Source organism: Pseudomonas capeferrum, assembly GCF_000731675.1.
Lineage (GTDB): Bacteria > Pseudomonadota > Gammaproteobacteria > Pseudomonadales > Pseudomonadaceae > Aquipseudomonas > Aquipseudomonas capeferrum.
In genome coordinates this window covers 1,307,495-1,531,124 of record NZ_JMIT01000001.1, presented here as the reverse complement: position 1 = coordinate 1,531,124, position 223,630 = coordinate 1,307,495, and the positions used below count along the sequence as shown (strand labels likewise).

Below are 223,630 nucleotides of genomic sequence, written 5' to 3'. Positions count from 1 at the left end.
CCCTCACGCCACCCTGCACCTGGTCGATGATCTGCCCCGTCTCGATGTTCCTGGCCGTGTGCTTGTCGTGCTGGCGCCTGCCGGTGCCTGGGCAGACGGCAAGGTCGAGCGCTGGTGCGAGGCGCTGCGCCCGCTGTTGTTGGCCGAGGCGGCGCTGCTGCTGGTCATCAGCGGTGGCCAGAGTGCCGGCTTGGTGGAGCGCCTGCGCGTGTTCAACCAGGGCGTCGACGGCCTGGCCCAGGTGTATCGCGGCAAAGGCGGGGTCCGTTACCTGCAGCACTTCTGGAGCAACCCGCTTGGCAAGGCGGGCACCCGGGACATGGAGCTGGTGCGCCTTGACGCGGGGTTTGCCGTTGCCGGTACGCCGCAGGCGCCCACCGATACCGGTGGCGATGAGCTGTTGTGCCTGGCCCAGCGGCCGGTCCTTGAAGGGGCGCCTGCTTTCTCCGAGCACTGGCAGGTCTGCGAAAGCCTCGACGAACTGGCTGACCGCGCCAGCCGAGCGGTGTCCGCCACGGTCATTTTCGCCATGGATGGCGGGCAGCGCCTGGACAGCCTGGCGCGCCAGCTGCACCGCTTGCGCCAGTTGCGTGGCAATGCCTTGAAGCTGGTAGTGCGCGAAATGGCGCCCACCTTGCGCTACCAGGATGAACAACTGCTGCTGGCCTGCGGCGCCACCCAGATCGTGCCGTTTGGCGCCAGCCTGTCACGCTTCCTGACCATGGTGGAAAGCATCCAGGGTTATGTCTGGCGCCGACACCTGCCAACCGACTTCGATGCCTTGCTCACGCGTTTGCGGCCACTCGCGATCTGCGGCTTGGTAGCGCCTGATGCGTTCGCCGAAGCAGTGCAGAACATGTGGCACGGTGTGCGTAACGGCGAAATCGTCCACCAGTTGCTGGTGCTGCGCCCGGCCCCAGGCCTGACTCCCCTGCAGGCATGCTCGCGTACGGTGTTCCGCCGCGACGGCGACATCGCTTGTGTGGTCGGGGAGGTGTTGTTTCTGTTCCTGTTTGCCTGCCGTTCCGAAGGCGTCGAACAGGCACTTGATCACATCTTCCAGTTGTCATGGAAAGAGCTGTTCATCAGCCAGGAAGTGCTTGCCGGCGTCGACAGCCTGGCCGCCCCGGCCTTCCTCGATAACCGCTCGCCGCAGCCGCCGCGGGTCGATGCAGCGGCGCAGTTACCCACGCAAGCGCGGCCGGCACTGGCGCCGCGCCGGGTCGCCTTGGGCAAGCGGGGCGCAGTATGAACTTCACGCAATTGCTGCAAGTGATCGCCCTCACTGCGTTGGTCACCTTGGGCCTGGCCTTGCTGGTGGTGGGCCTGCGCGCAGTGTTGCGCGGCTGGTTGCACCGCCGCCTTTCCCCCCGTTACCTGAAACCGCTGGGCGTACGCCACCGCGCTGCACGCCAGGAACCCCGTAATGACTAATACCACCGTCACGCTCCCGGTTCTGGCCCGATGGCCTGGTCTGGGAGCGTGGAACCTCTATTTTCTGGCCAAGTTCCTGCTGGTCGCTCTGGGCATGCTCGACTTCCAGGCGCTGCCGAACCTCTTGTTCGCAGCGTTTCTGCTGATCCCGTTGCCGGGCAAGTGGTTGCGCATTGCGCGCCAGCTAGCGGCGCTGCCGATTGGCATCGCGTTGTTCTACCAGGACACCTGGTTGCCGCCGTTCAGTCGCCTGCTGGCGCAGCCGGGGGTACTCGATTTTTCGTGGAACTACCTGCTCGAACTGCTGGGCCGTTTCATCAACTGGAACCTGATGGGCGCGCTGGCACTGCTGTTGGTGGGGTATCTGTACCTGCGCCATTGGCTGCGCCTGAGTACCCTGAGCCTGTTAGGGCTGGGCTGGCTGGCCGTCGGCGGGCTGCCGTCACTGGGGTTCACTGCGGGCCAGGCGCCCGGCACGGTGACTACCAGCCCCGCTGCGCAGGCGCAGGCCACGGCGGTGGCCGACAACGCCACGCTCCACGGCTGGCTTGAGCAGTTCTTCGCCAGTGAGCGTGAACGAGTAACGGCGTTCCCTGCCATGAATGCCGAGGAGCAGCCGTTCGACCTGCTGGTGATCAACATCTGCTCGCTGGCCTGGGATGACCTGTCGGCCGTGGGGCTGCGTGACAACCCGCTGCTCTCGCGCCTGGACGTGGTCTTCGATCAGTTCAACTCGGCCACGTCCTACAGCGGGCCGGCCGCCATCCGCGTACTGCGTGCCAGCTGTGGGCAGTCGTCCCACGCGGGCCTGTACCAGAGCGCCCCGGAGCAGTGCCTGTTGTTCCAGAACCTGGCCAGGCTTGGCTTCCAGAGCAATACCTTGCTCAACCACAGCGGGCGCTTCGACAACTTCATCGGCGATATCACCCAGCAGCACATGCCGCAACCTGGCCTGCGCAACACCGATTTCCCGCGGGCACTGGTCGGCTTCGATGGCTCGCCGATTGCCAGCGACCTGGACGTGTTGCGGCGCTGGTGGGGCCAGCGTAAAGGCACGCCGGCCGAGCATGTGTCGCTGTTCTACAACAGCATCAGCCTGCATGACGGCAACCGCATCGTCACCGCCGACGGCGGCACCCGTGTGGCCGACTACGCCACTCGCGCCAACCGCCTGTTCGGCGAGCTGGGCACCTTCCTCGACGAACTGGAGCGCAGTGGCCGCCGCGTGGTCGTGGCCATCGTCCCAGAACATGGCGCCGCGCTGCATGGCGACCGCATGCAGCTGTCGGGCATGCGCGAAATCCCCACGCCGTCGATTACCCATGTGCCGGTTGGCCTCAAGTTCATCGGCATGGGGCAGCCTGCGCGCAGCGAGCCGCTGCGGGTCTCGGCGCCCACCAGTTACCTGGCGTTGTCCGAGCTGATATCGCGGGTGTACGCCGGCCTTGGCCAGCAGCAGGCATTGGACGTGCCCAGCCTGCTGAACGACCTGCCGACCACCGAACAGGTCGCGGAAACCTCCGGTGCGCAGGTCTTGAACTACCAGGGGCGCGCCTACATGCGCCTGCAAGGCCAGCCTGACTGGCAGCCTATCCCCGAGGAGAGCCGATGAAGCCTGGCAACGCTGACCCTGCCGACCGTAGTGACGACATTGCCCAACTGCGCCAGCACCTGGATATGCCGGACCTGAACTATCAGGATATTTCCATGCTGGTGGGGGTTCAGCAGGCCTTGCAGCGCTGGCCGTTGCTGGGTGAAAGCTGCCGGTCCAGTGCCCAGGATGGGCTGCTCATGCCTGCACCGAAGCGCGAGGCGGTGTTGCCATGACCAGCCTGGCGTTGCACGGCGTGCGCGGTGGCCTGGGGCGCAGTGCCTTGCTGGCCGCGCTGGGCTATGCGCTGCAGGGCGTGGGTGAGCGGGTGCTGTTGATCGACCTGTGCCCGGACAACCTGCTGGGGCTGCATTTCAACCTGCCGCTGGAGGCGCGCGAGGGCTGGGCGCTTGCCGAGCGGGAAGGGCGGCCGTACACCGACGCTGTATACGAGGTGCTCGATGGGCTGTGCCTGATGCCGTTCGGCAATGCACCTGGCGATGCGCTGCACCCGGCGGCCGACGCTGCAACCTGGGCCGCTCGCCAGGTTGAACTGGCCGAACACTTCGACTGGTTGCTGTTCGACGTGCCGCAGTTACCGGCCGCGACTGCGGGCCACTGCGTCGAGACCGATGTGCAGGTGCTGGTGGCCGAGGCCGAAATGGCCAGCCATCTGCTGCTCGGGCGCCGCCCCATCGAGCGCTACGACCTGCTGCTGATCAACCGTTACGACCCGGCCAGCCGCTTGCAGAGCGACCTTCTGATGGTGTGGCGCGACCTGTTCCGTGATCGCTTGCCCCTGCAGGTGGTGCACCGCGACGAGGCCTTTCTCGAGGCCTTGGCGTGCAAGGCCCCGCTGGGCCATTACGCGCCGCAGAGCCTGGCCTGTCGGGATGTGCAGAGCCTGGCAGTGCGCTGCCTGACGAGGCGGCAGTCGTGACCCTGAACCCTCTGTCGGCTTACGCCTGGTTCACCACACGCGGCGCGCAGCGGCCGGTCGCCTGGCTGTTTACCTTGGGTGTGGCGCTGGCTGTGCTGTTCTTGCGCCTGGAGTCGCCCGCCTGGCAGGCCCTGTTGGCCGAGCGTCAGCGCCTGTACCCGCAGTTGGCGGGCAAGCGCCCGAGCCTGGGCGACCCCGTGCGGGTGTTGATCCAGAGCCTGTGGCTGCTGCTACGGCGCCAACCGCTGCCACGCCAACCAGGGCCGGCCAGCAAGGCCTGGCGTGCCGTGCGCGGCCACTGGCACACCACGCGTCAGAGGGTGCAGCACTACCGTGGCCGGTTGATCGACCGGCTGCAACAGTTGCCCGCGCGCTATCGGGCCAGTGCCTTCAAGCAGGCAGCTTCGGCACGCCTGCGTGGCTTGAGCGTATTCGCCCGCTGGGCCTTCTATGGTGTGCTGACGCTCTGCGCCTTTGGCCTGGCCTTGCTGTGCGTGACCGAGCCGTTCGGCTACCTGGCACAGTTGATGTTCATCTGCCTGCTTCTGGGTATCGCCATGCTGGTGCGGCACATGCCGGGCCGCTTTCCGACCCTGATGTTGATCGTGCTGTCGACCATCATCTCTTGCCGCTACCTGTGGTGGCGTTATACCTCGACACTGAACTGGAACGACACCACGGACCTGGTGTGCGGGGTGATCCTGCTGGCTGCCGAGACCTACTCGTGGTGCGTACTGATTCTGGGCTACATCCAGACCTGCTGGCCGCTGCAGCGCAAGCCAGCGAACCTGCCGGCCAACCCCGGGCACTGGCCGACGGTCGACCTGATGATCCCCACCTACAACGAAGACTTGGCGGTGGTGCGCACCACAGTGCTGGCCGCCCTGGGCCTTGACTGGCCACGCGAGTGCTTGCGCATCTACATTCTCGACGATGGCCGACGCGATGCGTTCCGCGCCTTCGCCGACGAGGTCGGCGTGGGCTACATCGTGCGCCCGGACAACAAGCATGCCAAGGCCGGCAACCTCAACCACGCGCTGGGTGTGACCGACAGCGAGCTGATCGCCATCTTCGACTGCGACCACGTGCCGGTGCGCTCATTCCTGCAGATGACGGTGGGCTGGTTCCTCAAGGACCCGAAGCTTGCGCTGGTGCAGACGCCGCACCACTTCTTCTCGCCAGACCCGTTCGAACGCAACCTGGGCTCGTTCCGCCGCCGGCCCAATGAAGGAGAGCTGTTCTATGGCCTGATCCAGGACGGTAACGACATGTGGAATGCGGCATTCTTCTGCGGTTCATGCGCGGTACTGCGGCGTACGGCGCTGCAAAGCATTGGCGGCTTTGCCGTGGAGACCGTGACCGAAGATGCCCACACCGCCTTGCGCATGCACCGCCAGGGCTGGTCTTCGGCCTACCTGAGCATCCCCCAGGCGGCGGGCCTGGCCACCGAGAGCCTGTCGGCGCACATCGGCCAGCGTATTCGCTGGGCGCGTGGCATGGTGCAAATCTTTCGTACCGACAACCCGATTTTCGGCCGCGGGCTGAGCCTGTTCCAGCGGGTGTGTTACGCCAACGCCATGCTGCACTTCTTGGCCGGCCTGCCGCGGCTGGTGTTTCTGACTGCGCCGCTGGCGTTCCTGTTGCTGCATGCCTACATCATCTATGCCCCTGCCTTGATGATCCTGCTGTACGTGTTGCCGCACATGATCCACGCCAGCCTGACCAACTCGCGCATGCAGGGCAAGTACCGGCAAACGTTCTGGGGCGAGGTCTACGAGACCGTGCTCGCCTGGTACATCGCCCGCCCCACCACGGTCGCGCTGTTCGCGCCGAAGAAGGGCACCTTCAACGTCACCGCCAAGGGCGGCCTGATGGAGCAGGGGCAGTTCGACTGGCGCATCGCCCAGCCTTACCTGTGGCTTGCGGCACTCAACGTGGCCGGCCTGGGCTTTGCCGTGTGGCGGCTGTTCACCGGCCCCACGGCGGAAGTCGGCACGGTGATCGTCAGCTCGCTGTGGGTGGTCTACAACCTGCTGATCATCGGCGCCGCCGTTGCCGTGGCCGCCGAGGTGCGCCAGGTACGCCGCGCCCACCGGGTGCAGATGCACTTGCCGGCGGGGCTGGTGCTGGCCAGCGGTCACGCCTACCCCTGCACCCTGGTCGATTACTCCGATGTCGGCGTCGGCCTGCAGTTGCACCAAGGCCTTGCGCTCAAACCCGGGGCGCAGGTACGCCTGCTGCTCAACCGTGGCCAGCGCGAGTTTGCCTTCCAGGCCAGCGTCACCCGTACCGTCGGGCAACACGTGGGCCTGGTGTTCCACGACCTGAGCCAGCAACAGCGCATCGACCTGGTTCACTGCACCTTTGCCCGTGCCGATGCCTGGCTTGGCTGGCACCAGCAACACGAGGCCGATCGCCCGCTGCGCAGCCTGGTCGAGGTGCTGAAGCTGGGCGCTGTCGGTTACCTGCGCCTGGTCGAGCACATGCCGCCGTGGCTGCGGACGTGGTTGCGCCCGCTGCGCGCGCTGGTGCATTGGCTGGCCAGCTACAGGCCCCGCACGCCGCGGCCTATCCCTTTCATGAACCCTGTTGATCGAGACGCATGATGACTGGTTATCCCGCGCGTACCTGGGGCCTGGCGATGGCGCTGTTTGCCGCCTTGTCGCAGAGCGCCGCTGCCGCCTCCGAAGCCCCGCTTGCCGAGCCCGTCGTACCCAAGGTGCCGAGCTGGCCGGTTACGAAAACCTTCGAGCAGCTCGGGCATGCGTCCGACAGCCTGCTGCTGGGGGTGCGCAATAGCGAACACATCGAGTTCGGCCTGCGTCGCGACCGCCTCGCCACCGACGCCACCTTGCAGCTGGACTACACGCCTTCGCCCGCGCTGTTGCCGAACCTGTCACACCTGCGCGTCTACCTCAATGACGAGTTGATGGGGGTAGTGCCGGTTGAGAAGGAGCAACTTGGCCAGCGCGTGCGCCGCCAACTGCCCCTGGACCCGAAGCTGCTCAGCGACTTCAACCGGGTCCGCCTGGAGTTTGTCGGGCATTACACCGACATCTGCGAAGACCCGGCGCACAGCGGCCTGTGGCTGAACCTGAACCGCAAGAGCCAGGTGCAGTTGCACGAGCAGGCACTGGCGCTGGACAACGACCTGGCGTACTTCCCGCTGCCGTTCTTTGACGCGCGCGACACCGGCAAGGTCGAGCTGCCGGTGGTGTTCAGTGGCGTGCCGAGCTTGGGTGAGCAGCGTGCGGCCGCTATCCTGGCGTCTTACTTCGGCAGCCAGGCCGGCTGGCGCAAGGCAACCTTCCCGGTGCTGTACAACCGCCTGCCGGCCAGTGCCGACACCCCCAAGCCGAGCATCGTGTTTGCCAGCAATGAACGCCGCCCGGCATTTCTCGCCGACCTGCAGCAGTTTCCGCTGGTCGACGGCCCGGTGTTGCAGATGATCGACCATCCGCACGACCGCTTCAGCAAGGTGCTGTTGGTATTGGGGCGCAACGATGACGACCTGATCAAGGCAGCTTCGGCGCTGGCGGTTGGCAACAACCTGTTCCGTGGTGCCCGAGTGCAGGTCGAGCAGATGACCGCGCTGCAGCCGCGCAAGCCCTACGACGCGCCAAACTGGACGCGCACCGATCGGCCGGTGCGCTTCGCCGAACTGCTCGACTACCCCGAGCAACTGCAAGTCAGTGGCCTGCAACCGCGGCCGGTGACGCTGTCACTGAATTTGCCGCCAGACTTGTTCGTCTGGCGCAACCAGGGCATCCCGTTGCGCACGCTGTACCGTTATACGGCACCGGCAGTGAGTGACGAATCGCGCCTGAGCATCAGTGTCAATGACCAGTACATCACCAGCATGCCGCTGGTGGGCAACGACCGGCGCGGCGGCACGCTCGAGCAGGTGCGCCTGGCGGTGTTGTCCGGTGACAGCAGCGCACTGACCGAAAACTCGCTGGTGCCGGCCTTGAAGATCGGCGACCGCAACCGCCTACGTTTCGATTTCAGCTTTGCCAGCACCCTGGGCAGCGCCCAGCGCGATCATTGCCAGACGTCGCTGCCGGTGGATGTGCGCGCGGCGATCGACGAAAACTCGACCATCGACTTGTCCGGCTACCACCATTACATCGCCATGCCCGACCTGCGCGCCTTCGCCCGCAGCGGCTTCCCGTTCAGCCGCATGGCCGACCTTTCCGAAACCCTGGTCATCATGCCGGCAAAGCCCACGGCGATGCAGGTTGGCACCTTGCTCGATGCGGTTGGTGGGCTGGCCGGGCAAATCGGTTACCCCGCGCTTGGCCTGAAGCTGGTCGATGACTGGAAGCAGGCAACGGCCGCCGATGCCGACTTGTTGCTGATTGGCAGCTTGCCCGAGGCCTTGAGCGATGCGCCTAACCTCGGCCTGCTGCTCAGCGCCCAGCGTGACTGGCTGCTGCAAGGCCGTAGCGCAGGGTTGCCAGGCAGCCAGCGCTTCGACACCGCGCCGGTGGCCGCGAGCAGCCGTGTGGCGGTCAGCGCGCAGGCGCCGATCGCGGCCATCACCGGGTTGAAATCGCCGTTCCACGAGCAGCGCAGCGTCGTCGCCCTGCTGGCCAACAGCGACAGCGATTACAGGTTGCTGCGCGACGTGCTGGGTGATGTGGGCAAACTCGATGCCGTGGCCGGTTCGGTGACGCTGGTGCGCAGCAGTGGCGTCACCAGCCAGTTCGTCGGCGAGCACTACTTTGTCGGTGCGCTGCCCTGGTGGATGTTGCTGTGGTTCCACTTGTCCGAGCACCCGGTGTTGCTGGCGGCGATCGCGGCCCTTTGCGTGGTGCTGTTTGCCTTCTTGCTGTGGCGGGCATTGCGCTGGGCTGGCCGTCGTCGCCTGGGCGAGCGCGGGTGATGGTGCGTCCGTTGCTGGTAGGGCTGGTCGCCTTGGGCTTGCCCGTTTTCGCCAATGCCGCACCCGCCTGCCCGTGGCCGGCCTGGGAGCGCTTCAAGGCCGAGCTGGTGAGCGTGGACGGGCGGGTCATCGACCCGAGCGATGAGCGCCTGATCACCACCTCGGAAGGGCAGAGCTATGCGCTGTTCTTCGCCCTGGTGGGCAATGACCGGAAGGCGTTCGCGCAGGTGCTGGGCTGGACCGGCAATAACCTCGCCGAGGGCGACCTGGCGCGGCACCTGCCAGCCTGGTTGTGGGGCCGCAAGGGCCAGAACCAGTGGCAGGTGCTGGACGCCAACAACGCCAGCGACGCCGACCTGTGGATTGCCTACAGCCTGCTGGAGGCGGGGCGGCTTTGGGAGATGCCTGCCTATACGCAACTGGGGCAGCACATGCTATGGCGCATCGCCGCCCAGACCGTGCGCAAGCTGCCGGGCCTGGGGGTGATGCTGCTGCCTGGTGACTACGGCTTCGAGGATGCCAACGGCACCCGCTTGAACCCAAGCTACCTGCCGCTGCAGGTGTTGGACCGCTTCAGCCTGGTGGACCCGCTGTGGGGCGAACTGGCCGCCAATACGCGGCGTCTGTGGCTGGCTTCGTCGCCAAAGGGCTTCGCCCCGGACTGGCTGCTGTGGACGCCGGCCGGTGAGCTGGCTGCGGACCCGCAGCATGGCAACGCCGGCGACTACGACGCCATTCGCGTGTACCTGTGGGTCGGCATGCTGGCCGAGGGCGCGGCGCAACGTGCCGAACTGCTGGCTCATTATGCCCCGATGGCGGCAGTGACCGCACACCAAGGGCTACCGCCAGAACGCGCGGATGCGCACAGCGGTAACACCAGCGGCCATGGCCCGGCGGGGTTCTCTGCAGCATTGCTGCCCTTGCTGGCCGCGTCGCCAGCGCACGTTGCCAGCCTTGCCGCCCAGCGTCAGCGCCTGCACGAGCAGCCAGTCGAGGCCAAGGCCTATTACGGCCAGGTGCTGGCGCTGTTCGGCCAGGGCTGGGATGAAGCCCGTTACCGTTTTGACCCGCATGGCCGCTTGTTGCCGGCCTGGAGCGCGCCATGCAGCGAATGATTGGTGTGGTGATGCTGGCGACGCTGGCGTGCCAGGCCGTAGCGCAACCCAAGGATGCCGCTGAACAGCGCCAATGGCTGCTGGACCAGGTGCGTCGGGGCGAGGCATTGCACCGTGACGATCTGGTGCGCGATGCACTGGGCCGCCTGCAATTGCTGGAGCCGCGCAACCCGGACGTGCTGCTGGCAGCCCTGAGCCTGGCGTTGCGTGACAAGAACACCACCGAGGCCCAGCAGTTGCAGGCCCGGATCACTGCCCTGGCGCCTGGCAGCCTGCAGGCACGCCAGGCCACGCGCCTGCTTGCGCTGCAGCAGCCAGAGGCCGTGCGGCGCTTGCAGCAGGCACGCCTGTTGGCCGTTACCGGGCGCAATGAAGAAGCGCTGGCGGCGTATGAGCGCTTGTTTGCGGGTGAACCGCCCAGCCTTGAGCTGGCCCTTGACTACTGGCGCGTGCGCGGCAACCTGCCAGGCCAACGCCCTGAAGCCATCCGCCAGTTGCAGCAACTGGACCGGCAGTACCCCGGCAGCGCCGGGCTGCGCCAGACCCTGGCCGGTTGGCTGTTCGCTGAAAACCGCGACCGCGAAGCGCTGGCGCTGCTCGATCAACTGTCGCGAGACCCTGGCGCACGCGATGCCGCTGCCCAGCGCGAGTTCGACTACCTGTCCGGGCAGGCGGTGAGCACCGCCAGTGCGGCGGCCTGGCAAGCCTTCCTGCAACGCTACCCAGCCTCGCCGCTGCTGGCCCAGGCCAGCGATAACCTGCAACAGCAGCGCAAACTGCTGGCCGACCCATCCTGGCAGGCTGGCCAGCGGGGCAAGGCGTTGCTCGACAAGGGCCGTAACGCCGAAGCTGAAGCACAACTGCGCCGGGCGCTGCGCCAATATCCGGACGATGCCAGCCTGTACGGTGCCCTGGGTTATGCGCTGATGCGCCAGAGCCGCTACCAAGACGCCAACGCTGCGTTCCGGGCGGCCAGCGTCAAGGAGCAGGACACCTACTGGATCAGCCAATGGAAAGACCTGGAGTCGTCCAGCCAGTACTGGGCGCTGCTCAACAAAGCTGAGCGGGCATTGCAGGCAAACGACCTGCGAGGCGCGCGCGCCCTTTACCTGCAGGCACGCCAGCAGCGTCCCAAGGATGAATACGCCTTGCTGGGCCTGGCGGATGTCGCGCTGGCAGAGGGCGATGCGGCAGCTGCCGAGCGCCAATTCCTGCAGGTGCGGCGCATGGCGCCGGATAACGAAAGCGCTGTGCGTGGCCTGATGCGTGTGTACCAGGCGCAGTCGCCAGACAAGGCGCAGGCATACCTGGACAGCCTGCCGCCACGCCAGCAAGCGCAGTTCGCCAGCCTGCGCCGCAGCCTGGAACTGGCGCGCCTGCGCCAACAGGGTGATGAAGCCCTGCAGCGCGAAGACTGGCAGGCGGCCAGCCAGGCGCTGGGCCAGGCAACTGCCTTGGCCCCCGATGAGCCTTGGCTGGTCTATCATTTGGCCAACAGCTTGCGTCACCAGGGGCGCACCGCCGAGGCCGACGCAGCATTCGCCAGGCTGGTGCAGCACCAGCCACTCGACCCGGCAACCCGCTATGCCCACGGTCTGTTCCTGGAGTCCAGCGACCGTGATGCCTTGGCTCTGGACAGCCTGGGCGCAGTACCGCAGGCAACCTGGAACCCGGACATGCACGCGCTGCAGCAGCGTATTCAACGGCGCATGACCCTGGCCTCGGCGCAACAGCTGCAGGCACAAGGCCGTGGTGCCGAGGCAACAGCTTTGCTGGAAGCCAGTCTGGCGCGTGGTGAAGGTAGCCCGGATGACGTGATGCTGTTGGGCGACTGGGCAGCAGCGCGCGGTGAACCTGGCAAAGCGCGTGGCTATTACCAGCGTGTACTTGCCGTGCAGCCTGGGCGTGCTGATGCGCGGCTTGGGGTGATGGAAAGCGCCGTGGCCGAAGGCAACCTGGCGCAGGCCCGGCACATGCTGGGCGTGCAGGTGCCACAATTTGCCGCTGATGACAGCAACGCCCAACGGCGTTTGGCGGCGGTCTGGGTCGCCTTGGGCGAACACGAGCAAGCGGCCAGGCTGCTCGACCGGATTGCCGCGCAGCAGACGCGCCCCGATCCATTGCTGCGGCGCGACGCCGCCCGCTTGGTGGCGCAGGATGACCCGCAACGGGCGCTGGACCTCTATGCGGCGGCCATGGCCGATGCGCAGTTGCTCGACCGCGCCGCCGTGTCGCCACGCGACGACCGCGCGCTGACACTGGCCAGCCGCGAGCAGGGCGCCGATGACTGGCTGGCGCGCAGCTTGCGCAGCGACGTCGATACCCTGTATCGCCAGCGCAATACCCACGTGACCCTGATGCATGACTATGGCTGGCGCGAGGATGACGGTACGCCGGGCACGTCCGAGCTGAGCACCCAGTCGACCTTGTTGCATGTCGATACCCCCTGGCAGGACGGCACCGCCTTTGCACGGGTAGAGCGTATCGGCATGGATGCGGGCTCGTTCGAGCAGAACGATCAGGGGCGTTACACCCCCGACTTCGGCAGCTGCCAGTTTGTTGGCCAGACGGCTGACGGAAAATCGCTGCCCGCGTGTACGGGCGGCTCGCAGACAGCCAACGGCAGTGTGCTGGCGCTGGGTTGGCAGGGCAGCCGCTGGGCCTTCGACCTGGGCACCACCCAGGGCTACGCAGTCAACAACTGGCTGGGTGGGGCAACGGTCAACGGCGACCTGGGCCAGGTCGGCTGGTCACTGACCGCTTCGCGGCGGCCAATGAGCAACTCGCTGCTGTCGTTCGCCGGGGCACGTGACCCGGCAACCGGCGTGCGCTGGGGCGGGGTCACGGCCAATGGCGGCACGCTTGGCCTGAGCTGGGACCAAGGGGGCGATAACGGCGTCTGGGCCAGCCTGGGGCACCACTGGCTGTATGGCGAAAACGTCACCGACAACCAGCGCACCCGCGCCATGGCCGGCTACTACCACCGCCTGGTGGAGAAAGCCGACGAGCGCGTACGCGTTGGCCTGACGCTGATGCACTGGCGTCACGACAAGGACCTGGGTGGCTACAGCCTGGGGCAGGGCGGCTATTACAGCCCGCAACGCTACACGTCGGTGGGCGTGCCGGCCAGTTACGCCTGGCGCAACTACGACTGGTCGTTGCTGCTGGAAGGTTCGGTCGGTTGGTCCCAGGCCCACAGCGGCCGCAGCCGCCTGTACCCGGACGCGCACATCAACCACAAGGTACTGGCGCAGTATGACGTGCGCTCGAACATCGATGCCATGAACGACGCCAGCGACAGCAGCGGCCTGGGCTACCGCCTGCGCGGCCTGTTCGAGCGCCGCCTGAGCGACCACTGGGTGCTGGGGGGCGGGTTCGATTGGCAGCACAGCGATGACTATGCTCCGAGCCATGGCATGCTGTACCTGCGCTACCTGTTCGAGCCGTGGCGGGGCAACCTGGCGCTGCCGGTGGCGCCGCTTGAGCCGTACAGCGAGTGGCGTTGAGGCACGCTGCCCCTAGTGTGGTGTTTCGGAAACACCACACTAGGGCGACCGTACACCAGGGATGCGCTACTCAGCCGTGCGTTCCAGTGTGCGGTCTTCGCGGACGAATGCAATGAAGCGCTGGCTCGCCAGGGCCAAGTATTCACCGCGTCGCCAGCACAATCGAAAGTCCATGTGCTGCGCGGGTTCGAAGGGAATGCCGACTAGCCCTGGTGTGCATTGCTGCACCGAACGCAGCAGGGTGGCAATACCGACGTTGTCTTGTGCTGCCTGGATCACCAGCGAAACGAAGTTGCTCTGCAGTGCAGTCCGGTAGCGCACGCCCCGCGTGGCGACGAATGCGTCGAGCATGTGCCGTTGCAGGAATGTGCTGTCGAATACGGCCATTTCGACGTCCTGCAGGTCGCCAGGTTCAAGATGGGGCAGGGTGGCCAGGGGATGGTCCGCGTGCATGCACAGCACCATTTCATCCTTGCCCAGCAGCACTGACTCCCAGGACGGGATCACGCGCCGCGACTCGAGCAGCGCCACATCGATTTCACGCCGCTCCAGGCGCTGGCTGATGTCGTCGGCGCTGCCTTCCAGCACGGTCATGACAACGCCTGGGTAAGCCTTGCGAAAACTACTCAGCAGCCTAGGCAGATAATAGAGGCCGAACATCGGCGGGATACCCAGGCGCACCTCGCCGCTTTGCAGGTCCCCCATGTCGCGCAGTTCTTGGCGAGCCGTGTCCAGTTCTCGCAGCACCGAATCGATGCGGGCGAGGAAGCGTTCGCCTTCTGCGGTCGGCACTACACGGCGGCCGGCGCGGTTGAACAGCATCATGCCCAGTTCTTCCTCCAGGCGGGTAATCGCCATGCTCAATGCCGGTTGAGCGATGTGCAGGCTTTTCGCAGCCTTGGTAAAACTGCCCTGGCGATTGACCTCGACGCAGCAGCGTAGCGCTTTCAGGTTCATGCCACTGCTCCATAACAAAATGTGATCGCGAGTATCATAACAATATATTTTTCATTATGAACAAGCCTGTCTAGGATGTGCTGCTCAACCACCAGGGGCCGCATGATGACCATCGCTTTTATCGGTTTGGGAACAATGGGGCTGCCCATGGCAACCCACCTGCTCAGCGCCTACCCGGGCTTGTTGGTGAGTTCTGCCAGCGGTCAGGCGTATGCGGCGCTGGAGCGTCTGGGCGCGCAGCCGACCGATGAGCGTAAGGCCTTGGCCGCTTGCGACACGGTGTTTCTCTGTTTGCCCGATGACCAGGTTGTCGAGCAGGTGCTGTTTTCTGCCCAGGGCCTGGCGCAATGGATGCGCCCTGGCAGTACGGTGGTCGATACCAGTACCCTCGGGTATGCCCAGACCCTCGACATCGCGCGCCGCCTCGCCTCGCTGGGCGTGCGTTTCATGGACGCCCCTGTCTCGGGTATGGCCCAGCGCGCTGGCGACGGCACGCTTACCGCCATGTGTGGCGGCCAGGCCGAGGTCGTTGAACAGATGCGTCCTTACCTGCAGACCATGGCATCGACCATCCTTCATATGGGCCCGGTGGGCAGCGGCCAATTGGCCAAGCTGATCAACCAGTTGCTCTACAACATCAACATCGCAGCACTTGCCGAAATCCTGCCCATGGCCTGCAAGCTGGGCCTGGATGCCCAGCAGGTCAGCCGCGTGGTGAACACTGGAACCGGGCGCAGCCACGCTTCGGAATACTTTCTGCCGCATATTCTGGCCGGCAGCTTCACCAGCAGCTACCCGCTGCAGGATGCCTACAAGGACATGCGTCACGGAGCACAGCTGAGCGCCGAGATGGGCCTGCCACTACCGGTGTTGGCGGCTGCCACCGCGACCTACCAGACGGCACTGCTGCAAGGCCATGGCAGCCAGGACAAAGGCGCCATGATCAAAGTGTTCGAGGCGCTGCTCGATGTGCAATTCCGTACCCCACCTGCAACCCATTGACCCGCCCACTCAGCCAGAGGCCTTGATGACTCCTTCGACGTTCACGCCCCAGCCAACCGCCGATGCCCTGTTGCGCGCATGGCGCAGCGGCGACCTTCTGCAGTGTTTGCCCGCGCACCTGAAACCCGAGACCCTCGAGCAGGGGTACGACGCTCAGGATCGGCTGTTCAGTACGGTGGGTGGCCAACGTGTCGGTTGGAAACTTGGGGTAGGCAGCCCAGCGGACATGCACGCCGGCAAGCTGACACGGCCGCTGGTTGGGCAACTCGATGCTGCGCGCTGCCACCCAAGCGGGGTCAGGGTACCGTTGCCGGCGCTGACGCCGGTCACTGTCGAATGTGAAGTCGCGTTCGTGCTTGACCGCGATGTACATCCTGAACCGGGGCGTGCACCGACAGCTGACGATATCCGTGCCACCTGCGTAACCTTCGAGGTCGTCCGCTCACGCTTTGTTGATCGCAAAAGTGTCGGCTGGCCGAGCTTTGTGGCCGACAACGTCGGTTTTGAAGCGCTGGTCATCGGCGAGCACATTTGCAGTGGCATCGACGATAGATTGCTGACTGAACTTGCCGCGACCGCGGTCGTGCATCTGGATGGCGTGCCACGGGCGCGTGGTTTGTTCGGCGATGCCGCGACAGACCCGATGCATTCGCTGGCAGCGTTGTATGCCCATGCGGCTGAGCGCGGGCAGGTTCTGCGTGCGGGCGATATCGTCTCGACAGGCGCCATGTGCGAACCGTTCGACCTGGTTGGCACTGGCCATCATGTCGCGGTGAAGTACTTTGACAAGGAACTGCTGTTCAGTGTTTAGCGGCCAAACTGCATGAGGCTTCACTGATTGCCGATAGGAATACCCTTCGATGCTTTTAGACACGGTCTTCGCCTGATCTATGCTTGGGGCGGAAACCTGTTATCGATCAAAGACTGTTGAGGCCTCGCACGTGGGGCAGGAGCAAGGATGGCCCAGTCAAAGAAAATCAGCGTCATGCTGTCCAGTCGCTGCAACGACCGTTTTCCCGCTGGCAGCGATCAAACCCTCAGCAGTATCCGCGCGCAGCTCAAGCGTGAGATAGAAGGCACGACGCTGTTCGGCAAGCAACTGTTCGAAGTCTGGATCAACGAAGATGCCCCCCCAGCCGATGGCATGCAGGACAGTTGGGACGCTTGTTTACAAGCCGTGCGCGATTGCGATGTGCTGTTGGTGCTGTCCAATGGCAATGCCGGCTGGGCCAGTGGTGACGGTGACATCGGCATCTGCCATGCGGAGTACATGGAAGGGCTTGCCACCACGCGCGGGAAGGTGCGCTTCATCGCCATGCCGAATATTCCGGTCGGTGATAGCCGGGAAGCTGAGGCAGCACGTAATCAGCGCTTCCAGGCGTTTATCGCGCAACAGACCCCGTTCAGGGGGGGAATGGTCTCTACCGTCGAGCAGTTGCGCGACCGCGTTCAGGAAGCGCTGCTCGACGCGGTGGTGGTTCTGACCCAGCGTGGGGTAACCGCTGCCGCTTCGAGCCGCTTCGACATGGGCCAGGCGCTCGATTGGACACGGATGGACTTTCGTCAGCGCAAACGCGCGATGGAAACGGTGTTGCTGCAGGCGCTTACGGGTGGCGAAGCCCCTGTGGGCGATGCGTATGCCATTGTTCCAATGGCCGACGTGAATATCGCTGTGTTTGTCCATGCAATCCCGGCTGCGTTCACCGTTGCCGCTGCGCGTGAGTTGGTGGGTAAACCCTTTCTACGTGACCATGAGCATGCTCATTTATTGCAAGGCGCGCATGGGCCGTTGCACCTGATTGCCTGCCATCGGGGGGCTACAGAGCATCAGGCCACGGCGTTGCTGGGCTTTGCTGATGCAACCGTGGTCAGCGGACCCTTCGGTGTGTTTGTCGCCGATGATGTACAGAAGGTACAGTTTGCCTTCCTGGCCAACTGCCGCGATGCGTCGCAAACGCGCCATGCGCTGCAGCGCTTCAGAGAATGGCTGGACCAGACCGGTGAAGCGCAGAGGCTGGCCAAGAGAGCCGTTTCGCGCGCCAGAATTGTCAGCGTTATTGCTGCCGAGCTTGAGGGGAGATAACAGGGATGTCCAAAGCACGCTTTACCGTAGGGCCGGTGTTGTCTTTTCGCGGCGTCAGTGAAACCGGGCAGTGGCAAGTGACTGCGTTGGTCGGGGTTGCACAGGGTTCTGCATTCCCCGCGCTGGTTATTGAAGGGCGGGCATGCGCTGCGCCGAAGGTGTTGCTGGAGCATGGCAAGGAAACCATCCTTCGCTATGACCTGAGTTGCGAGCAACAGGCCCAGGAGCGAACGGTGCGATTTGGTGCAGCGCAGGGCGGGCCGCAATGGGAGTTCTCCGTGCCCGGCCGAGACTATGCGCCGAGAATGGCCTACGTCTCTTGCAATGGCTTCTCCGACCCAAGTGGCATGCGCAAGTTGGTGCGCCCTGAAAACGCCGTCTGGGCTGACCTGATCAGTAACCATGACAGTACGCTGCGCGATGCAGGTTACGTGCTGGACAAGGAGCAGCTTTGGCACGAAGCCCGTATCCATGACAAGGGCTTGAAGCGCTTTCAATTGCTGTTGATGGGGGGCGATCAGATTTACTTCGATTCGATCTGGGAAGATATAACAGCGCTCAAGAAATGGGTCGGGCTGTCGCGCAAGGAGCAGTTGGCATTCAAGGTAGGCGTGACGCTGGAGAGGGAGATCGAATCTTACTATTTCGGGCTCTATGCCAAGCGTTGGCTGCCGGATACTCGGCGTGACTGGGGCCAGGCCAAGCCGAACCTGGATGCCGCTGATGCGATGGCGAGAATCCCCACGGTGATGATGTGGGACGACCACGACATCTTCGACGGCTGGGGGTCTTACAGCCCCGCCATGCAACACTGTGAGTTGTTCCAGGTGATGATGCGCCACGCGCGCAAGGCGTTCTGGGTGTTTCAGTTGCAGCATGCCCTGGATGACTTGCCGCCGCTGCAAGGGCTGAAGCGTGCAAATGTTTCCCAGCAGGACCCTCAGTACGAGCCGATAGCATGGCGCACACGGCTGAAAGGGGACCGTTTGGCCTTGCCACTTCTGGATGGCCAACCGGGCTTCAGTTTCGGCTTTCACATAGGGCCGGTATCACTGTTCGTGGCTGATTTGCGCACCGAGCGTTCACGCACCCAGGTGATGGGGGCCGCGACCTGGGCTGCCATGCAGGCTTGGCTCGGCACACTGCGTGACGGTGAGCCTGCTCATCCGGGGAGCAAATGCCAGCACCTGATGTTCATGTCCTCGGTGCCAGTCGCGCACCCCAAACTGTCGCTGGCTGAAGGGTTACTCGATACCTTCGGCCAGGACCATGTGCTCGACAGCAATGCTGACGACCTCAAGGACCATTGGTCGCACGGCGATCACGAGGGCGAGCGCAAGCGCCTGCTGGAATCGCTGACCCGGATTGCCGAGCAGAGGCTGCTGCGGGTATCCATCGCTTCTGGGGACGTGCACGTCGCGGCGTGGGGCAGCTGCTATCGCCGAGACATCCCGCCGACCTCGAACTGGGCGCAGATTCAGCAATTCACCTCGTCGGGTGTGGTGCATCCTTCGTTGATCGGCGTGGCCGAACGGCTGTTTCTGCAGTTGCTGAACCATACCGCGAGCAAGGTCCAGTCCATCGATGTGCAGCACTGTGTCGAGATGATGCTGTTCCCGGGGTTCAATCGCTATGTGATGCCATCCCGGAACTGGTTGGCGTTCGAGTTGGACATGGGCGGTGAGGCCGGTAGCAAGCTGTGGGCGACCTGGCGCTGTGAAACGGAGGCAGGGTTTTCCAACCACTTGCAGGCGGTGCATCCGGCTCAGAAGTAGAGCGTGCCAACAAATCCTGGCCTCAGTGCAGCCGATAGGCATCCTGCGCCATTGCGAGCATCAGTTTGGCTCATTCGGCTTTACCCTGATCAGACCAAGGTCGGTGTTTGGGGGCAGGCGAACGCCCGCCCCGCCAGATCAATCTACCCGCACGAACACGTTCTTGGCCATGTCACTGCCACCAACGGCTTCCAGGCGCTTGCCGCCATCCAGTACGCGAACGTTGATCAGGGCTACCCCGTCCTTGTTGCGAGCAGTGACCACATCATCTTTGCGCTCCCACTCGTCAACCTTGACCTTGTTGCCGTTGGCGATGATGTAGTCGCTCGAGAACTCTACCGTCTGCTTGGGACCCTGGAAGCCCATCACGGTGGTGGTTTGTTCGTAAGTGCCTTCCAGCGCGTCGCCGCCGCAGCCGGCCAGTACGCAGAACGGCAACGCCATGAGCACGAATTTGAGTTTACGCATGAGATTTCCTTATCGGTTGGTGGTGATGTCGGCGGGTCAACCCATGGCGGCCGTTGATTCAATCAAGACCCGCCATGCGCTGCCTTACAGGGGGCAGAGCTTACCTGAGTGACGCCGAGGTATCACGAAATGTCATCAACGCCTCTCACTAACGCGCACGTGGCCCAGCTTGGCCAAGTAGAGGCGCCCGGGGATTCCAGGCGTCATACGGGCAGGGTGGATTACCTGAACAGCGGCACGCCGCTGAGCTTCTGCAACTCGTCGAAGTCGATGTCGGCGCAGATCTCTATCACCTGCAGCCCATCGGACGTCACCTCCAGCACGGCCAGGTCGGTGTAGATGCGGCTTACGCAACCGATACCGGTCAGCGGGTAGGTGCACTCGGGCACGAGCTTGCTTTCGCCGGACTTGGTCAGGTGGTCCATCATCACGAACACTTGGCGGGCGCCCGTGGCGAGGTCCATCGCACCGCCTACAGCCGGGATCGAACCTTCGGCGCCGGTGTGCCAGTTGGCCAGGTCGCCCTTGACCGACACCTGGAAGGCGCCCAGTACGGCGATGTCCAGGTGGCCGCCACGCATCATCGAGAAGGAGTCGGCGTGGTGGAAGAAGGCGCCGCCGGTGAGCAGGGTGACGTGCTGCTTGCCGGCGTTGATCAGGTCATCGTCTTCTTCTCCCGGCGCAGGGCTTGGGCCCATGCCCAGCAGGCCGTTTTCGCTGTGCAGGAATACTTCCTTGTCGCCCAGGTAATTGGCCACCAGGGTCGGTGCGCCGATGCCCAGGTTTACATAGGCGCCTTCCTGAATGTCTGCGGCCACGCGCTGGGCCATCTCGGTACGGGAGAGTTTTCGGGTGATGGTCATGGCAGGCCTCAGACAGCGTTGGCGATCGAAGAAGCGGCAGTGCCGGAGACGGCGACCACGCGCTGGACGAAGATACCCGGGGTGATGATGTGTTCCGGGTCCAGTTCACCGAGTTCGACGATCTGGTCAACTTGGGCGATGGCGGTCTTGGCGGCCATGGCCATGATCGGGCCGAAGTTGCGGGCGGCCTTGCGGTAGATCAGGTTGCCCCAACGGTCGCCCTTGTGCGCCTTGATCAGCGCGAAGTCGGCGTGCAGCGGCATCTCCAGAACGTACTGGCGGCCGTCGATTTCACGGGTTTCCTTGCCTTCGGCCAGCAGGGTGCCGTAGCCGGTCGGCGAGAAGAACGCACCGATGCCCGAGCCCGCAGCACGGATACGCTCGGCCAGGTTGCCTTGCGGTACCACTTCCAGCTCGATTTTGCCGGCCCGGTACAGTTCATCGAACACGTAGGAGTCGGACTGGCGCGGGAACGAGCAGACCACCTTGCGTACGCTGCCTGCCTTGAGCAGCGCGGCAAGCCCGACCTCACCGTTGCCGGCATTGTTGCTGATGATGGTGAGGTCGCGGGTACCGGTGGCGATCAGGGCATCAATCAGTTCAGACGGCATGCCGGCAGTGCCAAAACCACCGACCATGATGGTCGAACCGTCGGTGATGCCTTCCACCGCGCTGGCGATGGACTCAAACGTTTTATTGATCAAAGCGAGCTCCTGGTTTTTCCTGGAGTGTGGGTTATCGACCTTGTCTTCGCGTGGCGAAGCGGTGGGCCAATCAGCACCTAGGAATTGTTGGGTGACTGCGTACTAGCGTGCCGCAAGATCGTGCACAAGTAGAGGGAGCTAAGCGGATTTTGTGCGATTATCGAACTGTTGTGCGATGTGTGAGTCGTGATTGCCCGGGCTGTGGTGAGCCCTCAATCTGCTTGTCGCCTGCATGCGTACAGTAGCTATTGAGCTGTTTGAGCAGCGAAGTTCGCCCTTTGCCAGGGAGCGCCGTCGCCAGGTCATAGAGCAGGCTCCTGCAGTTATCGGGCAGAGAGGCAGGGCAGAGAGGCTGAAGGGACATCCGGGGCCTCGTTGGAGCGGTTGGGCGTTTGTACGTTATGCCGATTCAGAGGCTGTCCGGGTCGCCGAAGAACATTTGACTGGGCTCTAGTACGGTAATTTCAGGAAAGGGCGGGAGTGTACTTCAGTCACAGACCGGACGGGAAAAGCCGAGTTGCCTTAGGGATCGTCTACCGGAAAAGTGCTCCAACCTCAGGTGTCGGGGTTGCCAGTCGTGGGTTGTGGTCCAGCCGTTGGCTTGTATGATCAGACGCGGGGGTGTCAGAAATTTTGTGTTCGGGCATAACATGAGTAAGAGGTGCATGTATGCCAACCAAAAAGAAATCTGAGCGCCAACCGGTGCGGGAGCTGCCGAAGCTTCCAAAGGAACTGCTGGATCAACTCCCTGAAACGCTGATGACCGCTGAGGCGATCGAAGAGGCTTCTGCGGCCTTCAAGAAAGCACTGATTGAACGAGCCCTAAATAGTCGTGCCATTGCGCCAGCGGGTGCGGATAGCGGTTGTAGTAGTACCCGGCGACGGTGCGCGACCAGGGGCTATGGAAGAAGAACACGCATGTGCGGGTGTCTGCCTCGCGCAGACACAGCCACTGCTGCCAGAGCAGGCGTTCTTCGTCACTGAGCACTTGCGGGTTGTCCATGGACAGCTCACACCACGCTGCGCACGAGCGTCTGGAGCGGGCTTGCCCCGCGATCTGCCGCAACGCGGCAGCAAAGCCTGAGTGCGCGGCTTATTTGACACCATTTGATATCGGGTACAGGAGCGCTTCGCACTCCATCGCGGGACAAGTCGGATCGCCGCACCGCCGCTCCCACAAAACTTTTCGTACAGAGCCTAAGTGCACCGGCGTGAGTTCATCCACCGAGGCCGGCAGAGGTGCCTTGGCCAGTTCGTGGATCAGGCGCAGGTCGGACTCGTGGGTCTGGCGCACCATGAAGTCGCGTACCGGAACCCAGCCCTTCACGGCGGCCTGCTCGCTTTCGGTGGGAAATAGTTTTTTGTACCCCCAGTCATACTGGTCTCGCACTTCCCGGTAGTGCCGGACAACCCATGTATTGTCGACTGTAGACGTATCGCTGACATTACAGTGCGGGCGATGGTGTTTTGGCGGCCTCTGAAGGTGATTCCCGCAATATCTGTAGCCGTCAAGAACACCACGATCACCACTTGAAGTGATGGTGGCCGCCTAATTTGAGGGGAGAGCGTTTCAGGCCTCGATGTGCGATTCAAAGACTCTCAGGGTTGCCAAAGAACATTTGGACATTCATATAAATCAAATGGTTATGAATGGGAAGTTGGATTTGTACCCGCAGATGTACCCCTTTCAACTGTAGCTATCGAGTGGATTCCAGTGGAGGCAACGAGGAGGGATCGGTTTCAAATGTGCAATCCCTCGCCCATTTGCGCAACTTCTTTGGGCTCGTCACAGTCGCTACGCGTCGCAGCAGTCAGTGGGTGGGATGCACACGTTTTCCACTGAGGCCTGAACCAGAAAGCCTACATTTCCTGAGAAAGCCGGCTTTCTGGTTTCAGGGGACAACCTGAATGGTCAGACGATGAAGTTCACCAATCGGTTAGGCACTACGATCATCCTTCCTGCGCTTTCCAGATATTTGCTCAACACAGGATCGGACAGCGCCTGGTCACGGATTGTGTCATGGTCGGCATCGGCCTGGACCAGAATCTCCCCCCGTAGCTTGCCATTGACCTGTACCATCAACTTCACTTCGTCCTGCCTTAAGGCGTCGCTGTCCGGGGTCGGCCAGGCACTGTCGTAGATCGCGCCGGGGAATCCTAATGCCTCCCAGAGAACCTGGGAGATATGTGGCGTCACAGGTTGCAGCACCTGCAAGAGAATGGACATGGTTTCCCGGCAGACCTGGTGACCAACGCTGCGGGCACTCTCCAGTACCTTGAGCATCTTCATTGCACCCGATACGACGGTATTGTATTGCAGACGCTCATAATCGTTATTGATTTGCTTCAACAAGTCATGGGTCATGAAGCGCACACGGCTCGCTTCTGTGGCGTCTGCCGCCTGGCCGTCACTTTCGCTCCAGCGTGCCTGCTCATCAACGGCAAAGCTCCAGAGACGGCGCAGGAAGCGATAAGCCCCTTCGACACCGGTGTCGCTCCAGATCGTGCTTTGATCAGGGGGGCCGGCGAAGATGGTGAACAATCGGGCGGTGTCCGCACCAAACCGGTCGATGATGTCCTTGGGCTCGACCACGTTGTTCTTCGACTTGGACATCTTCTCCACGCCACCCAGGGTGACAGGCAAGCCATCTTCGATCGCTGTCGCGCTGACCGGACGGCCTTTTTCATCGTATTGAACCGATACTTCGCAGGGGTAGAACCATCGTCGGCTACCGTCCTGCGCCTTGCGGTAATAACTTTCCCGCAGCAGCATGCCCTGAGTGAACAGATTCTTGAATGGTTCACTGAAGTCCACCAATCCCTCGTCGCGCATCGCCCTTGTCCAGAACCTGGCGTAGAGTAAGTGCAGCACCGCATGCTCGATGCCGCCGATGTACTGGTCGATTGGCATCCAGTATCGGTTGCCAGGCCCTACCATCGAAGTGTGGCAGTCGGGATCGCAGTAGCGCATGAAATACCAGCTCGAGTCGACGAAGGTGTCCATTGTGTCCGTTTCCCGTTGCGCGGGTGCTGCACAACGAGGGCACGCGACGAGGCGGAACGATTCACGCTGCAGCAACGGATTGCCGCTTCCGTCGGGAATGCAATCGGTCGGCAATATTACCGGCAGGTCTGCGTAAGGTACTGGTACATCGCCACAGTATTCGCAATGAATGATCGGAATCGGAGTTCCCCAGTATCGTTGCCGGGAGATTCCCCAGTCACGCAGGCGCCACGTGGTGGCTTGCTCGCCACGCCCACGCTCGGCCAGGGCGTCGACGATTGCCAGGGCAGCTTGCTCCACCGTGAGACCATCATAGGCGCCAGAGTTGATCAGGCGACCTTCCTGGCTGCCGTAGCGATCCGACCAGGCTGCAGGGTCATAAGGAGCCCCGTCGAGCGCGATGACGGGGTGTACGGGCAAGCCATACTGACGGGCAAAATCGAAATCGCGCTCATCATGGGCCGGCACCCCCATCAAGGCGCCTTCCCCATACTCACCAACCACATAATTGGTGATCCACACGGCGACCGGTTCGCCGGTCAATGGATGCTCGACGTGCAAGCCGCTCGGGATACCGAGCTTCGCCTGCGCGCCGGCGGCGGGGCTGGTCTGTGCCGCCTGTCGACACGCCTGCACCTGCGGCTCGAGCCCTGGATCGAGCACCGTGGCACGCTTGGCCAGCGGATGATCAGGGGAAACGGCACAAAACGTCACACCCATCAGCGTATCGACGCGCGTCGTGAACACCCACAGCTTGCCTGCGTCGATCAACTGCCCGTTTGCGTCTTCGACAGTGTGGACAAAGGCCAGGCGGACTCCACTGGCCTTGCCAATCCAGTTGCGCTGCATGCTGCGGACCATGTCCGGCCAACCCTCCAGGGTATCGATGGCCGACAGCAGTTCCTCTCCATACTGCGTGATGCGCAGGTAGTAGCCGGGAATCTCGCGTTTCTCGACGAGCGCTCCGGATCGCCAACCCCGGCCATCCACCACTTGCTCGTTGGCCAGCACGGTTTGGTCGACGGGGTCCCAGTTGACGATCTGGGTCTTCTTGTAGGCCACGCCCTTTTCCAGCAACTTCAAGAAAAACCACTGGTTCCATTTGTAGTATTCGGGATCGCAGGTGGCGATTTCTCGTGACCAGTCGAAAGCCAGTCCTAGCGGCTGCATCTGCGACTTCATGTCGGCGATGTTCATCCGTGTCCATTGAGCGGGTGATACGCCCGACTGCATCGCGGCGTTTTCTGCCGGTAGGCCGAACGCATCCCATCCCATCGGCATCAGGACGTTGTAGCCCTTCATCCGCATGTGACGGGCCAACATGTCATTGATCGTGTAGTTGCGCACATGCCCCATGTGCAACTTTCCGGAAGGGTAGGGCAGCATGGAACAGGCATAGAACTTTGGCCGGCTTTCGTCCTGGACAGCCTTGAATACTTCATCGCGAAGCCATTTGGCCTGAGCCGTGCTTTCAACCCAGGCAGGATCATACTGCTGTCGCATAGGGGGTCCTCGATATTGTTGGAGCTGGACGACGATAAATCGCCCGGCTCATATGTTCTTGTAAGATATCGCTCGGCCTGTTGAACATCGCTTGCCGCAAGTGTAAGCGCTTACGGTAATCTGGCAGGGATTAGGTTTGAAAAGTTTTTTCCTCTTTGCGCCCTCCCGCCAACCAGCCACGGGGCCACACGCTGAAAGCCCGAGGCGGCTTGTATTTGGCTTTAAGCGACCGTAACAGACTGCCGTGAGTAATCAAGCAGAAATCGGGTTGGAAGTGCTGCATATACTGTGGGATCTTATCCCATGGAACTGTAGGAAAAATATGATGGGCGCCATGGTAGTTGAAGTTCATCAGGCACACTCGCTCGAAAAAGAGTGGCACTTTCACGTTTCTCGCAAACAGCGAATCATTGATGGGCGTCTGGTAGTGGGCAAAACTGTCCAGCACAGTGAGAATGAATGCTCTGAGTAAGTAGAGGATCACCAATATCCACCAGTTGGCGCCATACAGAAAAGCACTGCAAGCTAACAGCAGCAAGGTGCACGCGCCTTCGGTGCGCAGTGCGCTCAATTTTTTATTGCGCAGGGTGATGGACAGCGCGCAATGGTCCGACGGCACTACTGTCGAGCCGTAGATGAGGCTCGTCAGCGGGTAGATAAAACGGGGCGGCAGGAAGCAGACGATTGCGGTCAGCACGAAGTCGTGCCAGTAAGCACCAAACAATTTGCGATAGTAATAATTGACGACCTTGCGCGTCGATCGGCGCGGGGCGATATAGATCTCGTCGCAATCATGCTCGGTACGATTGACGCGGTGATGCCGCAGATGATCGAAGCGTTGCAAGTCATAGGCGATGCCCATGAACACCGCCATCACCTGGCCCATACGCCGGTTCCTCCGGGGGGCAGGGTGCAGCAATCCGTGTATCGCCTCATGCACCATGACGCCGGTGGTCGAAGAGAACAACAGGGTGGGTAGCAGGGTCAGCATGAACCAGGGGTTTGTAGAGATCAACAGGGGAGCGATGAGAAACTGGTAGCCGTTGACCAGTACAAGAAATACAAAGATCAAGTTGTTGGTCGTGACATCGATATCGTCGAAGTCGCGGGTTTTGACCAGGGTCGGATTGCCACGATACAAACGCTCGTACAGGTCCTGCGTCAGTGTCTCGCTCATGCTGAATGCACCTCTTCCTTTTGATGTCTGAAACGAGCCTCCTGGCTCAACTTCTTCGTGGTGATGAAACCTGTGGAGCCTTGGCTTCCCGGCCCCACAACCAGCAGACGCCTCCGAGCAGCAGACCCAGCAGTCCGTAGAGGCTCCAGCTCAGCGTGAACCCAGCGCTGGAGTTCAACGAGGCGCCCAATCCCACCGAAACCATTCTGGCGAGCGCGAGCAGGATGGGAATCAGCGAAAAGAGGCTGGCCTGGGTTTGCAATGATGTCTTTTGGGAAATCAACGCGGTGATATGGGTGATGCCGAGAATCTCACCCATCGTCCAGAAGAAAACGAACGTCAGAATCAACGCGGTATGCTCGAAAAACGCGTAGGCGCCAAATCCGATACCGTAGAAGATTCCTGCCGCGGCCAGGTTGGCGAGCGTGCTGAATCGAGAGGTTAGCGCGATCAGAGGCTGCGTGATCAGGATGACCAGCAACGCGTTGACGATCCCCACGGCAGCGAAGATGCTCGCGGCACGGTCAACGGCTATTACATCGAGCCACAACGGTAGCTGATACTCACGCTGCGCATCCAACACCGACAAAGCGAAAAACATTGCGCCGGCGACGATCACGATCCTCGGTATGTCGACCATGTTGCGCAAGATTCTGCGTCGTGCCTGTGGCGTATGAACCTGTCGCTCAGGCAGCACCAGGAAAACACTCGCAAGGAAACACGCAATGCTGACGCCGGCGGCGAATACCATCAGGTAATGACTATGCAGGCCGAGCAGATACCCACCGATGACAAACAGCAGCGCGGCGCCCAGGTTGCTGGCCAGGTGAAGGTAGCCGAAGGATGCAATGCGGTTGCCATCGTCCGCCGCCAGCGAGGTCAGCATGCTGAACACTGGCGTGATCACGCCTGCGCATAGCATGAACATCAGCACCATGGCAATGGACGTGGTCGGCGTGTTGAACACCATCGCGAGCAGCAGAAAGACCGACGAGCACAATGATGTGCCCAGTAACAGTGAGCGAAAGGAGCAGCGACTGGCCAAGGCCCCACCCAACAAGTTGCCCGTCAAGTAGAACGCCGATACCAGCGTTATCACCAGCGCCACTGCCGAGCCATCGAGATGGTAGTGACGGTTGAAAAACAGCGCTGCGAATGGCCCCAACGCGTTCGCCATGACGAAAAGCAGACGAAGCAGGATGATGTTGCGCATCGCCGTCGTCAGCCCCGCGTCCTTGAAGAGCTTGTTCACTTGAGGATCACCTCGGTGTCACGAACGCGCGCAGTGCTCGCTGCACGGCATTCGTGCGCCGTATCTGCCTGGGTGATGATGAACGCAGCTCGATCAAGAAAGGCATCCGGCGGCAGCTTCAAGGTGCGGCCGGAGGCGGCCTCGACGACCAATTGCGACCTGACGCCTGCGGGCAGTGCGGGCAGTGCGGCATGCACCTTGACCAATACCCCCGCGTGGGGCGGGTAGATGAAGTCGATGGCGGCCACCCGGTGGCGCGTCGGTCGCAGGTCCAGCGGTACATCCCGGAAACTGTCCACCAGCAGCTTGAACAGATCCAGGCCGCTGGCCAGCTCTACCAGCTTCAGGATCTGATCACCACCGGCCCGGGTCGCAAGTTCAATGACCTTCGCACCATCCTTGCCCAGGCGGATTTCCGTATGGGTGATTCCCCACTGCACAGCCAGCGCCTGATGGGCGGCAACCACCAAGTCCGCAACCGCCGGCGGCATATCCTGCCCACCCGGCTCGAAAGAGACCAGGTGACCAACCTCCTCGAAGTAAGGTGCCGGACCGAGACGTTTCTGCGTCACGGCAACAATATTGACGCGACCTTGGGCCACCACACTTTCGACACTGATTTCCGGGCCATCGACATAGGCTTCCACCAATGTCTCGTCCATGATCGCGCTGCTGGTACGTACCTGTTTTTCGCTAGCGTGCCTGGCCGCGATAGCCGCGAGCAGTGCCTGCTCGGTGTCCGCCAGCACCACGCCGATGCTGCCTGCCAGTTTTCTTGGCTTGATGACCACCGGGAAACCGATTGCCCGTGCGGCCGCGACAATCTCCGCATCCGTCAGGGCGAGCAATGAGGCGGGAGAAGACACGCCGTGCCGGGCGAACGCTTCGCGCATCAGGCGTTTGTCCCGGCTCACCCGGGCGGTATCCAGCGTATTGCCGCGCAACCCGAAGCGAGCGGACAGCAAGGCCACCGCCTCGACGTAGAATTCGTAGTAGGTGACAATCAGGAGCAAGTCGATACCGAGTGTTTCGACCTGGGTGGCAATCTCGTCAATCTGTTCCGGATCGATGTCTACCCAGTGAGCGACGTAGCGCTCGGCCCATTCGGGCAGGCTCTTGCCCACCAGGATCACCGGCGCCTGACGCGCCAGGGAGGCCAAGGCAAACTCGCGGTAAAACTGGTTACCCACATCAAGCAGCAAAATATGCTTCATAGCGCTTGGCACCCCTATCCGTAGGGTTTCAAAGACAACATCGATCCGTCCTTGAGCCGGGTGATCCAACGGCTGTTACTGCCCACCGGAATACGGTACTGACTCAGCACCGTATCGACGTTGAGCTGACCGCATTCGCGTCCCCATTTGAGGAACAGACGCTTGGCTTTTACGCTGGTACAGCGTTGAAGCAGATCACCCACGATGTCCGGGTACATCACCTTGACTTGCGAAAACGCACTATAGGCATCCTCCAGCGATTGCTTGCCGCCCACGTCGTAGAGCACATAGTCTGCCGCGCGTCTGGCCAGACGCGGATCGATCTCCAGCCCGAGATAGGAACAGGAGCACATGTTCATGAACGAGTGCCCGTTCAGATCGACCATGCGGTTGCGCTCGACATGCCTGACGCTCAAGTCGGTCAGCCCTGAGTTCTGCGCAAGTTGCCAGGAGGGATTACCAATTTCGACCGTCCTGGCAGTATTGATGTATTGGTTCTTCAAATTAGACATAAACCTTCCATTTGCTTGGTTCAAGCTCGATAAAAGTTGTCTTTGCGAATACGTCGAGCGCTGCCTCGGGTATCCGTATTGGGCGCAGTGAAGAAACTGACCTGAGTTTCAGTCGTTGACCACAGTTGTAGTAGGTCAGTAGCCGGTGCTCAGTGCGATTAAATATGGCCAAAACCCAATTTTGATGTCAAGCATTTATTTCGGACAAGTAAATCGAGCTGTCAATAGTCGCGTCAAAGGCAACTGTCCTTGAATTATCTAATCCTGGGGCGGTGCTGGCGGCTTCAGCGCCTAAGCGTCTCGCCTCGAACCGAAATCCGATTCATAGTTTCGCTCATTGGAGGCGGTGATCGATCTGTTTAAAGGTGGCGACTGAGTTGTAGGAAAAATCGTCGGAGTGCATTGGGTTTCGTTACAAAATGTTCCTCTAGTATCCTTTTGCACCGCACCCTTGTATCGCACATCTTCAAGATGTCAAAAGTAGAGGACTCATTATTCCGAGTAGCCATGAAAGCAACTCCCGTCAGCCTCTGCGTATAGCGCAGTAATAGGTGTCATTGGCGTGTACCATAGTCGGAGATGACAAGTCTTGCGGTTGCCGTTATTGACTTTCCAACTTCGATCTGGAGCGGCCACCTACGCCGCAATGTTGTCCGGGCATGTCGCTGGGCATGATTTGTACTGTGTCCCGTGACACCGTCAGGGCACTGGCTGACGATATGGGGGGGAGGGTTGTGGCGAAAGCATGGGCAGAGATGGACATCAGTCCAACCAAGAAGGTCCCACTCCATGCGCTGTGGTAGGGCGTGGTGCTGTGTCACGGCCGTTCACTGTGTTCGCTGTCTCGGCTTATCGCGTCGGCGAGTGCCATGGCAGTTGTCCGGCCGGACTGTTGCCTTCATGGTGTTCTGATCAAAGACTGTCCGGATCGCAAAAGAACATTTGGACATTCATATAAATCAAATGGTTATGAATGGGAAGTTGGATTTGTACCCGCAGATGTACCCCTTTCAACAGCAGCTACGAGTGGATTGCAGTGGACGCAACAAGGAGGGATTGGTTTCAAAGGTGTAATCCCTCACCCACTCGCGCAATTTATGCTTTGGGCTCGTCCCAGTCGCTACGCGTCGCAGCAGTCAGCGCATCCCAGTCATCAGGAGGGTTGCCGCGGCCCAGCATCTTCTCGAATACGGCGTAGGGATCGGATTTACTGCCTGCGGACCGTAGGGTATTTTCGTCGTTGACCCATGCATAGACGATGACCTTGGACCTTGAGTCGTAGCGAAAGAACAGTCGAAAGCGCCTGCCGATTTTTGCGCGGCGCCAATGTCGGTAGGCGGTGCCCAGCGTGTTGCCTTGGCGGAACTCATCACGGCCTGGGTTGGCAGGCACAGCCTCCATGATCAGATGGCTCAGTGCCCGAAACAGCTTGACGTTGGCGTTGCTCTCAAAACCTTGCGGATCGTTCTGCTCGGCTCGGGCGGCGGCTTCTTGCAATTTGCGTAGCTGTAAAGTCACACCTTCATGGAACAACAGTGTCCAGCCATGTCGCAGCATCAGATCGCGACCTCTCCGTCGATATCTTCGTCCAGGCTTACGGAGTGGTTTGCGTTGGCGAGCATGGTTTTTGCCAAGTCTTCCGGCAGGGTGGTGAGGTTGCGGCCGCCTCTGATATCAGCCTCCAGCAAACCCAGGAACGCACCGATGGCAGGGTCTTCGTGGGTGGTTTCTACGCGGCTGACCACGATTTCACCCCCGCGTACGTCGAATGCGATCTTGCCACCAGTGTCTACGCCCAAAAGCTGGCGAACGGATTTGGGCAGTGTGACCTGTCCCTTCGAGGTTAGCGTTGCGATTTCGTGGATGGCAGGCATGTGCGTTCTCCCGGATGTATTGATTTAAGGGTAAGGAATAATCCTTACGAGGTCAATCTTGGTTTTCTGCTGATCAAGCATAAGCGGGGAGGACGCTCAATAGCACCGCAGGATGAGTTACACCACTTCCAGGGACACGATCTGTATGCTTGCCGAACCCAGCAGAAATTGGCAATCTCCGCTGGAATATCAAAAAGATATCATGCAGTGCTCCAAGCCCTGTGCATGGACGCTTTAGAGAAAAAGGGAATTCCCATGCCGCACGCGGTGAAAACGATCACCCATGCGCTCGATGAGGCGCGTGCGTTGATGGCTGACTGGATCGCGCCTGAAGGCGCCAGCGACGCTGACACTTTGAGCGAGCTCGTTGGGGTACTGGATAATCGCACCCTCAACGATGCCATGCGCGTCATCTCCGGGCCTTTCCATCAAGGCATCAACCGCAAACTCTTGGCGCCACGCTACAAAGTCGCCCTCGACCTGCTGCAAAAATACGGAGTTATGGTCGACCCCAGCTCGCTCAGCGATGAAGTGGTAGAGCGCCTTCATCCGCGGGTCAACTACCCTCGCTTCAGCTATGGGCAAACCCTGCGCGAGTGGAGCGACGCAGTGTTGGGGGAGGGTGAGCAGGTGCATTTCTTCCTACCTCAGGCACCGCGGCGCAATACTCACCTGGCCACCGTGCAGTTCCTCAGTGATGACGTTCGTGAGCTGACCGACGCGTTAGTCAAAGCCGTCTGCCCTGCAGATGAAGCCGAGACTGAGCCCGCCATCGAAGACCAGGCTTACGAGCCGCAAGTGCGATTGGCGCCACCGTCGGCTTTCGCCGCCGAGGCGCAGGTCATTACCTCGGGCGCACGGCGTGGTGTCAATACGCTTATCGCTTTGGGTGAAGAAGCGCAGGAGCGCTGGTCGCTGGCCATGCTTGAGTGCATTGGCGCAGTCTTGAAAAATCACCAGCAGGATGACGAAGCGGACACGCTGGAAGTGATGGTCGAGTTGGTCGATCGCCTGGACAAACTGGCCCGCGAAGCCCGCAAACTTCTGCAGGAACGTGATTCAGCCGCAAGCTGATGGGTTCGTTGCCCTGGCCCTCTTTTACCTAGCGTGTGGCAGTGCGCCGACACGTACAAGGACAGTCCCATGAATCAGGCTGTGAGCGAACGTCAACTTGCACCATCATCGCCGGTCGAGGTGGATGGTATTGCTGTTGCTTCCACAACGTTGGCCAATGTCTTCAAGGCCGCGAAAATTCCTTCCAGTGATGGCAACTTCATCTTTGGCCACCTGCGGCTGCCCGAGTATCAGCGGCCTTACCGCTGGGGCGAAGAGCAACTTTCGCGGCTGCTCGATGACCTGAGGGCTTTTTTCAGTACTGACGCCCCGGCCCACGACTTTTACCTGGGTAGCATCATCCTTCATCAGAACGGCGGCAATGCGCGTCAGCGCGGCCTGTTGAATATCATCGATGGGCAACAGCGCATCACCAGCCTTGCGCTGATTCATTACCTGCAGCATGGCGACAAGGAGGCGCCTGTATTGACCTACAGCTCACCAGAGAGCCATTCACGCATCCACCGTAACCTCCGCTGGCTCGCACTCCAGCCGCTACCCGAGGTGGACTTCTCGCGTATCAATGTGACGCTGGTGGTCACGCGGCATGAAGATGATGCCTACCGCTTTTTCGAAACTCAGAATACGTCCGGTGTTCGTCTGGGCGGTGCGGACATTATCAAGGCTTACCACCTGCGTAGCGTACCCAACACGGCACAGGATGATTACGCCCGTGCGTGGGAGCGCATGGGGGACCTCAAACCTCTGGTCGCAACATTCATGAAGGCCCGGCATTGGCAAACGCTACGCTGGCGAAATGTAGCGAGTGATCGTGACCCGGTCCTTGAACGTAAGCAAATTGTTGCTGAGTTGGCTGAGCGTACATTGGCAGGTGGTGGCGATATCGCCTACCGGCCGCTGCAGGTGCACCGCGATGCCTGGGGGAAGGAGGCGCATGTCGCCCAGTTTGGCTACGCCATGCGTCAGCCGCTTGGGGCGGGCCTCAACACGATGCGCTTTGTGGAATACTTTCACGGTTTGCGGCAAACGTTGCTGGACACTGCCCGCGCGCCCATTGGTTCATCAGCCTTTTATTACAAGCTTCTGGCCTTGGATGCACGCGGCAGCGTACTCCTGACCCGGGCCTATGACTGTGCGTTGCTCATGTACGCCAGCCAGTTCGGCAGTGCCCGATTGCTCGAAGCCAGCCTATGGATTTTCCGCATGGTGTTCGCGCCACGGCTGATCAACGATGTGAGCGTGCGTGAGGACGGGGTGCAAACCCACCTGCGCAACACGCCGCTGCTGGATTGGATTTCCACAAGCCATACCCACGAAGAGCTTCTGGGCTACCTGCGCGCCTACAAGTACTCTGTCAGTGCTCAGAACCTGGATGTAAACAGCATCAAGCAGCGCTTTGTTCGGTCAGTCTCTGCCACGCTCGGCCTCGAGCTCCCATGGCCGAATTACGGCGAGGTCGCGGCGCGATACGACGCAGAGCTTTGCGCTGCCATCGACCGAATCTGTCTCGCTGACGCTGCCCGCCAAGGAGGCAAATGATGAATGCTCAGGTGCAATCCCAAGTACAAAGTGCAGCAGTGCTGTGTGAAAAGAACATTGCGCTGACGATTCCGTGCTACCAGCGGCCTTATGTCTGGCCCAGTGAAGACGTGAAGGACCTGCTGGAGCAGGTCATTCAGGCAAGCGCTGTTGATGAAAGCGGCACCCCTGAGCAGTCGCACTACTTCATCGGTACTGTGCTGACCAGCCAGGTGCCGTCGGGTGTGGATTCGGCAGCAGACATAACCTACGAGCTGATCGACGGCCAACAGCGCATGACGACGTTGATGGTGCTGGCATTGGCGTTTTGCGAGCAGATGCCTGATTCATCCTTGCGTTCGCTGGTGGTGCTGGGTAGCGCACCACGCCTCACGTTCAACATTCGTGAGGAAGTCCAGGCGCGTTTGAGTGCCTGGGCGGGGCTGACAGACGAAGTTGCAGTGGATGAGGAGGTAGCGTCCAACCCTTATCTGAAACACCTTTGCGCTGCGCGAAAAACGGCATCCGATAGGCTGGACAAGCTCTTGGCGGATGAGGGGCGCGAAGCCCTCGAGCGGGTTGGCCATTACCTTTTCAATCGGGTGACGTGGGTCAACAACGTCATGCCCGCCGGCATGGACCTCAACAAGCTTTTTGCCACCCTCAACACCAGCGGTGTGCAACTGGAACAGACCGATATCCTCAAGGCGCGTTTGATGGAGCGTATCAAGCATCATCGCGCCAGCTACGAAGGTATCTGGCAGGTCTGCGAGAACATGGGGGACTACTTCGAGAAGAACCTGCGCGATGTCTTCAAGCATACGGATTGGGGGGTACTGAAGTTCAACGACCTTGCTCAATATTCGCGGGAGCATTTTCACATCGAGCGTGCCGCTGCAGCTACTCAAGAAGGCCGCACCATCAGTGACATCTCATTGATGAAGCATGCCGCAGAGGCGCCATCTGAAACTGAAGAGGATGATGAGGCCCGCTATCAGTCCATCATCAGTTTCGGCTTATTGCTGATGCATGTGTATCGCATCTACCAGCACGGTATCAAGGCTGCCGATATCGAGACACGGCTCAATGACAGCAACCTGAATGCAAGCTTTGTCGAGTTCGTCAATCGAGCCAGTGCCGCTGAAGCCAAGGCATTCATGGAGTGCTTGTGGCAAGTGCGTTTCCAGTTTGATCGCTGGGTGGTCAAGTGGGTGCGCCTGGGTGAAGAAGACGATCGCACCTTGCGCTTGTGCTCGTTCAACAACCGCAGCAAAGGCCACGGGCCGACCTGGCGTTCGGTCAATCAGGAAACCTCCGACCTGGGCCAGTTGCAAAGCGTGCGCTACTTCACCGGGGAGCGCAGTGCGCAATATTGGCTGACGCCATTCCTGGGGCGGCTGGTTGAGAATCCAGCGTTGTCCGAACATCAGGTGCTTGCCCTGCTTGAGCAGATTGACAACGAACTGTCACTGACAGAGCTGACCCAGAAATACGCGAGTTATCAGTTGTTGTCCCGCGACACCGTCGCATCGGCCCCGCTGGCAAGCAAGCTGAAATACCTGAAACAGGCGCACGGAACCGGGTTCGAGCATTACTGGTTCCAGAAGCTTGAGTACATCCTCTGGCGCGAGCGGCGCGCCTGCACCTGGATGGACAGTGACAAGTTGAATCTCTACCGCATCACCTCGAAAAACTCGGTAGAGCATGTGCATCCACAGAACGAAGAGTTTGATCGATCACTCGCCGATGACTTGTTGCATGGGTTTGGCAACCTGGTGCTGCTCAGTCCGGGCGAGAACTCCTCGTACAGCAATCAGGCCGTGCTCAAGAAGCAGGCGGCATTCCTCGCCAAGCCCAAGTACGATTCCTTGAAGCTCGCGCACATGTTCCATGTGCTGGGTAATGGCAAGCAGTGGGGCAAATCGCAGATCGATGCCCATTGCGAAACGATGCTGGCGCTGATCGAGGCTCACTACAGGGTGTGAAACAACCCCGACCGCGCAGAAACACCTGTATTGCGAGGAGGGTTGATAGATAAGTTGGGCAGGGCGACCCGCTATGCAGTCGCCCGCTCATAACGCTGTAATGTTCCTCGCAGCGTCTCGAGCAACTTATGGCGCAGTTCCACAGGTTGCTCGACCACCAGTCCATCGCCCTGCGACAGCATCCACCAGTTCAGCTGCCAGCTGTCACTGACTGTCGCAGTCAGGCGGTACCCACCTTCGCAGGCCTGCAGCGCCATGTCTTCTGCCAAGGGTGTTTCCCGCAGCAGGCGGGCGAGGCTTTCGCTGACCCATGCCTGCAAACTGATCTTCTGCGGGCCACCGAATTGCAAGGCATCGCTGGCAAGGTACTGGGGAAGGTCGAACTGAGCCGCGCCTTCGCAGGCAGCCGGCAAGATCTCGACGTTGAGAAACCGATGCACTGCGTACTGTCGCAGGTCCGAATAATGATCGGCGGTACCGATCAGGTAGGTGGCTACACCACGTTGCACCAGAGCCAGAGGGTTCAGAGTCAGTTCACTGGTCTTGTTGCCATGGGCGGAGTAGTAGCGGCAAGCGATCTGACGCTCTTCGAGAAGGGCCAGTTGAATCGTCTCGAGAATCTCCGCCGAGATGCTTGGCGCCTGCAGGTTGAGCTCTGGGCGAACACTAGCAACCTTGCTCATCCAGCGCGCCGCCAAGTTTTCATCGGCCATGTTCTCGAGCTTCTTGCGCGCATGCTCGAAGCGGCCCTGCAGTGTCTTGAGCATTCCGTTGGGCAGCAGCGGGCGAATGGTGTCTTCGATGAGTGTCAGGCTCAACGCTTCACTGACGCTCATGCCGGGCAGGTCGATGCTTGCCCCCGGGGCCCAGTGCCAGCCGAACGGTTTGCCTCGGTCATTGCACGTCAGCGGGAACACGCGCGACAGTTCGATCAGGTCGCGTTCGACGGTACGTTTGGTAATGCGATAGCCCGTATCCCGCATTTTCTCGAGCAATTCACCGCTGGTGATGCCGGGGCCCTTGGTGGGTAGCTTGTGTAGCAGTTCCCATTGTCGGCTGATGGTGTCGCGGGAGCTGATTTGTGGCAATTGCGAAGCTTCCTTGTCGAAGCCTGGGCGGTGGCATGCTACCCGGATGGGTAGCCCTTGGCCGCCTCCGGGCAGCAGATCTTTCAGGTAGGCAAACAAGTAATGCGCCTGCAATGCCAGGCGCAAGATGCCCCGCCGCAGGGTGGGGCTATCGTGGGGCGTCAGCCTTGGAAAACATGCTTGATCAGGAATGCTTCCAGGTTGTCGTCCAGGGTACGGACGACGCCACCGTTGGGGGTAGCCCACAGCACGATCCGCTGACTGCGGTTGTCGTACAGGTAGTATTGGCCGTCTCCCAGCTCCAGCAGCGGTACCGCAGTTGCTGGGTAGCTGGGGTCCGATGCCAGGTCCTTGTAGGCATTGAGTGCGTGCAGGAAGTAGTCTTCCGGCACGCCAAGGCCATAGGTTTCGTAGGCGTCATGGGCAATCACGCCGAAGCGCTCCAGGTACTCCCGATACTCGTTGGCGAGTTCGAACCCCAGGTTCGACTCGAGCGTATCGATGTTTGTCTTGGTAGCAGGCCGGGTAGCAGCCTGTTGTTCTGCGACCAGTTTTTCCAGTGTTTTCATGTAGGCACTCGCTTACCGTTGGCTCTCGATCTGTTCGGCTCGCGCCTTCCAGTATTCCTTGCGTTCCTTGTCGAAATCGTCCCGTGCGATTTCCGACTCTTTCAGTTTGTTGTGCAGCACATTGTCATTGCCATTGCCCCTGTGCTCATCGCGTGTGAGCTCGGCCAGGGGAGAGTCCTGCTTTTGCCCAATATGGTGCAACTCGATCGGCCTGCCCTGCGCATCGAGCGGGGCGAGGCCCAGCTTCATGCGCTCCAGGTTGGTGCGGTCGAATGCATCTTTCTGATCGTAATCGATGTCGGTGCGGATCAATGCATCCTTGCCGTTGACCTGGGCCGGCTCCAGGTTGGCTTCTTCGTAGATACGCGCTTCGGCCTCGCTGTTGATGACGTCCAGCAATTCCTTGGGGAAACCGAGCTTCTCCAGCCGTTCACGGGTTTCGTCACCCATACCGGGCAGCTCAAGGCGGTTTTCCTGGGTCAGCACGATCGGCCGATCCAGCTGTGCGATGAGCAGGCATTTGTCGGGTGTTTCCCTGGCGAGCAGGGCGAGGCGGGAGGGGCCGTCAGCCTTCTCGATGGCAAAGTTCTCGAAGTTCACCGGACGCTTCCTTTTTCATGGTGCGCGTGCCACATCGCGTAAATGTCGAGGTGGCTTTCGTGCTGCAGGCTGTAGTCTTTCATCAGGCATTGCTGAGCGGCGAGGGCTAGCTCGGCCGAAAGGCCGTTCGCACTCTGTTCGAGCAGCCCGTCGAGCAATTGGTCCAGGTGCGTGTAGTCATTGGCCTCCTGGATGACCTGATTGACCTGGCGGCGGCAATTGAGCGTATCCACCACCAAGCGCGCCAGGCGCTCGAAGGCTTCCGCTCGCCAGATGCCTGGCGCCTGCTGGTCACGGTACTGTGTGACGATCTGCAACAGGTTGATGCGGGTGCGAGCAGGCAATGGCAGTGCGCACAGGCCCTGCTGCAGCAAGTCGCAGTCAATCTGGGCAGGCGTAACCACGCGCTGGCTGAGCAGCAGCTTCAGCAGTTGGCCGTTGAAGTCACTGCGGGCGATGCCCGCCGTCGCTTGCGGCTGGTATTGGTAGGGCGCTTCCTCGCCTTTGAATTTGCGCACCTGGCACATTACAGGTTCGAGCCAGTCATTCTGATAGACGATAGCTACACCTTTGGGGAGCCTGGCAATCTCGTCCAGCTGCTCGTCATCCAGTGCCACGGACTTACCGATCAGGCGGCGATCGGTTTCATCGGGCAGGCGCATGATGATCTTGGTGTTGGTGTTGCGAATCGCGGAAATGTCCACGGCATGGGGCGATTGGTCTGCGATGATGAAACCTTCACCGTAGGTACGCATCTCGGCAATGGCGTTGGTCAGCATTTCTACAGACTTGGCCATCAGCCCCGCACCCTCGGCGCCGCCTTCCGGGCTGCGTTTGAGGATGTTGTGGGCTTCTTCCAGCACCGTGACGTGGCGCAGGGGCTGGTTCATGCCGCCGTGGGCCATGCGGTGCTCGCTCAGGCGCATCACCAGGATACCCATGATCAGCGCCTTGGTTTCTGAAGAACCGATGCGGCTGAGGTCGACGATCACATTGCTGTCGAACAGGACGTCGTTGTCGATTTCGTCGGCCACGAACAGTTGGCCATTGAGGCCGTTGGTCAGTGATCGAATGCGGGTCGACAGTGAGCCGATGTAGTTGCCTTTGAGCTCTTGGGAATAGGCCGACGCCTCGATTACTTCCTGTAGCGTTTCCAGCAGGTCGACGAAGGTGGGGAATATTTCCTCGTTGTAGCGGTTGCTCGAGCTTTCCAGGTCCCAGCCACAGCGCAGGTAGGCTTGCAGGATTGCGTCCTTGAGCACTGCGGGCATGGCAGCGTACATCGGCCAGCAGACGTTGAAGATCTCCACCAGGCGGTCGACATGCTCGAGCACGTGGATCGCTGCCGGGAAGCGGAACGGGTTGATTCGCAACAAGGCGCTGTGCGCCGGGTGGGTGCCGAGCACAGTCACGTCGCTGCGATGGCCGAACACATGTTTGTATTCGCCCTTGGCGGGTTCGATGACAAGGAATGGCACGCCAGCGGCGCTGACCTGGTCGAGCATTTCGTAGAGCGTGTTGCTCTTGCCTGCTCCTGTGGAACCGCTGATGAACACGTGGCTGGACAGCTGGTCCATGTCCAGCTCGATGGTCTGCGGCAGGTTTTCCCACAGGTGACGGATGTTGCCCAAGGAAAGCTGTCTGGCGCCTGGGCGCCGCGTGGCCTGGCCGTCCAGGCGCTGCACCTTGCGTCCGAATGCCTGGGTTTCGACGACCGACACGGTTGAAGTGGAGCGCCGTGGCAGGCTCAGCTGGATTGCCATTTCCTTGCCGGAAATCAGCGTAGCAGGGGTCACGAACGGCACCGGCACGCGGCTGGCGAACGCAGGTTTGAGTTCGGGGTGGCTAAGGCGCGTGAGCCATTCCAGCACCGCAGACTTGTTAATCGACGTCCAGGTGGTGAGCGCAAAGTCTTCGTGGCTGGATTTGCTGCCGCGTACCAGGCCCAGGAAGATACTCGCCAGCGATTCGGACGAGGCGCTGCTGTCACCGATGAAGTAGGCGGCAGAACTCCAGCCGCCGTAGGTCTTGGCTTCGTCGATACGTTGCAGATGGTGATCAATCCGGGCCAGCAGCTGCTCGATGGTCTTGTCCACCGATTCGATCGACAGCTGCCGGTTGCTACCGCTGGTACGGTTGACCGATTGGCTGTCGGTCGTGCTGCTGGTGTGGGTTGTCGACTGTGTACGGGCAGAGGACTCACTCCAGGACGTGCCATTGCTTTCGCTGGTGCCTCTGGTAGCCGAATGGCTAGCACCTGTGCTGCGTGTTTCGTTGAATGCAGCGGCGATGCCTGACCCAACCTGAGCACCGACCACCGCGCCCACCGGGCCCAGGAACGATCCGGCAAGCGCGCCGATGGCGCTACCGGCAATGGCGGCTGCCTTCGAGGCTTCGGTTTGCGAACTGAAGCTTTCAGTGGTGCCGTTGCTCTCGCTGGTGGAGGTACCGGTCGTATGGCTGGTGCCGCGAGTTTCGGTAAGGCCAAGGCTGTGGCCAAGGGAGGTGCTCAGGCCTTGGCTGATACTCAGGCCAATGCTGTCGCTGTCTTGCTCGCCATAGGAAAGCTGCTGTTTTGCCAACGGCGAAAGTTGGGTCGCCACCTGTTCGTAGCCGATTCGGATGGTATCCAGTTTCTGCGAAGAAACGGGTTCCGCCAGGATCAGTGCCTGGTATTCGCGCCGCTCTGCTGCGTCGATGAAGCGCTCCAGCCCCTGCATGAAGTGGTCGCGGTTTTCAGTCGACAATGCAGGTACGCCCGTGACTGCGGTAATGCTGGCAGATGGGTTGCTTTTCTCGTTTTCGAGCTTGTCGAGCAGCGCATTGGCGTCCTGGACGCTCAGCGGTTGCAGCGCACTACCCGGGAAGTGGCCTTTGAAGGTCTCCCGCAGCAACTCGCCGGAGTTGTGGCCGAGCATCTTGCCGGGTTCGCCACGGGTGCCAATGAACAGCTCAGTCTCGATGCCATTGGAGCGCAGGAACAGGAACACCGTATAGCCAGCGGCGCCCAGTGCGGTATAGGCGGCAGTGGTACTTTCCAGCACCGACTGCTTGTTGTCCTGGACGATGCGCTCGACGCGGAATATCCGCAGGTCGCTGGCGCGGTTCAGGCTGATGCGCTGGTTTGAAGCGATGACCGGGTACTGCTCCAGTTCGCTCAGGTAGCTGCGATTGATCAGCGCACGCCCAGCGGCCAGGGTGAGCGTGGCGTTTTGCTGGATTTCGCGGATTGCCAGCGGGGTCAGGGTCGAGGTTGCCATGGCGTTATTTCACCAGCGCAACCAGGAAGACCACCAGCGCAGCCAGGGCGCCGCCGACAAGCAAAGCGGCTTTGAAGACTGGCTTGCGGTCGTTGTCTGCGGCGCGGGGTTGCGATTGGTGGCCTTGGTTAGCCTGGTGCGACTGTTGTGACCGGGAATTCTGCGGTTGAGGGCGGTGCGAAGCGGGTGCGGCTTGGCCAGCGTTCGCACTGGCACTGGCACGTGGTTTCGGTTGCACGGGCGCGAAGCCGTCTACGCCTTGATGGCGCAACAGGTCACGTACTTCGATGAGGTGCAGGAAGCGTTCCTGGGCGTAGTTGGTCTTGAGGTAGACAACCTGCAGCTCATAGTACTCGCTCGTCCACAGCTTCTGGTCCGACTCCATCGCGCGAGCGAATGACTTCTCAGAATAAGCTTCCAGAAGCGCTGGAACCTGCTTGACCGCCCAGGTCAATGCAGCACGGAGGTCGGCAGAGGTCAGGCGATTGTCATCCAGTTCCATGCGAAGGGCGGTCCGGATGGTGAGCAGCTCGCCTTCCTGTACGAACTTCCTGAGGTTGGAGGAGGGCTCATAGTTTGACTGCACGTTGACGTCACTCTCGGTTTGAGGTTCTGAAGGCGTTTGCGTAGGCACAAAACCTTTCACCCCGGTTTTGCGCAGATGCTCGCGAACGGCAAGCAAGTGCTCAATGCGCTCCCGGGCGAAGTTCTGCTGAGTGAGCCACATTTGACGAGTCAGGTAGTCTGCACTCCAGCTCACGGGGTCGAGGTCAAGGGCATTTTTCCCAACCCCTGGCTCGAAGGGCAACAGCAGCTCCGGAGTTTGTTTCTCGGCGCGATCCAGAAGGTCATTGAGCAGGCCGGTGCTGGCATTAGGGTCCTTGATTGACAGCAGATAACTCTTCCTGGCTCCGGCAAGCATATCGGTGGTCATGTTGGGGCTCCTTAAATAGCCAATGTGCTGTCGAGCTTGGTTTTGAAGTTATCGATCCAGGCACGCAGTGCCTTGGCTTCGGAAACTGCAACCTCGCGGGCGTTTCGGTCTGTGGTTTTGGAACTCAAGGACGTCAGCAGTTCGGCAAATTTGAGGTCAAATTCGCGGGTCATGAATGCAACGTATTGTTCGATCAAACGGTCCTTGCCAACCTCAATTTCCTTACGAGCGTTCTCGACCAGGCGTGTGAATTCGGCCTGGATTCGAGTGGAACGCTCCTGCCAGAACTTCTCGAGATCGACGTAATTTTCGTTGCCGTAATCCCGTACCGTTCGGGTCGAGCCCCAGGAGAAGGGGTTCCACCAAGAGCTGTCGCTTACCTCGCGTGTCCCAATTACAACGCGTTTTACTTGAATATCATCCTGGCATACGGACAGATTGAATGAGATGTTCGAGGCCGCCTGTTTAAGCCCCTCGAAAATTGGCAGGTTCAAGCTCTCGGTGCCTTGGAAGATTTCTGTGACGTAACGCTGATACTCGGTGTGCAGGTCTTGGCGGATAAGCTCTTGGCTGGAGACGAACACCGACTCGTACTGGTTCACCAGCTTCCGATGGTTGAACTGCAGCAGCTCTTCCGCTTCTTGCACGCGCGCTTCGGCAATGCTTACCCGAACGTCGTTTTGCATGAAGTTTGCGCCCAGCTGCTTGATGATGGGCCCAATAACGGCTTCCAGCTTGGCCAGTTCAAGCTCTGTGTCTCGCGGGAGCGCCTTGCCCTCGCGCTCCAGCTTGTCTTTGTAAGCTGCGGTGTCGAAGCCTTTTTCCTGCCGCTGCTGCAGGCCCTGGATCTCCTCGTTCAGATGGGCCAGGGTCCTTTCATCTTGTTGCAGTTGTTCGATCAGGTCAGTTTCATTCAAACCCACTCGAATGGCGTGACCCAGGGCTTCATAGGCGCGTTTGAGCCGGTGCGGCAGGTTGTACTTGTCGATGTACTCGTCGATCATCGCTTCGACTGCCGGCAACCCGCTGCTGAGCAGCAACGGGGAGTGGCGTTTTTCCTGCAGCGAGCGATGCACGCGAGAGGTGATCGGCATGTACTGCATCATGTTCATGCTTGGTTCTTCGCTGAACATGTCTGCCATCGACTTATGCTCGTTGCGCTCCTTGCGCGTGTGCAGGTCGCTCGGTTTGCGGATCAAACGCGTGAGGTTGGCAGAGATCGGATAAATCAGGGGGTTCTGAATACCATTACTGGTGAGGTACTGGTTCACACGCTTGAGTACAGAAGGGATATCTTCTCCCTGCTCAGGATCAAACACGTCCATTTTGTTGATCACGAAGATGAAGCGATCCTTGCTTTGCTTACCACCCTTGCGCATGGTCTCGGCGACCAGGCCGAGCAGATTGCTGTCATCGTTGGTGCCCAGCTGGCTGGCATTCAGCACATACAGGATAAGCGGGTTGCGCCGGGAATCCTGAATGAAACTCATGGTCTTGAGCTGATGCTCTTCATCCTGGCTATTGTTAGGGCCGGGGGTATCGGTCAGGACCAGGCGCACGTCCTCGCGCTCGCGAATCGCTACGATGTTGCCTTCGATATCGATCAGCTGGGTGTCCTCGAGTTGGTTCCACTCTTTGAGGCATTCCAGGTCGACATTGTCAGCCGCACCCACTTCTTCACCTTTGCGGTTGAAGCGTTTGGCCGAGAATCGATCGGTCATCCGATCATTGTCCGTGATCCGGGCAATTGTCGCAGTCGTCGCTTCGTTCGCCGCAGGGAGCAGGTCGCGCCCCAGCATCGCGTTGATCAATGTCGACTTGCCCGATGACATGGTCGCGACGACATAAACATCGAAGTCACGGTTGAACGCTTCTTCGATGGACTTGCGAACCTGCTCGTTGTCAGCAATGAACTGATCGAATTGAGTGTGCTCGCGCGCCTCGGCCATCAGGGCGCGGATCTGCTCCAGGCGTTGTTCGGTAGGTACGGTCTGGTGCCACTCCAGTTCCACCTGCATGCCATTGGCAATGGCCACGTTAGCGGCTTCCTGGATATCCAGGAAGTCAGACTCAACACCTGTAAAAGCGACATGGAAGCGATTGTCGCCGTTGAACAGTTCGCTCAATTCATCGAACAATTTTTCGACCCACAACTGCAGGCGCGACTCCTTGTAGCTCGACAATTTGCAGCCGTCTGCCGGGGCCTGGTCGTTGATCGAGAAAATCGTTTCGACGGTGAAAGGGTTGTGTGTGATATGGATGCGGTTCATGGATTCTTGATCGATTGACGTTGATGTTTGATCAGGGCCTCTACGGTCTTCAAACCGCTGATGGCCACCAATTGCTGCAAATCGTTTTTTTCGCAGGCTTGCGCGTCGAGCGCTTTGAGCTGACGTTGCCGTTCCAGGCTGCTGAGTGCCTTGAATACGCCTTTCTTGATGGTGTCTGGCACCACCGTGGCGTGAAGCAGCGAGCGCTTGTTTTCCTGCAGGTCGGCAAGCGCCTGGTGAAGCCTCAACCGCTGCGAGCGAGTCAAGGCCTGGGCCTTGAGGGCCTTTCGGGCATAGAGCGCGACGTTGGCCATGGTCGGGATGATGATCGGTTGTTCAAAGCCAATGGCTGTGAGGTAGCGGTGAGCCTTGCCGACATAGGCATCAATGGTTTCACCCGTCTCAGGGTCCAGCAGGTCGACTTTGTTTAGGATGAAGTAGATCGTGTGGTCAGGTCGGGTCGCGAGTTCATCACGAATTTGCTCCAGCAGCGCGCGATCATCCTGCGTGCCCAGTTGGCTGGCATTAAGCACATAGCACAGGGCTTTGAAAGAAACAGTCCGTACCGCTTCGAGCATCAGCTCTGCATGCCTGTGGTCCTGGCTGTTGTTCGGGCCGGGGGTGTCATGCAATACCAGGCCAGATGCAGGGCTGGGTACGATTTTGAAGTTGCCTTTCAAGCAGATTCGCTTCACTTCGCTGTTGGCATTCCAGTCACGAAGCATCGCGGCTGAAGTGTCCTTAAGCCGCGCAAGCTCTTGATCATCATGCGAGTAGCAAGCACCGTCGAAGGCCCGCGCGCCTTGGCGGTGTTCGACACGCGTCATGCAAGCGGTAGTGGCTTCGTTGGCGGTGTGCAGCAATTCTTGCCCGATCAGGGCATTGATGAACGATGTCTTGCCTGCACTCATGGTCGCCAGTACCAAAACATCGAAGGGGGCGCTACTTGTCTGACGGGGCCTCGTTTTTCCCGAGCGGGCCACTGACCTTGTTGCATGCTTCATGTTTCTCACGGTCCTGTTGAGCCGATGGCATTCATGGCGATATGGAGAGTGCTGTTGAAAAAATACGGGAGGCGAGGGCGTTCGCCCTGTCCGCTGGAAACAGCCTTGCATGAAGTTGCGACAAGTTGAGTCGCAAGCTCCATGCAACTGATCAGATCATCGGGGTGGCGTACCTGGTACGCAAACTACGAGGCGAGCTTGGGGCTGCATCCAGCGGCTGATGCTTTCGATCAGGCTGGAGGAGAAAAAAGACTGTGAGCAGGCGCAAAGAAACGTCCTTGTGTCAGTTGGTGGCATATTGCTACTTGCGGCAGTATCGCACCTTACGAGCTATCAACGTCAAGCAGAAAAACTTGAATGCCACCATGGTCTGAGAGTGCCGCATCGTGCGCTACTGAATGCAGAAAGGGAGGTTGGAGCCTGCTGTGGTTACGCAAAAGGGGTAAGAGCCGTGAGGCTGCGCAGGCAAGGGCGACCCAGTTGAACAGGGCACGAGAGGCGACGCCGTTGATGAGTTTGTGCTGAATCGGGTAGGGCATCAATAGATGCCCGAGAGTGCCCGGGCCTCTGGCTTACAGCAGCAATTGTGCTTCTACAGAGAATGCGCCTCTACATCCATTCCATTCATGATGTTTTCAATGATGGTATCGCGCATGTCACGTATTTCTTTGGGGTAGCGGTTGGTGTGTTGCTTGCAGTACGTGGCCATCAACTGCTTGGCGTGCTTTTTCTCCGTTACCGCGATAAATGCAGACTGTCATCGCGACAATGTGATGGTCAGGATATTGCCCAGAGGCTTGTCAGTTTCCGGGCAGCCTCTACAGGACAATAATGACCAGAGGGTGTTTGGTGACCCGTCTCGAAGCCGATCGCCTGCACCACAGCGGCTGCCTGGAAGACATCGACTACCGCAGCGCTCGCGTGCTGGCAAAGGCCTTGATCCTGCGACTGAACAGGAAGCATTGTCTACGCGATGGGCTGAATTTGATAATTAGCGGCCCGACCGGAGTTAGGGAAACCTCGTTCGACTGTGCACTTGCCCAACTAGACCCGTCGGCTTGGCTGCAATGTGCGTTACTTGCGCTTACCACGCTTGATGGGAGAGCCGTGTCTGGCTAACGGCGACGGTCCACTAGCGAAACTGACACCGACTACACTGTGGCTGGCCTGTGATTCTTGAAGGGTGGTCAGGGCATACTTCAATTACTAGGCGGTGCTGGAAACCCGGTCGCGTCTAGATGGTTTTCGAGTTGCGGTCTGTTGCTTATGGTGGCAAGCCCCCAAGCGACGTAGACAGAGGAACAGGCTTCAGTAGCGCGTTATGGATGGCTGCTCATCCTTACCCAGAGGGGCGCTTTGCGTCACGTACTTGAGGCAGGGGTGGATGCGGGGGCGCTCGTCTTTGGCATCCAAGAGGAATAGCGTGGTCGACAGATTACTGAAAGAGCTGAGCATCTTCGGTTGGGGGCATCCTTTCAAACCATCCAAAGCGTGCCCTCAAATATGCCCAAAATTTAGCAATTAACTGGAAGTAAATGGCTATTCGAGGCTAGAAAAAGGCAGAAATGATTAGCTAATCAAGCATGCGCGAAGCCCCTAAAGACTGTCAGGGTCCCCAAAAAACATCTGTATCCGCGACCGCAACCATCGCTCCGCCGGGTCGTTATCCTGCGCCCCGCGCCAAGCCATGTGCAGCTCGAAACTGCGCACTTCAATCGGCAGATCTTCCGCCCGCAAGCCCCCCGCAGCCGTCAGTGCATCCGCCGTGTAGTCCGGTACCGTGGCAACGATATCGGTCCCCGCCAGCAAACTCCCCAGCCCGTTGAACTGCGGCACCGCAAGCACCACGTGGCGCTTGCGGTCAATTTCTTCGAGCGCTTCATCGATGAACCCGGACAGGTCGCCGGCGAACGACACCAACGCATGCGGCCGGGCGCAGAAGTCATCCAGGGTGATGCTGCCCGGCACGCTGTCGGCACGCAGCAGTTTCGGCTTGCTGCGGCGCAGCACCTTGCGCTTGGCGTTGGCGGGCAGTTCACTGGTGTAGCTGACCCCCACCGAGATTTCGCCCGAGGCCAGCAAGGTAGGCATCAGCAGGTAATTGACCCGGCGCACCACCAACACGATACCCGGCGCTTCGGCGCGGATACGCTTGAGCAGTTGCGGCAGCAGGGCGAATTCGGCGTCGTCCGACAGGCCGATGCGGAACACCGCATTGCTGGTGGCCGGGTTGAACTCGGCGGCGCGGCTGACGGCGGTGGAGATGGAGTCCAGCGCCGGGGAGAGCAGGGCGAAGATCTCATGTGCCCGTGCCGAAGGTTCCATGCTGCGGCCGGTGCGCACGAACAACGGGTCGTCGAAGAGGTTGCGCAAGCGCGACAGGGCCGCGCTGATGGCCGGCTGGCCGAGGAATAGCTTCTCGGCAGCACGGGTCACGCTGCGCTCGTGCATCAGCGTTTCGAACACGATCAGCAGGTTGAGGTCTACACGACGCAGGTCGTTTCGATTCATCGGTGCGCTTCGCCTAAAGTGGGGCAGGGGTGAATCTTAAGGCCAAAGGCTGTTACCCTGCACCGATTTCCGGGTGCCAATTCATAGGAATGTCAGGTGCCCAATCGATGACAAGCATGTCGACTATTAATGACCACTGATGGTCTAACGGCCAAAGCCCGGATAAAGTCCGTGGTATTAGAGGTTCACAAGGCGAGGTATGCGATGTCCCGCATGATCCGATTCCACAAGTTCGGCGCTGCCGATGTGCTCCGTTGCGAGGAGCAGGCCGAACCGTCGCCCGCCGCCGACGAGGTGCAGATCCGCGTCCAGGCAATCGGCGTCAGCTGGTATGACGTGCTCTGGCGTCAGAACCTGGCCCCCTCCCAGGCCCGCCTGCCGGCGGGGATCGGTCATGAAATGGCCGGGGTGGTGACGGCTGTCGGCGAAGGGGTCGAGGACATTGCGGTGGGCGACCGGGTCGCCAGCTTCCCGGCCACCAGCGCCAATGATCACCCGGTATACGGCGACGTGATCGTGCTGCCACGCACGGCAATCACCCGGTATCCGGATATCCTCACGCCTATCGAAGCCAGCGTGCACTACACGCCGCTGCTGATCGCCTACTTTGCCTATGTCGACCTGGCCCGCGCCAAGGCCGGGCAAACGGCGCTGGTCACCGATGCCAGCCACTGCGCAGGGCCTGCGTTCGTGCAACTGGGCAAGGCCCTGGGGCTGAAAGTGTTTGCCGCCACCAAGGCGCCCGAGCAACGCGAGTACTTGCTGGGGCTGGGGGCGGACAAAGTGATCGTCACCGAGGAGCAGGACCTGCTGCTGCAGATCGGCAAGTACACCGACGGTCGCGGCGTGGACATGGTCCTCGATGGCATGGGTGGGCCGCAGATGTCGCTGCTCGGCGATGTCCTGGCACCCCGAGGCAGCCTGGTGTTGTATGGCCTGCAAGGTGGCAACCAGACGCCATTCCCGGCTTGTGCGGCGTTCCAGAAGAACATTCAGTTCTATGTGCACTGCATCGGTAACTTTACCGGCAAACCGGAATTGGGCATCAGCCAGGACCAGGTCGCGCTGCAGCGTGCCTTGCGCGATATCAACCAGTTCACCGCCGACCAACTGCTGACGCCGCAGATCATCAAGGTGTATCCGTTCGATCAGGTGGTCGAGGCACATCGGTATATGGATGAATGCCCTTGCGGGGGGCGGGTGGTGCTGGATATGGCGCAGCCTGCGTGATCTGACATTGACGACAACAGGAACCCGGGCACAGTCCCGGGTTTTTGTGTTTTGCGGCTGCACATTTTCAGCGTGATACTTGTAGATAATCAGATGCATCCTACAAATTAATAATACGTGGACTACATACTTCAAGGGGTTACCGTTTATTGCGGTAATATCCTGGAAGAGATTTGAAGTTGAACGCTTGCAGTGTTCCATTCATTGTGTATTGACGCACTGGCTGAATGGTTTTTTTACCCTTATCTGTATCTTCTATTCGATGTACAACTCTCGATAATGGCCTAGTGATAGTTTGCGCAAGGAGCGTGGAATGAGCATGGCTATGCCCGAGCCAGGGCAGTGTATGGCGGCAGCCTGTCATCAGTGTGGGGCATTTTTTTCGATGGCTTGGCGACAGAGCATGTCACATCGTTACTTCCCAAGACTTGTAGGAAAATTCTTCAGGATCGATGCACTACACGGTGTGCAGTTGACCGTGTAATGAATGCATGAAGTTGATGAGGTGATTACGTGAGCGCTATTCACGAACAGGCTATGCACTATATCTACCAGCAAGTGCTGGAACGCTTGTTGAGCCATATGTCCCAGGCGCAGCGCGCGTCCGTGCAGTTGCTGATACAGCGGCTGCTGGTGGCTGCCGGTGGCCCCGAATACATCGGCACATTCCGTTTGCTGGTACTGCAGGGCAATGACCGCCGAAGTGCCCACCTGTTGGCCATTCTGCGCGCCGCCCAGTTGAGTATTGCCTTGCGCGCCCCGGTGACCTTCCAGTTGCGGGTACTGGTGGTCAACCTGCCGACTGCCGGCAATGCCGCGCTGGACAACCATGAGCGCAGCTTCAACGCCTTGTTCATGCAGGACGACCCGCGGGTACAACTGCAGATGACCGAAGGCTGCGAGGTGGTGCCGTTCAATCGTCGGCCCTCGGCGTCGACCGAGCGCTGGGCCCTGGCACGCAATGCCATGCTGATGTTCGGGCACGGGGTCGATGCCCGGCCCGAAGCCCTGCTGGGCAGCCGGCTGCATCTGGAGCTGGCGGGTGCCGTGGGGGTTGCGCTGCAGGCGCAGTCGCGTGCGGATGTGCTGATTACCGCCGTACCTGCCCGGCAGCGACGCCGTTACCTGGCCTGGGCCCGGCGTAGCCTGTGCCAGGCAGGGGAGCGCGGGCCCCATCTGCTGCATCAGTGCCTGGCGACATTGGCCAGCGGGCTGGGCAGGTTGCAGGGGGTTGCCGGGTCACCCCTGGAGCCTGTGGGCGACCCCAGCCGCGTGGTCGCGGAGGATGCCACGTTGCGGGTGATCGCTATCGATGACTTGCTGCCGCATCTGCTTGAACAAGAGCAGCTCGACCTCATGCTCGGCTGCCGCCTTGACCCTGACCAGGACGCCTGGCCGCTGGCGGCATTCATCGACCCTAAGGCCCTGGCACAGCTGCACGAACTGCGCGCTCGTTGCAGCGAGCCAATGGGCCATCGACAGGCGTTGCGGCTGGCCGGCCCTTGCGCTTTCGATGGGCAGCGCGAGCCAGCTTCGGGGCATCCGGGCAAAGCCTACGGCATCAGCCAGACCCAGCTGATATGCCTGTTGTTCAGCCCCTTTGCCAGGCAGGGCAAGGGCCTTGAACGTTTTCTGCAATGCCGTCATCCCGACATGCAGGTGGCGTTGCCCTACCTGCATCGGGCCTTGCAAGGTAAACCGTGCCCCGATGCGGTGAAGGACTGGTTGGTGAATACCAGTGGCTTGGCACTTGTGCAACTGCGCGCGATTTATGAGGGGCGTCTGCAACCCGCGTCCAGGCGCTTGATGGCGAACCTGGCCCGGCGTGATGTGCACCTGAAATTGTTGCCGGCGCCGTTCGTAGCGGGACGACCTGGCCTAGAGGGCTTGCCCTGATGGGGCGATCGCTGCCGGGCGACTACGCCTATCGCAAGGTGTATCACTACCTCGAATCGCTGATCGACGAGGCCCAGGGGCTTGAACCATGGCGCCTGCCCTCGTTGCGCACGCTGTCCCGGCGCTTGCGCGTATCGCTGGCCACTGTGCAGAGCGCCTACAGCCTGCTTGAAGAGGAGGGCCGGGTGCATTGCGTGCCGAGGTCGGGCTACTTCGTGCGCGTGGATGGGCAGCCGGGTGGCCCGCCGTTGCCAGCACCGAGCGGGCTAAGCAACGTACCGACGCAGCCCATGCTGGAACGTTCATTGTTTACCCACGAGCGGCGCCTGGCACGCCAGCGGGCTTGGGCGGCTGCCCCGCTGGAGGAGGTCGGCAGCGCGCGGCTGCGTAATGCGCTGGCCGAACGCTATACCCGCTCATCCAGCCATTACTGGCGTGCCGAAGAGGTGCATCTTGCCCCCGATGTACAGGCGTTGCTTGAGGTTGTGCTGGCGGCGCTGGCCCTGCGCGGGGGCACCGTGCTGGTGTGCTCGCCGTGCTGCTGGCAAGTGCTGCGCGCGTTGCAGCGTTGCGGCATGCGCGTGCTTGAGGTGCCACTGAACGCATACGGCGCTGCAGACCTGCAGGCGTTGGCGGGTTTGCTCAGCGCGGAGCCGGTGGGCATGCTGATCATGCCGTCCTGCCTGAGCATGCCCCAGGGCCGGCTGATGTCGCAGCACGACCAGCAGCAGATAGGCCAACTGCTGGGCGAGTACCCGGTGTGGTTGCTGGAGAACGACCTGGACAGCGAGTTGTGCTTCAGCGGGCCGCCGGCTGCGCGCTTGCGCGATTGGGTCGACCCGCGCTGGCTGTTGATGATGGGCTCGTTCGAAGCTGCGGTGGGCGGCGAAGCGCCCTACGCCTATGTGCTGGGGCGGCATGCAACGCTGACCGAGGCCTTCGCCCAGCGTGCGTTTCAGCTCGCGCCCTTGCGGCTGCAGGCGCTGGCGCTGATGCTTGGCAAAGGCGAAATCGAACGCCAGTCAGAAAAGCTGCGCGCAGAACTGCAATGGCGCATGGAGTGCCTAGGCCAACAACTCAGGTTGCAACTGGGTGAGCAAGTCTCCTTCCAGATGCCCGAGGGTGGCTGGACCCTGTGGCTGCGGTTACGCCGGCCAGTGCCGTTGGATGGCATCGTGGCGGCGCTGTCAGGCACCGCCTTGCGTGTGGTCCCGGGCGGGCAACACAGCCTGCAGGTGCGTCATCAGCAATACCTGGCGCTGCGGTGGGTGGGGGAAGGGCTCGATGCGCTGCAACAGGCTCTGGAGAAGCTGGCGCAGGCGCTGGAGCTGCGTTGCGGCCGGCCAGTGGGGTAGCAGTCGAGGGTAAATGGTAACAGGGGCCACTTTGCGGCCCCTGTTGCGGGTGCCCGTCTGCCTACTGTTCCTGCCCCTGGCGCAAGCGGGTGCTGATCAATGCCGCCAGTACCAGCATCGAGGCGATGATCCACAAGCCGTTGCGGGTGCTGCCGGTTGCCTGCTCGATCAGGCCCATCACCGACGGCCCGACGAAGCCGCCAAACAGGCCGCACGTGGTGACGAAGGCCAGGCCCGCCGCCAGCGCGTTGCCGCTCAAGCGGCTGGAGGGGAAGACGAAGATGATCGACTGCACCACGAACAGCATCAGCGCGGTCAGCGAAAACCCGATCAGGCCGATGAACGAACTGGACAGTGAGGCGAGCAGCAGCCCGGCCGACATGGTCAGCAACCCGAAGAACAGCAGGGTGCGGCAACGATTGGGCGAGGTCGCCAGGCGGGGGAATGTCGCAGCGCCAATGGCGGCGGCAATCCACGGCACCGAGGTCAGCAATCCGACCTGGAAGGGCGACAGCGCGGCATAGGTGCCGATGATGCCAGGCAAGAAGAAGATCACCGTGTAGATGGTGATCTGGTGCACGAAGTACACCGCGATCGCCAACCAGATCTGCTTGTCGCGAAACATCTGCCCCAGCTTGCTTTGTTGCGGCGCCGCAGCCCGTTCGGCGCTCAGGCGGCGCTCGATGTCCTGGGCATCGGCGGCTGACAGCCAGGGCGCCGATGCCGGGCCATCGGGCAGTTTTTTCCACACCACGTAGGCCAGGGCCACCGCAGGCAGGCCTTCGAGCACGAACAGCCATTGCCAGCCGTGCCAGCCCAGCACGCCGTCCATTTCCAGCAGGGCGCCGCCCAGCGGCCCGCTGAGGATGTTGGCCACGCATACCCCCAGCAGGAAGTAGCCGGTGGCACGGGCACGCTGTTCGCGGTCAAACCAGTACGTCAGGTACAGCATGACGCCAGGGAACAGGCCGGCTTCGGCCACCCCCAGCAGCAGGCGCATGATGTAGAACGAGGTTTCGCCCTGGACGAACGCCATGCCCGCCGAGAGCAGGCCCCAGGTGATCATGATGCGGGTGATCCAGAAGCGCGCGCCGACCCGGTGCATGATCAGGTTGCTCGGCACTTCGGCCAAGGCATAGGTCAGGAAGAACAAGCCCGCGCCCAGCCCATAGGCCGCCGCCGACAGGCCCAGGTCGATGCCCATGCTTGCCTTGGCCAGGGCGATGTTGGTGCGGTCGAGAAAGCTCATCACGTAGACGACGATAAGCAGCGGCATCAATTTGCGCAGCAACAGGCCGTTAAGGCGCTGTTCGGTAGCGACGGCAGGCGCGGCGGCCGCTGTCGTGCCAGTGAGGATTGTCATTGTTTTTTCCCCGTGAAAAGTGCTGGTGGTGTGCCGCGCCAATGGCGGCACACCGAGGTGGGTAGGTCAGGAACGGTTGATGTCGAGCCACACCGCGCCATTGGGGTACTGGTAGCGCTCCAGGGTGTCAGCGTGCATTTCGATGCTGTAGCCCGGGCGCTGCGGTGGCATGTAGCGACCGCGACGGATCACCACCGGGTCGAGGAAGTGTTCGTGCAGGTGATCGACGTATTCCAGCACCCGATTGTGCAGCGAGGCCGACACGGCGATGTAGTCGAACAAGGCAATGTTCTGCACATATTCGCACAGCCCGACCCCGCCGCCATGCGGGCAGACCGGCACATCGTACTTGGCGGCCATCAGCAGCACGATCAGCACCTCGTTGAGGCCACCCAGGCGGGCTGCGTCCAGCTGGCAGAAGTCCAGCGCGCCGGCCTGGAACATCTGCTTGAACATCACCCGGTTGTGGCAGTGCTCACCGGTGGCCACGCCAATGGGTGCGATGCGCTGGCGGATGGCGGCGTGGCCGAGGATGTCATCCGGGCTGGTGGGTTCTTCGATCCACAGTGGCTCGAACGCCGCCAGACGGCGCATGTTGGCCACCGACTCATCGACGCTCCAGACCTGGTTGGCGTCCATCATCAGGGTGCGTTCCCAGCCAATTTCGTCGCGCAGGATGCTGGCGCGGCGGATGTCTTCTTCAAGGTCAGCGCCGATTTTTTGCTTGATGTGGGTCCAGCCGTCCGCCACCGCCTCACGTGCCAGTTGGCGCATCTTCTCTTCGCTGTAGCCGAGCCAGCCGGGTGCGGTGGTGTAGCCGGGGTAGCCTTCGCGCAGCATCTGCGCTTCGCGCTGGGCCTTGCCTGGCGCCTGGCGGCGGAGCAGGGCGATGGCCTCTTCGGGGGTCAGCACGTCGGTCACGTAGCTGAAATCCAGGCAACGTACCAGTTGCTCAGGGGTCATGTCGGCCAGCAGTTTCCACACCGGTTTGCCTTCGTGCTTGGCCCACAGGTCCCAAACGGCGTTGACGATGGCCGCCGTGGCCAGGTGGATCACGCCTTTTTCCGGGCCCAGCCAGCGCAGCTGGCTGTCGCCGACGGTGAAGCGGTGCCAGAACGCGCCCATGTCGGCAGTGATGTCTTCCAGGGTCTGGCCAACGATCATCGGTGCCAGCGACTGCACCGCTGCCGCGCAGATCTCGTTGCCGCGGCCGATGGTGAAGGTCAGGCCGTGGCCTTCCAGGGCAGCGGCATCGGTGTGCAGCACGACGTAGGCGGCCGAGTAGTCAGGGGCGCTGTTCATGGCGTCGGAGCCGTCCAGCGACAGCGACGTCGGGAAGCGGATGTCACGAACGCTCAGGTGGGTAATGCGTATGCTCATGGCGGACTCTTGTTCTGGTCGGGCAGTGGGAGACCTGACTGTAGGTTGTCGAGCGATACAGGCATAATCGCCAATTCCTAAGTAGGGATATCGAAATTGATATGTCTCAGATGCCCCCGGACACGCCGCCGCTGACGCCATCTCTCGGCACATTGAAGATTTCCAGCCGCCAGATCACCTTGCTCAACGCGCTGGGCGAATTTGGCAACCTGCGCCGCGCCGCTGCGGCCATGCACACCACGCAACCGGCGGCCAGCCTGCTGTTGCAGCAACTGGAAGAACGCCTGGGCGTGCGCTTGTTCGAGCGCCTGCCGCGCGGCATGCAGCCGACGCTGTATGGCGAGGTGATGATTCGCTATGCGCAGAACGCGCTGCACGAGTTCGAGCATGCCCAGGCACAGATCGCCGAGCTGGCCCGCGGTGCCTCGGGCCTGGTCCGGGTGGGCAGTGTCATGGGGCCGGTGCCCGGCCTGCTGACCAAGGCGGTGCTGGCCTACAAGCGCGACCACCCCAAGGTGCGGATCTCCCTTGAAGTCGGGACCAGCGACACCTTGCTGCCGGCGCTGTTGCGCGGTGATTTCGACATGGTGGTCGGGCGCCTGCCAGACCAGAGCGACAGCCAGGACCTGAACATCGAACTGTTCGAAGGGGGTGAGCAGATGCGCGTGATCGCCCGCGCCGGGCACCCGTTGGCCAACGCCAAGGCATTGCAGCTGGCAGACCTGGTGGCCCTGACCTGGATCCTGCACCCCATCGGCAGCCCCATGCGCCGGCGGGTCGAGAGCGCCTTGCAGGCGGGCGGCATGGTGCAGTCGCTGGACATCGTCGAAACCGCCTCGATCCTGGCCACCACCGCCATGCTCGAAGCCTCCGAAATGATTGCCGTGGTGCCCAACGATGTGGCCCAGCACTATGCGCGCTACGGCATGGTCGCCATCCTGCCGGTGGAGCTGCCGATCACCATGGCCAACCTGGGCTTGCTGACCCTGCGCTCGCGGCCCAATTCCGTGGCTCTGGACCGCTTGCTGCAGTACCTGCGGGCGCAATAGCCATGCCTTCACACCTTTTCGAGGTTGCCCTCTGATGCCGTCGGACATTACCCATTCCAGCTTCTGCAACTGGGTCCGCTTCAAGCACCTGGTGCTGATCGACACCCTGGCACGTACTCGCAACATGCACGCCACCGCCACCCGCATGAACCTCAGCCAACCTGCCCTGAGCAAGATGCTGCGGGACCTGGAAGAGCAGTTCGGCTTTGCTTTGTTCGAGCGCCTGCCACGCAGCATGCCGCCTACCGAGCTTGGCGAGTACGTGGTGCGCTACGCCCAGGGGGTGCTGGCCGACTCGCAGCAGTTCGTCGACCAGGTCAACCGGCTGCGCAAAGGCGGGCATGGGTTTATCCGGGTTGGCGGTATCTTCGCGGCTACCCCCGTGGTGCTGCCCCAGGCGATTGCCGCCATCAAGGCGCGCAGCCCGTTGCTGTCGATCGAGGTGGTGGAGCACTCCAGTGACCATCTGCTGGCCATGCTGGAGCAGAACAAGCTCGATATCATGATCGGCCGCTTCACCGAAGAGCGCTTCAGCCAGTTGTTCGATTATCAGCCCCTGGAGCCCGAGCCCTTCAGCCTGGTGGTCAACAGCCGCCACCCGCTCAATGCCCTTGCCAGCACCCCGTTGGAGGCCCTGGGTGACTGGCCATGGGTGCTGTACCCCGTGGGTACGCCGATCCGCAACCGCCTGGAGCAGGCGTTCAGGGTTGCCGGCATTGCCACGCCGGCGGACAGCGTCGAGACCATTTCGATGCCGATGTTCCTGCAGTTGCTGCAGTCCGGCCCGATGATCGCCATGCTGCCCAGGTCAATGGTCGCCGCGCAACTGAACAGCGGCCAGTTCAAGGAGTTGCAAAGCCCCTTGCACTTACCGGCACTGGAATACGGCATCGTCACCCGCAAGGACGAGCCGCTGACCCCGTCGGCCCGGGAGTTCGTCGACATTCTGCTCGACTTCGCGCAGCAACGGCGTGACGCGCCAGGGGTGCCAAGCGATTGATAAATGACCACTGACAGGCGGTATCGATAACCCAGGGTTATCGCGTGATCGGATCATCTCATTGGGAATGTTGCGCAAGGCTTCTTACAGTGGTCGCAGATTCGCCCGGCATCGAACGGGCGTCGCCATAACAAGAAGTCAGCAGCACCGCCCTGAGAGGTCCCATGCAACTGATTGCCCGATCCGGTGACCTTGCCGTCATCCGCCTCAACCCGCTGGACAACGTCCTTATCGCCCGCCAGGCCTTGCCTGAAGGCCTGCACCTGGACGCCGAGGCGATCACCGTGCGCCAGGCGATCCCCTCGGGGCACAAAGTGGCCACGCAGCGTGTGGAACAGGGCCAGCCCCTGCGCCGCTATGGCCAGATCATCGGTTTTGCGTCCCAGCCCATCGACGCTGGCGACCATGTACACGTCCACAACGTGCAGATGGGCGATTTCGCCCGTGACTACGCCTTTGGCGTCGATGCCCGCAGCACGCCGAGCCGCGAGGCGGTGTTCGAGGGCATCGTGCGTGCCGATGGGCGGGTGGCCACCCGCAACTACATTGGCATTCTCACCTCGGTGAACTGCTCGGCGACCGTGGCCCGGGCCGTGGCCGACCACTTTCGCCGCGACATTCACCCCGCAGCCTTGGCCGACTACCCCAATATCGATGGCGTGGTGGCATTGACCCACGGCGCCGGTTGCGCGGTCGACCCCTCTGGCGAGGCGCTGGGCTTGTTGCGTCGCACCCTGGCGGGTTACGCCGTACACGCCAATTTCGCTGCCGTGCTGATCATCGGCCTTGGCTGTGAAACCAACCAGATCGAAAGCCTGCTCGAAACCCAGGGGCTGACCACCAGCACCCAGTTGCGCGCCTTTACCATCCAAGGCATCGGTGGCACCTCGAAGACCATCGCCGCCGGCATCGAGCAGGTCAAGGGGCTGCTGGCCGAGGCCAACCAGGTGCAGCGCGAGCCGGTCAGTGCGCGCCACCTGATCGTTGGCCTGCAATGTGGTGGGTCCGATGGCTACTCGGGGATCACCGCCAACCCGGCGTTGGGCAATGCCGTTGACCGACTGGTGGCCGCCGGTGGTACGGCGATCCTTTCCGAAACACCTGAAATCTATGGCGCGGAGCACCTGCTGACCCGTCGCGCGGTCAGCCGTGAGGTGGGCGAGAAGCTGGTCGCCCGCATCCACTGGTGGGAAGACTACTGCCAGCGCATGAATGCCGAACTGAACAACAACCCTTCGGCCGGCAACAAGGCCGGTGGCCTCACCACCATCCTCGAGAAGTCGCTGGGCGCGGTGGCCAAGGCCGGTTCCAGTAACCTGGTCGATGTCTACCAGTACGCAGAAGCGGTGCGGGCCCAGGGCCTGGTGTTCATGGACACGCCGGGCTACGACCCGGTCTCGGCCACTGGCCAAGTCGCCGGCGGCGCCAACCTGATCGCCTTCACCACCGGCCGCGGCTCGGCCTACGGCTGCGCGCCGGCACCGTCCATCAAGCTGGCGACCAACAACCGGGTGTTCGAGCACCAGGAAGAAGACATGGACGTCAACTGCGGTGGCATCGCCGATGGCTCCACCAGCATCGAAGAGCGCGGCGCGTACATCTTCGAACAGATGCTGCGCATCGCGTCCGGCGCGCGCAGCAAAAGCGAACAGCACGGCTACGGGCAGAACGAGTTCGTGCCCTGGCAGATCGGCGCCGTGACCTGATCGACAGCCCATTCCTGATTTTTGAGGCAACCCCTATGCACGTTAGCGGATACAACTTCATTGCCGGCCAGCGCAGCGCTCAGGGCCAGACCCTGGTCTACAGCGTCGATGCCCACACCGGTGAACGCCTGCCGGTCGCTTTCCACCAGGCTACCCTGGCCGAGGTCGACAACGCCGTAAATGCTGCCTCTGCGGCCTTCCCGCTGTTTCGCAACCTGGCATCCGTGCGCCGCGCCGAGTTCCTGGAGGCCATTGCCGACGAGCTCGACGCCCTCGGTGAAGACTTCATCGCCTTGACCTGCCAGGAAACGGCCCTGCCAACGGCCCGTATCCTCGGCGAGCGCGGCCGTACCAGCGGGCAGATGCGCCTGTTCGCCCAGGTGCTGCGCCGGGGTGACTTCTATGGCGCCCGCATCGACCAGGCACTGCCTGCCCGTACGCCTCTGCCACGGCCTGATTTGCGCCAGTACCGCATTGGCGTAGGCCCGGTGGCGGTATTTGGGGCTAGCAACTTCCCCCTGGCGTTCTCCACGGCGGGGGGTGACACCGCAGCGGCCCTGGCGGCCGGTTGCCCGGTCGTTTTCAAGGCCCACAGCGGCCATATGGCCACCGCCGAGCGGGTCGCCGAGGCCGTGATCCGGGCCGCTGAACGCACCGGCATGCCGGCCGGTGTGTTCAACATGATCTTCGGTGGCGGCGTTGGCGAGGCATTGGTCAAGCACCCTGGCATCCAGGCAGTGGGCTTCACCGGTTCGCTCAAGGGCGGGCGTGCGCTGTGCGACATGGCGGCGGCAAGGCCACAGCCGATCCCGGTATTCGCCGAAATGTCGAGTATCAACCCGGTGCTGGTACTGCCTCAGGCCTTGGCCAACCGCGGCGCGCAACTGGCCAAGGAACTCACCGCTTCGGTGGTGCAGGGCTGTGGCCAGTTCTGCACCAACCCGGGCTTGGTCCTGGGCATTCGCTCACCGGCGTTCAATGCTTTCATCGAGCAATTGGCCGGGCACATGGCTGACCAAGCGCCACAGACCATGCTCAACGCCGGCACCTTGAACAGCTACGGCAAAGGCCTGCAGGCCTTGGCTGCCCACCCGGGGGTGAAGCGGTTGAGTGGCCTGGCGCAACAGGGTAATCAGGCCCAGCCGCACCTGTTCGAGGCCGATGTCAGCCTGCTGCTGGAGCAGGACGAGCTGCTTCAGGAAGAAGTGTTCGGCCCTTGCACGGTAGTGGTTCAGGTAGCCGACGACGCCGAGCTGCTGCGTGCGGTCGCAGCCTTGCGCGGGCAATTGACCGCCACGCTGCTGGCGGACGATGCGGACCTCGCGGGCTACGGCCATCTGCTCGGTGCGTTGGAAGAGAAAGTCGGTCGCGTTCTGCTCAACGGCTACCCCACCGGGGTCGAGGTGTGCGATGCGATGGTGCACGGTGGCCCGTATCCGGCCACTTCGGACGCCCGTGGCACCTCGGTCGGCACCCTGGCCATCGACCGCTTCCTGCGCCCGGTGTGCTACCAGAACGTGCCGGATGCCTTGCTGCCCGCCGCCTTGCAGAACGCCAACCCGCTGGGCATCCAGCGCCTGGTCGATGGCAAGCCAAGCCGCGCGGCCCTGAACTGATCGTGGAGTGCCAGGCATGACTCAAACCAGACGCTACGACGTGCAGGTAATCACTGCTTTCGTCGAGCAACTGTTCGAAAAGGCAGGTGCCGATGCCGAGGTCGCCCAAGTGGTGACCCAGGTGCTGCTCGAAGGCGAATTGCTGGGCCATCGCACCCATGGCCTGAACCTGGTCAGCCGCTATATCGGCGGTATGCTCAGCGGGCAGGTCAAGGCGCAAGCCCAGGTGCTGGAGCAGGTGTCGGACAGCGGGGTCTCCAGCCTGTTCGACGGCCATTACCTGCTCGGCCCGTACTGCGTCAGCCGCGCCCTCGACTGCGCGGCCACAGGGGCCAGTGCACAGGGCATCGGCATTGCTGTGGTGCGCCGGGCCGCGCACATCGGCTGCCTGGCAGCGTACCTGAAACCCTACACCGACCGTGGCCTGGTGGCCCTGGTGTATTCGTCGGACCCGTCGGTGGGGCTGGTCTGTGCCCATGGCGGGGTCGACCCGGTGTTCACGCCCAACCCGATTGCCGCCGGCATACCGACCCAGGGCGAGCCGATCCTGCTGGATGTGAGCATGTCCACCGTGACCCTGGGCCTGGTCGGCCAGTGCCGTGATGCCGGCAGCAAGCTGCCGCACCCGGTGCTGATGAGCAACGACGGCCAACTGAGCGATGACCCGCGCGACTTCTTCAGCCAGCCGCAGGGCAGCATCCTGCCGCTGGGCGGCCAGGCCTTTGGTCACAAGGGCTTTGCCTTGGCGATTCTGGTCGAGGCGCTGACCTCGGGGCTGGCCGGCCATGGCCGCAAGGACGCCCCGGACCAGTGGGGCGCGTCGGCCACCGCCGTGGTCATCGACCCGCGCTTTTTCGGCGGCCTGCAAGCATTCACCGACGAAACCAGCTTCCTCGGCCAATTGGTCCTCGCCAGCCGCCCGGTAGACCCCGAACGCCCGGTACGCCTGCCAGGCCAGGCCGGCCTGGCCTTGCGCCGACACGCGCTGGAGGAGGGGATGAACCTGTCGGCGCACGTGCTCGATGACCTCGACCAGTTGGCTGGGCAGTTGCAACTGGCGCCACTTTCACAGGCGCTGGCTCAATGAATGACAATGACAACAAGGGTACCCACATGACCGACCAATCGAATGCCACGCCCCCGCTGCAACTAAGCCACGACATCGCCGTGTTCGACAGCGGCACCTGGGTCGGCCGGGTCTGGCTGCCCGATCAGGGCCCCGCCGTGGTGCTGGTCAAGGCGGGCGCCGTGCACGATATCAGCGCCCATGTAGCGACCGTTTCGGCCTTGCTCGAAGTGGCCGACCCGGTTGCTTATCTGCGCGCGCTGCCGTTGCCCGAGGCGTTGATCGCTCTGCCGGCGTTGCTGCGCAACAGCGACCCCAGCCAGCGTGACGCACGTTTGCCCTGGCTGCTGGCGCCGATCGACCTGCAAGCGGTCAAGGCCGCCGGTGTGACCTTTGCCGCCAGCCTGCTGGAGCGGGTTGTGGAAGAGCAGGCCAAGGGCGACCCGGCCAAGGCCGATGCCATCCGCGACACCCTGGCCAGCCGCATCGGTGCGGACCTCTCGCAGATCATCCCGGGTTCTGCCCAGGCCGAAGCGCTGCGCAAGGTGCTGGTGGAGCAGGGCCTTTGGTCGCAATACCTGGAAGTGGGCATTGGCCCAGACGCCGAAGTGTTCACCAAGGCGCAGCCGCTGTCGGCGGTCGGGCATGGCGCCGACATCGGCATCCACCCCAATTCCAGCTGGAACAACCCGGAACCGGAAGTGGTGCTGGCGGTATCGAGCGACGGCAGCATCAAGGGCGCCATGCTGGGTAACGATGTCAACCTGCGCGACTTCGAGGGGCGCAGTGCCTTGCTGCTGTCCAAGGCCAAGGACAACAACGCCTCCACCGCGCTGGGGCCATTGCTGCGCCTGTTCGATGAAAGCTTTGGCCTGGACGATGTGCGTAACGCCGAAGTGGACTTGCGTGTCGAAGGCCAGGACGGCTTCATCCTTTCTGGCCGCAGCTCCATGCGCCAGATCAGCCGTGACCCGCAAGACCTGGTGCAGCAGACCCTCAACGAAAACCACCAGTACCCCGACGGGCTGGTGCTGTTTCTCGGTACTCTGTTCGCCCCCAAGCAGGACCGCGACCAGCCCGGCAACGGCTTCACCCACAAGCCAGGCGACCTGGTCGCCATCAGCAACGCGCAACTGGGTACCTTGTGCAACCGTGTGACCACCAGCGACCAGGCGCCGCAATGGGGCTTCGGCCTGCGCGCGCTGATCGACAGCCTGAGCCGGCGCGGCCTGCTCGAAGCAGCGGTGAAGGCACGCCAGCCTTGACGGCTGCCGTGCCCCAGGGATGAACGCAACAGGATAGATGGACCGCCAAGGCGCTGAAGGCGCTGCAACAATAATAATAAAGGCCACCCAATGAACCCTATGAAGAAGTATCAGCGCCTCACCGTCGTGTTCCTGCTGTTGATCGGCATCGTCAACTACCTGGACCGCAGCGCGCTGTCGATCGCCAACACCTCGATCCAGAAAGACATGATGATCAGCCCCTCGCAGATGGGCATTCTGTTGTCGGCGTTTTCCATCGCCTACGCCTTTGCCCAGTTGCCGATGGGCATGATCATCGACCGCCTGGGCAGCAAGATCGCCCTGGGCGCCTCGTTGCTGGCCTGGTCGGTGGCCCAGGCCACTTTCGGCATGGTCAACAGCTTTGCCGGCTTCATGGGCCTGCGTGTGTTACTGGGGATTGGCGAGGCGCCGATGTTCCCGTCGGCGGCCAAGGCCTTGTCCGAATGGTTCGATGCCAATGAACGCGGTACCCCGACTGGCATCGTCTGGTCCTCGACCTGCCTGGGCCCATGCCTGGCGCCGCCCTTGCTGACCCTGTTCATGGTCAATTTCGGCTGGCGTGGCATGTTCATCATTACCGGCCTGATCGGCGTGGTGCTGGCGCTGTGCTGGCTGACCTTCTACAAGAGCAAGGCGCAGTACCTGGCCGAGCTCGCCGCCGAAGGCAAACCGCTGCCGAACGCGCACAAGCAATCGCCAGCCACGGCCATCCCGCAGGCGGCGAAGCCTTCGTACTTCGCGGGCTGGCTCGACCTGTTCAAGCACCGCAGCACCTGGGGAGCGGTACTGGGCTTCATGGGCGTGATCTACATGCTCTGGCTGCACCTGACCTGGTTGCCCGGTTACTTCGAACGTGAGCACGGGCTGGACCTGTACAAGACTGCCTGGGTGGTGTCGCTGGCCTATGGTTTCGGCGCGGCGGGCACGATCGTAGCCGGGCGCTTCTGCGACCTGCTGGTCAAGCGGGGCATGAGCATCCTTGGCAGCCGCAAGTTCAGCGTCATCACCGGCCTGGTGCTGGCCGCGCTGTTCACCCTGCCGTTGTCCTACGTCAGCGGCCTGACCGGCTGCGTGATCCTGCTGTGCCTGGCGCTGTTCAGCATCAACATGGCCAGTGCCACCGCCTGGATGATCGTCAACACCATCGTCGACAGCCCGCGGGTGGCGTCATTCGGCTCGATCCAGAACTTCGGCGGCTACATTGCAGGCTCCGTGGCACCGATCGTCACCGGCTTCAGCATTCAGTACTCGGGCTCGTTCAACACGGCGTTCATGATCAGCGCGATCGTGGCGCTGTGCTCGGCGGTGGCCTACTTCCTGCTGCTGAAGGCGCCGATCGGCAGTGCCAAGGTCGAGTCGGGGACACTGGCAGGTGTGACCGAGTAATCGATCGGGCGCAGATCCCTGTGGGGCGGCCTTTCGCGACGCAAGCCCGCCCCCCATACAACAGAACGGACCTACGGCTATTGCCAGGTCCGTCGATCTGTATGTATAACCAGTATCCATTCTCCACTGCCCGACCTTGCCCCGTGATTGCCCATTCCGTCGACGACCCGTTCTATTACCTGCACAACTTTCGCCAGGTGCTGTCATGGGTCGAACAGCGCTATGACGACCTGCTCGACGAGCAGGAGCTGGCGTTCATCCAGGCCTTTGCCCAATTGGACAGCCGCGCCCAGGCCCTGATGGTGCGTATGGTCATGCGCAAGGGCGAGCTGTTTCGCAGTGACAAGCTTGTGTACGCCGAAGTCGGCGATACCGAGCAGGCCTTGCAGCCGCTGCAGGCCTTGGGATGGGTGCGGGAGCCTGCACAATTGGCGCTGGAACAGCTGTTCACCATGCTGCGCAAGGACGAGCTGGCGCAGTGCTTCGCCGGGCAGTTGAGCCGCCCACGGGCCGCCAAGCACGACCTGCTCGCACAGCTGCAACCCCTGGGGCTCGCGCCCCGGCCGTTGACGCAGTGGTTTGCCGACAGCGACGTGCGCATCTTCCAGTGGTGCCTGCAACCGTTGTGTGACCGCATGCGCCTGTTGTTCTTCGGCAACCTGTACCAGGACTGGTCGGACTTCGTACTCGCCGACCTTGGCTTGTTGCGCTACGAGCGCGTGCCTTTCAGCAGCGATTCGCGGGCCCTGCGCCATCGCGCCGAGGTCGACCTGGCCATGGCCTTGCACCAGTGCGCCGAGCGGCTGGAGCAAGGTGACGAGCCGCTGTCGATCCTCGGCGCGATGACAGGGCTGCACAGTGACAACCCCTGGTTGGCCCGGCGCCATGCCCGCCTGCTGTTCGCCCTGGGCCAGCAATGCGAACGCCAGGGTGACTGGGACCAAGCCATGGCCGTATATGGCCAGTGCAGCCATGCCCAGGCGCGTATCCGCCAGGTACGCGTGCTGGAGCGCAGCGAACAGTGGCCACAGGCACATGCGCTTGCCCTGCAACTGGCTGCGGCCCCGGCCAACGCGCTGGAGGTGCAGGCGCTCGAACGCATGCTGCCGCGCCTGGCGCGCAAGCTCGGCGGGCCGCCGCAACGGCGCCAGCGCGCAGCGCAACTGCAACTGATCGAACTGGAGCTGCCCCGCGAGCACGCCGCCTTGGGCGTCGAGGAGGCCGTGCGCCAACACTTGGCCGAGGCCGGAGGGCAGGTTCATTACGTGGAAAACACGTTGTTCAACAGCCTGTTCGGCCTGTTGTGCTGGGAAGCGATTTTCGCGCCGGTACCGGGCGCGTTCTTCAACCCGTTTCAGGCCGCCCCCCAGGACTTGCACGACAGCGACTTCCAGCAACGGCGCAGTGCCCAGTTCGAGCGCTGCCTGGGGCGGTTGGACGATGGCAGCCATCGCCAGGCTATTCTCGACTGCTATGCCGCCAAGCAAGGCCTGCAGTCGCCGTTCGTGTTCTGGCCCATGCTCAGCGAAACCTTGCTTGAACAGGCGCTGGCCTGCCTGCCGCCCGCCCATCTGAAGCAATGCTTCCTGCGGCTGTTGCAGGACATCCGCAACAACCGCGCCGGCATGCCCGACCTGATCCAGTTCTGGCCCGACCAGGGTGGTTATCGCATGGTCGAGGTCAAGGGGCCGGGCGACCGCCTGCAAGACAACCAGTTGCGCTGGCTGGAGTTCTGCCGTGCGCAGGGCCTGCCCGTTGCGGTGTGCCATGTGCGCTGGAGCGAGGCGGCGTGAGCTACAGCGTAGCCGTGCGCGCCTTGTGCGAGTTCAGTGCCAAGGTCGGCGACCTGGACCTGCGCTTTACCCCATCGCCCACCGCCCAGGAGGGCATGGAAGGGCATCGGCGGGTGGTGGCGCGGCGCGCCGCCGACTATGAGTCGGAAGTTGCCCTCGAAGGCCAGTTCGAAAGCCTCAGGGTGCGAGGCCGCGCCGACGGTTACGACCCCAACTGCAATCGCCTGGAAGAGATCAAGACCTACCGCGGCGACCTCGCGCGCCAGCCGGCCAACCATCGTCAGCTGCACTGGGCGCAGGCCAAGGTCTATGCCTGGCTGATGTGCCAGGCGCGGCAATTGCCGGAAATCGATGTGGCTTTGGTGTACCTGGACGTGGACAGTGACGGCCAGACGCTGATCAGCGAGCACCACAGTGCTGCCGAGCTGCAAGCCTTCTTCGAGACCCAGTGCCGGCGCTTTCTGCGCTGGGCCGAGCATCAGCAACAGCGCCTGGCCGAGCGCGACCGCGGTCTGCAGGCCCTGGGCTTCCCCTATGCACAGTTCCGCCAGGGCCAGCGCCAGTTGGCCGAGACCCTGTACAAGGCTGTGAGCACAGGCCGCTGCCTGATGGCGCAGGCCAGTACCGGCATCGGCAAGACGCTGGGTACCTTGTTCCCGTTGCTCAAGGCGATGGTGCCGCAGCAACTCGACAAAGTGTTCTTCCTCACCGCCAAGACACCGGGCCGGGCGCTGGCCCTCGATGCCATGCGCCAGATTACCGATGCCACACCGCAACCGGCCTTGCGTACCCTGGAGCTGATTGCCCGTGACAAGGCCTGCGAGCACCCCGACAAGGCCTGCCATGGCGAGTCCTGCCCCTTGGCGCAGGGTTTCTACGACCGCCTGCCCGCTGCCCGCGAGGCGGCGGCAGGGTTGCCCTTGCTGGACCGTGCCCAGCTGCGCGAAGTGGCCTTGGCGCATCAGGTATGTCCGTACTACTTAGGCCAGGAAATGGCCCGCTGGGTGGACCTGGTGGTGGCCGATTACAACTATTACTTCGATGCCCATGCCTTGCTGTTCAGCCTGGCCCAGGCCAACCAATGGCGGGTGGCGGTGCTGGTGGACGAAGCGCACAACCTGGTCGAGCGCGGTCGCGGCATGTACAGCGCCAGCCTGGATCAAGGCCAGTTGCTTGCCTTGCGCCAGAGCAAGCCACAAGGGTTGAGCAGTGCGCTGGACCGCCTCAACCGGCAGTGGAACGCGTTGTACAAAGAGCAGCGGGCGCCGTATCAGGCCAGCGAGCAGTTGCCGGATGCCTTCTTGCGTGCCTTGCAGCAATGCATCGGGCTGATTCAGGAGCGCTTGAATCAGGCACCTGCCGAGGTGGATGCGCAGGTGCTGCAGTTTTTCTACCTGGCGTTGCAATTCAGTCGGGTCGCTGAACTGTTCGACGAGCATTTCATCTTCGACATTACCGTGCGCGACAGCCTGCGCAAGCGGCGGCTGGCGACCCTGTGCCTGCGCAATATCACCCCGGCGCGGCTGTTGGCGCCTCGCATACAGGCGGCGCGCAGCGTAACGCTGTTTTCCGCCACGCTGAGCCCACGGCATTTCTACAGTGACCTGCTCGGCATGCCGGCCAACACGGCCTGGCTGGAAGTGGCGGCGCCGTTCCGCGCCGAGCAGCTCGAAGTGCGCATCGCCAGCCAGGTGTCGACCCGTTATCGTGAGCGCCACGCCTCGCTGGCACCGATTGTCGAACTGATCGCCGAGCAGTATCAGCGCAAGCCCGGCAACTACCTGGCGTTTTTCAGCAGCTTCGAATACTTGCAGCAAGTGGCCGCTTTGTTGGCTGAGCGTTACGGCCACATTCCCCACTGGGCCCAAGCGGCGGGCATGAACGAAGCGGCGCGTCAGGCATTTCTCGATCGTTTTGTGCTGGACGGCTGCGGCGTTGGCTTTGCGGTGCTGGGCGGAGCGTTTGGGGAAGGGGTGGATTTACCCGGCACGCGGTTGATCGGGGCGTTTGTCGCCACGCTCGGCCTGCCCCAGGTCAACCCCGTCAACGAACAGTTCAAGCAGCGCCTGGGGCGCCAGTTTGGCGCCGGTTTTGACTATGCCTATCTGTACCCAGGCGTGCGCAAGGTCATTCAGGCGGCGGGCAGGGTCATACGCGGGGATCAGGACCAAGGCGTGCTGGTGCTGATCGACGAACGCTTCGCCGAGGCGCGGGTGCAGCAGATGTTTCCCGGATGGTGGCAGACGGCTATTAACTAGTGTGGTGTTTCAGAAGTGCCAATGAAACACCACACTAGCCGGCAGTCCTTCTTTCATTCAGCGGCTGTCAATTGGGGTAAGATCACGCCCCCAACCTTCGCACATCTCCTTGAATATCAAGTTGATGGCCATGCACCGACTCGCTTAGCGCTGTGCCTGTCCCCGTACCGGTCCAAGCGTCGCTACAGGATTCACGTTGTGACCGATTTCTCGAAAAACCCCCTGCTGCAGTACATGGCCCGCCTGGCCCCCTCCAGCCAGCAAACCATGCGCTACATCCTTCAGGACGCCGCTGACCGGCTGGGCTTTGCCGACTGCAATATCGTCGATGTGCCGTGGCACCGGCTCGACCCTGGCCATGTGATCGCCCTGGTGGCTGCGTTGCGTGAAGATGGCTATGCCCCTAACAGTTCGTCGCTGTATGTGAATGCAATACGCGGGGTGATGAACGAGGCGTGGCGCCAGGGCCTGATCGACCACGAACAGTTGCTGAGGATTCGCGAGGTCAAGCCCGCCACCGGCAGCCGCCTGCCACCGGGGCGCAACCTGCGCCGCAGCTTGATCCGCGAGTTGATGGAGGTGTGCGCCGCCGATCCCCGGCCGCAAGGCGTGCGCGACGCGGCGATCATCGCCTTGCTGTATGGCACCGGTATGCGCAAGTCGGAGTCGGTGGACATCGACCTGAGCCAGGTAGACTTCGAAGCCCGCAGCCTGCAGGTGCTGGGCAAGGGCAACCGGCAGCTGATTAAGTACGCGCCACCTTGGGCGTTCGAAAAGCTGCAGGCGTGGCTGGACCTGCGCCGCGATGACTTGCCGGAGGGCGCATCCGACGACCCATTTCTGTTCAACCGCATTCGCCGCGGCAATCACATTACCCGCGCACGCATCACCAAGCATGCGATCTATTACATTGCCCGCCAGCGGGGTGCGCAGGTTGGCGTGAAGATCATGCCTCATGATTTTCGCCGTGCGTTCATCACCCGGGTGATCGAAGAGCACGACCTGTCGATTGCCCAGAAGCTCGCGCACCATGCCAATATCCAGACCACTGCCAGTTACGACCGCCGCGATGACAACGAACGCCGGCGGGCCGTAGACCGCTTCGACTACTGAAACCGCTGGCCCGGCACCGAAACAGGGCCTGCGCGCGCCCCCGCTTTGTGCGCCGTAGCCCCGTGTGCCCGATGCCAGAGCGGCTGCGCTGACGGTTTCATCTTGGTTCACCTGCGTAGTTGGCCCGCAACCTGCTATATCCAGCCTGAGAATTTGATCGAGTGGTCAGGCTGGCAGCGCTTCAGTGCCGCCTGCCTGACCCTCTAAACGGCCGTCAGGTCACGGATTTCAGGGGCCGCAGGATGTCGCTCGCGGAGCAGATCGAACAACAGCAAGACGATGCGGGCTGGAGCGCCTACCTGCAGTTGCGTTTTAGCCGACGCGACGATGTGACCCGCCTTGGTGCGCGGCGGCATTTCGGACCTCTTTTGGTGCAGCGGCCTTTCTATCCTGAGGGGGCGCCGTGCCATGTGTATGTGCTGCACCCGCCTGGTGGCATCGTCGCCGGCGACCGGCTGGAGTTGGATATCCACCTTGAGCCTGGCAGCCATGCGTTGCTGACCATGCCTGGCGCCAGCAAGTTCTACCGCAGCATCGGCCCGACCGCGCGCTTGGCCCAGCGCTTTCACCTGGGCGCCGACAGCACTCTGGAATGGTTGCCCCAGGACAGCATCTTCTTCGCCGGTGCCCGCGCCAGCCTCGACAGCCGTTTCACCCTGGCGCCGGGCGCCCGGTTGCTGGCCTGGGAAACCTTGTGCCTGGGCCGCCCGGTCATGAACGAACGCTTCGATCACGGCGCCCTCGACAGCCGCTTGCACATCGAAATGCCCGACGACCCCGGCCTGTACGAACGGCTGCGCATCGAAGGCGGGCAACTGGACAAGCTCGCCGGCCATCCGCTGCTGGCCACCTTCTGCGCCACCCCGGCCGACCCCGCACTGCTGGAGCACGTCCGGGCCTTGCTCGACGAACTGGACAACCCCGCTGGGGCGACCTTGCTTGGGTCGCTGCTGGTGATCCGCCTGCTCGACCACGACAACCAACACCTGCAACACACCTTGCAACGCCTGTGGCATGTACTGCGCCCGGCCGTTATCGGCCTGCCTGCTTGCCCGCCGCGTATCTGGGCTACCTGAGAGAAGCGCCATGGAGCTGACCCCGAGAGAGAAAGACAAACTGCTGCTGTTCACCGCCGCGCTGCTGGCGGAGCGGCGCCTGGCCCGCGGCCTGAAACTCAACTACCCGGAAGCGGTGGCGCTGATCAGTGCCGCCGTGCTCGAAGGCGCCCGTGATGGCCGCACGGTGGCCGAGCTGATGAGCCTGGGCCGCGAAGTGCTGAACCGTGAGCAGGTCATGCCAGGCATCGCCGAAATGATCCACGACGTGCAGGTCGAGGCGACCTTCCCGGATGGCACCAAGCTGGTGACCGTGCATGACCCCATCGTCTGAACCCGGCCAGGAGCCCCGCATGATCCCAGGTGAAATCCAGGTCGCCGCCGGCGACATCGAACTCAACAACGGCCGCGCGACGGTGAGCGTCCGTGTGGCCAACCATGGCGACCGACCGGTGCAGGTCGGCTCGCACTATCACTTCTACGAAGTCAACGACGCACTGGTGTTCGAACGTGCGCCCACCCTAGGCTTTCGCCTGGACATCCCGGCCGGCACCGCCGTGCGCTTCGAACCGGGCCAGGCCCGCACCGTGCAACTGGTGGCCTATGCCGGCAAACGTGAGGTGTATGGCTTCCAGGGCAAGGTGATGGGCGCACTGGAGGGCAGGGTATGAGCCGTATTTCCCGTCGCGCCTATGCCGACATGTTCGGCCCTACCGTCGGCGACCGCGTGCGCCTGGCCGATACCGCGCTGTGGGTCGAGGTCGAGAAAGACTTCACGGTGTATGGCGAAGAGGTCAAGTTTGGCGGTGGCAAGGTCATCCGTGACGGCATGGGGCAGGGCCAGATGCTGGCGGCTGAGGCCATGGACCTGGTGCTGACCAACGCGTTGATCATCGACCACTGGGGGATCGTCAAGGCCGACATCGGCGTCAAGCACGGGCGCATTGCCGCGATTGGCAAGGCCGGCAACCCCGATGTGCAACCGGGTGTCACTGTACCGGTTGGCCCGGGTACCGAAGTGATTGCTGCTGAAGGCAAGATCGTCACGGCCGGCGGTATCGATTCGCACATCCATTTCATCTGCCCGCAGCAGGTGGAGGAGGCACTCACCAGCGGCGTAACCACCTTCATTGGCGGCGGCACGGGGCCGGCCACCGGCACCAATGCCACCACCTGTACGCCCGGGCCGTGGTACCTGGCGCGCATGCTCCAGGCGGCCGACAGCCTGCCGATCAACATCGGCTTGTTGGGCAAAGGCAATGCGTCGCGCCCCGAGGCGTTGCGCGAGCAGATCGCCGCCGGTGCCGTGGGCCTGAAGCTGCACGAGGACTGGGGCTCGACCCCGGCGGCCATCGACTGTTGCCTGGGCGTGGCCGAGGAGATGGACATCCAGGTGGCGATCCACACCGACACCCTCAACGAGTCCGGTTGCATCGAAGACACCCTGGCGGCCATCGGTGACCGCACCATCCATACCTTCCACACCGAGGGCGCTGGCGGCGGCCATGCGCCGGACATCATCCGCGCTGCAGGGCAGGCCAACGTGCTGCCGTCCTCTACCAACCCGACCTTGCCGTACACCATCAACACGGTCGACGAACACCTGGACATGCTCATGGTCTGCCACCACCTGGACCCGAGCATCGCCGAGGATGTGGCGTTCGCCGAGTCGCGCATCCGCCGCGAAACCATCGCTGCCGAAGACATCCTCCACGACATGGGCGCCTTCGCCATGACCTCGTCCGACTCGCAGGCCATGGGCCGGGTCGGCGAGGTGGTGCTGCGTACCTGGCAGGTAGCCCACCAGATGAAACTGCGCCGTGGGCCACTGGCCCCCGACAGCAGCTACAGCGACAACTTCCGGGTCAAGCGCTACATCGCCAAATACACCCTCAACCCGGCGCTGACCCACGGCATTGCCCATGAGGTGGGCTCGGTGGAGGTGGGCAAGCTGGCCGACCTGGTGCTGTGGGCGCCGGCCTTTTTCGCGGTCAAGCCCGCGTTGGTGATCAAGGGCGGGATGATCGTCACCGCGCCCATGGGCGATATCAATGGCTCGATCCCTACGCCGCAGCCGGTGCATTACCGGCCGATGTTCGGCGCGCTGGGGGCGGCGCGCCATGCCACGCGCATGACGTTTTTGCCCCAGACCGCCATGGACCGCGGCCTGGCCCAGGCGCTGAACCTGCGCAGCCTGATTGGCGTGGCCCATGGCTGCAGGCGCGTGCGCAAGGCCGACATGGTCCACAACACCTTGCAGCCGGTCATCGAAGTCGATGCGCAAACCTACCAGGTGCGTGCCGATGGCGAACTGCTGGTCTGCGAACCGGCCCGCGAACTGCCGCTGGCCCAGCGTTACTTTCTGTTCTGAAGGAGCACAGATGATAGTCCTTAATCGCCGGATCACCGCGCTTGGCGCGCTTCCCGAAACCGTTACCGGCACCGTCACCCTGGATGTGGACAGCCGCATCAAGAGCCGTTTGCGGGTGACCCTGGACGATGGCCGCGACGCCGGGCTGATGCTCGCGCGCGGTCACTTGCTGCGCGGCGGTGAACTGTTGGCCGATGCCGACGGTGGCCAGGTTATCCGGGTGCTGGCCGCGCCCGAGACGGTCTCGACGGTGCGTTGCGCCGACCCGCACTTGCTTGCGCGCGCGGCCTACCACCTGGGCAATCGCCATGTACCGCTGCAGATCGAGCCCGGCCTGTTGCGCTACCAGCACGACTATGTGCTCGACGACATGCTGCGTGGCCTGGGCCTGACGGTGGTCACCGAGCAGGCGCCGTTCGAGCCCGAGGCCGGCGCCTACCAGAGCGCACCGCATAGCCACAGCCATGGCCACGATCACCCGTTCGTGCGCCTGCCTGCCCATTCCTGAACTGCCCTGGAGCAACCGATGAAAAAGACTTTCGCCCTGTTTCTGCTGATGCTGGCCCTGCCGGCCTTCGCCCACCCGGGCCACGACAACAACCCCTTGCAGGATGGCCTGTTGCACCCGCTGACCGGCCTCGATCACCTGCTGATGCTGCTGGGCACCGGCGTGCTCGCCGCGCTGACCCGACGCAACCTGGCGTTGCCTTTGGCAACCCTGGCGGCGATGTTCGCGGGTGCGGTGTGCGGCCATCTGTTTGGCGATGTGCTGGGCATGGAGGCAATGATCAGCGTGTCGTTGCTGGTGGCTGCAGGCGCCCTGTTGCTGCCCAGCCGCCAGCTGTTGCTGGCGCTGGCCATGCCGGTGTTCGCCTTGTTCCACGGTTGGGCGCATGGCGTAGAGGCCACGCCCAGCGCGTTCTGGCAGTTCAGTGCGGGCTTTGTGGCGGTCAGTGGCCTGCTGCTGGCGGCCGGGTTCGCGGTCGGTTGCCTGTTGCGCCGCCACAGCGGCCTGCAAAAAGCCTTTGGTGGTGGCCTGCTGGCCGGCGCCGCACTGGTACTGGCCGGTTGATGGACGGCGAGCTGGCGCTGCTGCGCCTGCTGCAACTGGCCAGCCCAGGTTTGCCAGTGGGTGGGTTCACCTACTCGCAAGGCCTTGAGTGGGCGGTCGAAGCGGGCTGGGTACGGGATATCGGCAGCTTCAGCGCCTGGCAACGCGAGCAACTGCACGACACCCTGGGCTGCATCGACTGGCCCGTGCTGGCGCGCCTGTATCAGGCCTGCCAGGGCGCAGATGCCGATGCGTTCAGCCACTGGAGCCGCTTTCTGCTGGCCAACCGCGAAACCGCCGAGCTGCGCCTGGAAGAACAGCAACGCGGTTCGGCGCTGGCGCGCCTGCTCGATGGCTGGCAACTGGGGCAGGCGCCGGCCTGGCGGGCCAGCCTTGAACTCACACAACTGGGCGGCATGGCCTGGCTTGGCGCGCACTGGTCGATCCCGCTGCGCCAGTTGGCGTTGGGCCTTGGTTTTGCCTGGCTGGAGGGCGCGGTCATGGCCGGGGTCAAGCTGGTGCCGTTCGGCCAGCAGGCGGCGCAAACCTTGCTCCGCGACCTTGGCCAAGCGCTGCCTGCTGTGCTCGACCATGCCCTGGCCCTGAGCGATGACCAGCTCGGTGGCGGCCTGCCATTGTTGGCAATCGCTTCATCGCGTCATGAAACCCAATACACCCGTTTGTTCCGCTCCTGAGGACTGCCTTCATGCAAAGCTATCAACAACCCCTGCGCGTCGGTGTCGGCGGCCCGGTCGGCTCTGGCAAGACCGCGCTGCTCGAAGCCCTGTGCAAGGCCATGCGCGATCATTACCAGATCGCCGTAGTGACCAACGATATCTACACCAAGGAAGACCAGCGCATCCTCACCGAAGCCGGCGCCCTTGAGCCCGAGCGCATTGTTGGCGTGGAAACCGGCGGTTGCCCGCACACGGCGATACGCGAAGATGCCTCGATGAACCTGGCGGCGGTGGAAGCCCTGGCACGCAAGTTCGGTAACCTTGAAGTGATCTTCGTGGAGAGCGGTGGCGACAACCTAAGTGCCACGTTCAGCCCGGAGCTGGCCGACCTGACCATCTACGTGATCGATGTTGCCGAGGGTGAAAAGATCCCGCGCAAGGGCGGGCCTGGCATTACCAAGTCCGACTTTCTGGTGATCAACAAGACCGACCTCGCGCCGTATGTCGGCGCTTCGCTGGAAGTGATGGAGCGCGATACCCAGCGCATGCGCCCGCAGCGGCCCTGGACCTTCAGCAACCTCAAGAAGGGTGAGGGCTTGCAGGCGGTGATCGATTTCATCATCGAACGCGGCATGCTTGGCGTGCGGGGCTGAAAATACAGGGGGCCGCTTTGCGGCCCCAACACTCAATCGTGACAGCAATGCGCCGTGCCAGGCTGCCCTTCATAGCGATCATGGTGCCGTACCCAGTCCATGGTCCCGGCTTCATTGCGCCCCAATGGCGCGATGTCGAGAAAGTTGTAGGTATTGACCAGAATGTCCAACCCACGGGCATAGGTCGAGTAGGTGTGGTATACGCTGCCGTCATCGTCCCGATAAAACGCGCTCAGCCCTGGCAGCTCGCTTTCACTGCCGGCGTAGGGCTCATAGTTGTACTGCCGAGGGCCTTCGCTGCCAACGCTGACCCCAAAGTCCTCGTTGAAGCCGCTGCCCGCTGACGAATACCAGGGAAACTGCCAGCCCATGCGTTGGCGGAAGGATTGGAATTCAGCGTAGGGTGCCCGCGACACGGCCACCAGTGACACGTCGTGATGCGCCAGGTGCAGGTTGGCGCCGTCAAAATGGTCGGCCAGGAACGAGCAGCCTGGGCAACCTTCATCCCAACCCTCGACAAACATGAAGTGATAGAGCAGCAGTTGGCTGCGGCCAGCGAACAGCTGAGTCAGGCTCAGCTCGCCCGCGGGGCCTTGGAAGCGATAGGGTTGTTCGACCTTGACCCAGGGCAGGGCGCGACGGGCTGCGGCCAACGCGTCGCGATGATGGGTGAAGGCTTTTTCGTGCAGCCACAGTTGCCGGCGTGCGGCCAGCCACTGGCTGCGGGATACCACCTCATGCCTGTTTTCATGCGTGCTCATGGCGCTGACTCCGCGAAAGGGTTTCAGCACTAGTCGAGCAGCGCTCGGCCGGATCGACAGGCAGCGATGGCCGAGCGATGAACGGTGGGCTTGCCGTCAGCCCGAATGCGCGATATGCCCTTCGGCCAGTTCGTCCTGCACGTTGTCTTCCCCGGGCAATGCGGTAATCACGCTGAAGTCACTGACCTCGACCGCACCGCCGCCGTAGCCCAGCAAATGGAAGGAAAACGCCTTGCGCTCGGTCGGATTGTCGAAGCCGAACTCCATTTCCAGCGGCTGGTCCGCCGTCACCCGAATCTCTTCGGGCAGCCCCAATGGCACGTCCTGTTCCAGTTGCTTGGCCTTGAGCTTGATGTAGGCCGCACGTCGCGGGTCCAGTGAACGTACCTTGACCCGTACACGGGTATGCGAGCCCTCGGGCATCTCCAGGTACTGGGCACCGATCAGGTTGTCGGCCCAGTCATCGTGAATGCGCTTGCGCAGCTGGATCGGCGAAGGGCCGCCAAACTGGTAGCGCAGGTTGAGCGGCGTTTGCAGCAGCGACTGGTCGAGTACCCCGGCCAGGCTTACGATTTGCTGGCCGAGCATGTTGTCACCAGGGCCGAGGTAGCGCGCCTGGTCGGCGATGAAGCCTTCACTGGCATAGCGCCGGCAACGCTGCTGGAAGTCGCACTCGGTGAACACCCCCTGGCCGTTGTGGTAGCGCAGCATGCCGTTGGTGTAGGAGATCATTTCGCGGCCCGAGTCGTAGTCGCGGTACAGCGAGCGCCCGCCCAGCGCGACCGGGATCGGCAAGGCGAAGTAGTCGAGCAGGGAGGTGGTCAGGTCGATATGGCCATAGGTGCCACGCTTGATGTGCGGCAGTTGCGCCTGCTCCGGTGCCAGGGTGAGGTTGAAGCCCCAGGACGACGCCAGGCGCACACCGTCGATGCCGTGGGACTCGTCGGAGGTCACCACCACCAAGGTGTCCTTGAGCACACCCTGGCGTTCGAGGTTGTCGAGAAACGCGCCGATCGCGTCGTCCAGGTAGGCGACCGCAGCCTGCTTGGGCGTGTCGTAGCGCTCAAGGTAGTCGGCCGGTGCCGAATAGGGCTGGTGGGTGCCGACGGTGAGCAAGGTCAGCATCCAGGGTTTGTCCTGTTTTCGAAGCTGGCCGACGTAGTCCAGGGCGCCTTCGAAGAAGGCACGGTCGTCTTTGCCCCACGGGAAGTCCAGGTAGTTCTTGTTACGGAACCATTCCAGGCCATGCACCGAGTCGAAGCCGATGTGCGGCATGATGCGGTCCTTGGCCATGAAGCGCAGGCCGGCACCCTGCAGGTAGTGGGTGGTGAACCCGGCCTGGCGCAATTGCGCCGGCAGGCAGGCCTGGTTACGTTCGTTCTGGGTCAGCAGTTCGACACCCTTGGGTGTACCGTTGGCCAGTTTGTCGTAGTCACCGCAGAGCATCGCGTAGAGGCCACGGATGGTCTGGTGGGTATGCAACACGTAGTCCGGGGTGTTCATGCCACGCTCGGCCCAGCGGCTGAGCTTTGGCATAAGGTCTTCGTTGAAACGGCTGTGCAGTGCCTGGCGGTTTGGGCGAATGTAGGCCCCGGGGATGCCTTCGACGGTGATCACCAGCAGGTTGCGGGCGCTGCCCGGCACCTTGAGCAGCTTCTGGCCGTGCAGGTCGGACTGGGTCAGGCCGCTGCTGGCCAACGGCGTGATCACCTGTTCGTGGCCCATCCAGCCCTGTACCTGGCGCTGCAGGTTACCGACGCCGGCAGACAGCAACTGATGGGAGAGGTTGTACTGCCGCCATTGGTCGGCGTCGGAGGGCAGCAGGTGCTGGCTGCCCCAGTGCGCACCAAACAGCAGCAGCGGGACTGCCCAGGCCTTGCGCGGCAGGGCAGGGGCAGGTTGGCTGCGGCTGCCCCAGACACTGAGCAGCCAGGCCAGCAGGCCGACCGCCAACACGCCCGGCAACCAGCCGTGGGCGAGGCCGCCGCCGGTGGAATTCTCCATGAATTGTGGGTCGGCGAGGTAACCGAGGTCGGCGCTGGTGGGCAACCTGCCCACCGCGCTTACCAGCTCGGCCGAAGCCACCCAGAGTGCGGCCCAGGCCAGCAACACCGGTAAGGCCAGCCACCACGGCCGGCGGTGCAGCAGCAAGACCAGCAGGCTGCCGAGGGCGAGGTCGGACAGATAGCCGAGCGGGTTGGACCAACCCAGCATGGCGCGCGTACCCAGTGGGATCACCAGCACCAGGCCCGTCAAAGCGACAAGCCGGGTGCGTGGGTGGTCGAACAGGTTCTTCACAGAAAACTTCCCTTTAGCCATTAAATCGTCATACATCTGTGCTGAATGATAACAGGCTGGGCCAGGGAAGGCGGGCCACTACAAGGCTGGTAACCAAAAGCGGGCGCGCTTGCGCAGGCCCGGCTGGTGGGTTCAGGTCAGAAGTAGTAGGGGAATTTGAGGCTGAAGGAGAAGTCTGGGGCATCGTCGGTCAGGCCAATGGATAGGTTGGGGACGATGGTCAGGTTGTCACTGGCAGCAAAGGTCATGCCGATGTTGAAGTTGGCCGCGTTGTAGTCACTGTTGCTGATCGACTGCCAGTCGCCGCCATCTGGCTTGATCTTGCTCTTGCGGGCAAACTGGTCGGAGAAGGAGAACGACATGCTCATCTTCTCGTTCAAGGCAAAGGCGATACCGGCGCCGATCTGCCAGGAGTCACCGAGCTTCACGTCACCCGGCACCTTGCTGTTGACCTGGGGGCTGATGTCGCTGAACGAGTCCTCCATGTTGTAGGTGTAGGACAGGCTGCCGAAAAGTACGGCGGGGTCGAAGGTCTTGACCAGCGAGATGCCCGGCGTGATCGCCCAGACGCCGTTGCCTGTGGGCAGGCTTTCCGGTACCGACAAGTTGTCGTTGCCTGGCACCTCGCGCAGCTTGATGCCGTAGGGGTCCTTGCCGGTTGGCGCCTTGATCCGCAGTGTCGCCACCGCATCGGGCCAGTTTTCTGATTCGTCCATGAATTTGTAGGCAACGCCCACGTTGATATCGCCGATTTCCGGGTCACGGGTGACGGTTTCGTCGCTGGTAACCGGGGCCGCACCGCCTGCACCGCCTGATGAGTAGGTCGATTCGCGGTAGACCACCGGGACGTTGATGTCGAACTGCCAACGCTGCGCCAGGTTATAGCGGGCGGTCATGTCCAGGGTCCAGTTGTCGGCCTTGATACGGTCGAGGTTGATGTTGCCGAGGAAAATCGAATCCAGTGCCAGAAAGCCATTGAGCACCAGTGCGCGGGTATCGTAATGGGTGTAGGTAACGCCGGTTTCGAAGCTGAACTTGCCGCCACCGAAGAAGCCGCTGGCCTCGTCGTACAGGTTGGACACACTCTGTGCGGGCTCGGCGTCTTCCTTGAGTGATTGGCCGTAGGAGCTACCGGTGGTGCCCGGCGCCCCTGCAGCGACGGTCTGGCCACCTTTGACCGTTTCGGCCGGGGAGCGGGTCAGACGTTTGGGGGGCGGCGCCGCAGGCGCTTCCTCGACCTGGCGAACGCGCTGTTCAAGCACCATCAACGCTTGCTGCTGTGCTTCGTAGCGCTGTTTCAAAGCCATCAGTTCTTGTTTCAGCGCTTCGACCTGTGGGTCTGCTGCTGCATAAAGGGAGGTGGCCGGGGCCAAGGTAGCCAAACAGACAAAAGCTCTGAACGTTAACGATCGGTGCATGGATTTGCCGTCCCTTCCGACTACTTTTGATGAGACTGAGCGTAGATCAGTATCCGAGAGTGCGAAGACCTTTGAGCTGGTCGAGGCTACCGTTCAGTGAAGCGGCGGTGGGTACGTTCTCGCGCATGACGACATTGAGCGATGTGAGGTTGCTGACCTGGTTGCCGTTGCCGAGCAACGTCGAGTTCTGCATCAGGCCACCTTGGGCCAGGCGCTGCACGCTAGTGCCCTGGTTGTTGGCGGCATTGATGTTGAGTTGCACACCCACGCCGGTCGAGGAAACGCTCAATGCCCCTGCGCCGTTTTCGCCGACCAAGGTCGAGCCGGCGGCCAGGGCCTGGCCCTGTGGCTGCGCCACGGGCGCCTGGTTGGCCTTGGTGACGTTGATGTCGACGTTGTTGTAGGCGGTATTGTTGTCGCCCGCTGCGCGCACGACCTGGGTCACGCCTTCGGTAGTGTTGAGCCCGCCACCGCCGGTGACCGTGCCGGTGCCAGCGGCGCTGCTGGCGCTTTGCGAGTGCGCCGCGCCGGTGCCTTTTTCGTCAATCATCGACACGTAGAACTGCGGCTTGATGGTGTTTTGCTGCACTTGCAGGGTGGACGATGCGCCGATCACGTCGCCCTTGGCATTTTGCCAGGTGCTGGTCATGACAATACCAAAGCTGACGATCCGCCCCGGCATCACATAACGACCGCGCAGGTTGGCCAGTTCATGGTCCTTCAGCTCGATGGGTTTGAACGTCTCGGCATGGGTCGGCAGGCTGGCGGCCAGGCATGCCACGACTAGCCAGAGTGGAGTCTTCATTGATTGCTCCCGGAGCGTCATGCTCCCTTATCGTTAGAAGAGTCGTTAGAAGAAGTCGCTTTTGATGAAGCCGAAGTCCATCAGCTCTGCGTCCTGCACCGGGGCGAAATTGTTGACGCGGCCCTTGGCGGTCAGTGGCAGAGGCGGGTCGAGCAAGACATTGTTCTTGTCATAGCCCTGGCCGATCACGGCGAAGATGATGCCGTTCCAGCCTTTGACGAAATCGTCGACCTTGAAGCGCTTGTGGCCCAGTACCGGGTCGCCGATGTACACCCAACCCTTGTCGACCTTTTGCATGACCACGAAGTGCTTGTAGCCGCGGATGTCCATCAGGACCACGACCGGGATACGTATGCTGGTCAGGGTTTCGGGTGCCACCCGGTAACCGCGGGCGCGCATGCCCAGGCTTTCCACGTAGCGTTTCATGTCCAGCATCGAGAAGCCCTGGGTACGCACCAGGTCCTGGTCCGCGTGCGCCAGCATGCCTTCGATGATGTGTTGTTCGTCCACGTCCAGCCAGTAGGCCTGGCGCAAGATGGTCGCCAGCGCGGCTGCGCCACAACTGAAGTCGGTTTTCTGTTGCACCAGGTCGGCGAACTTGCGCTCGCGAATGCTCTGGATCGGCTTGAATACCACCGCGCCGCCCGGCAGCACGGACAGTGGCATTTGTGCAGCTTCGCTCACGCTGGCCAGGCACAGCAGCAACGCCAGGGCAATAATGCGCATGATCGGATGCCTTCTTGTTCTGTTGAAGAAAGGCCCCCCGAGGGGGGGCCTTGCGTGCACAGCCGTCAGAACGAGGTGTTGGAGATGGCCAGCGAGTTGCTTTGCTGGTTGCCCACACCTGCGGCCACGTTGACGCCGAGGTTGCCGCTGCCACCATTCACCGAACCGCTCAGGGTTGCAGTGTTGGTCACAGGGTTAGCCCAGCCAGTTGGGGTCAGCACCTGGAACGAGACGGTATTGCTCAGGTCGTACGAGCTGCTTTCGCTGTAGGCCTTGGCCACGTCGTTCGAGGTTTGCTTGGTTTTTTCGCCGGATTTTTCGTACGCAGACTCCGAAGCGTTTGCGTAGGAAGAATCGTGGGCCTTCTCATACGAACGGTCGCGCGACTTCTCGTACGAAGAGTCGCGAGACTTGTCGTAAGAAGAGCTGCTGGTTTTGTCGTAGGAAGAGTCGAACGCTTTCTCGAACGAGGAGTCGTAGGCGCTTTCATGCGACTTGTCGATCGAGGCATCGACCGATGCATTGAGCGAACCATCGAAGCTGTCGGTACGCGTACGTTCACGACGGCCATCGTCGGTGGCCACGGTGCGAGTGGCATCGGCGGCGGCAGCAAGCGTAGCGTTCAGGCTGGCACTGCTGGACGAGCTAGCACTGCCGCTGTTGGACCCGCTCGCATTCCAGCCAACGGAGCCGCTGGCATTCGAGTTGTTGGACCCGCTTGCACTGGAGCTATTGGAGCCGCTGGCGTTCGAGCTGCTCGAGCCACTGGAGTTCCAGCCACTGGAGCCGCTGGAGCTTGCGCTTTGGGCGCCCGCCACACTGAAGCTTGAGGACGAGCTTCGGTCATCGCTCGAAGTGAACGTACCGTCGCGCGAGCTCGAACCGCTGGCTGACGTGGTGAAGCTCAGCGTATCCACACGGTAGGTGCGGTCGGCGCTGTTGTTCACGGTCAGGCCAGGGCCGTTCTGGTCGGCAGAAGCGGTGGCGGTGGCATTACCCAATGGCGCATTGGTGTTGGCGATCGCCATGGTGTTTTTCTGTTGGTTGAGGTCGCCGCCCGCAATGTTGACGCCGACGTTGCCGGAGGCGCCATCACCCGATCCGCTCATCACTGCGGAGTTTTGGGTAGACCAGTTGTCGACCCGGTTGTTGTCGCTGTGCTGACGGACGTCGGCAGTGGCTTCAGCGGTGCCGAACACGAAGCTGTTGTCCAGGCTCGAGTCGGACGCTGCGTTGGCGATGGCAGCGGCGTTGTCTTGCTGGTTGCCGTTACCGGCTGCCACGTTGACCCCGACGTTGCCGCTGGCGCCGGTGGCCGAGCTGCTCATTTCGGCTTCGTTGATGGTGCCTTGGTTAGTGACCCTGTTGTCGGTGCTGCTCTGGCTATCGAGGGCATTGGCGGTGGCGTACACAGGGATCCTCGTAGGAGGGGGAGTGTGTTGCCCGTTGTTATGGTGACCATTGTGGTGCCCGCCACGCCGGTCGTTCTGATCAGCTTGTACAGCAACAGCCATGACCGCAGCAATTGCGAAAACCAGAGGCTTGATTGCCATCGAGGGTTTCATGGTGATTCTCCGTACTTTATTTAGGTTAAGTGTTGTTCTTAACTGATTGGGTCAATCCGCGACCCGTATGCTCAGGGTGTTGGCCATTCGGTTTCCCACCCCGGCACTCTGATTCACCTGAATCACCCCACGGCTACCGGTGAATGCCTGGTCACTGGTGGTGACCTGGCGATGGCCGGATGCGGCGTCAGTTGGATCGGAGTTGTTGAGCAGCGCCACGTTCTGTTGCATGAGGACGCTGTCGTCGATGCTTTGCGGTTGAGTACTGAGGCTGATGCGCAGTGCGTTGGCTTGCTGGGTGCCGGCCCCGGCGCTCTGGTTGACCCCCAGCGCGCCGCTGCCTTGGCTGAAAGCATCGCCCTGGATGCTTGAGCTGGCATCCATGGCGCGGTCGACAGGGCTGCCGAGCCTTTGCCTTATCTGGGTGGTGGCGCTGGCCTCGTGCCCCACAGCGATGGCGCGGGCGTTGGCCTGCTGCTGCAGGTCGCCGGCCGCCTGGTTGACCGTGAGGTTGCCCTGGTATTGGCTGCCCGAGCTGTCGATGCTGGCGTTGTTGATCACGGGGGACTGAGCGAAGGCTGGCGCACTGCAGAGCGTGGCCAGAAGCAGCAGCGTAGGCCTCATCTCATTTGCCTCCGGTCAAGATTTGCAGCGGGGCCAGGCCGCGCTGGACGCTTGAATTGACCATGTTCGAGATGCCGTTGCCGGAACCTGAGCCACGCCCCCCAGCGAGGTTGGGCAGTTGTGTCTGGTTGGTAAGATTGCCGCCCAGGTTGTTGGTCTGTTGATTGACCAGGGCACTGATGCCAGCACCGCTGCTGATGCTGGCGAAGTCACCGTCGCTCAGTTCGTGGGTCTGTCTGAGGATCTGCGCGGAGGGGTTGGCATTGACGGTGGTCGGGGTGGGGTCGGGAATCATCGGTGGGATGACTGCGTTGCGCGTCTGCACATCGCGGGTAATGATGATGATCCCGTTTTCAGCCTGGGCAGGCTGGGTCAGCCCTGACCCCACAACGCATGCGATTAGCAGGAGGCGATGGACGCCTTTATCAAGTATCCCCACGACGGCAATTCCTTCTTTGGCGTGCTGGTCCGATTCAGCAATGCGAAGAAGAGAGCAGAAGCTGTGCCGTGTTTTGAATTTGATTTTGAATCAATGAGTTAGCTCAACACGCTGGGAGTGTTTCGCATTTTCTGTATCAGGGCTGATACAGATTATTCAGGCCGAAGGGGCTGGAGCCAGCATGGGCATGGCTTGGAGGGATTTTTGCAAGGGTGTTTCACGGACTTGACACTGCCCCCGAAACGGGGGAAACCCCCGCATTTGCGGGGACTATCACCCACCTGGGTGTGTCAGGGGCTTAACACTCGGTCGGGCAGGCTGGCGTATCGCTATCAAGCAGCGTAGCCACCGTTTGCAGCGCCTGCAACTGGCGTTGCGGCCAATTGCCATCAATCACCTGAAAAGTGTGCCGGTGGCGCTGCAGCCAGTGCAGGCTGTCGTCGAAAAAGCGCTGGCGATCGGCCAGGTCAGGGTGACAACGCTGGCCATCGGCAACCCAGTCCACCCCTTGCGGGCTCAGTAACAGGTGCAGATCGTAATGCCTAGCAAGCAAGGCCTGTTCCAGCCAGGCCGGGCAGTCGTCGAACAGGGCGCGGCTCCAGAGCATGTTGCTGAGCAGGTGGGTGTCGAGGATCAACAGCTCTGGGGCTTGCGCGCGGGCGCGGTCTTCCCATTCAAGCTGGCCGCGGGCGATAGCGGGGATGTCGGCGTAACAGGTATCACGGCCTTCCTGATCGATGAAATGGCGCACGTATTCGGCCACCACCCGCCCACCGAAATGCGCCTGGAGCACACCACTGAGCCAGCTCTTGCCACTGGATTCCGGCCCGCACAGCACCAGCACCTTCATGCTTGCACCAGTGCCGGGTCACGCCGCCATTCCAGCCAGCCACGCACGGCGATCAGGGTAAGCACCGCGAAGAAGCCAGCGGTGAAGTACAGCTGCTGATGCAGGTACTGGCCGACATAGACGATGTCCACCACCACCCACAAAGCCCAGCACTGCAGGCGCTTCTGGGCCATCCATAGCTGCGCGACCAGGCTGAAACCGGTCAGCGTGGCGTCCAGCCAGGGCAGGGCGGCGTCGGTCCAGTTAGCCATGGCGGCACCCAGGGCGGCGCTGAGCAGCGCGCCGACCGCCAGGCCCGTGAAGAGCGCCTGGGTTTGCAGGCGCGAGACCTGGCGGGCGTCCTGCGAGCGGCCTGGGCGCTTCCACTGCCACCAGCCGTACAGCTGCAATATGGCGTAGGCCACCTGCAGCAACATCCCCGAATACAGTTTTACCTCGAAGAACAGCCAGCCATAGATCAGTACCATGACCAGGCCGATTGGCCAGCACCAGGCGTTCTGCTTGACGGTGAGCCAGACGGCGGTAACGCCGAGTACGGCGGCGATGAGTTCAAGGCCGGACATCGGCGATCCTTGGCGAGGCGAGAAGAGGGGCGCGATTGTAGCTTGTCGATTGTCCCAGGAGTAGGTGCAGCGCACTTACAACGCGGCACCCTCAAGGGCAAGGCCTCTCTATACGCGGAACTGCCGCAACAGTTGCTCCAACTCCTCGCTCAACCGCCCCAGCGCCGCCCCGGCATCACTCGACTGGCGCGCCGCTTCGGCGGTCTGCTGGGACAAGCCCGCAGTGTCCAGCACATTGCGGTTGATCTCTTCGACCACATGCGACTGTTGCAAGGTTGCACTGGCAATGGACGCATTGAGCGCAGTCAGGTTATGCAGCGCCTGGCTGATTGCATCCAGGCTGGCACCGGCCTCACGGGCCTGCTCGACAGTCTGGCGCGAGGCCTCGCTGCTGGTGTCGATCGCCCTGACCGCAGCGTCCGACTGGCCTTGCAGGTGCTCGATCATGGTGTGGATTTCAGCCGTGGACTGGGCCGTGCGCTGGGCCAGCAGGCGCACCTCGTCGGCGACCACGGCAAAACCTCGGCCTTGCTCGCCGGCGCGGGCTGCTTCGATGGCCGCGTTCAGGGCCAGCAGATTGGTCTGTTCGGCAATCGAGCGGATCACGTCGAGCACGCCACCAATGCGCGTGCTGTGCCCGGCCAGGTCACGAATCACCTGGACTGCCTGATCGATGGTCAGCGACAGGCGATCGATCTGTTCGAGGCTGCCGTGAATGGCCTGCTGGCCATGCTCCACCTGTTGCTGCGCCGCGCGCATTTCGCCCGCAGCCTGCTCGGCCGTCTTGGCCACGTCTTGCACGGCATAGGTCACTTCGTTGACGGCCGTGGCAACCTGGTCCATCTGTTGTGACTGCTGGGCACTGTGCTGCTGCGCGGCGCCGGCGTTGTCACCGACGTGGCCGGCGGACCGGGCCAGGTCGTGGGCGGCGCCCTGCAATTGACCGACCACGCCCTGCAGCTTGCCGTTGAAGCGGTTGAAGTGCTCGCCCAGGTGGGTGATTTCATCGCGACCGTGGGTGTCCAGGCGCCGGGTCAGGTCGCTTTCGCCGCTGGCGATGTTGCCCATGGCCTGCACGGCCTCTTGCAACGGGCGGGCGATACTGCGGGCAATCAGCATGACCAGCAGTGCCATCAGCAGGGCGATGCCCAGGCCCGCCAGTGAGGCATCGCGCAATTGCCGGGCAAATTCGGCCTGCACGTCATCGATGTACACACCCGAGCCGATGACCCAGCCCCACGGCTTGAACAACTGGATATAAGAGGTTTTCGCTACCGGCTCGCTGGCGCCGGGTTTGGGCCAGCGATAATTGACCGGGCCGGCGCCCTGGCTGCGGGCCAGGCTGACCATTTCGTTGAACACGGCAAAGCCGTCGGGGTCGCGAATGGCAGACAGGTCTTGGCCGTCGAGCTTGGGGTTGGCCGGATGCATGATCATCTTCGGCCCCAGGTCGTTGATCCAGAAATAGTCGTCGTGGTCGTAACGCAGCGCGCGCACCACCTGCAACGCCTGTTGCTGGGCAGCATCGCGGCTCAAGCTGCCGGCCGCTTCCAGGCCCTGGTAGTAGGCCAGTACACCGGCTGCAGTCTGCACCACATGGCGGGTCTTTTCCGCCTTGGCCTGGTACAGGTCGCCGTGGATCTGGCGCAGCATCAGCAGGCCCAGTACCACCAGCATGGCAACCGCCACCAGCAGGATCAGCCATAGACGACGGCTGATCGACATCGATCTCAGGGTTTTCATCCAGGCACTCCCGCCTTGTTCTTGTTCTTCAGGTGCATCCAAGCATGCTTTGCGGCAGGCCCCCACCCGACTAATGGCTAAGTGCTAGTCTAGGCGTACTCTGCAGCAGGCGGCGCAAGCCATTGCAAAGCCGCTCTGATAGGATTTCGGCCGCGCAAGATGAAACCTTTAGGCAGCGTGAACTTTTCCACTGGCATTGCGCCCAACAGTCGCTGTAAAACAGCCGGGCCGCGTGCGGCAACTTCAAGCAAATCAAGAACAAGGGGCCTGCAAGCAGCAGCGCTCCATCGGGGGAATGATGGATTTTTGGACTGCCATACAGGCAATCATCTTAGGCGTGGTCGAAGGGTTGACGGAGTTCTTGCCGATCTCCAGTACCGGGCACCAGATCATTGTCGCCGACCTGATCGGCTTTGATGGCGAACGTGCCATCGCCTTCAACATCATCATCCAGCTTGCCGCGATCCTGGCCGTGGTGTGGGAGTTTCGCCGCAAGATTCTGGACGTGGTGTTCGGCCTCACCAGCCAGCCCTCGGCCCGGCGCTTCACCGGCAACCTGCTGCTGGCGTTCATGCCGGCGGTGGTATTGGGCGTGCTGTTCGCCGACCTGATCCACGAATACCTGTTCAACCCGATCACGGTGGCAGCGGCCTTGGTAGTGGGCGGTGTGATCATGCTCTGGGCCGAGCGCCGCGCGCACCGCGTGGAGGTTGACCACGTTGACGAAATGCGCTGGAGCCATGCCTTGAAGATTGGCTTTGTCCAATGCCTGGCCATGATCCCCGGCACCTCGCGCTCCGGTTCGACCATCATCGGTGGTTTGCTGTTCGGGCTGTCGCGCAAGGCGGCTACCGAGTTCTCATTCTTTCTGGCGATGCCGACCATGGTCGGCGCGGCGGTGTACTCGGGCTACAAGTACCGCGACCTGTTCCAGCCAAGTGATTTGCCGGTGTTCGCCATCGGTTTCGTGACCTCGTTCATCTTCGCCATGATCGCCGTGCGTGCGCTGCTCAAGTTCATCGCCAACCACAGCTATGCGGCGTTCGCCTGGTACCGCATTGCCTTTGGCCTGCTGATTCTGGCGACCTGGCAGTTTGGCTGGGTCGACTGGTCGACGGCGCACAGCTGACATGGCCAGGGCGCAAAACGAGGAGGGCGTACGCAACGTGCGCCTGAAGTTGCTGGTGTTGGGCGTGCTGTGCCTGCTACCGGGCCTGGGTGCGGCGCAGATGGCCTGGAACGATCAGTCCTGGCTGCCCTTGGCGCTGTACCCGGCGGTGAGCCTGATCAGCCTGCTGCTGTACTGGCAGGACAAGCAGCAGGCCCGCACCCAAACGTGGCGCACGCCAGAGAACGTGCTGCATGCCAGCGAACTGTGCGGTGGCTGGCCCGGCGCACTGGTTGCCCAGCAGCTGTTTCGGCACAAGACGCGCAAAGTGTCGTATCAGTTGATGTTCTGGGGGATTGTGCTGCTGCATCAGGTGTTCTGGCTCGATTACCTGTTCCTCGGGCGCCACCTGTCATCTTGGCTCTGACGCCTCGATCAGAGCAGCAGCCCCACCTGCAGGCGCTTCGCCAGCCGCCGCACCACCAACTGGTGCGAGCGCTGCAGCAGGTCGCACAGCTCGTCGCGCCCCATGGGGTAAGGGGGCGCCATGCTGATCCATCGCGCCCGCGCCAGATACGGCGCGGGTCGCACGCCAGGGCGGTCGCAATAGCCTAGAAACAGCTCATCGGCGACCTTGAACGACAACCCTGCACCCGCCAGGTCGAGCACGGCGAACATCTTGTTGCCTGCCACCGAAAACACCCGGATACCGCCCCATTTATAGTCTTCTCGAGCACCCGGCAGGCTCAGGCAGAAGGCTGCCACCTGCGCTTCAGTCATTTTTCGCTCAGACATAACGCTCTCCACAGGCCTCGAACGACGCCGCCAGATGATCGATCCACACGCGCACTGCGGGCAATACACCGCGCCGGTGTGGGTACACCGCCTGCAGATAGCCACCCGGCAGTTGCCAGTCCGGCAGCAAGCGCACCAGCTCGCCACGTTCCAGTTCCTCTTCGCAGAACATGCTGGGCAGCGCAGTGAAGCCCAGCCCGGCGCGTACCGCGGCGTTGCGCACCACGAAGTCGTCGATGGCCAGGCGCGGTTCCAGGGCGATTTCCTGTTGGCGGCCATTGGGCCCGAACAGGCGGAAGTGCACCAGCCGGTCGGCCTCGGCAGCACCCAGCACTGGCAACGAGGCCAGCTCGCCAGGCTCGCGAATGTGATCGGCAAAGCCCGGCGCGGCGACCAGTTGCATCTGGGCCTGGCGTAGCCGGCGCGTGACCAGGGCCGGGTCCTCATCGCCCAGGTCGCGCACACGCAGGGCGACGTCGATACCCTCGGAAATCAGATCGACTCGGCGGTTGAGCAGCACCATGTCCAGTTGCACCAGCGGGTACTGTTCGAGAAAGCGGCTGATCACGTCTGGCAAAAAGGCGTGGGCCAGTGCCACCGGGCAGGAGACTCGCAAGCGCCCGCGCGGCTCGCTGCTCATGCTGGCCACGGCCTCGTCGGCAGCTTCGGCTTCCAACAGCATGGCCTGGCAATGGTGCAGGTAGCGCTCGCCGACGGCGGTCAGTTTCAGTTGCCGCGTGGTGCGCTGCAGCAGGCGTGTACCCAGGCGTTCTTCAAGTTCGGCGATACGCCGCGACAGGCGCGACTTGGGGATGCCCAGCTGGCGCCCGGCCGCCGCAAAGCCACCGGCCTCGACGACGCGGGCGAAATAGAAGAGGTCATTGAGGTCTTGCATGGGAATCTCTCACTGTTCCATCAGTGGGACAAACTAACGCATTTTTGCCTGCTTATCAGCTATTAGTCATCCCGGTAGGATTCTCCCCATCATGATCGCCCACGCCGCGGTCTTCATTACAGGAGAGTCCCATGAAACTGTTGCACATCGATTCGAGCATCCTGGGCGACAATTCCGCCTCCCGCCAGCTGAGCCGCGAAGTAGTCGAAGCCTGGAAGGCCAGCAACCCGAGCCTGGAAGTGGTCTACCGTGACCTGGCTGCCGATGCCATCGCCCATTTCTCCGCCGCAACCCTGGTAGCCGCGGGCACCCCCGAAGACATGCGCGATGCGGCCCAGGCCTTCGAAGCCAAGCTGAGCGCCGAAACCCTGGAAGAATTCCTCGCCGCCGACGCCGTGGTGATCGGTGCGCCGATGTACAACTTCACCGTGCCGACCCAGCTCAAGGCCTGGATTGACCGCGTTGCCGTCGCCGGCAAGACCTTCCGTTACACCGAAGCTGGGCCTGAAGGCCTGTGCGGTGACAAGAAGGTGGTGTTGGTGTCCACCGCCGGTGGCCTGCACGCTGGCCAGCCGACCGGTGCCGGCCATGAGGACTTCCTCAAAGTGTTCCTGGGCTTCATCGGCGTCACCGACCTGGAGATCGTTCGCGCCCACGGCCTGGCCTACGGCCCAGAGCACCGCAGCCAGGCCATCGACGCTGCACAGGCGCAGATTGCCAACGAGCTGTTCGCCGCCGCTTGATTGCACCAGCCTCAAATCGCCGGCTTGCCGGCGATTTGAGGCGTATCAGGCTACCGGTATCGTCGGGTCAGCCGCCGCCAAGGCTGCCGCACGATCATTGGCAGCGGGCGGGTAGATCCAGACCGTGTTGATCTGCGACTTCAGCAGCTTGGCCTCGGCCTTGTCTTCCGGGGGCGATACCTGGCGCTCCCACCCTTCGGTGTACACCGCGCCCCAGGCGCCCAGGTCAAGGCAGGTGACGTACTTGGGTTGGCTGTAGGTCATCGGTGCCACGCCAATCAACTCGGCAACCGCATTGTTGCCGGCGTAGCGGCCCAGTGGGATGGCATGCTGGCACGACATCACCGCATGGTTGCCCACCTCGTCGCACGCTGCGTAGGCCACGTCGCCCGCCGCATAGACCGCGTCGTTGCCCTTGACCTTGAGGTTGCCGTCCACGTGCAACCGGCCTTGGCGGTCTCGTTCGCCGCTGATCTGCTCGGTCAACGGGTTGGCCTTGAAGCCGACGGTCCAGATCACTGTGCTGGCATCGATGCGTTGCCCGTTGTCCAGCAGAACGCCGTCGGGGTCCACCGAGGCCACCGTGGCGCCACAGATCCATTCCACCCCCAATGCCTCGCAGGCCTGCTCGATCGCAGGGCGGATGCCGTCACCCAGGGCTGCGCCGACCCTGGCGCCACGGTCGATCACCACCACCCGCAGTGTTGCCTGTTCACCGAGAATGCTGCGCAAGCGCGCCGGCAGCTCGGTGGCAGTCTCGATACCGGTGAAGCCACCACCGGCGACCACCACGGTGTTGCGGGCAGGCGTGTCTGGCAGGTTGGCCAGGGACTTGAGGTGCGTCTCCAGCCGTGCGGCGCTGTCAATCTTGTCGACATCGAAAACATGCTCGATGCCGACCATGTCTGGCCGGTTGAGCACACTGCCGCAGGCCATGATCAGGCGGTCATAGCCCAGTTCGCACTCGGTACCGCTTTGCGTGCGATAGCGCACGCGCCGGGCTGCTTCGTCGATGTGAAAGGCGGTGCCTTGCACGAAACGCACGTTGACCGCTTCGAACAGCGCCTGCAGTGGAGCGGCCATGGTGTGCACGTCAGGTTCGTAGAAGCGCGGGCGCACATGCAGTTCGGCCTGCGGCGCCAGCAGCGTTACCTCGACATCCTTGCGCGCGTTAAGCTCCAGCTGGCGTACGGCGCTGAGGGCGCTCCACAGGCCAGCAAAGCCCGCGCCAATGATCAGGATATTTTTCATCGTTGTGCTCCTGGAATGTCCGGGTAAACAAAAGTAGCCCGTCTTTGTGGACAACGATGTTACGAGTGACGAAGCGCTACACCCTAGGCCAAAGAACCCTGGATTTCGGCCAACGACAGGTTGCGCGCAAAGCGCGCGCGGTAGTCTCGCGGGGTGACCGCAAGGTGGCGCTGGAACGCCAGGCGCATGCGCTCTTCGCTGCCAAAGCCGCATTGCCGGGCAATCTGCTCGATGTGGCTGTCGGCGCTTTCCAGCAGGCGGCGGGCGGCTTCCAGGCGGAATACTTCAATGGCCTTGGCCGGGGTGCGGCCGGTCTTGAGCTTGTACACCCGGGTGAAGTTGCGCACGCTCATGTGCGCCTGCTCGGCCAGGTGCTCGACGGTCAGGCGTGGGTCGCCGAGGTGCGCGTTCAGCCACAGGTGCAGTGCTTCGAATTCGCTGCAATCGCGCCCCTGCAGCTTGAGCAGTTCACTGAACTGCGCCTGGCCGCCGGGCCGCTTGAGAAATACCACCAGCTCGCGGGCCACTTGCATCGCGACTTCGCGGCCGCAGTCCTGCTCGACCAGAGCCAGGGCCAGGTCGATGCCGGCGCTGACGCCGGCAGAGGTCCACACCGTGCCTTGCTGAACGAAGATCGATTCATGGTCCACCTGCACCGCAGGGAAGTCGCGGCGCAGCACCTCGCACATCGCCCAGTGGGTGGCGGCGCGGCGCCCGTCGAGCAAGCCTGCGCTTGCCAGCAGAAAGGTACCGCTGCACACCGAGGCCGTGCGCCTGGCCTTTACCGCGACGCGGCGCAGCCAGGCGACCAATGCGGCGTGGTCGGGGAGGGTGCGGATGATATCCGGTGCGCCCGGTACTACCAGGGTGTCGACGGCCTGCGCCATCACGTCGTCCAGTGTTTCAGTCGCCACCACCAGGCCTTCGGCGGTTGGCTGCAGGCCGCCGTCGAGGCTGGCAGTGTGCAGTCGATAGCCCGGCCGGCCCTGTGCAGCCATGGCTTTGGTAGCAGCCCAGAACACCGTCTGGGCACCCGTGAGGTCGAGCAGGCCCATTTGCGGGTAGGCGACGAAGACCACGGCGCGCGGGTGGTCGACCGGTTGCAACGCAGGCTCGAGCTGCTGGGCGTGTTCAGTCATAGGCAGATGACCTGATCGAAAGGGGCCGCGTGGCGGCTTCAGAACGTCGGCGGGGTGATGACCCAGATCACCACGGCATCGACGTCACCGGGGTTGCCATAACGATGGGGTTCCTGGCTGGAGAAGCTGAAACTGTCGCCTTCACCCAGCTGAAAGTGCCGCTCGCCTACCCACAATTCAAAACTGCCGCTGAGCAGATAGCCAGCCTCTTCACCGTCATGGCTGTAACTCTGCTGGCTATAGGTGCCCGGTGGAAAGCGCGAATGAAGGATTTCCAACTGGCGGTTGGGTTGCGGCGTGAGCAGTTGGTCGACGATGCCGTCTTCGTAGTGCACGCTGAGGCGGCTGTTACGGCGTACCACGTAGCCCTGGTCCTCGGGTGCGGTACTGGCCTCGCTGGCAAAAAACCACTGGATCGTCACCCCCAGGCTACGGGCGATGTTGAACAGTGCCGGGATCGACGGGTAAGACAGGTTGCGCTCCAGCTGGCTGATGTAGCCAGCCGTCAGTTCGCTCTGTGCGGCCAGTTCCGCCAGGGTCATGCCGCGGCGCTTGCGCAGGCCGCGGATGCGGGTGCCCAGGAACTGCGGGGCGGCGCCGCCGTCTTCGGTGGCGCAGGGGGGCTGCGAGGGTTGGCTCATGCGCATCGGTCCATCGGGAAAGCGGCAGTATGTACAGCCTCAGAGCGCCCAGGCAACCGTCAGGCCATCGTGAATCGCCTCTTCTGCAGTACGCGGCGCCAGACAGTCGCCGATGCGCCGCACTTCCACCAGGCCGTCCAGTTCCGCCGCCAAGGTGTCATTGGGCTGGTGGCCCAGGCACAGCACCAGGGTGTCGATGCCTTCAAAGATCATCGGTTCGCCGCTGGCCGTGTGCTGCAGGTACACGGTGTTGTCGTCGCAGCCGTAGAGGCGGGCGTAGGGGGTGATGGGGATGCTCAGGCGATGCAGTTCGCCGGCCAGTTGATCGCGTACGTACAAGGGCAGGTTCTCGCCACAATGGGTGCCGTTGACCGCCAGTTGCACCTGATGCCCCTCGCGCACCAGGCGCTCGGCGATGCCAGGGCCTATCCAGTCGCAACGCCAGTCGATGACCAATACCGAGCGCCCGGGTTTGACCTCGTTGCGCAACACTTGCCAAGCATCCACCACCTGCAGGTCACCGGCGCGCTCGAACGCCGGCCAGTAGGGCGTGGCGCCGGTGGCGGCGATCACCAGGTCAGGGCGCTCGCGCTCGACCAGTGCGCGGTCGACTCGCGTGTTGCGCACCACCTCCACGCCTGCCAAGGCCATTTCCCGTTGCAGGTTGGTGCTGGCGCCGCCGAACTCGCTGCGCCGTGGCAGCAGTTGTGCCAGCAACACCTGGCCGCCCAGTTGCGGGCCGGCTTCAAAGAGTGTGACGTGGTGCCCGCGCGCGGCGGCGACGGCTGCTGCCTTCATGCCGGCCGGGCCGCCGCCTGCCACCAGGATCCGTTTGGGCGAAGGGGTTGGCGTCAGGTGGCCGTATTGCAGTTCGCGGCCGGTTTCCGGGTGCTGGATACACGAGATCGCTAGGCCGCGATGGAAGTGACCGATGCAGGCCTGGTTGCAGGCAATGCAGGCGCGCACGTCTTCGACCTGGCCGTGCTCGGTCTTGGTCGGCATCAGCGGGTCGCAGATCAGCGCACGGGTCATGCCACACACGTCGGCCTGGCCACGCGCCAGGATCAGCTCTGCCTCCTGCGGCTGGTTGATGCGCCCGGTGACGAACAGCGGAATGTCCAGGCGCTGTTTGAACGTGCCGGCCTCGCGTGCCAGGTACGCAGGCTCGATGGCCATGGGGGGGACGATATGCACCGCACCGCCCAGCGACGCTGAGGTACCGGCGACGATGTGCAGGTAGTCGAGCTGGCCTTGCAGCGCCTCGGCGGCGGCCAGCGACTCGTCCTCGCTCAGGCCTTCGCTGTCACGTTCGTCGGCGCTGATGCGCAGGCCGACGATGAACTGCTCGTCGGTGGCAGCACGCACGGCCGCCAGCACTTCGCGCAAAAACCTCAGGCGCTGCGCCAGGTCGCCGTTGTAGCCATCGGTACGCAGGTTGACCCGCGGGTTGAGAAACTGCGCGGGCAGGTAGCCATGGCTGGCCACTACCTCGACGCCATCCAGCCCCGCCTGGTACAGGCGCCGCGCCGCGCTGGCATAGCCCTGGACGATTTCATCGATCATCGCCTGGTCCAGCGCGCGCGGCATCACCCGGAAGCGTTCATTGGGCACCGACGAGGCTGAGTAGGCGACCGCCAGCAAACCATCGGCAGACTCCATGATCTCCCGCCCAGGGTGGAACAGCTGCGAGAGCACCACCGTACCGTGCTCATGGCAGGCTTCTGCCAGGCGCCGGTAGCCTTCGATGCAGGTATCGTCGGTGGCCATCAGCACGTGCGAGGTGTAGCGGGCGCTGTCGTGCACACCGGCCACCTGCAGCACGATCAGGCCGACGCCGCCTGCAGCCCGGGCACGCTGGTAGGCGATGAGCTTGTCGTTGACCAGGTTGTCGGTGGGCAGGCAGGTGTCATGTCCCGTGGACATGATGCGGTTTTTCAGGCGTTTGCCGCGAATCTGCAAGGCTTCGAACAGGTGGGGGAAGGCGGTTTGCATACAGGCGGCTCCGGTGTGGTGTTGTTCTTGTTTTGGTTATGAAAGTGTAGCGACAGTAAAAAATCAACTTGTTTTTTTACTTGGGCGCAGCTAGGTTTTCATCACCCTCCGAGGAGGGCGTGACCTCACAACAACAAGAAATCGGGCCCCACGGGCACCGGCAGGAGGAAACCTCGATGCATGCATTCCCTCGCAGTACCGGCCTTTGCGCAGCGCTTCTGGCCTTGGGGCTAGGCAGTGCGCAAGCGGCGCCGCAAATGGTTGTAGTCGGCTATGGCGGCGCCGGTCAGAAAGCCCAGGATGAGGCGATCTTCAAACCGTTCAGCGCCAAGGACGGCAGCCAGTTGATCCAGAGCGAGTACAACTGCGAAATGGCCCGCATCCAGGTGATGGCCGATACCGGCAACGTCGACTGGGACGTGGTGCAGATCGAAGGGCCCGACCTGATGCGCGGTTGCGATGAGGGCATCTACGAGCACCTCGACTGGCAGCGCCTGGGCCATGCCGCCGAGTTGATCCCGGACGCCGCCCAGGACTGTGGGTCTGCCGCTTTGGTGTGGAGCGTGGCGATCGCCTATGATCGCAACAAGCTGGCCCAGGCCCCGGCCTCGTGGGCCGACTTCTGGGACGTGCAGAAGTACCCGGGCAAGCGCGGCCTGCGCAAGCGTGCGGTGTACAACCTGGAGTTCGCCTTGTTGGCCGACGGGGTCAAGGTCGAGGATGTCTACACGGTGCTGTCAACGCCGGCCGGTGTCGACCGCGCCTTTGCCAAGCTCAGTGAGCTCAAGCCCTATGTGCAGTGGTGGGACGCCGGTGCCCAGCCGGCGCAGTGGCTGGCTGCCGGCGATGTGGTGATGACGTCTACCTACAGCGGGCGCATCGCCGTAGCGGCCCAGCAGGGCAGCCCGCTGGCACTGGTGTGGCCGGGCAGCCTGTATGGCATGGACTATTGGGCGATCATCAAGGGTTCGCGGCATGTCGACCAGGCCAAACGGCTGATCGCCTATGCCAACCAAGCCGATACCCAGGTGCGTTACGTGGAGCAGATCCCTTACGGGCCGACCAATACTCAGGCAGCGGCCAAGCTCGCGCCGTCCTTGGCCAGCTGGGTGCCGACGTCGCCGCAAAACCTGGAAGGGGCTTTGGCGATGAATGTGGAATTCTGGGTCGACCATGGTGAAGAACTGGAACAGCGATTCAATGCCTGGGCCAGCAAGTAGCTGACGTTCAATGCGGCCCCTCTACAGGACCAACGATAAATGACTCTTACCGAACAGACCCTGCGCCAGGAGCTGGCTGCCTGTTATCGCCTGGTCGCCCACTTTCGCATGAGCGACCTGATCTTCACCCATATATCCCTGCGTGTGCCGGGGCCGGAGCACCACTTTCTGATCAACCCGTACGGTTTGCTGTTCGACGAGATCACGGCCTCCAACCTGGTAAAAATCGACCTGCATGGGCAGCCTGTAGCGCCGACCACGCACCCGGTCAACCCGGCCGGGTTCGTCATCCACAGTGCTATCCACGCAGCCCGTGAAGACGCCCACTGCGTGCTGCACACCCACACGCGTGCCGGTTGCGCGGTGGCGGCGCTGGCGTGCGGCCTGCTGCCGGTGAACCAGATGTCCATGGAGTTCCATGGCAAGGTGGCTTACCACGATTATGAAGGTATTGCCCTGGACCTGGATGAGCAGCAGCGGTTGGTCGCCGACCTGGGGGACAGGCCGGTGATGATCCTGCGTAACCATGGGCTGCTGACGACCGGCCGCAGCGTTGCCGAAGCGTTCTTGCGCATGTACTACCTGGAAAAGGCCTGCGAGATCCAGTTGGCGGCGCAAAGTGCCGGGCAGCTGATACTGCCGCCTGCCGCCGTGTGTGAACGGACCGAGCGGCAGTTCAATGCACCGATGCAGGGGCTGAAACAGGGGGAGTTGTCGGACCCGGATGCAGTGGCGCTGGCATGGGGGGCATTGCTGCGGATGCTCGAGCGGGTGGCGCCGGGTTACCGGGACTGAGGCCTGGCGGGCCAGCGCGGTTCCTGTAGGCGCGGCCTTGCCGGGGCGCCGGACCGGTCGGAACGGTGCGCAAAGCGCTACCCACTGTTGCGCAACCCTACCTCCCAACTGTGCTGGTCCCTCGAAAAGGAATAGCCTTATGCTGTAACGAAATATGTCTAGAAAGCCTGAAGAAGGATGTCGCAATGCCGCTCAAGGACCTGCTGATCGCCCTGGTGGTGATTGTTGCGTGGGGAGTCAACTTCGTGGTCATCAAGGTAGGCCTGGATGGCCTGCCGCCGATGCTGCTGGGGGCATTGCGCTTCTTGTTGGTGGCCTTCCCGGCAGTGTTGCTGGTCAAGCGGCCGAAGCTGCCGTGGCGCTGGCTGATCGCTTATGGCGTGACGATTTCCCTGGGGCAGTTCGCCTTCCTTTTCCAGGCCATGTACAGCGGCATGCCGCCTGGGTTGGCGTCGTTGATCCTGCAATCCCAGGCATTCTTCACGCTAGGGTTTGCCGCGCTGTTTCTGGGCGAGCGACTGCGCCTCGCCAGCCTGGTGGGGCTGCTGGTGGCCGCCAGCGGCTTGGCGCTGATCGGCAGCGAGGATGGTGGCCATGTGCCGATGCTGGCGCTGGTGCTGACCCTCTGCGCGGGCGCGATGTGGGGCGTGGGCAACATCATCACGCGGCGTTTCGGCTCGGTCGACCTGGTGGCGCTGGTGATCTGGGGTGGGTTGATTCCACCGCTGCCGTTTCTGGCGTTGTCGTGGTGGCTGGAAGGGCCTGAGCGCATCGGCCATGCGCTGGCCAACATTGGCTGGAGCTCGGTACTGGCGTTGGCGTACCTGGCATTTGTCGCCACCATGCTCGGCTATAGCCTGTGGAGCACATTGTTGTCGCGCCACCCGGCCGGCAAAGTGGCACCGTTCTCGTTGCTGGTGCCGGTTATCGGCCTGAGTGCTTCGGCGTGGTTGCTCGGCGAGCGCCTGACCGAGCTGCAGGGCTGGGGGGCGCTGCTGGTGATGCTTGGGCTGCTGGTGAACGTGTTTGGCGCCAAGATCGGCCAACGGTTGCGGGCGGCTAGTGCGCACTGAGGGCCGGGTGCTCTGTTAGAATCGGCCCTTTTCGCCAGGCCAACGGAGCACCGTCATGATCATCTCTACCACCAGCCAGCTCGAAGGCCGTCCTATTGCCGAGTACCTGGGCGTCGTCAGCTCCGAATCGGTGCAGGGCATCAACTTCGTGCGCGATTTCTTTGCCCGTTTTCGCGACTTCTTCGGTGGCCGTTCGCAAACCCTGGAAAGCGCCCTGCGCGAGGCCCGCGAGCAGGCCACCGAGGAGTTGAAGGCGCGGGCACGGCAGTTGCACGCCGATGCAGTGGTGGGCGTGGACTTCGAAATCAGCATGCCGTCGGTGCAGGGTGGCATGGTCGTGGTATTCGCCACCGGCACGGCCGTCAGGTTGAAATAAGGCATTGTGCCACTGGTCGGTTCCAGGGTTTTAGTCTGGGCGGTCCGCAAATGACCAGCTAGTCTCACTTTTACCGGGCGCGTTCACCTAGGCAACGTATCTGCTTGCCGACGCGACCTCACTGGAGGGAGACAGGGTATGAGCGAATCCTTTTTCGAAGACCTGAACGACGCATTCCCGATCAACAGCCAGGTGCGTTGCGGCCAGTCGGCATTCCGCCTGGGTTTCGCCCACATGACGCTGGATGATTCGGAACAGCTTCAGCCTGCACATCTGCAGCGCAGCAAAAAGGGCCGCTTCATGCCGCGGGTTCCGCTGAAAAAGTGATCCCGCTCCAGCAACCCCGCCGAACGGCGGGGTTTTTGTTGATATTCGTTGACGCTGCTCATGGCATCGCCGGGTTGCACTCGCCGGATAGCCGTGGATGTGGTTTTCTGGCGCGGCATTTCAGCAAAGGGAGATTGAATGCTCATGCGAGTCAGGGAAGAGACCTATTGGCAGTGGGCGGACGCTCAGCTGCACAGCCGCAGCCACGATGAAGCGCTCAGTGACGGCACCACGCTCGACGTGCAGGTGCGCCTGTCGCGCCTGGGCGCTACCCAGCTGTTTCTCGGTATCTACGCTGGGAATGGCCGGGCATTGCTGGAAGAGTATTACCCAGCGCGCTCGGGTGAGACCATGACCCGGGCGTTGGTCTGGGGCGTCGAGCGGGCCCGCGCGCTGGCCACCGGCGCATTGCCCTTGCCAGCGATGGCGCGCACGCGTCGGCGGGCATGAAAAAGCCCGGCCTTTGCGGGCCGGGCTCCATGGCGGGTGAGGCCACTCAGTTGAGCGGTTCGATCACCTTGACTGCCCCCCGCTCACGGGCGGCGGGCCATTCTTGTTGCAGGGTCTGCAGGACGCGGCCAACGAACTCGGTGTCGGCGGCGGCCTTCTTGCCGACGTAGCCCTGGCCACGCCGGTAGACCTTGAAGCGTGCACGCATGCTTGGCAGGTGCTCTTCGAATTCATCTTCGATGGTGTTCGGCGGCAGGCGGTCGAGACGCACCTCACCGGTCTGGCTGACCCACAGCAGATGGTCGTCGAGGCTGTCTTTGCGCACGGCGAACAGCTGGGCCAATTGGTCGATTGTGGGATTGTTGTTCAAGTTCATCATAAAGCCCCCATTACCCATTCGTAGGTGATTTTCACAGTTGGCGCTACCACGGTGTAGCGCACTACCAACGCTGCTACAGCAGCATCGCAACAGGGGCTTTCACACGCTGCCTTTTGGACAGTTCCCTCTCCACGGACGGCCTGCGTTACCGCGCAGGCCGTCTGGAACACCCTTGCCACCGCTCCCGATCGGGGAGACAGCCTCATCATGCCCAAGGGCGATGAACGGCGTCAACCGTTTTGTAGTGAATATTTTTTCTCACTACATCTTGTCCGACAATCCTGCCGGAAGGGCCTGTCAGTGGTCGAGGGACGAGAGAATCCGGTACGCGGCGCGCACGCGTGCCTCGTTGGGATAGTTGCGGTTGGCAAGCAGTACGATGGCTTTGCCTTGCGCCGGAATGAACGCCACATAGGCACCGAAACCGTTGGTGGCGCCGGTCTTGTTGTACCAGGCGTCAGGCACGGCCGGGAGCTCGGGGTTGAGGCGGCGGGTGGCCTGTGGCGCAAGGGCGAACTTGGAGCTGTTGCCATTGACCAGGGTGTCGAGTGACGCCGGGTAGGGGTAACGCTCCCAGCCCAGGCCTTGGGTCATGCTACCGACCTGGAAGTAGCCGGCCTGGGTAATGGCGGCAGCCTTTTGCAGGGTTGGCGCAAGCTCGGCCGGCTGCATGTGCAGGCGCACGTAGCGCAGCAAGTCGGTGGCGTTGGTCTTGATGCCATAGGCCGCATCGGCAAAGGGCCCCGAGCTGACGCGTACCGGCTGGTCATGCGCGTCGTACCCTTGCGCATAAAGCCGCTGTGCATCGGCCGGTACGTGCAGGTAGGTGTGCTTGAGGCCCATTTGCGGGAGAAGCCCCTCGGTCATCAGCTCGGCGAATGGGCGCTGCTGCGCGCGCGCCGCCAGGTCACCGAACAACCCCAGGCTGGGGTTCGAGTAGCAGCGCTGGGTGCCGTGTTTGGCAACGGGTTGCCAGTGGCGGAAGAAGGCCAGCACCTGTTGGTCTGTGTGCACCGCGTCGGGGAACTGCAATGGCAGGCAGTCGGCGCTGTAGGCACCGAATTCCAGCACGCTGGCTTCGCCCAGCGGTGTGCCGGCGAGGGCGGGCTGGTAGCGCTGGGCAGGGGCCTGTAGGTCAAGCTTGCCTTCGGCGCTGGCCAGCGCCGCAAGCGTAGCGGTGTAAGTCTTGCTCAGCGAGCCGACCTCAAACAGGGTATCGGCGCTAACCGGCGAGTTATCCGCCTTATTGGCCACGCCATAGTTGAAGTAGTGCGCCTGGCCATCGGCGTACAGCGCTACCGCCATACCGGCGATTTGGTGTTCCTGCATGAGCGGCTGGATGATCTCGTCTACCTGGGCCTGCAGCGGATCGGCCGCCTGCGCGGTGATTGCACCCATGGCCAGTGCAGCCGCGAGAGGGAAGGGCGCAAGGCGATAGCGTGGCATCAAGTAGTCCTTTGTCCGTTGAGCGATACCGGTGGGGGTTCCGGCGTTAGCGAAAAATAAACCGAGACCTTATCGTCTGCCGTTGCATAACGACAAGACGGAAACTGTTATGAAGTATTTGCGCATGTTATTCGACAACTTCACCCTGGCCTTGCTCGGGGTGGTGCTCATCGCCACTGTGCTGCCCTGCTCGGGCGACGGGGCGGTGTATTTCGGCTGGCTGACCAACCTGGCTATCGGCCTGCTGTTCTTCCTGCACGGTGCCAAGCTGTCGCGCGAAGCGATCATCGCCGGCGCCGGGCACTGGCGCCTGCACTTGCTGGTGTTCTCCTGCACGTTCGTGCTGTTCCCCTTGCTGGGGCTGGCGTTCAAGCCGTTGTTTGTGCCGCTGGTGGGCAACGAGCTCTACCTGGGCGTGCTGTATCTGTGTGCGTTGCCAGCCACGGTACAGTCGGCCATTGCCTTCACCTCGCTGGCCCGCGGTAACGTGCCGGCAGCCATTTGCAGCGCGGCGGCTTCCAGCCTGCTGGGTATCTTCCTCACGCCACTGCTGGTGATGATGCTGCTGGGCGCCAGCGGTGATACCGGCTCGGGGCTGGATGCGGTGCTGAAGATTACCCTGCAGCTGCTGGTGCCCTTCGTAGCCGGGCAGATCGCCCGCCGCTGGATTGGCGCGTGGGTCAAGCGCAACGCGCGCTGGCTCAAGGTCGTGGACCAGGGCTCGATCCTGCTGGTGGTCTACACCGCCTTCAGTGAGGCGGTGGTTACCGGCCTGTGGCACACGGTGTCGCCACAACACTTGGCGGGGCTGTTTGTGGTGTGCGGGATCTTGTTGGCGGTGGTGCTGTACGGTACCCGCTTGCTTGGCAAACTGCTTGGCTTCGACCTGGAGGACCGCATCACCATCCTGTTCGCCGGCTCGAAGAAGAGCCTGGCCACTGGGGTGCCGATGGCTCAGGTGCTGTTCGTGGGCAGTGGCATTGGCGCGATGATCCTGCCGCTGATGCTGTTTCATCAGATCCAGCTGATGGTCTGCGCGGTGCTGGCGCAGCGTTATGCCAGCCGTGAGGGGTTGGCCGAAAAGGCTCCTGCGGCGTCATGATGTGGGTGTAGGGGCGGCCTCGCCGGGAGGCCGCTCCTACACGTTACCTTGCCTGGCCGGAGCTGCGCTCTCGGAGCGCCTTGGCCACTTCGGCCTCTATCTTGTAAGCGGGCCCTTCAAGCTCATTGAAATCACGCGTGTAGCGCCGGGCGAATTCTTCTAGCCCCAGCGCCTGGTATTGCTGCACGTGCATGAGCTCGTGCGCCCACAGGGCCACATTGTCTTGCGCATCGCTGGCATGGCGAAAGATGATCGTGTCGATCAACGTCACCGCATTAACGTCGGGGTTCTGCAGCATGGCATTGGCTGCGCTCATCTGCTGTTCGTCGCCCACCCTGAAGCGGACGGCATCGAGCACGGCGAAGTCATACCAGGGCTCGAGCTGGGCGCGGATGTGCAGGGGGATCGGTTCACTGCCGCTGGCATTGGCCTCGTCGCGGGCCTGGCGCAATGCGTAGGCCAGGCTGGTCGACGCCATGGCTTCCACGTCCTTGAGGATCTGCCCGGCCTGCCCTGGGTGGACCGGGGCGCAAAAACACCCCATCAGGCATACCTGATACTGCCCCGGCGGGCAGGCTTGCTCGGCCAGTACCGGCGCACTCAGGCACAGGCCAAGCAACAGGTTAACGGGTTTCATTCAAGGCCTTTTCAACGAAGGTGCGGCTGGCGTCCAGCACCTGCGATTGCACCGCCTGACTGGCCAGCATGCGCCCGACCAGCAACGCGCCGACGCATTGGCTGATCAACACCCAGGCCAACGCTTCATCCTCCAGTGTGGCAGCCCAGGCCTTGTGCAGCTCGACCAGCCAATGCTCGGCCACCTCTCGCACTGCAAGGTCTGCCCGGGCGATTTCCACCCCTAGCGGCGGCAACGGGCAGCCACCTTCGGCATTGTGCAAGTGAGCCATGCTCAGGTACTGCTGCAGGCAACGGCCAAGGCGTTCGCGGCTGGCGCCTTGGCTGGCCAGGCGTGCCAGTGGGCTATTGCAGAGTTCCTGACGCACCACTTCGGTGAACAGATCATCCTTGGACGGGAAGTGGTTGTAAAAGGCACCGCCGGTCAGCCCGATGGCCTTCATCAGCCCGGCCACGCCGGTGCTGGTAAAGCCACCGCGTTTGGCTAGCGCACCGCTGGTGGCCAACAGCTTTTCGCGGGTTTGTTGCTTGTGCTCGCTGGAATAGCGCATTCATGAACCTCTGCGCGCTGGCTTGACGATGGGGCCGATCATAACATAGCGTTCGTTTACTAAACGATCATTCACCAAAGAGGCGCACATGACTCGACAACAAAAAGTAGTGCTTGTGATCGGCGCGGGGGATGCCACCGGGGGCGAGATTGCCAAACGGTTCGCCAAGGAGGGCTACGTCGCCTGCGTCACCCGCCGACAGGCTGACAAGCTGCAACCGCTACTGGACGAAATACGCGCAGCAGGCGGCCAGGCCCATGGCTTTGGCTCCGATGCGCGCAAGGAAGATGAGGTGGCGGCGCTGGTGGAGACCATCGAGCGTGATATTGGCCCGATCGAGGCGTTTGTCTTCAATATCGGCGCCAATGTGCCTTGCAGCATTCTCGATGAAACGCCACGCAAGTACTTCAAGATCTGGGAAATGGCCTGTTTTGCCGGGTTTCTGACCGCTCAGGCAGTGGCCCGGCGCATGGTGGTGCGTGAACGCGGCACGATTCTGTTTACCGGCGCTACCGCAGGTACACGGGGTGCCGCCGGCTTTGCCGCATTTGCCGGCGCCAAGCACGGCCTACGGGCGTTGGCGCAGAGCATGGCGCGCGAGTTGGGGCCGCGCAATATCCATGTGGCCCATGTGGTGGTGGATGGTGCCATCGATACCGCGTTCATTCGTGACAGCTTCCCCGAGCGCTACGCCCTGAAGGACCAGGATGGCATCCTTGACCCGGCTCACATTGCCGACAGTTACTGGTTCCTTCACGCCCAGCCGCGAGACGCCTGGACATTCGAACTGGACCTGCGCCCCTGGATGGAACGCTGGTAAGCCCCCTCATCGATCAAGGACCGTACCCATGACCAATACCGTCGAATTCTTCTTTGATCTTGGTAGCCCGGCCAGCTACCTGGCGTGGACGCAACTGCCGGGTATTTGCGCCCGCCAAGGCGCAACGCTGCACTACCGGCCCATGCTGCTGGGCGGGGTGTTCCAGGCCACCGGCAATGCGTCCCCGGCAATGATCCCGGCGAAGGGTCGCTACATGTTCACCGACCTGGGGCGCTTCGCTGCCCGCTACAGTGTACCGTTCGGGCTGCCGCCGGGGTTTCCGCTCAATACCCTGATGCTGATGCGCGGGGTGATCGGCACGCAGTTGCAAGACCCGCAGCGCTTCGAGGCGCTGTTGAAGGCATTGTTCACTGGGATGTGGGGCGAGCGGCGTAATCTGGGTGACGCGGCAGTGTTGCAACAGACCCTGGAACAGGCGGGCTTCGACATTGCCGCATTCAGTGCGCTGGCCGGCGATGTGCAAGTGAAGGCTGCGCTCAAGCAGGCGACGGAGGATGCGGTGGCGCGCGGCGTGTTTGGCGCACCGACCTGCTTTGTTGGTGATGAGATGTTCTTTGGGCAAGACCGCCTGGACTTTGTCGAGGACGCGCTGCGTCAGCGTGCCAGGCGTGTTTCCAGCTGAGTGCGCTCCCACAGGCTGAGCAGGTCGGCCGGGTTGGTGCCGTAGCGGTACCAGTCTTCAAGCCCGGCCTGATCGCCGTTGGGTGCCTGGCAGTGGACGCAATGGGCAAGGCCTTCAGCGTCCACGGCCAGGGTCATCTGCCAGCCTTCGATCGTCACATCGACCAGGCCATCGTGGCGGTGGGCGCTTATTTGCAGGGCGTGAACACCCAGGGCTGCGTCGCGCAAGCGCTGATACGCTTCCCGCGTGCTCACGGTACCGCTGCGGCTCACTGTCAGAAATTCGCCGGGGTATTGGCGCTGATGATCTCGGCCTCATCCTGGCCGATGTTCTTGAAGCTGTGGGGCAGAGTGGTGGGGATGTAGTAGCCATCGCCCGAGTTGAGCACGCTAACCTGGCCATCAACCCACAATTCGACCGTGCCACGGGTGACCAGGCCGCACTCTTCGCCTTCTGCATGCACGATCGGCTCACCCGAGTCGGCGCCCGGTGCGTACAGCTCGCGCAACATGCGCATCTGCCGTGCCTCGACACTGGCGCCGACCAGCAGCATGCGCAGGCCGTTGCGGCCCAGGTCTGGTTGCTCGCTGGCGCGGAACACGAAGCGCTCTTCCCGTACTGGCTCGTCGAAGCTGAAGAACTCCGCCAGGCTCATCGGGATGCCTTCGAGCAGTTTTTTCAGGGAGCTGACCGAAGGGCTGACGCGGTTCTGTTCGATCTGCGAGATCGTCGAGTTGGTCAGCCCGCTGCGGCGGGCCAGTTCCCGTTGGGAGAGGTTGTTGCGTTCACGCACCAGTTTGAGTCGCGTCCCCGTGTCCATAGCCGCCTTGTAATCAGAGGTGTCAAAAATAATGAGCGACGCATTAAAGCACACTCTGCACGCTTGCGCGCTGTGCTTATCAGGCCCGCTTCTCGCGTGGCATCGGCCATAGCCCGACCAGCAGCAAAAGCGCAGCCACCGCCAGGAACGGCAAGCGCGGGTCGAGGGCATACACCAGCGTGCCGGCCAGTGGCCCGATCACCGCGCCCATGCCCTGGGCAGCGCCGATCGAGCCGGCGGTGGCACCTTGTTCAGAGGCTTGCATGGCATTGGCGGCGAGTGCCGAGAATGCCGGGAACACAAAGCCCATGCCGGCGGCGGCGACGAAGTAGCAGGCCCACAGCCAGGGCGCAGTGGCCGCCAGTGCGCCGCAGGCAAAACCGACCGCCGAGACACTGGCACCCACCCGAATCATTTTCAACGGTGGCCACTCCAGTTGGCGCAGCACCACCTGCGCCAGGATCAGTGCCACCCCCACCGTGGTCAAGGCGATGCCGGCAGCCTGGGCGGCCTCGGCCGGGCCCAGGTGCAGGCGGTCGAGGGCGAAGAAGCCGACGGTGATTTGCGACACTGTGACACTGAGCATGGCGCTGAAGGCCACCAGCAAAGGCCGGCGCAGGCGCGGATCGCTCAAGTGCACAGGGCTGGGCGCGTGGCTTTTGGCCAGTGCCTGTGGCTTGAGGGTGAACAGCAGCACGAAGAACGCGCAGGCCGGCAGCAGCGACATGAGGTGGAACGGCAGGCTCAGGCTGTGCCGCGCCAGCAGTGCGGCCAGGGCCGGGCCCAGCACCAGGCCGACGGCGTTGGCCGCCCCCAGCGAGGCCATGGCCCGCGCCCGCTGCTGCGGTTCGACATGGTCGGCGATCATTGCATTGCAGGCCACCGGGATGGCGGCATAGAACGCCCCGATGCACCCGCGGGCTAGCATCAGGCCGATAAAGGCCAGGGATGCGCCCGGCAGCCAGCGCAGCGCGCCTTCGACGAACAGGCACAACAGCCAGTAGGCGAGGGTGAAGCCTGCGCTGCCAAGCAGCAACACGCGCCGGCGCCCGAGCCGGTCGGCCGCGCGGCCCCAGGGGCGGGCCAGCAGTACCCAGACCACACCGGCCACCGTCACGGCGGCACCGGCTTGCCAGGTGGCCATGCCGAGTTGGCGTGCGATCGGGCCGATCAGGGCGACGAAGGCCATCATCGACATGGTACAGGCCATGTTGGCCAGCAGCAGTGGGCGTAAGTCCAGGGTGCTGGCAGGAACGAGAGTGGCAGGATCCTTTGCGACGTTCATAGGGCAGTCCAGAGTTTTTAGCGAAAAGTACGCCGATCTTAATAAGAATTATTATCGAATGTCGAACGCCCCGGACCGCTTCGGCTCAGTCGCTGCGACGCAGGGGGCCAGGCCACATGCTACGCAAGACGCCGTCGCGACGCACCAAGGCATGCATCAGGGCTGCGCCCAGGTGCAGCACAACCGTCGCGAACAGCAGGTAGCCGGCCCAGCCGTGGGCTTGGCGCAGCACGGCATACAGCTGAAGGTCATGCGGGGCGATCGCAGGCAACTGCAGGGGCCGCGGATAACCGCCGGCCGAAAGCATCGCCCAACCCAGCAGGGGCATGGCCAGCATCAAGGCATAGAGCACCAGGTGCGAGGCCCCGGCGGCGAGCCGTTGCAGCGTTGGCAGGTCGCGTGGCAGCGGTGGGTGAGGCAGCGTCAAGCGCAGGGCAATACGCAGCAGCACCAGTACCAGCAAGGCCAGGCCCGTTGCCTTGTGCAGCTCGATCAGCAATGGATGGCGCAGTGACAGGTCGCTGACCATGCTCACGCCGATAAACAGCATGGCCACGATCAGCACGGCCATCAGCCAGTGCAGCAGGCGAGCGAGGGGATGGAAGGCTTCGGGTTTCATGGGCGGGCTCCGGTGCCGAGCGATTCGCGGCTGCGGCGGTTGAACGATTCCGAATACGCGGCCGAACGGGCGGCGAGGATCGGGTCGGCGGACGCTTCGATGCCATGGGGCAGGATCAGCGGGTCGAAGTTCAGGTCTCGACAAGCGCCTTGTTCAGCAGCGTCCACCTGTTCGAGCACGAGCGTGCCGGCATCCACACTGCGCCGCTGTGCAGGCCAGGGGCTGGCCGGGTCGTCCACGGCGTCACCGGGCTCGGCCAGGACCAGGCGCAGGGTCCAGCGCAGCGGCCCTTGGGCCAGGCGCTGTTGCAGGTCATGCTGCAGGAACAGTTTGTCGTCCACCTGCCCTGGCAGCGCCGTAAACGCCGTCTGCGGCTCCAGTTGCCAGCGCACTGGCTGGGCTGCCCCGGCGGCGTCGATCAGGCGAAAGGCATTGATGCTGTGGTACTGGGTGCTGGCAAAGCTGTTGCTTGGCTTGTAGCTCGCGGCCCACTGGCGGAACGCCGCGCTTTCAGGGTGAGCCGCGAAGAACGCCTGCTGCCTGGCAAGGTCCGGTTTGCCGGTGGCAGGGTCAGGCGTGCTCGCTAGCACCTGTTCATAGAAGGCTTGCGGCGTGCTCACCGCCAGCACGGGCGGGTTGTTCATGCCGGTACGCCAGACCTGCCCGTCGTCGCTGCTCAACTGAAGCGCCAGGCTGCGCACCGGGATGGCGGTGTCTGGCGCATAAGGGTTGGCGCCACCGATGGCGAAGCGGCCGATCACCGGCACCCGTGCCTGGCTGAACACCCGCGCCGTGGACAGGCTGGCAGCCTGCCCGCTGGCCTGGAAGTAGCCGCTGACGCACAGGCCTTTGGCGTGGTTCTTGCGGTAGCCCGGGTAGTGCCCGGCCTGGGCTTCGAAGGTGTCGATGATGCGCTGCGGCGTCAGCTTGGCTGCGCCGATCCAGCCTGCGGCATAGGCAAAGCCAACGCCCGCTGCCAGCATCACAGCGCCGATGGCGGCCAGGCGCAGGGCCTTGGCGGGGCCGTACAAGGGTGAGTTCATGGTTGTCGTCCGGTTCAGTGAAGATGCCGGTACGACGGGGCAGGGCAAAACTTATTCCCTGGGAGGGAATAGATTTTGTTGCCGGGCGTCTGCCCCATACACTGACAACCCCAGAGGCCGGGACATTTGCCATGCACGATCTGGACGAACACCAATGGCGCGAGCTGCTTGCACGTCTGCGGCGCTTTGCCTTGTGGTTGACGCGCGAACCCGGCAGCGCCGACGACCTGGTGCAAGCCACCGTCGAGCGCGCCTTGAGCCGCCATGGCCAGCAACGCGAGGCAGAGGCGCTGCGCGCCTGGCTGTTCACCATCCTTTACCGGCTGTTTCTCGACGGCAAGCGTCGCGACCGCCTGCATGCCCGTTGGCTGTCCTGGTTTGGCCGTGCCGAGGTGGAAAGCGAGCCGGTCGGCGGCAATATCGAGGCCATCGTCCTGGCCCAGGCCGACCTGCAGGCGTTTGCCCGGTTGTCTGCCGAGCAGCGTGCCTTGCTGTTGCTGGTGAGCATCGAAGGCTTGAGTTACAAGGAGGCCGCCCAGGCTTTGGGCATCCCCATCGGTACTGTGATGTCGCGCCTGTCGCGCGCCCGCAATGCCTTGCGCGAACTGACCGAGGGCAACCCTCAACCCCCGGCCTTGCGGAGACTGAAATGACGCGCCTGATCCCCAGCGAAGACGAATTGCATGCTTATGTCGATGAACGCCTGGCGCCGGGGCGTCGGGCCGAAGTGCAGGCCTGGCTTACGGCCAACCCGCAGCAAGCGGCCAGGGTCGAGGCCTGGCGCAGTGATGCCCGCCGCCTGCGTGCGGCATTGGCCGGCCTGGGTGAACAACCAGGGGCTGCGCAACTCGACCTGGGCCAGCTGCGCCTGCGGCTGCGCCAGCGTCGTCAACGGCGCTGGGCGTCGGCGGCGGTGTTGCTGCTGGCGCTCGGCGTGGGGGGGATGGGCGGCTGGCAGATGCGGGATGCCACGCTGGTAAGGGTCGATCTGCCGATGGCCGATGCGGTCCAGGCTCATCGGTTGTTTGCCGGCAGTGAGGCGCTGGATATCCAGGCCAGCGACCCGACCCAATTGCGTGAATGGCTGGGGCGTCACTTCAACCGCGTAGGGCAGTTGCCGGATCTGGCGGGTTACGGGTTCCGGCCGGTGGGCGCGCGATTGCTCAGCAACGAGCAGGGGCCGGCGGCATTGTTGGTGTTTCAGGATGGCAAGGGTGAACGGATCAGCCTGTTCATGCGCTCGCCCAGCGAGCATTACCAACGCATGCCTGATGGGCAGCGGGTTGATGGGCAACTGGAGGCGCGGTATTGGTCACATGGGGCTTACAACTTTGCGCTGGTCAGCGCGGCGGACGATACGCGTGGGGCAGGGGTGGGGGCGGCGTTGCGGTTGGGGTTGTAGAGCGGCAGGTGCAGGGCGGTGGATTTTCAGCGTTTATGAGATCGAGCGCCGCCCGCGCGGCGCTCGATCTCCCAGGCGCTGCAAATCTACCGCCTACACCCAGCCTCGATCAGCTCAACTCCAGCCAGATCGGCGCATGGTCTGACGGCTTTTCCATCCCACGCAGTTCATAGTCCACGCCCGCTGCCTTGATCCGCGGCACCAGGTGCTGCGAGGCCATGATCAGGTCGATGCGCAGGCCACGTTTTGGATCGTCCTCGAAACCACGGCTACGGTAATCGAACCAGCTGAAGCGGTCGGCCACTTCCGGGTACAGGTGGCGGAAGCTGTCGACCAATCCCCAGCCCTTGAGGCGCTCCATCCACTCGCGCTCTTCGGGCAGGAAGCTGCATTTGCCAGTCTTGAGCCAGCGTTTGGCATTGTCCGGGCCGATGCCGATGTCGCAGTCCTGGGGCGAGATGTTCATGTCGCCCATCACCAGCACCGGCTGGTCATTGCGGAACTGACCTTCGAGCAACGCCTGCAGGTCACTGTAGAAGCGCTGCTTGGCCGGGAACTTGGTGGGGTGGTCGCGGCTTTCACCCTGGGGGAAGTAGCCGTTCATGATGGTGACCGGGTTGCCATCGGCATCGGCGAAGGTGCCCCAGATGAAACGGCGCTGGGCGTCTTCTTCATCGGTGGCAAAGCCCTTGTGCAGGCTCAGGGGGGCCTGGCGCGACAGCAAGGCAACGCCGTAGTGACCCTTCTGGCCGTGGTAGTGCACGTGGTAACCCAGCGCCTGGACATCGGCCAGCGGGAACTGATCGTCACTGACCTTGGTTTCCTGCAGGCCGATCACGTCCGGCTGGTGCTTGTCGATCAAGGCCGCCAGCTGATGCGGGCGGGCACGCAGGCCGTTGATGTTGAAACAGACGATCTTCATGGAAAGACAATCCTGGCAAAAGCCGCGATGCTAGCCGACATCGCGCGTCATCACCAGCATGGCGGGTTGCGGGTGCTGCTGCTAACGTGCTGAAGGGGGTGAACGATGCGCGGTGGCGCCCCTCCAAGGCACTGTAAGCCCATTCCAGGAGGACTGCCCGCAATGCCCGACACCACTGCCACCCCAGCCCGTATCTGCCAGCTCGACGATGGTTACAGTCGCGAGGCACGTTCGCTGCTGTACAACGCCTACCGCCACGAGCCTACGTTCGCCTACATTTTCGAAGCGCAGCGCCCAGGCTATGAGCGGCGTTTGCGCGTGATGGTGCGTGAATGGGTACGCCAGCATTTCTATCTGCAATTGCCTGCAATCGGCCTGTTGGTGGATGACCGCCTGATTGCCGTGGCCCTGATCGTGCCGCCGCTGCGCAGGCTGGGGGTGGCCGACAGCTGGGCCTGGCGTTTGCGCATGATGCTGGGTACTGGCCTGCGCTGCACACGGCGCTATATGGATTACCAGGCGGCATTGGCCAGTTGCCTGCCCACAGACCAGGTGCACGTGTTGCCGTTGTTGGGGGTGCATCCACAGTTTCAGGGGCGCCAGTACGGCGAGCAATTGTTACAGGCTGTGCATGACTGGTGCGCAGAAGACCCGAGCACCCAGGGCGTGGTGCTGGACACCGGCAATGAGCACTACCTGGCGTTCTATCAGCGTCAGGGCTATGAGGAAATTGGCGAGGTTGCTGTAGGGCCTATCCGCGAGCGGGTATTTTTTCACCCCAACCCGGTCTCTTCGAATCCTGCTTTTGCCTGACAGGTCGCCAGACGGCTCCCTTGAGCGCCCGGCTCTGGTAGCATGCGCCGCATGACGTATTCAGGAAGATTGACCTGGGGCCTGGTTTTCTGGGTCGCCAGTTTTGCAGCATGGGGCCAGAGCGAGTTGTTGGTGAAGGTAAAGCCCGCCAACAAAGCGCTCAAGGCCAATGTCGAAGGCTATATTGGCAACCTTGGCGACCGCGACGAAGAAGCGCTATTGCGCTTCAGCCGCGGGGCCGAGGAGCAGGCGCGCAAAGCAGCGCAGGCACTTGGCTACTATCAGGCCCAGATCGAAACCGAGGTCAAGCCCCCTGCCAAGGCCGAGCAACCCGCGCAACTGATCATCCAGATCACGCCGGGCGAGCCGGTAAGGCTGCGCGACGTGACCGTGCGTATCGAAGGCCCTGCCAGTGAAATGAAGGCGTTCCGGGTGCCCGACAGCAAGGCGTTGCGCGCTGGCGAGCAGCTCAACCACGGCCTGTATGAGGATGCCAAGCGGCTGATCCAGAATCAGGCCTCGCGCTATGGGTTCTTCGCCGGCCGCTTCAGCCGCCAGCGCCTGGCGGTCGACCCCCAGGCCGGTGTGGCCGACATCGAACTGGTCTACCAAAGCGGCCCTCGCTATCGCCTGGGCGCAGTCAAGTTCGGTGGTGACACCCCCCTCGATGATGACCTGCTGCAGCGCATGGTCTCGTTCAAACCCGGCACACCCTACGATTCCGAGCTGATCGCCGAGCTCAACAACGACCTGCAATCAAGTGGCTACTTCGAAGGCGTGCGGGTAGATGCCGCGCCGACCGCTGCCGTAGGTGAGGACATCCCCGTGGATGTCCGCCTGGAAACCCGCAAACCCCGCACCATGGGCCTGGGCCTGGGCTTCTCGACCGACGTCGGGCCACGCGGCAAGGCGAACTGGACGCGGCACTGGGTCAACCCCCAAGGCCACAGCTATGGCTGGGAAACCGAGCTGTCGGCCCCCCGGCAGAACGTCGGCCTGTGGTACGACATCCCGCTGGACCCGCCGCTGACCGACAAGTTGCGCTTTGCTGGCGGTTACCAGAACGAGGAAATCGCCGGTACCGACACCCTCAGCAAGCTGCTGACGGTTGGCCCGGAATGGCACAGCAAGTTGCCCAGTGGCTGGCAGCGGGTCATCTCGCTCAAGTACCAGCGTGAGGAATACCGCCTGGGTGATGACTCGGGGCTGAGCAACCTGCTGATGCCGGGTGTGAGCTTTTCGTACCTGCGCAGCGACAACCGTATCGACCCACACAACGGCTACCGCTTGCAGTTCGACACACAGGTGGCCAAGGAAGGGCTGGTTTCCGACACCAACCTGCTGCACGGCAACGTATTGCTCAAAGGCCTGACCACGCTCGGCCACAACCATCGCTTCCTCGGCCGGGTGCAGTTCGGCGGCAGCGCCACCAACGGTTACAAGAACAACATCCCGCCTTCGCTGCGCTTCTTCGCCGGTGGTGACCAGAGCGTGCGCGGCTATGACTACCAGACCCTGTCGCCGAAAAACAGTGATGGCGACCGCATTGGTGGGCGCTACCTGGTGGCAGGCAGCGTCGAGTACCAATATTCGGTGACTGAGAAGTGGCGGGTGGCGACCTTCGTCGATCAAGGCAACTCGTTCAACACGCTCGAGCTGCCCAGCCTCAAGACTGGGGTAGGTATTGGCGTGCGTTGGGTTTCACCGGTTGGGCCGCTGCGCCTGGACCTGGCCAAGGCACTCGATGACGAGGGTGGTATCCGCCTGCACTTCTCCATGGGGCCTGAGCTGTGACACGTGTGTTCAAATTCATTCTGCTGGGTCTACTCGGCCTGGTATTGGCCGTGGGCCTGGCGCTTGGCATGCTGGTAGGTACCGAAAGCGGCAGCCGCTGGGCGTTGGCAAAGGTGCCGGGGCTTGAGGTTGCTGATTTCACGGGGCGACTGGCCGGCACTTGGCAAGCCAGTCGGCTGAGCTGGGTCGACGGCGGTAACCGAGTCGAAGTACAGGCGCCTCTATTGGCTTGGTCGCCCGCGTGCCTGTTGCGTGGCACCTTGTGTATCGAGCAGTTGCATGCCCAGCGCATCGACATGGCGTTTGCGCCGAGTGAAACGCCAGTCGACAGTGGCCCTTTGCAGCTCCCGGCCTTGCGTTTGCCGGTTGACATCGAACTGGGTGAGGTCAAGGTCGGCCAGTTGCGCCTGGACGGCAGCGACCTGCTCGGTGATCTGCAACTGGCGGCGCACTGGACCCGGACCGGGATGCGCATCGATAGCCTGCAACTGCAACGGGACGACCTGCGCCTGGACCTGCAAGGTGACTTGCAGCCTGAAGGCGACTGGCCTGTGCAATTGCAGGGGCAGGTTCAACTGCCCTCGGTGGAGGGCAAAAGCTGGCAGCTGGCACTGGCAGCCAAAGGCGAGCTGCAGAAAACCCTCACGCTCGAAGGCACCAGCTCGGGTTACCTCGATGCAAGCTTGAGCGGTGAGTTGCAGGCGTTGGCGGAACACCTGCCAGCAACGCTGCAGATTCGCTCCGAGGCGTTCAAACCGACTGCTTCGTTGCCAGATACCCTGCAGTTCAAACAGCTCGAACTCAACGCCAAGGGCGATCTGCTCAAGGGCTATTTACTGTCGGGTTCGGCCAGTTTGCCCGCCGAACAGTCGCCGATCGCCTTGGCCTTGTCCGGGCGGGTCGACAGCAAGGGTGCCAAGCTCGATGCCCTTGACCTCAGCGCCAGCGATAGCCAGCGGCTCAAGCTACAGGCCAGTGCCGACTGGCAACAGGGCCTGAGCGCCGATGCCCAGCTCGAATGGCTGGATTTCCCATGGCTGCGCCTGTACCCACTGGAAACGCCGCCCGACGTCACGCTCAAGCGCTTCAACGCCCAGGTTCGCTACCGCGATGGCAACTACCAGGGCACCTTCAATGGCGACCTTGACGGCCCGGCGGGTGCCTTCACGCTGGCCAGCCCGTTCGAGGGTGACCTGACCCAGGTGAAGCTGCCGCAGCTGGCGCTCACCGCGGGGCAGGGCAAGGCCGCCGGCAGTGTCGCGGTGCGCTTCGCCGATACCCTGGCATGGGACGTCGATGTGCAGCTTTCGGCGCTGGACCCTGCGTATTGGCTTGCCGAACTGCCGGGTACCCTGGCCGGGCCTCTGCGCAGCAAAGGTGAAATGAAGGGTGACGAGCTTAAGCTCGATGCCCAGCTCGACCTCAAAGGCCGCCTGCGCGGTCAGCCGGCGGTGCTCAAGGTCGAAGCGCAAGGGGCAGGGCAGAGCTGGACCCTCGGCGCCCTGGCGATCCAGTTGGGTGACAACCGCATCAATGGCAGTGGCAGCTTGCAACAGCGGCTGGCGGGGCGGGTGGATCTCGACCTGCCGCGCCTGGGCCAGCTATGGCCGAGGCTGCAGGGGCAAGTCAAAGGCCGGCTGGACATTGCTGGCACCTTGCAAGCGCCCCAGGGCACGCTCACCCTGCAGGGCCAGCAACTGGCGCAGGCCGAGAACCGTATCCAGCGACTGGACCTCGACGCCCGGCTGGATAACGCCCAGCGTGGTGTGATCGAGCTCAAGGCGGGCGGCATACACCTGGGTGACACGGCACTGGGCACCTTGCAGGCCAATGGCAAAGGTGACATTCGCCAGCAGGCCCTGACGCTGGCGCTCGACGGCCCGCAGCTCAAGCTCGACCTTGGCCTGGACGGCCAGTTGAACAAGGGCGATTGGCGTGGTCGGTTGGCCAGTGGGCGGATCCAGGCCGGTGGCCAGGACTGGCAGTTGCAGGCTCCGGCACGCTTGCAGCGCTTGGCCAGCGGCCAGCTAGATTTCGGCGCCCATTGCTGGCGTTCCGGTCAAGCCAGCCTGTGTGGTGAAGACCAGCGCCTGGCACCGGAGCCACGCCTGCGTTATCACCTCAAGCAGTTCCCCCTGGACAGCCTGGCCCAGTGGCTGCCAAAAGATTTTGCCTGGCAAGGCCTGCTGAACGCCGACGTCAACCTCGATGTGCCGGCCAGTGGCCCCAAGGGCAGCATCGTAGTCGACGCCAGTGGCGGCACCCTGCGGGTGCGTGATAAGGACCGCTGGGTCGACTTCCCTTATCAGTCCTTGCGCCTGGACAGCACCTTGGCGCCACGACGTATCGATGCCCGCCTGGCATTTCGCGGCGAGCGCCTGGGTGAACTGAGCTTGAATACCCGCATTGACCCACTGGGCAAGAATAAACCGCTGTCGGGTGATTTCAGCCTGACGGGCCTGGACCTGTCGGTGGCCCGACCATTCGTGCCCATGGTCGAGCGCCTGACCGGGCAACTCAATGGCAGCGGTCGTTTGTCGGGCACCTTGCTTGCGCCACAGGTCAACGGCAACCTGGTGTTGAGCGGTGGCGAGGTCAGCGGCGCCGAGTTGCCGCTAAGCCTGCAAGACTTGTCATTGCAGGCAGCCATTGCGGGCGAGCAGGTTCAGCTCAATGGCAACTGGCGCAGTGGCGAAGCAGGGCGCGGCCAACTGACCGGTAACCTGACCTGGGGCCAGGCGCTGGGCATGGACCTGCGTTTGCAGGGGCAGCAATTGCCGGTGACGGTGGAGCCCTACGCGACCCTGGACGTCGCCCCTGACCTGAACTTGCGCCTGATCGACGACAAGCTGGCAGTGACGGGCAAGGTCCAAGTGCCAAAAGGCAAGATCACGGTACGCGAACTTCCGCCATCGACCGTGAAGGTGTCCGATGACACGGTGATCATCGGCCATCAGACCGAAGAGGGTAAACAGCCCCTGGCAATGGCGATGGACATCGATGTCGAGGTTGGGCGAGACAAGCTGTCGTTCAGTGGTTTTGGCCTCACTGCCAACCTGCTCGGCCATGTGCACATCGGCGACAACCTCGATACCCGGGGTGAGTTGAGCCTGGCCGATGGCCGTTACCGTGCCTATGGGCAGCGCCTGACCATTCGCCGGGCGCGGCTGCTGTTCGCTGGTCCGATTGATCAGCCGTATCTGGACATCGAGGCCATTCGCAAGGTCGATGATGTGATTGCCGGTATCCGTTTGAGTGGCAGTGCCGAGCAACCGACCACGCAGGTGTTTTCCGAACCCGCCATGAGCCAGGAGCAGGCGCTGTCGTACCTGGTGCTGGGGCGTCCGTTGGGCACATCGGGTGAAGACAACAACATGCTTGCCGAAGCAGCGTTGGGCCTGGGGCTTGCCGGCAGTGCCGGTATCACTGGGAGCCTGGCGTCGAGCCTGGGCATCGATGATTTCCAGCTGGATACCGAAGGTTCGGGCAACACCACCAGCGTGGTCGCCAGCGGCAACCTGACCGAGAAACTGAGCCTGCGTTACGGGGTAGGGGTGTTCGAGCCTGCCAACACCATCGCGTTGCGCTACAAGTTGAGCCGGATGGTCTACCTCGAGGCGGCAAGCGGGTTGGCCAGCTCGTTGGATATCTTCTACAAGCGGGACTTCTGATCGCCGCGGTCAGCAACGGACCGTGGCCGCTTCGATGAATTCATTGGAGCCGGAGAGGGGTGGGGGACTGGACCTGGGTAGGCGTACCGGTGTGATCAGGCTGGTGTATTCCTCGATCAGCCGGTTCAGCGCTTCAGGCGGCTCGCTGGCCTGAAACTGCATGCGGATCTGTACCTCGTCGGGGTCGCGACTTTCGCCCTGGCGGCCTTGGCCGCCAATGGTGACCTTGAAGCTGGCCGCAGTTTGCTCGCTGGCGGTCAGCAATGCTTCTTGCGCCTCGGTGCCCTTGACCCGAACCGACAAGTCGACCTGCATGCGTTCCAGGGCCAGGCCCTTGGGTGATACCAGCGCAAACAAGGGCACGCGCATGATGTGCTGCTCATCCATGGCCACTTCGACCATCTTGGCCTTCATCGGGGCGCCCAGTGCTTCGGTGTCACAGTCGAAGAACTGATCGAACAGGTTGATGTACTGTTGTGCAATCAGGCTGTTGGTGGCACTGGCGGCTTCTTGCAGGCCCCGCGTGATCTCGCGCAGGTCGATGGATGTCATGGGGGCTAGGGACTTGTCCAATCATTCGGCTCCTGGGTGGGGTGGTGCCCCCTGCTGCGAGGGGGCGATTCTTGCCAGCTTCAATTTGTTGGCGGGGTGTCACTGTCAGCTGGTTGTTTGCCAGGGGCCTGCGGATTGGTGCCTGCCGTGGGGCCTTTCAACCTGTCGGCCTGCGAGATAGCGTCTGGGCTATCAAGCGTCGCGCTCTTGACGATGGTGGGTTTGGTTGCGGCTTCGGTCAGGAAGTCGATGACCCTCATCATTGCTTCGGGCGGGTCCTGCCGCTTCAAGGTAGTGTTGAACGCGTAGCGGGCGCGGGTATCGGTCTTGCGGGTTTGCGTGGACTTGTGGCTGATGCTGCCCTTGACGTTGAGGCTGAATGGCCCCCAGCCAAGGGACCCGGTGGCTTCTGCGGCCATGTTTTTGTCGGTTACATCTTCCGACATCTGATTGATGGTCAGTTCGAACTCGACTTTGCCTTCTTCGATGGAGATGTTCGGGTGGGTGATCGCTGCCACCAGCGGCACTTTCATCGTTTTGCTGACGACGCCTTGGTACTCGCCCTGTTCATCGACGATGGTTTCGTCATAGTCGAACTGGATCGCGACGGCCTTGCCTTCCTGAACGCAGACTTGCATCAGGAAGTCTGCATAGGACTTGCTGGCGGTGACCTGTGCTTGGACCATAGCTTGCAGGGGGCCTGCAATCATACGGTCCATCGGCAAGGCATTGATGACGGATCCGATGAGGCTAGAGTCTATCGACATAGCTGGATTCTCTTTTTAGTGGGGTTGCATGAAGGGTCGTCAGTAACGACCTCGTTGCTCATTGGCTAGCGAACGCAAGGTTCCTGGCGGCGGATATTGCCGATCTGGCGCAGGCTCAAGCCGTATTTGTCGGCCAGCAAGCTGCGTGACAAACCATCGGCGCTTTCTTTCTGGATCTGCAGGTTGCGCAGCTGGCGCATGAAGTGATCGGCCTTGGGGATTTCCAGGGCTACGCCGGCGAAGCGTTTGATCAGCGCATCGAGCGCCTCGGCCGGGAGTACATCGGCAAGCTTGGTCCGCTCGCGGTGCTTGGGGATGTATTTGGGTCTGCCGCCATAGGCGCAGGTCAGCTGGAAAGCGTTTTCGATACCGATGCAGTCGATCAGCGCTTGCAATGAATGCGGCAAATGGCTGATGTCTATGCAGGTGAGGTCTGGTAACTCCATGCGACGCTCCTTCGTTCAGGGTTGCGATGCGGTAAGCGATCACCCGCGGCGTAATGTCGAAGGTGTGACTGGATTCTCAGGTAGAGCCAGGGCGCGTCGCTAGGCGGCATTTAGGCTGGGGTTTGTAGCCTCGGTGAGCAGGGTTTGCAGGCAGCGATTTCGCTTGTTGTAGGACGCTGCTTCAACTACTCGCCGCAGCTGTTGATTTTCCGTGGTCGCACTTCATAGCTTGCAAGTTGGGGGCGGGGACCCTCAGTCGCACGGATAGCTGCTCAACAGGCTGGCACTTTTCAAGTAGGCCTTGGGGGTTGTGCTCATGCCCTGTGGCAGGGCGCGCCAGTCGACCAGCAGGCACAGAGCACTGAACGCATGCTCGCCGCGCTTTCCTACAGTGCGATCGGGAAAGTCACGGCGATAAAGTGCTCGGGTCTGCTGCACGGGGTAAACCTGATCGGCCTGCGCCAAGGTCTGGCGGGCCAGCTCTGGCAGCAGCGATGCAGGCACGGTGAAATGAACCTGACCGGTGCGGGCTTGCAGGTAGCCGGCTTCGCGAGCGCGCTGCCAGAGTTGCTGCCATTGGCTAGAGCCGGCGTTGGCGGCCAGTTCGCTGCCTAGCTTGAACAACTGCTCGGCGGGCGCCTGGCGAGTGTCCAGCGCGTAGACAGGGAGGTAAGTCAGGGCAAGGGATGCGAACAGCATGGATCTGTACATGGTGCCTCCGGCACGGGCGATGAGGACCCATGCTTTCAGGCGAACGGCACCACGCTAAGCAGGAAATGCAGCGCTGGTGCGGGTGAGCGTTGTATCATTGCCGCGGCTCGTTGCGAGCCATTTGCCCCTGATGTTGCAAGGAACTTTGAATGACACACGTGCAGCGCCTCAAATATTCACTTCTGATCATCCTGGTGGTACTGGGCCTAATGCTGGGCCTGTCCCACCTGCAAAAGCAAGGCACGATCAGTGAGCAGACCTTCCAGATGCTGGCGATCGCCATTGCCGTGGTCGTGGTCGTGATAAACGGCATTCTGCGGCGCAAAGTCAAGCGCTGAGCTGTGCGGGCCGGCCAGCTGTGGCCGGCCATACGCTCAGCGGGGGGCGGTTTGATCCAGCACGGCGCGGGCCTGGGGGTTGAGGCTGTAGCATTTGTCGCTGCCCAGGTTGATGACGCCTTCGGCGCACAGCCGCTTGAGTACTTCGCGCACACTGAGGAACGACAGCGGGATATCCAGTTGTTCCAGTTGTGCGTGCACACCACGCACGCCGATGCTGCGGCCATTGCGGTCTGCCGCATGCAGGGCATCAATCACTTTGAGCCGAATGAGACTGGTGCGCAGGCCAAAGGTGCGCAGCAGCTCGCGAATCTGTTCGTTACCAACACGTTCCTCGGCGAAAGCGTCCTGTCCTTTGGGCGCCTTCCCCGGGATGTGCCCGGCCTGCATTGAGGGTTGCGGGTTGTACATGTGAATGCTCCTTTTCGTGGACTAACCCGAAATGTGGTTGCCTCACTTACTAGGACGAATGAGAACGGAAAATCTGCAGCCCGCTCGCAAAAAAATTGCCTGTTGCTGTTCAAGACGTTCTACATCGTTGTAATACGTAAAATTTTCATTCAGCCATTCGTCTGATCGGGATGACCCCTGACTCCGAGGTGTGCCCGTGTTCTCAATTTCGCGTCCCATGACCCGTGCCAGCTTGGCCGCTGCCCTGGTCGCCTTCAGCATTGCCTTGCAAGCGCAGCCCGCCAGCGCCGATGCCAGCGCGCAGATCCGCCGTACCAGCTTCGGGGTGCCGCACATCGTGGCCAAGGATGAGCGCGGCCTGGGCTATGGCATTGGTTATGCGTATGCCCAGGACAACCTGTGCCTGCTGGCCAACGAGGTGCTGACGGTGAGCGGCGAGCGCTCGCGCTATTTTGGTGCCAAGGCCAAGACCTTCGAACAACGCGACAACCTGGCCAGTGACCTGTTTTTCACCTGGCTCAACACGCCGACTGCCGTGGGTGCGTTTCTAAACGCTCAGCCAGCGCCGGTGCGTGACCTGCTGGACGGCTATGCAGGTGGCTTCAACCGCGCCCTGGCCGAGCGCCGCAGCCAAGGGTTGCCGCCAGAGTGCGGGACTGGGGAGTGGGTGCGGTCGATCACCAGCCAGGACCTGGTCAAGTTGACCCGCCGGCTGTTGGCTGAAGGAGGTGTCGGCCAGTTCGTCGAGGCGTTGGCAGGGGCGCAGCCCCCTTCGCTGACCAGCCAACGCGCGGCGGCCGGTTTTGCCAGGGCGCTGGCTCGGCAGGCGCGTTTCGCTTCGGAACGAGGCAGCAACGCGGTGGCTGTCGGGTCGCAGCGCTCGGCCAACGGCCGTGGCCTGTTGCTGGCCAACCCGCATTTCCCGTGGATGGGCGGTATGCGCTTTTATCAGATGCAACTGACCATACCGGGCCAGCTGGACGTGATGGGGGCTGCATTGCCAGGCTTGCCGGTGGTGAACATCGGCTTCAACCGCCACCTGGCCTGGACGCACACGGTCGACACGTCGAACCATTTCACGCTCTACCGTCTTCAGCTCGATCCGAAGGACCCGAGCCGCTACCTGCTCGACGGCAAGTCGCTGCCGTTGATGCGCCAAGCTGTCAGCGTCACGGTCAAGGCCGAGGATGGCACCTTGAGGCAGGTCGAACGCCAAGTCTACAGCTCGAAGTTCGGGCCCGTGGTGCAGTGGCCAGGGCGCCTGGACTGGGACGCGCAAGCCGCTTACAGCCTGCGCGACGCCAACCTGGACAATACGCGGGTGCTGCAGCAGTGGTACCGCATCAACCGGGCCGACAGCCTGGACGCGCTGAAGGGCTCGGTGGAGCAGTTGCAGGGCATCCCTTGGGTCAACACGCTTGCCGTGGATGAAGGTGGCCAAGCGCTGTACCTGAACCAGTCGGTGGTGCCCTATGTCGACCAGCAACTGCTGAGCACCTGCAGCAACCCGAAGGCCTCAGGGCGCCTGGTGGTGCTGGATGGCTCGCGCAGTGGCTGTGCGTGGAAGGTCGATGCGCAGGCCGCGCAGCCCGGGATCTTCCCGGCGCGATTGCTGCCCAGCCTTGAGCGCAAGGACTTTGTGCAGAACTCCAACGACCCCGCCTGGATGGCCAACCCCGCGCAGCCCTTGACCGGTTTTTCACCGCTGGTCAGCCGCAACGACCAGCCGCTGGGCATGCGCGGGCGTTTTGCCCTGAACCGCCTGCAAGGTAGCGCCAAGCTTGGCGTCGACGACCTGCAGCGCATGGTCACGGACGATGAAGTCTACCTCGCAAGCTTGCTGCTGCCGGACCTGCTGGCGTGGTGCAAAGGAGCCGAAGCGGACCTTCAGCCAGTGTGTGACAGCCTGTTGGCCTGGAACGGCAAGGCAGACCTGGACAGCGGCATTGGCCTGGTGCATTTCGAGAACATGTTCAATGCCCTGGCGGCCCACCCTGAAAGCTGGCGGGTGGCCTTCGACCCGGCGGACCCGCAGCACACGCCGCGCGGCCTGGCGGTCGAACAGGCGGCGGTGCGCAAGCTGTTGCGCGAGGCGGCCTTGGCGTCCTTGCAACAGGTGGGTAAAAGCGGAGTAGGGCGCGACAGCCAGTGGGGGCAGGTGCAGCAGGCTCTTGACGGTACGCCTGTACCGGGTGGCCCGCAGGGGCTTGGGGTCTATAACGCGATCCACAGCGTGCCGCATGGGCCGGGCAAGCGCCTGGTGGTCAGTGGTACCAGCTACCTGCAACTGGTCAGCTTCACCGATCAGGGCCCACAGGCTCTGGGGCTGCTGGCGTTCTCCCAGTCGAGCGAGGCGGGTTCGGCGCATGCCCATGACCAGACCAAGGCGTTCTCGGCCAAGCAGCTGGCAGTGATTCCGTTTACCGAGGCGCAGATCAAGGCGGACCCCGAGTATCGTGAATATGTGATCAGTGAGGGGGATAAAGGGGCAGTGGCCCAGCATTGAGCCTCTGTCCGAGGCGGTTGTCGTAGGAGCGGCCTCGCCGGGCGCTCCTACAAGCCGGTTGTCATCCGTTTGCAGAAAACTCGAACGGCGCCAGCTGAAAACCCTGCTCGTCAACCTGCAGGGTCCAACCTCGGCGGTCCCAGTCCCCCAGCACGATGCGCCGTGCGGGCTGGCCGTCCACCACCAGCTTGTGAATCGCCGGCCGGTGGGTATGGCCATGCACTAACGTCCTGACACCGTGCGCCGCCATCACCTTAGGCACTTCCTCTGGCGTGACGTCGACGATCTCGGTGGCCTTCATGCGGGTCTGCGAGCGGCTTTCGCTGCGCAGCTTGCGCGCCAGCTTGTGCCTCGAAGACAGCGGCAGGTGCCGCAAAATCCACAGGCTCAACGGGTTGCGCAAGTAACGACGCAGCTTCATGTAGGCCAGGTCCCGGGTGCACAGTGTGTCGCCGTGCATCAGCAATACCTGCTCACCGCCCAGTTCGATCACGCTCGGGTCGGCCAGCAAGGTGCAGCCGGCGGCATCGCAGAAATCCTGACCAATCAGGAAATCACGGTTGCCGTGCATCAGGTAGATCGCCGTACCGCTGTCGCTCAACTGGCGCATGGCTTGGCAAATCGATTGTTGGAAGGGCGTCATGGCATCGTCGCCGATCCAGGCTTCGAAGAAATCGCCAAGGATGTACAGGGCCTTGGCGTGGCGCGCACGGCCGTCGAGCAGATCAAGAAACGCCCGGGTGATATCCGGGCGTTCTTCTTGCAGGTGCAGATCAGAGATCAGCAGTATCACTCAGACGATCTCGGCTTTCTCGATGATCACGTCTTCTTTAGGCACGTCCTGGTGGCCGGATTTGGAACCGGTGGAAACGGCTTCGATCTTGTCGACGACGTCTTGGCCTTCGGTCACTTTGCCGAACACGGCGTAACCCCAGCCCTGTGTGTTCTTGGCGCTGTGGTTGAGGAAGTCGTTGTTGGAGGCGTTGATGAAGAATTGCGCCGAGGCGGAGTGCGGCTCCATGGTACGGGCCATGGCGATGGTGTACTTGTCGTTCTTAAGGCCGTTGTCGGCTTCGTTCTGGATGCTGGCACGCTTGTCTTTCTTCTCGTTCATGCCTGGCTCGAAGCCGCCGCCCTGGATCATGAAGCCCTTGATCACGCGGTGGAACACGGTGTTCGAGTAGTGGCCGGCTTCAACGTAGGCCAGGAAGTTGGCAACGGTCAGAGGGGCCTTATCGGCGTCCAGTTCCAGGACGATGTCGCCGTGGTTGGTGCTCAGTTTGACTTTGGACATGCTGAAATTCGCTCTCACAGGGCATTCGGAAATAGGTTGCGCAGGTTCACGCTCAGTCACCTGACGCTGGATCGGGCTGCCGCGGCACACGTACGCGGGGCCCATTTTGCCGGATCGCGACAATTTGCTGCGATAAATCGCGCCACTTTGTCAGCGGCCGGCTGTCAGCAGCTTGACTGCTTCGGCTATGATAGGCCCTTTGATTCAATCGGCCTACCCAGGCCGGACACGTGCATTCAAGGATCCTATGAGCAAGCCCACTGCCGACAACGCGCCCAACGCCGCTGCCAAAGGCGCCCCCGCTGTCCCTGCGAACTTCCTGCGGCCGATCATCCAGGCCGACCTGGACTCGGGCAAGCACAGCAGCATCGTCACCCGTTTCCCGCCGGAGCCCAACGGCTACCTGCACATCGGTCACGCCAAGTCGATCTGCGTCAACTTTGGCCTGGCCAAGGAATTCGGTGGTGTCTGCCACCTGCGTTTCGATGACACCAACCCGGCCAAGGAAGACCAGGAGTACATCGACGCCATCCAAAGCGACGTCAAGTGGCTGGGCTTCGACTGGGCCGGCGATGTGCGCTACGCCTCCAATTACTTCGACCAGTTGCACGACTGGGCCGTCGAGCTGATCAAGCGTGGCAAGGCTTATGTCTGCGACCTGACCCCTGATCAGGCCAAGGAGTACCGCGGCAACCTCAAGGAGCCAGGCAAGAACAGCCCGTTCCGCGAGCGCAGCGTCGAAGACAACCTCGACCTGTTCGCCCGCATGAAGGCCGGCGAGTTCAAGGACGGCGAGCGCGTGCTGCGGGCCAAGATCGACATGGCGTCGCCGAACATGAACCTGCGCGACCCGATCCTCTACCGCATCCGTCATGCCCACCACCACCAGACCGGTGACAAGTGGTGCATCTACCCCAACTACGACTTTACCCACGGCCAGTCGGACGCCATCGAGGGTATCACCCACTCGATCTGCACCCTGGAATTCGAAGGGCATCGTCCGCTGTACGACTGGTTCCTGGACAACCTGCCGGTCCCGGCGCACCCGCGTCAGTACGAGTTCAGCCGCCTGAACCTGAACTACACCATCACTTCCAAGCGCAAGCTCAAGCAGTTGGTCGACGAGAAACACGTCGATGCCTGGGACGACCCGCGCATGTCGACCTTGTCCGGCTTCCGTCGCCGCGGCTACACGCCGGCGTCGATTCGCAACTTCTGCGAAATGATCGGCACCAACCGTTCCGACGGTGTGGTCGACATGTCGATGCTCGAATTCAGCATCCGCGACGACCTCGACCGCACCGCGCCACGCGCCATGTGCGTGCTGCGACCGCTGAAAGTGGTCATCACCAACTACCCAGAAGGCCAGGTCGAGCAACTCGAACTGCCGCGCCATCCGAAGGAAGACATGGGTGTGCGGGTACTGCCGTTCGCACGCGAACTGTACATCGACCGCGACGACTTCATGGAAGAGCCGCCGAAGGGTTACAAGCGCCTGGAGCCAGCCGGTGAAGTGCGCCTGCGCGGCAGCTACGTGATCCGCGCCGATGAGGCGATCAAGGATGCCGACGGCAACATCGTCGAGCTGCGCTGCTCGTACGACCCGGACACCTTGGGCAAGAACCCCGAGGGCCGCAAGGTCAAGGGCGTAATCCACTGGGTGCCGGCCGCAGGCAGCGTCGAATGCGAAGTGCGCCTGTACGACCGCCTGTTCCGCTCGCCTAACCCGGAAAAGACCGAGGACGGCGGCAGCTTCCTCGACAACATCAACCCGGATTCGCTGCAAGTGCTGACTGGCTGCCGTGCCGAACCGTCGCTGGGTCAGGCGCAGCCTGAAGACCGCTTCCAGTTCGAGCGTGAAGGCTACTTCTGCGCCGACCTCAAGGACAGCCAGCCGGGCCGCCCGGTGTTCAACCGCACCGTCACCCTGCGTGACTCCTGGGGCAGCTAAGGAACCGTCGTGCTTAACATCTACAACACGCTGAGCAAAACCAAGGAAGCCTTCAAGCCGCTCGATGGCAACAAGGTGCGCATGTACGTCTGCGGCATGACCGTGTACGACTACTGCCACCTTGGCCATGGTCGCAGCATGGTGGCCTTCGACCTGGTCACCCGCTGGCTGCGCAAGAGCGGCTATGAGCTGACCTATGTGCGTAACATCACCGACATCGACGACAAGATCATCAACCGGGCCAACGAGAACGGCGAGACGTTCGATGCGCTGACCGCCCGCATGATCGACGCGATGCACGAAGACGAGCGCCGCCTCAACATTTTGCCGCCGGATCAGGAGCCGCGTGCCACCGACCACATCGCTGGCATGCACGCAATGATCCAGACGCTGATCGACAAAGGTTACGCCTACGCGCCAGGTAACGGCGACGTGTACTACCGGGTAGGCAAATTCGTCGGTTACGGCAAGCTGTCGCGCAAGAAGATCGAAGACCTGCGCATCGGTGCGCGCATCGAAGTCGACGAGGCCAAGCAGGACCCGCTGGACTTCGTGCTGTGGAAGGGCGTCAAGCCGGGCGAGCCAAGCTGGGAATCGCCGTGGGGCCCGGGCCGTCCGGGCTGGCACATCGAGTGCTCGGTGATGTCCACCTGCTGCCTGGGCGAAAGCTTCGACATCCACGGCGGTGGCAGCGACCTGGAGTTCCCGCACCACGAGAACGAGATTGCCCAGAGCGAGGCCGCGACCGGCAAGCAGTACGCCAATGCCTGGATGCACTGCGGCATGATCCGTATCAATGGCGAGAAGATGTCCAAGTCGTTGAACAACTTCTTCACCATCCGCGACGTGCTTGAGAAGTACCACCCGGAGGTGGTGCGTTACCTGCTGGTGGCCAGCCACTACCGCAGTGCCATCAACTACTCCGAGGACAGCCTGCGCGATGCCAAGGGCGCTCTGGAGCGCTTCTACCACGCACTGCGCGGCCTGCCGCGCGTGGCGGCCAAAGGTGGCGAAGCGTTTGTCGAGCGCTTCAGCATGGCGATGAACGACGACTTCGGCACCCCGGAAGCCTGCGCTGTGCTGTTCGACCTGGTGCGCGAGATCAACCGCCTGCGTGACAGCGATCTTGAGGCTGCTGCTGGCCTGGCGGGTCGCCTGCGTGAGCTGGGTGATGTGCTGGGTGTGCTGCAGCTGGAGGCTGATGATTTCCTGCGGGCCGGCGCTGAAGGCAAGGTGGATGCTGCTGAGGTTGAAAGCTTGATCCAGGCGCGGCTGCAGGCACGGGCTGACAAGAACTGGGCCGAGTCGGACCGTATCCGCGACCAGTTGACCGCCATGGGGGTGGTGCTGGAAGACAGCAAAGGCGCAACCACCTGGCGCCTGGCTGACTGATCGGCGCTGTGAAGGGGCTGCCAGGCAGCCCTTTCACGACACCTGGCCCAGGCTTCAAGCCTTGCGGCACACTACGAAACAGCAGAAACCGCTTTTCTTCCCAACACCGCACGCCCTTTCTTCATGCCGACCGCCAGCGCCAACAAGATCAACGCGATCGATAGCCAGTCCCATCCGCTCGGAACCTGATGCACGATCACGGCCGAGCTGACGATGCCGAACACCGGAATCAGCAACGACAACGGCGCCACCGTCGACACCGGGTACTCGCGCAGCAGGCAGTTCCACCCCCAATAGCAGAAGTGCGTCGCGGCATACACCTGGAATGCCAGTGAACAGGCGACGACGGTATTCGCTTGTGTAACCAGCGCCACAAACGGGCTTGTGCCGTGCAGCCACCAGGTCAGCAACAGCAAGGGTACCGGCGCGAAGAGGCTGGCCCACACGACGAAGGCGAATATCTCCCGCACCTTTGACAGCTTGATGATGACGTTGCCGATGCTCCAGGCCAGGGCGCTGATCATCACCAGGGTCAAACCGATGGTTGTTGTCTTGCCGGGGCTCGCGGCGAGGATGCCAAGCAAACCGATTGCCGCCAGCACGATGCTGATAAGTTGGGGCCAGGCCAAGGGTTCGCGAAACAGCAAACAGCCCCAGGCCAGCGTAAAGAATGCACTGAACTGGATCAGCAACGAGGCGCTGCCTGGCGGCACACCCATGGCAATCCCCAGGTTGATCAAAGCCCACATAGCGACGCCAAAGATCAAGCCATAAGCACCCAGCCAGCCGATCGCGACATTCGGGCGCTTCACGAAAAACACCCACGGTAAGGCGCACAGCGCAAAGCGGATGCCTGAGAGCAGGAGCGGGTCGACGTGGGCCAAGCCCAGTTTGGTAATCGGAAAGTTGATGCCCCATAGCGCAGTAACTAGCACTGCGAGGATCAGGTGTTTTCTACGCATGGTTTGACAGCCTTGTGAAAGTCGCGGCAGGGGGCCTTGACGCATTTGCCAATATGCCGGGGCCTGGTTTGGCCCGCTTTCAATTCAAGGTCAAATACCATTAAAATCAGGCCATGACGCATGCAGATGACACGCTGTACGAAGACACCGCTTGCGATGTGGTGGTGACGAGGAGGGCCTTTGCCGATGGCGAGCTGTTCCCGATGCACAGCCACAGGCGCGGCCAGTTTGCCTACGCCGCCTGCGGCGTGATCACGGTAGCGACCGCTTCGGGCACCTGGGCAGTACCGCCATTGCGGGCCATCTGGGTGCCTGCCGAGCTTGCGCACGCCATGCACATGCGCGGCCCCGTCACCATGCTCAACGCCTATATTTGCCCGCAGTCAGCCCAGCGGGTCGGCCTTCCTGAGCACTGTCAGGTTTTTGCAGTTTCGCCCCTGGTGCGCGAGCTGCTTGAGAAGGCTATTGAAGTGCCTGCCCAGTATCCCGCGCAGGGGCGTGATGCGTGTTTGATGGGGCTGCTGCTTCATGAGATCGCCGGCATGCCGGGTGTGTCACTCAATGCCCCTATGCCCGAGGAGCCACGCCTTGCACGGGCGTGCAGGGCGTTTCTGGCGGAGCCCTCGTTGCAAACAGGCATCGACGGGATGGCGGAGCGCGCCAGCATGAGCCGGCGCACCTTCACCCGCCAGTTTCGCCTGCACACCGGGATCAGTTTTAACGAATGGCGCCAGCAGGCATGCTTGCTGGCAGCCGTGGTTCGGCTGGGCAATGGTGAGCCCGTTACGCGTGTTGCGACAGCGCTTGGGTACAGCACTCCAAGCGCTTTCGCGACGGTGTTCAAGCGTTTGCTCGGTGTTGCTCCCAGCCGCTACTTCGCCGATCCCGCCAATGGGCAATGCAGCACCAGCTTGGCCCCGCCCAGTTCGCTGGAGCCGATTTCCAATCCGAACCCATGCAGGTCTACGATCGCCGCCACGATCGACAAACCCAGCCCGAAGCCCGGGTGACGGTGGCCTTCCTCGCTGCGATAGAAGCGCTTCAGCACAGCGGTGCGCTCTTCTTCAGGAATGCCCGGCCCAGTGTCCTCGATGGCGATATGCAGGCCCCGTTCATCCTGCGTCGCCGAAACCCGCACGCAGCCGCCCGCTGGCGTGAACTTGATGCCGTTGCCCACCAGGTTGGCCAGCGCCTCGAACAACAATTCGCGGTCACCGTGCAGCGCCGGTAACTGTTCGGGCTGGTCCAATTCAAGCCGAATAGCGCCATCTTCGGCCAATGGCAGGTAGAAGTCGTGGAGTTCCACCAGCAGCCCATGTGGGTCGAGCTGAACGAAGCCGGCACGGCGCTGACGGTCTTCCAGTTCGCTGATACGCAGCAAGCCGCGAAAGCGTGCCATCAGTGTGTCGGTTTCACCTATCGCCTGGTCGAGTGCCTCGGCCTGCGCCGAATCGCTGTCGCTCTGCTGGCGAATGCGGTACAGCTGGGCGCGCAGGCGGGTCAGTGGCGTGCGCAGGTCATGGGCGATGTTGTCGCACACGCCCTTGACCTCATGCATCAACCGCTCGATGCGGTCGAGCATGGCATTGACGATGGCGGCCAGCATGTCCAGCTCGTCGCGCCGGGCCGACAGCGGCAGGCGGTGGGTGAGGTCGCCCGCCACGATCAGTTCGGCCTGGGCCTGAATGGCGCGGATGCGCTTGAGCGGTCTGCGCCGCAGCAGGTACCAGCCGGCAAAGCCTGGGATCAGGGTCAGGGAGATGCCCCAAAGCAGGGCATGCAGGATGATCCGGGTGACCACGAACAACGAGCCGTTGTCCCGCACCAGCACCAGCCAGCGGCCATCCTGCACCTTGATCGCCACGGCATCGCAGCTGTCGCGTGGCATGTGCGGGTCGTCGGCGTCCAGGCAGCGTTTGAGCTCATGAACCTTGCCGTCCAGGCCAAGCTCGGAGGGCAGGGTGCGAATACGCCCGCCAAGCGGGTTGAGCTGGGCATCGAACAGGCCGTAGGCGTCGAAGCTGCGCTCTTCGAAGGCCTGGCTGGCAATCAGCGCGTCGTCCAGTTGCTTGCCGCTCATGTGTGCGAACAGGTGCTGGCGCTGCAGCATGGAATGGCGGGTGAGTTTGTTCAGGTAGCTGGACACCTCGAAGTACAGCACCCCCATGAGGATGCTGCTCCAGGCCACGAACAGAAAGCTGTACAGCGCCAGCAGGCGGCTGGTCGAGGAGCTCCAGCCCTTAGACGGGTTCAGCAATGGCATAGCCCGAGCCCCGTACGGTACGGATCAGCGGCGATTGGCCGGGAGAGTCGATCTTCTTGCGCAGGCGGCCAATGTGGACATCGATCAGGTTGGTGCCGGGGTCGAAGTGATAACCCCAGACCTCCTCGAAAATCATCATCCGGGTGATGACCTGGCCACTGTGGCGCATCAGGTATTCCAGCAGCTTATATTCGGTGGGCAGCAGGTTGAGCGTGTGCTCGCCGCGCCGCGCTTCGTGGCTGATCAGGTCCAGTTGCAAGTCGGCGACCTGCAGGCGGGTCTGGGTCATGGGCACGCTGTTGCGACGCAGTAGTACCTCGACCCGGGCGGCCATCTCGTCCGAGGCAAAGGGCTTGGTCAGGTAGTCATCACCCCCGGCACGCAGGCCGCGCACCCGTTCGTCGACGTCAGACAGGGCGCTGATCATCAGGATCGGCGTGGCGATCTTCAGGCTGCGCAGGGTGGTGACGATGGTCAGGCCATCGACTTCGGGCAGCATGCGGTCCAGGGTAATCAGGTCGTAGCCACCGGCAATCGCCTTGGCCAGGCCTTCCCGGCCATTGTCGGCCCAATCCACGTCCAGGCCGTGGCTGGAGAGTTCGGCGACGATTTCCTGGCCGGTGACGGCGTCGTCTTCGATGGTCAGTACGCGTGGCATGCTGGTTCCTGGGCGGCGAATAGAGGCTTGATTGTGCCAAAGAATAGACAAACGGCGATTTAAGAAAAATTCATCTGGCAAAGCACGGTCGACCAAGCGGCCAAAAAAAAAGGGCATGCCATTGCCTGGCATGCCCCGTTTTCAGGCTATCGCAGCGCCTCAGGCGACCTTGACGATCCAGCCTGCCGGTGCTTCGAAGTCACCGCTCTGGATGCCGGTCAGCTCGTTGTAGAGCTTCTGGGTGACCGGGCCGACTTTTTCCAGGTCGTGGAACACGTGCAGCTTGCCGTTGTACTCGATGCCACCGATCGGGGTGATCACCGCGGCGGTACCGCAAGCGCCGGCTTCGATGAAGCGGTCGAGGTTGTTGATCTCGACATCGCCTTCGATCACTTTCAGGCCCAGGCGCGAGGACGCCAGTTCCATCAGCGACAGGCGGGTGATGCCTGGCAGCACGGAGGCCGATTTCGGCGTGATGAACTCGTTGTTGGCGGTGATGCCGAAGAAGTTGGCCGAACCGACTTCCTCGATCTTGGTGTGAGTCAGCGGATCGAGGTAGATGGCATCGGCGAAGTTGGCCTTCTTGGCTTCAGCGCCCGGCTGCAGGCTGGCGGCATAGTTGCCACCGACTTTGGCTGCGCCGGTGCCTTGCGGGGCGGCGCGGTCGAAGCTGGAAATCTGGAAGTTGTGCGGCTTCATGCCGCCCTTGAAGTACGAACCCACCGGGATGGCGAAGACCGAGAAGATGAACTCGGGTGCGGTACGCACGCCGATGTTGTCACCGGTGCCGATGACGAACGGGCGCAGGTAGAGGGCGCCTTTGCCATGTGGCGGCACGAAGCGCTCGTTGGCCTTGACCACTTGCTTGCAGGCCTCGATGAACACATCGGTTGGCACGTGCGGCATCAGCAGGCGGGCGCAGCTGCGCTGCATGCGCGCGGCGTTCTGGTCTGGGCGGAACAGGTTGATCGAGCCGTCCTTGCAGCGGTAGGCCTTGAGGCCTTCGAAGCACTGCTGGCCGTAGTGCAGGGCAGTGGAGCCTTCACTGATGTGCAGTACGTTGTCTTCGGTCAGGGTGCCCTTGTCCCACTCGCCATTGCGCCATACGGACAGGTAGCGCTTGTCGGTCTTGATGTAGTCGAAGCCCAGCTTGTCCCAATTAATGCTCTCGTTACTCATGACACCCTCGATTGTCTTGCAGATGCCCGATTGCTCGGGCTGCTGTTATATGCGCACCACGCCACGATAATACATCCGTCGCGGATCGGGAACGGCCAGTCACGAAACAGCTTGCGATTGGGGGCTTGCTGGGGCGTGTCTTGGGTTTTGCGGGAGGGGGGTAGGGGCATGCCCTGAGGGTTCTGGCGCCTGTGAGATCGAGCGCCGCACGCGCGGCGCTCGATCTCACAGGCGCTGAAAATCTCTCGTCATCCATATGGGGCCATAATGCATATCTCTGCCAACACCCTCAGCCCCCCCGCAGCCGCCTGTTCCAATCCCCTCCATGGCTGCGGCTACAGGCCTCTTCACTGTCAAAACGCACATGCCAGGCTGGATGATCCAAGCGTATCCCTACTTCATCGAGCGCCTGACAGGTCAGCGCCAGCATGCGCGCCTTGGCCACCCCGGTCAGCGCTGCAGCTTTGTCTGCCTCGCGCTGGAAAACCCAGGTGATGCGCAAGCTTGCGGGAAAGTTGTCGGGGTCGAGGCGGTGGGTGAGCCAGGTGAACCCGACGATTTCTGCCTTGGCCGTATCGCAGGCCTCCGTCAGGCAAACTACCAGTTCACGCTCCACACGTGCCACCTCGCGCTTACCCATAGCCTTCATTGGGCGGCCTCATCATCTATTTGCTGGCAAAAACGCAGGCGGTTGCCGAACGGGTCGTACACCTGCATCTGCAGGCCCCAGTCCAGGCGTTCGGCCTCAGGTCGGGCGTAGCCGTAGCGTTTGGCCTGCAGTTCGCCTTCGAGGGCGCGCAGGTCGTCGATGCGGGCAAATACGGTTGAACCAGGGGTAGCGTCTCCATGGTGCTCGGTCAGGTGCAGGATCAGCCCGTCGCGATGAATTTGCGCGTACAGGGGCAGGTCCGGGCTGAAGCGGTGCTCCCAGTCGAGGCTGAAACCGAGAAAATCGAGGTAGAACTCTTTGGCCTTGTCGACCGAAAAAATACGCAGTACCGGGATGGCGGGGGCGAGCGGCATAAGGCGTCCTTGACCGTTGGCAAAGGTGCCACTGTAGCGCAGTTAGGCGGTCGCCTGCGCGTCTCTGGCTGCCGGGCCGACGGCAATGGTTGACCACCTGCCGGCCACTGCGTAGCCTTGCCAGTTCGAGGTTCTTCGGCCAGGCCGAAGCTAAGACGGGAACGCGGTACATGCCGCGGCTGCCCCCGCAACTGTAAGCACCGACAAAGGATCGACACAGCCACTGCGTAAACCGCGCGGGAAGGCGTCATCCGGCCAGCCTTGCTCTTTACCGAGCGGCGGGCATGGTGCGAGCCAGGAGACCTGCCTCGAAGCGCTTTCGACTTTCAACCGGGCGGGGTGATCCGGTGGCGAACAAGCCCGGCCGACCTGGCCCGTGGCTGTCGTCCTGCATGCCCGCGCCATCTGCCAAGGGCACCGCGACATGAAAACACTGGCCAAACTCCCTGTCACCATCGTTACCGGCTTCCTCGGCTCGGGCAAGACCACCTTGCTGCGGCACATGCTCGATAACGCCCAGGGCCGCCGTATCGCGGTGATCGTCAACGAATTCGGCGAACTGGGCATCGATGGCGACATCCTCAAGCAGTGCAGCATCGGCTGCACCGAAGAAGAAGCCAGCGGCCGCGTTTACGAACTGGCCAATGGCTGCCTGTGCTGCACCGTACAGGAAGAATTCTTCCCGGTAATGCGCGAACTGGTCGCGCGCCGTGGTGACCTCGACCACATCCTCATCGAAACCAGTGGGCTGGCCTTGCCCAAGCCGTTGGTACAGGCCTTCCAGTGGCCGGAAATTCGCAACGCCTGCACCGTCGACGCGGTGATCACCGTGGTCGACAGCCCGGCCGTGGCTGCCGGTACCTTTGCCGCCTACCCGGACCAGGTGGATGCACAGCGCAAACTCGACCCTAACCTGGACCACGAGTCGCCGCTGCACGAACTGTTCGCCGACCAGTTGGCCAGCGCCGACCTGGTGGTGCTGAACAAGGCCGACCTGATCGACGCCGAAGGCTTGGCCAAGGTCCGCGCCGAAGTGGCCGAAGAGCTGCCGCCCGCCGTCAAGGTGGTCGAGGCCAGCAGCGGTCGCCTGCCGCTGGAAGTGCTGCTGGGGGTGGGCGCCGAGTCCGAGGCGCACATCGACGGCCGCCGTACCCACCATGATTCGCACCACGATGGCGACGACCACGACGATCATGACCACGACGCCTTCGATTCGATCTCCATCGACCTGCCCGAGGCTGACGAAAGCCTGTTGCTCGATGCCCTGACCCAACTGGTGGTCGAGTTCGGCATCCTCCGCGCCAAAGGCTTCGCCGCCATCCCAGGCAAGCCAATGCGCCTGCTGGTGCAGGGGGTGGGTACCCGCTTCGACAAGCACTTCGACCGCGCCTGGCGCGCCGACGAGCCGCGTATCACGCGCCTGGTACTGATCGGCCAAGCGCTTGACGCTGCGCAACTCGAAGCGCGTCTGCGCCAAGCACTGGGCGCCTGACCCATGCACCTGCTGCGGACCCAGCCCGGCGGCTTCGTGCCGGATGACAGCATCGCCGACCTCGGCCAGAGCCCCGCCGACCTGGTGATCCTCTGCAGCGGTGATTCACACCTGGCATTGCTCGCCGACACGGCCGAGCAATTGCCTGACGACTTCCCCAGTTTGCGCCTGGCCAACCCGATGCAGGTGCAGAACCATGCCTCGGTCGACCTGTATGTCGACCAGGTACTGCGCCATGCCAAGGTCATTCTGGTGTCGCTGCACGGTGGCGTTGGCTACTGGCGCTATGGCGTCGAGCAACTGGTCGCGCTGTCGGCCCAAGGTGTGCAGCTGATCCTGGTGCCGGGCGACGACCGCCCGGACCCGGAGCTGACGGGCCTGGGCACGGTGACCGGCGAGCAGGCCGAGCGCCTCTGGCACTTTCTGCGCCAGGGCGGCAAGGCCAACGCCATCAACCTCTTCAACTGCCTGGCCAACCAGTGGCTGGGCCGCGATTATCGCTGGGACGAGCCGCAGCCCTTGCCGCGCACCTCGGTGTACCACCCGGCCAAGGGCAGTGCAGCGCTTGAAGAATGGTATACGCAGTGGCACCCGGAACACCCGGTGGCACCGCTGCTGTTCTACCGCTCTCACCTGCAGGCGGCCAATACCGCATTCATCGACGTATTCTGCGAACGCTTGCTGGCGGCCGGGCTCAACCCTTTGCCGATCGCCGTCGCCAGCCTCAAGGAAAGTGCCTGCCTGGAACAAGTCGAGGCCTGGCTGGACGAGGTCGGTGCCGAGGTGTTGATCAATACCACGGGGTTTGCCTTGTCCAGCCCCGAGCGCCCCAACCTGCGCCCGTTCCGCCGCGATATCCCGGTACTGCAGGCTATTTGCGCGCAAGACAACCAACCCGCCTGGGAAACCAGCGAGCAAGGCCTGGGCGCGCGCGACCTGGCCATGCACATTGCCTTGCCGGAGCTGGACGGGCGCATCATCACGCGCCCGGTTAGCTTCAAGGACATGGCCTGGCGCAGCGAGCGCAGCCAGTCCGACGTGGTCTGCTACCGCGCCCATCCCGAGCGCATGGACTTCGTCGCTGAGCTGGCCCGGCGCTGGGTAGCGCTGGCCCGCTTGCCCAATGGCCAGAAGCGCGTGGCCCTGGTGCTGGCCAATTACCCGACCCGCGACGGCCGAATTGGCAACGGTGTGGGGCTGGACACGCCGGCGGCTGCGTTGAACATCCTCAAGGCGCTGCAGGGCGAAGGGTATCCGCTGGCCGACCTGCCGGGCACGGGCACCCAATTGATCCACCAGTTGCTGGGCGGCGTGACCAACGACCTCGACCATCTCGACCAGCGCCCCTGCGCGCAGAGCCTGAGCCTGGATGACTATCAGGCAGCGTTTTCCCGCCTGCCGGAGGCCAATCGCCAAGCGGTGCTGGAGCGTTGGGGGGCGCCGGAACACGACCCCATGTACCGCAGTGGGCGGCTGATGGTGGCAGGCCTGCGCTTCGGCCAGACCTTCGTCGGTATCCAGCCGGCACGCGGCTACCAGGTTGATCAAAGTGCGGTGTACCACGACCCCGACCTGGTGCCGCCACACGGGTACCTGGCGTTTCATTTCTGGCTGCGCCATGCCTTTGCTGCCGATGCGGTGATTCACGTTGGCAAGCACGGCAATCTGGAGTGGCTGCCCGGCAAGGGGGTCGGCCTGTCGGCGCAATGCTGGCCAGACGCGCTGCTCGGCCCGTTGCCGAACATCTACCCGTTCATCGTCAACGACCCGGGGGAGGGCGCGCAGGCCAAGCGTCGCACCCAAGCGGTCATCATCGATCACCTGATGCCGCCGTTGACCCGCGCCGAAACCTACGGCCCGCTGCGTCACCTGGAGCAACTGGCCGACGAATTCTATGAAGCGCAGCTGCTCGACCCGCGGCGTGCCCGTGAGCTGCAGCGCGACATCCTGGAACTGGTCAAGGCCAACCACATCGATCGCGAATTGCAACTGGAAGGCCAGCTGGACGATGCCGCCGTATGGCTGCCGCGCCTGGACACCTACCTGTGCGACCTCAAGGAATCGCAGATCCGCGATGGCTTGCATGTGTTTGGCCAGTCTCCTGAAGGTAGGCTGCGCCTGGACACCTTGCTGGCGTTGCTGCGCGTGGAGCGCGGCGATGGCCGGGGTGGCAATGCCAGCCTGTTACGCACACTGGCCAAGGCCCTGGTGCCCGGCTTCGACCCACTCGACTGCGACCTCGGGCAGCCTTGGCAGGGCGCGTGCCCAGCGTTTTTGCAGGCAGTGAGCGACGCGCCATGGCGCACCTGCGGTGATACCCGTGAGCGCCTTGAACTGCTGGCCCTGCAGGTGATCGAGCAGGCACTGGGCGGAGCTTCGGCACTGCCTGCAGTGAGCGAATGGCAACCGGTGCACGAAGTGGTGCAAGCGCTCTGTGCAACGGTGGCGCCGAGCCTGGATGCCTGTGGTGCGGCAGAAATCGACGGCCTGCTGGCGGCCCTGGCTGGCCGCTTCGTCCCGGCGGGCCCCAGTGGCGCGCCAAGCCGCGGGCGCCTGGACGTGCTGCCCACCGGTCGCAACTTCTATACCGTGGATGTGCGTAACCTGCCCACCACCACGGCCTGGCGCCTGGGTTTCGCGTCGGCGAACCTGATTCTCGAACGCCACTTGCAGGACCACGGCGACCACCTGCGGCAACTGGGCCTGTCGGTATGGGGCACAGCAACCATGCGCACCGGCGGTGACGACATCGCCCAGGCCATGGCCTTGATGGGTGTGCGCCCGGTCTGGGCCACCGGCAGCCAGCGGGTCGACGATTTCGAAATCCTGCCGCTGGGTGTGCTTGATCGCCCGCGGGTAGATGTGACCTTGCGCGTCTCGGGGTTTTTCCGCGATGCCTTCGGCAACCTGATTCGCTTGTTCGATGCCGCCGTTCAGGCCGTGGCGGCGCTGGATGAGCCCGATGACCTCAACCCGCTGGCAGCACGGGTGCGCAACGAGCGCGAAACGCTGCAGGCACAGGGCGTCGACGCCGAGCAGGCGGCCCGCCAGGCTGGCTGGCGAGTGTTCGGGGCCAAGCCCGGTGCTTATGGCGCTGGCGTGCAGAACGCCATCGATGGCCGTTTGTGGCACAGCCGTGACGACCTGGCCGAGGTCTACCTCAACCACGGCGGCTACGCTTACGGCGCAAGCGACGAGGGCACCCCGGCCCGCGCCCAGTTCGCGCACCGCCTGGGCCAGGTCCAGGCGGTGTTGCAGAACCAGGACAACCACGAGCACGACGTGCTCGATTCCAACGATTACTACCAGTTCCAAGGTGGCATGCTGGCCGCCTCTGAAACCTTGTCTGGCGCGTCGGTAGCCAGTTATCACGGCGACCACAGCCAGGTCGACCGGCCGCGTATCCGCACCCTCAAGGAAGAGCTGAACCGGGTCATCCGGGCCCGTGCGCTCAACCCGAAGTGGATCGACGGGGTGAAGCGCCATGGTTACAAAGGCGCCTTCGAGATGGCGGCGACAGTCGACAACCTGTTCGCCTTCGACGCTACCACGCACCTGATCGACGACCATCATTATCAGTCCCTGGCCGATGCCTACGTGCTCGACCCGGCGACCCGCGACTTCATGCGCGAGCATAACCCCGAGGCCCTGCGCGACCTTACCGAGCGTTTGCTGGAGGCCCAGCAACGCGGCCTCTGGGAGGCGCCTGGCGACTACCGCGAAGCCCTTGAGGAGCAGTTGCTCGACGGCGAGGAACAGGCTTGAAATGAGTGAACCCGTACAATTCCCGCTGGCTGCAGTGGTCGGTGCCGATGAGCTGAAACTGGCCCTGTGCCTGACCGCCATCGACCCGAAGATCGGTGGCGTGCTGATCGAAGGCCCGCGCGGCATGGCCAAAAGCACCTTGGCCCGCGGCCTTGCCGACCTGCTCGGCGAAGGCCCGTTCGTCACGCTGCCATTGGGCGCCAGCGAAGAGCGCCTGGTCGGCACCCTCGACCTGGACGCTGCATTGGGGCAGGGCAAGGCACAGTTTTCGCCGGGCGTGTTGGCCCAGGCCGATGGCGGTGTGCTGTACGTGGACGAGGTCAACCTACTGCCCGATACCTTGGTCGACCTGTTGCTCGACGTGGCAGCCAGCGGCACCAACCGCATCGAGCGCGACGGCATCTCGCACCGGCATAGCGCCCGCTTTGTGCTGATTGGCACCATGAACCCGGAAGAAGGCGAGTTGCGCCCGCAGTTGCTCGACCGTTTTGGCTTGAATGTGGCACTAGAAGGTTTGCCCGAGCCGCACGCGCGCCAGCAGATCATCCGTCGCCGCCTGGCGTTCGACAGCGACCCGCAGGCCTTTTGCGCGCAATGGGCGGCCGCCCAGGCGCAACTGCGTGAGCGTTGCCAGCAAGCGCGCCACGCCCTTGCCTTGATTGCCTTGGACGATCAGGCCCTGGCCTGGATCACCGAGCGCTGTTATGCCGCCGGGGTCGATGGCCTGCGTGCTGACCTGGTCTGGCTGCGCGCTGCACGGGCGCATTGCGCCTGGCGCGGGGGCGCGGCCATAGAAGAAGCCGATGTGGACGCGGTGGCCGAGTTCGCCCTGCGCCATCGCCGCCGGGTGACGCCGCAGCAACAACAGCCGCCTTCGACACCGCCCGAGGCAGGCCAGCAGGGCGCAGACAATCAAGGCGGGCAGGGTGATTGGGGTGCGCTGCCACCTCAACCGGTAGTGAGTGGCGCGCGTCGCGAGGTGCCGAACTGGGCAAAAAAGCCCTGAGCATCCGCCCACGGCAGGCTCAAGGGGCGGATGCCAGACCACGCGTGGGCAAGCTGGCAGGCGCCAGCCGTGGCCGTGTGCGCAGTGCCGCGGCGGGCCGGGTGGCGTGGTTGCCGACCTTGCTCAAGGGGCGGCCCCGGCTGCGTGACGACCTGTGCTGGCAACAGCGCCAGGGCCAGGCTAACGAACTGTGGCTGGTGATTGTCGACGCATCTGCGTCAACCCGCCGCCATCAGGCACTGGCACAGACCAAAGGCTTGCTGGCGGCGTTGTTCGACCAGGCATACCGGCAGCGCGCTCGGCTGGCCTTGCTGACCGCCAGTGGGCGGACACCGCAGTGGCAGCGTCACGGCCTGAAGGCCTCGGCAGCCCTGCAGCCTTGGTTGCAAGCGCTGGGAGCGGGCGGTGGTTCGCCGTTGATCGCTGCGCTGGAGCAGGCACGGCAGTGGCTGCAGACTCGGCAGCAGGCCCACCCCAATGAGGCTGTGCGTTGCCTGGTGTTCACCGACGGACGGCTGCAGCGCTGGGATGCCGTGCAGCCCATGCCGTGTGCCACGCTATTGGTCGACATGGAACTGGCGCCCGTTCGTCTGGGGCGCGCACAACAGTTGGCAGAACAACTGCAGGCGGATTATCAGCACCTGGAACAGTTCAAGGTTGTGGATTGAGTTACGGCGGCGGGGGAGGTTGCGACACTATGTCGCAATAACAAAAGTTGCGAGAGCCGCAACTGGAAAGTTGCGCAAGTGCGTGACAGGGCACGCACTTGGCGGGGTAATCGGTATTACTTCGGCATCGACCACGGTTGCAGGTCGTAACCTTTTTCGCACAGTTCGGCGCGCACTTCCTCGATCAGGCTGGCCCATTGCGCAGGGTCGGAATAAATGCGCGAGGACACTTGCTTGCTGCCGATGCGGGTGCTGGTCCGGTCGATCACTGCCAGGCTCAGCTCACCAGTACCGTTGGGTGCATCCCAGGCTACGCACTGGAAAGGTTCGAAGGCGTGGTCGGCAATCAGCAGTGCTTCGTTGACACGGAGCGGGGCATTCATGGCTCGGTCTCTCTATGGTCCCAAACATCGAAGTAAAGTCCGCGTTGCTTCAAAGTCGCCTCAATAATCGCGAAGTGCAGCGCGGGGTTATGTGTACTGATGCTCGTTGTCCGGGGGTAAGTCACACATTGGGTGTAAAAATTTTTGTCAGGGGCGAATCTGTTCACGCTTACGCCGCCATGTGATGTCGATAAAGTGCGAAAATTCCCGTCATGGATTGTAAAAAAATGATTCGGCAGACAGACGGTACTGGGCACCGTCAAGTTCGTTGCTACTGTTAATTGGGCGCCACAACTTGCTGTTTTACTTCACAAAACCAAACTCTGGCGCCAAGGAACGGTCATGCAGCAACCCGCTTCCCAACGCCGTTTGCTCATCGTCGACCCCTGCGACGACTGCCACCAATTGCTGCCGGGCCTGCGCAGTGCCGGCTGGGACGTGGACAGTTGTATCCTCGGCGCCGCGCTGGAGCACACCTGCGATGTTGGCCTGCTGCGCCTGCAGGCATCGCACCTGCGCCATCCCGACGCCGTGAAGGACATGATCAAGCGCAGCAATACCGAGTGGATTGCCGTGCTCAGCGCCGAGCAGTTGCGCATGCAGAACGTGGGTGATTTTGTCTGCGAATGGTTTTTCGACTTCCATACCTTGCCGTTCGATGTTTCCCGTGTGCAGGTCACCCTCGGGCGTGCCTTTGGCATGGCACGCCTGCGCGGCAAGGGCACGGCGCGGGTGGACGAGGCGACGCATGAGCTGTTGGGTGAAAGCCGCCCTATTCGCGAACTGCGCAAATTGCTGGGCAAGCTGGCGCCCACCGAATCGCCGGTGCTGATCCGCGGTGAGAGCGGCACAGGCAAGGAACTGGTGGCGCGCACCCTGCATCGCCAGTCACAGCGGCGCGATCAGCCGTTTATTGCCATCAACTGCGGGGCGATACCCGAACACCTGATTCAGTCCGAGTTGTTCGGGCACGAAAAGGGCGCGTTTACCGGCGCCCATCAGCGCAAGGCCGGGCGAATCGAAGCGGCCCATGGCGGCACCCTGTTTCTGGACGAGGTCGGTGACTTGCCCTTGGAGCTGCAGGCCAACCTGCTGCGGTTTCTGCAGGAGAAGCACATCGAACGGGTCGGAGGCAGCCAGCCGATCCCGGTGGATGTGCGGGTGCTTGCGGCCACTCACGTGGACCTGGAAAAGGCCATCGAACAGGGGCGCTTTCGCGAGGACCTGTATTACCGGCTCAATGTGTTGCAGGTGGTGACCGCGCCGCTACGTGACAGGCATGGCGACCTGTCGATGCTGGCCAGCCATTTTGCGCATTTCTACAGCCTTGAAACTGGGCGCAGGCCGCGCTCGTTCAGTGACCATGCCTTGGCAGCCATGGGGCGGCATGATTGGCCCGGCAACGTGCGCGAACTGGCCAACCGGGTGCGACGCGGGTTGGTGTTGGCTGAAGGGCGGCAGATTGAAGCGCCGGACCTGGGCTTGCAGATCGAGCAGGAACAGCAGCCGCTGGGGACGCTGGAGGAGTACAAGCACCGGGCGGAGCGCCAGGCTTTGTGTGATGTGCTTAACCGGCACAGCGACAATTTGAGCATCGCGGCGAAGGTGCTGGGGGTCTCACGCCCGACGTTCTATCGGCTGTTGCACAAGCACCAGATCCGCTGACAACAGGCCTTAGGCTGTGCATAGCTGCCGACCTTGTGGGGGGGTAAACCCGCCCCCACAGTTTCCTGATACCCCGATCGATCAGTGCGGGGCGCGGTGGATGGTCTTGAGCAGGTCTTCCGGGCTGATATGCCCCACTACCTGGGCCACCGCGCTGCCGGGGGTCGGCAGGTCGATGATGTGGCTCTTCATCTTGCCGACCACGTGCATCTCGCACGGCTTGCAGTCGAACTTCAGGGTCAGTACTTCGTCACCCTGAATCAGCTGCATCGGCGCGACCTTGGTGCGCACGCCGGTCACGCCCTTGGCCTGCTTGGGGCACAGGTTGAACGAGAAGCGCAGGCAGTGCTTGGTGATCATCACCGGCACTTCGCCGTGCTCTTCATGGGCCTCGTAGGCCGCGTCGATCAGTTGCACGCCGTGACGGTGGTAGAAGTCGCGGGCCTTCTGGTTGTACACGTTGGCCAGGAACGACAGGTGCGACTCCGGGTACACCGGTGGTGGTGTGGTCTCGGCCTTGCGCCCGCCACGCGGGTGCGCCTTGACCCGGGCAGCGGTCAGCGCCTCGATGGCCTCACGGCGCAGGGCCTTGAGCTGCGAGTTGGGGATGAAGTACGCCTGCGGTGCATCCAGCTCGATGGCGTTGGCGTGGTACTGGGTTGTGCCCAATTGGCCCAGCAGGTCGTGCAACTGCTCCAGTGCCTGTTGCGGCTTGTTGGCCGCGCCGAACGGGCCGTCCAGGGCGACTTGCACGCTGACGCCTTCTTCACTGCTGACGGTCAGCATCAGGCGCTGCTCACGCAGTACTGCGTGCCACTCGACGCCCACCCGGCGCTCGGCCGAGGTGCGCTGCAAGGCTTGCTGCCAGTTGTGGTCGAGGTTGCGCGACAGCGGGTGGTTCGGCCGCAGCTTGTACAGGCCGTCGGGCATCTCGTTGGGTTCGACGCGGTAGCGGTAGCGCTTCTGGCCGTCTTCCTCGAATTCGCCGCGGGGTTCGGCGATGTTGGCGCGAAAACCCACCACCTCACGCTTGACCAGCACGTTGAGGCCGTCGCCGTTGGTCAGCGGCACATCGGTGATGACCAGCATGTCGCGCTTGTTGACCTTTTCCACCACACCCACCGGCAAGCCGGTGAAGGTCGGCGAGTCGAAGGCGCCGATGTCGATCTTGCGGTCGCTGACGAAGTAGTCGGTGCTGCCGCGGTGGAAGGTCTTGTCCGGGTCTGGGACGAAGAAGTGTTCGGTGCGGCCGCTAGAGGCACGGGCCAGGCCCGGGCGGTCTTCGAGGATGGCGTCCAGCTCTTTGCGGTAGTGGGCAGTGATGTTCTTCACATAGCCCATGTCCTTGTAGCGGCCTTCGATCTTGAACGAGCGCACGCCGGCGTCGACCAGGTCGCGCAGGTTGGCGGTCTGGTTGTTGTCCTTCATCGATAGCAGGTGTTTTTCGAAGGCAACCACGCGGCCCTGGTCATCCTTGAGGGTGTAGGGCAGGCGGCAGGCTTGCGAACAGTCGCCACGGTTGGCGCTGCGGCCTGTCTGGGCGTGGGAGATGTTGCACTGGCCGGAGAAGGCCACGCACAGCGCGCCATGGATGAAGAATTCGATGGCTGCATCGGTTTCGGCGGCAATGGCGCGAATCTGCTGCAGGTTCAGCTCGCGGGCCAGTACCAGCTGCGAGAAACCCGCCTGGTCGAGGAACTTGGCCCGTTCCAGGGTGCGGATGTCGGTCTGGGTGCTGGCGTGCAGCTCGATCGGCGGGATATCTAGCTCCATCACCCCCAGGTCCTGCACGATCAGGGCATCGACGCCGGCGTCGTAAAGCTGATGGATCAGCTTGCGCGCGGGCTCCAGCTCGTTGTCGTGGAGGATGGTGTTGATGGTGGTGAACACGCGTGCATGGTAGCGACGGGCAAACTCGACGAGTTCGGCAATTTCGCTGACTTCGTTGCAGGCGTTATGGCGCGCGCCGAAGCTCGGGCCGCCGATATAGATGGCGTCAGCGCCGTGCAGGATCGCTTCGCGAGCGATGGCCACGTCACGGGCAGGGCTGAGCAGTTCCAGGTGATTCTTTGGAAGGGACATGTCGTTATATTTTCGGGCGGTCACGGTTTAGGCGGGCATTGTAGCGGTGAAACGGGTTGGTGGCATCCCTGCGCTGCATACCCTGCTTGCGCAACCTGTGTGTGAGCGGCCTGGCCGGCGCCCCGGCTAGGCCGTTCACAAAGGGATCAGCGCTTGGCCGCCATCGCGGTCACTTCCACGCGCATGCCGTCGAACGCCAGCGATGCCACGCCAACGGCAGCGCGTACCGGCCACGGGTTGCTGAAGAAGCGCTGGTACACCTCGTTGAACGCAGCGCGGTCGGCCATGTCGGTGAGGTAGATGGTCAGGTGCAGCACGCGGTCCATGCCGCTGCCGGCTTTCTCCAGGGCCACTTTCAGCGCCTGCAGGGTACATTCGCTTTGCGCAACGATATCGCCCAGCTCAAGGCTGCCATCGGCGTGGGTTGGGATCTGGGTGGTGACCAATACGCCGTTGTACTCGGCGACGTCGGACGAAATGGAATCGGCATCCGGGTCGGGGGTGTAGGTGATGTCTGTATTTGCCATGGGAACGTTTGCCTTGCGACGGAAGGAAAACGGCAAGCCTACGCGAGCAAACGGCAGGGGTCGAGCCATGGGCAGTGGCGAATGCAGGATAAAAAGAAGGGCGCCTGTTGGCGCCCTTCCTGGTGTTGCTTAGGCCTCAGCGTCCCACGGACGATCGCCTTTCTCATCTTTGACGCGGGTCGGCAGGCCCATCACGTCCAGCGCCTTGAGGAACGGCTCGGCTGGCAGTTCTTCGACGTTGACCATGCGCTTGGCATCCCATTCGCCACGGGCGACCAGCAGGGCGGCAGCCACTGGCGGTACACCGGCGGTGTAGGAAATACCCTGGCTGTCGGTCTCGGCGTAGGCTTCTTCGTGATCCGCCACGTTGTAGATGAACACTTCGCGTGGCTGGCCGTCCTTGGTGCCCTTGACCAGGTCACCGATGCAGGTCTTGCCGGTGTAGCCCGGGGCCAGGGAGGCCGGGTCAGGCAGCACGGCCTTGACCACTTTCAGCGGGACCACTTCCAGGCCTTCGGCAGTCTTGACCGGTTGCTCGGAGAGCAGGCCAAGGTTTTTCAGCACGGTGAACACATTGATGTAGTGCTCGCCGAAGCTCATCCAGAAGCGCACGTTCGGCACGTTGAGGTTCTTCGAAATCGAATGCACTTCATCGTGGCCGGTCAGGTACAGGTTTTGCGAACCTACGACCGGCAGGTCGTCGGTACGCTTGACCTCGAACATGGTGTTGCTGGTCCACTGGCTGTTCTGCCAGCTCCACACTTGCCCGGTGAACTCGCGGAAGTTGATTTCCGGGTCGAAGTTGGTGGCGAAGTATTTGCCATGCGAACCAGCATTGACGTCGAGGATGTCGATCGAATCAATGCGGTCGAAGTATTGCTGCTGCGCAAGTTTTGCGTAACTGTTCACCACACCCGGGTCGAAACCGACGCCGAGAATGGCGGTAATGTTCTTTTCTTGGCACTCTTCGAGGTGTTTCCACTCGTAGTTGCCGTACCAGGGCGGTGTTTCGCAGATCTTGCCTGGTTCTTCGTGAATCGCGGTGTCCAGGTAGGCGACACCGGTATCGATGCAGGCACGCAGCACCGACATGTTGAGGAAGGCAGAGCCCACGTTGATCACGATCTGCGATTCGGTCTCGCGGATCAGTGCCTTGGTCGCCTCGACATCGAGGGCGTTGAGCGAGAAGGCCTGGATGTCGGCGGGTACCTTGAGGCTACCCTTGGCCTTGACGCTGTCGATGATGGCCTGGCATTTGGAGATGTTCCGTGACGCAATAGCAATACGACCGAGTTCGTCGTTATGCTGCGCGCACTTGTGGGCCACCACCTTGGCGACACCTCCTGCACCAATGATAAGAACGTTCTTCTTCAATTTATCCCTTGCTCCTTACTGAATGCCGGTCTTACGACAGGCTGGAAACGTAGTCTTCAAAACCGAACTCGCGCACCACTTCGACGCTGCCGTCGAGCTGCTTGACCGCGATGGAGGGCATTTTCAGACCGTTGAACCAGTTTTTCTTGACCATGGTGTAACCCGCCGTGTCGATGAACGACAGGCGATCGCCGATGGCCAATGGACGATCGAATTGGTACTCGCCGAAGATGTCACCGGCCAGGCACGATTTACCGCAGACCATGTAGGTGTGCTCGCCATCGTTGGGGGCCATCTTGGCGTTGAGGCGGTAGATCAGCAGGTCGAGCAGGTGCGCTTCGATCGAGCTGTCGACCACGGCCAGGTGCTTGCCGTTGTACAGGGTGTCGAGCACGGTCACTTCCAGCGAGGCGCTGTTGGTGATGGCGGCTTCGCCCGGCTCCAGGTAAACCTGCACGCCGTATTTTTCCGAGAAGGCCTTGAGGCGCGCGCAGAACGCATCGACCGCATAGTCTTCACCGGTGAAGTGGATGCCGCCACCGAGGCTGACCCACTGCACCTTGTGCAACAGGTGGCCGAAGCGCTCTTCGATGTGGCTGAGCATCTTGTCGAACAGGCCGAAGTCACCGTTCTCACAGTTGTTGTGGAACATGAAGCCGGAGATTTGCTCGATGACCTTCTCGATCTTCTCCGGGTCCCACTCCCCGAGGCGGCTGAACGGGCGGGCCGGGTCGGCCAGCAGGTAGTCGGAGCTGCTGACTTGCGGGTTGACGCGCAGGCCACGGACCTTGCCTTCGGACTGTTCGGCAAAGCGCTGCAGCTGGCCGATCGAGTTGAAGATGATCTTGTCGCAGTTTTCGAGCATTTCCTCGACCTCGTCGTCGGCCCAGGCCACGCTGTAGGCGTGGGTCTCGCCGGCAAACTTCTGGCGGCCGAGCTTGAGTTCGAAAAGCGACGAAGAGGTGGTGCCGTCCATGTATTGCTGCATCAGGTCGAACACCGACCAGGTGGCAAAACATTTGAGGGCGAGCAGCGCCTTGGCACCGGAGTGTTCACGCACGTAGGCGATCTTCTCCATGTTGCTCAGCAGCTTGGTTTTATCGATGAGGTAGTACGGCGTCTTGATCATTTAAAGGCCCCCGGCAAGGCCGGCCAAAAAAAGGACACGCATTGTGCCTTCACTTGCCGCAGACCGAAAGAGTAAGGCATGCATTTCGTCACTGTTGCAGACGTTGCGCAGGGTTTTTTCCGGTTGCGGCAGGCTCAGTAGATCAGGCTCATGTGACCGTCGTAATCATTGCCGGTACAAAACGGTCACCGCCAGGGGGGAGAGGCAGGCCTTAATCGGCCTGTTGCAACCAGGTGTGGATCTGCTCCAGCGTTGCGGTCGCACCGCCACAGACCACCACCAGTACGTTGCTGTAGCGGGCCAGGGTATCGGCCTCATAAGCCAGTGCCAGCGCAGCGCCACAAGCGGGCTCTACCAGTACCCGGTGGTCGAGCAAGAAGCGTTCACAGGCTTCAAGTGCCGCACGGTCGCTGACCAGGTGGCTGTGCACCGGGTGGCTGCGCACGCACTCCAACGCTTGGTCGGCTACGCGCTTGGCGCCCAGGGACGTTGCCACCGATGCGAGGCGCTCGAGTTCAACCGGGTGGCCTGCCTGCACGGCTGCATGCAGCGAGGCAGCGCCCGTGGTTTCTACCGCCAGCACCGGCACATCATCCCAGCCATTGCGCTTGAGGCCTTCGACCACACCACTGAGCAAGCCGCCGCCACCGACCGATAACACCACCGCATCGGGCTTGACCCTGCTGGCGGCCACTTCGTCGATCAGGCTGGCATGCCCGGCCCACAGCAGGGGGTCGTCGAAGGGGTGAATAAAGGCATCGCCGGTGCCGAGCAAGGTCTGCGCCAGCTCGTTGGCCTCCTGCCAGGAGCTGCCGTGCACCACCACATTGGCGTCTTCCAGGCGCAGCAGTTCCTTGGCGCGCTCGGTGGTGGTCTCGGGCACCACCACCGTCACCGGCACCCCCAGTTTGCGGCCGGCATAGGCCACCGCCAGCCCGGCGTTACCGCCGGACGACGAGACGAAATGGCGCGCGCCCCGGGCATGGTGAACTTCGCAGGCATGGCCCACGCCGCGCAGCTTGAACGAGCCGCAAGGCTGCAGGGCGTCCAGCTTGAGCCAGACCGTACGGCCAGCGGCCAGCGACAGGGGGCGGGATTCGATCAGGGGGGTCTGGATATGCAAGGTCATGGCGTGCTCCACAGGTCAGTCTTCACGGGCAACCGAAGGGCTCTCGCCGCGCAGTTGCTCCAGGTAGTTGTAAACGGTGTAACGGGTCACGCCGAGGGCGTTGGCGGCCTTTTCCACGCCGCCCTTGACGATGAACAGGCCGCGCTCCTGCATCACCCGCACGGCCTCGACCTTGGCTTGCTTGTTCATCCGGCCCTGGCCACTGCGCAACAGCGAGTTCTGGATGATCTCGCTCATCAACAGTTCCATGTCTGCAGGTTCCTGGGGGGTGGTCGATGCAGGCGAAGCGCCCACTGGCTGCAACTGCTGCAAGAAGCTCAGGGCGGTGTCGAGGCCAGTGACGTCGGTGTTGATGCACAGGCTGGCAAAGGGGTGGCCGCTGCTGTCGCGGAAGATGGCCGTGGCGCTTCGCAGGGTGCGGCCCTTGAGCGTGGTGGGGTAGTCGGGCAGCACCACAGGGTCGCAGCCGTGCCGTTCGGCGCTGGCTTGCATCAGTGCCTTGAAGCCTTGATCCTGTTCGGGGGCGGCGAGAATCGGGCTGCCGACGACGCGGCCGGAAAGGTGGCCGTTGACGATCGCCACGACGGAGCGCTCCGGGTGGTCGAGGTCGTGCAGGAGGATTTCCATGTTGCGGGCGGCAACACTGCCCAGGGCCTGGATGGCAGCCTTGAGGATGGTGAGGGTTAGCTGGCGTTCTTCGGGCGGGGAAAGCGGCATGAAAGCATCACCAATTTCAACGGTTTGTGCATTTTTACACACAAAGTTGAAATTGGCGATGCAGGTGCGAATTTACGCGCCCAGTGCTGGCGTACGCGGCGGGATCATACGGCGCGCGCCGGTTGCCTCGAACGCCGCGCCAAAGCTCAGCAGGTTGTTGTCGCTATAGGCACGGCCAGCGAAGGTCAGCCCCACCGGCATGCCGATATCGGCCATCACGCCCATCGGCACGGTCACTGTCGGTACACCCAGATGGCGGATAGCAAGGTTGCCGTTGGCCACCCAGATGCCGTTGCTCCAGGCAATGTCCGCCGAAGCCGGGTTGACGTCGGCATCTGCTGGCCCCACGTCGGCCACGGTCGGGAACAGCACCGCGTCCAGGCCCAGCTCGTCCATCCAGTCTTCCAGGTCCAGCTTGCGGGTTTTCTCCAGCCCGCGCAGGCCATCGGGCAAGGTCTCGATCTGGTCCCAGGTCTTCAGGCCGCGCTTGGCCATGTTGACGTATTCGTCCATGCCGGCGGCCAGGTCGTCCTCACGGTTGGGCAGGGTGCCTGGGTCGTGGGGGAAGATCTTCAGCCCTTCGACATCGGCCAGGCGGTTGAGCTTGGGGTCGTCGTTGGCGCGCAGGAAGTCATCGAAGGCCCAGCCCGACAGTTCCCATAATTCGTCATGCAGGAACGCTTTGCTGACGATGCCGCGGTTGTACACGGTTGGGGCGCCAGGGCGATCGCCTTCGCAGTTGGAGACCAGCGGGAAGTCCACTTCGAGCACTTCGGCGCCTGCCGCTTCCAAGGATTGGCGGGCCTGTTGCCACAGCTCGATGACGCTGTCGCGGGTGTTGATGCGCTGGCCGGTCGGGCCGCCGATACCTGGCTTCTCGGAGGTGCCGGCCTCGGGGTCGGCATTGATGTACATGCGCGGCACGCCGAAGCGCTTGCCCTTGAGGGCGCTGGCATCCACTGCCAGGTCCAGGTACGAGGCCGGGCGCACGGAAGAAGCGGCCGGGATCGCAACCCACGGCTGCAGGCGCCACAGGTCGCCGCGCTTGTCGGCGTCATCGGCCACCACGACCTCGAGGATTTCCAGCAGGTCGGCCATGGTACGGGCAAACGGCACCACCACGTCCATGGTCGGCGTCAGTGGCCAGTTGCCACGTACCGAAATCACCCCGCGCGAAGGGGTATAGGCGCACAGGCCGTTGTTGGACGCAGGGCCGCGGCCGCTCGACCAGGTCTCTTCGGCCAGGCCGAAGGCGCTGAAGCTGGCGGCGGTGGCAGTACCGGCACCGTTGGACGAGCCCGAGGCGAAGGGGGCGGTCAGGTAGTTGGCATTGTACGGGCTCTCGGCCCGACCATACACACCCCGCTGCATGCCCCCGTTGGCCATGGGCGGCATGTTGGTCTTGCCCAGGCACACGGCACCGGCGGCCCGCAGGCGCTCGATGGTGAAGGCGTCGCGCTGGGCTACCAGGTCCTTGAAGGCGGGGCTGCCGGAGGCGGCGGTGAGGCCTTTGACCAGGTAGCTGTCCTTGGCGGTGTAGGGGATGCCGTCCAGCGGGCTCAGCGGCTGGCCTTTGGCGCGGCGGGCATCGGAGGCTTCGGCCTCCTTGAGTGCGTCTGGGTTGCGTACCACCACAGCGTTGAGCGCGGTCGGCGTATTGGCGCCATCGTAGGCGTCGATACGCGCCTGGTAGGCCTTGACCAGCTCGACCGCTGTGGTGCGGCCCGACTCGAGCGCGTCGCGCAGCTCGGCAATGGAAACCTCGGTTACCTCGATCATGCTTTCACCAAAAATTTTTGCAGGTGGGGGCTAGTGCGAGGAGTGTACAAGAAGGCATTGGTGTACGCAGGTTTGCGCAGGGGCAAATGGTTTTATGCAGGCGGGCATTGTCGGGGCCGCACGGCGGCCCCGGGCAGTCAATCCAGGTCTGCCGCCGAGTGCCGCTCAGGCACCTGGCTGGCCTCGTCACCCCAGGTGCGATTGACCCGTGTCCCGCGTTGCACTGCGGGGCGTTGGGCGATCGCTTCGGCCCAGCGTTGCACATGGGTGTACTCGTGCACCGCTAGAAACTCCGCCGCGCCGTAAAGATTGCCGCGCACCAGTTCGCCGTACCACGGCCACACGGCGATATCAGCGATGCTGTACTCATCACCGCCCAGGTAGCGGCTTTCGGCCAGGCGGCGGTCGAGTACGTCCAGTTGGCGCTTCGCTTCCATGGTGAAGCGGTTGATGGCGTACTCGAACTTTTCCGGTGCGTAGACATAGAAGTGGCCAAAGCCGCCACCCAGGTACGGCGCAGCGCCCATCTGCCAGAACAGCCAGTTCAGGCTTTCGGTACGTGCAGCTGGGGTCTTGGGCAACAGTTCGCCGAACTTTTCTGCGAGGTACAGCAGGATCGCCCCCGACTCGAACACCCGCACCGGTGGCTCGACGCTGCGGTCGAGCAGGGCGGGGATCTTCGAGTTGGGGTTTACCTCGACGAAGCCGCTGGAGAACTGGTCGCCCTCGCCGATGCGGATCAGCCAAGCGTCATATTCGGCGCCGCTGTGGCCCAGGGCGAGCAGCTCTTCAAGGGCTATGTTGACCTTCACGCCATTGGGCGTGGCCAGGGAGTACAGCTGCAAAGGGTGCTTGCCCACTGGCAGCGCCTTGTCGTGGGTTGGCCCTGCAACCGGGCGGTTGATGCTGGCGAATTGGCCACCGGAGGCCGCGTCATTGCGCCAGACCTTGGGTGGGGCGTAAGGGGGCTTGCTCATGGGGTGCTCCTTGAATGCCGCGAAAGGGTCAGCTAAAGACGTTGACCTGCATCTATGCCACGGGTTCGTGGAAAAGCGCAATTGCATAGGGCGCTGGTGCTGGCAGCATGGCGCGTTTTTCATCCAGTTTTCATCTGTCATTGCCGGCAGCAGCCTTATGCTGGCGCTATCCCTTCGCCCTGCACGGAACAGCCGGCCGATGAACATCCCTCGCTGCTTGCTGGCGCTGGTCCTGCTCGGCGGCCTGTTGGCCCAGGCCGAAGCCGCGCCGTGGGTCGCCGGCCTGCACCCCATGACCCTGACCGACCCCGTCGATGACCGGCCCATGCAGGCGCTGGCGTTTTACCCTGCCATTGGCGCCACCCGCAGCAGCCGTATCGACGGCTACCCGGTCGATGTCGCCGAAGACGCCCCGGTAGCGCTGGGGCAATTCCCTTTGCTGGTGCTCTCCCACGGCAATACCGGCAGCCCGCTGGCCTTGCATTACCTGGCCACCGCTCTGGCGCGCCAGGGGTTCGTGGTGGTGGCGGTCGTGCACCCGGGTGACAACGCGCGCGATCACAGCCGGCTGGGTACCCTCAGCAACCTGTATGGCCGGCCGCTGCAGGTCAGCGCCGCGATCACGGCGGCCCGTGACGATGCGCTGCTGGGGCCCTACCTGAACGATGGCAAGGTCGGTGTGATCGGTTATTCGGCGGGGGGCGAAACGGCGCTGATCGTGTCGGGGGCGCAACCCGACCTGGACCGTTTGCGCCAGTACTGCCTGGAGCGCCCCGGCGATGCCGACGCCTGCAAGACCCATGGCGTGCTGATTGCCGACCGCAGCGAGCTGGCGCCCGAGGCCGACTCACGGGTGGGGGCGGTGATGCTGATGGCGCCTCTGAGCCTGCTGTTCGGCCGTCATGCGCTGGCCGGGGTGCATATTCCGGCATTGATCTACAGCGGTGACAGTGACCAGTTGGTGGCTGTGGACCGCAACGCCGAAGCCTTGGCCCGCAAGCTGCCCATCACACCGGATTACCGCCTGCTGGCCGGCGCCGGGCATTTTGTGTTCATGGCGCGCTGTGACGATGAACAGCGCGCGCGCATGCCGGCACTGTGCAAGGACGCGGACGGCGTCGACCGCCGGCATATTCACCACTCGCTGCAACGCGACACCGCAGCCTTCTTCAGCCAGACCTTGGGCGCGCCAGCGCTGGACCAGCGCTCAGCCGCGTCGGCTGCGCCGCGCCAACAGCAGCGTTAAGCCAACGCCCAGCAGGGCGAGCAGGGCTGCGACGCAGAAGATCGAGGCATAGCCCAGGTGCACGGCCACCGCGCCCATCACCGGGCCAGCGATGGCCAAGGCCATGTCGAAAAACACCGCATAGGCACCCAGCCCTGCGCCGCGGCTGCTGCTGGGCACCTGCTTGATGGCCTCGACGCCCAGCGCCGGGTACACCAGCGACAGGCCGAAGCCCGTGAGCCCGGCGCCTGCCAGTGCCCAAGGCGGCGAGGGCGCCAGCCACAGCAGGCCCAAGCCGACCACCTCGGTGGCCATGCACACCACCGCCACGTTGTAGCCGCCAAACCGGTTGACCGCGTTGACGAACATCAGCCGCGAAATGATGAAGCACACCCCAAAGGCACTCAGGCACCAAGCCGCACCGGCCCAACCGCGCTCCAGGTAATAAAGGGTGACGAACGTGGTCAGTGTGCCGTAGCCGATCGACGCCAGGGTGAGGCCCAGGCCGCAGGGCGCAACCCGGCTGAATGCCGACCAGAACGCCAGCCGCTCGCCACGCACCACCACCACGTCTGGCCGTTTGCGCAGCACCAGCAGGGCAAATAGCGCCAGCACCAGCAAGGTCGGCCCCAGCACGCTGAAGTCCAGGCCATCCACGGCCAGCACACCCACCGGCGCGCCAATGGCAATGGCGCCATATGATGCGATACCGTTCCACGAGATCACCCGGGCAGTGTGCTCCGGGCCGACCTGGCTGATGCCCCAGCTCAAGGTGGCCACACCGATCAGCCCCTGGGCGATGCCCAACAGCAAGCGACCGCCCAGCAACAGCGCCAGGCTCAGCAGCGGCATCGTCAGCGTCCATGCCGATAGCAGGGTCAGCACCCCGCAACTGGCGATGCCCAGCAAGCCGAAGCGGATTGCCTGCTTGCCGCCAAGGGTATCCGCCACCCGCCCGGCGAACGGGCGGCTGAGCAGGGTGGCCAGGTATTGCAGGCCAATCGTCACCCCCGCGATCACCGCGCCAAAGCCGAGCTGGTCATGCACATAGCTGGGCAGCACCGCGATCGGCAGGCCGATGCAGAGGAAGGCAATGAACGTATAGAAGACGATCGACAGGATCTGCAGGGTGATGTTGAAGGTGTTGCTGGCGGGGGCGGGTTGTTGCGCGGTCATGGGCTCGTTCGCGGGCAGGCGGTGGGGCGTTGTTTCATCATGGCCGCTGCGCGAAGGAAATGAAAGCAGGCTAACGAATTATTCGTTGAGTGTATCGAGCGCTGGGAAACCCGCTTCCACATCGTGGGAGCGGGTTCACCCGCGAAGAGACCGGTCTGGCCAGCTCAAAAGGGCCAGGCCATCTCAGCTACCTCAGACCACGACGCCCTGGCTACGCAGGTAGTCGTCATAGGTTCCGCTGAAGTCGACAACACCGTCCGGCGACAGCTCGATGATGCGGGTGGCCAGCGACGACACGAACTCACGGTCGTGGCTGACGAACAGCAGCGTGCCTGGGTAGTTTTCCAGCGCCAGGTTCAGCGCCTCAATCGACTCCATGTCCAGGTGGTTGGTCGGTTCGTCCATCACCAGTACGTTGGGCTTTTGCAGGATCAGCTTGCCGAACAGCATGCGGCCTTGCTCACCACCGGAAATCACCTTCACCGACTTGAGGATCTCGTCGTTGGAGAACAGCATGCGCCCGAGGGTGCCGCGGATCACCTGCTCACCGGAGGTCCACTGGCCCATCCAGTCGAACAGGCTCAGGTCGTCTTCGAAGTCATGGGCGTGGTCCTGGGCGTAGTAGCCCACTTCGGCGCTGTCGGTCCACTTCACCGAGCCTGCGTCCGGCTTCATCTCGCCTACCAGGGTGCGCAGCAGGGTGGTTTTGCCGATACCGTTGGGGCCGATGATCGCAACGCGCTCGCCGGCTTCGACGGTGATGTCGAAGTTCTTGAACAGTACCTTGTCGTCGAAGGCCTTGGCCATCTTCTCGACCACGACGGCCTGACGGTGCAGCTTCTTGGTCTGCTCGAAGCGAATGAACGGGCTGACCCGGCTCGACGGCTTGACCTCGGCCAGCTGGATCTTGTCGATCTGCTTGGCCCGCGAGGTGGCCTGCTTGGCCTTGGAGGCGTTGGCCGAGAAGCGGCTGACGAAGGTCTGCAGCTCGGCGATCTGCGCTTTCTTCTTGGCGTTGTCCGACAGCAGTTGCTCGCGCGACTGGGTCGCTGCGGTCATGTACTCGTCGTAGTTGCCTGGGAACAGGCGCAGTTCACCGTAGTCCAGGTCGGCCATGTGGGTGCAGACGCTGTTCAGGAAGTGCCGGTCGTGGGAAATGATGATCATGGTGCTGTTACGCGCCGTGAGGATCGTTTCCAGCCAGCGGATGGTGTTGATGTCCAAGTGGTTGGTCGGTTCGTCGAGCAGCAGCACGTCCGGGTCCGAGAACAGCGCCTGGGCCAGCAGCACACGCAGCTTCCAGCCCGGAGCCACTTCGCTCATCGGGCCGAAGTGCTGTTCCAGTGGAATACCCAGGCCCAGCAGCAGTTCACCGGCGCGGGATTCGGCGGTGTAGCCGTCCATCTCGGCGAATTCGGTTTCCAGCTCGGCGACGGCCATGCCGTCTTCCTCGGTCATTTCCGGCAGCGAGTAGATGCGATCGCGCTCGGCCTTGACCTTCCACAGCTGGCCGTGGCCCATGATCACGGTGTCGATCACGGTGAATTGCTCGTAGGCGAACTGGTCCTGGCGCAGCTTGCCGAGGCGGGTGTTCGGCTCGAGCATGACCTGGCCACCGGACGGCTCGAGGTCGCCGCCGAGGATTTTCATGAAGGTCGACTTGCCGCAACCGTTGGCGCCGATCAGGCCGTAGCGGTTGCCGTTGTTGAATTTGACGGAAACGTTTTCAAACAGCGGCTTGGAGCCGAACTGCATGGTGATGTTAGCGGTGGAGATCAAAGGGCTTACCTATCAGTAACTTACGACGCTGGGCTTTCAGCTGATACCGATTTGATACCAATCTTGAGTTTTTCCAGCTCGCTCCAGTCGGAGCTTGAGTTAAGCCAACGGGCATACGTCGACAGCAGCATCTGAACGCTGTGACCCAGCTGTTGGGCGATAAATGCGGGGTTGAGGCCGGACATTAAGCATATTGTCGCATAGGTGTGACGGCAGTTGTATGGGGGGCGACGTCTGATCCCCAATTCATTCAGCACAGGCACCCACTGTTTATGGAGATCGGAGGTCTGTTTCACGTACTCGGCGTTCTTCGACGGTGGGAACAGGAACGGTGTTTCGGTCACTGCCCCCTTGCCATGCCTACGGCGATCCGCGTACTGCCTGGCAAACTGAATCGCCCGCAAGGCCCGATCATTCAGCAGCACGAAACGGTCCCTGCCAGTTTTCGTCCTTTCTTCAACCTCGCCCAGGGCGACGGTTCTCTTGACGTGTATTGTCCTCCTCTCCATGTCGACCACGTCCCAGCGCACGGCCAAGGCCTCAGACAGGCGGAGACCGGTGAAGAACATAAATTCAAACAGAGCGGCATAAATGAGGCTTGGCCAGTGCTTGTGCTGATACAGCTTGTCGATGATGGTATTGGCTTCCGCCAGGCTGAATGGGTCGATCTCCTTTTTCGACCTCTTCGGCAGTTCGATCAGCTCGGCGGGGTTCTTGACTAGCAGGCCCTCCCGGGTCGCTGCCGCAAGGATCGTCGATAATCGGGTAATCGCATTGCGCTTCACGTTTGCCGAGGTCCATTCGGTTTCAATGATGACGCGGCGGAGGAGATTGGTCGTGATCAGGTCGACACGGACCATGGCCAGTCGCGGTACCCAGTAGAGGTTCAGGGCGCTTTTATAGTTGTTGTGCGTGCCCTGAGTGATTTCCCGGCTGTCGAGCCAGAGCTGTGCATACTCGCCGAAGGTCGGCTTGCCGCCGACTGCAGCCTGAGAGCTGGGGAACAGCTCTGCATACTTGTCCTGGTCAAGCAGGCCGAGTTTGTTAAGGCTAGCTACCTGATCGCGAAGGCTGGAGGCAGCCTTGATCCCTTTTTGTGTCGGGGGATAGGGGAGCGTTTCGCATCGACGGATACCGTCCCATGTGAAACGAATGCGGAGGGCGTTGCGGAAGATTTCGACCCCACGGGGTAAACCCATTGGCTTTCCAGCCATTCGTCATACCTCTTTTTGCTGTAGATGATCCGGCCACCGTGCTTCATCCAGACGCCTGCGGGGATCTTCCCATCCAGGCGGCGGTGTTCCAGGGAGCGTTTTGTGCAGCCGATCAGTTCGGCCATTCGCTGTTCGGTGACCTTGTCTACGTCACCGGTGCTTTCGATATCCATTGGATGGTCTCCACTCCGCCGGTGGCGGCAGGTTGGTTATTCGTCGTCGTCTTCGTCGCTGCGGCCAGTCACTTCCATGGCGAATGCACGCCACTTCGCCTGCTCTGCCTCGCTCATTCCGCCCCATGATCCAGCGCAATCCTGCTCCACCAGGTCGCCTGCTTTGAGCTTCAGCGTGCCGCAGTTGCTGCCAATGTCCTCGTCAGCGAACACGACTGTGATTTCTTCGTTCGGGTGCAGGGCGGACAGAGCCTTGAAGACCGGTACAGGTGCGTTCCAGGCCGTATCGAAAGACAGTGAGCAGCCTTCAACATCGATCTTCTGGCTGTAGGCGTTCCACTTGGTGCCCCAGGCATGGCGGGCGAAGTCCATGCAGTGCATGTATCCGGTCTTGCGGTGATTGCGTAGCATCTGGATGAACTGCTCGAAGCTTTCGTCGCTGAGCTTCGTCACCGAGGACGTTTCGCGACTGTGCCGCTGCATGCCGGCGAGCATCGGGTTGTTGCTCAGGGGCAGATTGATTGCCGCCTCCGCAGCGGTTTCAGCCGCGCCGCAGATACCGTCCCAAGGGAATTCGCCCTCGAACTTGATGAGCTTGCCGAAGTCGATTCGGCCGTCTCCGTTGATCAGCGATGTAAGGACGTGGGCTGGCGCGCTGACTTTGTTGGTGATGTGGTTTGGCATGGCAATAGCTCTCCATGCCCGCGCATGTCGGCGGGCTTGAGTAGTGGAGGGAGGGGTTACAGTTGCGGCGCGAGCAGTTCTTCGACTACCTGGCCGGTGTCATGGAAGTACCAGTCGCTATCAGTGAGGTTGTTCATCATGAGCGCCGCGAAGGCTATGGGCCCCATGCTCTTCATGATCCGCTCAAGTTTTGGAGGAGTACCTTTCCACTTCGGCTTGATGCCGACCAAACGCGCCGCTGCGAGGTTGTGGTGACCATCTACAATGACGCGATAGAGCCTGCCACGCATCTCAACGTCTACCGTGAGGACGAACACCTTGAAGTTGCTGGCTTTCTTAAGGACCAGATCGCGGTTCAGGTAGCGCTGGCTGCTGATCAGTGGCGGGGTGCTCATCGCGGCCCCCTGTAGATCAGGTAGGGCATGTACATCAGGGGCAGGATCATGATTTTCGCTCCAGGAAGCACCAGACCAGCGCAGCAAAGCCGCAGGCGATACCGACGAGGTAGCCGATCGCTGCGGCGCCATTGGAGCCGACACCATTGGCCGCGATGAAGAACAGTAGCGACAGGATCAGGCAGAATTGATAGTTGGTCATTGGCACAGCTCCTTCGGCACCTGGACGGTATCGCCGAGTTTGGCGGCGACGATTGCGCGGCAGGCGGCTACCAGATGAGTCGGCCCGCTCGCTTCGCCCGCGTCGTCATTCACCCCGGTGCAGGCAAAATAGGCATTCGGATAAAGCCCGAAGCCGATGCGGTGCTTTGGTAGAAGCGGGCCGCCTACAGCCCAGCTTTCGTGTGGGTTATAGCGCGCATCGCGGATGGTGACTTCGCCGGTGTAGCGGACGAACACCCGCCACGGGTTGCCGTAGATTGGCGGCGCGAGGAGCACGTCGAGGCCTTCAGCTTTGCCGACCGCCCAAGCCAGCTGCTCACCTACCAGGTCGGCAGTCTTCACTTCGATCAGATCTGTCATAGCTCGATTCCTGGCGCCTGAGGCATGGGCTGCCAATGGGTAACCTCATCCCCGGAGCAGGGCGAAACCAGAGGTTCCCAGTACTCCTCGAAGTCGGCATGGGTTTCGAGAGAATGCCACCCACTGAATGGTGTACCGTCCTCGGGATCATCCGGATCAGGGTCTTCTCTGTGGAGCAGCTTTTTGTTCAGCCATTCGGCAGCGAAGACGTAGGTCTTGCCGTTGTGCGCTCGCCTGACTGCCACAATGAAGGTCGTGTCGGTGTCTTCATCCGTAACTGGCAGCCTGTCGCTGCATTTGATCCATTCGCTCACAGCTGATACCTCTCATCAATCCAGCGCCCAGGCGCCAGTGCGGGTGTAGGGATGTTGTTTTCTTGCTCGTGCGGGGAGAGCTGGCGCTCGTTGCCGGCCTGCAGCTGGCTGTCGGGGATGCAGCTGATTCCGACCCCGTTCAGCAGGTAGCAGGTGACGCCGCGCTGGCTGTCGTGCTGCACGTCGATGACGTTCTCGGTTGCGCTGGCGCCGGTGGCCAGCAGCAGGAGGCAGAGGACGAGGCGGGTCATGTGCGCAGACTCTCGTCCGGGTCCAGATTGAAACGCCGGCACAGCGCGGTGGCGACGCCAGACCCGCAGCCGAAGGCGTCCTTCATTAGCACCCAGCACGGATTCTTGTACCTTCTGCTGGTGCCGCTCACGGCGCGCACCGCTTGGCCGACGAGTTCTTCTTCGGTGAACTCGCAGCCTGAAAGGGTGATGGTGCGGCTGGTGCCTTTCTGCTGCTCCAACTGCTGGCGCAGGCTTTTGATCTCTTCGACCATGGCCAGCACCACGGCAGGCCGTGCTGCGCGGTAGTAAGCGTCTGCATGAACATGCGGCTCGCCAATACCGTAGAACTGCACGCCCAACGTCTGGCCGTCGTAGTTCAGATAGTCGGCTGTCAGCTCAACGGATCCCTCGCCGCCGCAGGCCTGGCATTCGATCCAGCCGTCTTCAATGTTGGCGATCTGCGCGCTGTCGAAGTCTTGCGGGGTAGCAGCCTTGGTCGCCGCCTCGATCGCGTCGAGGTCCAGCTCAATTATTCCGGGCACGGTCGTTCCTTGGCCGCCATATCGCGGCAGTGAATAGAGGGGGAGGGGTTACAGCTGTGTTTGTAGTTATGCGGATCTTAATTGCATTGCCGCTTAAGCGCTGATGCGGCAAAGTGGGAGGCTCCTTAGCTAGCGGGTATATGCCAGGGCTCAATTTGCCGCTACTCCCTGTCGGCAGAAGACCGCTGGCAGCAGTCAAAGCGGAAGCGTTATCCTAAAAATAAGGTAAGATTCTGTGATTTACCGAGTTCATGGAGTAAGCAATGGCAATATGCAGGTTGTGTAAGCAGGAAAAAAAGTTAATAAATAGTCATTTTATACCGGCTGCCGCGTATTCCCATCTTCGCTGGGATACTAATTTGGGGCTGCAACAGTCGGTAATAATCAATCAGTATACAAACTCTATCGCTCAGACAGATAAGCAAGTAAAGCAGCCACTTTTGTGTGGTGCTTGCGAGGATCTATTTTCTAAGAAGGGCGAACGAATCGTAGGTCAGCTCTGGGCCACTCAGAGTGGTTTTCCGCTTTTTGAAATATTGAGAAGTAAAGAACCTGCAGCAACGCATCCTCTGTTTGAAGGTTATAGTCCAGACTCTATAGATAAAGGTCATTTAGATGCTCTGGTGTATTTTGCTGTAAGTATATTTTGGCGTGCCAGTGTGTGGGATTGGCAGCGAGATAAAAATCCCTACGGGAATGGGTTGGGCGCACGATATGAGCTGGAGTTTGCCAACTTTCTGCTTTCGGGCTCTAAGCTTAATAATTTCTGCTTGTATATTGAATTGAATTCTGACGAAAAAACCAGGCGTATGTTTTCTTTTCCTTCGTGCGTTAGGAGGGAGGGAAGTTGGTATCACTCATTTGTTATTTTGGGCTTTAGGTTTGTTATGGTTGTGGGTGCTGGAGAGTCCAAGATGAAACGTGTGTGTGATATGTTTGGTTTTAATCCGGTGGTCGGGATTTCTGACTACAGTTCAACTGCTGTTTTTAAAGGGCTTTCAGAGTTTGCTCGTATAGCTCCTCGTCGTGGAAAATTTGGGAGGCTTGATTTGGCAACTCTGGCTGCTAAGTAGCCGGTCCACAGATAAAACTATAATTCTTGATCTGGGTTTTTCTTGTCTCGGCCGGTCCCTCGGTGCTTAACAAGCCCGTCTTGGGCTCGGTAATTAACAATACTTCGCAAGACGTCTTGTGGCAGATTTTTTCATTGCCGGCGTCGGCCTTACCGGGGAGGCGTTTATCGTTTGAGAGTGGAAGGCGCTGGAGGGCAGCGTCGTAGGGTCAGGCTCTACTGAGGCCGGCGAACAGGTCGATTGCTGTGGTCATGGGGGTTTCCGTGTTAGGCGGCTTTGTAGTTTTCAGGCACCCAGTCCGCCCAGCCGATAACGGGCATTCTGGTCTTGGGGCTGAGGATCTTCTTGCCCTTCTCGTCGAGCAGGGCAGCTTTGCAGCGGATCTTGAGGTCTCGGCATGCGCTGGTCTTCTTGGCAAGCTCGATGAACTGCTTCGCGTGCTGCGCTGTGTAGAAGAGGGCGCTGAGCTGCTTCACCTTCTCGCCGGCCATGATGGCGTCGGCGTTGCGCTGCACTGCCTCAGTCCACTCAGCGAGCGTCAGCTCTAGGGGGGGGCAGCCAGCCTTTCCGCTGGGTTTGGTGATCTTGGTCTGCTTCCGGGCGTCGGCAAGTGCCGCGCTCGCTGAGGTGGCGTGATTCGTTGAAGTGGGGTATTGATGTTCGGCCCGGCATGGGGCCGGATCAGGGAGTTGTCTGTGGACTGTGCATTGATGGTGAACGTTGCTTCTCTTTTATCCGGCGTTCTTTCGGCAGCATTTTGGGTAAAGTCAGCCGTGGTGAAGGCTCCGCCGCCGCCGGGGCTTGAGAACTCACCTGATATCGAGTCATGGGATGTGACTATCGTTAACGGTGGTGAGTTGTACGGTACGCTCCGATTACAATCCAAGTGGAACAGTCGAGCGGCGATCGCGGCTGCCGTTACGGTCTCGCTGCAGGTGCTAGCAACTCTCCTTAGTAACTTCTCATCGCAGTAATGTCGCGTAGATATCACTCTCCCTACACGGATGCACCATGGTGGTGATCCTTATAAGGTTGAAGTATTAATCTATTTTTGCTCTATAGTTGAGGTCAGTATTGTGAGGCGGCATCCAGCGCGGGAAGAAATTGCAAGGGTTTTAGGTGAGCCAGTAGGATTTGATATATCTGAAACTGCTGCGAAGTTGCGTAGAAATTTAATTCTGGTATCTATGGTGGTGCTGGTGTTGATCGTTGGAGAGATTGAGGCTGGCTCAGATTTTTCCATTCTTGGGGTCAAGTTGACTGGAGTAACACCATTTAAGCTTATGGTCGGGCTCTCCATAGTTCTCATTTATTCCTTAATTCATTTTATTTGGTATTGTTATGAGCTCTACTCGGAGTGGTCTGTACGTGTGACTGGCACTAAGCTTGCCTTCGTTACAGGCGCGAAATTAGGGGCGACGGGGGCAGATTATCCAGACGACCCTAAGCAATCGACGTTATACACCTGGTGGATTCAAGAGGCACGCTCAATGACGGCTTATTCCGATTTATTAAATCGTGTGGGTGAGAGTGTCCAGCAGTTCAGTGTCCATGTTGAGCAGTTGCAGCAGCGAGATATGACTGTAGGTGGTAGTGTGAGCAGTTCTATACAAGGAATGAATAACACGCTAGAGCAAATTAGACGCTCCCTAGACTCAACGGAATCCACGATCACCAATACTCGGGTTCCAGAATCTCTCGCTAGGTTTGATAGGCGTTTCAGCTTGCTTTTGAAATCCCAGAACCTGCGTATGTTGGTTGTAGAGGTTGGAATACCCATCATATTGTCGTTAGCTGCTGGTTGTTATTTGGTGAGCTTTTTCTTTCAGCATCAAGCCTAGATTCTATTGTCAGGAAACTGGGGGGACTCTGCCGAGATCTCTGAAGAATCAGAGGTACGCGGTGATGCTTTTCAAGAAGTGAGCTCAATGCCTCGGTCACGCCACCCAGCAAGCCACCAACCGCAGTTCACGGTCATCCAGCCGTATGGCTGGGCATCGCGTGACTGGCTGTTGTATCGGCACGCCAGCCCAGCGGGTGCCAGGCTACGGTCGCAGCTTCAATGCCGCTGCAGACGCTTCCGTAGGTGATGGGCATGATGGCTCCTGGCCGGTATATTGGTCCATACCACAGCGATAGGGGTTCAGTTTGAGAACACAATTAGCAGTCGTATTTACGGTGATATACGTCGGTGGCTTTTTCTTAATTCTGCTGGGCAGATGGGATGAGTTTCGTTGCCTGCCGTTAAATGAATTAGGTGATTTTTTGGCCGGCGCATTCGGACCTCTGGCCCTAGCGTGGCTAGTGTTTGGTTACTTTCAGCAAGGAGATGAGCTACGTCAGGGAACGAAAGCGCTTAAGATGCAGGCAGCCGAACTAAATGCATCAGTTCAACAGCAAATACAAATGGTTGAGGCGCAAAAGCTTGCGTTGGAAAACCATGAGCGATCGCTAGAGCCAATCTTATATCTGACCTATAGGGGCTCTGATACAGACCCTGAAGATGGGGTGGAATATGATCTACTTACCGTCTCTAATAAGGGTGAGTACTGTGACAGTGTAAATCTTTCTTATGTGATGAGTAGTGGAGAGTTATTTAATATTGACTTGGAGCCGCTTCACAAGGACGGCGAGGTGCGTTTTTCGACTGAGCTAATTTACGACGACCGAACTGAGATCACCATCCAATATAAAAGGAGTAGTGGCAAGCTAGGAAGCCAACGATTCGAGTTGACGCGCCACTTTGACGAGGCTGGCGGTTTCAGTCGCGTAAGAAAACTTACTTCTTAGGTGGCATTATCTCTATATTCGAGGCCGATCCAGTATTAGCGTCAATAGTGCAGTGTGGACTGGAGGCTTCTGTTACACGCGCCCTCGCCGGGGTGGCGTTATCGTTGAATAGGGGAAGGCGTTGGCGGGCAGCGCCGGAGGGTTAGGCCGCGAGGCGCTTCTTATCGGCGCGGCCCTTGGCCTGGTGCAGCCGAAGCGCTTCTTTGTAGCTGACCTTGGCCGCTTTCATGGTCGGCGCCCACTCGCCGGCGACCTCAAGCGTCTCGTAGGGCGACCAGTACGCGAAACGGGTAGGCCGGCGATGCTCGCAGTAGGCACTTCCGCGTGGGTAGCGGACCATCCGGTACTCGTAGTTGTCCCAGGTGCCGCGCTGCTGGATCTGCGGCTGGTTGATCCCTAGGAAGTGGGCGAAGCCGTCGTAGCACTCGCACTCGTCGAGATAGGCATCGAACCTGGTGTACTTTCGAGGTGGCGGCGGTGGAGGCAGCTTGGATAGCGCAAACTGCTTGCCTTCAGGCGTTGCCCGGTACACCACGTCATCAGCATCACAGAAGGCTGGCGCCTTGCCTCGCGTCATCAGGCCTGCCTCTACCAGCACATCCAAGTTGTTGGCGTCGTCATAGCCTGGACTGGTGAGAAAGTGGTTTCTGTTGCCGGTACGGCATCCCGGGTTTAGGCCCAGGGTGTGCCAGAGTAGGCCGAGCTGCTCCTCGGTGGCTTCGATCATGGCTTTCTCCATGCATGCGCCGCCCTCCGTGGCCGGATGCGGCATGGTGGATTTGTTGATTAGGCCAGTTGGAAGAGTCAGTAAGGGAAGCCTGACTTGGACTCTTCCAGGATCTGGTCAGTCAGCTCGGGGCTGACTGGATTTTAGGGTTGCAACGCGCCGTTGAACACGTCGAAAGACTCGTACACTACCCAGCCGCCTTCGGTTACCGGGCCTTCGTTGTCGATCACGTAGGAACCAGCCTTGAAGTAGAACGGGAATTTGTCCCATGCCGTGTTCACTGTTGCATTGCCGAACAGTGTGTCGAGCTGAACACTCAACTCGCCGGTGGCATCAACCTGGACGCTGTATTCAAAGGGCTGGCCCAGTGAGATTGCCTTCTTCAACAGCGTCCGGGTTGTGCTACTTGGTTTATCGCGGGCATCGATCCGAACAAAGCCGTTCCACCAAATCACCATCAGGAATGGGTTCGGGGCATTCAGTCCGTGGATTTGACCGACGATAACCTTACCGCTAGATGGAGCGCTCTCGACCCGTACCCGGCCTGCCATAGAGTGCTTGGCGCTGCCGCGAATCCAGTTGAACGATACAGGGGAGTCAGGAAGTGTCTGGCGGCTCTCTGTGCGTGGGGTCTTAGAGGTTCCCGATGTGCCACCTTGGACTGAGCACCAGTAGTTGGTGTGGCCCAGTTGGTCGATCCAGAAGAGGTCTTGCGGCGGTCGCTCTGGATAGAGATAAAGCGTGCCGTGCGCGGTGATGTTTCCAAAGTAATTCATGGTCATTCCTTTGTGGTTTGGGGTGTGAATTTCATAGGGCGCCGCCTCTGCGACTTTCGTCAGGCGACTGGTATTCGGATGCCTCGCCGGGGAGGCGTTATCGTTGAATAGGGGTGATATGCTTCGCCGCTTACCAAAAGGAGAGTGGTGATGCGTTTGCGTGATAGGCTCCGGGCGTTCCAGGTGTGGTTCAACCCGAAGCGCAGACGGTGGGCTGGTGTTGCGCTGATCGCGCTTGGCGTGGTCGGGATGTTTCTCAACCCGGAAAGCCGGTGGACCTTGGTGCTAGGGACTGGGATCTACTGGTTCTTCACGGCCTTGCCCCCCGTTCTTGGCGGAAAGCGTTGAGGCGCTGGCGGGCAGCGCGGGGTCAGTCGGCGATCGGGAACTGCTTGGCCAGGGACTGCTGCACTGTCGCGATGATGCGGCAGAGGTAGGCCCAGTCCGGGTTCGGCTCTTCAGCATCCGCCGGCAGAATCCACCACTCATCACCAAACACCCGGTGCATAAACTCGCGGTGTGCCCCACCGCATTCATCCAGGGATGACGTGTGGCTTAAGCCCTCTGCTTCGTCGATGAGGTCTCGCGCATCCTCGGCATCTAGGTCGCGGTCACGACGCATCTGCAGGATGATCTTGCGAGCCTTGCTGGCTAGGGCCTCGGCGCTGAACCGGCGGGATTTCAGCGATCGGTCGAAGTAACCGATGATGTATGCCTCGTTTAGCCTGCAGAAGAACTGGCCCACCGTCAGGCCATCCCACATTCCTCCCCAATGGGCGTGCCAGGTCTTGTCGAAGCAGCTGACGGTGATCTTGCCCTTGCAGGGCGCGAAGTCTTCCAAGTAGACGCTGACCGGGTCCAGGCCTTCGGCACCGGTGACCAGCAGCTTGGTGACGGTCGAGGTCTCGACGTTCATGGCTTTCTCCATGCATGCGCCGCCCTCCGTGGCCGGATGCGGAATGGTGGCAATTTGGTTTGTGATGAGGTATTACGGTTGGCCGGCATCGAGCCGGGTCAAAAGGAATTTGAAATGCATTACACCGCCATAGGGCCGTTCGACATCACGCTCAATCCGGAACCTTTGAGCAGCGTCGCTGAGCAGTCTGGCCTGGGTCGATTGTCTTTGGACAAGCAGTTTCAGGGTGATCTAGAAGCCACCAGCCAAGGTGAGATGTTGTCTTTCCGCAGCAGCTTTCAAGGCTCGGCCGGCTACGTTGCCATGGAGGTTGTGCATGGAACCTTGCACGGTCGCAGCGGGAGCTTCGTACTTCAACACAGTTCGTCTATGAATCGTGGAACACCCGCTCAGTCCATCACCGTGGTACCTGATTCCGGAACTGACGCGCTTTCGGGGTTGACTGGTAGCATGGTCATCACGATCACAGATGGGCAGCACTCTTATAAATTTGAGTATGCGCTACCAGACCAATCCTGATCGTTGGTAGCTGGCTGGACGGGCAGCGCCAGTTGGTCAGGCGTCTGCAGCCCGCTTGAGCTGGTCGACCAGCTGAGTCGGAATTCCCTTGATCATCAGCGTGCCGGCCTCTTGGTCGAACTCAATCTTGTCGCCCAGCAGATGCGCTTCGAAGCTGATCGACAGGCCCGCAGCTCGCCCAGTGAAGCGGCGGAACTGGTTGATCGTCCGCTTATCCGCGGGTATTTCGGCCGACAGGCCATAGCCCGCGCAGTGGATGAAGTCGGCGAAGTTCTGGGGGCGGTCCTCATCGAGCAGCTCGGAAAGTTCCTGTAGCGTCACCGGCTCCCCCAGCTTGGTCTGGGCGGTGGCGTACTCGACCAAGGTGAGGGTCTTTTCGCGGGCCGCGTCCTCAGGCAGGTCCTCACTCTCCACGAAGTCGCTGAACGCCTTGAGCAGGGTGCGGGTTTCACCCGGGCCGTCGATGCCTTCCTGGCAGCCGATGAAATCGCGGAAGTAGTCCGAGGCCTTGCGCCCTTTTTTGCTCTTGATGAACGAGATGTACTGTCGCGACGCCGGGTTGTGCTTCCACTCGCTCAAGTTGATCCGGGCGGCGAAGTGCAGGGCGTCGGTATCCAGGTGGCGCGATACCGAGACAGTTAGGTCATCGGCGACCGAGATCGTCTCGGCCTCACGCAGGATGGCGATGGTGAGGTAGTCGGTCAGGCCCTGCTGGTACAGTGCGAACAGGACGTGCCCGCCGACTGCCAGGTTGGATTCCTCCATGAGGCGCGTCACGTGCTCAACCGCCGTGCAGGTGAAGTCGATGAACTGCATGTCGCCGCTGACGACCTTGGCCAGCCAACCGCTGAGAGGGTAGGCGCCGGACTCGCTGTGGAAGAATCCCCAGGCCTTGCCGGTCTTGGCGTTGTAGCCGTCGTTCACATCGTTCACCAGATTCTCGATGGCAGCGCTTTCCGGAAGGCTGGCGCTGGCCATGTGCAGGGCCGCCGGGCTGCCGTCCGGCTTCTTGTCGATGAAGTGCATCACTGCGTGGCGAATGGGCATGGGTGTTCCTCCGTGGCCGGCTGGCGGCATGGTGTTTATCGAAATACGCGGCAAAGTGTCGAGTATTTGTGTTTCGAGGCTCTGGTGCGGTACTACTTGCAGGCAGGCATAGGGCCTGATCAAGGAGCCGTTATGGGATTCGAAGCAAGGCCGCTAAACGAGCTGGCTGAACTAATCGATGCAGGGGTTGCGATCGAGATGTCCGTTTCTGGAAGGACAACAATCGAGCTTTGCCAACTGGCATCCCGAGCAGCCATGGGCGCTGGGCGCCTCATCCTCAAAGGCGCATCAACGCTAAGTACAGAGGACCTCAGGGCGATTGGCGCTTACGCAAATGGTCGCGTGTTGTTCAAGGACTAGTAGGGCTGCAAATGTCGTCGTCAGGGTCTCTTCGGAATTCAGCCATGCTGGCCTCTTCGAAATGGCGCGCTAGTTTTGGCGAGATGTAAAAAGCTGGCGCGTCAGGTCGTTCAAGCCGACGCGTCCGCTCTTCAGGATCCTGCGAAATCCACGACAAGGCCAGATCCTGCCAGAGTTCCTGCACCTGCTCGTAACCGTGGCGCTCGATCTCGGCAGCCATAGCAGCCTTGATCCCTTCCGGCATACTGAAGAAAACCTTCTCGATTCCCAGCTTCTTCGCCTGAGCCTTCTGCCGGGCCCGGTAGTCCGCAGAGTGTTTCGCGACCCCGGTCTTTTCCTCGGCCATCGCTGATACCTCCCAAGCCGCTAGGCGGCAGATTGATGTGCTGCTGGCGCCGGCCGTGCCGGGCGCGCGCGGTGATGCGTCTCATGATCTTCGTGTCGCTCGCTTTTCGGCGGCGGTGGGGAAGTCGATTTCGAACTCTCGAACGATCCGCCCTAGCTGCTTGAAGGAAATTTGCAGCTCTCGAATAACCTGAGCTCTGGTCATGCCCACATTGCGATAGGCGATGATCTGTTTTGCCTTGGCCCTATCCAGGGCTGGATCACTGAGCTTCTTGCCAAGGTTGCCTTTCCCGCGCCTTGGGTCGGGCCTGAATTTGAACTGGCCATCAAACGCAGCTCGAACGAGGCATGACTGCGAAAGCCCTGTATGGGTCATCGCTTCGGCGTAGGTCATGGTTTTGGCCAGCTCGCGAATGACCGCAAGATGCTGCAGCCGCTTGGCAACTCGCTTACTCGGCGGTGGCTCCGCCGGCGCTCGCTCGGGTTCAAGCTCTCGGCGAACGCGGTGTGGTACGTACTGGCAGCCCGGCAGGTTCTGCACGCTTCCTCCTTCGAGGAAGAAGCTGTCGATGCTCGCAGTGAGCTGGGCAAGGACAGCGCTGCGCTGGTCTTGATTTGGGCTGCCGATCATTGAAGTCCGCCTCCCTTGCTCGCCGCACCTGCCTCCATCGCATCAACGAAGCGCATTACGGCCCGATAGGTGAAGGCGTAGCCCTGAACGGCGCCGGTGGAGATCTCCACCACATCCCATTTCCCGTCCTTGCCCGATGCCTGGTAGCGCGGTGCGGGCTGGTTGACCTTGGCGTGCGCCTCGGCCCTCACTGACTTACTGCGCTCGAGCAGGGCCGCGAGCACGGCAAGCTTCTGCTCGAAAGCAGGGTGCATTGCTGTCTGCATGGGTGATCCTCGGGTGGGTCAGGCGGGGTATTCGAAGGACTCGGCCTTGCGAACGATTCGAACTTGGGCGGTGCGGCGCTCCGGTGCGCGGCGGTCGCGGCGCATGGGGTCGCTGTCGTTGATCGCCGCGTGCATGGCCATGAGGCCAACCAGCAAGATGCAGAGCGGGCTGATGATCTGGCGGCGCATGGCTTCCGCCACGGCTGCGGCGCGGCGGGCAACGCCGAGCTTCAGCATGGCGTCGCCGATACGCTTCTCGACACCGCTTTCGCTGATTCCGAAGTGCCTGGCGATTTCCTTGGTGGTGGAGCCCTGGGCGACGTCGAGGATGCATTGCAATTCGCGAGGCGCCAGGCCTCGGCCAAGATGGCCTATCCATGAGCCGCAAGTGATCGTGTCCATGAGGTGCTATCTCGGTTTGGCGCCGTCCAGGGCTTCGCGCAGTTGCAGGACAAGCGCAGTTGGAATGGTGAGGGAGTGGCTGTCCTCATCAATCGAGTTCAGTGATGCAATTAGATTGCGTGATGCGGAGTGCACTGCTTCAAGCCTGGGCTTCGGTATCGATGGGCCCTTCATAGATCCGGCGGTTATTCGTTTTTTACCGCTCGCCTGGGCCTTTTCCAGCTCGGCGCCCAGTACTTGCCCTGCGCCGTCGCCATGTTCTCGAACAACCTGTGCAGCTGTCGTAGCTGAAACGTGGCCGGCGGCTACCAGGTTCTGTACATCGGTGTTCGCGTTTCCCACGGTGAGCACCTGCTCGACATGCTGACGGGTCTTGCCGACCTTCTTGGCTATCTGCTCAGGAGTCCAGCCGAATGCCTTCAGTCGCTTGTAACCTTCGGCGAGCTCAAGCGGAGACAGCTTCTCGTTCTCCTGGCTAGTGATAATCCTCGCAACTCGATCTGCATCGCTGCCTTCGAACGAGTTAACTGGGATCCACGCCTCCAAGATTGCCGGGTTAGCTTTGCTCGGCGTTCGTGGTAAACGACCCGCGTTGTCCAACTTGAGCAGCGCGCGGCGTCGACGGTGGCCATCGACAACCCACACACCACCTTCTGCCCGTGGCCGGACTTCTAGCGGTGGAATTTGACCGCCGCCGGCTATGAACTCCGCTAGCAGGTCGATGCTCGACTCCAGGGCATCGCCTTCGGTTCGAAGGTTAAAGCCTGGTTCTTCGTGAAGGTCTTCCAGCTGCACCTTCATAGCGTCGGCGCGCCGAACCTCGCCATCCTTGATCATCTGTTTGAATGACTTTGCCATTGCAATTCACTTCCGTTGGGCTGCATTGGTCGTGACGCTCGCTGCCGTGTACCTCCCGGACCCGGGGAGAGCGAACGTCACGACCAATTCAGTCGAATTAAGGTTAACGATGGTAGGTTTTAATAGCCTTAAGGTTAACGGGGGTGAGCTTTATGACGATGTAGCCTGTCGCCAAGGCCAGCCAGTGAAATCGTCAACTCTCGCGACTCATTTGCTCTTGGCTGGCGTGCTCTTCGCTGCAGAAGGGCAGGCTTTCGCTCATGGCCTCCCGCTTGCCGGACTGGCGGTCGAAGCCAATGAAGTGGATGGTTACGTAGATCGGCTTGTCCACCGGCAGGTGGCATCTGGCGCATTTCACGGGCTCTGTTGCAGGTTGGTTCATCGCATGTTCCTCCAGTGGATTCCCCCTGATGCGCTCCACTTGAGGCGCATCGGGGAATCGTCTGTGAATCCCGGCCTCGCTACTGGCGACAGGCCGGGGTACTACGTCAGCGGTGCTGGCCCGCTACCCGCCGCTGATTGCAGGGCTGGCCGGTCTTCGTCGGTGTGGGCTTCGAGCTTCCTCCTCATGGCGGCAATCAGTGCCTGTTCGCCATGGATCGCAGGTCCTTACAACATGCACGCTGCAGCTCTGTGTGCCCGATTGATTGGGGCAGGGTGCATGAGGTCCGGCGCCCCTCAATGCCGAAGCTCGGGGCGCTAATTCGAAGATTCGTGTTGCCGCTCCCGCTTACCGAGGTCGATACGGCCAATCCCAGGGAGCCGCATGGCTATGTGGATTCGCTAACGCCTTTCCCGGCAGGAGCTTGAATCGGTCGAGTTGTGTAAAGAGCGGTGGCCTGGTAGCCCCGGCGAACCGCTGCAGGCTCGCCGTTAAGCGAAATTTAGAAAACTTAACAAAAATGGTCAAGGAATATTTTAAGAAAACTTAACAAGAATTTTTGAGGGGGATGGGGAGCGAAGCGGGAAGCCCGCGCTTGCGCAGGCTTTCGAGGGGGGGAGGAGGGGTTAAATCAGCCTTCGAACGGGACTACCCATTGAACCTTGATACTGCCATCGGCCAGATTTCCAACCGTAACGTTGTCGACTTCTGAAATGTCGCTGACCACTTGATCCCAGTCGGTATCCGATTCTTCTGGAAGCTTGGAAAGGACAACGGCTTTCTCTCTCTGCGCCTCCGGCGAATTGATGATTTTCTGCAGCCTGAAGCCTATGAGGTCATACGTCGTAGGGGCTGGTGGTGTCGCGGTTTTTGCTCTGGCCATCTGTTACCTCCTTGCAATAGCTGTATGTACATACAGTATCAGCGGCGTATAAAAAGTCACCTGTCAAGAAATCAAGCAGATAGATTCTCGCAAGCTGTTGATTTATTGGGCTGCCGAAGGGCTTTCTAGTTGGCAAGGCGAAAACAACTGGCTGGTGTGTAAACTTTTCGCACATGTACAACGTCGGAGCACAAAAAAGCCCGCACAAAGGCGGGCTTGATGCGAGTCGGATGGGTCAGAGCCCGGTGACTTTCACGTCGATCACGCGACCGATGAACTCCCAATCGTCTTTAACCTGAACGGTCTCGAAGGCCGGATTGAGCGGGGCCAGGTATTCTTTTCCTGCATCGTAGACATACTGCTTGAACGTGGTTTCGCCGTCGCGGTGCCGGGCGATGTAGTACTTGCCGCTCACCAGATCAAACCCTTCGGGCTGAACAAGTACGTAGGTTCCTGGAAGGAAGCTCGGGCTTGAGCTCGACACCATCGAATTGCCCTTCACTTCAAGCCAGTATCCGTGTTCGCCCGCGCTCTGGTCAGACTCGAAATACAATCCAGCACCACCAACATATTGATCAGGCGACTCAGCCCTTTGGCCGGCGGCAACCCAGCTGATTACTGGATAGCTGATCGCTTTCTTGAATGGGCGAAATGCCGGCTCAACGTTGGAGCCAGGCCCAGGTTCTTGGCCTTTCCCTGTCTCAAGCCAAGTTGCTGAGCATCCCAGCAGCTCCGCAAGAGACAGCAGGTTTTTCCCTTTCGCGCCGTTTGTCCCGTTCAGCCAGAACGTAACGGTGGCACGAGAGACCTTTAGGCGCTCGCTTATGTCTGTCGCGCGCAGGCCAAGGGCCTCCATCCGCGACTTCATTCTGTCTTTGAATTCCATGTTTAGGATTCTAAACATTTCGATGTTTAGATAACTTGCCATAGGTTGTTAATCTTTCTAAACTGGCCGCAAACAGGAGGAGCAAAGCCATGACATTTGACGAGGCCCTGAAGTTTTTCGGGTCAGGGAAGGCCATCGGCGACGCGCTGGGTGTCAGCGGAAGCCGGGTTTCTCAATGCAGGACATCCGGCGGATTTTCATACCCCATGCAGTGCGTCCTCGAAAAGGAGTCTGGCGGGTTGCTGATCGCTAAACGCCAAGACGTGCCGGGGAGTGAGCAAGCCGCCGGATGAACTTGTGAGATGAAGTATGCGTGACCTGGCCTTGCGCCAGTAGTGGGGTGGTCCAGCTGTTCAGGCATCCAGTAGCCAATCAGCGGACGAAAAAAAACCGCCTGGCAGGGCGGTCTTCTTGAAACAACATCGAGGTCGATTATGCACCGCATGGCCGATGCAGGCAATACCACGCTTTCCACGTCAGGTTTTGGCATTTCGCCGAATCTGACGCGTCAGGCTGCCAGTCATGGAGGGCGTTCGTAATGGCTCGAATCCGCACCATCAAGCCTGAGTTCTGGACCAGTGAACAGGTCATGGAGTGCTCGGCGATGGCTCGACTCCTGTTCATCGGGATCTGGAACTTCTGCGACGACGCAGGCAACCATCCGATGTCCCCGAAGACCATCAAAGCTCTCGTTTTCCCTGGTGACGACATCACTGCGCTTGCGGTGGAAGGCCTTCTCACTGAGCTGGTAACGAACCGACTCATTACCATCTACGAGGCGGCATCGAAGCAGTATCTGCACGTCAACGGATGGCACCACCAGAAGATCGACAGACCTACCGTAAAGCACCCTGAATTCGTTGAGCCTTCGCCGAGCTCTCGCCGAGAAGTCGGCGAAGGCTCGTCTAGCGGTGATCGAGGCCTCACCCCCGGAAGGGAAGGGAAGGGAAGTAATACACACTCTCCGCGCGAGCCGTTCGCGATGTTCCTCGATTGGACCCCTGACCAGGCTCAGCTTGAGGCTTACGCCAAGCGCTCCGGGGTAGCCGTCGAGGAGTTCTCGGAAAAGGCCATTTCGGGCTTTGTCGTCCATCACGACGCGAAGGGGCTGGCAAAGACCGAGAGTCAGTGGATCGCCGATCTGGTCGGCTGGAGAAAGCGCGACCTTGCGAATGCTGCGAAGGTCGTTCCTCTGCGGGCAGGATCTGGTGGCCAGCAGCTCGACGACAGCGATACGTCGTGGATCGAGCAAGGAAGCGCCCAATGAACCCAGTCGCAGTTGTCACTCATGGCCTATGGGCCAAGGTCCAGTCCGGCCAGCACATCCCTACTGGATATGAGCTGCCCGATGACGTGAAGGCCGAACTCAATCGGAAGACTGCGGAGGTGATCAACGACCTGTTCCGCGATCTGCGCTCGATCTGCACCGCCTGGAAGCAGGCTTGGCCAGACCAGGCCACCTACAACGCGTCCAAGCAGCAATGGCTTACCGCGTTTCTGGAGGCTGGAATCTGCAAGCCCGAGCAGTTGCAGTTTGGGCTGATGCGCTGCCGCCAGTCGGGGGCGCCGTTCATCCCGCCGCCCGGTGAGTTTATCCAGTGGTGCCAGCCGTCACCAGAGATGCTCGGTCTGCCGGCCTTGGCGGCCGCTTTCCGCGAAGCAACTCGCAATGCCCATCCAGCGATGGCTGGCCGGGGCAAGTGGAGTCACGACGCGATCTGGCACGCGGCCAAGGAATGCGGCTTCGAGAACCTTAACAAGCTGCCGTCCGATGCCAGTTCGAAGCTGTTCGAGCGCAACTACAGCATTGCGGTTCGTCGGCTGATGGCTGGGGAGCCGCTGCAGAAGATGCCACTAGCCCTTCCCGCAGAGGTTGCCGCACGCAGCACCCCGCAAGTCGGAAACTCTGCCCTAGCCGCCATGCGTGCCCGCTTGGCGGGGCGCCGATAAATAAACCAGCAAGGAGGCGATCTTGTGCGCCAAACAAAACTGACCAAGGCCGCCCGTGGCCGGGAGTGCCAAGTGCGCATCCCGGGCGTGTGCAACGGCAACCCGGAAACCACCGTTCTGGCGCACTACCGCATGGCCGGCACCTGCGGCGTGGGTCGCAAACCGAACGACCTGCAGGGCGCTTGGGCCTGCAGCGCCTGCCATGACGCCTGTGACGGCCGTAGCCGGCAAATCGACCGTAGCACTGCCCGCCAGTGCCACGCCGAAGGCGTGATGCGGACGCAGGCTCAACTGATCAGCGAGGGGGTTCTGGTCGCATGAATGCTCCCGCCCTTCGCCCGTACAAGACCAAGGTTTCCCGAGCCAAGCCCGTGGACAGGGAAGGGCAGGAACAGGCTGCCCTGCTCGAAGAGATCCAGCTGCGCTATCCCGAGGTGTTCGAGCTGATCTACCACGTCCCGAACGGCGGTCACCGGCACAAGGGCGTGGCGCAGAGACTCAAGGCCCAGGGCGTGAAGGCCGGCATCCCCGACCTGGTGCTGACCATGGCCCGAGGCGGGTACTTCGGTCTGTACATCGAATTCAAGGCGACCGTTGACCCGGCGCCTGTCTCCTCCAGCCAGCAAGCGTGCATTCGCCGGCTGAACGACCAAGGCTACCTGGCCGTTGTGTGTCAGGGGTATTTCGACGCCATGGAGTGCCTGAGGGCGTACCTGGCCCTGCCTAAAACGGAGGTTGCAGCATGACCAACACCGCCGCTGTGAAAATCAGCGATGCAGAGATTCGCCGGCAGGCCGCCGGCCAGGTGCGCGACCTGCGTGCCCTGGGCAATCACGGCCTGTATTTTCGGTTCCACCGTTCCCGTGAGCGCGGGTCCTGGTACCTGATCCACAAGGGTAAGTGGAACCTGATCGGCTCGTACCCAGAACTGAGCGCCGCCAAGGTGGCCGCAGCGCTGCCGGATATCCGTCTGCGACTGGAGGCTGGCGAAGGATCGAGCTTATCGAGCTGGGTGCTGACTGGTGAGCTGCTGTCCTGGTTCGCTGCGCGCATGTCCCGTGACCGCAACCTGTCGGGCAAGCGCAAGAGCACGGCGGCGTCGGCTATCAAGCAGCACCTGGTGCCTCGCTTGGGCGAAATCCCGCTGGCCCAAATCGACAAGGCGCTGCTCGATCGCGAACTGATGTGGCCACTGCAAGAGTCGCTGTCGATCGACTACGTGCGCCTGGTGTTCCAGCTGCTGGCACTGGCCTTCCGGCAGGCCACCAAGCTCGGCCTGCTCAGCTCCAATCCCATGGCCGGCATTCGCTTTGGCGACTTCTCGAAGGTCAAGGTCACGGTCAAGCCGTCGCGGCTGCGCGGTGTGCACCTGGAAGACCTGATGTCGCGCATGAAGAGCACCCTGGCGAACCTCCCGCAGCATGGCGTACTGGCCCTGATGATGCTGTGCCACGGTACCCGGCTGGGTGAAACCCGACTGGCTCGCTGGAACCACATCAGCCTGGCCGAGCGGGAGTGGTTCATTCCTGCCGAGCACACCAAGACCGGCGTTCAGCACCGACTGCCACTGACCGACCAGGTGCGCTTCCTGTTGATGGCTTACCGCGAGATCCAGCGCAACCAGGGATATGACGGCCAGTTCCTGTTCCCGGGCCGACAGGGCAAGCCTATGAGTGAAGCGAAGGCCTCTGCTGTGTTCACGGTCATGGGCCAAGGCGAATGGACCAGCCACGACCTACGCAAGCTGGCCCGCACCGGCTGGGCTGACCTGGGTGTTGACCACCTGGTGGGCGAGCTACTGATCAACCATGCCATGGGCCACAACGTGAAGGTGTACATCCAGTCCGACGTCATGGCCCGCAAGCGTGAGGCGCTGGAGAAGTGGCACGCACACCTTGATCAGAAGGGTTTCGAGTCGGTTCACGGCTTGACCGGTGATAGATCAATGGATTCATGGATTCTCTCGCGGGCGGCAGAACGTGCGGGTTTCGACGGATTTCCGGTATCCACCATAAGCGAGGATTCGAAATGAAAAACGGCGACAAGGTGCGCTCTGACCTTCCTTCGGTGCTCAAGCAGTCAATCACCGCCCATCCTGGCTATCCGCACTTCGCTGCGTGGTGCGAGAGCCAGCTGATTCACCCTTACCCGATCTATTTCCTGATCTGGCAGGCCTCTCGCGAATCGCTGCGCATCAGAAACCCTTTCGAACTGATCATGGGTGACCCTGATGGGCAGTGGGCCCACGAGGTGGCTGAAAAGTCGCTGCGCGCCCAAGGGCTGAAGGTGGTCGGCTGATGAAGAAGCACGGCCCAGCCTTCAAGAAGGCCGTGATCGAGCTGGACAAGTGCCCTTTGTGCCGTGGGAGAGCGGTCACCAAGGGTTTGTTTCACGAACTGCCATGCGACCACTGCAACGCCTCGGGCTTTGTGGCAGCAGCAACCGGTGAGGCCCTGCCCCTGGATGTACTGGTGACCCAGCTCAGCATGAGGCTTCGGGCGGCGCTCCGGCAGATCGAGCAGTTGAAGAGCCCTCAGGCGTCCGGGCCTGAGGCTACATATCAGGGAAGCAACCGGCGCGGCGCCGGCGGCACCAACTACACCGGGGATTGAGGGGGAAGGACATGAAGGTAATTTGCGCTCGCCAGGCTTGGCACGATGCACTCCACGAAGACCGGCCTTCTGCTCTGGCAGTCGCCGCTGAGGCGGCTGTGATCGGTAGAAAGTTCGGCTCAGGAGAAAACAAGATCATGGTTATGTTGGAGAACCATGACGGCAAAGAGGTGGCTAAGGTTTACAAGGTCCGCACTGAGGATGTTCAGGAGACCCGATCCGGGCGCCGACTGACAGAGTCCAAATGTATTCACATGCTCACTGCTGGACTGATCCTTCTCGCAATTGACTCGCTGCCGAAAAGTCTCCGGCACTTCGGCAACTTCCTCTATTCGCCAATCGCGAATGGGAACGACCTGAGCATCGCACATGGCCTGGTCTGGCTTGGCAGCGGGCTCGACTCGCTGACCGACCGCAAAAAGCAGCGTGCTTACTGGATGGCAATGGCTGCGCTTCAGTCCCACAAACTGCTGGTGGCCGGTCGTGAGGGAATGGGCCCTGGAGCGGTCTGCTTGTTCGTCGAGGAGCGAACCGGGGAGAAGATGAACCCTCAGAACTGGGCTCGTGATTGGCAGGAGATTTGGGGGCGACTAGGTTCGCAGATCGACAAGTTGGACCGGCAGGCACTGAAGCCAATTTCGGCGGCTGTTGAGAGGATCCGAGACTGGGACGAGGATGGCGAATTAGCCGCTTGACGTTTTGAGGAGTGTTCTGGCACTATTTTGCCATCGTCATAATTTCGCCTTTGGCGAAAACATTCAGAAACCCGGCCACTGAGCCGGGTTTTTCGCTAGTCCCGTTAATGTGACTGGTTCTTCTCGTAAGAGCTGAAGAAGCCTTCGATCCAAGTCAGAAGTAGCGCGTGATCTGCGGCATTTATTGCCCGTGAATAGACGGTCACCAGATACTGTGGTTCTGCTTTCCTCAGTGAAAACTCGCGGTACTCCCAGGCTACAGCGGCCAATAAAGCTGCCGCGAACTCAGGTTGTTTTTGGCAGTGTTCCGTTACCCAGGCCTTCCACTGGTCTTCCAGTGAGGTGATTGAATGCTCATCTCTCGCAACGTCTGCGTTACGGAAAGTCAGCTCCAGATATGAGTAGTAGAGGTCTCCCTCTTGTCCAGATGCGCAGCCAAGCGTCATAAACAGCCCATCTGAGCTGTTCAGCTGGGCGATTAATGCTCGAAGGCCGTTATCTTCAGTGGCCTCATGGATCAGATCGATCTGTTCGGGATTGGCCAAAAGGTCAAATGCGCCGTTGTTACGTTCGCCATCTTCTCGCGGCTTCTCCGGCACGAAGGGCCACCGCGCAAAGTTGTTTGTTTCAGAGCATTTCTTCATTTGTTCAAGGCTTAATGATGATGGGATTTGGACATTATCACGAAGCCGGTCTTTTTCTTTATGGAGCATCACCTATGGCAGAGCCAGGTACCGGCGCCCTTGCAGTGACCGGCGTACTTGCCAGCGTCGGCCTGGGTGCTGCATTCCCCCAGCTGGATCTCGCTGCATTGGTAGGCGCATTCGGCGGGGCCTTCTTTTATGTGGTGTTCGCCAAGGACATCAGCACCTGGCGCCGCGTCGGCTACCTGCTGGCTGGCTGGATCGGTGGCTACTTCGGTGCAGCTGAACTGATGGGTCGGGCCTGGACCCAGACTGCGGGCTTCAGCGCCTTTGTCTGCGGTGTGCTCTGTGTGGTCACGTTCTCCGGCTTGCTTGAGTGGATGGAAACCGGACGCATGCCAAGCTGGCTGCAATGGGTCTTTCGCCTGCGAGCTAGGAAGGAGGGTTGAATGGTTGCCGTTATCCAGGCTGCGCTGTGTGCGGTCATATTCGTGATGATCGGCCTGCGCTACCGGCCTTACCCGGACGCCCGCTACAAGCTGGGTGTATCCCTAATGGCCTGGGCTGCATGTGCTGTCACGGGCATGCAGTTCATCAGCCTCGTCGGACGGATGATAATGCATGATGACTTTTCCGATGCCTCCTGGTTCAACACAGCGTTCTACCTGTTGGCTGCCGTTCTGGTGTGCCGGGCCAAGGGCAACGTGGCCAAGATCGTTCGGGTTGACTGATGGCTAGGCTCAAGACGCTCGGCTCCCGCATCAAGGAGAGTGCAGGCTCGCGGGTGAAGGTTGTTTCACCTGGTAGTTGGCGAAGCGGCATGACTAGCTCCCAACGCGGCTATGGCTACAAGTGGCAGCAAGCCCGAGAGCGGTACCTGCGCGACAACCCGCTGTGCGTCTACTGCGAGCGGAACGGCCGCACAACTGCCGCCAGGGTTGTCGACCACATCGCTGCTCACCGTGGAGATATGGTTCTCTTCTGGGATCAGACCAACTGGCAGAGTCTCTGCAAGCCTTGCCACGACTCAGTCAAGCAGGCCGAGGAGGCGGCGGGGCTGGGTGGCTGACATGTCAGCGGATCGCCGAAACCCAGCGCGGCGGTACAGAAGCACGCCAGTGACGTGCTGCGGAAGTGGTAGGGGGGTCAAAAGCTAGCGATTCTCATCTAGCTAGACCGCCACCGACCCCACGTACACATTTTTTCCCGTTTCAGGAAAAGTTAACCATGGCTTTAACCGACAAGAAGCGGCGGTTTGTTGACGCTTTGCTGTCGGGTGCCACAAATCGCGAGGCAGCGATCGCTGCTGGATATTCGGAGAAGACCGCGTCGCAAGCGGGCTCCAAGCTTGCGAAGGACCCCGATGTCCTTGCTGAAGTCGGACGCCGGTTGAAGCAAAAGCAGGCTTCCAGCGCCGAGGTTAAACCGTCTCGAAAAGTTAAAGCTGAACAGCCGCAGGTTCAGCAGGCTGATGACTTGTCGCTAACCGAGACCGACGATCCGCGCGCCTTCTTGACTGAGCTAATGAACGCCGAAGGCGCCGACATGCGTATGCGACTGGAAGCGGCAAAGACGCTGATGCCTTATGTGCACGGCAAGGTCGCCGACCAGGGCAAGAAAGAGCAGAAGGCCGAGGCTGCCAAACAGGTCGGTAAAGGCAAGTACTCCCAAGGCAAGCCACCCCTCTCTGTAGTGAAGAATTGACCTATGCAATGGACAACAGCCTGCCCGGATTGGTGGAGGTGTCTTGCTGCGGGTGAGTCGATCATCCCCGAGCCGTTATTTCCCGAAGAGGCCGAGGCAAGCCTTGAGGTGTTCAAAGGGCTGAAGATCGTCGATGCCCCAGGAAGCCCGACGATCGAGGCCGCATGCGCGCCATGGGTGTTGGCGTTCGCTGGAGCAATCTTCGGAAGCTACAACAGCGAGACCGGTGAGCGCCTCATCCGTGAGGTGATGCTCTGCATCCCTAAAAAGAATTCGTAGATTGGTTCAACGGCGTTCATAGCAGTTCCAAGCGGCATAGGAAACTGTCTTAACTATCTGAATCTACAGGGATATTTGAAAGTATCTAGGTTTCCCGAGGTTTCAGATGGTTCGCCTAAAGCGCTGAAATTTTGGGGGTACATTTGGGGGTATCTTTAAGGTATCTCCCTGTATGTAACTCATGTACCCCCAACACAGCACCCTTACCATACGAAACAGAGCTTTACAGCTATGAACCTTACAGACGTCAAGCTTCGGCACGTCAAGGCTGACGGCACCCGCCGTAAGCTTTCAGATGGTCGAGGGCTATACTTACTTGTTACGCCTACCGGCGGGCGCTACTGGCGGTGGAAATATCGGTTCGGTGGAAGAGAGAAACTGATGGCGCTTGGGGTCTATCCTGAGGTGTCCCTGGCGGCCGCTCGCAATCTCCATCGCGATGCTCGCTTGGTTCTGGCGAACGGGATCGATCCTGTCGCTGCCAAACGTAAGACAAACGAGAGTTCGCCGGCCTTTGTTACTTTCAAGCAGGCCGCGCAGCTTTGGCATGAACACTGGGCGCCTCAGAAGAAGGCCGATTTCGCCAAAATTGTCTGGGGTCGGTTGGAAAACGATGTGTTCCCGGAGATCGGCCGGCGGCCAGTTAACGACATCCCGCCTTCAACGTTTCGAGACATGCTAAAGCGCATTGAGGACAGGGCGCCGACCGTATCGCGGAAAATCTTCGGATACTGCGGTCAGATCATGCGGTACGCCGTGGCTCATGACCTAGCCGACCGCAACACGGTTTCCGAACTGCAGGGAAGTGACTTTCTGCGGGAGCATAGAACTCGGAATCATGCGAGAGTGGACGAAAAGGGCCTTCCGGCACTGCTTTATGCGATAGATCATTACCCGAGCGAGGTCACCAGGTTGGCTATGCGGATGCTCGCCCTGACATTCGTTCGAGTTGGTGAAATGCTTGGGGCTACCTGGTCTGAGTTTGATCTGGATAATGCTCGATGGGTGATTCCTTCTGAACGTATGAAAATGGGGTCTCCCCATATAGTCCCTCTTTCTACTCAGGCAATCGAAATTATCAAGCGGCTAAAGCAAATAACTTATGGGGGAGAGTATCTATTCCCCGGTAGAGCAGGGCACAAGACTACTATGAGTCGAGCTGCCATTTTGATGGCTCTTAAAAGTATGGGCTATCGGAACTCAATGACCTCGCACGGTTTTCGTGGGGTGGCTTCGACTATTTTGCATGAGCAGGGATATGATCATGAACACATTGAGACCCAGCTTGCACACCTATCAAGAGGCAAAGTGAGTTCTGCGTACAATCATGCTCTTTATATTAAGCCTCGCATTGCATTAATGCAGAATTGGGCCGATTACTTGGATTTAAGGCGGCAGAGCTACAAACCCCCGGTCTGAGTATAGTGTTCCCTTTCAAGCCCCGTTCAAACGGGGCTTTTTTATTTGGAGAGAAAAATGGCTACGCTACTAAAATTAGAACAGGTAAAAAGCCGCACCGGCTTGAGCAAGACTGCTATTTACACTGATATCTCTTTCCCCCAGCCCGTAAAGATTGGGCTGCGATCTGTGGCGTGGGTGGAGGCCGAGGTTGAAGCGTGGATTGCTGGACGGATCGCAGAACGAGGCTCAAGACGATGCGTGTAGGGCGCAAGGCCCCCAGTCGTGCCCTTTTTCTTCAGTGGTGCCCATGCATAAGGTTGGGCATTACTGAGGGCACAAGGGCACGACTGATGAATATTCCTGTTGCCACAGCCTATTGGAGCGGCTATCGTTCGCACGTCGCTGCAAATTCAGCGACCGGGCGTAGGAACCCGAGCAAGCAAAAGGCGCACAGCGCCCCATTTCGATTGCAGGCGCTTTTTTTTGCGTCCGCATTCCTGTTTTATGGCGGCTGTGCGTGGGCAGACTTCGGTCTGGCCGGGACCCTTTTGCCCCGGTATTCCTACCCCACGCATAGCTGCCACCCAATCCCGTAGGAAGGATCGTGGCAGCTCCACAGCAAAAGGAGCTACGCCCATGCACGCCCTTATTCCGTCCAAAATTCGAGCCTTCGCGCATCGCAAGCTCGCTCTCTGCGCTCTCCGCGCAAAGTCTTCCCTTTCCCTCCGCTTGAAGCGCTACAACCACCACATAGACCAGGCTCGCGCCCTTGAAGCCCAAGGGGGTGAGCAATGATCCGTGTTCCTAAGCAAACCCTGCTGGAGCCGGCCGTTCTCGCCGATTTCGAATGCCATCATCAAAACCAGGCAAGGGAGGCGTTCAAAAAGCTCGAACGTATCCTCACTGCGATGATTATCCCGGCTCTTGGGCAGCAGCATCCGATCTCGAAAGACCTTTACGCGCAGCTCGATAACGTCAAACTCGGTTCGCAGAACTTTTGCTGGCGGCACCGGTATATCGGCTATAGCTACGGCGCAAACGAAGTCGGGGGTGTTCAATGAGCTACTGGAACGATCTCCTGCCACGCCACGAAGCGCTGAAGAACATGACTCCCGGTCAGCTCAAAGCGACAGAGCAGGCAACTGAAAGCTGTGTGTCGGTGCTCGCACATGGGATATCAGGCATAGGCCACTTGTTGGCTTGTACAGCATCGAACGGTGAAACCGGTCTGAGCTCTGCGGCGGTCACTGATATAGGCTGGCTTCTCGAAAGCCTGGGCAGTCTAGTCGGCAACTTGTCCGACACTGGCGCTGCAGCGACTTACCATTTATCCGAAGTTAAACCCGGAGCCTAACCATGAACATTCAAAACGGTGCACTTGCGCCGATGGGATCGGCTTGCCTGGATAAAGTTCTTACTCGGTTAGACAAAGTTAAGTCCGCTGGTATTGATAAATGGAAAGCCTGCTGCCCTGCACACGACGACAAGCACCCAAGCTTGGCAATAAGTGAAACTTCCGAGGGTGTTATCTTGCTCAAGTGCTGGGCAGGTTGCACGACTAAAGAAATTGTCTCTGCAGTTGGCCTGGAGCTGCGGGATTTGTTCCCCGGAGGCAAACAAACTCGGCATGGCCCAAGTAAGGCTGCAATTGAACATGAGCGCATGGTTTATCGGATCGGCCACTCTCTCCAACAAGCAGGGAAGTTGGAGGGTGACGACCTGGCGCGCTTCAACCTCGCCAAGCAGCGCCTGGGGGTTAAATGACTACAGATCGCTTCGCACAAGAATGGACAGAGCCACTGAGCCCCATCAATCGGGAAACCGTCACGCCTCTCTGGCGAGTCAATGCGGTGAAGGCATCGACAATTAAAGCGGTACCGATTCGTTGGCTCTGGCCTGGTTGGCTGGCACGAGGAAAGCTGCACATCCTTGCTGGCGCCGGCGGTACCGGGAAAACCACGCTGCTGATCGGCCTGATTGCAACCATCACCACTGGCGGACGCTGGCCTGACGGGAGCCTCAGCAGCGAGCCTGGCAATGCGCTGATTTGGTCGAGCGAGGACGATCCATCAGACACCCTGGTGCCGCGCTTGATTGCTGCGGGCGCTGATATGGGGCGGGTCTACATCATTCAAGGTCGGATCAATGCCAATGGAGAATCGGACCCCTTCGATCCCGGTAACGACATTGGTCTGCTTCGAGACACGGTGCGCGAGATCGGCGGAATCTCGCTGTTGATGCTCGACCCTGTGGTTAGCGCCGTCAAAGGCGATATGCACAAAGCTAATGACGTGCGGCGGGGCCTGCAGGGTGTTGTTGATTTCGCCGAGCAGAACCTATGTGCCGTAGTGGGTATATCCCACTTCGCCAAAGGTGGCGCAGGGGCATCACCTGCTGACCGGGTCATTGGGTCGCAGGCGTTCTCTGCACTGGCACGCACAGTAATGGTGGCGGCTAAGCAGGAAGACTCCGACACCCGTGTGCTGGCGCGTGCGAAGTCCAACATCGGGACTGATGAGGGAGGCGTTTCCTACACCATCGAGCCATACACGATTGACGGAGGCATTCAGGCCACCCGTGTTCTGTGGGGTGATTTGATTCAGGGTTCAGCCCGCGAGATCCTGGGTGATGTGGAAGGCCAAGATGATGGTATGCGGCTGGATGACTCGGATGATCCGGCTGAAGCTTTGCGTAGGATTCTCAGCAAGGGCCCGCTGCCAGGCAAAGAAGCAAAGAGCTTGATGGTCGGCAATGGCTACACCCAAAAGCAGATTCGTACTGCACGCGAACGTCTCTCGATCACTACAGATCGATCCGGCTTTGGAGGGGACACCGTTGTCACTTGGTCCCTTCCTCAGGCCGAAGGCGCCTATGCCCCATTCCCCTCAGTCGTGCCTTCTGGCCCTCAGTCGTGCCCACCCTTGGACATGGGCATGACTGAAGAAAAAGGGCACGACTGGGCGAAATACCTGAGAGGGCCACTGCCAGACGGAACGTCACTCCCATCACTGGATGATGATGCGGAGGATCTGTAATGGCCGCGCTCGACTACCTGGTGGAACGTGGATTTACCGCCAAGAAGCAAGGTATGCGGGTGCGGATTTCACCCGCGTCAAAGCTGACCGACGACGTGCGCAGGTACGTCAAGGCTCATCGTCTGGCGCTGCTGGCCGAGCTGGCTGCGAACGATGGCCTGGAGCGCCGCTGCAACTGGACGGTGCTGGTGCCGGAGTGCCGGCCATTCACCATGATCAGCGAGCCAATTACCCGCGACGAAGCGCTGGCCGACGTGCGCGTGCGCTGGCCAGGTGCGGAGGTGGGGCCGTGACGAGACTCAGTGGATACCTAGGCGAGCAATCGGCGAGCGCTCGACGAGGTTGGCGGGAATTCCCGCTTCGGCAAAACACGGGATTTTCCCACCTTATCGGATGGCCCGACCGCGTTCGCCACTGTGTAGAAAACGCCACAGTGTGTTGCTTTCGACACAGTGGCGCCCTGATCCGAATCGGCTCATTTGGTCTGATTCGGATCATCTGGCCTGGTTCGGTTAAACGACACCCTCAGTTTGAGGAGCAAACATGACCACCAAACACATCACCCTCAGTGACGCCGAGATACGCAAGCAGGCCGGCCAGCCAGTGCGCCAATTGCGTGACCCGCGTTACCCCGAGCTGCGATTCCGCTATTCGACCGTCGACCGCACCCGGGGCGCCTGGCACGTCGTTGTCAGGGGCAAGTGGGGCAAGGCCGGCGACTTCCCCAGCCTGACCACCAAGGCCATGCTGACCGCGCTGCCGGCCATCCTGGGGCGCCGTGCCGCAGACGCCGAGGCCACCTCGCTGACCAGCACCTGGAGCCGTACCGGTGAGCTGCTGGACTGGTACCTGGATCGCATGCTGCGCGACCGCAACTTGTCAGCCAAGCGCAAGGCCGGCGCGAAGTCGGCCATGACCTGCCACCTGGCGCCACGGCTGCATGACTTACCGCTGGCCGAGGTGAACAAGGCCACACTCGATCAACGCCTGATGTGGCCACTGCAGGAGCGCTATGCACTGTCGTTCGTCCGTCTGGTGTTCAACGTGCTGGCGGTGGCCATGCGCAAGGCACACCGGCTCGGGATGATCGAGCAGAACCCCATGGGCTCGCTGCGCTTCGGGGATTTCGTTGCGGTGCGGATCAAGCCGAAGTCGTCCCGGCTGCGCGAGAAGCACTTGCCCGATCTGCTGGCCAAGCTGGCAGGCTGGAGCGAGGTGCGGCCCGGTGACGCCCTGCTGGCGCTGATGATGCTGTGCCACGGTACCCGCCTGGGCGAGACGCGCAGCGCGCTGTGGCGCAACGTCGATCTGCAGGCCGGCCAGTGGTTCATCCCCGCTGATGACACCAAGACCAAGCAGAACCACATCCTGCCGCTCACCCGCCAAGCCTGCGCACTGCTGAGCCGCTATCAAGCCCAGCAGGCCGCCCAGGGCTATCACGGTGCCTACCTGTTCCCAGCCAGCCGGCGCGGGCCACTTAGCACCACCGCAGCGAGCCAGGTGTTTGCCGAACTGAGCGACCGCCAGTGGACTAGCCACGATGTGCGCAAGGTGGCCCGCACCTGCTGGATGGACCTGGGCGTGGATTACCTGGTGGGCGAGATGCTGGTGAACCACGCCCTGCGCAACATGGACGCCACCTACATCCACACCACCGCCGAAGCCCTCAAGCGCCAAGCCCTGGAACGCTGGCACGACCATTTAGACGGGCTCGGGTTGAACGCACTCACAGGCGAGACATACCCGAGATACGCAATCCCACAAAATCCGACACAGGCCACAGACCACGCGGCCTCTAGCGAAAACCCGGATGCATCACAGAGGAGCATGTAAATCATGGTGGACGTTGAACAGGACGTTACCGAGCGGTTGGCCCAGGCCGGCATCACTCCATTGATTGGAGGCTTGGTACCCGAGCCAGCCACGGCAGACCTGCTGGGATATGCCCCCAGCTACCTCCGCCGCCTGGCTGCCGAGGGTCGGTCACCGCTGCCATTCGTGCGCCGTGGCAATCGGCGGTTCTACAAAATAGCCGACATAGTGCGCTTTGCGACGGATACCGACTGAGGACGTCGAAGTTAACCGCTGACCGGGGTGTGCGTGCGCGCATAGGGTAGATGGCATTACTTAGACACCCCGGAGATACCCATGCCAGACCCCTATCAGCAGGACATGACCGAGCTGAATTCAACCCTCAAAAACATCGGCACCCAGATCACCGACTTCAAATCGTCCTCAGCCGAGAAGCAAACCGAGTTCGGCGCCCGCCTCTTGGAAATCGAACAGAAGCTGGTGAATGTCAGCGCCCGCCGAGGCGCCAACGACGACTCCACCGACTCCAATGCCGTGACTACCCAGGTCGTGGCCGCTGATGGCATCACCGGCTTCAGGGCCGGGATGAAATCCACTGGCCAGATCAGTTGCAAAGTCGGCGTTCGTGCGGCGATCACCAACCCCAACAAGGGCGTCACTGGTTCGACCAGCTACCCAACCGCCCCGCAGCGTGACGGCGCCGGCATCCGTGGCATTCCGCAGCCGCGGCTGAGCTTGCTGGATGTGCTGCCGATCGTGCCGGTCACCAGCGCTACCTACGAGTTCGTTCGCCTCGACGGCTACATCAACGGCGCGGCCTACCAGAAAGAAGAAGGTGAGGAGAAGGCCGAAGGGTCGATGCCCACCAAAATGGAGCGGGCGGAGATCGCCACCATCGCTACCTGGATTCCGGCGAGCCTCCAGGTGCTGCAGGACAATGACCAGCTTGAGGGGCAGATCAACACGCTGATGAGCGTGGGGGTTCGCCAGAAGCTGGAGGCCGAGCTCATCAACGGCGACGGTGGGCCAGGTGAAATCCTCGGGTTCAAGAAGCAGGCAACCGCTGCTGGCATCACCACCGGCAAGCCAGCTGACCGCATCGGCGCAGCCCTCACTGACCTCAAGGCCGAAGGTTGGAACCCGAACGTCATCGTGATGAACCCGCGTGACTGGTTCGCCATCGAGAGCGAGCGCGCCGAGGATGGCGACGGCCAGTATGTGATTGGCACCCCGCGCGATCCAGCGCCGCCCAGCCTGTGGGGCACCCCTGTAGTCGTCACCAACGGCATGCCGCAAGGCGAGGCATTGATCCTCGATACCAGCGTGGCCGCGTTGCTGGACCGCCAGGAAGTGACCGTGGAGGCTAGCCGCCACGACGGCGACAACTTCCGCCGCAACATGGTGACCATCCTGGCAGAGCTGCGCGCTGGCCTGGCTGTGTTCGCTCCCACAGCTACTCGACTCGTCACGCTGGCCGGCACGCCGACACCGTAACAACGAGCGTGGGTTAGCTGTGAGTGCCACGACCTCCTAACCGCAGCAGTCGGAGCCCTTCTTTCCTTTGTGGGGTGATCCGGCACTGGCCCGCACTCGCGGGCCTTTTCATTCACACCGGAGAAGACCATGAGCCATACCCATCTACCCAAGCCAGTTCAACGAGCCCTCAACCAGATCGCCCACAGCCGCGCCCTGTTGCGCCAGATGGAAGAGCGTGAGCGGTTGAGCAAAGAGATCGATCGCCTGTTGGCCAGCGGCCTGAGCGCAGCCGAAGCGCTGGAGCAGATCCGGTCGGCGCCGCCGTACATCGCGCCGACCTACTGAGGGGGGCGGGTCGAAAGTCTGGAAGGTTCGCTGACCTAGACCGCCTAGGACCCCACGTACACATTTTTTCCCGTGTTAAAAAAAAGTTAAAACGAGGTTAACACCATGCCGAACGTGCATGGAGCTGGAAGCCACGGAAACAGAGGCATAGACGCCGATAGCAGCCGCTGGCGGGTGTTAACCGAGTTAACACCTTTAACCTCAAAAAGTTAACGCTTTAACTCCTGCGAGTTAACACCTGGAGGCTACCGCTGATGACTATTCAAACAGCTCCATCCACCTTTCAAGAGCGTTTCGCCCGAGCCTGCAACGTGGCCACCTTCACCATTGATAAGGGTGGGCCCAGCTATCAGCTGTGGGAAGTCGAGCACATCCAGGCCGGCCAGAGGATCAAGCTCGATGGCGTGTTCTTTACAGAGGAGGAAGCACGGATATCCGCCGACTTGCTGCGTGGCACCCTGCGCGGCGCTCTCGCTTCCATGTCGAGCTATGCGCCCAACTGGAACCCTGACCCTGCCCGAGAGGCCTCCATTCGCCTGGAGGCGTTACAGTGCCGCGAGATGCTCGCTCGGCGCTTGGGCGTGCACCTGGCTATGCCACAGGAGGCCGTGTGATGAATGCCGCCGTGATCGACTACGCACCAAAAACCAAAATCCGCTTGGGCGGCTTCTTGGGCAAGAAGTACGGCAAGCACCACCACTTCGTGCTGGATCGTGGCGACGCTCGAGAGGCCACCAAGGCGCTGGATGCCAACCACCCAGGCTTCGCCCGTGACCTGGCGGATTCTGAAGCGAAGGGGCTGCGCTTCGCCATTTTCAAGAATGGAAAGAACATCAGCGAAGGCGAACTTGACCTGGGCGGGGCCAGGGAGCTCTGGTTTGTCCCAGTGGTACATGGCAGCAAGCGTGGCGGGCTGCTGCAGACCGTTCTTGGCGTAGCGCTGATCGTCGCTGCTTCATTCGCCTCAGGAGGCCTTGCTGCCGGCCTGATGGGCGCCGGTATTGCTAACGTGGCCGGTGGAGTGCTGCAGATGCTAAGCCCACAGACCAGCGGGCTAAGCCACAGCGGTTCGCCCGAGAACATGGCGAGCTACGCCTTTGGCAGCGCCAAGAACACCACAGCCAGCGGCCTACCCGTGCCAATTTGCATCGGACACCGCCGCTGGGGCGGGGCTATCATCTCAGCCTCGATCGTGGCAGAGGACAAGGCTTAAAGTGAGCCAGGATCACTGCGAACATCCCGAGCTACGGGAAATTAGAGGTGTCCTCAGTTTTGAGGATACCTCGTCGCGCTGGAGAAGTTTGCATTTCCGCGTGCGTATCATTGGCCCTTTGCCGCTGCGCTCCGCGGCGGTAGCTGTATCGCTGACTCATTTCCACCAGACACTGCGCTGAGAAATTCTCGAATGCTCAACGCAGCTAGTGCGAAATGTCCCTTGGCCTGCCGACTAACAATAGGGCGACAAGCAGCGTTGGTTGCGAGGTAGTAGATATGACCGTCGTAATTCAGGAATACATGAGCCCGTGACTGCTTCCATTTATCGAGCAGCGACCCACGCATGATCCATTCCATGTGGTAGAAATCCCGACCACCAAAGCTTTCCTTTTTCGCTTCCTGAAAGCTCAAGCAGGTGCCGAAGCTGAACGCGAGAGACGGTGTTCTGTGCATATTCAGGAGCCAAAACATACGGTGTTCCCTGGAGTAGAATGTTTCTCTAGCCGAACGCTCTTCCTCGGAAATGTGTGAGTGCTGAAGCTCAAGTACGACACCTTTTGCTCCTTCGCCAGGGCACATCACATCGGCCCTATGGATCTCCTGGCTGTGGGGGTCGCGCATGAAGACCTCGCAATGCGCCGGGCGGAACAAGCTCTTCCACATCCTGTGCCATTCGCCCTCCGCTTCGCTCCACGGGTCACAGTCACCTCCCTTATGTCTCCAGTGCGCAGCGTTGAATTGCGGCATGACGGCGTTAAGTACCCCACCGCAACCCTCGCATGCCGTCCGCTCTCCCTTCTGGATAGGAGGCCGCTTTTCCCCATCGATCATCGCCGAAATCATGTTCCCCTCCCAGTGGCGGCCAATTGCTTCCATGGTAGGCGGTGCCCGTGCCGAGCTCAACAGAGCCCTATGTGACGATCGCTTGTAATGCAAAAATGACTGATGGCTGCCTCTGGCACCTCTTCTTCATCTCGTGATGACCGCTGGGTCGACGCGCCACGATCGTGTTGACTGCCGTCTAGTGGCAGATTGACACCGCACATCTTCCTAGCTATACAGCTCCTCTCAAGCACAGGAGTGGACCAGTGAAAGATCTACCGGAAGACTTGTTCGACTTCGCATTTTTCCCAGGTTGGGATGAAAAGCTTGACCAGCTTTCAGATTTGGCTGAGCCAGAAAACTGGGATTACCAGTTCACTGAGGCTGATGGTCGTAAGCCGATCTTAGGGAACTATCTAAAACACACATACAAGCGCCTTGCCAAAGAAGAAAAGGTAGAGTTGGCTGGGGACGGTCAGCATGTTACTTTTAATACAGGGCTAGTAACGCCTACACAAGAACCGATTTACGCCTTGTTCAACCAAAATCGTAACGTTGGAGCTAGGCAGCCTTGGTATTTTCAGCGGTTCGTACGCCGAGGTGAAGCCGACTTAAATAGTTTCGAATACCTACCGGAAATGGCTCATTATTTTGATGATCCAGCAGTGCTCGTGTTCGATCATCGGAAAGATTTCCGGGTTAATGTTGAGCATATAGTCTCTGAGAATAAAGAGCGTTTTCCTCATCCATATTGTGGTATGGAGAATTACGTTTTACAGTCCCTTCTGAAAGGCGTTATAGACAATGCCCGTGAGAGAGTTCGGCGCAATTATAAAACAGCTGTTCCAAATTTTTATAAAGGCAAAGTTCAGTTAATGCTTCCGCTGTGTATAGGCAACCCCGCCAAAGCTGATTTGGCGCTGGTGATTGAAGATCACAACACCTTCTATCGGGCTGCGACCTGTCTGATGCTGGACTGGGCCTACGGCAATGCTCGCTTGCTAGCTAAGCCGGACAAGGAGTGGTTGCAGCCATAAGTGAACAGTGGTGTCCTCAGTTTGAGGACACCCTTAGGCGAATATTAGTTTAGGATGTGAGTCAAGGCGGGTTTGGAGTCGCTCTCAACTAAAGCGCCGCTGGCATAAAATATTAATCTGAACCGCTCAGAGTGTTGAATAGCTCATCAATAGATGGCTCAGACTCCCGATAGGATCCTCTGCTTTCCTTCCAGCTCTCATAAGCATAAGAAGACTGTTCGTCATGATAAGCCTCGAGCTCACTAATTTTTTCAGAAATCCAAGTGCGTTCAGAGGAAATGTCAACATCTATTTGGTTGCCTAGAGTAATAAGGTCTTGCTCGAAAGACTCAAACTCTGATACTGAGCTGAGTTCTGAGAGCTCTTCCCTGAAGTAATCGTCTAGATATTGTTCAATTGCCTTTGCAAGAGTGTCAGAGCGCAAAGTGCTAGGACGCTTGTCAATGATATCTAGAAGTGAGCAAAGATCATTCGAGCGGACTTCATTCAGTGAGTGTTCCAGCAGGGTGTCTATGATAAGGTCTAGATAAAGATCTTTGAGGTTTGTGGGGAGGGAATTGCTTTTGTTTAGCTGCTTAAAGACATCGACGCCGCTGATTATATTGGCGGTTTTTTTTGACCATGAGTTTGTAAGAGATTTCAGGCAATTTAACGCAATTTTTTGAATTCTATCAGAGCTAATTGATGAGGTGATTTGCAAGACTGTCTCGGTTCTTGCTTCTAATGTATTAGAGTAATAGAAGTGAGTTTCGGGATTGTATTCAGTGGCAGGCGTTTTATTAATGATTCTATCGAGTGTTTTTGCCAGGTGATCCGGATCGCGTTTTAGTTGGCTCAAGAGCCTCCCGCTACCTTCTGCTTGAGCAAAAAACCACAGACGTCGAAGCTGAGGGAAGTTTTCGGTAGCATCTAATATATCGAGGAAGTTGGAAGTGTCTTCTCGAATTACTTTGTTCAACATGTCTAACACAGAAGGGTTGATGAATTCGATCTTGGCTCCTGGTCGAATGAAGGACCCATTTACTTCCGCTAGCGCCCTCCGCCAGTCTGATGGTTGAGTACGGAATCCGTAATGTACTGATCGAATAACATGGAGAGCGCTATACGATCTCTCCAAGTTTCTTACATCAGTTCTCCCGCCGCATAGGTAGAGCGCTAAAAGTACGGATCTAGCTGCATCACTAATTTGATTCTCGTAAGCGTGAGCCCAAATCTCAGCGGGATTGTCAAGCAGGTTTGTTATGAATTCTTGATAGTGTTCCGCGGGCACCGATTTGACTCGATAGTAAGATGATAACCATTCTATAAGTCTGGGATTGAATTTGGCATGCTTAACAATTTTGGTGTAGAAGCGATCCTTTAGAAGTGCTGATCTGTACTCTTTTGGTAGTTTGCTGAAATATATATGGTTATATAGGATTAGCGCCCGCTCGTGCTGCGAATAGTCCGATATCTCGAGGACGCAGTGCCTATCAATAATGGTGGAGTGCTTAAGCTTTTCCGATATTGAAATCGCTTGTCGTAAAATGTGTTCTCGCGTGGTCATTATGAGGGCTGAATTGGTGGAGCTTTGCACTAGCTCGATAAAGTCCAAGATCTCGCGGTCTTCGTTTCTTGTGAAAGACGAACCGCTCTCACCAAGGAAAGTGGCTCCAATAAAATCATCATAATAAAATATTTGCTTTATATTTTTATCATAGCGCTCTCGGGCGCTCCGGAACCCTTCTACAATGGATATAAGTTCGTAGCCCTGGTCGAGAAATTGGAAGATTAGCATTTTCGCTAAGGTTGTTTTGCCGACCCCTGGAGCGCCGGAGATGATTGCGACATGCTCTTTTTTAAGCATTGTCAGCGCCCTAGGGAATGCTGCGCTGCTTACATATCGCTGAATGTCTCGATGGACACGCTGTGCATCGAACTCGCTTTGCGTAATAGAGGCATTAAAAAGAACTCTATCTAGTACGATCTTACTTGCGAGCCAGAGTTTGTAGTGTGTAAGTTGGACTTTTGGGAACAGGGTTAGCAGGTTGTTCAGGTCGTCTCGGCCGATGATGTCACTTGTCGAAAGTATTGGGCCAAATATTTTTGTAATCGTGGACTTGTTTTCTGGGGTCAATCCTACCGATGTTACTAAGATATATCGATCTGGGCTCAGGTTTTGAGCCTTAATCGTTTCTTTTTTTAGGCTGCTCAACAATCCAGCGAAGCCGGTGCCACTATAGTGCTTACATTGCACAATTGTGTTTTTTGATCCTTGGGCAATCCGGAAGTCTATTCCGCCATCTCTTCCAGACTTAAAGGATTCAAGGGTGATCTGATCTCGAGCCTGAATAAGGTCTCGAGAAAGCACCTCGAAGTCATTTGGGGAAAGCTGTTGGAAATCATAGCTTGTCATTGGTGGCGTCCTTCCAGCCGGGCTCATCACGTTGCGCAGGTTGGCGCTTTTCGAGCGCGACCTTCAAATTTCAGTAGCGATCTTATTTTGACGTTCAGTTTAAAAAACTCTGAATTTAAGCATATCACCATCGTCACAGTGGGGGTATCTAAGGGGGTACATTGTGCCGCCATGATGCTCGAAGCATTATTAGAAGGGGCCTGCGGCTTCGTATTGACATCCCTAAAAAGAACAGCAAATCTACGATCGCCGCTGGGATCATGCTGACTGCACTGATCCGCAACTGGCGGCTTTCGGCGGAGTTCATCATCTTGGCGCCGACCAAGGAGATTGCCGACAACTCGTTCATCCCGGCCAAGGACATGGTCAACAACGACGACGAGCTGAAAGCGTTGTTGCACGTGCAGCCACACTTGCGATTGATCACTCATCGCGAGACTGGCGCGACCTTGAAAGTGGTAGCAGCCGATAGCGACGTGGTGGGCGGCAAGAAGGCAGTTGGTGTCCTGATCGACGAAGCCTGGCTGTTCGGCAAGAACCCGAAAGCGGCCGACATGATTCGAGAGGCTACCGGTGGCCTGCTGTCACGGCCTGAGGGCTTCATCATCTGGCTTACGACGCAGTCGAACGAGCCGCCAGCAGGCGTTTTCAAGTCGAAGCTGACCTATGCTCGGGGCGTGCGGGATGGTCGAATCGACGACAACCGCTTCCTGCCGATCATCTACGAATTCTCGAAGGAGATGATCAAAAGCGGAGAGGCGCGGAAGCCTGAAAACTTCCATCTGGTGAACCCCAACATTGAATACTCGGTCGATCGCCCCACCCTAGAACGCCTGTTCATGCAGGCTGAACTGGATGGCGAGGCTGAGCTTCGCGGATTTTTAGCCAAGCATCTCAATATCGAGATCGGCCTCGCGCTGATGTCGGACGCATGGGTCGGCGCGGAGTTTTGGGAGGCTCAAGCTGCTACTTGGCTGAACCTTGATGAAATCCTCACCAGGTGCGAGGTGGTCGATGTGGGTGGTGATGGAGGGGGTCTTGATGACCTGCTCGGGCTAGCAGTGATCGGGCGGGAGGCTGGTACCCGCAGGTGGTTCCACTGGGCTCACGCTTGGGCACATCCTTCTGTTCTTGAACGGCGCAAATCTGAGGCGCCACGCCTCAGAGACCTGGAGAAAGCAGGTGACCTCACCATCGTCGAGCGTATCGGTGACGACGTAGCGCAGTTCGCGGCTATTGTGGCCCGGGTCAATGCCACAGGTCTTCTAGATAAGGTGGGTCTCGACCCTGCAGGGATTGGCTCTGTTCTTGATGCCTTGGCGGATGCTGAGGTCGAGGAAGACAAGATCGTCGGCATCTCCCAGGGCTGGAAGCTCACCGGCGCAATCAAGACGACAGAGCGCAAGCTTGCCGAAGGCACGCTCCTGCACTGCGGCCAACCGTTGATGGCCTGGTCTTGCGGTAACGCCAAAGGGGTGCCATCGGCCAATGCGTTCTTGATTACCAAGCAGGCTTCGGGCACAGCAAAGATTGACCCGCTGATGGCTACTTTCAACGCCGTTTCTCTGATCAGCCTCAATCCTGAAGGCCGAGGGGGAATGGATAACTTCATGGCTGGCATTCGGGACCCACTGATCGCATGAACGCATTTCACTATTTCATCATTTGCGCGGTGTGCGGGTTCGGCCTAGCTTGCGCAGGAGTCTGGATTCTGGCGGGCACTGGCTGGGCCTTGCTCGCCGGCTCCGTCAGCCTGTTCAGCATCGCAGCGTTCATCCGCCGAGGGCTGAGCAGTGATTAAAACCCTCTCTCAAGCGCTCGGTACCGCTGCGGCCAAGCCCTCGGCGAGCATGAGCAGCTGGCTGGGCAAAACCATTCGTCTGTCGGACGGTGGGTTCTGGAGCGCCTTCTCTGGCGCCCAGTCAAGCAGCGGCAAGGCGGTCACAGTCGACAAAGCCATGCGCCTGTCGGCGGTCTGGGCCTGCGTGCGGATCATTTCCACCTCGGTCGCAGGCTTGCCGCTCAGCATCTACCGACGCCTCCCGGACGGCGGACGCGAGACGGCGCGAGACTTCCCGCTCTACGACGTGGTGCACAACAGCCCGAACGAGGACATGGCGGCTTTCCACTTCTGGCAGGCGGTTGTTGCTTCGATGCTGCTGTGGGGCAATGCCTATTGCGAGATTCACCGGGCCGGTGGACGGGTCATTGCCCTCGACTTCCTGATGCCTTCGCGGGTAACCCCGGAGCCGGACGACGATGGACGACTGCGCTACTTCTTCCAGCCACGCAAGGGGGCACGCCGGGAGATCGAGCGGGCAGATATGCTGCACATCCCGGCCTTTACTCTGGACGGCCGGATGGGTTTGTCGGCGATTCGCTACGGCGCGGACGTATTCGGCTCGGCCATGTCGGCCGACGATGCGGCCAACACCACCTTCAAGAACGGGATGATGCCCACCGTAGCCTTCTCGGTGGACAAGACGCTCAACCCTACGCAGCGTGCCGAGTTCCGCGACTACGTCAAGACGATCTCGGGTGCGCTGAATGCGGGTAAGAGCCCGGTGCTCGAGCAGGGCGTGAAGCCCGAGATGATCGGCATCAACCCGGCTGACGCTCAGCTGCTCGAGTCGCGTGGGCACAGCATCGAGGAGATTTGTCGTTGGTTCGGCGTGCCGCCCTGGATGGTGATGAAAACTGACAAGGGCAGCAACTGGGGCACAGGTCTTGAGCAGCAGCAGATCGCGTTCCTGACCTACTGCATCATGACGTACACGGCCCCCATCGAGCAGTGCGTCAATAAGCGCTGCATGACGGCAGTGGACCGGATCAAGCACTACTCGGAATTTTCGCTGGAAGCCTTCCTGCGCGCCGATAGTGCCGGCCGTGCCGCCTATCTGAGCACTATGGGCCAAAACGGCTACATGACCCGAAACGAGGGCCGGCACAAAGAGAACCTGCCAAGCATGCCTGGCGGCGACATCCTCACCGTGCAATCGAACCTGGTGCCGCTTGACCAGCTGGGCAAACAAAACGACAGCCAAGCCGCACGCGCGGCGCTGATGAACTGGCTCCAAAGCAACTCCGGGGAGTAACCCATGAAACACAAGATCCAGTCTCGCGGCCTGCGCAGCGAGATGAGCCCGCGTGCGCTCGACAAATGGAACCCCGCCATCCAGGCGGCCGTGGAAAACACATCGGAGACCATCACCATCTACGGCGTGATCGGCGAAGACTGGTACGGGGAGGGCGTGACCGTCAAACGCATCGATGCAGCGCTGCGTGCCATCGGGGACCGCGAGGTGACGGTCTATATCAACTCGCCCGGCGGCGATATGTTCGAAGGCATCGCCATCTACAACCGCCTGCGCGAGCACAGCCAGAAGGTCACTACCAAGGTGCTGGGCATGGCCGCCAGCGCGGCTTCGATCATCTACCTAGCCGGTGCTGAGCGCCAAGTGGCCAGCAGCGCCTTCCTGATGATTCACAACTGCTGGACCTTCCTCTCCGGTAATCGCCACTACCTGCGCGACGTATCGGACGACATGGAAGAGTTCGACGCCGCCATGGCCGACCTTTATGCCGAGACCAGCGGACAGTCCGTCGAGGACATGGCCGAGCTGATGGATGATGAGACGTTCATCCGTGGTAAGCGCGCGGTGGAGTTGGGGCTGGCCACCGGCCTGCTGGCCGCGACCGAGGTCACCGAGCGCGAGACCGAGGAGGTCGGCCAGGCCAATGCACTCAAGGCCATGGACGCAGCCCTGGCCAAGGCCGGCATGCCGCGCTCCGAGCGCCGCGAACTCTTCGCCACTTTCAAATCTGGCATGCCTCGCGCTACCAGCGGGAACACGCCGCGCGCTGTTCCGACCGGCACGCCAAGCGCTGCCGCGCCAGACCTCTCCGCCTCACTGAGCGCGGCAACCAATCTCCTCAATTCTCTTAAAGGAAAGTGACCATGGACTACGAAGCCCAAGTCAAGGAATTCAACGCCACCCTCAAGGGCATTGGCGACCAGATCAAGGCCCAGGCCGAAGCCACCGAAAAGCAGATCAAGGCCTCTGGTGAGATGAACGCCGAAACCCGCGCCAAGGTCGACGAGCTGTTGACCAAGCAGGGCGAGGTGTCGGCGCGCTTGCAGGAAGCCGAGCAAAAGCTGGTCAACGCCAGCCGTGATCGCGGCAACCAGGACGAGCCGCAGAAGTCGGTCGGCGCTCTGGTGATCGGTAGCGAAGAAATGCAGGACATGAACTCGTCCTTCCGCGGCTCGCGCCGTGTGTCCGTGCCGCGTGCGGCAATTACCACTGCAACCGGCGGCGACTTGGTGCCTGCTGAGCGTTTGGGTGGCGTCGTTGCTCCCCCTCAGCGTCGGCTGACCATTCGCGATTTGGTGGCGCCTGGCCAGACCGAGTCGAACTCCATCGAGTACATTCGCGAGACCGGATTCACCAACAACGCGCGTACTGTCGCGGAGAACACCGCCAAGCCGTACTCCGACATCACCTTCGCACTCACCACCGCGAACGTACGAACCATTGCCCACCTGTTTAAGGCTAGCCGGCAGATGCTCGACGATGCCAAGGCGCTGCAGAGCTACATCGATGGGCGCGCTCGTTACGGCCTGAATATGGCGGAAGAAGCCCAGCTGCTTTACGGCAACGGCACGGGTGCCAACCTGCAGGGCCTTGTCACGGTCGCACAGCTGTATGCGCCGCAGGCCGGTCTGACAGTGGTGGGTGAGCAACGGATCGACCGTCTGCGCCTGGCGCTGCTGCAAGCTGAGCTGGCCGACTTCCCTTCGGATGGCATCGTGTTGAACCCCATCGACTGGGCGGCCATTGAGCTGACCAAGGATGGCGAGGGCCGGTACATCATCGGTCAGCCTCAGGAAGGCACCAACGCGAAACTCTGGAATCGCCCGGTGGTTTCGACTCAGGCCATGACCCAGAACGACTTCCTGGTAGGCGCCTTCAAGCTCGGCGCGCAGATCTTCGACCGCATGGAAATCGAAGTGCTGATCTCGACCGAGAACGATAAGGACTTCGAAAACAACATGGCGACGATTCGCGCCGAGGAGCGCTTGGCGTTCGCGATCTACCGCGACGAAGCATTCGTTACTGGCCCCTTGGTCACGCCTTAATCAACCTTCCGCAACGCGGCGCCAGAAATGGCGCCCCAATGGAGCAATCCAATGGCACGTAAACAGGAAACACCAGCCTCCACGGCTGAGGCGACGAATCCGGTCTCGACCGTTGACTCCACTCACGGCGCGCCTGAAGGTGATTCGCCTCTTTCGCCGGCCGCGGCGCCCCTTCCAGCAAGCGGTGACCCGGGCGACTCGGGTGCTCCTACAACTGCTCCAGCTCCAGGGGAAGGCCCAGGCGTTGTGCCGGCAGAAGGACAAGCAGTCGCCGGTACTGGCTCGGATGTCGTTACGGGCGACCAAGGTGATAGCTCCGGCATCGCCGCGACTGACGCTGCGTTATCCAAAGAGGCCAGTCAGGCCGCGTCAGCCTTGGCTGATAGCGACACCGCCGCTGGTCAGTTGGCACAAGATGGCCAGGCCAACCCTAACCCTGCGACTCTTCAGATTTATCCGCTTCGGTCTTACATGGATGAAGGCGAGCTTCGTCGTCGTGGCGGGCCTGCTTATACGGTGCAGCGCCGGCATGCGGAGGAACTGGTACAGCGGAATCTGGCATCGCTCGAACCGCTGAAGGAATAAGGGTATGTCGGTCATCAGCTTGACCATTGCTCGGCATCATCTCCGAGATCCTGACGATGATGATGAATACCTGGTGCTCCTGATCGAGGCGGCCGAAGGGCAGGCGATGGACTATCTGAACCGTCGCTTCTACGCAGACCAGCAGGCGCTGGATGAAGCTATCGCTGCCGACGATGCCGGCGAGTCTCCCATGGTCTGCAACAAGCAGATCAAGGCTGCCTGTTTGCTGATCCTCGGCCACCTTTACGCCAACCGCGAGGACGTTGTGACCGGGACGATTGCCACCGAACTGCCGCAAGGTTCGAAGGCGCTCCTGACGCCGCATCGTATCGGGTGGGGCATATGAGGGCCGGACCGCTGCGTCATCGGCTGCAGGTGGCTCATCGACACGAGGAGAGGAATAGATCCGGGGGCGCCACAGTGACGTGGCTGCCAGCTGCTCGCCCTGAAATGTGGGGTGAGGTTCGCACCCCAAGCGGTCGGGTCATTGCGGTTGCTGAAAAGCTGAGTGCTGTTGTAACCGCCGAAATCATCGGCAGGCCGCGCCCAGATATCGTCGCAGGATCGCGCCTGACACGTCGGGGGATCACCTACCAGGTTGAGGCCGTGTTGCCGGACAACGAAAACTCCTTGATGAGGCTTCTCTGCTCATCGGTACCTAACCCATGAGGTGAATAATGAAAATTCGAGCACTAGGCCCGTTGACGGGCGCATCCGGTGAGCGGGAGAAGGGCGAAGAGTTCGAGGTCGACAAGGCCTATGGCGAAGGCCTGATTGCCCGCGGCTATGCCGTAGAGGTCACCGAAAAGGCCGAGAAGTCAGCGAAGGCCGCCCAGGCCAAGGAGTAGTCCATGGCTCGCCGGTCAAGCATCCGTGGTGATATCCGGCTGCGCCGGACATTGCGCAACATTCACAAGACCATGGACAACGAGCTACAGCCCGCGATGCTGGAGGCGGCGAATCGTATCCTGGAGACGCAGCGGCAGATGATGCCCAAGGACACCGGCGCGGCTGCTGCGGCGCTAAAGGTTTACGTCTCGCCCAGCGGTCTGGATGCGCAGATCGGGATACGTGGCAAGCGGGACAACCGGCGATTCTTTTACCTGCGCTTCATCGAGTATGGGACCAAGGGCTACATCGGTGGCAAGCGGGCAGGGGATCGCAACCGACGCGTTACCAACAAGAGCGACGGCACCCACTTTTTCGGCAAGTATCCGGACATTCCGGCCCGGCCAGCACACCCATGGCTGCGCCCATCAATGCAGGTCAACCGAGAGTATGTGATGGCCGATATTGAGGCCGCTGTGCGCCGAACGCTGCGCAAGGCAAGCCAGGGGGTAGGCAATGGCTGACCCATCGCTGGCCCTGCAAGAGGCCATCTTCGCCCGGCTACAAGCTGAGGTCAGCTGCCCGATCTACGACGGTGCGAACATCAACACCCCGATGCCCTATGTGTCGATCGACCGGGAGATCTCGGTAAATGCCAGCCCTATCTCTGGGCGCAAGCGCGAGACGCGCCTGATCTACCTGTCGGTCTGGTCCGATGCCGTTGGCCAGGCCGAGGTGAAGCGCATCAACGGCGAGGTCATCGCCGCCCTGGATGAGCGCCGGCTGCCACTGGAGGTGGGACGCGCGGTTTCCGTGCGAGTCGAGCAGGCCGACGCTCAGCGGGATGCCGACGGTATCACCTACCAGGGCTCGATCACCGTCCGCGTGATCACCACCCACTGAATCACCCACTGGCCGCGCTGCGGCTTCTATCCAACGTGGCTTTGGAGGATCACCCATGCCCGCAGAAGACAACCTCAATACAGCCGCCGGCTGCCGCCTTTTCATTGGCAGCAAGACCGGGGCGACCACCAAAACCGAGTTCGAGGCCGACACCTACGTGCGTGTTGGTGAGATCGAAGACCTCGGCGAGTTCGGCGACACCTTCAGCAGCGTGACATTCACGTCGCTCGAGGATGGGCGGGTGCGCAAGTACAAGGGCACGGCTGACGCCGGCGACATGACCATGACCGTGGGTCTGGATAACGGTGATGCTGGCCAGAACGCGGTCAAGACCGCCCACAAGGATCGCAGCAAGGGCGATTACAACATCAAGGTCACCCTCAACGACGGCGACCCTGATGCCACCCCGGCCATCAGCCCGACCACGTTCTACTACCGAGCGAAGGTAATGAACAACACCGTGGCCGCCGGCGCTGCTGACAACGTGGTGCGCCGCAACATCACCTTTGGCATCAACTCGGAAATCCTCGAGTTGCTGCCGGCCCCTGTAACCCCATAAGTGCCCGGGGCTTTGGCCCCGGCTTCACAGGACCTGCCTAATGAACAATACGCTGCACGGTACCGTTACCGTCAAGCTGGGTGATGAAGAGTTCACCCTGACCCCAACCCTGAAGGCTGTGCGGGCGATCGAGAGCCGATTTGGCGGCCTGCGCGGTGCTTCCCAGGCGATCAACTCGCTCAGCGTCGACGGTTGCGCGGCCATCCTGGTTGCCGGCGCCGGCCTTGACGAGAAGGCCGCCAAGGCAGTGCCAGAGCAAGTCTGGCAGCACGGCGTTCTCGATGTGTCAACGCAGCTGAACGCCTACCTGGTTGCGCTGTACAACCCACGCGGCAAAGAGCCGGGAAACGACCAAGCCGGGACGGCGTAAGCGTCATCGAAGACGGAAGTTACGTTGACCGGCTTTATTCGATTGCTACGGGTTGGCTGGGCTGGGCGCCGGATGTTGCTTGGTGCACGCCGCTGCCTGAGCTTTTCATGGCACTTGATGCCCGGCTCGAATGGTCGCAAATGACCAACCCCTTCGGCAAAGGGAAGGCCCAAGGCGCCAAGCAGAAACCTAGCGCCTCGACAGTTGCCGACAAGCTGCGCCAAGCCCTTACTGGGCGCGCGCGGTCCTGAATGTATCTGCCTCTATGGTACATTCCCTGGCTCATCAAGGAGGCACCATCACATGAAGAGACTGTTTGTCCTACTGGCCGCGTGCGTACTGGCAGCATGCACTACCTATGGTAAGCCGGTTACCCAAGCGCAGCTGGATCAAATTAAGCAGAGCGTAACCACTAAAGAGGAACTGCTGAGCAGTTTCGGGCAACCGCTTGCCACGACAAGAAACTCTGATGGCACTCAGGTCTTGTCCTGGGGCTATACGAAAGTCGGCTTTGCTGGTTCTAGCTACGAAAACCAAGGCTTGAGCGTTGTTCTTGATGCTACGGGCAAGGTTGCTAGTTTCACCACCACTGACATGGCAAATCCCTACAAATAGCCACGACAACTTTCAACGAGCCCGGCCATGTGCCGGGCTTTTTCGTTTATGGAGAGCGGAATGGCCGACCAACAAGTCCAGGGGATGCTGGTCCAGATCGAGGCGACCACCGCCCAGCTGCGTCGGGAGTTGGCCAATGCGGATCAGTTGGTCGCGCGGTCATCCCAGGCGATTGACCAGAGCCTGGCCAAGGTCGATTCAGCTTTTGATCGGGCAGGCGCAGCAGCGCAGCAAGCCGGCACTCTCATGCGCGGCGCTTTCGCGGCAGTGGCCGGCGCCGGTCTGATAGGCGGCATCATCCAGCAAGTTGATGCCTACGGGCAGATGTCTGACCGGATGAAGGCTGCAGCTGGTAGCGCAAGTGAGTACCAGTTGGTTCAAGGCCACCTGCTACAAACTGCGCAGGAAACCTACCGTCCTCTGGCTGAGGCGCAAGAGCTGTACATCCGCACTGCTGACGTTATGCGTAGCCTGGGCTTTAACACCCAAGAGACGCTGGATATCACGGATAGCTTCAGCTTTCTGCTGGTGACCAACGCGGCTGCTGCAGATAAAGCCGGGTCGGCCTTGGATGCCTATTCGAAGGCGCTGCAGACCGGTAAGGTAGAGGCGGATGGCTGGGTGTCTATTCAGGACGCCATGCCGACCATCGTCAATGCGATTGCCACCGCCACCGGCAAGAGCGCCGAGGAGATCCGGAAGCTCGGCGTCGAGGGCAAGCTGTCGCTCGATTACATTAATATCGGCCTGCTGCGCAACGTGGAGGTCAACCGCAAGGCTGCGGCCGACATGTCCACCAGCGTGCAGGACGCGATGGTGAACATCAGCAACGCCATTCAGGCATTCCTGGGTGGCATGGAAGAGCAAACCGGCATAGTCGCAGGCTTTGCGAACGTGCTGATTGCGCTGGCGAACAACGTCGACCTTGTGGCCGTGGCCATGGGCGGCGTCGGTGCAGCTGCGCTGACCAACTACGTTGTGAAAACTGGGTTGGCCGTGCAGGCAGCGCGGGCTGACCGGGCAGCACGAGTTGCCCAGGCTGAGGCAACACTACAGGCGGCGATAGCAGATCAGCGGAAGGCTCAGACGGCTACCATTCTCGCTGAGCGGGAAGCGATTGCGGCGCGAGGCACCGCAGTTCAGACCCAAATGTCCATCCAGCTTGCGACCGCGCGGACAAAGGAGGCCGCCGCAACCGCCGCAGTAGCAACCGCTCAGTCTGGCTTGAAGGCTGCTTCGGCAGGTCTGCTTGCAGGCCTGGGAGGTCCGATGGGGCTGGCAATCCTCGCCGGCACCGTAGCGGCAAGCTTCCTCTTGCTGCGTGACAACGCGGACCAGGCTGGGGTCAGTCTGGAGGACATGCAAAAGCCCGTATCCCAACTGCGGGAGGAGTTCCAGAAGCTCAACCAGGACCAGCGCGAAGCTGGCTTGGTGAAATGGCAGCAGGAGCAGATCAACGCTACGGACAAGGTCAAGGATGCCTACGGAGAGCTTGCCCAGGCCATCCGCTCTGCAACAGTGACAGCACCTGTTCGCGACTCTGGCGGCCAGTACAACAAGCAGCTGGCCGAGTACCAGGGGATCATCGATCGGCTGAACGAGGCTCGCTCCTCTGGTGCCGACCTTGCCCCGATCCTGAAGGAAGTGAGTAATCGCCTGCAGTTGCCGGCGGCTACGTTGCAGGGCTGGATCACCCAAGCCGGCGCCGTCAGCGATGCTGATCAGCGCTCAGGCCTGATTGCCGAAACCTTGCGTGTCCTCACTGGGGTCACCAAGGAAAACACAGTAGCGACCGAAGCGAACAATGCCGCGAAGAGCGGCATGAGCAGCGCTGGCCAAACTTACCTGGAAACCCTGCAGAAACAGCTCGGCGGCCTGCAAGACAACAATGACGCGATCAAGATCGCGAACCGCTACATCGCCGAGAATGCGGACCTCACCGAAACAGATCGCCAGGCCATCCTGTCGGCAGCTAATGCCATCGAGGCGCAGAAAAAGGCCAATGACAAGGCGAACAAGTCCAAGCGCGAGGGGGAATCAAAGTCTGAGCAGGCTGCCAAGAAGCAGCTGACGGATTTCAAGGCGGCGGAAGAGGGTTACAAGCGCCAGATCGAGCTGATCAACACCACTGGTGACAAGCAGAAGAACGCCACGGAAGTCGCGAAACTCTCCTTCGAGCTTCAGGAGGGCAAGCTCGGCAATCTGTCGAAAGCCCAGCAAAAGCGCCTGCTTGAGTTGGCCGCCGAGCTGGATACCCTGAACAAGATCAAGAAGGCCAACGAAGACGATCTAAAGCTCAGCGCTTTCAAGGCTGCTCAGCAAGCCGGCACGCAGTCGGCGGTAAATGGCTATGCCCAAGAGCTGGCCGGAATTGGCCTGGGGGACAAGGCCCGCGACCGTATGCGGTCTGAGCTGGCATTGCGTCAGAAGTATGTCGAGGACCTCCAGTCCCTGAATGAGCAGCGGAACACCGGGCAGATTGAGCCGGAGCTGTATGCGAGCGAAACACAGGTCCTTCAGGAGGAGCTGGACAAGAGGCTGCAAGCTCAGCAGAACTACTATGCGGCGATTGACGAGCAGCAGTCCAACTGGATGAACGGCGTTCGCGAAGCGTGGGCGAACTTTGCCGACGAGGCACAGAACTACTCAGCCCAGGCTGCCGATCTGACCAACAGCACCCTTGGCAGCGCCAGGGGTGAACTGAGCACGTTCCTCAAGGATGTTGCCACCGGAGCGGAGGATGCTGGCGATGCTTTGAACAACATGTTGGGCGGGTTCGCAGAATCTGTCCTCAACGCGCTGACCGATATGGCGGCGCAATGGCTGGTTTACCAGGGCGTGCAGATGCTCGTCGGCAAAACTACGCAGGCAAGCTCAGCAGGCATGCTAGCTGCGAATGCTCAGGCCACCGCACTTCAAGCTGGTCTTGCTGCGTTCGCTTCAACTGCGGCAATTCCTATTGTTGGTCCGGCCTTGGCACCTGCTGCCATGGCTAGTGCATTGACCGTCGCTACGCCGCTTGCATCCGCCGTTGGCATGACGGCCATGGCCGGTGTCGGCTTTATGGATGGTGGCTATACGGGGCATGGTCGCAAGGATGAGGTAGCTGGTCCGGTGCACCGGGGTGAGTACGTTTTCGACGCCGAGGCTACAGCGCGGATTGGTGTAGGAACGCTGGAGGCCATCAGCAATGGGCGTGCTGCTTTCATCGGCGGTCCTGGCGGTTCATCGGAGGCAGTGGCGGATACTCCTGTAGCGGCGGCATCGCCCTCGCCAAATCTCAACGTCCAGGTTCTCAACTACGGAAATGACAAGGTAAGTACTCGCATGGATGGGGATCAGCTCAAGGTCATCATCGCCGCTGTTGACGACCATATTTCTTCCGGCATGAGGACTGGCCAAGGAAAAGTAGCCAAGACGTACGAGTCGACTTACAGGAACCAGAGGGTTGGAAGATGACCGCGATTGCAACCTTGTACGCCTCTGGCGGCAAGGCGTGGATCATTCCAACCATTGAGCTTCGCTGTGCCTCCTGGCCTGGCCCCGTGTACATCTGCTCGGCGTTTGAGGATCTAGTGGCCACGACCGAGGAGGGCGTTCTAGCGACGTTCACGGCGACCGCCTTCGATGCCGCGCTGCCAAAACGCGATAACAGCGGTAACCAATCGCTGACCTTCGCTATCGACAACGTGACTGGCGTGGCTCAGCAGCTGATTGATAAAGCGCTGGATGCCAGGGAGAAGATCACCATGATCTTCCGCATTTTCCTGTCTTCCGACTTGTCCGCACCGGCGGAAAAGCCATACCGCATGAACGTGCTGAGCGGTTTCATGGAAGGGGCCAGCGTGCAGCTGCAGGCTGGCTACTTCGACTTCGTCAACCTCGCCTGGCCAAGACGCAAGTACACCTTGGATTTCGTTCCCTGCCTTAGGTACACCTGATGTTCGATCAATACCTCACCGCCACCTACGAAGATGGCGGGCGCGGCCCTGCGCGCTTCGATTGCTGGGGAATGACCCGGTTGGTGCGCCACCAGGTGTACGGCCTGCCGTTGTTGCCGAGCTGGGGGTACGTGCGCAACACCATGCCTAAGGAGTTCACTCGGGCCGTAAACCTTGAGGCATCTGCGATGGAGCGCTGCGGGCCGGAGGTAGGAGCTATTGCCTGCGTGTGGAGGGGCGACATCTGCATTCACGTTGCGCTGATCGTCGAGGTGGAGGGCCGGTTGCACGGCCTAGAGATGAAGCCCAGCGGGGCAACCATAAAGCCGCTTCGGCGTTTTCAAGACCAGTATCTGAAAGTGAGCTACCACCGTGATCGAATTCTACCCGAGCAAGCTTGAGGGATCTCCACTGGAGCGCCACAAGACCGATCAGGTTATGACTATTGAAGGGTGGCTGTTCCAGAACGTTCCAGGCTATACGCCGCGTCAGTCGCCGCCTATCAGCGTCGAGTTGAACGGTGTGTTCATCAATCCCGAGCGTTGGGCGAAGACCGACTTTTCACCCCAAGATACCGTTTGCATTTATCCAGAGCCGAAGGGAACCGGGCTGGAGGTCGCGTTGTGGGCTGTGGTTGCCGCAGTGGTTGCCGTCGGCGTGGTGATGATGACTCAGAGGCCTCTGTCCACGCCAAGGAATCAGGGTCGGTCAGGGCAGAACCTGAACCTGGCCAAGACAACGGGTAACCAGGTCAAAGTGGGTGACGTTATACGCGAGGTTGCGGGCAGAACTCGCATCTTTCCGGACTATCTGGTCCCCCCTCGGCATCACTTCGTCAACGAGACGGAACAGTGGGTTGAGCTATTGCTGTGCGTTGGCGTCGGAGAGTTCGAGATCAATCCCACGGACGTCAAGATCGGCGACACCACGCTCGCTTCGCTCGGCAGCACTGCGCGATACAAGGTATACGGACCAGGTGAGTCACTGGCCGCCGAGTCAGCCCGGTTGTGGTGGCATAACTCGACCGAAGTCGGTGCGACAAACACCGGATCTGGCGGCCTTACCCTCACCAACACCACTCAAGTTGCACAGCAGTTCAGCGGCAATGCTCTGCTGGCTGCCGATCTGGTGCTGAGCGTTCCAGACGGAGCGGGCTGGTTCCCGTTTGGCTGGGATAGCGGCATGATCGCGCGCGTTGAGTTGCCTTACCCGTATACCTTCACTACCCCGATTGATGGCAGCGCGACCATCGTCAGCGGTCCGTATCTGCCCATGCTGCAGGCGTTCGCCGGCATGCGGATCGAGATCGCTGGCGCCAATGCTGGCAACTATGTTGTTGCGAGCTATGAGCCTGAGGTGCCCGGTACCCCGGCCGTGCCTGGTAGCGCGTCAATGGTCACCGGAAGCGCGGCGCCTGCTCGTTTCAACTTCGATGTGGTGTCGCTGAGCTTCACTGTATCGCGAGGAGCGAGCAGCTTTCCGGTATCTCTGAATACGAACGTTACAAACCTTGCAGGCCTCGTTTCGGCGGTGAGTGCGTCACTGTCCGGTACCGGTCTGGTGGCCAGCGCTTCCTCCGGGAGGCTGCGCATTGCAGAGCAGGCCGCGCCATTCACCGGCTCGCCGTTGTCTATCACGGGTTCTGTCACTGACATCCTCGGTTCGAGCCCTGCGTTCGTGACGGGCGTTAAGACAGAGGCGGCCGCGGATGGGCAGTACGCCCGCATGACCATGGCTTATGACGGTGGCGCTCCGGCGGTGGGGCTGCAGCCAGGATCGCTGCTGGCCACGATTGGCTATAGGGGACTGCGGTACCGGATAACGGAAGTCTCCGATGACTCAGTGGAGGATGACGGCGCCACCCCAGAGGACGAGAGTCATGGGCCGTCGGCGATTACGGTCGTTCGATTGACTGATACAGGTGCAGTGGACGATGACTGGTTGGGCTTCGACGCGATGCAAACCAGCGATGTATCGGTTGTGCTGGACTCTTCCACAACTGAAGGCGACTGGGCCGGATCGTTCGCAGTCTGCCCCGAGAATGAGGTTGTCCGTAGCGTTGAATTGGACTTCTTCTTTCCCGCTGGCCTGATTGCCTACTCGAAGAAAGGGCGGCAGGTTGAAGTAACCGTCAAGGTCGAGGCCCAGTATCGCGACATCAACACCGCCGAGAACTGGACAAGCGTTTTTTGGACGTTCAAGGCGGCTCGTCGAGATCAGATCGCATTCACCCGGGCCATCAACTTTCCTACCTACATGAGGGGGGAAATGAGGGTTCGCCGAATCGGCGAGGAGTCGTCGGACAGCAATCAGCAAGACCGTGTGCAGTGGTATGGGCTCAGGGCACGCATTGATAAAGCCCCGCTGCGTTATGAGGGAGTCACCACGATCGCGGTGTATGCGCGCGGCGGCACCAAACTTTCGGCTCAGTCCGAGAGCCAGGTGTCGCTGATAGCCACCCGCAAGCTCCCTGTCTTGGTCAATGGCGCCTGGTCGGAGCCAACGGCTACCCGCGATATCGCGCCGTGGGCGTCTTATGTTTCGAAGTCGGTTGGGGCGACAGATGATGACGTAGATATCGAAGAGTTCGTGCGGTATGGCGCCATTTGGCACAACCGCGGGGACTACTTCGACTTTTCAGTGGAGGAGGCGGGCACGGTCAAGGAAGTGCTCAACGATGCTCTCAAAGCTGGATTTGCAGAGTTCACGCTTGAGCGAGGCCGGATTACTCCGGTGCGTGATGAGCCGCGCAGCCAGATCAAGAACATGTACACGCCGCAGAACATGAACGGATCCCTCAAGCGCTCATTCACCCTGCCTGCGCCTGACGATTTTGACGGTGTTTCCATCAAGTACCGGGACCAGAGGACCTGGGCTGAAGAAACGGTGAAGTGCAGGCTTCCAGGTGACGCCTTTCAGACGGTCAAGGAAATCACACTCGATGGGGTCACAGATCGCGACCGTGCTTGGCGCTACGGCATGCGTCAGCGTCGGGCCCAGGTCTATCAGAACAAAAGCTATAGCTGGGGTACTGAGCTCTCCGCGCTGAACAGCGGTTATCTCAACTATGACGCGGTGGCCGATGACATTCCTGGCTATGCGCAGTCATCAATCATGACGGACTTCTCCGCAGGAGAGGGGCCGGTAGTGATCGAAAGCAGCGAGGCTTTTGTTTGGAGCGAAGGGCAGACACATGTTCTTGCAGTGCGCCGGCCAGACGGTTCGATCAGCGGTCCGTGGGCTGCGTATCGAATAGATGACTACCGCATCGCTATCCAATCTATCGACTTTGTGCCGGATCTTTCCCAGCAGATTGAGCCGCCTCACCTGCTGTTCGGGATTTCGACACGGTGGTGCTACCCGGTTCTGGTGACCTCAATAGAGCCAGGTGATTACTCGGCGGAAATGGAGGCCATCAACTACGACGTTCGCGTCTACGCAGACGATGACAATTTTGCTCCCGAGGATGCTTGAGGATGCTGTTACTTCCTGATGGTCTTCCGTTGCCAGTTGCTGACGGCTACGGCTTCAAGCCAGTCAGCCCAATAGTTCGAACAACGATGGCGAGTGGCAGGGCAATGCAGCGTCGCCGGTTTGGCAGCGTTCCAACCATCCTGCGAGTAAGTTGGATCTTGTCGACCGAGGAAGCCAAGTTGTTTGAGGGGTGGTGTAAATGGGAGATCGGCTGGGCAGACTGGTTTCTTTGTCCCATCAGAACACCTTTAGGGCTTAGGCCGACCCGCTCCAGATTCACCGATATTTACGAAGGCCCAGAGTTTGCCAGTGATGATCTGTGGCGATACACGGCCTCCTTGGAGCTGTTTGAGTTGCCCATTGTCGATGAGGCTGCTTTCGCAGAGTTGCTCCTCGGGATGCCTTTGCCGGTCATGAACGCAGCTCTAACTGCCGAGCTTATGCGTTGGTACACCAAGTCTTGGCCTGGAGCCCAGATCAATTGAATGCTCGCCCGCTCATGCGGGTTTTTTTTCGCCTGGAGTTTCTATGAGCGTAGCTACCGACAATCAGCTGTTCCATGGGCTGGTGACCACTGCCAACGCGCTGTTCCTATCTGATGCTGACTTCGTCACGATCAACGGCATCACCAAGCCAACCCTAAAAAAGATCTACGCAGAATTTCTCGCGAGCATTGGCACCTACACCACTGTTGCCGAGGGCCTGACTAAGACCAATGGAACCGGTACGAACAACCGATTCTTCACGGTGCCAGGTACTGGTGACGTGTTCGAGACCCGCTACCGGAACGACGCCGGGGTCGCGGTTGAGATATCGTCCCTGCTGTCCTGGCTGGCCGATGCCCTGACCATCAACCGGGGCAAGGCGTACCCGCTCCGCCAAATGAACCGGGGCGGCGTCACCTCACCGGCAAACGCAGTGATGAATCGCGTCCTGCTGAACTGCGAGATCATTGGCGCCGAGCCAGGGAAGTACTACCTGATCTCGCTGCAAAAGAACGGTGCTACCGGGCTTGTGGGGGCCTATGAGTTTGGCTGGATCCTGCTCGAAGCGGATGCTGCCACCTACGCGACGACCGGAGCATTTACGCAAATTCACTCGTTGGTCGATCCTGCCCCCGACATTAGCCGGACTGGTGGGGTCCAGACGATCACGGTAACCCCCCAGCTCCGTCCAGATATCAGGTTCAAGATCACCCTGGATGCCGCGGCGCTTCCTGCGGCAGGAACGGCTATTGACTCGAACAGTACGGGCGCTGCCGGTCGAAGCTGGATCGTTGATCCATCGAGGTACTCAGCCCCTCCAATCGTTAAAGATGACGCGCTGACGCTAAATATTGGCAAGAGCTTGCCGCTGCGATCGATGAGCCGTGGTGGGGTGACATCTATACCCAACCCGGTCATGAATCGACTGTTGCTGAAATGCGAAGTGCTCGGTGCTGTTGCGGGCAAGTACTACCTGATCAGCCTTCAAAAAAACGGCGCGCCAGGTCTCGCCGGCAGCTTCGAGTTCGGCTGGGTTCTGTACGAAGCGGACGCCTCGACGTATGCGGCGACCGGCACCGTGACGATGATCCATACCTACTCCGATCCGGCTCCCGACATCAACCGAACCGGGGGCATCCAGACCATCACGGTAAGGCCGGCCCTCCGGCAGGAGATGCGGTTCCAAATTACGCTCGACGCCGCAGCCCTGCCATCTGTAGGCGTGCCAGTTGACTCCAACAGTTCGGGTACGCCTGGTCGGAGCTGGATTGTCGATCCATCGTGCTACGTGGACGCGCCGTATCTGAAGGATGATGCGCTGACCATCAACAAGGGAAAAAACTATCCCCTTCGGCCAATGGCGCAAGGCGGTGTGACTTCGCCAGTAAACACAGTGCTTAACAGTTTCCTGTTGAACTGTGAGGTTTCAGGTGCGGATCCGACCAAATACTACAAGGTTGCGTTTCAAAAGAACGGCGCTCCCTTGTTCGGTGATTACACCTACGGCTGGATTTTCCAAGAGTCTGACCGGGATGACTATGGCGCTGTAACTGACAATGTGGTGATCCACAACTACAGCGATCCTGCACCTGATATTGACCGTAACGGTGGCGTCCAAACGCTCATTATCACGCCGAAGAGTCGTCCCGGTATCAAGTTCAAGCTGACCATCGACGCCGCAGCCTTGCCGGCTCTTGGCGTTGCGATCAACGCAAACACCTCGGGTGCGAGCGCAAGAAGCTGGATTGTCGATCCATCGCGGTACACCTACGCGAACGCATCGGCTACGTCGAAGCAGCTGCAAGCCGGCCGGATGTGGGTGGAGGGCGAGACCACCGGCAATAACTTCGACTTCATTTGGTCGCATGGCGCCGGTCAGATGTTCATGCAGAAGTTCGGTCCCAACCAGATCAACCAGCTTTTCAACTTCAAGGGCTGGCGCATCGCGCCGCTAACGACCGTTGAATCGGCGGCATGGGAAGACCTTGGTGGGTGGAGCACAGACTGGCTTCCGCCCATGGTAGTGCGTGCGGTCAACAATGGGGACGGTGGAGCCAAGCAGTACACGGGCGGCGGCCACTGGAATGAGGTTGAGCTGACAAAGCCTACCGCGCGGATGGTGAACCTGAAGTGCTCCATCAATGGTCAGGAGATGGCCGCCGAACAAACCTATTCCGGCCCGGCTGATACAGCCACGTTTTCCTGGCAGGTCGAGCTTCTTGCTTACAACACCCTGACGCTTGAGCGCTATGTTGGTCGGCAGCACTTCGTGGCGCATGTAAGGCCTGGTTCTTGGGAGGTTCTCTACGAGTTCGAAGCACTAGAGGATGTGGTCGTTGAAATCGAAAACGGCCCGCAGATGGGTGTGTACTCTGCGTTTCCTGAGTGGGTGCACTATATCGGTGATAACCGCGGCCCTTTGCTTGCGAGCGACGAGGCCTCGGTAAGTGCCCAGCCGAAGAGCGCCGCACCGGACGTGTTCGCTGCGGTCTGCTTCCACCCGACACGGGGGTTCTGTGCCAGCTGGATGGATCGAACCTATGAGGCCGGGGATGGCCGCTATGTGACGTCTGCCTTGCCTTTCGCCCGTCGGAACTCTAATAGCTGGAAATTCTACCAAGCAGCTATCTCCGGCATTCACACAACCTTCCTGGCTGGACAGGGGTATAAGTGGCGCGGCGGCTACGCAGTAGCCCCTATCGATATCGTCCAAGGTGATGTGAACTGCGCATTCCAGTACACCAAAGGCGGAAAACCTTGGCTTGCCTGGGCTTTAAGTGCAGCCGGAGCCGGGCGAGTGAATCCGACGCCATCGATTGCGGGAAAAGAAGTTGGCAGCACTGTGGTTGGGGCTAGGGGGCTGGACGTTTCGTCCCCGGGATATGAGTTCGGTAATCTTGGAGTGCAATGAGATAAATTAAGCCCGCTTTACTGCGGGCTTAATGTTGCGTCAGGATCACCAGTTCATATGGTTAATCAGGAGTGTGTTGACCTACTGATCGAGCCGACTGCCCAAGAGCTGCGATAGATTGTGGTACTTGATCGCTCTCCAAAACAGATCGGCCTAATATCTCTGACCCTATCATACTTATGTGGGCGTGGTCGAAATAGAGGAGGGTACCCTTGTCATATGCCGAGCAGGTGCCGTCCTTGCAGATTTGTGGGCGTACATCAAACGTTGCGACGTTCGGGTACTGTGCGGCGATTTTCTTTAGGTACATATTTACTTCGCTGTCGCCCTGGTCGGGGAGGATCGCTGTCGATGGGCAGTCCATTCCAGGAATACGAATGGATTTCGCAGTACACATGCGGTCGAGCCCTTCAAATAGAGGAACGTTGAGGGCGATGATTACCTGATTGTGATTACCGGCCAATTCGGCAATGGTTTCAGCAAACTTTTCCTTTCCGCCTCTCGCTGCATACGACTCCCATGACGCACCGATTATCACAGTTCTATATTTCTTCGACTCAGCAAAAGCCCGAACGTTGAATTCGTTGCAGGACTTTTCGCGGTCTGGCCCAAGAATGCCTTTCGTATCCCTGACCGGTGGGCAAGAAGAGTGGGAGATATTACGGATTGAAAAGTGTCTGCTTTCTCCGATAGCTTTCAGATATCCTACGTAGTGTGCCGCATTCGAGTCACCCCAAAGCAGAGTTTCGGGAGGTACTGACCTGTCGCCGTTTACACACTGATCCTCAGTCCAGTTAATTGGATCGTATTTCATCATCTGGCAATTGAACGGGAAGCGGCTGGCCGGTTTGGTGTTGTAGTCGTGCTGAGAAATTAACCTTTTGTACTGATCGCCAGAAGTGGTTGGCCAGTAGCCCTTGTTATTGTCCAGGACATACCCGGCGACTATTACCCCAGCACTTGTCGCAACGATGGGCCCTGCCTTGGTGAGAAGCCACATAGGGCTTCTCGACCTGAACGGGGTTTCGATTAGGTGATACGAGATCAGAGTCAGTAGTACCATCAGTGCTGCGCACGCTAGCCCGCCAGCCAAAGTTGGTTCGCCGTAAGCGTAGCGGTAGAAGGCAAGCACTGGCCAGTGCCACAGGTAGAGCGAGAAGGACCGTAGCCCGATGTACCGAGCTGCCGAGTTGCCGAGAATTTTGGAAAGAGGACTGGCTTGATTTGTGCCCGCCAGAATCAGTAGGGCTGCGCCTACAGAAGGGATAACCGATCGTATACCAGGGAAGCCATTTTTCTCGTCGAGCAGCACTACTGCGCCTGCAACCATGGCTAGGCCAACGGCGCCAGCTATGTTTGCAGCCGAAGCTGGAATACGGCGGGAGTCTTGCCACAGGAAAAGTAGGGCGCCTACCAGCAGTTCGCCAGCCCTGGATGGCAGCATGTAGTAAGCGAAGGAAGGGTCACGCGCAATGAAGTACTCGCTCACTGCGAACGATGCAATGGCCAGAACCACGCCGGTAGCTACAAGCAGGCGCTTACCGCCGAGTTTCATGGCGATGATCATGAGTGCCGGCCAGATCATATAGAACTGCTCTTCGACGCCTAGCGACCACATGTGCAACAGCGGCACGGTATCGGACGAAGCGGCGAAATAACCTGTATCTAGGAAAAGCCAGAAGTAGATGTTGGCTGCAGAAAGAGTGGCGCCAATTGCTGACTGCGACAGGGCCTTCACGTCTGCTGGCAAGAGCAACAATGACCCAGCAATCAAAGTGACTATGGTCACAAATGTCGCGGCAGGAAGAATTCGGCGGACCCGACGACCGTAAAAGTCACCAAAGGAAAAGTCAGAGCCTTTCCCGTAGATGATTCCTGTGATCAGGTAGCCGGATATGACGAAAAAAACGTCAACTCCTACGAAGCCACCAGGTAGCCATTGCTTATTGAAGTGGAAAATTGTCACGGCCAGTACGGCCAGAGCCCTGAGCCCGTCTATGTCCGGACGATAGGCCAAGTGTTTGCCTTGCATTTCTGAATTCCCTTTCATCGGGCTGCTGAGTAAGCCGCGAATATTACCTTCTCGCCCGCATTTGTGGGCTTTTTTGTGCATGGAGAAAACATGACCACACCTCGCGGAGTCCGCAACAAGAACCCCGGCAACATCGATTACAACCCGCGCAACGCCTGGCAGGGCCAGCTCGGCTTGGAAGAGGGAGTGGCCAAGCCGCGCTTCGCCCGATTTGACCATCCCGAGAACGGCATCCGCGCCTTGGGCAAGCTGCTGATCAACTACCGCGGCAAGGACGGGATGCCGGGAGTAGGCGGGAAGGGGATCGACACCGTGCTCGAAACTATCAACCGCTGGGCGCCAAGCAACGAGAACGACACCCAGGCCTACGCCGCTGCCGTGGCCAAGCGCCTGGGCGTTCAGGCCACGGACCCGATCGACATCAAAGAGCCGGCCACGCTGCGGGGGATGGTGCTCGGTATCATCATCCACGAGAACGGCGGCAACCCGTACCCGTCGATGATCATTGATGAGGGTATCCGGCGGGCTTTGTCATGAGTGTTGGGCCTGCTACGGCTGCCGCTGTGCTTGTCCTTCTGGCTTCCCATTGGGGCGCGTACCAACACGGCATCTCGCTAGAGCGGGCGAAGGGCGGTCAGGTATCAGCACAACGAGACCGCGGCGACCGCTTGGCCGAGGTCATTGGCGAACGATCGGCGCGCCAGGAAGAACACCGGAGCGCAGACGCGCAGCAAGAGGCGAGGGTGAAAGCGCATGAAGAAAGAACGATTGCTGATGCTGGCGCTGCTGGCGCCGATGCTGCTGGCCAACGGCTGCGCGACGAAGGTGCCAAGCTCGCTGCCACCGTCAGTTGCCCCGGCACGGATACCGCCGCTATCGCCCGAGGCCAGGCAGCCACCCGCGCCGCCATGGTGCTTTCCGACCTGCTCGACCGGTCTGTCGCTACGAATCGAGAGCTGGCGCAGGCTTATGACCGAGCCAGGATCGCCGGTGAGCAGTGCTCCCGGGAACACGACGCCCTGATCGCAAAACGGGCGTCAGGAAGCGCCCGCTAATTATTCGAAGGCTTCATGCAAAGAGAGCGGCCACCGGGGATGCGTCAACATCCCTGCTGACCGCCGAACCCGCAGACCATACCTGCAAGCCCAGCCAAGGCTCCCGCTCTGTGCACAAAGCACGGCGAGCCTAGAACCTGTTCATCCATACAGTAAAGGTTTGCAAATTGACTAACCCAATCATCCCCTGGATGGGCGGCAAGCGCCGCCTGGCCGACCGCTTGATCCCGCTGTTCCCCGCCCATGAGTGCTACGTCGAAGTCTTCGCCGGTGGCGCCGCCCTCTACTTCATGCGACCACAACCCGCCCAGGTGGAGGTCTTGAATGATCTCAACGGCGATCTGGTCAACCTGTATAGGGTGGTGCAGAACCACTTGGAGGAATTTGTCCGACAGTTCAAATGGGCACTTTCGTCTCGGCAGATCTTCGAGTGGCAAAAGATGGCGAGACCGGAGACGTTGACCGATATCCAGCGCGCGGCGCGGTTCTTTTATCTGCAGCAGCACGCCTTCGGCGGGAAGGTTACTGGGCAAACGTTCGGCACCGCCACCACCGGCCCTGCTATCAACCTGTTGCGCATCGAGGAGAACCTTTCCGCGGCCTGGCAACGGCTGGCCGGTACCTACGTCGAGAACCTGTCATGGCTCGACTGCGCGCAGCGCTATGATCGAGCACACACCTTCTTCTACATGGACCCGCCTTACTGGCAGACCGCAGGCTACGGTGTCGACTTTCCGTTTGACCAATATGAGCGCATGGCCGAGTTCATGCGCACCTGCAAAGGCAACGTCATGGTGAGCATCAACGACCATCCCGACATTCGAGCGGCTTTTGACGGGTTCCACTTCGAGCGGTTGGATATCCGGTATACCACCGCGAACCAGAGGCATGGCCAGGCCGATTTGACCGGTGAGCTGGTGATCATGAATTGGGAGCCGTCACAACTCGGTCAACTTTTCTAAAATGCAGGGATCTTCTGCTGTAGCTGCTTGGATCGTCTTACCCTATGCTTCATCAAAATTAACTGATTGGAGTGACTGTGGCTAAGCGATCTTTCATTGGGATTGTTGAGGCCGGTGAGGCGCTGATTAAGAAGGCGATTGATGCCATGAGGGAGCTCCGAGCCGCTGAGGCTGCTAACGCGTCTGCTGAAGAGGTGGAGCGGTTGCGCCTTATCGCGGACTCCCTCTACCAGGCCGTCATCGATTTTCAACTGATCGAAGCCAAACAGGCGCCTGATACCATCCATTGAAAGGGGGCTCTGTAATGTCAAATGTTCCGCCGTTACTGTTCCCAGATCATCCGATGTATACCGATGCAGTCGAAGCATTGAAGCGTTATCACCAGGCTCAGGGCGATGGAGCGTCACCCCTGGAGATCGAGCGACTGCGCATGATCGCAGAATCGCAATTCCAAGCGGTTAGCGAATACCAGCTTAAAGCTCTAGGTCGCCCTGGCGGTTCTCCTCACTGACAGGTTCGATTAGCTCCGGTCCCTGGTTACCGACCTTGCCGACTGCTTTTCCTACCGGGAACCAGCGGAAATCATGAGCGGGTCGGCATCCTGCTTCGACAATCTCCTCCGCGCGCTCACTCGTTGTACCGGGGTCCATCCATTCCCTAGCAATCTCAGGGGACAGCACCAGGGGCTTTCTGTCGTGGATGTCGACCAGGCCTTGGTCGGCTGCTGCAGTAATGATCACAAACCCATCGCGCTCGTCCGGCTCCAGGCTGTGGTGCACCTCTGCCAGCGCCGCAAAGAAGAGCGGGCCGCCGTCGGCGCTGGTGATGTAGTAAGGCTGCTTTCGCTTTGGGTCCGTGGGATCAGCGATCCACTCAAACCAGCCATTTGCAGGGGCAAGAGCTCTGCCGTTCGGCCAAAGGCCCTTGAAGAACTTCCCTGCCACCACCGTCTCGGCTCGAGCATTGATCGGATCGGGGCGCTTTCCCTTCGCCCAGAATGGCGACCATCCCCACTTGACGCGATCCACGCTCGATCGACCCCCAACCTGGCGAACGATTTCCACGCGAGTGGACGGCGCTACGTTGTATCGGTTGATCGGCTCATGGTCGTAGCCATTGATCACTACCAGGTCCAGCGATAGCTGGCGCAGGTAGTAATCCATCGATTCGTAGATCGAGTACCGTCCGCACATTTTCCCATCTCTCGCCCGTCAGAAATTTCGCTGCCCAGGATTGACCGAGCACCCGATGCCAGATTTACTGTATATGCATACAGTTTGCATTGGACCTTCCATCATGACCATCACATTCTTGGGTACGCCAACCGGCGGTACCGAACCGCTACCGCTGTATTCGTTTCACGTTCCGGCCGGCTTCCCATCCCCTGCAGCGGACCACCTGGAAGGCCATATTTCCCTTGATGAGCTATTCGACCTCCGCGCACCCCATGTGTATCTGGTGAAAGTGGAGGGCGACAGCATGCAAGGGGCGGGGATTTACTCCGGCGACATCGTCATCGTAGATCGCGGCCGTGAGGCCGAACATGGCGATATAGTCATTGCCGCAGTAAACAGCGAGCCGGTCTGCAAGCGTCTGCATCGTCGCGACGACGTAGTGATTCTGAAATCGGAGAATCCAGCGTACCCGCCGCGGTACATCATGGAAGGCGATGAGCTCGTCATCTGGGGCGTTGTGCGTTACAGCGTTCGCGACCATGCGCAGTGACCAGGTCTTCGCGCTGATCGATTGCAACTCGTTCTATGCGAGTTGCGAACGGGTGTTTCGGCCTGACTTGGCAAAGGTCCCGATAGTGGTACTGAGCAACAACGACGGCTGCGTGATTGCCAGGTCCTACGACGCGAAGCCATTCGTGAAAATGGGCGAGCCGTACTTCCAGGCAAAGGATAAGTTGCGCCGACACGGCATCATGGCTTTCAGCAGCAACTATGCCTTGTACGGCGACATGAGCGAGCGCGTTATGACGCTAATCGAGTCGATGGTGCCTGCCACGGAGGTCTACAGCATCGATGAATGCTTCGCCGATCTGTCAGGCATTCAAGAAAACCTGACCCAATTCGGGCGAAGAGTTCGCTCACGGATATTGCAGTGCACCGGCATTCCGGTGGGTGTGGGCTTCGCCAGCACAAAGACGCTCGCTAAGCTGGCCAATCACACCGCCAAGCGGCTGCAGGCGCAGACAGGTGGCGTGGTCGATATTACCGATCCGTTCAAGCGCGATTGGGTGCTGCGCAACACAGAGGTGAAAGAGGTATGGGGTGTTGGCCGGCGGATGACCGCCCACCTCGAGGCGATGGGCATCCACACGGCTATGGATCTGGCCAAGGCTGATGCCTGGACGCTGCGGCAGAAATTCAGTGTGGTGGTGGAGAAGACTGCCCGCGAGCTGGCTGGCACCCCGTGCCTGGAACTGGACGAGGCCGAACCCCCAAAGCAGGAAATCTGCTGCAGCCGGATGTTCGGCATGCGGCTGACAGAGCTGGCGCCCATCAAGCAGGCAGTGGCCACTTACGTTGGCCGAGCAACGGAGAAACTCCGGGCCCAGGGCTCAGTGTGCAAGCGCATGCGCGTCAGCATTCGCACCGGCATGTTCAACCCGGACGAGGCGCGCCACGCACAAGGGGCGCTGGTGGAACTGCCATACCCAACCTGCGACACGCTGCTGATGACCCGACTGGCCACCGATGCTGTTGCGCGAATCTTCCGGCCGGGTTTTCGGTACAGCAAGGCAGAGGTGCTGCTGATGGACCTGCGGCAACCAGGTGAGTTTTCAGAGGACTTGTTTGCGCTCAAGCAATCGGTGGCATGTGACCGACTGATGCAGGTGATGGATGACATCAACGAGCGCTGGGGGAGGGGGACAATGCGAGCCGCCAGCGTACCGGCGACACCGGACTGGGGAATGAGGAGGGAGATGATGAGCCAATCCTATACCACGCGGATTGATCAGCTGTGGACGGTCAAGTGTTGAGCCTGCCAGTGGCTTGGTTGGCCGAACTCAATGACCAGCCCGCTCTGGTAGCCGATCCCGATGGCAGGGCCGCAGTGCTTGCCGAGCTCGCGATTTCTGCGCACCGACGCAGTGACGTTGATGCAGACCAGTTGGCCGACATGCTGGAGTTTGCCGAGGCGGCCAGGCTGTGGGCGCTGATTGAGGATGAAGAGACCGCTTGAACCGCTCGATGCGCGGCGGCTAGGGGCGATAGTTGCCAGTCGTGGATGGCTGCTTTCGACCCTAAGCTGCCGTTGGCTAAGAGCCGCTAACGGCCGGAATCGGGAATTCGGATGGCGTTTACCCACCGGGTGTCCTGTACGGTTAACTCGAACATTCAAATTACCGTACAGGACACTTACGCATAAACCTGTGGCTCAAGCAGATTGCCGTGCTTGATGCGCTGAAATGTGATATTCACGTTTCAGGATCGGTTATTACCCTTTTTGCTTGGTTTGAAGAGCATAGCCGCCGAGATCCCAATGAGAGCCAGGA

Annotated in this window: 223 protein-coding genes, 5 pseudogenes and 1 riboswitch (2 of these 229 cut by a window edge); of the genes and pseudogenes, 127 read left to right on the top strand and 101 right to left on the bottom strand. The window is 61.2% G+C overall.

Annotated features, from left to right (window positions below):
• The 9 genes in view from PC358_RS06910 to bcsC are tightly spaced (each overlapping or abutting the next) and all read left to right on the top strand, a layout consistent with a single transcriptional unit that may run on beyond the window.
• A protein-coding gene (locus PC358_RS06910; RefSeq protein ID WP_241381002.1) for a BcsE family c-di-GMP-binding protein crosses the window boundary here: on the top strand, positions 1-1,252 show its 3' portion. 170 nt of this gene lie to the left of the window's left edge; only the last 1,252 of its 1,422 coding nucleotides appear in the window; its start codon lies off the left edge, out of view; it ends in the stop codon at positions 1,250-1,252.
• Entirely contained in the window at positions 1,249-1,434 is a 186-nt protein-coding gene (gene bcsF / locus PC358_RS06905; RefSeq protein WP_033698441.1) for a cellulose biosynthesis protein BcsF, read from the top strand. Before PC358_RS06910 ends, bcsF begins: the two co-directional genes overlap by 4 nt.
• Positions 1,427-3,046 carry a cellulose biosynthesis protein BcsG gene (gene bcsG, locus PC358_RS06900; protein WP_033698439.1) on the top strand — a complete coding sequence of 540 codons (1,620 nt, stop codon included), beginning with the start codon at positions 1,427-1,429 and terminating at the stop codon, positions 3,044-3,046. Before bcsF ends, bcsG begins: the two co-directional genes overlap by 8 nt.
• Positions 3,043-3,261: a cellulose biosynthesis protein BcsR gene (bcsR, locus tag PC358_RS06895; RefSeq protein ID WP_033698437.1), complete on the top strand. Its 219-nt coding sequence runs from the start codon at positions 3,043-3,045 to the stop codon at positions 3,259-3,261. The genes bcsG and bcsR overlap by 4 nt, the downstream gene beginning before the upstream one ends.
• On the top strand, positions 3,258-3,965 hold the full coding sequence (gene bcsQ / locus PC358_RS06890) for a cellulose biosynthesis protein BcsQ (RefSeq protein ID WP_033698435.1): 708 nt from the start codon (positions 3,258-3,260) through the stop codon (positions 3,963-3,965). The genes bcsR and bcsQ overlap by 4 nt, the downstream gene beginning before the upstream one ends.
• The gene (gene bcsA / locus PC358_RS06885) at positions 3,962-6,571 is read left to right on the top strand and encodes a UDP-forming cellulose synthase catalytic subunit (protein ID WP_033698433.1); all 2,610 of its coding nucleotides are present in this window, start codon (positions 3,962-3,964) and stop codon (positions 6,569-6,571) included. The genes bcsQ and bcsA overlap by 4 nt, the downstream gene beginning before the upstream one ends.
• The gene (gene bcsB / locus PC358_RS06880) at positions 6,568-8,850 is read left to right on the top strand and encodes a cellulose biosynthesis cyclic di-GMP-binding regulatory protein BcsB (protein ID WP_081874721.1); all 2,283 of its coding nucleotides are present in this window, start codon (positions 6,568-6,570) and stop codon (positions 8,848-8,850) included. The genes bcsA and bcsB overlap by 4 nt, the downstream gene beginning before the upstream one ends.
• On the top strand, positions 8,850-9,965 hold the full coding sequence (gene bcsZ, locus PC358_RS06875; RefSeq protein ID WP_033698430.1) for a cellulose synthase complex periplasmic endoglucanase BcsZ: 1,116 nt from the start codon (positions 8,850-8,852) through the stop codon (positions 9,963-9,965). The genes bcsB and bcsZ overlap by 1 nt, the downstream gene beginning before the upstream one ends.
• A complete protein-coding gene (gene bcsC, locus PC358_RS06870; RefSeq protein ID WP_033698428.1) occupies positions 9,953-13,471 on the top strand; it encodes a cellulose synthase complex outer membrane protein BcsC in 3,519 nt (1,172 codons plus the stop codon). Before bcsZ ends, bcsC begins: the two co-directional genes overlap by 13 nt.
• A 66-nt stretch (positions 13,472-13,537) precedes the next feature.
• On the opposite strand, the gene PC358_RS06865 is transcribed toward bcsC, so the two are convergent.
• A complete protein-coding gene (locus tag PC358_RS06865; protein WP_033698426.1) occupies positions 13,538-14,428 on the bottom strand; it encodes a LysR family transcriptional regulator in 891 nt (296 codons plus the stop codon).
• Entirely contained in the window at positions 14,425-14,577 is a 153-nt protein-coding gene (locus PC358_RS27845; RefSeq protein ID WP_162181142.1) for a hypothetical protein, read from the bottom strand. The genes PC358_RS06865 and PC358_RS27845 overlap by 4 nt, the downstream gene beginning before the upstream one ends.
• Between PC358_RS27845 and PC358_RS06860 the strand changes: the two genes are divergently transcribed.
• The 4 genes from PC358_RS06860 (at position 14,576) to PC358_RS06845 (ending at position 19,288) form a co-directional block, all read left to right on the top strand.
• Positions 14,576-15,430, top strand: a complete 855-nt coding sequence (locus tag PC358_RS06860; RefSeq protein WP_238338593.1) for an NAD(P)-dependent oxidoreductase — start codon at positions 14,576-14,578, stop codon at positions 15,428-15,430. The genes PC358_RS27845 and PC358_RS06860 overlap by 2 nt on opposite strands.
• 25 nt (positions 15,431-15,455) lie before the next feature.
• Positions 15,456-16,241, top strand: a complete 786-nt coding sequence (locus tag PC358_RS06855) for a 2-keto-4-pentenoate hydratase (protein WP_033698422.1) — start codon at positions 15,456-15,458, stop codon at positions 16,239-16,241.
• 147 nt (positions 16,242-16,388) lie between these two features.
• Positions 16,389-17,513, top strand: coding sequence for a DUF4062 domain-containing protein (locus PC358_RS06850; protein WP_033698421.1), 1,125 nt, complete (start codon positions 16,389-16,391; stop codon positions 17,511-17,513).
• A gap of 5 nt (positions 17,514-17,518) precedes the next feature.
• Entirely contained in the window at positions 17,519-19,288 is a 1,770-nt protein-coding gene (locus PC358_RS06845) for an alkaline phosphatase D family protein (protein ID WP_033698420.1), read from the top strand.
• A 138-nt stretch (positions 19,289-19,426) separates the two neighbouring features.
• Here PC358_RS06845 and PC358_RS06840 read toward each other — a convergent pair whose 3' ends face one another.
• From PC358_RS06840 to PC358_RS06830, 3 genes are all read right to left on the bottom strand, one after another.
• Positions 19,427-19,756 carry a hypothetical protein gene (locus PC358_RS06840; protein ID WP_033698419.1) on the bottom strand — a complete coding sequence of 110 codons (330 nt, stop codon included), beginning with the start codon at positions 19,754-19,756 and terminating at the stop codon, positions 19,427-19,429.
• A 221-nt stretch (positions 19,757-19,977) separates the two neighbouring features.
• A complete protein-coding gene (locus tag PC358_RS06835; protein WP_033698417.1) occupies positions 19,978-20,619 on the bottom strand; it encodes a 3-oxoacid CoA-transferase subunit B in 642 nt (213 codons plus the stop codon).
• 8 nt (positions 20,620-20,627) lie between these two features.
• On the bottom strand, positions 20,628-21,323 hold the full coding sequence (locus tag PC358_RS06830; protein ID WP_033698416.1) for a 3-oxoacid CoA-transferase subunit A: 696 nt from the start codon (positions 21,321-21,323) through the stop codon (positions 20,628-20,630).
• Positions 21,324-21,992: 669 nt separating this feature from the next.
• Between PC358_RS06830 and PC358_RS28105 the strand changes: the two are divergent.
• A pseudogene (locus tag PC358_RS28105) lies at positions 21,993-22,154 on the top strand (IS256 family transposase); the annotation flags it as partial.
• On the opposite strand, the gene PC358_RS28545 reads toward PC358_RS28105, so the two are convergent.
• From PC358_RS28545 to PC358_RS06785, 8 genes are all read right to left on the bottom strand, one after another.
• The gene (locus PC358_RS28545) at positions 22,120-22,326 is read right to left on the bottom strand and encodes a hypothetical protein (protein WP_033698414.1); all 207 of its coding nucleotides are present in this window, start codon (positions 22,324-22,326) and stop codon (positions 22,120-22,122) included. The pseudogene PC358_RS28105 and the gene PC358_RS28545 overlap by 35 nt on opposite strands.
• Positions 22,327-23,235: 909 nt before the next feature.
• Entirely contained in the window at positions 23,236-25,830 is a 2,595-nt protein-coding gene (leuS, locus tag PC358_RS06815) for a leucine--tRNA ligase (RefSeq protein ID WP_033698412.1), read from the bottom strand.
• 130 nt (positions 25,831-25,960) lie between these two features.
• The gene (locus PC358_RS06810; RefSeq protein WP_033698410.1) at positions 25,961-27,007 is read right to left on the bottom strand and encodes a fatty acid desaturase family protein; all 1,047 of its coding nucleotides are present in this window, start codon (positions 27,005-27,007) and stop codon (positions 25,961-25,963) included.
• Between the two features lie 46 nt (positions 27,008-27,053).
• Positions 27,054-28,259 (bottom strand): MFS transporter, encoded by a 1,206-nt coding sequence (locus PC358_RS06805; RefSeq protein ID WP_047583138.1) that lies wholly within the window; start codon positions 28,257-28,259, stop codon positions 27,054-27,056.
• Positions 28,256-29,473 carry an ATP-grasp domain-containing protein gene (locus tag PC358_RS06800; protein ID WP_050506072.1) on the bottom strand — a complete coding sequence of 406 codons (1,218 nt, stop codon included), beginning with the start codon at positions 29,471-29,473 and terminating at the stop codon, positions 28,256-28,258. The genes PC358_RS06805 and PC358_RS06800 overlap by 4 nt, the downstream gene beginning before the upstream one ends.
• A gap of 14 nt (positions 29,474-29,487) precedes the next feature.
• The gene (locus tag PC358_RS28005) at positions 29,488-29,985 is read right to left on the bottom strand and encodes a type IV toxin-antitoxin system AbiEi family antitoxin domain-containing protein (RefSeq protein WP_050506071.1); all 498 of its coding nucleotides are present in this window, start codon (positions 29,983-29,985) and stop codon (positions 29,488-29,490) included.
• Positions 29,986-31,080: 1,095 nt separating this feature from the next.
• Complete coding sequence (locus tag PC358_RS06790; protein WP_033698409.1) at positions 31,081-31,542, bottom strand: type II toxin-antitoxin system YhaV family toxin; 462 nt, start codon at positions 31,540-31,542, stop codon at positions 31,081-31,083.
• Positions 31,542-31,859, bottom strand: coding sequence for a type II toxin-antitoxin system PrlF family antitoxin (locus PC358_RS06785; RefSeq protein WP_033698407.1), 318 nt, complete (start codon positions 31,857-31,859; stop codon positions 31,542-31,544). The genes PC358_RS06790 and PC358_RS06785 overlap by 1 nt, the downstream gene beginning before the upstream one ends.
• Here PC358_RS06785 and PC358_RS06780 point away from each other — a divergent pair, their 5' ends adjacent.
• The 3 genes from PC358_RS06780 to PC358_RS06770 all read left to right on the top strand — a co-directional run bounded on the left by PC358_RS06780 (position 31,860) and on the right by PC358_RS06770 (position 36,436).
• Positions 31,860-32,933 carry a hypothetical protein gene (locus PC358_RS06780; RefSeq protein ID WP_241380999.1) on the top strand — a complete coding sequence of 358 codons (1,074 nt, stop codon included), beginning with the start codon at positions 31,860-31,862 and terminating at the stop codon, positions 32,931-32,933.
• A 69-nt stretch (positions 32,934-33,002) separates the two neighbouring features.
• Complete coding sequence (locus PC358_RS06775; RefSeq protein WP_050506070.1) at positions 33,003-34,472, top strand: DUF262 domain-containing protein; 1,470 nt, start codon at positions 33,003-33,005, stop codon at positions 34,470-34,472.
• Positions 34,472-36,436 (top strand): DUF262 domain-containing protein, encoded by a 1,965-nt coding sequence (locus tag PC358_RS06770; protein ID WP_033698406.1) that lies wholly within the window; start codon positions 34,472-34,474, stop codon positions 36,434-36,436. Before PC358_RS06775 ends, PC358_RS06770 begins: the two co-directional genes overlap by 1 nt.
• A 71-nt stretch (positions 36,437-36,507) precedes the next feature.
• On the opposite strand, the gene PC358_RS06765 is transcribed toward PC358_RS06770, so the two are convergent.
• From PC358_RS06765 to PC358_RS06735, 7 genes are read right to left on the bottom strand one after another with little or no spacing between them, the layout of a single operon-like run.
• A complete protein-coding gene (locus PC358_RS06765; RefSeq protein WP_338053586.1) occupies positions 36,508-37,650 on the bottom strand; it encodes a helix-turn-helix transcriptional regulator in 1,143 nt (380 codons plus the stop codon).
• Positions 37,651-37,685: 35 nt separating this feature from the next.
• The gene (locus PC358_RS06760; RefSeq protein WP_033698405.1) at positions 37,686-38,093 is read right to left on the bottom strand and encodes an SMI1/KNR4 family protein; all 408 of its coding nucleotides are present in this window, start codon (positions 38,091-38,093) and stop codon (positions 37,686-37,688) included.
• 12 nt (positions 38,094-38,105) lie between these two features.
• On the bottom strand, positions 38,106-38,693 hold the full coding sequence (locus PC358_RS06755; RefSeq protein WP_033698402.1) for an HNH/ENDO VII family nuclease: 588 nt from the start codon (positions 38,691-38,693) through the stop codon (positions 38,106-38,108).
• A complete protein-coding gene (locus PC358_RS06750; RefSeq protein ID WP_033698400.1) occupies positions 38,690-41,953 on the bottom strand; it encodes an ATP-binding protein in 3,264 nt (1,087 codons plus the stop codon). Before PC358_RS06750 ends, PC358_RS06755 begins: the two co-directional genes overlap by 4 nt.
• 4 nt (positions 41,954-41,957) lie before the next feature.
• On the bottom strand, positions 41,958-42,887 hold the full coding sequence (locus PC358_RS06745; RefSeq protein WP_241381008.1) for a hypothetical protein: 930 nt from the start codon (positions 42,885-42,887) through the stop codon (positions 41,958-41,960).
• An 11-nt stretch (positions 42,888-42,898) separates the two neighbouring features.
• Entirely contained in the window at positions 42,899-45,157 is a 2,259-nt protein-coding gene (locus PC358_RS06740) for a dynamin family protein (protein WP_033698398.1), read from the bottom strand.
• A complete protein-coding gene (locus PC358_RS06735; protein WP_077068445.1) occupies positions 45,154-46,161 on the bottom strand; it encodes a dynamin family protein in 1,008 nt (335 codons plus the stop codon). Before PC358_RS06735 ends, PC358_RS06740 begins: the two co-directional genes overlap by 4 nt.
• An 846-nt stretch (positions 46,162-47,007) precedes the next feature.
• Between PC358_RS06735 and PC358_RS06730 the strand changes: the two are divergent.
• Positions 47,008-47,305 (top strand): annotated as a pseudogene (locus PC358_RS06730) (ATP-binding protein); the annotation flags it as partial.
• A 452-nt stretch (positions 47,306-47,757) separates the two neighbouring features.
• Here PC358_RS06730 and PC358_RS06725 read toward each other — a convergent pair.
• Positions 47,758-48,672 carry a LysR family transcriptional regulator gene (locus PC358_RS06725; protein WP_033698396.1) on the bottom strand — a complete coding sequence of 305 codons (915 nt, stop codon included), beginning with the start codon at positions 48,670-48,672 and terminating at the stop codon, positions 47,758-47,760.
• Between the two features lie 204 nt (positions 48,673-48,876).
• Here PC358_RS06725 and PC358_RS06720 point away from each other — a divergent pair, with 204 nt between their 5' ends.
• From PC358_RS06720 to PC358_RS06710, 3 genes are all read left to right on the top strand, one after another.
• Positions 48,877-49,902: a zinc-dependent alcohol dehydrogenase family protein gene (locus PC358_RS06720; protein WP_033698394.1), complete on the top strand. Its 1,026-nt coding sequence runs from the start codon at positions 48,877-48,879 to the stop codon at positions 49,900-49,902.
• Positions 49,903-50,415: 513 nt separating this feature from the next.
• Positions 50,416-51,798: a hypothetical protein gene (locus PC358_RS06715; RefSeq protein ID WP_033698393.1), complete on the top strand. Its 1,383-nt coding sequence runs from the start codon at positions 50,416-50,418 to the stop codon at positions 51,796-51,798.
• A complete protein-coding gene (locus PC358_RS06710; protein WP_033698392.1) occupies positions 51,798-53,153 on the top strand; it encodes an aminotransferase class I/II-fold pyridoxal phosphate-dependent enzyme in 1,356 nt (451 codons plus the stop codon). Before PC358_RS06715 ends, PC358_RS06710 begins: the two co-directional genes overlap by 1 nt.
• 61 nt (positions 53,154-53,214) lie before the next feature.
• On the opposite strand, the gene PC358_RS06705 is transcribed toward PC358_RS06710, so the two are convergent.
• Positions 53,215-54,516 carry an MFS transporter gene (locus PC358_RS06705; RefSeq protein WP_033698391.1) on the bottom strand — a complete coding sequence of 434 codons (1,302 nt, stop codon included), beginning with the start codon at positions 54,514-54,516 and terminating at the stop codon, positions 53,215-53,217.
• A 66-nt stretch (positions 54,517-54,582) separates the two neighbouring features.
• On the bottom strand, positions 54,583-55,896 hold the full coding sequence (locus PC358_RS06700) for an L-fuconate dehydratase (protein ID WP_033698389.1): 1,314 nt from the start codon (positions 55,894-55,896) through the stop codon (positions 54,583-54,585).
• A gap of 101 nt (positions 55,897-55,997) precedes the next feature.
• Between PC358_RS06700 and PC358_RS06695 the strand changes: the two genes are divergently transcribed.
• From PC358_RS06695 to ureG, 18 genes are all read left to right on the top strand, one after another.
• On the top strand, positions 55,998-56,945 hold the full coding sequence (locus PC358_RS06695) for a LysR family transcriptional regulator (protein ID WP_033698387.1): 948 nt from the start codon (positions 55,998-56,000) through the stop codon (positions 56,943-56,945).
• A gap of 34 nt (positions 56,946-56,979) precedes the next feature.
• The gene (locus PC358_RS06690) at positions 56,980-57,945 is read left to right on the top strand and encodes a LysR family transcriptional regulator (RefSeq protein ID WP_033698384.1); all 966 of its coding nucleotides are present in this window, start codon (positions 56,980-56,982) and stop codon (positions 57,943-57,945) included.
• Positions 57,946-58,109: 164 nt separating this feature from the next.
• Positions 58,110-59,651, top strand: a complete 1,542-nt coding sequence (locus PC358_RS06685; protein WP_033698382.1) for a UxaA family hydrolase — start codon at positions 58,110-58,112, stop codon at positions 59,649-59,651.
• A gap of 35 nt (positions 59,652-59,686) precedes the next feature.
• The gene (locus PC358_RS06680; RefSeq protein ID WP_033698381.1) at positions 59,687-61,267 is read left to right on the top strand and encodes an aldehyde dehydrogenase (NADP(+)); all 1,581 of its coding nucleotides are present in this window, start codon (positions 59,687-59,689) and stop codon (positions 61,265-61,267) included.
• A gap of 16 nt (positions 61,268-61,283) precedes the next feature.
• Complete coding sequence (locus tag PC358_RS06675) at positions 61,284-62,354, top strand: Ldh family oxidoreductase (RefSeq protein ID WP_033698379.1); 1,071 nt, start codon at positions 61,284-61,286, stop codon at positions 62,352-62,354.
• 26 nt (positions 62,355-62,380) lie between these two features.
• A complete protein-coding gene (locus PC358_RS06670) occupies positions 62,381-63,598 on the top strand; it encodes a fumarylacetoacetate hydrolase family protein (RefSeq protein ID WP_033700101.1) in 1,218 nt (405 codons plus the stop codon).
• A gap of 99 nt (positions 63,599-63,697) precedes the next feature.
• A complete protein-coding gene (locus tag PC358_RS06665) occupies positions 63,698-65,005 on the top strand; it encodes an MFS transporter (RefSeq protein WP_050506068.1) in 1,308 nt (435 codons plus the stop codon).
• Between the two features lie 143 nt (positions 65,006-65,148).
• On the top strand, positions 65,149-66,798 hold the full coding sequence (locus tag PC358_RS06660; RefSeq protein ID WP_033698377.1) for a VRR-NUC domain-containing protein: 1,650 nt from the start codon (positions 65,149-65,151) through the stop codon (positions 66,796-66,798).
• Positions 66,795-69,056 (top strand): ATP-dependent DNA helicase, encoded by a 2,262-nt coding sequence (locus tag PC358_RS06655; RefSeq protein WP_033698375.1) that lies wholly within the window; start codon positions 66,795-66,797, stop codon positions 69,054-69,056. The genes PC358_RS06660 and PC358_RS06655 overlap by 4 nt, the downstream gene beginning before the upstream one ends.
• Before the next feature lie 198 nt (positions 69,057-69,254).
• Positions 69,255-70,169: a site-specific integrase gene (locus tag PC358_RS06650; protein ID WP_033698373.1), complete on the top strand. Its 915-nt coding sequence runs from the start codon at positions 69,255-69,257 to the stop codon at positions 70,167-70,169.
• 242 nt (positions 70,170-70,411) lie between these two features.
• On the top strand, positions 70,412-71,245 hold the full coding sequence (locus PC358_RS06645; RefSeq protein WP_033698371.1) for an urease accessory protein UreD: 834 nt from the start codon (positions 70,412-70,414) through the stop codon (positions 71,243-71,245).
• 10 nt (positions 71,246-71,255) lie between these two features.
• On the top strand, positions 71,256-71,558 hold the full coding sequence (locus PC358_RS06640; RefSeq protein WP_033698369.1) for an urease subunit gamma: 303 nt from the start codon (positions 71,256-71,258) through the stop codon (positions 71,556-71,558).
• Positions 71,559-71,577: 19 nt separating this feature from the next.
• Positions 71,578-71,895 (top strand): urease subunit beta, encoded by a 318-nt coding sequence (locus PC358_RS06635; RefSeq protein WP_033698367.1) that lies wholly within the window; start codon positions 71,578-71,580, stop codon positions 71,893-71,895.
• On the top strand, positions 71,892-73,595 hold the full coding sequence (ureC, locus tag PC358_RS06630; RefSeq protein ID WP_033698365.1) for an urease subunit alpha: 1,704 nt from the start codon (positions 71,892-71,894) through the stop codon (positions 73,593-73,595). The genes PC358_RS06635 and ureC overlap by 4 nt, the downstream gene beginning before the upstream one ends.
• Positions 73,596-73,605: 10 nt before the next feature.
• Positions 73,606-74,103: an urease accessory protein UreE gene (gene ureE, locus PC358_RS06625; protein WP_033698363.1), complete on the top strand. Its 498-nt coding sequence runs from the start codon at positions 73,606-73,608 to the stop codon at positions 74,101-74,103.
• 18 nt (positions 74,104-74,121) lie between these two features.
• Positions 74,122-74,667: a HupE/UreJ family protein gene (locus tag PC358_RS06620; RefSeq protein WP_033698361.1), complete on the top strand. Its 546-nt coding sequence runs from the start codon at positions 74,122-74,124 to the stop codon at positions 74,665-74,667.
• The gene (locus PC358_RS06615; protein WP_033698359.1) at positions 74,667-75,341 is read left to right on the top strand and encodes an urease accessory protein UreF; all 675 of its coding nucleotides are present in this window, start codon (positions 74,667-74,669) and stop codon (positions 75,339-75,341) included. The genes PC358_RS06620 and PC358_RS06615 overlap by 1 nt, the downstream gene beginning before the upstream one ends.
• 11 nt (positions 75,342-75,352) lie before the next feature.
• Positions 75,353-75,976: an urease accessory protein UreG gene (ureG, locus tag PC358_RS06610; RefSeq protein WP_033698357.1), complete on the top strand. Its 624-nt coding sequence runs from the start codon at positions 75,353-75,355 to the stop codon at positions 75,974-75,976.
• 32 nt (positions 75,977-76,008) lie between these two features.
• Here the strand turns inward: ureG and PC358_RS06605 are convergent, their stop codons facing one another.
• The 11 genes from PC358_RS06605 to mcpP form a co-directional block, all read right to left on the bottom strand.
• The gene (locus tag PC358_RS06605; RefSeq protein WP_033698355.1) at positions 76,009-76,737 is read right to left on the bottom strand and encodes a DUF899 domain-containing protein; all 729 of its coding nucleotides are present in this window, start codon (positions 76,735-76,737) and stop codon (positions 76,009-76,011) included.
• Positions 76,738-76,833: 96 nt separating this feature from the next.
• The gene (locus tag PC358_RS06600) at positions 76,834-79,035 is read right to left on the bottom strand and encodes an LTA synthase family protein (protein WP_033698354.1); all 2,202 of its coding nucleotides are present in this window, start codon (positions 79,033-79,035) and stop codon (positions 76,834-76,836) included.
• Positions 79,036-79,172: 137 nt separating this feature from the next.
• Positions 79,173-80,453, bottom strand: coding sequence for a coiled-coil domain-containing protein (locus PC358_RS06595; RefSeq protein ID WP_033698353.1), 1,281 nt, complete (start codon positions 80,451-80,453; stop codon positions 79,173-79,175).
• A gap of 46 nt (positions 80,454-80,499) precedes the next feature.
• Positions 80,500-81,258 (bottom strand): hypothetical protein, encoded by a 759-nt coding sequence (locus PC358_RS06590; RefSeq protein ID WP_033698352.1) that lies wholly within the window; start codon positions 81,256-81,258, stop codon positions 80,500-80,502.
• A 45-nt stretch (positions 81,259-81,303) separates the two neighbouring features.
• Positions 81,304-81,984: a C39 family peptidase gene (locus PC358_RS06585; protein WP_033698351.1), complete on the bottom strand. Its 681-nt coding sequence runs from the start codon at positions 81,982-81,984 to the stop codon at positions 81,304-81,306.
• A 65-nt stretch (positions 81,985-82,049) separates the two neighbouring features.
• On the bottom strand, positions 82,050-83,549 hold the full coding sequence (locus PC358_RS06580) for a hypothetical protein (protein WP_033698350.1): 1,500 nt from the start codon (positions 83,547-83,549) through the stop codon (positions 82,050-82,052).
• Between the two features lie 51 nt (positions 83,550-83,600).
• Positions 83,601-84,173 carry a hypothetical protein gene (locus PC358_RS06575; protein WP_033698348.1) on the bottom strand — a complete coding sequence of 191 codons (573 nt, stop codon included), beginning with the start codon at positions 84,171-84,173 and terminating at the stop codon, positions 83,601-83,603.
• Position 84,174: 1 nt separating this feature from the next.
• Entirely contained in the window at positions 84,175-84,612 is a 438-nt protein-coding gene (locus PC358_RS06570; RefSeq protein WP_033698346.1) for a hypothetical protein, read from the bottom strand.
• A gap of 298 nt (positions 84,613-84,910) precedes the next feature.
• A complete protein-coding gene (locus PC358_RS06565) occupies positions 84,911-85,462 on the bottom strand; it encodes an AAA family ATPase (RefSeq protein ID WP_033698344.1) in 552 nt (183 codons plus the stop codon).
• Entirely contained in the window at positions 85,459-86,025 is a 567-nt protein-coding gene (gene pnuC, locus PC358_RS06560; protein WP_033698341.1) for a nicotinamide riboside transporter PnuC, read from the bottom strand. The genes PC358_RS06565 and pnuC overlap by 4 nt, the downstream gene beginning before the upstream one ends.
• A gap of 108 nt (positions 86,026-86,133) precedes the next feature.
• Complete coding sequence (gene mcpP / locus PC358_RS06555; RefSeq protein WP_033698339.1) at positions 86,134-87,768, bottom strand: methyl-accepting chemotaxis protein McpP; 1,635 nt, start codon at positions 87,766-87,768, stop codon at positions 86,134-86,136.
• A 298-nt stretch (positions 87,769-88,066) separates the two neighbouring features.
• On the opposite strand from mcpP, the gene PC358_RS06550 reads away from it, so the two are divergent.
• Together PC358_RS06550 and PC358_RS06545 are read left to right on the top strand one after the other, a co-directional pair.
• On the top strand, positions 88,067-88,897 hold the full coding sequence (locus tag PC358_RS06550) for an undecaprenyl-diphosphate phosphatase (protein WP_033700098.1): 831 nt from the start codon (positions 88,067-88,069) through the stop codon (positions 88,895-88,897).
• A gap of 1 nt (position 88,898) precedes the next feature.
• Positions 88,899-89,303: a DUF1294 domain-containing protein gene (locus PC358_RS06545; RefSeq protein ID WP_033698338.1), complete on the top strand. Its 405-nt coding sequence runs from the start codon at positions 88,899-88,901 to the stop codon at positions 89,301-89,303.
• Between the two features lie 8 nt (positions 89,304-89,311).
• Here the strand turns inward: PC358_RS06545 and PC358_RS06540 are convergent, their stop codons facing one another.
• Together PC358_RS06540 and PC358_RS06535 are read right to left on the bottom strand one after the other, a co-directional pair.
• Positions 89,312-89,671 carry an MmcQ/YjbR family DNA-binding protein gene (locus PC358_RS06540; RefSeq protein WP_033698336.1) on the bottom strand — a complete coding sequence of 120 codons (360 nt, stop codon included), beginning with the start codon at positions 89,669-89,671 and terminating at the stop codon, positions 89,312-89,314.
• A complete protein-coding gene (locus tag PC358_RS06535) occupies positions 89,664-90,566 on the bottom strand; it encodes a LysR substrate-binding domain-containing protein (protein WP_033698334.1) in 903 nt (300 codons plus the stop codon). Before PC358_RS06535 ends, PC358_RS06540 begins: the two co-directional genes overlap by 8 nt.
• A gap of 131 nt (positions 90,567-90,697) precedes the next feature.
• On the opposite strand from PC358_RS06535, the gene PC358_RS06530 reads away from it, so the two are divergent.
• Positions 90,698-91,309 (top strand): FMN-dependent NADH-azoreductase, encoded by a 612-nt coding sequence (locus tag PC358_RS06530; RefSeq protein ID WP_033698333.1) that lies wholly within the window; start codon positions 90,698-90,700, stop codon positions 91,307-91,309.
• Between the two features lie 45 nt (positions 91,310-91,354).
• On the opposite strand, the gene PC358_RS06525 is transcribed toward PC358_RS06530, so the two are convergent.
• From PC358_RS06525 to PC358_RS06510, 4 genes are all read right to left on the bottom strand, one after another.
• A complete protein-coding gene (locus PC358_RS06525; protein WP_033698332.1) occupies positions 91,355-92,560 on the bottom strand; it encodes an NAD(P)/FAD-dependent oxidoreductase in 1,206 nt (401 codons plus the stop codon).
• Positions 92,561-92,643: 83 nt separating this feature from the next.
• Positions 92,644-93,699 (bottom strand): GlxA family transcriptional regulator, encoded by a 1,056-nt coding sequence (locus tag PC358_RS06520; RefSeq protein WP_033698330.1) that lies wholly within the window; start codon positions 93,697-93,699, stop codon positions 92,644-92,646.
• A gap of 38 nt (positions 93,700-93,737) precedes the next feature.
• Positions 93,738-94,340 carry a helix-turn-helix domain-containing protein gene (locus PC358_RS06515; RefSeq protein ID WP_033698328.1) on the bottom strand — a complete coding sequence of 201 codons (603 nt, stop codon included), beginning with the start codon at positions 94,338-94,340 and terminating at the stop codon, positions 93,738-93,740.
• 39 nt (positions 94,341-94,379) lie between these two features.
• Complete coding sequence (locus tag PC358_RS06510; protein WP_033698327.1) at positions 94,380-96,332, bottom strand: oxidoreductase; 1,953 nt, start codon at positions 96,330-96,332, stop codon at positions 94,380-94,382.
• 176 nt (positions 96,333-96,508) lie between these two features.
• Here PC358_RS06510 and PC358_RS06505 point away from each other — a divergent pair, with 176 nt between their 5' ends.
• From PC358_RS06505 to PC358_RS06480, 6 genes are all read left to right on the top strand, one after another.
• Positions 96,509-97,552: an ABC transporter substrate-binding protein gene (locus PC358_RS06505; protein WP_033698325.1), complete on the top strand. Its 1,044-nt coding sequence runs from the start codon at positions 96,509-96,511 to the stop codon at positions 97,550-97,552.
• A 39-nt stretch (positions 97,553-97,591) separates the two neighbouring features.
• Positions 97,592-98,347: a class II aldolase/adducin family protein gene (locus PC358_RS06500; RefSeq protein ID WP_033698323.1), complete on the top strand. Its 756-nt coding sequence runs from the start codon at positions 97,592-97,594 to the stop codon at positions 98,345-98,347.
• A gap of 185 nt (positions 98,348-98,532) precedes the next feature.
• Entirely contained in the window at positions 98,533-99,420 is an 888-nt protein-coding gene (locus PC358_RS06495) for an EamA family transporter (RefSeq protein WP_033698321.1), read from the top strand.
• Between the two features lie 55 nt (positions 99,421-99,475).
• Positions 99,476-99,796 carry a YbjQ family protein gene (locus PC358_RS06490; RefSeq protein ID WP_008098148.1) on the top strand — a complete coding sequence of 107 codons (321 nt, stop codon included), beginning with the start codon at positions 99,476-99,478 and terminating at the stop codon, positions 99,794-99,796.
• A gap of 138 nt (positions 99,797-99,934) precedes the next feature.
• Positions 99,935-100,123 carry a hypothetical protein gene (locus PC358_RS06485; RefSeq protein WP_033698317.1) on the top strand — a complete coding sequence of 63 codons (189 nt, stop codon included), beginning with the start codon at positions 99,935-99,937 and terminating at the stop codon, positions 100,121-100,123.
• Positions 100,124-100,261: 138 nt separating this feature from the next.
• Entirely contained in the window at positions 100,262-100,573 is a 312-nt protein-coding gene (locus PC358_RS06480) for a hypothetical protein (RefSeq protein WP_033698315.1), read from the top strand.
• Positions 100,574-100,619: 46 nt separating this feature from the next.
• Here PC358_RS06480 and PC358_RS06475 read toward each other — a convergent pair whose 3' ends face one another.
• Together PC358_RS06475 and ampC are read right to left on the bottom strand one after the other, a co-directional pair.
• Positions 100,620-100,952, bottom strand: a complete 333-nt coding sequence (locus tag PC358_RS06475; RefSeq protein ID WP_033698313.1) for a hypothetical protein — start codon at positions 100,950-100,952, stop codon at positions 100,620-100,622.
• Positions 100,953-101,249: 297 nt separating this feature from the next.
• Positions 101,250-102,398: a class C beta-lactamase gene (ampC, locus tag PC358_RS06470; protein ID WP_033698312.1), complete on the bottom strand. Its 1,149-nt coding sequence runs from the start codon at positions 102,396-102,398 to the stop codon at positions 101,250-101,252.
• A 109-nt stretch (positions 102,399-102,507) separates the two neighbouring features.
• On the opposite strand from ampC, the gene PC358_RS06465 reads away from it, so the two are divergent.
• Complete coding sequence (locus PC358_RS06465; RefSeq protein ID WP_033698311.1) at positions 102,508-103,500, top strand: bile acid:sodium symporter family protein; 993 nt, start codon at positions 102,508-102,510, stop codon at positions 103,498-103,500.
• A 43-nt stretch (positions 103,501-103,543) separates the two neighbouring features.
• Here the strand turns inward: PC358_RS06465 and PC358_RS06460 are convergent, their stop codons facing one another.
• Entirely contained in the window at positions 103,544-104,137 is a 594-nt protein-coding gene (locus PC358_RS06460) for an eCIS core domain-containing protein (RefSeq protein ID WP_033698310.1), read from the bottom strand.
• A complete protein-coding gene (locus tag PC358_RS06455; protein WP_033698309.1) occupies positions 104,124-104,687 on the bottom strand; it encodes a TetR/AcrR family transcriptional regulator in 564 nt (187 codons plus the stop codon). The genes PC358_RS06460 and PC358_RS06455 overlap by 14 nt, the downstream gene beginning before the upstream one ends.
• Before the next feature lie 88 nt (positions 104,688-104,775).
• On the opposite strand from PC358_RS06455, the gene PC358_RS06450 reads away from it, so the two are divergent.
• Complete coding sequence (locus tag PC358_RS06450; protein WP_033698308.1) at positions 104,776-105,507, top strand: SDR family oxidoreductase; 732 nt, start codon at positions 104,776-104,778, stop codon at positions 105,505-105,507.
• Positions 105,508-105,535: 28 nt separating this feature from the next.
• Positions 105,536-106,150, top strand: a complete 615-nt coding sequence (locus PC358_RS06445) for a 2-hydroxychromene-2-carboxylate isomerase (protein WP_033698307.1) — start codon at positions 105,536-105,538, stop codon at positions 106,148-106,150.
• On the opposite strand, the gene PC358_RS06440 is transcribed toward PC358_RS06445, so the two are convergent.
• The 5 genes from PC358_RS06440 to PC358_RS06420 all read right to left on the bottom strand — a co-directional run bounded on the left by PC358_RS06440 (position 106,123) and on the right by PC358_RS06420 (position 109,917).
• Entirely contained in the window at positions 106,123-106,422 is a 300-nt protein-coding gene (locus PC358_RS06440; protein ID WP_033698306.1) for a DUF7693 family protein, read from the bottom strand. The two genes, PC358_RS06445 and PC358_RS06440, sit on opposite strands and share 28 nt — an antisense overlap.
• A gap of 2 nt (positions 106,423-106,424) precedes the next feature.
• Entirely contained in the window at positions 106,425-106,970 is a 546-nt protein-coding gene (locus PC358_RS06435) for a cupin domain-containing protein (RefSeq protein ID WP_027594799.1), read from the bottom strand.
• A 79-nt stretch (positions 106,971-107,049) separates the two neighbouring features.
• Positions 107,050-108,255, bottom strand: a complete 1,206-nt coding sequence (locus PC358_RS06430) for an MFS transporter (RefSeq protein ID WP_033698304.1) — start codon at positions 108,253-108,255, stop codon at positions 107,050-107,052.
• An 85-nt stretch (positions 108,256-108,340) separates the two neighbouring features.
• Complete coding sequence (locus PC358_RS06425) at positions 108,341-108,874, bottom strand: cytochrome b (protein WP_033698302.1); 534 nt, start codon at positions 108,872-108,874, stop codon at positions 108,341-108,343.
• Positions 108,871-109,917 (bottom strand): catalase family peroxidase, encoded by a 1,047-nt coding sequence (locus PC358_RS06420; protein ID WP_033698300.1) that lies wholly within the window; start codon positions 109,915-109,917, stop codon positions 108,871-108,873. Before PC358_RS06420 ends, PC358_RS06425 begins: the two co-directional genes overlap by 4 nt.
• Positions 109,918-110,048: 131 nt before the next feature.
• On the opposite strand from PC358_RS06420, the gene PC358_RS06415 reads away from it, so the two are divergent.
• Positions 110,049-110,570, top strand: coding sequence for a sigma-70 family RNA polymerase sigma factor (locus tag PC358_RS06415; protein ID WP_033698297.1), 522 nt, complete (start codon positions 110,049-110,051; stop codon positions 110,568-110,570).
• Positions 110,567-111,319 carry an anti-sigma factor family protein gene (locus tag PC358_RS06410; protein ID WP_033698295.1) on the top strand — a complete coding sequence of 251 codons (753 nt, stop codon included), beginning with the start codon at positions 110,567-110,569 and terminating at the stop codon, positions 111,317-111,319. Before PC358_RS06415 ends, PC358_RS06410 begins: the two co-directional genes overlap by 4 nt.
• Before the next feature lie 109 nt (positions 111,320-111,428).
• Here the strand turns inward: PC358_RS06410 and xthA are convergent, their stop codons facing one another.
• The gene (xthA, locus tag PC358_RS06405; protein ID WP_033698293.1) at positions 111,429-112,241 is read right to left on the bottom strand and encodes an exodeoxyribonuclease III; all 813 of its coding nucleotides are present in this window, start codon (positions 112,239-112,241) and stop codon (positions 111,429-111,431) included.
• A gap of 162 nt (positions 112,242-112,403) precedes the next feature.
• Between xthA and PC358_RS06400 the strand changes: the two genes are divergently transcribed.
• The 3 genes from PC358_RS06400 to PC358_RS06390 are packed head-to-tail and all read left to right on the top strand — an operon-like array spanning position 112,404 to position 118,519.
• The gene (locus tag PC358_RS06400; RefSeq protein ID WP_033698291.1) at positions 112,404-113,054 is read left to right on the top strand and encodes a GNAT family N-acetyltransferase; all 651 of its coding nucleotides are present in this window, start codon (positions 112,404-112,406) and stop codon (positions 113,052-113,054) included.
• Positions 113,055-113,105: 51 nt separating this feature from the next.
• The gene (locus tag PC358_RS06395) at positions 113,106-114,848 is read left to right on the top strand and encodes an autotransporter assembly complex protein TamA (RefSeq protein ID WP_033700096.1); all 1,743 of its coding nucleotides are present in this window, start codon (positions 113,106-113,108) and stop codon (positions 114,846-114,848) included.
• Positions 114,845-118,519 (top strand): translocation/assembly module TamB domain-containing protein, encoded by a 3,675-nt coding sequence (locus PC358_RS06390; protein WP_033698289.1) that lies wholly within the window; start codon positions 114,845-114,847, stop codon positions 118,517-118,519. The genes PC358_RS06395 and PC358_RS06390 overlap by 4 nt, the downstream gene beginning before the upstream one ends.
• 9 nt (positions 118,520-118,528) lie before the next feature.
• Here PC358_RS06390 and PC358_RS06385 read toward each other — a convergent pair whose 3' ends face one another.
• The 4 genes from PC358_RS06385 to PC358_RS06370 all read right to left on the bottom strand — a co-directional run bounded on the left by PC358_RS06385 (position 118,529) and on the right by PC358_RS06370 (position 120,995).
• Positions 118,529-119,071 (bottom strand): DUF2589 domain-containing protein, encoded by a 543-nt coding sequence (locus PC358_RS06385; protein ID WP_476705428.1) that lies wholly within the window; start codon positions 119,069-119,071, stop codon positions 118,529-118,531.
• An 80-nt stretch (positions 119,072-119,151) separates the two neighbouring features.
• Positions 119,152-119,838 (bottom strand): DUF2589 domain-containing protein, encoded by a 687-nt coding sequence (locus PC358_RS06380; protein WP_033698286.1) that lies wholly within the window; start codon positions 119,836-119,838, stop codon positions 119,152-119,154.
• A gap of 65 nt (positions 119,839-119,903) precedes the next feature.
• Entirely contained in the window at positions 119,904-120,284 is a 381-nt protein-coding gene (locus PC358_RS06375; RefSeq protein WP_033698285.1) for a Mor transcription activator family protein, read from the bottom strand.
• Positions 120,285-120,536: 252 nt separating this feature from the next.
• Positions 120,537-120,995, bottom strand: a complete 459-nt coding sequence (locus PC358_RS06370; protein ID WP_033698283.1) for a hypothetical protein — start codon at positions 120,993-120,995, stop codon at positions 120,537-120,539.
• Positions 120,996-121,144: 149 nt separating this feature from the next.
• Here PC358_RS06370 and PC358_RS06365 point away from each other — a divergent pair, with 149 nt between their 5' ends.
• Positions 121,145-121,333, top strand: coding sequence for a hypothetical protein (locus PC358_RS06365; RefSeq protein ID WP_033698281.1), 189 nt, complete (start codon positions 121,145-121,147; stop codon positions 121,331-121,333).
• 36 nt (positions 121,334-121,369) lie between these two features.
• Here PC358_RS06365 and PC358_RS06360 read toward each other — a convergent pair whose 3' ends face one another.
• Positions 121,370-121,744, bottom strand: a complete 375-nt coding sequence (locus tag PC358_RS06360) for a fe2+ zn2+ uptake regulation protein (RefSeq protein ID WP_033698279.1) — start codon at positions 121,742-121,744, stop codon at positions 121,370-121,372.
• Positions 121,745-121,940: 196 nt separating this feature from the next.
• Here PC358_RS06360 and pvdQ point away from each other — a divergent pair, with 196 nt between their 5' ends.
• Positions 121,941-124,250, top strand: a complete 2,310-nt coding sequence (gene pvdQ, locus PC358_RS06355) for a bifunctional acylase PvdQ (RefSeq protein WP_033698277.1) — start codon at positions 121,941-121,943, stop codon at positions 124,248-124,250.
• Between the two features lie 61 nt (positions 124,251-124,311).
• Here pvdQ and PC358_RS06350 read toward each other — a convergent pair whose 3' ends face one another.
• Both PC358_RS06350 and PC358_RS06345 read right to left on the bottom strand, forming a co-directional pair.
• Positions 124,312-125,043, bottom strand: coding sequence for a UDP-2,3-diacylglucosamine diphosphatase (locus PC358_RS06350; protein ID WP_033698276.1), 732 nt, complete (start codon positions 125,041-125,043; stop codon positions 124,312-124,314).
• A complete protein-coding gene (locus PC358_RS06345) occupies positions 125,044-125,544 on the bottom strand; it encodes a peptidylprolyl isomerase (RefSeq protein WP_033698274.1) in 501 nt (166 codons plus the stop codon). It lies immediately after the preceding gene.
• A 247-nt stretch (positions 125,545-125,791) separates the two neighbouring features.
• Between PC358_RS06345 and PC358_RS06340 the strand changes: the two genes are divergently transcribed.
• Together PC358_RS06340 and cysS are read left to right on the top strand one after the other, a co-directional pair.
• A complete protein-coding gene (locus tag PC358_RS06340; RefSeq protein ID WP_033698273.1) occupies positions 125,792-127,495 on the top strand; it encodes a glutamine--tRNA ligase/YqeY domain fusion protein in 1,704 nt (567 codons plus the stop codon).
• A 9-nt stretch (positions 127,496-127,504) separates the two neighbouring features.
• The gene (cysS, locus tag PC358_RS06335; RefSeq protein WP_033698271.1) at positions 127,505-128,887 is read left to right on the top strand and encodes a cysteine--tRNA ligase; all 1,383 of its coding nucleotides are present in this window, start codon (positions 127,505-127,507) and stop codon (positions 128,885-128,887) included.
• Positions 128,888-128,958: 71 nt separating this feature from the next.
• Here the strand turns inward: cysS and PC358_RS06330 are convergent, their stop codons facing one another.
• Positions 128,959-129,849 (bottom strand): EamA family transporter, encoded by an 891-nt coding sequence (locus PC358_RS06330; RefSeq protein WP_033698270.1) that lies wholly within the window; start codon positions 129,847-129,849, stop codon positions 128,959-128,961.
• A 113-nt stretch (positions 129,850-129,962) separates the two neighbouring features.
• Between PC358_RS06330 and PC358_RS26970 the strand changes: the two are divergent.
• Positions 129,963-130,733: pseudogene (locus tag PC358_RS26970) on the top strand (AraC family transcriptional regulator); the annotation flags it as partial.
• On the opposite strand, the gene PC358_RS06325 reads toward PC358_RS26970, so the two are convergent.
• The 5 genes from PC358_RS06325 to PC358_RS06305 all read right to left on the bottom strand — a co-directional run bounded on the left by PC358_RS06325 (position 130,721) and on the right by PC358_RS06305 (position 134,972).
• Positions 130,721-132,112 (bottom strand): sensor histidine kinase, encoded by a 1,392-nt coding sequence (locus PC358_RS06325; protein ID WP_033698268.1) that lies wholly within the window; start codon positions 132,110-132,112, stop codon positions 130,721-130,723. The pseudogene PC358_RS26970 and the gene PC358_RS06325 overlap by 13 nt on opposite strands.
• Positions 132,090-132,770 carry a response regulator transcription factor gene (locus PC358_RS06320; RefSeq protein ID WP_033698266.1) on the bottom strand — a complete coding sequence of 227 codons (681 nt, stop codon included), beginning with the start codon at positions 132,768-132,770 and terminating at the stop codon, positions 132,090-132,092. Before PC358_RS06320 ends, PC358_RS06325 begins: the two co-directional genes overlap by 23 nt.
• A 159-nt stretch (positions 132,771-132,929) precedes the next feature.
• Entirely contained in the window at positions 132,930-133,949 is a 1,020-nt protein-coding gene (locus tag PC358_RS06315; RefSeq protein WP_033698265.1) for a branched-chain amino acid aminotransferase, read from the bottom strand.
• A 289-nt stretch (positions 133,950-134,238) separates the two neighbouring features.
• Positions 134,239-134,598 carry a hypothetical protein gene (locus PC358_RS06310; protein WP_033698264.1) on the bottom strand — a complete coding sequence of 120 codons (360 nt, stop codon included), beginning with the start codon at positions 134,596-134,598 and terminating at the stop codon, positions 134,239-134,241.
• Positions 134,595-134,972 (bottom strand): glyoxalase superfamily protein, encoded by a 378-nt coding sequence (locus PC358_RS06305; RefSeq protein WP_033698262.1) that lies wholly within the window; start codon positions 134,970-134,972, stop codon positions 134,595-134,597. Before PC358_RS06305 ends, PC358_RS06310 begins: the two co-directional genes overlap by 4 nt.
• A 111-nt stretch (positions 134,973-135,083) precedes the next feature.
• Positions 135,084-135,297: riboswitch (cobalamin riboswitch) on the top strand.
• 99 nt (positions 135,298-135,396) lie between these two features.
• Between PC358_RS06305 and cobW the strand changes: the two genes are divergently transcribed.
• The 4 genes from cobW to PC358_RS06285 all read left to right on the top strand — a co-directional run bounded on the left by cobW (position 135,397) and on the right by PC358_RS06285 (position 141,903).
• A complete protein-coding gene (cobW, locus tag PC358_RS06300; protein WP_033698261.1) occupies positions 135,397-136,464 on the top strand; it encodes a cobalamin biosynthesis protein CobW in 1,068 nt (355 codons plus the stop codon).
• A 3-nt stretch (positions 136,465-136,467) separates the two neighbouring features.
• Complete coding sequence (gene cobN / locus PC358_RS06295) at positions 136,468-140,229, top strand: cobaltochelatase subunit CobN (RefSeq protein ID WP_033698259.1); 3,762 nt, start codon at positions 136,468-136,470, stop codon at positions 140,227-140,229.
• A 1-nt stretch (position 140,230) separates the two neighbouring features.
• The gene (locus PC358_RS06290; protein WP_033698257.1) at positions 140,231-141,235 is read left to right on the top strand and encodes a magnesium chelatase ATPase subunit I; all 1,005 of its coding nucleotides are present in this window, start codon (positions 140,231-140,233) and stop codon (positions 141,233-141,235) included.
• Positions 141,236-141,312: 77 nt separating this feature from the next.
• Positions 141,313-141,903, top strand: a complete 591-nt coding sequence (locus PC358_RS06285) for a vWA domain-containing protein (RefSeq protein ID WP_033700095.1) — start codon at positions 141,313-141,315, stop codon at positions 141,901-141,903.
• Positions 141,904-142,019: 116 nt separating this feature from the next.
• On the opposite strand, the gene PC358_RS06280 is transcribed toward PC358_RS06285, so the two are convergent.
• Complete coding sequence (locus tag PC358_RS06280) at positions 142,020-142,286, bottom strand: hypothetical protein (RefSeq protein WP_013972506.1); 267 nt, start codon at positions 142,284-142,286, stop codon at positions 142,020-142,022.
• 342 nt (positions 142,287-142,628) lie between these two features.
• Between PC358_RS06280 and PC358_RS06275 the strand changes: the two genes are divergently transcribed.
• Positions 142,629-143,951 carry a sigma-54 dependent transcriptional regulator gene (locus PC358_RS06275; RefSeq protein WP_033698255.1) on the top strand — a complete coding sequence of 441 codons (1,323 nt, stop codon included), beginning with the start codon at positions 142,629-142,631 and terminating at the stop codon, positions 143,949-143,951.
• Between the two features lie 81 nt (positions 143,952-144,032).
• Here PC358_RS06275 and PC358_RS06270 read toward each other — a convergent pair whose 3' ends face one another.
• The 8 genes from PC358_RS06270 to yghU form a co-directional block, all read right to left on the bottom strand.
• Positions 144,033-146,033, bottom strand: coding sequence for a peptidase U32 family protein (locus PC358_RS06270; protein WP_033698254.1), 2,001 nt, complete (start codon positions 146,031-146,033; stop codon positions 144,033-144,035).
• A gap of 146 nt (positions 146,034-146,179) precedes the next feature.
• Positions 146,180-146,560, bottom strand: a complete 381-nt coding sequence (locus tag PC358_RS06265) for a RidA family protein (protein WP_033698252.1) — start codon at positions 146,558-146,560, stop codon at positions 146,180-146,182.
• A gap of 129 nt (positions 146,561-146,689) precedes the next feature.
• Positions 146,690-147,934: a saccharopine dehydrogenase family protein gene (locus tag PC358_RS06260; protein ID WP_033698250.1), complete on the bottom strand. Its 1,245-nt coding sequence runs from the start codon at positions 147,932-147,934 to the stop codon at positions 146,690-146,692.
• A 31-nt stretch (positions 147,935-147,965) separates the two neighbouring features.
• Positions 147,966-149,063 (bottom strand): carboxynorspermidine decarboxylase, encoded by a 1,098-nt coding sequence (gene nspC / locus PC358_RS06255; protein WP_033698248.1) that lies wholly within the window; start codon positions 149,061-149,063, stop codon positions 147,966-147,968.
• Between the two features lie 211 nt (positions 149,064-149,274).
• The gene (locus PC358_RS06250) at positions 149,275-150,192 is read right to left on the bottom strand and encodes a pyridoxal-phosphate dependent enzyme (protein ID WP_033698246.1); all 918 of its coding nucleotides are present in this window, start codon (positions 150,190-150,192) and stop codon (positions 149,275-149,277) included.
• 15 nt (positions 150,193-150,207) lie between these two features.
• Complete coding sequence (locus tag PC358_RS06245) at positions 150,208-150,909, bottom strand: helix-turn-helix transcriptional regulator (RefSeq protein WP_033698244.1); 702 nt, start codon at positions 150,907-150,909, stop codon at positions 150,208-150,210.
• A 72-nt stretch (positions 150,910-150,981) separates the two neighbouring features.
• On the bottom strand, positions 150,982-152,688 hold the full coding sequence (locus PC358_RS06240; protein WP_033698242.1) for an amidase: 1,707 nt from the start codon (positions 152,686-152,688) through the stop codon (positions 150,982-150,984).
• A gap of 137 nt (positions 152,689-152,825) precedes the next feature.
• A complete protein-coding gene (gene yghU / locus PC358_RS06235; protein WP_033698240.1) occupies positions 152,826-153,665 on the bottom strand; it encodes a glutathione-dependent disulfide-bond oxidoreductase in 840 nt (279 codons plus the stop codon).
• Positions 153,666-153,864: 199 nt separating this feature from the next.
• Between yghU and PC358_RS06230 the strand changes: the two genes are divergently transcribed.
• Positions 153,865-154,911, top strand: a complete 1,047-nt coding sequence (locus PC358_RS06230) for an alpha/beta hydrolase family protein (RefSeq protein WP_033698238.1) — start codon at positions 153,865-153,867, stop codon at positions 154,909-154,911.
• Here the strand turns inward: PC358_RS06230 and PC358_RS06225 are convergent.
• The 10 genes from PC358_RS06225 to PC358_RS28100 all read right to left on the bottom strand — a co-directional run bounded on the left by PC358_RS06225 (position 154,873) and on the right by PC358_RS28100 (position 161,982).
• Positions 154,873-156,066 carry an MFS transporter gene (locus PC358_RS06225; RefSeq protein WP_033698237.1) on the bottom strand — a complete coding sequence of 398 codons (1,194 nt, stop codon included), beginning with the start codon at positions 156,064-156,066 and terminating at the stop codon, positions 154,873-154,875. The genes PC358_RS06230 and PC358_RS06225 overlap by 39 nt on opposite strands.
• Positions 156,067-156,258: 192 nt before the next feature.
• Positions 156,259-157,845 carry an ABC-F family ATPase gene (locus tag PC358_RS06220; RefSeq protein ID WP_033698236.1) on the bottom strand — a complete coding sequence of 529 codons (1,587 nt, stop codon included), beginning with the start codon at positions 157,843-157,845 and terminating at the stop codon, positions 156,259-156,261.
• Between the two features lie 20 nt (positions 157,846-157,865).
• On the bottom strand, positions 157,866-159,059 hold the full coding sequence (locus PC358_RS06215; protein ID WP_033698234.1) for a tyrosine-type recombinase/integrase: 1,194 nt from the start codon (positions 159,057-159,059) through the stop codon (positions 157,866-157,868).
• Positions 159,060-159,268: 209 nt separating this feature from the next.
• On the bottom strand, positions 159,269-159,916 hold the full coding sequence (locus tag PC358_RS06210) for a DUF1281 family ferredoxin-like fold protein (RefSeq protein ID WP_033698233.1): 648 nt from the start codon (positions 159,914-159,916) through the stop codon (positions 159,269-159,271).
• A gap of 56 nt (positions 159,917-159,972) precedes the next feature.
• Positions 159,973-160,311: a hypothetical protein gene (locus tag PC358_RS06205; protein WP_033698232.1), complete on the bottom strand. Its 339-nt coding sequence runs from the start codon at positions 160,309-160,311 to the stop codon at positions 159,973-159,975.
• 46 nt (positions 160,312-160,357) lie between these two features.
• The gene (locus PC358_RS27715) at positions 160,358-160,513 is read right to left on the bottom strand and encodes a hypothetical protein (protein WP_156056775.1); all 156 of its coding nucleotides are present in this window, start codon (positions 160,511-160,513) and stop codon (positions 160,358-160,360) included.
• Positions 160,510-160,893 carry a DUF2591 domain-containing protein gene (locus tag PC358_RS06200; RefSeq protein ID WP_033698230.1) on the bottom strand — a complete coding sequence of 128 codons (384 nt, stop codon included), beginning with the start codon at positions 160,891-160,893 and terminating at the stop codon, positions 160,510-160,512. The genes PC358_RS27715 and PC358_RS06200 overlap by 4 nt, the downstream gene beginning before the upstream one ends.
• A complete protein-coding gene (locus tag PC358_RS06195; RefSeq protein WP_033698228.1) occupies positions 160,890-161,207 on the bottom strand; it encodes a DUF551 domain-containing protein in 318 nt (105 codons plus the stop codon). The genes PC358_RS06200 and PC358_RS06195 overlap by 4 nt, the downstream gene beginning before the upstream one ends.
• On the bottom strand, positions 161,204-161,458 hold the full coding sequence (locus PC358_RS06190; RefSeq protein WP_033698226.1) for a hypothetical protein: 255 nt from the start codon (positions 161,456-161,458) through the stop codon (positions 161,204-161,206). Before PC358_RS06190 ends, PC358_RS06195 begins: the two co-directional genes overlap by 4 nt.
• Positions 161,455-161,982 carry a hypothetical protein gene (locus tag PC358_RS28100; RefSeq protein WP_244884617.1) on the bottom strand — a complete coding sequence of 176 codons (528 nt, stop codon included), beginning with the start codon at positions 161,980-161,982 and terminating at the stop codon, positions 161,455-161,457. The genes PC358_RS06190 and PC358_RS28100 overlap by 4 nt, the downstream gene beginning before the upstream one ends.
• A 263-nt stretch (positions 161,983-162,245) precedes the next feature.
• On the opposite strand from PC358_RS28100, the gene PC358_RS27710 reads away from it, so the two are divergent.
• Entirely contained in the window at positions 162,246-163,055 is an 810-nt protein-coding gene (locus PC358_RS27710; RefSeq protein WP_156056773.1) for a hypothetical protein, read from the top strand.
• Between the two features lie 266 nt (positions 163,056-163,321).
• Here the strand turns inward: PC358_RS27710 and PC358_RS06180 are convergent, their stop codons facing one another.
• Positions 163,322-163,570 carry a hypothetical protein gene (locus tag PC358_RS06180; RefSeq protein ID WP_156056771.1) on the bottom strand — a complete coding sequence of 83 codons (249 nt, stop codon included), beginning with the start codon at positions 163,568-163,570 and terminating at the stop codon, positions 163,322-163,324.
• A gap of 489 nt (positions 163,571-164,059) precedes the next feature.
• Here PC358_RS06180 and PC358_RS06175 point away from each other — a divergent pair, with 489 nt between their 5' ends.
• Both PC358_RS06175 and PC358_RS06170 read left to right on the top strand, forming a co-directional pair.
• Complete coding sequence (locus PC358_RS06175; RefSeq protein WP_156056769.1) at positions 164,060-164,896, top strand: hypothetical protein; 837 nt, start codon at positions 164,060-164,062, stop codon at positions 164,894-164,896.
• A gap of 307 nt (positions 164,897-165,203) precedes the next feature.
• A complete protein-coding gene (locus PC358_RS06170) occupies positions 165,204-165,845 on the top strand; it encodes a hypothetical protein (protein WP_156056767.1) in 642 nt (213 codons plus the stop codon).
• A 142-nt stretch (positions 165,846-165,987) separates the two neighbouring features.
• Here PC358_RS06170 and PC358_RS06165 read toward each other — a convergent pair whose 3' ends face one another.
• The gene (locus tag PC358_RS06165; protein WP_081874719.1) at positions 165,988-166,572 is read right to left on the bottom strand and encodes a hypothetical protein; all 585 of its coding nucleotides are present in this window, start codon (positions 166,570-166,572) and stop codon (positions 165,988-165,990) included.
• A 143-nt stretch (positions 166,573-166,715) separates the two neighbouring features.
• Positions 166,716-167,348: a polysaccharide lyase family 7 protein gene (locus PC358_RS26965; RefSeq protein WP_077068435.1), complete on the bottom strand. Its 633-nt coding sequence runs from the start codon at positions 167,346-167,348 to the stop codon at positions 166,716-166,718.
• 150 nt (positions 167,349-167,498) lie between these two features.
• Between PC358_RS26965 and PC358_RS06155 the strand changes: the two genes are divergently transcribed.
• Entirely contained in the window at positions 167,499-167,696 is a 198-nt protein-coding gene (locus tag PC358_RS06155; RefSeq protein WP_033698215.1) for a hypothetical protein, read from the top strand.
• A gap of 22 nt (positions 167,697-167,718) precedes the next feature.
• Here PC358_RS06155 and PC358_RS06150 read toward each other — a convergent pair whose 3' ends face one another.
• Positions 167,719-168,264 (bottom strand): phiTE_072 family protein, encoded by a 546-nt coding sequence (locus tag PC358_RS06150; protein WP_033698213.1) that lies wholly within the window; start codon positions 168,262-168,264, stop codon positions 167,719-167,721.
• 114 nt (positions 168,265-168,378) lie between these two features.
• Between PC358_RS06150 and PC358_RS06145 the strand changes: the two genes are divergently transcribed.
• Complete coding sequence (locus tag PC358_RS06145; RefSeq protein WP_033698209.1) at positions 168,379-168,783, top strand: DUF3224 domain-containing protein; 405 nt, start codon at positions 168,379-168,381, stop codon at positions 168,781-168,783.
• 36 nt (positions 168,784-168,819) lie between these two features.
• Here PC358_RS06145 and yejK read toward each other — a convergent pair whose 3' ends face one another.
• The 9 genes from yejK to PC358_RS06095 form a co-directional block, all read right to left on the bottom strand.
• Positions 168,820-169,830, bottom strand: coding sequence for a nucleoid-associated protein YejK (gene yejK, locus PC358_RS06140; protein WP_033698207.1), 1,011 nt, complete (start codon positions 169,828-169,830; stop codon positions 168,820-168,822).
• A 349-nt stretch (positions 169,831-170,179) separates the two neighbouring features.
• Positions 170,180-170,536, bottom strand: coding sequence for a hypothetical protein (locus tag PC358_RS06130; protein ID WP_033698204.1), 357 nt, complete (start codon positions 170,534-170,536; stop codon positions 170,180-170,182).
• An 81-nt stretch (positions 170,537-170,617) separates the two neighbouring features.
• Positions 170,618-171,166, bottom strand: coding sequence for a hypothetical protein (locus PC358_RS06125; protein ID WP_033698202.1), 549 nt, complete (start codon positions 171,164-171,166; stop codon positions 170,618-170,620).
• On the bottom strand, positions 171,163-171,432 hold the full coding sequence (locus PC358_RS06120) for a hypothetical protein (RefSeq protein WP_033698200.1): 270 nt from the start codon (positions 171,430-171,432) through the stop codon (positions 171,163-171,165). Before PC358_RS06120 ends, PC358_RS06125 begins: the two co-directional genes overlap by 4 nt.
• Before the next feature lie 18 nt (positions 171,433-171,450).
• Positions 171,451-171,834 carry a helix-turn-helix domain-containing protein gene (locus tag PC358_RS06115; RefSeq protein WP_033698197.1) on the bottom strand — a complete coding sequence of 128 codons (384 nt, stop codon included), beginning with the start codon at positions 171,832-171,834 and terminating at the stop codon, positions 171,451-171,453.
• Positions 171,835-171,840: 6 nt separating this feature from the next.
• Entirely contained in the window at positions 171,841-172,692 is an 852-nt protein-coding gene (locus PC358_RS06110) for a ParB/RepB/Spo0J family partition protein (RefSeq protein ID WP_033698196.1), read from the bottom strand.
• Between the two features lie 193 nt (positions 172,693-172,885).
• Complete coding sequence (locus PC358_RS06105; protein WP_033698195.1) at positions 172,886-173,074, bottom strand: hypothetical protein; 189 nt, start codon at positions 173,072-173,074, stop codon at positions 172,886-172,888.
• Between the two features lie 631 nt (positions 173,075-173,705).
• Positions 173,706-173,957, bottom strand: coding sequence for a DUF1654 domain-containing protein (locus tag PC358_RS06100; RefSeq protein WP_033698194.1), 252 nt, complete (start codon positions 173,955-173,957; stop codon positions 173,706-173,708).
• Positions 173,958-174,192: 235 nt separating this feature from the next.
• Positions 174,193-174,843 (bottom strand): LexA family protein, encoded by a 651-nt coding sequence (locus PC358_RS06095; protein WP_233428446.1) that lies wholly within the window; start codon positions 174,841-174,843, stop codon positions 174,193-174,195.
• An 89-nt stretch (positions 174,844-174,932) separates the two neighbouring features.
• Here PC358_RS06095 and PC358_RS06090 point away from each other — a divergent pair, with 89 nt between their 5' ends.
• The 9 genes from PC358_RS06090 (at position 174,933) to PC358_RS06050 (ending at position 180,100) form a co-directional block, all read left to right on the top strand.
• Complete coding sequence (locus tag PC358_RS06090) at positions 174,933-175,136, top strand: hypothetical protein (protein WP_016712885.1); 204 nt, start codon at positions 174,933-174,935, stop codon at positions 175,134-175,136.
• A 245-nt stretch (positions 175,137-175,381) separates the two neighbouring features.
• The gene (locus PC358_RS06085; RefSeq protein WP_050506067.1) at positions 175,382-176,110 is read left to right on the top strand and encodes a DnaT-like ssDNA-binding domain-containing protein; all 729 of its coding nucleotides are present in this window, start codon (positions 175,382-175,384) and stop codon (positions 176,108-176,110) included.
• Positions 176,107-176,793 (top strand): replication protein P, encoded by a 687-nt coding sequence (locus PC358_RS06080; protein ID WP_033698192.1) that lies wholly within the window; start codon positions 176,107-176,109, stop codon positions 176,791-176,793. Before PC358_RS06085 ends, PC358_RS06080 begins: the two co-directional genes overlap by 4 nt.
• A 24-nt stretch (positions 176,794-176,817) precedes the next feature.
• Entirely contained in the window at positions 176,818-177,114 is a 297-nt protein-coding gene (locus PC358_RS06075) for a DUF1364 domain-containing protein (RefSeq protein WP_033698191.1), read from the top strand.
• Complete coding sequence (locus PC358_RS06070; protein ID WP_033698190.1) at positions 177,111-177,539, top strand: VRR-NUC domain-containing protein; 429 nt, start codon at positions 177,111-177,113, stop codon at positions 177,537-177,539. The genes PC358_RS06075 and PC358_RS06070 overlap by 4 nt, the downstream gene beginning before the upstream one ends.
• Positions 177,536-178,825 carry a tyrosine-type recombinase/integrase gene (locus PC358_RS06065; protein WP_033698188.1) on the top strand — a complete coding sequence of 430 codons (1,290 nt, stop codon included), beginning with the start codon at positions 177,536-177,538 and terminating at the stop codon, positions 178,823-178,825. Before PC358_RS06070 ends, PC358_RS06065 begins: the two co-directional genes overlap by 4 nt.
• Positions 178,822-179,091, top strand: a complete 270-nt coding sequence (locus PC358_RS06060; protein ID WP_033698187.1) for a hypothetical protein — start codon at positions 178,822-178,824, stop codon at positions 179,089-179,091. Before PC358_RS06065 ends, PC358_RS06060 begins: the two co-directional genes overlap by 4 nt.
• Positions 179,088-179,405, top strand: coding sequence for a hypothetical protein (locus PC358_RS06055; RefSeq protein WP_033698186.1), 318 nt, complete (start codon positions 179,088-179,090; stop codon positions 179,403-179,405). Before PC358_RS06060 ends, PC358_RS06055 begins: the two co-directional genes overlap by 4 nt.
• Positions 179,406-179,416: 11 nt before the next feature.
• Complete coding sequence (locus tag PC358_RS06050) at positions 179,417-180,100, top strand: hypothetical protein (RefSeq protein WP_033698185.1); 684 nt, start codon at positions 179,417-179,419, stop codon at positions 180,098-180,100.
• Positions 180,101-180,204: 104 nt separating this feature from the next.
• On the opposite strand, the gene PC358_RS06045 is transcribed toward PC358_RS06050, so the two are convergent.
• Positions 180,205-180,813 (bottom strand): hypothetical protein, encoded by a 609-nt coding sequence (locus PC358_RS06045; protein WP_156056765.1) that lies wholly within the window; start codon positions 180,811-180,813, stop codon positions 180,205-180,207.
• Positions 180,814-180,818: 5 nt separating this feature from the next.
• Between PC358_RS06045 and PC358_RS06040 the strand changes: the two genes are divergently transcribed.
• The 18 genes and pseudogenes from PC358_RS06040 to PC358_RS05960 all read left to right on the top strand — a co-directional run bounded on the left by PC358_RS06040 (position 180,819) and on the right by PC358_RS05960 (position 192,009).
• Positions 180,819-181,193 (top strand): putative holin, encoded by a 375-nt coding sequence (locus PC358_RS06040; protein ID WP_033698183.1) that lies wholly within the window; start codon positions 180,819-180,821, stop codon positions 181,191-181,193.
• Positions 181,194-181,475, top strand: a complete 282-nt coding sequence (locus PC358_RS06035; protein ID WP_033698182.1) for a phage holin family protein — start codon at positions 181,194-181,196, stop codon at positions 181,473-181,475.
• On the top strand, positions 181,475-181,813 hold the full coding sequence (locus PC358_RS06030) for an HNH endonuclease (RefSeq protein WP_033698181.1): 339 nt from the start codon (positions 181,475-181,477) through the stop codon (positions 181,811-181,813). Before PC358_RS06035 ends, PC358_RS06030 begins: the two co-directional genes overlap by 1 nt.
• Before the next feature lie 158 nt (positions 181,814-181,971).
• Positions 181,972-182,448, top strand: a complete 477-nt coding sequence (locus PC358_RS06025) for a terminase small subunit (RefSeq protein ID WP_033698180.1) — start codon at positions 181,972-181,974, stop codon at positions 182,446-182,448.
• Positions 182,449-182,451: 3 nt separating this feature from the next.
• Positions 182,452-182,724, top strand: a pseudogene (locus PC358_RS06020) (terminase large subunit); the annotation flags it as partial.
• Positions 182,725-182,958: 234 nt separating this feature from the next.
• Complete coding sequence (locus PC358_RS06015; protein WP_033698178.1) at positions 182,959-184,146, top strand: tyrosine-type recombinase/integrase; 1,188 nt, start codon at positions 182,959-182,961, stop codon at positions 184,144-184,146.
• 57 nt (positions 184,147-184,203) lie between these two features.
• Positions 184,204-184,392, top strand: coding sequence for a helix-turn-helix transcriptional regulator (locus PC358_RS26960; protein WP_033698177.1), 189 nt, complete (start codon positions 184,204-184,206; stop codon positions 184,390-184,392).
• 527 nt (positions 184,393-184,919) lie between these two features.
• Positions 184,920-185,189 carry a hypothetical protein gene (locus PC358_RS06005; RefSeq protein WP_050506066.1) on the top strand — a complete coding sequence of 90 codons (270 nt, stop codon included), beginning with the start codon at positions 184,920-184,922 and terminating at the stop codon, positions 185,187-185,189.
• The gene (locus PC358_RS26955; RefSeq protein WP_077068433.1) at positions 185,186-185,482 is read left to right on the top strand and encodes a hypothetical protein; all 297 of its coding nucleotides are present in this window, start codon (positions 185,186-185,188) and stop codon (positions 185,480-185,482) included. The genes PC358_RS06005 and PC358_RS26955 overlap by 4 nt, the downstream gene beginning before the upstream one ends.
• Before the next feature lie 2 nt (positions 185,483-185,484).
• Positions 185,485-185,892: a virulence-associated protein E gene (locus PC358_RS06000; RefSeq protein WP_033698174.1), complete on the top strand. Its 408-nt coding sequence runs from the start codon at positions 185,485-185,487 to the stop codon at positions 185,890-185,892.
• A complete protein-coding gene (locus tag PC358_RS05995; RefSeq protein ID WP_033698172.1) occupies positions 185,889-187,163 on the top strand; it encodes an AAA family ATPase in 1,275 nt (424 codons plus the stop codon). Before PC358_RS06000 ends, PC358_RS05995 begins: the two co-directional genes overlap by 4 nt.
• Positions 187,163-187,456 (top strand): hypothetical protein, encoded by a 294-nt coding sequence (locus PC358_RS05990; RefSeq protein ID WP_033698170.1) that lies wholly within the window; start codon positions 187,163-187,165, stop codon positions 187,454-187,456. The genes PC358_RS05995 and PC358_RS05990 overlap by 1 nt, the downstream gene beginning before the upstream one ends.
• Before the next feature lie 250 nt (positions 187,457-187,706).
• Entirely contained in the window at positions 187,707-188,996 is a 1,290-nt protein-coding gene (locus PC358_RS05985; protein ID WP_033698169.1) for a tyrosine-type recombinase/integrase, read from the top strand.
• A gap of 3 nt (positions 188,997-188,999) precedes the next feature.
• Positions 189,000-189,230: a MerR family transcriptional regulator gene (locus PC358_RS05980; protein ID WP_081874717.1), complete on the top strand. Its 231-nt coding sequence runs from the start codon at positions 189,000-189,002 to the stop codon at positions 189,228-189,230.
• 81 nt (positions 189,231-189,311) lie between these two features.
• A complete protein-coding gene (locus tag PC358_RS05975) occupies positions 189,312-190,469 on the top strand; it encodes a phage major capsid protein (RefSeq protein ID WP_241380750.1) in 1,158 nt (385 codons plus the stop codon).
• Between the two features lie 129 nt (positions 190,470-190,598).
• Positions 190,599-190,796 carry a hypothetical protein gene (locus PC358_RS05970; protein WP_033698165.1) on the top strand — a complete coding sequence of 66 codons (198 nt, stop codon included), beginning with the start codon at positions 190,599-190,601 and terminating at the stop codon, positions 190,794-190,796.
• Between the two features lie 254 nt (positions 190,797-191,050).
• Entirely contained in the window at positions 191,051-191,410 is a 360-nt protein-coding gene (locus PC358_RS05965) for a hypothetical protein (RefSeq protein WP_033698164.1), read from the top strand.
• Positions 191,410-192,009: a tail assembly protein gene (locus PC358_RS05960; protein ID WP_033698163.1), complete on the top strand. Its 600-nt coding sequence runs from the start codon at positions 191,410-191,412 to the stop codon at positions 192,007-192,009. The genes PC358_RS05965 and PC358_RS05960 overlap by 1 nt, the downstream gene beginning before the upstream one ends.
• Positions 192,010-192,116: 107 nt before the next feature.
• Here PC358_RS05960 and PC358_RS05955 read toward each other — a convergent pair whose 3' ends face one another.
• Positions 192,117-192,854, bottom strand: a complete 738-nt coding sequence (locus PC358_RS05955) for a competence protein CoiA family protein (RefSeq protein ID WP_050506065.1) — start codon at positions 192,852-192,854, stop codon at positions 192,117-192,119.
• Between the two features lie 245 nt (positions 192,855-193,099).
• Between PC358_RS05955 and PC358_RS05950 the strand changes: the two genes are divergently transcribed.
• Positions 193,100-193,870 carry a DUF3825 domain-containing protein gene (locus PC358_RS05950; RefSeq protein ID WP_033698162.1) on the top strand — a complete coding sequence of 257 codons (771 nt, stop codon included), beginning with the start codon at positions 193,100-193,102 and terminating at the stop codon, positions 193,868-193,870.
• Between the two features lie 112 nt (positions 193,871-193,982).
• On the opposite strand, the gene PC358_RS05945 is transcribed toward PC358_RS05950, so the two are convergent.
• Entirely contained in the window at positions 193,983-196,265 is a 2,283-nt protein-coding gene (locus PC358_RS05945) for an nSTAND3 domain-containing NTPase (protein ID WP_033698161.1), read from the bottom strand.
• Between the two features lie 218 nt (positions 196,266-196,483).
• Between PC358_RS05945 and PC358_RS05940 the strand changes: the two are divergent.
• The 19 genes and pseudogenes from PC358_RS05940 to PC358_RS05855 all read left to right on the top strand — a co-directional run.
• A pseudogene (locus tag PC358_RS05940) lies at positions 196,484-197,908 on the top strand (terminase large subunit); the annotation flags it as partial.
• 150 nt (positions 197,909-198,058) lie between these two features.
• Complete coding sequence (locus PC358_RS05935; protein ID WP_033698160.1) at positions 198,059-199,360, top strand: phage portal protein; 1,302 nt, start codon at positions 198,059-198,061, stop codon at positions 199,358-199,360.
• 3 nt (positions 199,361-199,363) lie between these two features.
• Positions 199,364-200,221: a head maturation protease, ClpP-related gene (locus PC358_RS05930; protein WP_033698159.1), complete on the top strand. Its 858-nt coding sequence runs from the start codon at positions 199,364-199,366 to the stop codon at positions 200,219-200,221.
• 2 nt (positions 200,222-200,223) lie between these two features.
• Positions 200,224-201,405 carry a phage major capsid protein gene (locus tag PC358_RS05925; protein ID WP_033698158.1) on the top strand — a complete coding sequence of 394 codons (1,182 nt, stop codon included), beginning with the start codon at positions 200,224-200,226 and terminating at the stop codon, positions 201,403-201,405.
• 51 nt (positions 201,406-201,456) lie between these two features.
• A complete protein-coding gene (locus PC358_RS27705; RefSeq protein WP_156056763.1) occupies positions 201,457-201,990 on the top strand; it encodes a hypothetical protein in 534 nt (177 codons plus the stop codon).
• 4 nt (positions 201,991-201,994) lie between these two features.
• Entirely contained in the window at positions 201,995-202,336 is a 342-nt protein-coding gene (locus tag PC358_RS05915) for a head-tail connector protein (RefSeq protein ID WP_033698157.1), read from the top strand.
• Positions 202,333-202,659, top strand: coding sequence for a head-tail adaptor protein (locus tag PC358_RS26945; protein WP_077068431.1), 327 nt, complete (start codon positions 202,333-202,335; stop codon positions 202,657-202,659). Before PC358_RS05915 ends, PC358_RS26945 begins: the two co-directional genes overlap by 4 nt.
• A gap of 8 nt (positions 202,660-202,667) precedes the next feature.
• Positions 202,668-202,838 carry a hypothetical protein gene (locus PC358_RS27900; protein ID WP_167334457.1) on the top strand — a complete coding sequence of 57 codons (171 nt, stop codon included), beginning with the start codon at positions 202,668-202,670 and terminating at the stop codon, positions 202,836-202,838.
• A 3-nt stretch (positions 202,839-202,841) separates the two neighbouring features.
• On the top strand, positions 202,842-203,342 hold the full coding sequence (locus PC358_RS05910; protein WP_033698156.1) for an HK97 gp10 family phage protein: 501 nt from the start codon (positions 202,842-202,844) through the stop codon (positions 203,340-203,342).
• The gene (locus PC358_RS05905; RefSeq protein ID WP_033698155.1) at positions 203,335-203,721 is read left to right on the top strand and encodes a DUF3168 domain-containing protein; all 387 of its coding nucleotides are present in this window, start codon (positions 203,335-203,337) and stop codon (positions 203,719-203,721) included. The genes PC358_RS05910 and PC358_RS05905 overlap by 8 nt, the downstream gene beginning before the upstream one ends.
• Positions 203,722-203,776: 55 nt before the next feature.
• Complete coding sequence (locus tag PC358_RS05900) at positions 203,777-204,280, top strand: hypothetical protein (RefSeq protein WP_033698154.1); 504 nt, start codon at positions 203,777-203,779, stop codon at positions 204,278-204,280.
• A gap of 40 nt (positions 204,281-204,320) precedes the next feature.
• A complete protein-coding gene (locus PC358_RS05895; RefSeq protein ID WP_033698153.1) occupies positions 204,321-204,650 on the top strand; it encodes a hypothetical protein in 330 nt (109 codons plus the stop codon).
• Positions 204,651-204,953: 303 nt separating this feature from the next.
• Entirely contained in the window at positions 204,954-205,265 is a 312-nt protein-coding gene (locus PC358_RS05885) for a hypothetical protein (RefSeq protein WP_033698151.1), read from the top strand.
• Positions 205,266-205,325: 60 nt separating this feature from the next.
• The gene (locus PC358_RS05880; RefSeq protein ID WP_081874714.1) at positions 205,326-208,724 is read left to right on the top strand and encodes a phage tail tape measure protein; all 3,399 of its coding nucleotides are present in this window, start codon (positions 205,326-205,328) and stop codon (positions 208,722-208,724) included.
• A complete protein-coding gene (locus tag PC358_RS05875; RefSeq protein WP_033698150.1) occupies positions 208,721-209,206 on the top strand; it encodes a DUF1833 family protein in 486 nt (161 codons plus the stop codon). The genes PC358_RS05880 and PC358_RS05875 overlap by 4 nt, the downstream gene beginning before the upstream one ends.
• Positions 209,206-209,607 (top strand): hypothetical protein, encoded by a 402-nt coding sequence (locus PC358_RS05870; RefSeq protein ID WP_033698147.1) that lies wholly within the window; start codon positions 209,206-209,208, stop codon positions 209,605-209,607. Before PC358_RS05875 ends, PC358_RS05870 begins: the two co-directional genes overlap by 1 nt.
• Positions 209,579-212,680, top strand: coding sequence for a host specificity factor TipJ family phage tail protein (locus tag PC358_RS05865; protein WP_033698146.1), 3,102 nt, complete (start codon positions 209,579-209,581; stop codon positions 212,678-212,680). The genes PC358_RS05870 and PC358_RS05865 overlap by 29 nt, the downstream gene beginning before the upstream one ends.
• Positions 212,681-212,682: 2 nt before the next feature.
• On the top strand, positions 212,683-213,165 hold the full coding sequence (locus tag PC358_RS05860; protein ID WP_033698144.1) for a hypothetical protein: 483 nt from the start codon (positions 212,683-212,685) through the stop codon (positions 213,163-213,165).
• Between the two features lie 43 nt (positions 213,166-213,208).
• Positions 213,209-216,076, top strand: a complete 2,868-nt coding sequence (locus PC358_RS05855; RefSeq protein ID WP_033698142.1) for a hypothetical protein — start codon at positions 213,209-213,211, stop codon at positions 216,074-216,076.
• Between the two features lie 61 nt (positions 216,077-216,137).
• On the opposite strand, the gene PC358_RS05850 is transcribed toward PC358_RS05855, so the two are convergent.
• The gene (locus PC358_RS05850; protein WP_156056761.1) at positions 216,138-218,189 is read right to left on the bottom strand and encodes an acyltransferase family protein; all 2,052 of its coding nucleotides are present in this window, start codon (positions 218,187-218,189) and stop codon (positions 216,138-216,140) included.
• A gap of 9 nt (positions 218,190-218,198) precedes the next feature.
• Between PC358_RS05850 and PC358_RS05845 the strand changes: the two genes are divergently transcribed.
• The 5 genes from PC358_RS05845 (at position 218,199) to PC358_RS28090 (ending at position 220,636) form a co-directional block, all read left to right on the top strand.
• Entirely contained in the window at positions 218,199-218,645 is a 447-nt protein-coding gene (locus PC358_RS05845) for a structural protein P5 (RefSeq protein WP_033698139.1), read from the top strand.
• Positions 218,642-219,163 carry a DUF2514 domain-containing protein gene (locus tag PC358_RS26940; RefSeq protein WP_077068429.1) on the top strand — a complete coding sequence of 174 codons (522 nt, stop codon included), beginning with the start codon at positions 218,642-218,644 and terminating at the stop codon, positions 219,161-219,163. The genes PC358_RS05845 and PC358_RS26940 overlap by 4 nt, the downstream gene beginning before the upstream one ends.
• Before the next feature lie 167 nt (positions 219,164-219,330).
• Positions 219,331-220,125: a DNA adenine methylase gene (locus PC358_RS05835; RefSeq protein ID WP_033698137.1), complete on the top strand. Its 795-nt coding sequence runs from the start codon at positions 219,331-219,333 to the stop codon at positions 220,123-220,125.
• A 77-nt stretch (positions 220,126-220,202) separates the two neighbouring features.
• Positions 220,203-220,415, top strand: a complete 213-nt coding sequence (locus PC358_RS05830) for a hypothetical protein (protein WP_033698135.1) — start codon at positions 220,203-220,205, stop codon at positions 220,413-220,415.
• A gap of 14 nt (positions 220,416-220,429) precedes the next feature.
• Complete coding sequence (locus tag PC358_RS28090; RefSeq protein ID WP_077068428.1) at positions 220,430-220,636, top strand: hypothetical protein; 207 nt, start codon at positions 220,430-220,432, stop codon at positions 220,634-220,636.
• Here the strand turns inward: PC358_RS28090 and PC358_RS05825 are convergent.
• Entirely contained in the window at positions 220,599-221,318 is a 720-nt protein-coding gene (locus PC358_RS05825) for an SOS response-associated peptidase family protein (protein WP_033698133.1), read from the bottom strand. The genes PC358_RS28090 and PC358_RS05825 overlap by 38 nt on opposite strands.
• A 103-nt stretch (positions 221,319-221,421) precedes the next feature.
• Between PC358_RS05825 and PC358_RS05820 the strand changes: the two genes are divergently transcribed.
• The 3 genes from PC358_RS05820 to PC358_RS05810 are packed head-to-tail and all read left to right on the top strand — an operon-like array spanning position 221,422 to position 223,317.
• Positions 221,422-221,850: a LexA family protein gene (locus PC358_RS05820; RefSeq protein ID WP_033698132.1), complete on the top strand. Its 429-nt coding sequence runs from the start codon at positions 221,422-221,424 to the stop codon at positions 221,848-221,850.
• Positions 221,840-223,114, top strand: a complete 1,275-nt coding sequence (locus PC358_RS05815; protein WP_033698131.1) for a Y-family DNA polymerase — start codon at positions 221,840-221,842, stop codon at positions 223,112-223,114. Before PC358_RS05820 ends, PC358_RS05815 begins: the two co-directional genes overlap by 11 nt.
• A complete protein-coding gene (locus PC358_RS05810) occupies positions 223,108-223,317 on the top strand; it encodes a hypothetical protein (RefSeq protein WP_033698129.1) in 210 nt (69 codons plus the stop codon). The genes PC358_RS05815 and PC358_RS05810 overlap by 7 nt, the downstream gene beginning before the upstream one ends.
• Positions 223,318-223,559: 242 nt before the next feature.
• On the opposite strand, the gene PC358_RS28000 is transcribed toward PC358_RS05810, so the two are convergent.
• A protein-coding gene (locus tag PC358_RS28000) for a hypothetical protein (RefSeq protein ID WP_077068427.1) crosses the window boundary here: on the bottom strand, positions 223,560-223,630 show its 3' portion. The gene runs 844 nt beyond the window's last position; only the last 71 of its 915 coding nucleotides appear in the window; its start codon lies beyond the right edge, outside the window — the gene reads right to left on this strand; the stop codon is at positions 223,560-223,562.

Excerpts from the sequence above, each read along its gene's own strand:
- PC358_RS06100 (WP_033698194.1), bottom strand. The coding sequence starts at position 173,957 with ATGGCCAGAGCAAAAACCGCGACACCACCAGCCCCTACGACGTATGAC.
- PC358_RS06485 (WP_033698317.1), top strand. The coding sequence starts at position 99,935 with ATGAGCGAATCCTTTTTCGAAGACCTGAACGACGCATTCCCGATCAAC.
- ureE (WP_033698363.1), top strand. The coding sequence starts at position 73,606 with ATGATAGTCCTTAATCGCCGGATCACCGCGCTTGGCGCGCTTCCCGAA.
- PC358_RS27715 (WP_156056775.1), bottom strand. The coding sequence starts at position 160,513 with ATGACCAACTATCAATTCTGCCTGATCCTGTCGCTACTGTTCTTCATC.
- PC358_RS06175 (WP_156056769.1), top strand. The coding sequence starts at position 164,060 with ATGCACCATGGTGGTGATCCTTATAAGGTTGAAGTATTAATCTATTTT.
- nspC (WP_033698248.1), bottom strand. The coding sequence starts at position 149,063 with ATGATCAAGACGCCGTACTACCTCATCGATAAAACCAAGCTGCTGAGC.
- PC358_RS06500 (WP_033698323.1), top strand. The coding sequence starts at position 97,592 with ATGACTCTTACCGAACAGACCCTGCGCCAGGAGCTGGCTGCCTGTTAT.
- PC358_RS05985 (WP_033698169.1), top strand. The coding sequence starts at position 187,707 with ATGACCACCAAACACATCACCCTCAGTGACGCCGAGATACGCAAGCAG.
- PC358_RS06525 (WP_033698332.1), bottom strand. The coding sequence starts at position 92,560 with ATGAAAAATATCCTGATCATTGGCGCGGGCTTTGCTGGCCTGTGGAGC.
- bcsF (WP_033698441.1), top strand. The coding sequence starts at position 1,249 with ATGAACTTCACGCAATTGCTGCAAGTGATCGCCCTCACTGCGTTGGTC.
- PC358_RS06250 (WP_033698246.1), bottom strand. The coding sequence starts at position 150,192 with ATGACCTTGCATATCCAGACCCCCCTGATCGAATCCCGCCCCCTGTCG.
- PC358_RS06245 (WP_033698244.1), bottom strand. The coding sequence starts at position 150,909 with ATGCCGCTTTCCCCGCCCGAAGAACGCCAGCTAACCCTCACCATCCTC.
- PC358_RS06420 (WP_033698300.1), bottom strand. The coding sequence starts at position 109,917 with ATGAACTCACCCTTGTACGGCCCCGCCAAGGCCCTGCGCCTGGCCGCC.
- PC358_RS06580 (WP_033698350.1), bottom strand. The coding sequence starts at position 83,549 with ATGAAACCCTCGATGGCAATCAAGCCTCTGGTTTTCGCAATTGCTGCG.
- PC358_RS06145 (WP_033698209.1), top strand. The coding sequence starts at position 168,379 with ATGCATTACACCGCCATAGGGCCGTTCGACATCACGCTCAATCCGGAA.
- PC358_RS05855 (WP_033698142.1), top strand. The coding sequence starts at position 213,209 with ATGAGCGTAGCTACCGACAATCAGCTGTTCCATGGGCTGGTGACCACT.
- PC358_RS06210 (WP_033698233.1), bottom strand. The coding sequence starts at position 159,916 with ATGCCAAACCACATCACCAACAAAGTCAGCGCGCCAGCCCACGTCCTT.
- PC358_RS06130 (WP_033698204.1), bottom strand. The coding sequence starts at position 170,536 with ATGGCCGAGGAAAAGACCGGGGTCGCGAAACACTCTGCGGACTACCGG.
- yejK (WP_033698207.1), bottom strand. The coding sequence starts at position 169,830 with ATGCCCATTCGCCACGCAGTGATGCACTTCATCGACAAGAAGCCGGAC.
- PC358_RS06240 (WP_033698242.1), bottom strand. The coding sequence starts at position 152,688 with ATGATCGAGGTAACCGAGGTTTCCATTGCCGAGCTGCGCGACGCGCTC.
- PC358_RS06735 (WP_077068445.1), bottom strand. The coding sequence starts at position 46,161 with ATGAAGCATGCAACAAGGTCAGTGGCCCGCTCGGGAAAAACGAGGCCC.
- PC358_RS06540 (WP_033698336.1), bottom strand. The coding sequence starts at position 89,671 with ATGTCTGAGCGAAAAATGACTGAAGCGCAGGTGGCAGCCTTCTGCCTG.
- PC358_RS05900 (WP_033698154.1), top strand. The coding sequence starts at position 203,777 with ATGCCCGCAGAAGACAACCTCAATACAGCCGCCGGCTGCCGCCTTTTC.
- PC358_RS06690 (WP_033698384.1), top strand. The coding sequence starts at position 56,980 with ATGCCGTCGGACATTACCCATTCCAGCTTCTGCAACTGGGTCCGCTTC.
- PC358_RS06575 (WP_033698348.1), bottom strand. The coding sequence starts at position 84,173 with ATGAGGCCTACGCTGCTGCTTCTGGCCACGCTCTGCAGTGCGCCAGCC.
- PC358_RS06785 (WP_033698407.1), bottom strand. The coding sequence starts at position 31,859 with ATGCCTGCCATCCACGAAATCGCAACGCTAACCTCGAAGGGACAGGTC.
- PC358_RS06635 (WP_033698367.1), top strand. The coding sequence starts at position 71,578 with ATGATCCCAGGTGAAATCCAGGTCGCCGCCGGCGACATCGAACTCAAC.
- PC358_RS06665 (WP_050506068.1), top strand. The coding sequence starts at position 63,698 with ATGAAGAAGTATCAGCGCCTCACCGTCGTGTTCCTGCTGTTGATCGGC.
- PC358_RS06290 (WP_033698257.1), top strand. The coding sequence starts at position 140,231 with ATGAGTGAACCCGTACAATTCCCGCTGGCTGCAGTGGTCGGTGCCGAT.
- mcpP (WP_033698339.1), bottom strand. The coding sequence starts at position 87,768 with ATGAAAACCCTGAGATCGATGTCGATCAGCCGTCGTCTATGGCTGATC.
- PC358_RS05825 (WP_033698133.1), bottom strand. The coding sequence starts at position 221,318 with ATGTGCGGACGGTACTCGATCTACGAATCGATGGATTACTACCTGCGC.
- ampC (WP_033698312.1), bottom strand. The coding sequence starts at position 102,398 with ATGCCACGCTATCGCCTTGCGCCCTTCCCTCTCGCGGCTGCACTGGCC.
- bcsB (WP_081874721.1), top strand. The coding sequence starts at position 6,568 with ATGATGACTGGTTATCCCGCGCGTACCTGGGGCCTGGCGATGGCGCTG.
- PC358_RS06585 (WP_033698351.1), bottom strand. The coding sequence starts at position 81,984 with ATGCGCATTATTGCCCTGGCGTTGCTGCTGTGCCTGGCCAGCGTGAGC.
- bcsZ (WP_033698430.1), top strand. The coding sequence starts at position 8,850 with ATGGTGCGTCCGTTGCTGGTAGGGCTGGTCGCCTTGGGCTTGCCCGTT.
- PC358_RS06270 (WP_033698254.1), bottom strand. The coding sequence starts at position 146,033 with ATGTCCCTTCCAAAGAATCACCTGGAACTGCTCAGCCCTGCCCGTGAC.
- PC358_RS06860 (WP_238338593.1), top strand. The coding sequence starts at position 14,576 with ATGGCAACCCACCTGCTCAGCGCCTACCCGGGCTTGTTGGTGAGTTCT.
- PC358_RS05965 (WP_033698164.1), top strand. The coding sequence starts at position 191,051 with ATGACTATTCAAACAGCTCCATCCACCTTTCAAGAGCGTTTCGCCCGA.
- PC358_RS06845 (WP_033698420.1), top strand. The coding sequence starts at position 17,519 with ATGTCCAAAGCACGCTTTACCGTAGGGCCGGTGTTGTCTTTTCGCGGC.
- PC358_RS06595 (WP_033698353.1), bottom strand. The coding sequence starts at position 80,453 with ATGCACCGATCGTTAACGTTCAGAGCTTTTGTCTGTTTGGCTACCTTG.
- PC358_RS06310 (WP_033698264.1), bottom strand. The coding sequence starts at position 134,598 with ATGAAGGCTATGGGTAAGCGCGAGGTGGCACGTGTGGAGCGTGAACTG.
- PC358_RS06685 (WP_033698382.1), top strand. The coding sequence starts at position 58,110 with ATGCAACTGATTGCCCGATCCGGTGACCTTGCCGTCATCCGCCTCAAC.
- PC358_RS06110 (WP_033698196.1), bottom strand. The coding sequence starts at position 172,692 with ATGGCAAAGTCATTCAAACAGATGATCAAGGATGGCGAGGTTCGGCGC.
- PC358_RS06095 (WP_233428446.1), bottom strand. The coding sequence starts at position 174,843 with ATGGAATTCAAAGACAGAATGAAGTCGCGGATGGAGGCCCTTGGCCTG.
- PC358_RS06040 (WP_033698183.1), top strand. The coding sequence starts at position 180,819 with ATGGCAGAGCCAGGTACCGGCGCCCTTGCAGTGACCGGCGTACTTGCC.
- PC358_RS05910 (WP_033698156.1), top strand. The coding sequence starts at position 202,842 with ATGGCTCGCCGGTCAAGCATCCGTGGTGATATCCGGCTGCGCCGGACA.
- PC358_RS05925 (WP_033698158.1), top strand. The coding sequence starts at position 200,224 with ATGGACTACGAAGCCCAAGTCAAGGAATTCAACGCCACCCTCAAGGGC.
- PC358_RS06460 (WP_033698310.1), bottom strand. The coding sequence starts at position 104,137 with ATGAAACCCGTTAACCTGTTGCTTGGCCTGTGCCTGAGTGCGCCGGTA.
- PC358_RS06645 (WP_033698371.1), top strand. The coding sequence starts at position 70,412 with ATGTCGCTCGCGGAGCAGATCGAACAACAGCAAGACGATGCGGGCTGG.
- PC358_RS27710 (WP_156056773.1), top strand. The coding sequence starts at position 162,246 with ATGGCAATATGCAGGTTGTGTAAGCAGGAAAAAAAGTTAATAAATAGT.
- PC358_RS05980 (WP_081874717.1), top strand. The coding sequence starts at position 189,000 with ATGGTGGACGTTGAACAGGACGTTACCGAGCGGTTGGCCCAGGCCGGC.
- PC358_RS26965 (WP_077068435.1), bottom strand. The coding sequence starts at position 167,348 with ATGAATTACTTTGGAAACATCACCGCGCACGGCACGCTTTATCTCTAT.
- PC358_RS06070 (WP_033698190.1), top strand. The coding sequence starts at position 177,111 with ATGAATGCTCCCGCCCTTCGCCCGTACAAGACCAAGGTTTCCCGAGCC.
- PC358_RS06520 (WP_033698330.1), bottom strand. The coding sequence starts at position 93,699 with ATGACTGAACACGCCCAGCAGCTCGAGCCTGCGTTGCAACCGGTCGAC.
- PC358_RS26960 (WP_033698177.1), top strand. The coding sequence starts at position 184,204 with ATGGCTACGCTACTAAAATTAGAACAGGTAAAAAGCCGCACCGGCTTG.
- bcsQ (WP_033698435.1), top strand. The coding sequence starts at position 3,258 with ATGACCAGCCTGGCGTTGCACGGCGTGCGCGGTGGCCTGGGGCGCAGT.
- PC358_RS06380 (WP_033698286.1), bottom strand. The coding sequence starts at position 119,838 with ATGTCGATAGACTCTAGCCTCATCGGATCCGTCATCAATGCCTTGCCG.
- PC358_RS06705 (WP_033698391.1), bottom strand. The coding sequence starts at position 54,516 with ATGACAATCCTCACTGGCACGACAGCGGCCGCCGCGCCTGCCGTCGCT.
- PC358_RS06620 (WP_033698361.1), top strand. The coding sequence starts at position 74,122 with ATGAAAAAGACTTTCGCCCTGTTTCTGCTGATGCTGGCCCTGCCGGCC.
- PC358_RS06720 (WP_033698394.1), top strand. The coding sequence starts at position 48,877 with ATGTCCCGCATGATCCGATTCCACAAGTTCGGCGCTGCCGATGTGCTC.
- PC358_RS05995 (WP_033698172.1), top strand. The coding sequence starts at position 185,889 with ATGACTACAGATCGCTTCGCACAAGAATGGACAGAGCCACTGAGCCCC.
- PC358_RS06515 (WP_033698328.1), bottom strand. The coding sequence starts at position 94,340 with ATGAGCCAACCCTCGCAGCCCCCCTGCGCCACCGAAGACGGCGGCGCC.
- PC358_RS06080 (WP_033698192.1), top strand. The coding sequence starts at position 176,107 with ATGAACCCAGTCGCAGTTGTCACTCATGGCCTATGGGCCAAGGTCCAG.
- PC358_RS06320 (WP_033698266.1), bottom strand. The coding sequence starts at position 132,770 with ATGCCACGCGTACTGACCATCGAAGACGACGCCGTCACCGGCCAGGAA.
- pnuC (WP_033698341.1), bottom strand. The coding sequence starts at position 86,025 with ATGTCCGGCCTTGAACTCATCGCCGCCGTACTCGGCGTTACCGCCGTC.
- PC358_RS06495 (WP_033698321.1), top strand. The coding sequence starts at position 98,533 with ATGCCGCTCAAGGACCTGCTGATCGCCCTGGTGGTGATTGTTGCGTGG.
- PC358_RS06855 (WP_033698422.1), top strand. The coding sequence starts at position 15,456 with ATGACTCCTTCGACGTTCACGCCCCAGCCAACCGCCGATGCCCTGTTG.
- PC358_RS06325 (WP_033698268.1), bottom strand. The coding sequence starts at position 132,112 with ATGCCATTGCTGAACCCGTCTAAGGGCTGGAGCTCCTCGACCAGCCGC.
- PC358_RS06490 (WP_008098148.1), top strand. The coding sequence starts at position 99,476 with ATGATCATCTCTACCACCAGCCAGCTCGAAGGCCGTCCTATTGCCGAG.
- PC358_RS27845 (WP_162181142.1), bottom strand. The coding sequence starts at position 14,577 with ATGGGCAGCCCCATTGTTCCCAAACCGATAAAAGCGATGGTCATCATG.
- PC358_RS06505 (WP_033698325.1), top strand. The coding sequence starts at position 96,509 with ATGCATGCATTCCCTCGCAGTACCGGCCTTTGCGCAGCGCTTCTGGCC.
- PC358_RS05850 (WP_156056761.1), bottom strand. The coding sequence starts at position 218,189 with ATGCACAAAAAAGCCCACAAATGCGGGCGAGAAGGTAATATTCGCGGC.
- PC358_RS06275 (WP_033698255.1), top strand. The coding sequence starts at position 142,629 with ATGCAGCAACCCGCTTCCCAACGCCGTTTGCTCATCGTCGACCCCTGC.
- PC358_RS26940 (WP_077068429.1), top strand. The coding sequence starts at position 218,642 with ATGAGTGTTGGGCCTGCTACGGCTGCCGCTGTGCTTGTCCTTCTGGCT.
- PC358_RS06125 (WP_033698202.1), bottom strand. The coding sequence starts at position 171,166 with ATGATCGGCAGCCCAAATCAAGACCAGCGCAGCGCTGTCCTTGCCCAG.
- PC358_RS06150 (WP_033698213.1), bottom strand. The coding sequence starts at position 168,264 with ATGAACGTCGAGACCTCGACCGTCACCAAGCTGCTGGTCACCGGTGCC.
- PC358_RS06265 (WP_033698252.1), bottom strand. The coding sequence starts at position 146,560 with ATGGCAAATACAGACATCACCTACACCCCCGACCCGGATGCCGATTCC.
- PC358_RS06305 (WP_033698262.1), bottom strand. The coding sequence starts at position 134,972 with ATGCCGCTCGCCCCCGCCATCCCGGTACTGCGTATTTTTTCGGTCGAC.
- PC358_RS06165 (WP_081874719.1), bottom strand. The coding sequence starts at position 166,572 with ATGATCGAAGCCACCGAGGAGCAGCTCGGCCTACTCTGGCACACCCTG.
- PC358_RS06430 (WP_033698304.1), bottom strand. The coding sequence starts at position 108,255 with ATGAACGTCGCAAAGGATCCTGCCACTCTCGTTCCTGCCAGCACCCTG.
- PC358_RS06205 (WP_033698232.1), bottom strand. The coding sequence starts at position 160,311 with ATGAGCACCCCGCCACTGATCAGCAGCCAGCGCTACCTGAACCGCGAT.
- PC358_RS06770 (WP_033698406.1), top strand. The coding sequence starts at position 34,472 with ATGAATGCTCAGGTGCAATCCCAAGTACAAAGTGCAGCAGTGCTGTGT.
- PC358_RS05885 (WP_033698151.1), top strand. The coding sequence starts at position 204,954 with ATGAAGAGACTGTTTGTCCTACTGGCCGCGTGCGTACTGGCAGCATGC.
- PC358_RS28090 (WP_077068428.1), top strand. The coding sequence starts at position 220,430 with ATGTCAAATGTTCCGCCGTTACTGTTCCCAGATCATCCGATGTATACC.
- PC358_RS05955 (WP_050506065.1), bottom strand. The coding sequence starts at position 192,854 with ATGATTTCGGCGATGATCGATGGGGAAAAGCGGCCTCCTATCCAGAAG.
- PC358_RS06800 (WP_050506072.1), bottom strand. The coding sequence starts at position 29,473 with ATGAAGCATATTTTGCTGCTTGATGTGGGTAACCAGTTTTACCGCGAG.
- PC358_RS05880 (WP_081874714.1), top strand. The coding sequence starts at position 205,326 with ATGGCCGACCAACAAGTCCAGGGGATGCTGGTCCAGATCGAGGCGACC.
- PC358_RS06060 (WP_033698187.1), top strand. The coding sequence starts at position 178,822 with ATGAAAAACGGCGACAAGGTGCGCTCTGACCTTCCTTCGGTGCTCAAG.
- PC358_RS06750 (WP_033698400.1), bottom strand. The coding sequence starts at position 41,953 with ATGGCAACCTCGACCCTGACCCCGCTGGCAATCCGCGAAATCCAGCAA.
- PC358_RS06395 (WP_033700096.1), top strand. The coding sequence starts at position 113,106 with ATGACGTATTCAGGAAGATTGACCTGGGGCCTGGTTTTCTGGGTCGCC.
- PC358_RS06710 (WP_033698392.1), top strand. The coding sequence starts at position 51,798 with ATGGGGCGATCGCTGCCGGGCGACTACGCCTATCGCAAGGTGTATCAC.
- PC358_RS05945 (WP_033698161.1), bottom strand. The coding sequence starts at position 196,265 with ATGACAAGCTATGATTTCCAACAGCTTTCCCCAAATGACTTCGAGGTG.
- PC358_RS06865 (WP_033698426.1), bottom strand. The coding sequence starts at position 14,428 with ATGAACCTGAAAGCGCTACGCTGCTGCGTCGAGGTCAATCGCCAGGGC.
- PC358_RS05930 (WP_033698159.1), top strand. The coding sequence starts at position 199,364 with ATGAAACACAAGATCCAGTCTCGCGGCCTGCGCAGCGAGATGAGCCCG.
- PC358_RS28005 (WP_050506071.1), bottom strand. The coding sequence starts at position 29,985 with ATGTCTAATTTGAAGAACCAATACATCAATACTGCCAGGACGGTCGAA.
- PC358_RS06230 (WP_033698238.1), top strand. The coding sequence starts at position 153,865 with ATGAACATCCCTCGCTGCTTGCTGGCGCTGGTCCTGCTCGGCGGCCTG.
- PC358_RS05990 (WP_033698170.1), top strand. The coding sequence starts at position 187,163 with ATGGCCGCGCTCGACTACCTGGTGGAACGTGGATTTACCGCCAAGAAG.
- PC358_RS06590 (WP_033698352.1), bottom strand. The coding sequence starts at position 81,258 with ATGAAGACTCCACTCTGGCTAGTCGTGGCATGCCTGGCCGCCAGCCTG.
- PC358_RS06085 (WP_050506067.1), top strand. The coding sequence starts at position 175,382 with ATGGCTCGAATCCGCACCATCAAGCCTGAGTTCTGGACCAGTGAACAG.
- PC358_RS06480 (WP_033698315.1), top strand. The coding sequence starts at position 100,262 with ATGCTCATGCGAGTCAGGGAAGAGACCTATTGGCAGTGGGCGGACGCT.
- PC358_RS06840 (WP_033698419.1), bottom strand. The coding sequence starts at position 19,756 with ATGCGTAAACTCAAATTCGTGCTCATGGCGTTGCCGTTCTGCGTACTG.
- PC358_RS06670 (WP_033700101.1), top strand. The coding sequence starts at position 62,381 with ATGACCGACCAATCGAATGCCACGCCCCCGCTGCAACTAAGCCACGAC.
- PC358_RS06455 (WP_033698309.1), bottom strand. The coding sequence starts at position 104,687 with ATGCGCTATTCCAGCGAGCACAAGCAACAAACCCGCGAAAAGCTGTTG.
- PC358_RS06385 (WP_476705428.1), bottom strand. The coding sequence starts at position 119,071 with ATGACATCCATCGACCTGCGCGAGATCACGCGGGGCCTGCAAGAAGCC.
- PC358_RS06760 (WP_033698405.1), bottom strand. The coding sequence starts at position 38,093 with ATGAAAACACTGGAAAAACTGGTCGCAGAACAACAGGCTGCTACCCGG.
- PC358_RS06535 (WP_033698334.1), bottom strand. The coding sequence starts at position 90,566 with ATGCAAGACCTCAATGACCTCTTCTATTTCGCCCGCGTCGTCGAGGCC.
- PC358_RS06340 (WP_033698273.1), top strand. The coding sequence starts at position 125,792 with ATGAGCAAGCCCACTGCCGACAACGCGCCCAACGCCGCTGCCAAAGGC.
- PC358_RS05895 (WP_033698153.1), top strand. The coding sequence starts at position 204,321 with ATGAACAATACGCTGCACGGTACCGTTACCGTCAAGCTGGGTGATGAA.
- PC358_RS06450 (WP_033698308.1), top strand. The coding sequence starts at position 104,776 with ATGACTCGACAACAAAAAGTAGTGCTTGTGATCGGCGCGGGGGATGCC.
- PC358_RS06400 (WP_033698291.1), top strand. The coding sequence starts at position 112,404 with ATGCCCGACACCACTGCCACCCCAGCCCGTATCTGCCAGCTCGACGAT.
- PC358_RS06005 (WP_050506066.1), top strand. The coding sequence starts at position 184,920 with ATGATCCGTGTTCCTAAGCAAACCCTGCTGGAGCCGGCCGTTCTCGCC.
- PC358_RS06565 (WP_033698344.1), bottom strand. The coding sequence starts at position 85,462 with ATGAAGGTGCTGGTGCTGTGCGGGCCGGAATCCAGTGGCAAGAGCTGG.
- ureC (WP_033698365.1), top strand. The coding sequence starts at position 71,892 with ATGAGCCGTATTTCCCGTCGCGCCTATGCCGACATGTTCGGCCCTACC.
- cobW (WP_033698261.1), top strand. The coding sequence starts at position 135,397 with ATGAAAACACTGGCCAAACTCCCTGTCACCATCGTTACCGGCTTCCTC.
- PC358_RS06315 (WP_033698265.1), bottom strand. The coding sequence starts at position 133,949 with ATGAGTAACGAGAGCATTAATTGGGACAAGCTGGGCTTCGACTACATC.
- xthA (WP_033698293.1), bottom strand. The coding sequence starts at position 112,241 with ATGAAGATCGTCTGTTTCAACATCAACGGCCTGCGTGCCCGCCCGCAT.
- PC358_RS05960 (WP_033698163.1), top strand. The coding sequence starts at position 191,410 with ATGAATGCCGCCGTGATCGACTACGCACCAAAAACCAAAATCCGCTTG.
- PC358_RS06510 (WP_033698327.1), bottom strand. The coding sequence starts at position 96,332 with ATGCAAACCGCCTTCCCCCACCTGTTCGAAGCCTTGCAGATTCGCGGC.
- PC358_RS06155 (WP_033698215.1), top strand. The coding sequence starts at position 167,499 with ATGCGTTTGCGTGATAGGCTCCGGGCGTTCCAGGTGTGGTTCAACCCG.
- PC358_RS06360 (WP_033698279.1), bottom strand. The coding sequence starts at position 121,744 with ATGTACAACCCGCAACCCTCAATGCAGGCCGGGCACATCCCGGGGAAG.
- PC358_RS27705 (WP_156056763.1), top strand. The coding sequence starts at position 201,457 with ATGGCACGTAAACAGGAAACACCAGCCTCCACGGCTGAGGCGACGAAT.
- PC358_RS06615 (WP_033698359.1), top strand. The coding sequence starts at position 74,667 with ATGGACGGCGAGCTGGCGCTGCTGCGCCTGCTGCAACTGGCCAGCCCA.
- PC358_RS27900 (WP_167334457.1), top strand. The coding sequence starts at position 202,668 with ATGAAAATTCGAGCACTAGGCCCGTTGACGGGCGCATCCGGTGAGCGG.
- PC358_RS06435 (WP_027594799.1), bottom strand. The coding sequence starts at position 106,970 with ATGGACACGGGGACGCGACTCAAACTGGTGCGTGAACGCAACAACCTC.
- PC358_RS05875 (WP_033698150.1), top strand. The coding sequence starts at position 208,721 with ATGACCGCGATTGCAACCTTGTACGCCTCTGGCGGCAAGGCGTGGATC.
- ureG (WP_033698357.1), top strand. The coding sequence starts at position 75,353 with ATGCAAAGCTATCAACAACCCCTGCGCGTCGGTGTCGGCGGCCCGGTC.
- PC358_RS06330 (WP_033698270.1), bottom strand. The coding sequence starts at position 129,849 with ATGCGTAGAAAACACCTGATCCTCGCAGTGCTAGTTACTGCGCTATGG.
- PC358_RS06375 (WP_033698285.1), bottom strand. The coding sequence starts at position 120,284 with ATGGAGTTACCAGACCTCACCTGCATAGACATCAGCCATTTGCCGCAT.
- bcsC (WP_033698428.1), top strand. The coding sequence starts at position 9,953 with ATGCAGCGAATGATTGGTGTGGTGATGCTGGCGACGCTGGCGTGCCAG.
- yghU (WP_033698240.1), bottom strand. The coding sequence starts at position 153,665 with ATGAGCAAGCCCCCTTACGCCCCACCCAAGGTCTGGCGCAATGACGCG.
- PC358_RS06065 (WP_033698188.1), top strand. The coding sequence starts at position 177,536 with ATGACCAACACCGCCGCTGTGAAAATCAGCGATGCAGAGATTCGCCGG.
- PC358_RS06425 (WP_033698302.1), bottom strand. The coding sequence starts at position 108,874 with ATGAAACCCGAAGCCTTCCATCCCCTCGCTCGCCTGCTGCACTGGCTG.
- PC358_RS06810 (WP_033698410.1), bottom strand. The coding sequence starts at position 27,007 with ATGAGCGAGACACTGACGCAGGACCTGTACGAGCGTTTGTATCGTGGC.
- PC358_RS06605 (WP_033698355.1), bottom strand. The coding sequence starts at position 76,737 with ATGAGCACGCATGAAAACAGGCATGAGGTGGTATCCCGCAGCCAGTGG.
- leuS (WP_033698412.1), bottom strand. The coding sequence starts at position 25,830 with ATGCGACAGCAGTATGATCCTGCCTGGGTTGAAAGCACGGCTCAGGCC.
- PC358_RS06410 (WP_033698295.1), top strand. The coding sequence starts at position 110,567 with ATGACGCGCCTGATCCCCAGCGAAGACGAATTGCATGCTTATGTCGAT.
- PC358_RS06025 (WP_033698180.1), top strand. The coding sequence starts at position 181,972 with ATGGCTTTAACCGACAAGAAGCGGCGGTTTGTTGACGCTTTGCTGTCG.
- PC358_RS06695 (WP_033698387.1), top strand. The coding sequence starts at position 55,998 with ATGTCTCAGATGCCCCCGGACACGCCGCCGCTGACGCCATCTCTCGGC.
- PC358_RS06280 (WP_013972506.1), bottom strand. The coding sequence starts at position 142,286 with ATGAATGCCCCGCTCCGTGTCAACGAAGCACTGCTGATTGCCGACCAC.
- PC358_RS06475 (WP_033698313.1), bottom strand. The coding sequence starts at position 100,952 with ATGATGAACTTGAACAACAATCCCACAATCGACCAATTGGCCCAGCTG.
- PC358_RS05860 (WP_033698144.1), top strand. The coding sequence starts at position 212,683 with ATGCTGTTACTTCCTGATGGTCTTCCGTTGCCAGTTGCTGACGGCTAC.
- PC358_RS06415 (WP_033698297.1), top strand. The coding sequence starts at position 110,049 with ATGCACGATCTGGACGAACACCAATGGCGCGAGCTGCTTGCACGTCTG.
- bcsR (WP_033698437.1), top strand. The coding sequence starts at position 3,043 with ATGAAGCCTGGCAACGCTGACCCTGCCGACCGTAGTGACGACATTGCC.
- PC358_RS06000 (WP_033698174.1), top strand. The coding sequence starts at position 185,485 with ATGAACATTCAAAACGGTGCACTTGCGCCGATGGGATCGGCTTGCCTG.
- bcsG (WP_033698439.1), top strand. The coding sequence starts at position 1,427 with ATGACTAATACCACCGTCACGCTCCCGGTTCTGGCCCGATGGCCTGGT.
- PC358_RS06445 (WP_033698307.1), top strand. The coding sequence starts at position 105,536 with ATGACCAATACCGTCGAATTCTTCTTTGATCTTGGTAGCCCGGCCAGC.
- PC358_RS26945 (WP_077068431.1), top strand. The coding sequence starts at position 202,333 with ATGAGGGCCGGACCGCTGCGTCATCGGCTGCAGGTGGCTCATCGACAC.
- PC358_RS06035 (WP_033698182.1), top strand. The coding sequence starts at position 181,194 with ATGGTTGCCGTTATCCAGGCTGCGCTGTGTGCGGTCATATTCGTGATG.
- PC358_RS05815 (WP_033698131.1), top strand. The coding sequence starts at position 221,840 with ATGCGCAGTGACCAGGTCTTCGCGCTGATCGATTGCAACTCGTTCTAT.
- PC358_RS06215 (WP_033698234.1), bottom strand. The coding sequence starts at position 159,059 with ATGGCTGGAAAGCCAATGGGTTTACCCCGTGGGGTCGAAATCTTCCGC.
- PC358_RS06120 (WP_033698200.1), bottom strand. The coding sequence starts at position 171,432 with ATGCAGACAGCAATGCACCCTGCTTTCGAGCAGAAGCTTGCCGTGCTC.
- PC358_RS06745 (WP_241381008.1), bottom strand. The coding sequence starts at position 42,887 with ATGACCACCGATATGCTTGCCGGAGCCAGGAAGAGTTATCTGCTGTCA.
- PC358_RS06545 (WP_033698338.1), top strand. The coding sequence starts at position 88,899 with ATGGCCAGGGCGCAAAACGAGGAGGGCGTACGCAACGTGCGCCTGAAG.
- PC358_RS06465 (WP_033698311.1), top strand. The coding sequence starts at position 102,508 with ATGAAGTATTTGCGCATGTTATTCGACAACTTCACCCTGGCCTTGCTC.
- PC358_RS05820 (WP_033698132.1), top strand. The coding sequence starts at position 221,422 with ATGACCATCACATTCTTGGGTACGCCAACCGGCGGTACCGAACCGCTA.
- PC358_RS06365 (WP_033698281.1), top strand. The coding sequence starts at position 121,145 with ATGACACACGTGCAGCGCCTCAAATATTCACTTCTGATCATCCTGGTG.
- PC358_RS05915 (WP_033698157.1), top strand. The coding sequence starts at position 201,995 with ATGTCGGTCATCAGCTTGACCATTGCTCGGCATCATCTCCGAGATCCT.
- PC358_RS06225 (WP_033698237.1), bottom strand. The coding sequence starts at position 156,066 with ATGACCGCGCAACAACCCGCCCCCGCCAGCAACACCTTCAACATCACC.
- PC358_RS26955 (WP_077068433.1), top strand. The coding sequence starts at position 185,186 with ATGAGCTACTGGAACGATCTCCTGCCACGCCACGAAGCGCTGAAGAAC.
- PC358_RS06030 (WP_033698181.1), top strand. The coding sequence starts at position 181,475 with ATGGCTAGGCTCAAGACGCTCGGCTCCCGCATCAAGGAGAGTGCAGGC.
- PC358_RS05905 (WP_033698155.1), top strand. The coding sequence starts at position 203,335 with ATGGCTGACCCATCGCTGGCCCTGCAAGAGGCCATCTTCGCCCGGCTA.
- PC358_RS28545 (WP_033698414.1), bottom strand. The coding sequence starts at position 22,326 with ATGGACAACCCGCAAGTGCTCAGTGACGAAGAACGCCTGCTCTGGCAG.
- PC358_RS06790 (WP_033698409.1), bottom strand. The coding sequence starts at position 31,542 with ATGCTGCGACATGGCTGGACACTGTTGTTCCATGAAGGTGTGACTTTA.
- PC358_RS06190 (WP_033698226.1), bottom strand. The coding sequence starts at position 161,458 with ATGACCCGCCTCGTCCTCTGCCTCCTGCTGCTGGCCACCGGCGCCAGC.
- PC358_RS06680 (WP_033698381.1), top strand. The coding sequence starts at position 59,687 with ATGCACGTTAGCGGATACAACTTCATTGCCGGCCAGCGCAGCGCTCAG.
- PC358_RS06015 (WP_033698178.1), top strand. The coding sequence starts at position 182,959 with ATGAACCTTACAGACGTCAAGCTTCGGCACGTCAAGGCTGACGGCACC.
- PC358_RS06725 (WP_033698396.1), bottom strand. The coding sequence starts at position 48,672 with ATGAATCGAAACGACCTGCGTCGTGTAGACCTCAACCTGCTGATCGTG.
- PC358_RS06550 (WP_033700098.1), top strand. The coding sequence starts at position 88,067 with ATGGATTTTTGGACTGCCATACAGGCAATCATCTTAGGCGTGGTCGAA.
- cobN (WP_033698259.1), top strand. The coding sequence starts at position 136,468 with ATGCACCTGCTGCGGACCCAGCCCGGCGGCTTCGTGCCGGATGACAGC.
- PC358_RS06200 (WP_033698230.1), bottom strand. The coding sequence starts at position 160,893 with ATGACAGATCTGATCGAAGTGAAGACTGCCGACCTGGTAGGTGAGCAG.
- PC358_RS06105 (WP_033698195.1), bottom strand. The coding sequence starts at position 173,074 with ATGAACCAACCTGCAACAGAGCCCGTGAAATGCGCCAGATGCCACCTG.
- PC358_RS06640 (WP_033698369.1), top strand. The coding sequence starts at position 71,256 with ATGGAGCTGACCCCGAGAGAGAAAGACAAACTGCTGCTGTTCACCGCC.
- PC358_RS05870 (WP_033698147.1), top strand. The coding sequence starts at position 209,206 with ATGTTCGATCAATACCTCACCGCCACCTACGAAGATGGCGGGCGCGGC.
- PC358_RS05970 (WP_033698165.1), top strand. The coding sequence starts at position 190,599 with ATGAGCCATACCCATCTACCCAAGCCAGTTCAACGAGCCCTCAACCAG.
- PC358_RS06370 (WP_033698283.1), bottom strand. The coding sequence starts at position 120,995 with ATGTACAGATCCATGCTGTTCGCATCCCTTGCCCTGACTTACCTCCCT.
- PC358_RS06050 (WP_033698185.1), top strand. The coding sequence starts at position 179,417 with ATGAAGGTAATTTGCGCTCGCCAGGCTTGGCACGATGCACTCCACGAA.
- PC358_RS06090 (WP_016712885.1), top strand. The coding sequence starts at position 174,933 with ATGACATTTGACGAGGCCCTGAAGTTTTTCGGGTCAGGGAAGGCCATC.
- PC358_RS06675 (WP_033698379.1), top strand. The coding sequence starts at position 61,284 with ATGACTCAAACCAGACGCTACGACGTGCAGGTAATCACTGCTTTCGTC.
- PC358_RS05975 (WP_241380750.1), top strand. The coding sequence starts at position 189,312 with ATGCCAGACCCCTATCAGCAGGACATGACCGAGCTGAATTCAACCCTC.
- PC358_RS06045 (WP_156056765.1), bottom strand. The coding sequence starts at position 180,813 with ATGCTCCATAAAGAAAAAGACCGGCTTCGTGATAATGTCCAAATCCCA.
- PC358_RS06740 (WP_033698398.1), bottom strand. The coding sequence starts at position 45,157 with ATGAACCGCATCCATATCACACACAACCCTTTCACCGTCGAAACGATT.
- PC358_RS05845 (WP_033698139.1), top strand. The coding sequence starts at position 218,199 with ATGACCACACCTCGCGGAGTCCGCAACAAGAACCCCGGCAACATCGAT.
- PC358_RS06115 (WP_033698197.1), bottom strand. The coding sequence starts at position 171,834 with ATGGACACGATCACTTGCGGCTCATGGATAGGCCATCTTGGCCGAGGC.
- PC358_RS06850 (WP_033698421.1), top strand. The coding sequence starts at position 16,389 with ATGGCCCAGTCAAAGAAAATCAGCGTCATGCTGTCCAGTCGCTGCAAC.
- PC358_RS06700 (WP_033698389.1), bottom strand. The coding sequence starts at position 55,896 with ATGAGCATACGCATTACCCACCTGAGCGTTCGTGACATCCGCTTCCCG.
- PC358_RS06530 (WP_033698333.1), top strand. The coding sequence starts at position 90,698 with ATGAAACTGTTGCACATCGATTCGAGCATCCTGGGCGACAATTCCGCC.
- PC358_RS06835 (WP_033698417.1), bottom strand. The coding sequence starts at position 20,619 with ATGACCATCACCCGAAAACTCTCCCGTACCGAGATGGCCCAGCGCGTG.
- PC358_RS06345 (WP_033698274.1), bottom strand. The coding sequence starts at position 125,544 with ATGTCCAAAGTCAAACTGAGCACCAACCACGGCGACATCGTCCTGGAA.
- PC358_RS06775 (WP_050506070.1), top strand. The coding sequence starts at position 33,003 with ATGAATCAGGCTGTGAGCGAACGTCAACTTGCACCATCATCGCCGGTC.